176 protein-coding genes, 1 tRNA gene and 2 pseudogenes (1 of these 179 cut by a window edge) are annotated in these 230,197 nt (G+C 55.1%); 84 read left to right on the forward strand and 95 right to left on the reverse strand.

The features are described from left to right. Nucleotides 1–1,564: the 3' portion of a tubulin-like doman-containing protein gene (locus tag LHF31_RS01455; protein WP_298007735.1), read on the forward strand. 800 nt of this gene lie to the left of the window's left edge; the window shows 1,564 of its 2,364 coding nt (coding positions 801–2,364); the start codon falls outside the window, past its left edge; its stop codon occupies nt 1,562–1,564. 47 nt (nt 1,565–1,611) lie between these two features. Beyond that, nucleotides 1,612–2,247, forward strand: coding sequence for an HD domain-containing protein (locus LHF31_RS01460; RefSeq protein ID WP_298007733.1), 636 nt, complete (start codon nt 1,612–1,614; stop codon nt 2,245–2,247). On the opposite strand, the gene LHF31_RS01465 is transcribed toward LHF31_RS01460, so the two are convergent. From LHF31_RS01465 to LHF31_RS01490, 6 genes are all read right to left on the reverse strand, one after another. Further along, nucleotides 2,244–3,050, reverse strand: coding sequence for an SDR family oxidoreductase (locus LHF31_RS01465; RefSeq protein ID WP_298007731.1), 807 nt, complete (start codon nt 3,048–3,050; stop codon nt 2,244–2,246). The genes LHF31_RS01460 and LHF31_RS01465 overlap by 4 nt on opposite strands. A gap of 46 nt (nt 3,051–3,096) precedes the next feature. Then, nucleotides 3,097–3,183, reverse strand: a tRNA-Ser gene (locus LHF31_RS01470). Nucleotides 3,184–3,227: 44 nt separating this feature from the next. Further along, nucleotides 3,228–4,496, reverse strand: coding sequence for a glycosyltransferase (locus LHF31_RS01475; RefSeq protein ID WP_303773264.1), 1,269 nt, complete (start codon nt 4,494–4,496; stop codon nt 3,228–3,230). Further along, nucleotides 4,483–5,019 carry a CinA family protein gene (locus LHF31_RS01480; RefSeq protein ID WP_298002804.1) on the reverse strand — a complete coding sequence of 179 codons (537 nt, stop codon included), beginning with the start codon at nt 5,017–5,019 and terminating at the stop codon, nt 4,483–4,485. The genes LHF31_RS01475 and LHF31_RS01480 overlap by 14 nt, the downstream gene beginning before the upstream one ends. Nucleotides 5,020–5,223: 204 nt before the next feature. Next, nucleotides 5,224–6,720, reverse strand: coding sequence for a xylulokinase (xylB, locus tag LHF31_RS01485; RefSeq protein ID WP_298002801.1), 1,497 nt, complete (start codon nt 6,718–6,720; stop codon nt 5,224–5,226). A gap of 17 nt (nt 6,721–6,737) precedes the next feature. Next, nucleotides 6,738–7,712, reverse strand: a complete 975-nt coding sequence (locus tag LHF31_RS01490; protein ID WP_298002797.1) for an acetylxylan esterase — start codon at nt 7,710–7,712, stop codon at nt 6,738–6,740. Nucleotides 7,713–8,070: 358 nt separating this feature from the next. On the opposite strand from LHF31_RS01490, the gene LHF31_RS01495 reads away from it, so the two are divergent. From LHF31_RS01495 to pgmB, 3 genes are read left to right on the forward strand one after another with little or no spacing between them, the layout of a single operon-like run. Then, a complete protein-coding gene (locus tag LHF31_RS01495; protein WP_298002794.1) occupies nt 8,071–9,147 on the forward strand; it encodes a LacI family DNA-binding transcriptional regulator in 1,077 nt (358 codons plus the stop codon). 12 nt (nt 9,148–9,159) lie between these two features. Next, complete coding sequence (locus tag LHF31_RS01500) at nt 9,160–11,355, forward strand: glycoside hydrolase family 65 protein (RefSeq protein WP_303773266.1); 2,196 nt, start codon at nt 9,160–9,162, stop codon at nt 11,353–11,355. Continuing rightward, nucleotides 11,352–11,996 carry a beta-phosphoglucomutase gene (gene pgmB, locus LHF31_RS01505; RefSeq protein WP_298005931.1) on the forward strand — a complete coding sequence of 215 codons (645 nt, stop codon included), beginning with the start codon at nt 11,352–11,354 and terminating at the stop codon, nt 11,994–11,996. Before LHF31_RS01500 ends, pgmB begins: the two co-directional genes overlap by 4 nt. Nucleotides 11,997–12,068: 72 nt before the next feature. Here pgmB and LHF31_RS01510 read toward each other — a convergent pair whose 3' ends face one another. Then, on the reverse strand, nt 12,069–14,348 hold the full coding sequence (locus LHF31_RS01510; RefSeq protein ID WP_298005928.1) for a glycoside hydrolase family 3 C-terminal domain-containing protein: 2,280 nt from the start codon (nt 14,346–14,348) through the stop codon (nt 12,069–12,071). A 575-nt stretch (nt 14,349–14,923) separates the two neighbouring features. Here LHF31_RS01510 and pheS point away from each other — a divergent pair. From pheS to LHF31_RS01525, 3 genes are read left to right on the forward strand one after another with little or no spacing between them, the layout of a single operon-like run. Next, the gene (gene pheS / locus LHF31_RS01515; RefSeq protein WP_298005924.1) at nt 14,924–15,955 is read left to right on the forward strand and encodes a phenylalanine--tRNA ligase subunit alpha; all 1,032 of its coding nucleotides are present in this window, start codon (nt 14,924–14,926) and stop codon (nt 15,953–15,955) included. Between the two features lie 2 nt (nt 15,956–15,957). Then, nucleotides 15,958–18,489: a phenylalanine--tRNA ligase subunit beta gene (pheT, locus tag LHF31_RS01520; protein ID WP_298005921.1), complete on the forward strand. Its 2,532-nt coding sequence runs from the start codon at nt 15,958–15,960 to the stop codon at nt 18,487–18,489. Between the two features lies 1 nt (nt 18,490). Then, on the forward strand, nt 18,491–19,276 hold the full coding sequence (locus tag LHF31_RS01525) for a class I SAM-dependent methyltransferase (RefSeq protein WP_298005918.1): 786 nt from the start codon (nt 18,491–18,493) through the stop codon (nt 19,274–19,276). Between the two features lie 63 nt (nt 19,277–19,339). On the opposite strand, the gene LHF31_RS01530 is transcribed toward LHF31_RS01525, so the two are convergent. Next, the gene (locus LHF31_RS01530) at nt 19,340–19,819 is read right to left on the reverse strand and encodes a hypothetical protein (protein WP_298005915.1); all 480 of its coding nucleotides are present in this window, start codon (nt 19,817–19,819) and stop codon (nt 19,340–19,342) included. A gap of 266 nt (nt 19,820–20,085) precedes the next feature. On the opposite strand from LHF31_RS01530, the gene ablA reads away from it, so the two are divergent. After that, nucleotides 20,086–21,426, forward strand: a complete 1,341-nt coding sequence (ablA, locus tag LHF31_RS01535; protein WP_298005912.1) for a lysine 2,3-aminomutase — start codon at nt 20,086–20,088, stop codon at nt 21,424–21,426. Between the two features lie 33 nt (nt 21,427–21,459). Next, entirely contained in the window at nt 21,460–22,419 is a 960-nt protein-coding gene (locus LHF31_RS01540) for an aldo/keto reductase (RefSeq protein ID WP_298005909.1), read from the forward strand. A gap of 75 nt (nt 22,420–22,494) precedes the next feature. Here the strand turns inward: LHF31_RS01540 and prmA are convergent, their stop codons facing one another. From prmA to LHF31_RS01570, 6 genes are all read right to left on the reverse strand, one after another. Next, nucleotides 22,495–23,421 carry a 50S ribosomal protein L11 methyltransferase gene (prmA, locus tag LHF31_RS01545; protein ID WP_298005906.1) on the reverse strand — a complete coding sequence of 309 codons (927 nt, stop codon included), beginning with the start codon at nt 23,419–23,421 and terminating at the stop codon, nt 22,495–22,497. A gap of 59 nt (nt 23,422–23,480) precedes the next feature. Continuing rightward, a complete protein-coding gene (gene dnaJ, locus LHF31_RS01550; RefSeq protein ID WP_298005902.1) occupies nt 23,481–24,596 on the reverse strand; it encodes a molecular chaperone DnaJ in 1,116 nt (371 codons plus the stop codon). A 113-nt stretch (nt 24,597–24,709) separates the two neighbouring features. Beyond that, the gene (gene dnaK, locus LHF31_RS01555; protein ID WP_298005899.1) at nt 24,710–26,602 is read right to left on the reverse strand and encodes a molecular chaperone DnaK; all 1,893 of its coding nucleotides are present in this window, start codon (nt 26,600–26,602) and stop codon (nt 24,710–24,712) included. 15 nt (nt 26,603–26,617) lie between these two features. Then, entirely contained in the window at nt 26,618–27,250 is a 633-nt protein-coding gene (locus tag LHF31_RS01560) for a nucleotide exchange factor GrpE (protein WP_298005896.1), read from the reverse strand. Between the two features lie 20 nt (nt 27,251–27,270). Beyond that, complete coding sequence (gene hrcA, locus LHF31_RS01565; protein ID WP_298005893.1) at nt 27,271–28,329, reverse strand: heat-inducible transcriptional repressor HrcA; 1,059 nt, start codon at nt 28,327–28,329, stop codon at nt 27,271–27,273. A 124-nt stretch (nt 28,330–28,453) separates the two neighbouring features. Then, nucleotides 28,454–29,437, reverse strand: a complete 984-nt coding sequence (locus LHF31_RS01570) for an aldo/keto reductase (RefSeq protein ID WP_298005891.1) — start codon at nt 29,435–29,437, stop codon at nt 28,454–28,456. Between the two features lie 152 nt (nt 29,438–29,589). Here LHF31_RS01570 and LHF31_RS01575 point away from each other — a divergent pair, with 152 nt between their 5' ends. The 8 genes and pseudogenes from LHF31_RS01575 (at nt 29,590) to LHF31_RS01610 (ending at nt 35,432) form a co-directional block, all read left to right on the forward strand. Next, nucleotides 29,590–30,768 carry a hypothetical protein gene (locus LHF31_RS01575; RefSeq protein WP_303773268.1) on the forward strand — a complete coding sequence of 393 codons (1,179 nt, stop codon included), beginning with the start codon at nt 29,590–29,592 and terminating at the stop codon, nt 30,766–30,768. An 8-nt stretch (nt 30,769–30,776) separates the two neighbouring features. Continuing rightward, entirely contained in the window at nt 30,777–32,669 is a 1,893-nt protein-coding gene (gene selB, locus LHF31_RS01580) for a selenocysteine-specific translation elongation factor (RefSeq protein WP_298009888.1), read from the forward strand. 6 nt (nt 32,670–32,675) lie between these two features. Next, nucleotides 32,676–33,785, forward strand: a complete 1,110-nt coding sequence (locus LHF31_RS01585; RefSeq protein WP_303773269.1) for an L-threonylcarbamoyladenylate synthase — start codon at nt 32,676–32,678, stop codon at nt 33,783–33,785. Between the two features lie 146 nt (nt 33,786–33,931). Next, nucleotides 33,932–34,249 (forward strand): 50S ribosomal protein L21, encoded by a 318-nt coding sequence (gene rplU / locus LHF31_RS01590; RefSeq protein ID WP_041455032.1) that lies wholly within the window; start codon nt 33,932–33,934, stop codon nt 34,247–34,249. Nucleotides 34,250–34,254: 5 nt separating this feature from the next. Continuing rightward, entirely contained in the window at nt 34,255–34,530 is a 276-nt protein-coding gene (gene rpmA / locus LHF31_RS01595) for a 50S ribosomal protein L27 (protein ID WP_298009879.1), read from the forward strand. Nucleotides 34,531–34,603: 73 nt separating this feature from the next. Further along, nucleotides 34,604–34,837: pseudogene (gene rpmE, locus LHF31_RS01600) on the forward strand (50S ribosomal protein L31); the annotation flags it as partial. Next, nucleotides 34,817–35,080, forward strand: a complete 264-nt coding sequence (locus tag LHF31_RS01605; protein WP_298009893.1) for a DNA-directed RNA polymerase subunit alpha C-terminal domain-containing protein — start codon at nt 34,817–34,819, stop codon at nt 35,078–35,080. The pseudogene rpmE and the gene LHF31_RS01605, both read left to right, overlap by 21 nt. A 208-nt stretch (nt 35,081–35,288) precedes the next feature. Further along, nucleotides 35,289–35,432: a hypothetical protein gene (locus tag LHF31_RS01610; protein WP_298009876.1), complete on the forward strand. Its 144-nt coding sequence runs from the start codon at nt 35,289–35,291 to the stop codon at nt 35,430–35,432. 24 nt (nt 35,433–35,456) lie between these two features. Here LHF31_RS01610 and acpS read toward each other — a convergent pair whose 3' ends face one another. The 4 genes from acpS to LHF31_RS01630 are packed head-to-tail and all read right to left on the reverse strand — an operon-like array spanning nt 35,457 to nt 39,094. Next, a complete protein-coding gene (gene acpS / locus LHF31_RS01615) occupies nt 35,457–35,834 on the reverse strand; it encodes a holo-ACP synthase (RefSeq protein ID WP_298009873.1) in 378 nt (125 codons plus the stop codon). A 1-nt stretch (nt 35,835) separates the two neighbouring features. After that, entirely contained in the window at nt 35,836–37,128 is a 1,293-nt protein-coding gene (locus LHF31_RS01620) for a pitrilysin family protein (RefSeq protein ID WP_298009870.1), read from the reverse strand. Beyond that, nucleotides 37,125–38,423 (reverse strand): pitrilysin family protein, encoded by a 1,299-nt coding sequence (locus tag LHF31_RS01625; RefSeq protein ID WP_298009868.1) that lies wholly within the window; start codon nt 38,421–38,423, stop codon nt 37,125–37,127. The genes LHF31_RS01620 and LHF31_RS01625 overlap by 4 nt, the downstream gene beginning before the upstream one ends. Before the next feature lie 20 nt (nt 38,424–38,443). Next, nucleotides 38,444–39,094 (reverse strand): hypothetical protein, encoded by a 651-nt coding sequence (locus LHF31_RS01630; protein WP_298009865.1) that lies wholly within the window; start codon nt 39,092–39,094, stop codon nt 38,444–38,446. 97 nt (nt 39,095–39,191) lie between these two features. Between LHF31_RS01630 and LHF31_RS01635 the strand changes: the two genes are divergently transcribed. The 3 genes from LHF31_RS01635 to LHF31_RS01645 all read left to right on the forward strand — a co-directional run bounded on the left by LHF31_RS01635 (nt 39,192) and on the right by LHF31_RS01645 (nt 42,951). Continuing rightward, entirely contained in the window at nt 39,192–40,565 is a 1,374-nt protein-coding gene (locus tag LHF31_RS01635) for an FAD-dependent oxidoreductase (protein ID WP_298009863.1), read from the forward strand. A gap of 208 nt (nt 40,566–40,773) precedes the next feature. Further along, nucleotides 40,774–41,289 carry a hypothetical protein gene (locus LHF31_RS01640; RefSeq protein WP_298009860.1) on the forward strand — a complete coding sequence of 172 codons (516 nt, stop codon included), beginning with the start codon at nt 40,774–40,776 and terminating at the stop codon, nt 41,287–41,289. Nucleotides 41,290–41,511: 222 nt separating this feature from the next. Next, a complete protein-coding gene (locus LHF31_RS01645; protein ID WP_298009858.1) occupies nt 41,512–42,951 on the forward strand; it encodes a glycerate kinase in 1,440 nt (479 codons plus the stop codon). Here the strand turns inward: LHF31_RS01645 and LHF31_RS01650 are convergent. From LHF31_RS01650 to LHF31_RS01665, 4 genes are read right to left on the reverse strand one after another with little or no spacing between them, the layout of a single operon-like run. Continuing rightward, complete coding sequence (locus LHF31_RS01650; protein ID WP_298009855.1) at nt 42,894–43,868, reverse strand: LysM domain-containing protein; 975 nt, start codon at nt 43,866–43,868, stop codon at nt 42,894–42,896. The genes LHF31_RS01645 and LHF31_RS01650 overlap by 58 nt on opposite strands. Further along, entirely contained in the window at nt 43,865–44,488 is a 624-nt protein-coding gene (locus tag LHF31_RS01655; protein WP_298009852.1) for a TetR/AcrR family transcriptional regulator, read from the reverse strand. The genes LHF31_RS01650 and LHF31_RS01655 overlap by 4 nt, the downstream gene beginning before the upstream one ends. 32 nt (nt 44,489–44,520) lie before the next feature. After that, a complete protein-coding gene (locus tag LHF31_RS01660) occupies nt 44,521–46,131 on the reverse strand; it encodes an L-lactate permease (protein WP_298009849.1) in 1,611 nt (536 codons plus the stop codon). Nucleotides 46,132–46,140: 9 nt separating this feature from the next. Beyond that, nucleotides 46,141–47,052 (reverse strand): radical SAM protein, encoded by a 912-nt coding sequence (locus LHF31_RS01665; RefSeq protein ID WP_303773273.1) that lies wholly within the window; start codon nt 47,050–47,052, stop codon nt 46,141–46,143. 141 nt (nt 47,053–47,193) lie between these two features. Between LHF31_RS01665 and LHF31_RS01670 the strand changes: the two genes are divergently transcribed. Continuing rightward, nucleotides 47,194–48,255: a fatty acid desaturase gene (locus LHF31_RS01670; RefSeq protein WP_298007994.1), complete on the forward strand. Its 1,062-nt coding sequence runs from the start codon at nt 47,194–47,196 to the stop codon at nt 48,253–48,255. 57 nt (nt 48,256–48,312) lie between these two features. Here LHF31_RS01670 and LHF31_RS14600 read toward each other — a convergent pair whose 3' ends face one another. Beyond that, nucleotides 48,313–49,491: a hypothetical protein gene (locus LHF31_RS14600; RefSeq protein WP_363324780.1), complete on the reverse strand. Its 1,179-nt coding sequence runs from the start codon at nt 49,489–49,491 to the stop codon at nt 48,313–48,315. Between the two features lie 90 nt (nt 49,492–49,581). Beyond that, a pseudogene (locus LHF31_RS01675) lies at nt 49,582–52,392 on the reverse strand (preprotein translocase subunit SecA); the annotation flags it as partial. 163 nt (nt 52,393–52,555) lie between these two features. On the opposite strand from LHF31_RS01675, the gene LHF31_RS01680 reads away from it, so the two are divergent. The 16 genes from LHF31_RS01680 to moaA all read left to right on the forward strand — a co-directional run bounded on the left by LHF31_RS01680 (nt 52,556) and on the right by moaA (nt 69,732). Next, nucleotides 52,556–53,359 (forward strand): hypothetical protein, encoded by an 804-nt coding sequence (locus LHF31_RS01680; protein ID WP_298007998.1) that lies wholly within the window; start codon nt 52,556–52,558, stop codon nt 53,357–53,359. Continuing rightward, nucleotides 53,356–54,387, forward strand: coding sequence for a hypothetical protein (locus tag LHF31_RS01685; RefSeq protein WP_298008000.1), 1,032 nt, complete (start codon nt 53,356–53,358; stop codon nt 54,385–54,387). Before LHF31_RS01680 ends, LHF31_RS01685 begins: the two co-directional genes overlap by 4 nt. Then, the gene (locus LHF31_RS01690; protein WP_303773275.1) at nt 54,384–54,926 is read left to right on the forward strand and encodes a hypothetical protein; all 543 of its coding nucleotides are present in this window, start codon (nt 54,384–54,386) and stop codon (nt 54,924–54,926) included. Before LHF31_RS01685 ends, LHF31_RS01690 begins: the two co-directional genes overlap by 4 nt. Further along, complete coding sequence (locus LHF31_RS01695; RefSeq protein WP_303773277.1) at nt 54,905–55,933, forward strand: phosphatidylserine/phosphatidylglycerophosphate/cardiolipin synthase family protein; 1,029 nt, start codon at nt 54,905–54,907, stop codon at nt 55,931–55,933. Before LHF31_RS01690 ends, LHF31_RS01695 begins: the two co-directional genes overlap by 22 nt. An 89-nt stretch (nt 55,934–56,022) precedes the next feature. Next, entirely contained in the window at nt 56,023–56,502 is a 480-nt protein-coding gene (locus tag LHF31_RS01700; protein ID WP_298006206.1) for a peptidylprolyl isomerase, read from the forward strand. A gap of 24 nt (nt 56,503–56,526) precedes the next feature. After that, nucleotides 56,527–57,039 carry a hypothetical protein gene (locus tag LHF31_RS01705; protein WP_298006209.1) on the forward strand — a complete coding sequence of 171 codons (513 nt, stop codon included), beginning with the start codon at nt 56,527–56,529 and terminating at the stop codon, nt 57,037–57,039. Between the two features lie 77 nt (nt 57,040–57,116). Beyond that, a complete protein-coding gene (locus LHF31_RS01710; protein ID WP_298006212.1) occupies nt 57,117–57,494 on the forward strand; it encodes a hypothetical protein in 378 nt (125 codons plus the stop codon). Nucleotides 57,495–57,538: 44 nt separating this feature from the next. Continuing rightward, nucleotides 57,539–58,951 (forward strand): polymer-forming cytoskeletal protein, encoded by a 1,413-nt coding sequence (locus LHF31_RS01715; protein WP_298006215.1) that lies wholly within the window; start codon nt 57,539–57,541, stop codon nt 58,949–58,951. A gap of 146 nt (nt 58,952–59,097) precedes the next feature. Continuing rightward, a complete protein-coding gene (locus tag LHF31_RS01720; protein ID WP_298006218.1) occupies nt 59,098–60,534 on the forward strand; it encodes an MFS transporter in 1,437 nt (478 codons plus the stop codon). Continuing rightward, nucleotides 60,485–61,072 (forward strand): TetR/AcrR family transcriptional regulator, encoded by a 588-nt coding sequence (locus LHF31_RS01725; RefSeq protein ID WP_298006221.1) that lies wholly within the window; start codon nt 60,485–60,487, stop codon nt 61,070–61,072. The genes LHF31_RS01720 and LHF31_RS01725 overlap by 50 nt, the downstream gene beginning before the upstream one ends. A gap of 119 nt (nt 61,073–61,191) precedes the next feature. Continuing rightward, nucleotides 61,192–62,070 (forward strand): S1 RNA-binding domain-containing protein, encoded by an 879-nt coding sequence (locus LHF31_RS01730; RefSeq protein ID WP_298006224.1) that lies wholly within the window; start codon nt 61,192–61,194, stop codon nt 62,068–62,070. Between the two features lie 240 nt (nt 62,071–62,310). Then, nucleotides 62,311–63,933: a CTP synthase gene (locus LHF31_RS01735; protein WP_303773281.1), complete on the forward strand. Its 1,623-nt coding sequence runs from the start codon at nt 62,311–62,313 to the stop codon at nt 63,931–63,933. An 87-nt stretch (nt 63,934–64,020) separates the two neighbouring features. After that, nucleotides 64,021–65,328: a phosphopyruvate hydratase gene (gene eno, locus LHF31_RS01740; RefSeq protein ID WP_298006915.1), complete on the forward strand. Its 1,308-nt coding sequence runs from the start codon at nt 64,021–64,023 to the stop codon at nt 65,326–65,328. Nucleotides 65,329–65,514: 186 nt separating this feature from the next. Further along, entirely contained in the window at nt 65,515–67,686 is a 2,172-nt protein-coding gene (locus LHF31_RS01745) for a fasciclin domain-containing protein (protein ID WP_298006913.1), read from the forward strand. 117 nt (nt 67,687–67,803) lie between these two features. Continuing rightward, the gene (locus tag LHF31_RS01750; protein ID WP_298006910.1) at nt 67,804–68,700 is read left to right on the forward strand and encodes an SDR family oxidoreductase; all 897 of its coding nucleotides are present in this window, start codon (nt 67,804–67,806) and stop codon (nt 68,698–68,700) included. 51 nt (nt 68,701–68,751) lie between these two features. Next, the gene (gene moaA, locus LHF31_RS01755; protein ID WP_298006906.1) at nt 68,752–69,732 is read left to right on the forward strand and encodes a GTP 3',8-cyclase MoaA; all 981 of its coding nucleotides are present in this window, start codon (nt 68,752–68,754) and stop codon (nt 69,730–69,732) included. 15 nt (nt 69,733–69,747) lie between these two features. Here moaA and LHF31_RS01760 read toward each other — a convergent pair whose 3' ends face one another. The 3 genes from LHF31_RS01760 to LHF31_RS01770 form a co-directional block, all read right to left on the reverse strand. Next, the gene (locus LHF31_RS01760) at nt 69,748–71,121 is read right to left on the reverse strand and encodes a sensor domain-containing diguanylate cyclase (RefSeq protein WP_303773285.1); all 1,374 of its coding nucleotides are present in this window, start codon (nt 71,119–71,121) and stop codon (nt 69,748–69,750) included. 116 nt (nt 71,122–71,237) lie between these two features. Then, nucleotides 71,238–71,798 (reverse strand): ribonuclease HI family protein, encoded by a 561-nt coding sequence (locus tag LHF31_RS01765; RefSeq protein ID WP_298005528.1) that lies wholly within the window; start codon nt 71,796–71,798, stop codon nt 71,238–71,240. 196 nt (nt 71,799–71,994) lie between these two features. Then, nucleotides 71,995–72,843, reverse strand: coding sequence for a metallophosphoesterase (locus LHF31_RS01770; RefSeq protein ID WP_298005526.1), 849 nt, complete (start codon nt 72,841–72,843; stop codon nt 71,995–71,997). A gap of 288 nt (nt 72,844–73,131) precedes the next feature. Here LHF31_RS01770 and LHF31_RS01775 point away from each other — a divergent pair, with 288 nt between their 5' ends. Next, complete coding sequence (locus tag LHF31_RS01775; RefSeq protein ID WP_298005523.1) at nt 73,132–74,103, forward strand: alpha-L-fucosidase; 972 nt, start codon at nt 73,132–73,134, stop codon at nt 74,101–74,103. A 69-nt stretch (nt 74,104–74,172) separates the two neighbouring features. On the opposite strand, the gene LHF31_RS01780 is transcribed toward LHF31_RS01775, so the two are convergent. The 3 genes from LHF31_RS01780 to xpt form a co-directional block, all read right to left on the reverse strand. Further along, entirely contained in the window at nt 74,173–75,099 is a 927-nt protein-coding gene (locus LHF31_RS01780; protein WP_298005521.1) for a hypothetical protein, read from the reverse strand. 66 nt (nt 75,100–75,165) lie between these two features. Continuing rightward, nucleotides 75,166–76,725: a glutamine-hydrolyzing GMP synthase gene (gene guaA, locus LHF31_RS01785; RefSeq protein ID WP_303773288.1), complete on the reverse strand. Its 1,560-nt coding sequence runs from the start codon at nt 76,723–76,725 to the stop codon at nt 75,166–75,168. Nucleotides 76,726–76,733: 8 nt separating this feature from the next. Beyond that, the gene (xpt, locus tag LHF31_RS01790) at nt 76,734–77,312 is read right to left on the reverse strand and encodes a xanthine phosphoribosyltransferase (protein WP_298004246.1); all 579 of its coding nucleotides are present in this window, start codon (nt 77,310–77,312) and stop codon (nt 76,734–76,736) included. A gap of 164 nt (nt 77,313–77,476) precedes the next feature. Between xpt and LHF31_RS01795 the strand changes: the two genes are divergently transcribed. Continuing rightward, nucleotides 77,477–78,190: a Type 1 glutamine amidotransferase-like domain-containing protein gene (locus tag LHF31_RS01795; RefSeq protein ID WP_298004241.1), complete on the forward strand. Its 714-nt coding sequence runs from the start codon at nt 77,477–77,479 to the stop codon at nt 78,188–78,190. Nucleotides 78,191–78,196: 6 nt separating this feature from the next. Here LHF31_RS01795 and polX read toward each other — a convergent pair whose 3' ends face one another. Continuing rightward, complete coding sequence (polX, locus tag LHF31_RS01800; RefSeq protein WP_303773292.1) at nt 78,197–79,942, reverse strand: DNA polymerase/3'-5' exonuclease PolX; 1,746 nt, start codon at nt 79,940–79,942, stop codon at nt 78,197–78,199. Between the two features lie 148 nt (nt 79,943–80,090). On the opposite strand from polX, the gene LHF31_RS01805 reads away from it, so the two are divergent. The 8 genes from LHF31_RS01805 (at nt 80,091) to LHF31_RS01840 (ending at nt 89,651) form a co-directional block, all read left to right on the forward strand. Further along, entirely contained in the window at nt 80,091–80,948 is an 858-nt protein-coding gene (locus tag LHF31_RS01805) for an aldo/keto reductase (RefSeq protein ID WP_303773296.1), read from the forward strand. A 52-nt stretch (nt 80,949–81,000) separates the two neighbouring features. Next, on the forward strand, nt 81,001–81,423 hold the full coding sequence (locus LHF31_RS01810; protein ID WP_298004725.1) for a CBS domain-containing protein: 423 nt from the start codon (nt 81,001–81,003) through the stop codon (nt 81,421–81,423). Between the two features lie 80 nt (nt 81,424–81,503). Continuing rightward, nucleotides 81,504–83,717, forward strand: a complete 2,214-nt coding sequence (locus LHF31_RS01815) for an ATP-dependent helicase (RefSeq protein WP_303773299.1) — start codon at nt 81,504–81,506, stop codon at nt 83,715–83,717. Between the two features lie 203 nt (nt 83,718–83,920). Then, on the forward strand, nt 83,921–85,060 hold the full coding sequence (locus tag LHF31_RS01820; protein WP_298004731.1) for a phosphotransferase enzyme family protein: 1,140 nt from the start codon (nt 83,921–83,923) through the stop codon (nt 85,058–85,060). Continuing rightward, nucleotides 85,057–86,586: a beta-N-acetylhexosaminidase gene (locus tag LHF31_RS01825; protein WP_303773301.1), complete on the forward strand. Its 1,530-nt coding sequence runs from the start codon at nt 85,057–85,059 to the stop codon at nt 86,584–86,586. The genes LHF31_RS01820 and LHF31_RS01825 overlap by 4 nt, the downstream gene beginning before the upstream one ends. A gap of 97 nt (nt 86,587–86,683) precedes the next feature. Beyond that, the gene (locus tag LHF31_RS01830) at nt 86,684–87,241 is read left to right on the forward strand and encodes an RNA polymerase sigma factor (RefSeq protein ID WP_298003624.1); all 558 of its coding nucleotides are present in this window, start codon (nt 86,684–86,686) and stop codon (nt 87,239–87,241) included. Continuing rightward, nucleotides 87,234–88,862 (forward strand): DUF5666 domain-containing protein, encoded by a 1,629-nt coding sequence (locus tag LHF31_RS01835; RefSeq protein ID WP_298003627.1) that lies wholly within the window; start codon nt 87,234–87,236, stop codon nt 88,860–88,862. Before LHF31_RS01830 ends, LHF31_RS01835 begins: the two co-directional genes overlap by 8 nt. 84 nt (nt 88,863–88,946) lie before the next feature. Then, nucleotides 88,947–89,651: a cyclase family protein gene (locus tag LHF31_RS01840; protein WP_298003630.1), complete on the forward strand. Its 705-nt coding sequence runs from the start codon at nt 88,947–88,949 to the stop codon at nt 89,649–89,651. 4 nt (nt 89,652–89,655) lie between these two features. Here LHF31_RS01840 and LHF31_RS01845 read toward each other — a convergent pair whose 3' ends face one another. From LHF31_RS01845 to LHF31_RS01855, 3 genes are all read right to left on the reverse strand, one after another. Further along, nucleotides 89,656–91,905, reverse strand: a complete 2,250-nt coding sequence (locus LHF31_RS01845) for a diguanylate cyclase (RefSeq protein ID WP_303773305.1) — start codon at nt 91,903–91,905, stop codon at nt 89,656–89,658. A 10-nt stretch (nt 91,906–91,915) separates the two neighbouring features. Further along, nucleotides 91,916–93,010 carry a PotD/PotF family extracellular solute-binding protein gene (locus LHF31_RS01850; RefSeq protein ID WP_303773307.1) on the reverse strand — a complete coding sequence of 365 codons (1,095 nt, stop codon included), beginning with the start codon at nt 93,008–93,010 and terminating at the stop codon, nt 91,916–91,918. Nucleotides 93,011–93,104: 94 nt separating this feature from the next. Beyond that, nucleotides 93,105–93,788 (reverse strand): HAD family phosphatase, encoded by a 684-nt coding sequence (locus LHF31_RS01855; RefSeq protein ID WP_298005937.1) that lies wholly within the window; start codon nt 93,786–93,788, stop codon nt 93,105–93,107. 155 nt (nt 93,789–93,943) lie between these two features. Here LHF31_RS01855 and LHF31_RS01860 point away from each other — a divergent pair, with 155 nt between their 5' ends. Then, nucleotides 93,944–99,907, forward strand: coding sequence for an Ig-like domain-containing protein (locus LHF31_RS01860; protein WP_303773308.1), 5,964 nt, complete (start codon nt 93,944–93,946; stop codon nt 99,905–99,907). Here the strand turns inward: LHF31_RS01860 and LHF31_RS01865 are convergent. The 7 genes from LHF31_RS01865 to LHF31_RS01895 form a co-directional block, all read right to left on the reverse strand. After that, a complete protein-coding gene (locus tag LHF31_RS01865) occupies nt 99,881–101,536 on the reverse strand; it encodes a helicase-associated domain-containing protein (protein WP_303773309.1) in 1,656 nt (551 codons plus the stop codon). The two genes, LHF31_RS01860 and LHF31_RS01865, sit on opposite strands and share 27 nt — an antisense overlap. A gap of 1 nt (nt 101,537) precedes the next feature. Further along, nucleotides 101,538–102,470, reverse strand: coding sequence for a diacylglycerol kinase family protein (locus LHF31_RS01870; RefSeq protein WP_298005947.1), 933 nt, complete (start codon nt 102,468–102,470; stop codon nt 101,538–101,540). 12 nt (nt 102,471–102,482) lie between these two features. Further along, nucleotides 102,483–103,643 carry an FIST signal transduction protein gene (locus LHF31_RS01875; protein ID WP_298005950.1) on the reverse strand — a complete coding sequence of 387 codons (1,161 nt, stop codon included), beginning with the start codon at nt 103,641–103,643 and terminating at the stop codon, nt 102,483–102,485. A gap of 12 nt (nt 103,644–103,655) precedes the next feature. After that, a complete protein-coding gene (locus LHF31_RS01880; protein ID WP_303773310.1) occupies nt 103,656–107,654 on the reverse strand; it encodes a GAF domain-containing protein in 3,999 nt (1,332 codons plus the stop codon). Between the two features lie 81 nt (nt 107,655–107,735). Then, nucleotides 107,736–108,914: an ABC transporter permease gene (locus LHF31_RS01885; RefSeq protein WP_298004385.1), complete on the reverse strand. Its 1,179-nt coding sequence runs from the start codon at nt 108,912–108,914 to the stop codon at nt 107,736–107,738. Continuing rightward, nucleotides 108,911–109,645 (reverse strand): ATP-binding cassette domain-containing protein, encoded by a 735-nt coding sequence (locus LHF31_RS01890; protein ID WP_298004388.1) that lies wholly within the window; start codon nt 109,643–109,645, stop codon nt 108,911–108,913. Before LHF31_RS01890 ends, LHF31_RS01885 begins: the two co-directional genes overlap by 4 nt. Nucleotides 109,646–109,654: 9 nt before the next feature. Continuing rightward, nucleotides 109,655–112,006, reverse strand: coding sequence for an alpha/beta fold hydrolase (locus LHF31_RS01895; protein ID WP_303773312.1), 2,352 nt, complete (start codon nt 112,004–112,006; stop codon nt 109,655–109,657). Nucleotides 112,007–112,072: 66 nt separating this feature from the next. Here LHF31_RS01895 and LHF31_RS01900 point away from each other — a divergent pair, with 66 nt between their 5' ends. Further along, a complete protein-coding gene (locus LHF31_RS01900) occupies nt 112,073–114,316 on the forward strand; it encodes a hypothetical protein (RefSeq protein ID WP_303773314.1) in 2,244 nt (747 codons plus the stop codon). Here the strand turns inward: LHF31_RS01900 and LHF31_RS01905 are convergent. Continuing rightward, nucleotides 114,313–114,939 (reverse strand): hypothetical protein, encoded by a 627-nt coding sequence (locus tag LHF31_RS01905; protein WP_298004176.1) that lies wholly within the window; start codon nt 114,937–114,939, stop codon nt 114,313–114,315. The genes LHF31_RS01900 and LHF31_RS01905 overlap by 4 nt on opposite strands. Continuing rightward, nucleotides 114,936–117,611 (reverse strand): hypothetical protein, encoded by a 2,676-nt coding sequence (locus LHF31_RS01910; RefSeq protein WP_298004173.1) that lies wholly within the window; start codon nt 117,609–117,611, stop codon nt 114,936–114,938. The genes LHF31_RS01905 and LHF31_RS01910 overlap by 4 nt, the downstream gene beginning before the upstream one ends. Before the next feature lie 400 nt (nt 117,612–118,011). On the opposite strand from LHF31_RS01910, the gene LHF31_RS01915 reads away from it, so the two are divergent. The 3 genes from LHF31_RS01915 to LHF31_RS01925 all read left to right on the forward strand — a co-directional run bounded on the left by LHF31_RS01915 (nt 118,012) and on the right by LHF31_RS01925 (nt 121,664). Beyond that, nucleotides 118,012–119,721: an extracellular solute-binding protein gene (locus LHF31_RS01915; RefSeq protein WP_298004171.1), complete on the forward strand. Its 1,710-nt coding sequence runs from the start codon at nt 118,012–118,014 to the stop codon at nt 119,719–119,721. A gap of 156 nt (nt 119,722–119,877) precedes the next feature. After that, the gene (locus LHF31_RS01920; protein WP_298004168.1) at nt 119,878–120,768 is read left to right on the forward strand and encodes a sugar ABC transporter permease; all 891 of its coding nucleotides are present in this window, start codon (nt 119,878–119,880) and stop codon (nt 120,766–120,768) included. A 14-nt stretch (nt 120,769–120,782) separates the two neighbouring features. Beyond that, nucleotides 120,783–121,664, forward strand: coding sequence for a carbohydrate ABC transporter permease (locus LHF31_RS01925; protein ID WP_298004166.1), 882 nt, complete (start codon nt 120,783–120,785; stop codon nt 121,662–121,664). A gap of 27 nt (nt 121,665–121,691) precedes the next feature. On the opposite strand, the gene LHF31_RS01930 is transcribed toward LHF31_RS01925, so the two are convergent. Genes LHF31_RS01930 through LHF31_RS01940 form a run of 3 tightly spaced genes read right to left on the reverse strand, consistent with a single transcriptional unit; the run spans nt 121,692 to nt 125,758 of the window. Then, complete coding sequence (locus LHF31_RS01930; RefSeq protein ID WP_298004165.1) at nt 121,692–122,690, reverse strand: hypothetical protein; 999 nt, start codon at nt 122,688–122,690, stop codon at nt 121,692–121,694. Between the two features lie 10 nt (nt 122,691–122,700). Then, entirely contained in the window at nt 122,701–124,806 is a 2,106-nt protein-coding gene (locus tag LHF31_RS01935) for an alpha-galactosidase (RefSeq protein WP_303773319.1), read from the reverse strand. Next, complete coding sequence (locus tag LHF31_RS01940; protein WP_298004159.1) at nt 124,757–125,758, reverse strand: GntR family transcriptional regulator; 1,002 nt, start codon at nt 125,756–125,758, stop codon at nt 124,757–124,759. Before LHF31_RS01940 ends, LHF31_RS01935 begins: the two co-directional genes overlap by 50 nt. A 350-nt stretch (nt 125,759–126,108) precedes the next feature. On the opposite strand from LHF31_RS01940, the gene LHF31_RS01945 reads away from it, so the two are divergent. The 4 genes from LHF31_RS01945 (at nt 126,109) to LHF31_RS01960 (ending at nt 130,309) form a co-directional block, all read left to right on the forward strand. Then, nucleotides 126,109–126,858: an SDR family NAD(P)-dependent oxidoreductase gene (locus LHF31_RS01945; RefSeq protein ID WP_298004156.1), complete on the forward strand. Its 750-nt coding sequence runs from the start codon at nt 126,109–126,111 to the stop codon at nt 126,856–126,858. Between the two features lie 134 nt (nt 126,859–126,992). Beyond that, nucleotides 126,993–127,928, forward strand: a complete 936-nt coding sequence (locus LHF31_RS01950) for a J domain-containing protein (RefSeq protein WP_298004153.1) — start codon at nt 126,993–126,995, stop codon at nt 127,926–127,928. A 43-nt stretch (nt 127,929–127,971) separates the two neighbouring features. After that, entirely contained in the window at nt 127,972–129,144 is a 1,173-nt protein-coding gene (locus tag LHF31_RS01955; RefSeq protein ID WP_298004150.1) for a S1C family serine protease, read from the forward strand. Nucleotides 129,145–129,211: 67 nt separating this feature from the next. Further along, on the forward strand, nt 129,212–130,309 hold the full coding sequence (locus LHF31_RS01960) for a hypothetical protein (protein ID WP_298004147.1): 1,098 nt from the start codon (nt 129,212–129,214) through the stop codon (nt 130,307–130,309). 64 nt (nt 130,310–130,373) lie between these two features. On the opposite strand, the gene LHF31_RS01965 is transcribed toward LHF31_RS01960, so the two are convergent. The 3 genes from LHF31_RS01965 to LHF31_RS01975 are packed head-to-tail and all read right to left on the reverse strand — an operon-like array spanning nt 130,374 to nt 132,596. After that, nucleotides 130,374–131,036 (reverse strand): hypothetical protein, encoded by a 663-nt coding sequence (locus tag LHF31_RS01965; protein ID WP_298004144.1) that lies wholly within the window; start codon nt 131,034–131,036, stop codon nt 130,374–130,376. Beyond that, nucleotides 131,033–131,875, reverse strand: a complete 843-nt coding sequence (locus tag LHF31_RS01970) for an ATP-dependent Clp protease proteolytic subunit (RefSeq protein ID WP_298004141.1) — start codon at nt 131,873–131,875, stop codon at nt 131,033–131,035. Before LHF31_RS01970 ends, LHF31_RS01965 begins: the two co-directional genes overlap by 4 nt. Before the next feature lie 22 nt (nt 131,876–131,897). Next, a complete protein-coding gene (locus LHF31_RS01975) occupies nt 131,898–132,596 on the reverse strand; it encodes a rhomboid family intramembrane serine protease (protein WP_298004138.1) in 699 nt (232 codons plus the stop codon). A gap of 122 nt (nt 132,597–132,718) precedes the next feature. Here LHF31_RS01975 and LHF31_RS01980 point away from each other — a divergent pair, with 122 nt between their 5' ends. From LHF31_RS01980 to LHF31_RS01990, 3 genes are all read left to right on the forward strand, one after another. Continuing rightward, on the forward strand, nt 132,719–133,804 hold the full coding sequence (locus LHF31_RS01980) for a hypothetical protein (protein WP_298004136.1): 1,086 nt from the start codon (nt 132,719–132,721) through the stop codon (nt 133,802–133,804). After that, nucleotides 133,801–135,390 carry a murein biosynthesis integral membrane protein MurJ gene (gene murJ, locus LHF31_RS01985; protein ID WP_298004133.1) on the forward strand — a complete coding sequence of 530 codons (1,590 nt, stop codon included), beginning with the start codon at nt 133,801–133,803 and terminating at the stop codon, nt 135,388–135,390. Before LHF31_RS01980 ends, murJ begins: the two co-directional genes overlap by 4 nt. 72 nt (nt 135,391–135,462) lie before the next feature. Next, nucleotides 135,463–136,209 (forward strand): SagB/ThcOx family dehydrogenase, encoded by a 747-nt coding sequence (locus tag LHF31_RS01990; protein WP_303773324.1) that lies wholly within the window; start codon nt 135,463–135,465, stop codon nt 136,207–136,209. Nucleotide 136,210: 1 nt separating this feature from the next. On the opposite strand, the gene LHF31_RS01995 is transcribed toward LHF31_RS01990, so the two are convergent. Continuing rightward, nucleotides 136,211–137,716 (reverse strand): hypothetical protein, encoded by a 1,506-nt coding sequence (locus LHF31_RS01995; RefSeq protein ID WP_298008488.1) that lies wholly within the window; start codon nt 137,714–137,716, stop codon nt 136,211–136,213. Between the two features lie 85 nt (nt 137,717–137,801). Between LHF31_RS01995 and LHF31_RS02000 the strand changes: the two genes are divergently transcribed. Further along, a complete protein-coding gene (locus tag LHF31_RS02000) occupies nt 137,802–138,569 on the forward strand; it encodes a nucleoside phosphorylase (protein ID WP_298008490.1) in 768 nt (255 codons plus the stop codon). Then, nucleotides 138,563–139,024 (forward strand): GNAT family N-acetyltransferase, encoded by a 462-nt coding sequence (locus LHF31_RS02005; protein WP_298008493.1) that lies wholly within the window; start codon nt 138,563–138,565, stop codon nt 139,022–139,024. Before LHF31_RS02000 ends, LHF31_RS02005 begins: the two co-directional genes overlap by 7 nt. Here the strand turns inward: LHF31_RS02005 and lipA are convergent. Further along, on the reverse strand, nt 139,021–139,950 hold the full coding sequence (gene lipA / locus LHF31_RS02010) for a lipoyl synthase (RefSeq protein WP_298008496.1): 930 nt from the start codon (nt 139,948–139,950) through the stop codon (nt 139,021–139,023). The genes LHF31_RS02005 and lipA overlap by 4 nt on opposite strands. Nucleotides 139,951–140,126: 176 nt before the next feature. Here lipA and LHF31_RS02015 point away from each other — a divergent pair, with 176 nt between their 5' ends. After that, nucleotides 140,127–140,603, forward strand: a complete 477-nt coding sequence (locus LHF31_RS02015) for a PaaI family thioesterase (RefSeq protein ID WP_298008499.1) — start codon at nt 140,127–140,129, stop codon at nt 140,601–140,603. Here LHF31_RS02015 and LHF31_RS02020 read toward each other — a convergent pair. Both LHF31_RS02020 and LHF31_RS02025 read right to left on the reverse strand, forming a co-directional pair. Next, on the reverse strand, nt 140,600–141,925 hold the full coding sequence (locus LHF31_RS02020; protein WP_303773328.1) for a nodulation protein NfeD: 1,326 nt from the start codon (nt 141,923–141,925) through the stop codon (nt 140,600–140,602). The two genes, LHF31_RS02015 and LHF31_RS02020, sit on opposite strands and share 4 nt — an antisense overlap. A 98-nt stretch (nt 141,926–142,023) precedes the next feature. After that, nucleotides 142,024–142,983 (reverse strand): hypothetical protein, encoded by a 960-nt coding sequence (locus LHF31_RS02025; protein WP_298010540.1) that lies wholly within the window; start codon nt 142,981–142,983, stop codon nt 142,024–142,026. 302 nt (nt 142,984–143,285) lie between these two features. Between LHF31_RS02025 and LHF31_RS02030 the strand changes: the two genes are divergently transcribed. Continuing rightward, entirely contained in the window at nt 143,286–144,242 is a 957-nt protein-coding gene (locus LHF31_RS02030; RefSeq protein WP_298010537.1) for an HlyD family secretion protein, read from the forward strand. Nucleotides 144,243–144,244: 2 nt separating this feature from the next. On the opposite strand, the gene LHF31_RS02035 is transcribed toward LHF31_RS02030, so the two are convergent. Genes LHF31_RS02035 through LHF31_RS02050 form a run of 4 tightly spaced genes read right to left on the reverse strand, consistent with a single transcriptional unit; the run spans nt 144,245 to nt 150,672 of the window. Continuing rightward, nucleotides 144,245–146,830, reverse strand: a complete 2,586-nt coding sequence (locus LHF31_RS02035; RefSeq protein ID WP_298010534.1) for an ABC transporter permease — start codon at nt 146,828–146,830, stop codon at nt 144,245–144,247. A 7-nt stretch (nt 146,831–146,837) separates the two neighbouring features. Then, complete coding sequence (locus LHF31_RS02040) at nt 146,838–147,593, reverse strand: ABC transporter ATP-binding protein (RefSeq protein WP_298010531.1); 756 nt, start codon at nt 147,591–147,593, stop codon at nt 146,838–146,840. Beyond that, the gene (locus LHF31_RS02045) at nt 147,580–149,958 is read right to left on the reverse strand and encodes a PEP/pyruvate-binding domain-containing protein (RefSeq protein ID WP_298010528.1); all 2,379 of its coding nucleotides are present in this window, start codon (nt 149,956–149,958) and stop codon (nt 147,580–147,582) included. Before LHF31_RS02045 ends, LHF31_RS02040 begins: the two co-directional genes overlap by 14 nt. Before the next feature lie 6 nt (nt 149,959–149,964). Further along, nucleotides 149,965–150,672, reverse strand: a complete 708-nt coding sequence (locus LHF31_RS02050) for a glycerol-3-phosphate acyltransferase (protein ID WP_303773330.1) — start codon at nt 150,670–150,672, stop codon at nt 149,965–149,967. A gap of 413 nt (nt 150,673–151,085) precedes the next feature. On the opposite strand from LHF31_RS02050, the gene LHF31_RS02055 reads away from it, so the two are divergent. The 3 genes from LHF31_RS02055 to LHF31_RS02065 all read left to right on the forward strand — a co-directional run bounded on the left by LHF31_RS02055 (nt 151,086) and on the right by LHF31_RS02065 (nt 155,532). Then, on the forward strand, nt 151,086–152,534 hold the full coding sequence (locus LHF31_RS02055; RefSeq protein WP_298002828.1) for an MFS transporter: 1,449 nt from the start codon (nt 151,086–151,088) through the stop codon (nt 152,532–152,534). A gap of 63 nt (nt 152,535–152,597) precedes the next feature. Beyond that, entirely contained in the window at nt 152,598–154,055 is a 1,458-nt protein-coding gene (locus LHF31_RS02060) for an MFS transporter (RefSeq protein ID WP_303773332.1), read from the forward strand. 34 nt (nt 154,056–154,089) lie between these two features. Further along, nucleotides 154,090–155,532 carry an NADP-dependent isocitrate dehydrogenase gene (locus LHF31_RS02065; RefSeq protein WP_298003851.1) on the forward strand — a complete coding sequence of 481 codons (1,443 nt, stop codon included), beginning with the start codon at nt 154,090–154,092 and terminating at the stop codon, nt 155,530–155,532. 75 nt (nt 155,533–155,607) lie between these two features. Here LHF31_RS02065 and LHF31_RS02070 read toward each other — a convergent pair whose 3' ends face one another. Beyond that, the gene (locus LHF31_RS02070; protein WP_303773334.1) at nt 155,608–159,081 is read right to left on the reverse strand and encodes a bifunctional UDP-sugar hydrolase/5'-nucleotidase; all 3,474 of its coding nucleotides are present in this window, start codon (nt 159,079–159,081) and stop codon (nt 155,608–155,610) included. 437 nt (nt 159,082–159,518) lie between these two features. On the opposite strand from LHF31_RS02070, the gene LHF31_RS02075 reads away from it, so the two are divergent. The 3 genes from LHF31_RS02075 to LHF31_RS02085 are packed head-to-tail and all read left to right on the forward strand — an operon-like array spanning nt 159,519 to nt 163,682. After that, a complete protein-coding gene (locus tag LHF31_RS02075) occupies nt 159,519–160,271 on the forward strand; it encodes a hypothetical protein (RefSeq protein WP_303773336.1) in 753 nt (250 codons plus the stop codon). A 21-nt stretch (nt 160,272–160,292) separates the two neighbouring features. Beyond that, nucleotides 160,293–162,167 (forward strand): CHAT domain-containing protein, encoded by a 1,875-nt coding sequence (locus LHF31_RS02080; RefSeq protein WP_298002620.1) that lies wholly within the window; start codon nt 160,293–160,295, stop codon nt 162,165–162,167. Nucleotides 162,168–162,194: 27 nt separating this feature from the next. Continuing rightward, nucleotides 162,195–163,682: an alpha-N-arabinofuranosidase gene (locus LHF31_RS02085; RefSeq protein ID WP_298002623.1), complete on the forward strand. Its 1,488-nt coding sequence runs from the start codon at nt 162,195–162,197 to the stop codon at nt 163,680–163,682. On the opposite strand, the gene LHF31_RS02090 is transcribed toward LHF31_RS02085, so the two are convergent. From LHF31_RS02090 to LHF31_RS02175, 18 genes are all read right to left on the reverse strand, one after another. Beyond that, nucleotides 163,679–164,968, reverse strand: a complete 1,290-nt coding sequence (locus tag LHF31_RS02090) for an MFS transporter (protein ID WP_298002626.1) — start codon at nt 164,966–164,968, stop codon at nt 163,679–163,681. The genes LHF31_RS02085 and LHF31_RS02090 overlap by 4 nt on opposite strands. A gap of 6 nt (nt 164,969–164,974) precedes the next feature. Next, on the reverse strand, nt 164,975–166,036 hold the full coding sequence (locus tag LHF31_RS02095) for a helix-turn-helix transcriptional regulator (protein ID WP_298002630.1): 1,062 nt from the start codon (nt 166,034–166,036) through the stop codon (nt 164,975–164,977). Nucleotides 166,037–166,170: 134 nt separating this feature from the next. Further along, entirely contained in the window at nt 166,171–166,668 is a 498-nt protein-coding gene (locus LHF31_RS02100) for an HIT domain-containing protein (protein ID WP_298002633.1), read from the reverse strand. Nucleotides 166,669–166,813: 145 nt separating this feature from the next. After that, nucleotides 166,814–167,857 (reverse strand): glycosyltransferase family 2 protein, encoded by a 1,044-nt coding sequence (locus LHF31_RS02105; protein WP_298002636.1) that lies wholly within the window; start codon nt 167,855–167,857, stop codon nt 166,814–166,816. Next, nucleotides 167,854–168,549 carry a class I SAM-dependent methyltransferase gene (locus LHF31_RS02110; RefSeq protein WP_298002639.1) on the reverse strand — a complete coding sequence of 232 codons (696 nt, stop codon included), beginning with the start codon at nt 168,547–168,549 and terminating at the stop codon, nt 167,854–167,856. Before LHF31_RS02110 ends, LHF31_RS02105 begins: the two co-directional genes overlap by 4 nt. Beyond that, nucleotides 168,536–168,706: a hypothetical protein gene (locus tag LHF31_RS02115; protein ID WP_298002642.1), complete on the reverse strand. Its 171-nt coding sequence runs from the start codon at nt 168,704–168,706 to the stop codon at nt 168,536–168,538. The genes LHF31_RS02110 and LHF31_RS02115 overlap by 14 nt, the downstream gene beginning before the upstream one ends. A 16-nt stretch (nt 168,707–168,722) precedes the next feature. Then, nucleotides 168,723–170,099: a phenylacetate--CoA ligase family protein gene (locus LHF31_RS02120; RefSeq protein ID WP_298002645.1), complete on the reverse strand. Its 1,377-nt coding sequence runs from the start codon at nt 170,097–170,099 to the stop codon at nt 168,723–168,725. Continuing rightward, complete coding sequence (locus LHF31_RS02125) at nt 170,092–171,156, reverse strand: glycosyltransferase family 4 protein (RefSeq protein WP_298002648.1); 1,065 nt, start codon at nt 171,154–171,156, stop codon at nt 170,092–170,094. The genes LHF31_RS02120 and LHF31_RS02125 overlap by 8 nt, the downstream gene beginning before the upstream one ends. Nucleotides 171,157–171,283: 127 nt before the next feature. Beyond that, nucleotides 171,284–172,462: a glycosyltransferase gene (locus LHF31_RS02130; protein WP_298002651.1), complete on the reverse strand. Its 1,179-nt coding sequence runs from the start codon at nt 172,460–172,462 to the stop codon at nt 171,284–171,286. Further along, nucleotides 172,462–173,715 (reverse strand): O-antigen ligase, encoded by a 1,254-nt coding sequence (locus LHF31_RS02135; protein ID WP_298002654.1) that lies wholly within the window; start codon nt 173,713–173,715, stop codon nt 172,462–172,464. Before LHF31_RS02135 ends, LHF31_RS02130 begins: the two co-directional genes overlap by 1 nt. Nucleotides 173,716–173,724: 9 nt before the next feature. Further along, nucleotides 173,725–174,774: a glycosyltransferase gene (locus tag LHF31_RS02140; RefSeq protein WP_298002657.1), complete on the reverse strand. Its 1,050-nt coding sequence runs from the start codon at nt 174,772–174,774 to the stop codon at nt 173,725–173,727. A 12-nt stretch (nt 174,775–174,786) separates the two neighbouring features. Further along, entirely contained in the window at nt 174,787–175,938 is a 1,152-nt protein-coding gene (locus LHF31_RS02145) for a glycosyltransferase family 4 protein (RefSeq protein ID WP_298002660.1), read from the reverse strand. A gap of 14 nt (nt 175,939–175,952) precedes the next feature. Continuing rightward, on the reverse strand, nt 175,953–177,152 hold the full coding sequence (locus tag LHF31_RS02150) for a glycosyltransferase family 4 protein (RefSeq protein WP_298002663.1): 1,200 nt from the start codon (nt 177,150–177,152) through the stop codon (nt 175,953–175,955). 150 nt (nt 177,153–177,302) lie between these two features. Beyond that, entirely contained in the window at nt 177,303–178,454 is a 1,152-nt protein-coding gene (locus LHF31_RS02155) for a glycosyltransferase family 4 protein (RefSeq protein WP_298002666.1), read from the reverse strand. 349 nt (nt 178,455–178,803) lie between these two features. Then, nucleotides 178,804–180,063, reverse strand: coding sequence for a glycosyltransferase family 4 protein (locus LHF31_RS02160; protein ID WP_298002669.1), 1,260 nt, complete (start codon nt 180,061–180,063; stop codon nt 178,804–178,806). Further along, the gene (locus LHF31_RS02165) at nt 180,053–181,327 is read right to left on the reverse strand and encodes an ABC transporter ATP-binding protein (protein WP_303773340.1); all 1,275 of its coding nucleotides are present in this window, start codon (nt 181,325–181,327) and stop codon (nt 180,053–180,055) included. Before LHF31_RS02165 ends, LHF31_RS02160 begins: the two co-directional genes overlap by 11 nt. A 2-nt stretch (nt 181,328–181,329) precedes the next feature. Continuing rightward, entirely contained in the window at nt 181,330–182,415 is a 1,086-nt protein-coding gene (locus tag LHF31_RS02170) for a hypothetical protein (RefSeq protein WP_298002675.1), read from the reverse strand. Between the two features lie 63 nt (nt 182,416–182,478). Further along, nucleotides 182,479–183,357: an ABC transporter permease gene (locus LHF31_RS02175; RefSeq protein WP_298002678.1), complete on the reverse strand. Its 879-nt coding sequence runs from the start codon at nt 183,355–183,357 to the stop codon at nt 182,479–182,481. Between the two features lie 492 nt (nt 183,358–183,849). On the opposite strand from LHF31_RS02175, the gene xseA reads away from it, so the two are divergent. The 3 genes from xseA to LHF31_RS02190 are packed head-to-tail and all read left to right on the forward strand — an operon-like array spanning nt 183,850 to nt 185,767. Next, nucleotides 183,850–185,091, forward strand: a complete 1,242-nt coding sequence (gene xseA, locus LHF31_RS02180; RefSeq protein ID WP_298002681.1) for an exodeoxyribonuclease VII large subunit — start codon at nt 183,850–183,852, stop codon at nt 185,089–185,091. Beyond that, a complete protein-coding gene (gene xseB / locus LHF31_RS02185) occupies nt 185,091–185,312 on the forward strand; it encodes an exodeoxyribonuclease VII small subunit (protein ID WP_298002683.1) in 222 nt (73 codons plus the stop codon). The genes xseA and xseB overlap by 1 nt, the downstream gene beginning before the upstream one ends. A 5-nt stretch (nt 185,313–185,317) precedes the next feature. After that, on the forward strand, nt 185,318–185,767 hold the full coding sequence (locus LHF31_RS02190) for a divergent PAP2 family protein (RefSeq protein WP_298002687.1): 450 nt from the start codon (nt 185,318–185,320) through the stop codon (nt 185,765–185,767). Here the strand turns inward: LHF31_RS02190 and LHF31_RS02195 are convergent. Further along, nucleotides 185,764–189,015, reverse strand: a complete 3,252-nt coding sequence (locus LHF31_RS02195) for a S8 family serine peptidase (RefSeq protein WP_303773344.1) — start codon at nt 189,013–189,015, stop codon at nt 185,764–185,766. The two genes, LHF31_RS02190 and LHF31_RS02195, sit on opposite strands and share 4 nt — an antisense overlap. 314 nt (nt 189,016–189,329) lie before the next feature. Between LHF31_RS02195 and LHF31_RS02200 the strand changes: the two genes are divergently transcribed. Together LHF31_RS02200 and LHF31_RS02205 are read left to right on the forward strand one after the other, a co-directional pair. After that, nucleotides 189,330–189,980, forward strand: coding sequence for a peroxiredoxin (locus LHF31_RS02200; protein WP_298008202.1), 651 nt, complete (start codon nt 189,330–189,332; stop codon nt 189,978–189,980). 3 nt (nt 189,981–189,983) lie between these two features. Then, complete coding sequence (locus tag LHF31_RS02205; RefSeq protein WP_298008205.1) at nt 189,984–190,214, forward strand: hypothetical protein; 231 nt, start codon at nt 189,984–189,986, stop codon at nt 190,212–190,214. A 51-nt stretch (nt 190,215–190,265) separates the two neighbouring features. Here the strand turns inward: LHF31_RS02205 and LHF31_RS02210 are convergent, their stop codons facing one another. The 14 genes from LHF31_RS02210 to LHF31_RS02275 form a co-directional block, all read right to left on the reverse strand. Next, nucleotides 190,266–192,584, reverse strand: a complete 2,319-nt coding sequence (locus LHF31_RS02210; protein ID WP_298008207.1) for a beta-galactosidase — start codon at nt 192,582–192,584, stop codon at nt 190,266–190,268. A gap of 4 nt (nt 192,585–192,588) precedes the next feature. Next, a complete protein-coding gene (locus LHF31_RS02215) occupies nt 192,589–193,821 on the reverse strand; it encodes a glucoamylase family protein (protein WP_298008209.1) in 1,233 nt (410 codons plus the stop codon). Further along, nucleotides 193,775–194,830, reverse strand: coding sequence for a LacI family DNA-binding transcriptional regulator (locus LHF31_RS02220; protein ID WP_298008211.1), 1,056 nt, complete (start codon nt 194,828–194,830; stop codon nt 193,775–193,777). Before LHF31_RS02220 ends, LHF31_RS02215 begins: the two co-directional genes overlap by 47 nt. After that, nucleotides 194,823–196,211 carry a glucoamylase family protein gene (locus tag LHF31_RS02225; protein ID WP_298008213.1) on the reverse strand — a complete coding sequence of 463 codons (1,389 nt, stop codon included), beginning with the start codon at nt 196,209–196,211 and terminating at the stop codon, nt 194,823–194,825. The genes LHF31_RS02220 and LHF31_RS02225 overlap by 8 nt, the downstream gene beginning before the upstream one ends. Further along, complete coding sequence (locus LHF31_RS02230; protein WP_298008215.1) at nt 196,204–197,136, reverse strand: carbohydrate ABC transporter permease; 933 nt, start codon at nt 197,134–197,136, stop codon at nt 196,204–196,206. The genes LHF31_RS02225 and LHF31_RS02230 overlap by 8 nt, the downstream gene beginning before the upstream one ends. A 10-nt stretch (nt 197,137–197,146) precedes the next feature. Then, nucleotides 197,147–198,028 (reverse strand): carbohydrate ABC transporter permease, encoded by an 882-nt coding sequence (locus tag LHF31_RS02235; RefSeq protein WP_298008217.1) that lies wholly within the window; start codon nt 198,026–198,028, stop codon nt 197,147–197,149. After that, nucleotides 198,025–200,265 (reverse strand): DUF5696 domain-containing protein, encoded by a 2,241-nt coding sequence (locus tag LHF31_RS02240; protein ID WP_303773348.1) that lies wholly within the window; start codon nt 200,263–200,265, stop codon nt 198,025–198,027. Before LHF31_RS02240 ends, LHF31_RS02235 begins: the two co-directional genes overlap by 4 nt. Beyond that, a complete protein-coding gene (locus LHF31_RS02245; RefSeq protein WP_303773350.1) occupies nt 200,258–202,267 on the reverse strand; it encodes a YIP1 family protein in 2,010 nt (669 codons plus the stop codon). The genes LHF31_RS02240 and LHF31_RS02245 overlap by 8 nt, the downstream gene beginning before the upstream one ends. Then, nucleotides 202,264–203,172, reverse strand: a complete 909-nt coding sequence (locus LHF31_RS02250; RefSeq protein ID WP_303773352.1) for a carbohydrate ABC transporter permease — start codon at nt 203,170–203,172, stop codon at nt 202,264–202,266. The genes LHF31_RS02245 and LHF31_RS02250 overlap by 4 nt, the downstream gene beginning before the upstream one ends. Nucleotides 203,173–203,183: 11 nt before the next feature. Continuing rightward, nucleotides 203,184–204,113 carry a carbohydrate ABC transporter permease gene (locus LHF31_RS02255; RefSeq protein WP_298008839.1) on the reverse strand — a complete coding sequence of 310 codons (930 nt, stop codon included), beginning with the start codon at nt 204,111–204,113 and terminating at the stop codon, nt 203,184–203,186. Continuing rightward, a complete protein-coding gene (locus LHF31_RS02260; protein ID WP_303773355.1) occupies nt 204,100–206,982 on the reverse strand; it encodes an extracellular solute-binding protein in 2,883 nt (960 codons plus the stop codon). The genes LHF31_RS02255 and LHF31_RS02260 overlap by 14 nt, the downstream gene beginning before the upstream one ends. A gap of 155 nt (nt 206,983–207,137) precedes the next feature. Further along, a complete protein-coding gene (locus tag LHF31_RS02265; protein WP_298003186.1) occupies nt 207,138–208,586 on the reverse strand; it encodes an ABC transporter substrate-binding protein in 1,449 nt (482 codons plus the stop codon). A gap of 107 nt (nt 208,587–208,693) precedes the next feature. Continuing rightward, nucleotides 208,694–211,141: a glycosyl transferase family 36 gene (locus LHF31_RS02270; protein WP_298003183.1), complete on the reverse strand. Its 2,448-nt coding sequence runs from the start codon at nt 211,139–211,141 to the stop codon at nt 208,694–208,696. 195 nt (nt 211,142–211,336) lie between these two features. Continuing rightward, nucleotides 211,337–212,221 (reverse strand): nucleotidyltransferase domain-containing protein, encoded by an 885-nt coding sequence (locus LHF31_RS02275; RefSeq protein ID WP_298003180.1) that lies wholly within the window; start codon nt 212,219–212,221, stop codon nt 211,337–211,339. A 92-nt stretch (nt 212,222–212,313) separates the two neighbouring features. On the opposite strand from LHF31_RS02275, the gene LHF31_RS02280 reads away from it, so the two are divergent. After that, nucleotides 212,314–213,111 (forward strand): RNA methyltransferase, encoded by a 798-nt coding sequence (locus tag LHF31_RS02280; protein ID WP_298003177.1) that lies wholly within the window; start codon nt 212,314–212,316, stop codon nt 213,109–213,111. Beyond that, nucleotides 213,108–214,325, forward strand: coding sequence for a DUF711 family protein (locus LHF31_RS02285; protein WP_298003174.1), 1,218 nt, complete (start codon nt 213,108–213,110; stop codon nt 214,323–214,325). The genes LHF31_RS02280 and LHF31_RS02285 overlap by 4 nt, the downstream gene beginning before the upstream one ends. Nucleotides 214,326–214,381: 56 nt before the next feature. Here the strand turns inward: LHF31_RS02285 and LHF31_RS02290 are convergent, their stop codons facing one another. Both LHF31_RS02290 and LHF31_RS02295 read right to left on the reverse strand, forming a co-directional pair. Next, nucleotides 214,382–215,155 carry a hypothetical protein gene (locus LHF31_RS02290; protein ID WP_298003171.1) on the reverse strand — a complete coding sequence of 258 codons (774 nt, stop codon included), beginning with the start codon at nt 215,153–215,155 and terminating at the stop codon, nt 214,382–214,384. A 36-nt stretch (nt 215,156–215,191) separates the two neighbouring features. Beyond that, complete coding sequence (locus LHF31_RS02295) at nt 215,192–216,103, reverse strand: peptidylprolyl isomerase (RefSeq protein WP_298003167.1); 912 nt, start codon at nt 216,101–216,103, stop codon at nt 215,192–215,194. 241 nt (nt 216,104–216,344) lie between these two features. Between LHF31_RS02295 and msrA the strand changes: the two genes are divergently transcribed. Further along, a complete protein-coding gene (gene msrA, locus LHF31_RS02300) occupies nt 216,345–216,890 on the forward strand; it encodes a peptide-methionine (S)-S-oxide reductase MsrA (RefSeq protein WP_298003164.1) in 546 nt (181 codons plus the stop codon). Between the two features lie 120 nt (nt 216,891–217,010). On the opposite strand, the gene LHF31_RS02305 is transcribed toward msrA, so the two are convergent. Together LHF31_RS02305 and LHF31_RS02310 are read right to left on the reverse strand one after the other, a co-directional pair. Beyond that, nucleotides 217,011–218,210 carry a nitrate/nitrite transporter gene (locus tag LHF31_RS02305; protein ID WP_298003161.1) on the reverse strand — a complete coding sequence of 400 codons (1,200 nt, stop codon included), beginning with the start codon at nt 218,208–218,210 and terminating at the stop codon, nt 217,011–217,013. Nucleotides 218,211–218,428: 218 nt separating this feature from the next. Further along, nucleotides 218,429–218,569 (reverse strand): hypothetical protein, encoded by a 141-nt coding sequence (locus tag LHF31_RS02310; RefSeq protein ID WP_303773360.1) that lies wholly within the window; start codon nt 218,567–218,569, stop codon nt 218,429–218,431. Here LHF31_RS02310 and LHF31_RS02315 point away from each other — a divergent pair. The 6 genes from LHF31_RS02315 (at nt 218,568) to LHF31_RS02340 (ending at nt 229,871) form a co-directional block, all read left to right on the forward strand. Further along, nucleotides 218,568–221,999 carry a helicase-related protein gene (locus LHF31_RS02315; protein WP_298003158.1) on the forward strand — a complete coding sequence of 1,144 codons (3,432 nt, stop codon included), beginning with the start codon at nt 218,568–218,570 and terminating at the stop codon, nt 221,997–221,999. The two genes, LHF31_RS02310 and LHF31_RS02315, sit on opposite strands and share 2 nt — an antisense overlap. Next, on the forward strand, nt 221,999–224,890 hold the full coding sequence (locus LHF31_RS02320; protein ID WP_303773361.1) for a DUF1156 domain-containing protein: 2,892 nt from the start codon (nt 221,999–222,001) through the stop codon (nt 224,888–224,890). The genes LHF31_RS02315 and LHF31_RS02320 overlap by 1 nt, the downstream gene beginning before the upstream one ends. Then, nucleotides 224,791–225,531, forward strand: coding sequence for a hypothetical protein (locus tag LHF31_RS02325; RefSeq protein ID WP_298006993.1), 741 nt, complete (start codon nt 224,791–224,793; stop codon nt 225,529–225,531). The genes LHF31_RS02320 and LHF31_RS02325 overlap by 100 nt, the downstream gene beginning before the upstream one ends. Nucleotide 225,532: 1 nt before the next feature. Then, nucleotides 225,533–225,991: a gamma-glutamylcyclotransferase family protein gene (locus tag LHF31_RS02330; RefSeq protein WP_298006995.1), complete on the forward strand. Its 459-nt coding sequence runs from the start codon at nt 225,533–225,535 to the stop codon at nt 225,989–225,991. After that, nucleotides 225,988–228,567 (forward strand): ATP-binding protein, encoded by a 2,580-nt coding sequence (locus LHF31_RS02335; RefSeq protein ID WP_303773365.1) that lies wholly within the window; start codon nt 225,988–225,990, stop codon nt 228,565–228,567. Before LHF31_RS02330 ends, LHF31_RS02335 begins: the two co-directional genes overlap by 4 nt. A 392-nt stretch (nt 228,568–228,959) precedes the next feature. Next, on the forward strand, nt 228,960–229,871 hold the full coding sequence (locus LHF31_RS02340; RefSeq protein WP_303773366.1) for a DNA-processing protein DprA: 912 nt from the start codon (nt 228,960–228,962) through the stop codon (nt 229,869–229,871). The last annotated feature ends 326 nt before the right edge of the window (nt 229,872–230,197 follow it).

A 230,197-nucleotide genomic window follows, 5' to 3' on the forward strand; every position in this document is an offset into this window, starting at 1 on the left:
CTTCGATACGGTGGGCGTGTATTCGATCGTCCATCCCAGCCACCATTTGCTGAATCAAGCCCGTTATCAATTGATCCTGGACTGTTTGCAAACCTTCCTGCCGGTAGAATGCGATCCCATCAGCGAGGTTCCTCTTCATCTGGTTGAACCGCTGGCCCTTCGCCCGGATTCGCCTTACGGGAAACTGAGCGAGTGGCTGAAAGGACTTCACCGTTCGGGGATTTTGCAGGATATCGTCCAGGTTGCCGAAATTCCTGCCAATCAATGGGAAGCGCAACGCGAACGCCTGAAAACCCGTGGGCTGACTGCCTGGAAAATGGTCCTGTATCAGGCGGAGGGCGCAGAACATGCCTTACCTTCCGGCGCCGAGATGCCCGAAAGCCTTCAACCCTTCCGCGAGGCGCACTGGAATATTTTCCTGCACGCCCTGGTTGAACGCCTTACCACCCCGGACCCCAAAATGGGAACGCCGGGGCTTTACCTGGAACGTCTGCTGGAAGCGGCACGGCGATATGTCGCCGATTTACAGGCTATTTTAAACCTCTGGGAAAAACAGGGTGAAAAGGCTGAGGATGAAACGCTCCGTCAGCAAATTCGCGAGGCGCAACAGCAGTGGGAATCGCGCCGCCGTTCCTTCACCGGTAAATTAATTCCAGGACACGTGCAGGATGCTGAACGTCAATTTCTGGAACTCAAACAAAAGCAGGTCTTCTATCATCAGCGGGAGGTGGTGGTAAAAACCATTCTGGAAATTGCCGAAAAAATGGCAACCCTGCTGGAGAAACTGAACGGTTTCTACCAGAACCTGCTCCAGGCGTTAATTTTCCATCCAGACAGCGTCTATAACATTGCCCGTATAGAACTGGCTGGATTGAAACGCGAACTGGAGAAAGAAGAACGCATCCCTTCCCGGGAACTGGTCATTGATGAGCACTTTGAGCGTCATCGCCTTCAATCCGTCAAACAGGGTTTTCTGGAAGAGTTTCCGGCACAGATCGAACAATTCCTGCACTCTGGCGTGATCCGCGCTGAATGGGAACAGGGCGGGTTTTGCATTCCTCTTCCTGTAGAACGTGCCTCAGACAGCGAAGGCGAGGAACTGGATTTGAGCGATCCCCGTTTATCGCCCGAAGCCCTTGCCAGCCACCTCATCCGTATGCTGGGAGAGACCTTTTCGACATGGTTGCTTCGTGAACAGCCCGGCAACACCGTGTTGAGTTTTCTCCATTACCTCTCCAGCCGTGCAGATTTGATTGCTCAACGCATGGCGCAAAAAAGTGAGCCGCTTCTGCGCACCATCTCACCGGTGCAGAACCTGCGCAGTTTCCTGTTCATGCCGGCATCCAGCATTCCTCTGGAAAGTCCTTATCCGCTTTCTTTACGTGGGGAACTGCATGCACTCATCGGGGATATCTACCTGATTCAAGCCGAAAACCCCAGCAATCTTGCCCTGTTCAGGGTATACCACGGGATTAGTCTGGATCAAATGTGGACACTGGAAGAAAATGAGCCCCGCCCTCTCAACCCTGCCGAACTCAAGCCCCACATTCTATGGATTGTTTGATATCCTGACCTTCCCCGGTATAATCCACCCAGCAAGGAGACCTTTTTATGCCCACCATTGAACAGGCGCGCGGCTGGTACGTCGGCGCCGACAGCGTACACGATTTTGACCACATCCTGCGAGTTTATCAGACCGCCCAACGTCTGGGCACCCTTGAAGGCGCCGACTGGGAAATTCTGCACGCGGCAGTACTTTTGCACGACGCCGTGGGAAGCGCGCCGGGAGAAACAGCCCGCAAGGAACATCACCTTGCCTCGGCGGAATTTGCCGCCCTCGTATTGCGCGCCGAAGGGTGGAGCACAGAACGCATTGAAGCCGTTCAGCACTGCATCCGCGCCCACCGCTATCGCGGAACTGGAGAAACTCCCCGAACTGTTGAAGCCAGAGTGCTGTTCGACGCCGATAAACTGGACGTGCTCGGCGCAGTCGGCGTGGCACGGGTCATTGCCTACGCCGCACTGAATGGACAGCCCTTTTACGCGGAACCTTCCCGGCAATTCCTGGAAACCGGCACCCTCGAACCCGGAGAGCCACACAGCGCCTACCATGAATACCTGTTCAAATTGAGGAAAATCAAAGAGCGCCTGTTCACTGCCAGCGCACGCCAGATGGCTGAGGAACGTGATGCCTATTTGCGGGAATTTTTCGAACGATTTGCCCGCGAATCACGCGGTGAAGCCTAGATCAATCCCGACAGCCGCGCACTGATATCCCACAGTTGCGCGCATACCTCGCGGTCTTCCGCCAGCGGATGACAGGGAGCCATCTGTCCATGCTCAAAATATTTTCCCGTCACCCCTTCCAGATCTGGCGCCGTGACCAGAAATACGCTGGTTGCCGCCCCTTCCTCCAGAGAAGACCCTTGCAGGGAAGGGAACGCCTCGCGAAGCATTTTGGTGGCAACCACGCCCGGATGAAGGCTGTTCGAGGTCACCCCTTTGCCCTCCATGCGGCGCGCCAGTTCTGCTGCAAAGAGCACATTCATGAGTTTGCTGGCGGCATACGCGCGGGAACCCGTGTACCCCTGCTCCATTTGCAGGTCTTCCAGATTCAGACGTCCGTTGCGGTGCATGACCGAACTCACCGTCACCACACGCGCCGGCGCGCTGGACTGTAATAACCCAAGAAGAAGATTGGTGAGCAGAAAATGCGCCAGATGATTGACGGCAAAATTCATTTCGAAACCGTCGCGGCTGAGCAGGCGCTGATGGAGAAATACCCCGGCGTTGTTGACAAGAGCATCCAGACGCGGTGTGAGGGAAAGCACCACCCGCGCCAGTTGACGCACCTCCTCCAGCGAACTGAAATCGGCATTCAGGCAGGTGATATCTGCCTGCGGCACCTGGCGGAGAATCTCCCGTCTGGCTTCTTCCCCCCGCCGGAGATTGCGTCCATGGAGAAATACGCGCCATCCTCTGCGCGCCAGTTCCAGAGCGGTTTGCTTTCCAATACCATCCGTTGAGCCGGTAATTAAGACGGTTTTCATCGTGTCAGTGCATTTTCCAGTATAGAGAGTTATTTAAAAAAAGAGGCGGAGAGGGTGGGATTCGAACCCACGGTACCTTGCGGTACACGCGCTCTCCAGGCGCGCGCGTTAGGCCAGACTACGCTACCTCTCCAGACTCGCCTTTTTCGTGTGGCGGGCGATATTATACCATAATTTTTACGAAGATTGGTCCTCAGACTGCGAGAGGGTGCTCAAATCGCCTGTACGGCTCCAGCGCACCTGATTGCGATTGAAGAGGTCAATCAAGGTACGGCGGGTGAAGAGGTGACGGTGACGTACTGGACCCCGCAGGGCAAACTGATAAGCCAGATCGGCTACCTCAAACGCAGCCTGAGGACGCCCCATGGCGGCGGCGTTCTGCGCCCGTTCCTGCAACAAACGCCGGTCATCCATCAACCAGTGCGCCATGACCTCCAGTACTTCCAGGTCACTGCGGGCTAAATCGCCCGCTCCTCCTCTAACAACCAGTTCGGCATTGCCCGTTTCCTGTCCGGGGATGACATCAATCAACATCATCGGACAGCCCGCCGCCAGCGATTCGGTCACGATCAGTCCGCCGGCTTTGGTCATCACACAATCTGCCGCCAGAAGCATATCGGGCATGTTGGTGACGAACTCATAGAGGTGCACCGGCACATGCCACTCAACTTCCTGAAGTTGCGCGTAAAGATTTTCGTCTTTGCCTGCCACCACGGCTAACTGTAATGGCGCGCCAAAATGGTTGAGCACGTTGAGGGAATCCAGCAAACGATCCACCCGGCGACTGCCCACCGCCAGAACAGTGGTCAAATCTTCCCGCCAGCCCAGGGCGCGCCTCAAGGAAAGTTTATCTCTCCCTTCCCTGCGGTTCAGCGCCGGATTGACCGGAATGCCGGTAATGTAGACCTGTTCCGGGCTTAACCCGTAGTTAATGGCTAAATCGCGCACGATTTCATTGGGTACCAGACAGGCATCCACGGCTTTGTTGAACCACATGCGGTGCACGGTTGCCAGATCGGTCACCACTGTGAGCAGAGGAATATCGCGCCCGAACATGATGAAGATGGCTTCCAGCGGGCTCAGGTACATGGGGTAGGTGGTGATGATCACGTCGGGTTGGGTCTCGCGCACCAGGTCAAGCATGACTTCGTAAAGCAATACGGTAAAAGCGCTTTCTACAATGGCGCTGGTGATGATCGTATCGCTGGCATCGTAACCCAGTTTGTACAGTTCGGGCACGCGGCGCACCAGACGATCATAATCCGCCTGTGAATCGCGCAGGAAAAATGGCGTGCGGCGGTCATCGAGAGGATTGACCACAATGGTTTCCACCAGATCCCCGTACTTCTGCTTCAACGCCATGTCCACAGCATTTGCGGCACTGCGATGCCCAAAACCAGCATCCGCAGTCAGAATCAGCACCCGTTTTTTTTCACCGTTTCCCATGGAAAAATTCCTCCTCATCCAGTAACTCTTCTCGTATCATACTCAATGCCTTGTGAGCGGAAAGGGCTTTGTTCTGGAGACGGTCTCCCTGCCAGAGAAAACGCTCCACCCGCCGGGTGGCAGGCGTTTCCACCGCAATCCACACCAGCCCTACCGGTTTTTCAGGCGTCCCGCCGCCGGGACCGACAATGCCCGTCACGCCAACGCCAACCAGTCTCTCCAGAGCCACCTGATCGGCAAACAAATGCCGGACGCCTGTTGCCATGGCACAGGCTACTTCCTTGCTCACCGCCCCAAATTGCATCAGAATTGTTTCAGGAACATTGAGCAAAGTTTGCTTGACCCCGTTGGCGTAAGCAACAATGCCCCCCAGATAATAATCCGAAGAGCCCGGGATGTCTGTAATCCAGTTGCCAATCAGACCGCCAGTACAGGACTCTGCCGTGACAAGATACCAGCCACGCTGGCGTAACAGAACCCCAACTTCCTGAGACAGACTCAGAATTTCTTTTTCAGTCACCATAGTCAATTGATGATAACACAACCCTTACCCAATCCTGCAATTTAAGAGCGTTCAATGGACAAATTGTCTCTTAAAGTATTCGCCTTGCGGAAGCGCAAAAACCTGCAGGGAGAAACTGCACGCCGGCTCTTGCAAAACAACTTCTTCCCCGAGGAGTAAAAACGCCCCGCGTTGATACGGGGCGTTGAACGCAGTCAAAACAGGTCACCATGTGCTGAGAGTATGGGAAAGATCCCGAAGCGCCGGATACAACTGCCGGTAACCCTGATAGGCTTTCTGGTAAAAGGCTACCCCCTCAGGCCGCGGAGCGGTAGAACCGGTAATGCGGATGGCAGAAGAACAGGCATCGTCCACGGTCTTCCAGACTCCTGCTCCCACGGCAGCCAGGAGCGCCGCGCCGTAAGCCGCGCCTTCGGTGGTATTGACCGTCACCAGTTCGGCATCAAACACATCCGCAAGAATCTGCCGCCACAGCAGACTGCGGGCACCGCCGCCAGAAACCCTCACCTGCTCAATATGCGTTAAGCCGGATGATTTCATCAATTCAAAGCCATCCCGCAAGCCAAACGCCACACCTTCCAGCACAGCACGGGTCATATGGGCGCGGGTGTGCCGGACTGTCAAGCCCACAAACGCGCCGCGCGCCAGCGGATCAGGATGGGGCGTGCGTTCTCCGGTCAGATAAGGCAGGAAAAGCAAACCCTCGCTCCCCATGGGCACATCGGTAGCAGGCTCCAGCAAGTCGTCATATGAGACTCCCGGGGCAAGGGCATCGCGGAACCAGCGCAGGCTTCCCGCGGCGGAAAGCATCACACCCATGAGATGCCAGCGGCCCGGCACCGAGTGGCAGAAAGCATGCAGGCGCCCCTCTGGCTCGATGAATGGCTCACCGGTTGTGGCAAAGACCACCCCTGAAGTTCCCAGGGTCAGGGCAACAATGCCCGGCTGAACCGCGCCCACTCCTACGGCTTGCGCCGCCTGATCACCCCCGCCCGCCATGACCGGCGTTCCCGCTTTCAGGCCGGTGACACGGGCTGCCTCGGCATTCAGGCGACCGGTAATTTGCGGGCCTTCAAAGGTTTTGGGCAACCACTCCCGTGGAATCTCCAGCGCGTTGAGCACTTCATCTGACCAGGTGCGCTGACGTAAGTCAAACAAAATGGTCCCTGCCCCATCCGCGCAATCCACGGCAAACTCGCCAGTCAGGCAGTAGCGCACATAATCCTTTGGCAGAAGAATGTGACGCACGCGGGCATAGATGTCCGGTTCGTTCTCACGCACCCAGAGGATTTTTGGCGCGGTAAAACCGGTGAGGGCATCATTACCGGTAATCTGAATCAGCCGGGACTTGCCCAGACGCTCACGAATCTCATCGCACTGCCGGGCCGTGCGCTGATCATTCCACAAAATCGCCGGGCGCAGGACGTTGCCCTCTTCATCCAGCAGGGTCAGCCCGTGCATTTGACCGGTTAGCCCAATCCCCAGCACGGTACTGCCATCCACGCCGCATTGTTGCAGGACCTTGCGGATACTGTTCACTGTACCCGCCCACCAGTCCTGCGGGTCCTGCTCGCTCCACAGGGGGAAGGGGGTGTAGAGCGGTTGCTCGGTGGTTGCCGTACCCACCACCTGACCCTGTTCGTCCATCAACAGGGCTTTTACGCCGGTTGTAGAGACATCAATTCCCAGAAAGTACGTCATGATTGAACCTCCAGAAATTACAGGGGTAAAAACTCGCTTAAAAAGGCTAACTTGGCTTCGCTCTGATAAGTGCCTCCGCCCTCATGGTTGTTGAACTCGTACACCCGCATTTGCTTGAATCCGGCATAATGATTGTAAGCGGCGTACACCGTCGAAGGCGGGCAAATGGTATCCATTAAGCCCACCGAGAAGAGAGCGGCGGCTCTGGCACGGGCGGCAAAATTCATGCCGTCAAAGTACGCCAGCGTCTGGAAAACCCGCTCGACCTTATCACGGTGGGTTTTACAGTAATTCGCAATCTCAGCGTAGGGATACGTATCCACCAGTTGGGTAGCACGGCGGAAGTGGCAGAGGAAAGGCACATCCGGCATTGCCACGCGCACCTCCGGGCACAGCCCGGCAACCGCCAGGGTGATTCCCCCACCCTGACTCCCTCCGGTGATGGCAATCCTGCTGGAATCCACCTCAGGGCAGGCTTGCGCCGCCTCCACAGCACGCACCGCATCGGTAAATACCCGGCGGTAGTAGTAGGTGTACGGGCTTAAGATGCCGCGGGTCATGAAACCGGGATATTGCGGGTTAGTTCCCTCCGGCTCCGGATCGGGAGTATCGCCGGGCTGCCAGGCACTCCCCTGTCCGCGCGTATCCATGACCAGGGTAGCATAACCACAGGAGGGCCAGAAAAGCCAGTTGAAAGGCGAGCCACGCCCACCGCCATAACCAATATACTCCACCACACAGGGCAGTTTGCCCTGCCGGTTCACCGGCAACAACAGCCAGCCTTTGATGGTTTGTCCACCATAACCGGAAAAAGAGACATCATACGCCTCCAGCGTCTTCAACCCGACTTCCACCCGCTCAAAACGGGCGTTGAGGGGGAACTGACGGGCTTCGCTGAGAGTGGTCTGCCAGAAGGCATCGAAGTCTTCCGGCTCTCCGCGCGCGGGCTGATACCTTTGCAGTTCTTCAAAGGAAAGGTCAAAAAACGCCATGGTTTTCCTCCGGCTGATTCAGAAACAGAACAGGATGAACGATAACATTCTCATTAAAGCACGATTTTTGTGCAAGAGAAGGCAGAAACGCCCATTTTTTAAGAAAATACCCTGATCTTGCCGTTCAGAAAACTACCCATTAACAAAGATTGTCATTGAGCATTTCCATCCCTATCTTTTTCCCGGGCAATGAAGAGATTAAAACCGGCAACGCTGTTCTCAGGGATGAGGCGGAACAAGGCTGTTTTACCTCTGGAAAAATTTCCCTGAACAGCCGAAAATTCTTGACATTCAGGAAAACACGCCTTATACTCAATGCGAACGTTCGCACGAACATTTTGGGAGGAAACAAAAAGAGATGAATCCCCCTAAACGCGCCACGCTGAAAGAAGTTGCCCGTCTCGCCGGGGTCAGTTACCAGACGGTATCCAAAGTGCTGAACGGTCAGGTGCAGTTACCTGCGGCAACCGAAGCCCGTATCTGGGAAGCCGTGCAAGCGTTGAATTACATCCCCAACCATACCGCGCGCAGTTTACGCTCCCGGCGCAGTCATACCATCGCCTATTGCTGGGCGCCTACGGCAACAGGGCAGGCAAACCCCATTCTGGACGAATTGCTCCAGTCCATGGTGCAGGCGGCAGAACGACAGGGATATTACCTGCTTTGTTTCCCCAATCAGCCTGACCCCCAACGCCTGCGCGAAGCCTACCGGGAGTTAATTGATTCGGGCAGGGTGGACGGTTTTATCCTGTCCAGCGTGGAGTATGAAGACCCGCGCATCCTGTATCTGATGGAACGGCGTTTCCCCTTTGTGGCATTCGGACGGTCCAACCCGGAGTATCAGTTTCCCAGCATTGATATTGACGGCGGGCTGGGGATGCTGAAAGTGGTGCGGCATCTGGTCGAACGCGGACACCGCCGCATTGCCGCGCTCACCTGGCCCCCCGAATCGCGGGTCGGCGCGAACCGCATTGCCGGATTCCTGCAGGGGCTAATCGAAGCCGGCATTCCCCCCGTTCCGGAATGGATGGAACGCGGCGAGGGCGTGCCTGCTTTCGGATATCAAGCCACCCTGCGTCTGCTTGCGCTTCCAGAATCCATGCGCCCAACAGCAATTGTAGCCTTCAACGATGCGATGGCGCTGGGCGCAGTGCGTGCGGCACAGCAACTGGGCTACCGGGTAGGGAGCGAGATTGCCATCACCGGCTTTGACGACACCCCCCTTGCCCGTTACACCATTCCTCCCCTCACCTCCGTTCGCCAGCCCATCTGGGAAGTCGGCGAGCGACTGGTCAACCGCCTCATTACCCTGTTAGACCATCCAGATATTTCCTCCCCGTATTGCGAGTTGATTGAACCCGAACTGATCATCCGCGCCTCCAGCACGGGAGAAGAAATCCCTCTGGATCAAGATCACCCTTATCTTTACCCATAGAAAGGAATCTGTATGTCATCTTCTCTGTGGACTGTTACCGAAGAGACGTTCAACCCCCAGACACTGCATCACAGTGAAACGGTCTTCACTTCTGGGAACGGTTATCTGGAAAGCCGCGGAGCCTTCGAGGAAGGTTATCCCGGCGAACGCCGCACCACCTTCCTGCACGGCGTATTCGACGACATTCCCATTAGTTTTACAGAACTGGTCAATGCTCCCGACTGGCTGGAACTGCACCTCTTTCTGGACGGGGAATTCTTCCGTCTGGATCGCGGGCAAATTCTCACCTACCGGCGGACGCTGGATTTGCGCAACGGGCGGGTAAGCCGAACGGTGCGCTGGCGCAGTCCACAGGGGAAAACCACCCGATTGGAATTTGAACGATTTGCCTCGCTTGCCGATGAACATGTGCTGATTCTACGGGTGCAAATCACCCCGGAAGATTACAGCGGCACGCTGGAAGTGCGCGCTGGCTGGAGCGGGGATGTGGATAACCTGAACTACAAACACTGGGAGTGGCTGGCACAACAGGCAACTCCGGAAATTTGCGCTCTGCACGTACGCACCCAGGCAACCCGTGTGGAACTGGGAGCGGCGTCCCGGCTGACGCTGACGCCCGATTTGCCCGCCGAAATCTCCGCCTGGGATGTGCATAATCACCCCACTCAGGTGCTGAAGACCTCCCTTGAACAGGGAAAGCCGCTGACCGTTGAAAAAACCGCGGTGTATTTCACCTCACGGGATGTGGACAACCCCTACCATGCAGCGCAGGAAAAACTGCTCAGCCTGCCCGTTCCGGCATGGGATGCCCTGTGGGAACCGCACACCCGCGCCTGGGAAGAAGACTGGCAAGCCTGCGATGTGGAAATCGAAGGCGACGATGAAGCCCAGATTGCCGTGCGATTCAGCCTTTTCCAGTTGCTGGCGGCGGCTCCGCGCCATGATGAACGGGTTTCCATTGGAGCCAAAACCCTGAGCGGTTATGGCTACCGAGGACATGTCTTCTGGGATACCGAAATCTTCATGTTGCCGTTCTTCACCTACACCCGCCCGCACATTGCCCGCAATTTACTGTCCTACCGCTATCACAACCTTGAAGGGGCACGGAAAAAAGCACGGGCAGGTGGCTTTCAGGGCGCACAATTCCCCTGGGAAAGCGCTGCCACGGGTGAAGAAGTCACCCCGACCTGGGTGCCGCATTTTGCCGACCGGACTCAGGTGGTGCGCATCTGGACGGGAGACATCGAAATCCACATCTCATCCATGGTGTGCTACGGCATCTGGCAGTACTGGAAAGCCACTGGCGATGAAGACTTTTTGCTGGAACGCGGTGCGCAAATTTTCTTTGAAGTGGCACGCTTCTGGGCAAGCCGGGCTGAGTGGAACGAACACACCGGTAAATACGAGTTCAATGATGTGATTGGACCGGATGAGTACCACGATCACGTGAACAACAACGCTTTCACCAACGCCTTTGCCCGCTGGACGCTGGAAAAAGCCGTGTGGCTGTTCGATTACCTTAAACAAAACCATCCCGGGGTTGCGGAAGGCTACATCCAGAATCTGCAAATGACTCCGGAAGAACTACAGCGGTGGCAGGAAGTTGCCCGGCGCATTGATTACGCAGTTGACCCGGAGACCGGACTGGTGGAGCAATTCAAGGGCTACTTCCAGCGTCGCGATGTGGACCTGCAAGCCATGGAGCCGCGCACCGAATCGGTGCAGGTGATATTTGGCATCGAAGGCACCAATGAAACCCAGGTGCTCAAACAGCCCGATGTCTTGATGCTGGCTTATCTCTTGCCCGAACTGTTCGATAAGAAATCGCTACAGGTAAACTACGACTACTACACCCCCCGCACCGATCATACCTATGGATCTTCGCTGGGTCCCTCAATCCAGGCCATCATGGCATGCCGGGTGGGCAAACAGGAAGACGCTTACGAACATTTCATGCGTGCCGCCCGCGCCGATTTACGGGACGTGCGCGGTAATGCTGGCGATGGCATTCACGGGGCATCTGCTGGCGGGGTGTGGCAGGCGGTGGTCTTTGGCTTTGGCGGTTTGCAATTCCACAACGGTACATGGACGGTAACCCCGCACCTGCCGCATCACTGGAAACGGCTGGTCTTCCGCTTTACCTGGCGTGGAAAATCTTATGTCATTGATCTGCCCAACAAAGGTCCATTTTCGTCGGAGGAAGCATGATTCGCGCGGTGTTGTTTGATCTGGACGGGGTGCTGACCGACACTTCAGAATACCATTACCTTGCCTGGAAGCGTCTGGCAGATGAACTGGGCATCCCTTTCGACCGTGAGGATAACGAAGCCCTGCGCGGGGTTTCCCGACGGGAGTCGCTGGTACTGTTGCTGAAAGGACGCCCTGCCACAGAAGAAGAGATGCAGGAATGGATGGATCGGAAAAACCGATATTATGTGGAATCCATCTCTCAAATGACTCCGGACAACCTCTTGCCGGGCGCGCTGGATCTGCTCCATGAACTGCGGGAGAACGGCTATAAAACTGCCATTGTCTCATCGAGCAAGAACACCCCCATGGTGCTGGAACGGTTAAACATCGCCAATTTGATGGACACTGTGGTAGACGGCAACGCACCAGCCCGCAGTAAACCCGCACCCGATTTATTCCTGCTGGCGGCAGAACGGTTGGGAGTCAGCCCTCAGGAATGTCTGGTGGTCGAGGATGCCGCAGCCGGTATTGATGCCGCCCGCGCCGCCGGGATGCGCACTCTGGGACTGGGACCGCGGGAGCGGGTAGGGCATGCCGACCTGGTATTGCCCGACCTGAAGGGGGTACACCTCTCCGATTTAAAGCCCGTACTGGAATAGCAATTAAAAATAAAGAGCCTCGCCAGTTTAAGCGGAAACCGGGAGGCTCTTTTGATTCTATTTACGAGAGGATTATGCGTTGCCGTGCACTCTGGCAAGCAAATCGGCAACCACTGCCTCGGCAGGGGCGGGCAGACTGGCTTCCTGGAAGCCCAACACGCTGACCAGGGGCATATCCATCAGGAATCCCATCATGTCCATGCCGATCAGTTCATTGGATTCTTCCCCGCCCCCCATCGTGCGCGCCATTTCGCGGCGCATTTGATCAAACATCGGTCCAAAGACTGCCTTACCGCGAGGATCCGCCAGCCATTCTCGCACAGTGGACTCCATATTTAGAATGCAGGGCAGTTCCAGTGTCGATTCAAGAGTTACCGTCAGGGTGTGGCGAATGTCCACAGAAGAAGCGCCGATGAGAATATCAAACTCGCCGCTCTCGGTAATCCACTGGTGATATTCAGGATGGTAAAAGGCAAAGGCGCGGAAATCCAGCGGGATGGCAACTGTTTTGGTCTCGCCGGGCTGGAGTTCCACTTTGGCAAAGCCCTTCAATTCCTTGACCGGACGGGACAGAGATGCCTGACGATCATGCACATACACCTGGACGGTCTCCTTGCCCGCCATCTTGCCAGTATTGGTCACATCCACGTACACAGTCACGCCATCCACGTCGCGGAAGGTCGTTGCAGACACGCGCGGGTTGCTGTATGCAAAGGTCGTGTAGGAAAGCCCGTACCCAAAGGGGAAGAGCACGGGAACATCTCTGGCATCGTAGTATCGGTAACCAATGTACAGTCCCTCTCCATAGCGCACCTTGCCGGCTTCGCCGGGCCAGTTGAGGTAAGCGGGGGTATCTGCCAGACGCACCGGGAAGGTTTCCGCCAGTTTTCCGGATGGATTCACCTTACCGAAGAGGATATCCGCAATGGCACCGGCGCCCGCCTGTCCCATCATCCACGCCTCAAGCACTGCGGCAACGCCGTCAATCCACTCACTCATCACCACCGGTGCACCATTGTTCAGAATCACCACCGTGCCGGGTTGCTCCTTCGCCACCGCCTGGATAAGGGCAATCTGCTGTCGGGAGAGATCCAGGTCCTGGCGGTCATAACCCTCCGATTCTTTGGAGGGCGGCAGAGCCACAAAAATGAGCGCCACATCGGCTTCACGGGCTACCCGAACGGCTTCGTCAATCATCTCGGGATGCAAACTTTCATCCGCTGCGTACCCTTCCACAAAAGTCCACTGAATCCCCTCGCCTTGCTTCCGCAGTTCATCCAGCGGCACATCCACCCGCGTGGGGTTGATGTTTGAACTGCCGCCGCCCTGGAAATAGGGCTCCCGGGCAGAGCGACCAATGACCGCAACTTTGCTGACCTCTCTCAAGGGCAATATGCCGTTGTTTTTCAACAGCACCATGCCTTCGGCGGCAATCTCACGCGCCAGCCTATGATGGGCATCTGCATCAAAAGCGCCGCCTTTCGGCGTACGGAGGGCTTTATCCACCAGACGCAACACGCGGCGGACGGACTCGTTGAGCGCTTCTTCGGAAAGTTGCCCGGATTTGACTGCCTCAACCAGAGCGCGCACATGCGCGGGCTTGGGACCCGGCATTTGAAGATCCAGTCCACCCGCAAGAGATTTCACCCGATCGCGCACCGCTCCCCAGTCCGAGACCACCACGCCCTCGAAACCCCATTCCTCTTTGAGGATTTCCGTCAACAGGTGGCGGTGTTCGGATGCAAATGTGCCGTTGACCTTGTTGTAAGCGCACATCACCGTCCAGGGTCTGGCACGCTTGACCGCCGCTTCAAAAGCAGGAAGGTAAATCTCCCTCAGGGTGCGCTCATCTACTTCAGCGCTGATGGTGAAGCGTTCAAACTCCTGATTGTTGGCGGCATAATGCTTGATGGACGTACCAACACCCTTGCTCTGAATGCCGTTGATCAGAGCAACCGCCATCTCCCCCGCCAGATAGGGATCCTCCGAAAAATACTCAAAATTACGCCCGCCCAGAGGAGATCGTTTCATGTTCACACCGGGACCCAGCAAGATATCCACGTTCAGGGCAATGGCTTCTTCCGCCATGGCTTCTCCCATGCGCTGAAGAAGCGCAGGATTCCAGGTGGAAGCCGTACAGGATGCCGTGGGGAAGCAGGTGGCAGGCAGGCTCTTCGCAGAGAGGGTGTTCGGGTCCGAGGCACGCCGCACGCCGTGGGGACCATCGGTCATCACAATAGAGGGAACGCCCAGGCGCTCGATTGCCAGGGTACTCCAGGGGGTTGCGCCAGTGCAAAAGGCGGCTTTTTCCTCCAGCGTCATTTGAGAGAGGATGGCTTCAATATCTAACATGGGTTACTCCTTCTTAAGAACGGGAACAGATTTGAACGCTAACACAGCGAGAAACTGACTTGATGATACAATAATTACTTACAAAACACAAGGTAAGTAAGTTAAAAACTTTTCTCAGCCCTGCACATTAAATTTTCCCACACCGGGTGTGGAAATGCAAACTTTTTTTCATTGAATGAAGCGCTGGATGTGGAGTTTCCCCCTTGACATTCCCCCGCTTTCGCAGATAATAAACCTCAACAACCTGACACCTTAAGTGAAAAGGCTGAGACGGAGGAAAGTAGGCGGGTGGGCACCGTCAGAGAGGCAGGGGCACAGGCTGGAACCCCGCCCGGAAGAAGCCCGCGCGAAGTTCCCTCCCGAGCCGTCCGGGGGAAAGCCCTGAGATCCCTCAGCGCGAGTAGTTCGGACCGCACACCCGGCGTTAACGGGTTACCAATCGCCCGGGTGGGCTGTTGGGAAAGTGGGTCAGAGAGATTCTGACCAAGATGGGTGGTACCGCGGGAAACCATTCCCGTCCCATGCAGGGGCGGGAATTTTTTCATCAACAACCCTTCACCGGAATGGGAGGAAGAATGGACGAACTGCAAGAACTGGAACGCATCCGTCAGGAGGGGCTGGAACGACTGGCAGAGGCAAACGATGCCGCCAGCCTGGAAGCCTGGCGGGTTGCTTACCTGGGACGGAATGCCCCGGTCATGCAGGTTTTCAGCCGCCTGGGGCAGGCGCCCAGAGAACTGCGCCCGCAAATTGGTCAAAGCGCCAATGCCGTCAAACAGGCGCTGGAAGCGGCGTATCAGGAAAAACTGGAAGCCGTGCGCCGCGCTGCACTGGAAGAGGAATTGACCCGCCAGAAACTGGATGTGACCCTGCCCGGTCGGCGTCCGTTTCTGGGTCGCTACCACATTGAAACCCAGACGATGCGGGAAATTTTACGCATTTTCACTTCAATGGGCTTTCAGGTGTACAGTTCCCCGGATATCGAAACGGATGAGTACAACTTCACCTACCTGAACATCCCCCCGCATCACCCCGCGCGGGACATGTGGGACACCTTCTATCTGACCACACCGGGCTTACTGCTGCGTACCCACACTTCACCGGGACAGATTCACGCCATGCGTCAGTTTGCTCCGGAGCCGGTACGGGTGGTGCTGCCAGGTATGTGCTACCGGTATGAACAGGCTGGTGCCCGCAAAGATATCCAGTTCACCCAGGTGGAATTACTCGCCGTAGGGTACGATATCACCTTTGCGGACCTGAAAGGCACTTTACAGGATTTTGCCGATCGCATTTTCGGCGAACGCCTGCGCACCCGTCTGCGCCCATCCTACTTCCCCTTCACCGAGCCCAGCGCAGAAATGGACGTGGAATGCGTCATCTGTCACGGGAAGGGATGCAGTGTGTGCAAAGGCTCCGGATGGCTGGAGATCATGGGATGCGGCATGGTGCATCCGGTTGTCCTGCAACATGGCGGCTACGACCCGGCAAAGTTCACCGGCTTTGCCGCCGGCATGGGTCCCGGGCGCATTGCCATGTTGCGCCACGCCATTCAGGATATTCGTTCCCTTTATGAAAATGATGTCAGATTTCTGGAGCAGTTCTAACTATGAAAGTCGTCCTTTCCTGGCTGAAAGAATTTGTGGATATTGACCTCAACCTTGAGGAACTGGCGCGCACGCTGACCATGGCAGGGCTGGAGGTGGAGGAAATCCAACTGGTTGGACTGCCCATGCCCCCGGCTGAGCGCCACGAATTTCACTACAGCGGGTTGACATGGGAGCCCGATAAAATCGTCGTTGCCCGGATTGACGAGGTGATGCCCCACCCCAACGCCGATCGTCTGGTCCTGTGCCGCCTGCACGACGGTCAGCAGGAACATATTGTGTTGACCGGCGCCCCCAACCTGTTCGAGTATAAAGGCAAAGGGCCATTGCCCCAGCCGCTCAAAGTCGCCTATGCGAAAGAAGGCGCCCGGATTTACGATGGACACCAACCCGGGCAGGTGCTGACCACCTTAAAGCGCGCCAAGATTCGCGGCGTGGAATCCTATTCCATGGTGTGCTCTGAAAAAGAACTGGGCATTTCTGAGGAACACGAGGGCATCATCATCCTCGACCCGGATGCCCCAACCGGTATGCCACTGGTGGAATACATGGGCGATGCTGTTCTGGATGTATCCATCCTGCCCAGCATGGCGCGGTGCGCCTCGATCCTCGGCGTTGCCCGTGAGGTGGCAGCCCTGACCGGCAAGCCCCTGCGCCTGCCCCGTGCCACCCTGCCTGCAACAGGCGAAAGCATCCTGGGCAAAGCCTCCATTCAGATTACCGAACCCGAATACAACCCGCGCTTTGTGCTGGGGTTGATTCGCAATGTGCGCATCCAGCCCAGCCCGTACAGGGTACAATTACGCCTGCGTCTGGCGGGCATGCGCCCCATCAACAACATCGTGGACGCCACCAACTACGTCATGCTGGAAATTGGCGAACCCCTGCACGCTTTTGACTATCAGGCGCTGGTGCGGCGCGCTCAAGGCAACCCGCCTACCATCATCACCCGCCGCGCCAGACCCGGCGAAACCCTGACCACACTGGATGGCGTGGAACGCAAACTGGACGACTTCACCGTGCTGGTGTGCGATACGGCAGGTGCGCTTTCCATTGCCGGCGTGATGGGCGGTGCCGAAACCGAGGTGACCGAACAGACCACCGATGTACTGCTCGAAGGCGCCTCCTGGAATTTCATCAACATTCGCAAGACGGTTGCCGCGCAAAAACTCAATTCTGAAGCCGCCTACCGCTTCTCGCGCGGCGTCCATCCGGCGCTGGCACCTGAAGGGGTGAAACTGGGACTGGAACGCATGGCGTTGTGGAGCGGTGGAGAGATTGCCGCTGACCTCATTGACGCCTACCCTGTGCCCCACAAAGACCCGCAGGTTGACCTCACCGCTGCGGAGATCCGCCGCGCTCTGGGCATCCCGCTGAGCCTTGATGAGGCAGAAAACCTGCTCAGTCGGCTGGGATTCACCTGCCAGATCGAAGGCGATGTGCTTCATGTGCAGACTCCGCCTCATCGGCTGGACATTGGTGAGGGTCTGGTGGGCAAAGCCGACCTGATCGAGGAAATTGCCCGCCTGTACGGCTTTGACCGCATTCCGGCGCGCCGCCTGGCAGATCCTCTGCCCTCCCTGCAGGAAGACCCGAATCTAGCCCCCACCGATAAAGTGCGGGATGCGCTCGTCCGCCTTGGCTTACAGGAAGTCATCACCTACCGCATGACCACCCCTGAACGCGAGCATCGTCTGTATCTGGACGACGCCCCCGAGCGCAACGCTCCTTATCTGACGCTGGCAAACCCCATCTCGCTGGATCGCAGTGTGATGCGGCGCAGTTTGCTGGCTTCGGTCATGGAGATTGCCGAGCGCAATACCCGCCTGCGCGAACGTCTGGCTTTATTCGAAATCGGTCCGGTTTTCCTTCCTGTGGAAGGGCAACCCCGCCCCGACGAGGATTGGAGGGTTGCTCTGGTACTGACCGGAACCCGACAGCCGCCGGCATGGGACCGCAAAGAAGCCACCCCCATGGATTTCTACGACTTCAAAGGCATCCTCGAAGGGCTTCTGGAAGCCCTGCACATCCCGGATGTGACCTTCCGCGCGGCGCAAACCAGTACCTTCCACCCCGGCAAGTGCGCCGAGGCGCTTTCCGGCGATCGGGTGCTGGGCGTGTTTGGCGAACTGCATCCCAAAGTAAAAGAGCATTTTGACTTCGGACCTGCGCCGGTGCTGGCAGGCGATTTCTCGCTGAAAGCCCTGCTGGAGAGCATGCCGGTGGCTTACGAAGTTGGCGCCGTGCCCGCCTTCCCGCCGGTTCTGGAAGACCTGGCTGTTGTTGTGGATGAATCCATCCCTGCAGCGCGGGTCGAAGAAGTCCTGCGGCAGGGCGGCGGTAAACTGCTCACCGCCGTACGGCTGTTCGATATCTACCGCGGCGAGCAAATCGGCGCCGGGAAGAAGAGCCTGGCATACCGTCTGACCTATCAAGCCCTCGACCGCACCCTGACCGACAAGGATGCCACTTCGATTCGCCAGCGCATCATCCGCCGATTGGAGCAGGAACTGGGCGCAAAGATTCGGGGTTAGCGTGAACGACAATGAGGTGCTGGCATACAACCGCCGGGCGTGGAATCGTCAGGTGGAGCAGGGAAACTGCTGGACGATTCCCGTGACCCATGAACAGGTAGAAGCCGCCCGTCGTGGGGAGTGGAGTATTTTTCTTACCCCGCTTATTCCCGTCCCCCGCGGGTGGTTTCCGCCTGCTGGTGCAGAGATTCTCTGCCTTGCCTCGGGCGGCGGACAGCAGGGTCCTTTGCTTGCCGCGGCAGGTTACCGTGTGACCGTGTTCGACCTTTCAGACGCGCAGTTGAACCGCGATCGCGAAGTGGCTGAGCGCGAAGGCTTGAACATCCGGCTGGTGCAGGGCGATATGCGGGATTTATCGGCATTTGCCGATGAATCTTTCGATACCATCGTCCATCCGGTCTCCAACTGCTTTTGTCCCGAGGTGCGTCCGGTGTGGCGCGAAGCATACCGGGTCCTGCGGCGTGGAGGCAGTTTGCTGGCGGGGTTTAACAACCCGGCGGTTTATCTGTTTGATACAACCGCCCTTTGGGAACAGCGCCGTCTGGAAGTGCGCTGGAAAATCCCTTATGACGATCTCCATGGGCTGAGCGAAGAAGAAAAACAGAAATACCGCGAAAAGGGGATTCCCCTGGAATTCAGTCATACATACAATGACCTGATTGGCGGTCAACTGGAAGCGGGCTTTGCCCTCACAGGCTTCTACGAAGACCGCAACCCTCCCGGAGAGGACGTTCTGAGCGAATACCTGCCGTGGTACTTTGCAACCCGAGCGGTCAAACTCAACTGACCTCATCCTCCCCCGACGGATTTCGGGGGAGGATGCTTTTTACGCCGGCAGACGCCTTCTGATTCATTCTCCCAGTTCGTTCCACACCGCCTGGAGAAATGCGCCCTTCTCCGGCAGTACTCCTTTGCGAATCTCGATGCGATGCAGGCGTTTCGTCCATTCCACCAGCAGGGTATCCTCCCCGCCCTTCTCCGAAGGAATGCGTTCGAGCGAGTACACCCCCGAGACATCCGAGGAAAGAATCAGCACACGGTAGGGGCGATACACCAGGGCAACAAAATAGGCTTCTCCAAACGATTTTGGCTCTGGCAGGGTGATGAGATAAATGGTGGTGCGGCGGTTGGGCTGATAGGTCAAATAATTCAAGCCAAAAGAATCGCGCAATCCCGTTGAACCGACCCGCTTTCCAGCCTCATCCCAGTAAAACCGCAACAGGCGTGTGCCGTCGCGTTCCAGCAAACGCACAAAAGTATCCGGGTTGCGATGAAACAACTCAGGCAATGCCTCATTTACAAATGCCTGTGACTGGGTTTTCTCATTCATAGAGCGGTTCCTCAATTTTGATTATAACGGCTAGCGGGACGATTTTTAAGAATGTGTACAAAAACAGTATCCTTGTTACCCTCCCAATAATTTGACCTGAAGGATGAGATTTTGTACAATGAAAACGTGAGAGCGTGGTACCTGACCGCTTTACCGTTAGGATTCTTCCGTCCCGATCACGATCCGCCACCGGGGAGGCGCCTTTCGTGAAGCGGATTCATGTTCCGGATCATTCTTTTTTATTTCTATGCCAAAGGAGTGTACACATGTCCCCGGTAGCATTTCCTGCCAATAAACGTGCCCCGATTTACCGAGATATCCCCGATGAAAAATGGAATGACTGGCGCTGGCAATTGAGCCACCGCCTGAACAGCGCGGAGGATTTTGAACAGGTACTGCGCCTGACCGACAGCGAGCGCAAAGCCCTGAATACACAGGGATTATTCCGCGTGGATATTACCCCCTATTTTGTCTCGCTCATCAACCCGGATGACCCCGAGGATCCCATCCGCAAGCAGGTCATCCCCCGCGCGGAAGAGATTGTGCCGTTCACCGGCATGATGGAAGATTCTCTGGCGGAAGACCGCCATTCACCGGTGCCGGGACTGGTGCACCGCTACCCCGATCGCGTGCTGATGCTGGTGACCACCCAGTGCGCCTCATACTGCCGGTACTGCACCCGCTCGCGCATTGTGGGGGACCCCAGCGCTACCTTCTCCCGCGCCGAATTTGAGATGCAGATTGAATACCTCAAACGCACCCCTCAGGTGCGCGATGTCCTCCTCTCCGGCGGTGACCCGTTAACGCTGGCACCCAAACTGCTGGAAGAACTGCTCCAGCGTCTGCGAGAAATTGAGCACATCGAGATCATCCGCATTGGCAGCCGGGTGCCGGTATTCCTGCCTCAGCGCATCACCCAGGAATTTTGCGATATGCTGGCAAAGTATCATCCGGTGTGGATGAACATTCACGTCAATCATCCTAACGAAATTACCCAGGAACTGGCAGATGCCTGCGATCGCCTGACACGGGCAGGTGTGCCGCTGGGCAATCAGAGCGTCCTGCTGGCAGGCGTCAACGATTGCGTGCACATCCAGCGCAAACTGGTGCAGGACCTGGTGCGCATCCGCGTGCGCCCGTATTATCTGTATCAATGCGACCTGGTGGAAGGCGCAGGGCACTTCCGTACCCCGGTAGCCAAAGGCATTGAAATCATCGAAGGACTGCGCGGACACACTTCCGGGTATGCCGTGCCTACGTACGTCGTGGATGCCCCTGGCGGCGGTGGCAAGATTCCCGTGATGCCCAATTACCTCATCAGCATGTCCGACCATAAAATCATCCTGCGCAACTACGAGGGGTACATCACGACCTACGAAGAGCCCATCACCTATCAACCTCACGACCCGAAAACCTGCCCGTACTGCCAGAACAAGCGCCCCGAACCCGGGCAGACGGGCATTACCGGCTTACTGGACGGCGATGCCATGTTCATCAAACCCGAGCACTTTGACGAACTGCACAACCGCGGCGGCGGTCTGCACCGTCTGCGTGCGGATTCGGAAAAATGGAAACCTTTGGGAATTGGCAGCGGCGAAGAAATGTAACCTGCCTTTTTCCACCTGCACGAGGAGGATAACATGCACTACCGCAGAATGGGACGTTCCGGTCTCAAACTCAGTGAAATCAGTCTGGGCGCCTGGGTGACCTTTGGCAATCAGGTTGACGAAAAAACTGCCACCGATCTCATCCATGCTGCCTACGATCAGGGCATCAATTTCTTTGACAACGCCGACGTGTATGCCGGTGGAGAAGCCGAAGTGCTCATGGGGCGTGCCATTCGTGGCTTGCCCAGAGAAGCGCTGGTGCTTTCCAGCAAGGTCTTCTGGCCCACCATGCCGGGACCCAACGGGCGCGGACTTTCCCGCAAGCATGTAATGGAATCCGTACATGCCTCGCTGAAACGCATGCAGGTGGAGTACTTTGACCTGTACTTCTGCCACCGCTACGACCCGGATACGCCGGTAGAGGAAGTGGTATGGGTGATGAACGACCTGATTCGTCAGGGCAAAATCCTCTACTGGGGCACATCGGAATGGGAACCGCACCAGATCATGGAAGCCATCGGGGTTGCACGCGCCCTGAACCTGATCGGTCCCAGCGTGGAACAGCCTCAATACAACATGTTCCACCGCAAGCGGGTGGAGAACTTCCTCGCGCCGGTTTGCCGGGATTACGGCATTGGTTTGACCACCTTCAGCCCGTTGTACTTTGGCATCCTCAGCGGCAAATACAACGAGGGCATCCCGGCAGGCAGTCGCGCATCCATGGAAAACATGGCATGGCTGAGGGATTTAATCACCCCGGAGCGCATCGCCATTGTGCGGCAACTCACCGAACTTGCCAGCGAACTGGACGCCACCACCGCTCAACTTGCCATTGCCTGGATCCTGCGCCGAAAAGAGGTCAGCGCGGTCATCACCGGTGCATCCAGCCTGGAGCAAATGGACGAAAACCTGGGCGCCGCCGAAATTGCTGAAAAACTCGATGACGATTTGCTGGAGCGCATCGAAAACATTTTAGGGAATTTCCCCGAGTAAGGATTGTGGGTTAAACACAGATCCCTCTCTCCAGCCTGCTCGAGAGAGGGATTTTTTCATCTCTGCATTGATGGCTTAAGCCGGTTTGATCAGACGCAGCGCCACCCAATCGTTAATTTGACGCTGTTCGACAAACTTCAAGTTTTTCTGAGCGGCGGCAAGCAAGACATCCGGCGCCTGCGTATCCAGAATGCCGCTAAGCACCAGCGTCCCGCCGGGGCTGACCAGATCCGCCAGACCGGTATCAAACAGACGAATGATGACCGGCGCCAGAATATTTGCCAGTACCAGCGGGGCTTGCTTAAGACTGAAGTTTCCCGCCAGAATCTCGCTTACCGACCCCTGCCCGATCTCCATCCGATCCAGCACCCCATTGGCTTCGGCATTTTCGCGGGTAGAAATCACCGCCGCCTGATCAATATCCACTGCCAGGGCATGGCTGGCGCCCAGTTTCAGCGCACCAATGGATAAAATTCCCGAACCACAGCCCACATCAATCACCGGCTGACCGGGGATGACCGTCTCCTCCAGAAAAGCCATGCACAACTGTGTGGTGGGATGCGTGCCAGTGCCAAACGCCATGCTCGGGTCAATCTTGACCGGGATACGGGTCTCGCCGCGGTCGGGCGCTATCCATGCGGGCAAAATGAGCAAACGCTCTCCCACCGGAATGGGGCGGTAGTGCTGTTTCCATGCCGCCATCCAGTCTTCGTCCTGAATGGTACGGAAGGATGGTTCCGGAAGAGGTTGAATCTGTCCAAGATGCCACAGGGCTTCGGTTACCTTCTGGCGGGTTTCTTCGATATGTTCATCAATGGGAAGGTAACCGTACACCTTCACCGGACCGTACGGGGTACCTTCATCTTCCGCATCGTTGTACCGTACGGCACTTTCCACCACCACGCCACCGGAGACGAAACGGCTCAGCACTTCCGAAACGGCTTCACCCAGTTCCGGATCAACAGTGATGGACACTTCCAGCCAGTGGGGAGCATTGGACATACACACCTCTCAAGAGAAAAGTTAAAGGGCGCTTCGCCAGCGCCCTGTGATAGTTTGTTTTAGAAGAAGTCTCGCAAGCGCTCAAAGAAACTCTTTTCCTGCGGCTTGACCTCACTGCCCAGGGTCTGGGCTAATTGCTCAAACAGACGCCGCTGTTCCGGCGTAAGACGACTGGGAACTTCCACATTTACGATGACCAGTTGATCGCCGCGTCCGTTGGAGCGCAGGTGAGGAACGCCTTTGCCTTTCAGGGTGAAAACTTTGCCGGGTTGTGTTCCCGGCGGGATGTTCAGGGTGGTTTTCCCGTCAATGGTCGGAATCTCCACCTCAGCGCCCAGCGTAGCCTGAGCCACATTGATATTCAGGTTCAGCAGAATATCATCCTGTTTGCGGCGGAAGAAGGGATGCGGTTTGACCTGAATTTCGATATAGAGGTTGCCGTTAGGACCACCATTAATGCCGGGTTGTCCTTCGCCCGCCAGGCGAATTTGCTGTCCGTTGTCAATCCCTGCCGGTACTGCCACCACTTTTCGCACCGTCTTGCGTTCCAGACCGCGCCCCCGACAGGTTCGGCAGGGGGTATCAATGACCTCTCCGGCGCCATTGCAGGTCGGACAGGTAATTACCTGAACCATCGAGCCCAGGATGGTCTGCCGCACCTGCCGCACTTCGCCGCGCCCACCACAGGTAACACAGCGCTGTGGGCGAGTTCCGGGTTCAGCGCCGCTTCCCCGGCAGGCAGAGCAAATTTCATCGCGGGTAAACTCCACCTCTTTTTCACAGCCGAAAATGGCTTCTTCAAAGGTGAGGGTGAGCGTGGCATTCAAATCGGCGCCGCGGCGGGGGGCATTGCGGCTGGACCGCCGGCTTCCCATCCCCATGCCGAAACCAAACAGTTCTTCAAAGATGTCGCTCAGATCGATGGTTGAAAAGTCGGGCATTCCGCCCATGCCGTTCAAACCGGCATGTCCGTAGCGGTCATAGGCGGCGCGTTTTTCAGCATCCGAGAGTACCGCATAGGCTTCATTGATTTCCTTAAACTTCTCTTCCGCATCCGGACTTTTGTTCACGTCCGGATGATACTGACGCGCCAGGTTCCGGAAGGCAGATTTAATCTCCTCCGGGGTGGCGGTTCGCGGAACACCCAAAACTTCGTAGTAATCTCTCTGTGTCATAGTCATCACTAAGCGAGTGGTCCTGAAAGAGAAGACCACTCGCTGAATTGTATCATGATTGCAGGGATTCCCCTCAGGGCAGATTTACCCCGAGAGGAATCCCGTCTTATGGATTACAGATTTTTAAACTCGCCGTCCACAACATTGTCGCCGGGTTGGGTTTCGCCGGTGCCACCACCGGAGCCATCTCCACCCGCAGGCGTACCGCCCTGATACATGCTGGCGCCCACTTTTTGCACCAGTTGCATCAATGCATCCGATTTGGAGCGGATATCGGCAATGTTGTCGCTGTTCATGGCATTGCGCACCTGAACGATTTGCTCATTTAACTGCTTCTTCAAGTCTTCAGGGATCTTCTCTCCCTGTTCGCGGAGCAGTTTTTCAGCGGTGTAGATGACATTATCTGCCTGATTACGGGTTTCGATCAACTCTTTACGGCGGCGGTCTTCCTCTGCATGGGCTTCGGCTTCCTTGCGCATGCGCTCGATCTCGGCTTCGGAGAGGCCCGAAGACGCCGTGATGAAGATGTGCTGACTGCGACCGGTGGCCTTATCCATAGCGGTCACCTTGAGGATGCCGTTGGCATCAATGTCGAATGTGACCTCGATTTGCGGGACGCCGCGCGGGGCAGGCGGAATGCCATCCAGAATAAAGCGCCCCAGCGACTTGTTGTCGGCTGCCATGGGACGCTCGCCCTGTACCACGTGGATTTCCACCTGAGTTTGTCCATCCGAAGCGGTGGAGAAAATCTGGCTCTTGCGGGTGGGAATGGTGGTGTTGCGTTCAATCAACGGGGTAGCCACACCACCCAGCGTCTCTACGGAGAGGGTCAGCGGGGTAACGTCCAGCAAGAGGATGTCTTTCACCTCGCCGCCCAGCACGCCCGCCTGAATTGCCGCACCCACAGCCACGACCTCATCGGGGTTAACGCCCTTGTGAGGCTCCTTGCCAAACATACGGCGCACGGCTTCCTGGACTGCCGGCATGCGGGTCATTCCGCCCACCAGCACCACCTCGTGCACGTCGCCGGGCTGTAAACCGGCATCCGCCAGAGCGCGGCGAACCGGTTCGAGCGTGCGCTCGACCAGATCGCCGGTAAGTTGCTCCAGTTTGGCGCGGGTGAGACTCATGACGAGATGTTTCGGACCGGTGGCATCGGCAGTAATGTAAGGCAGGTTGATCTCGGTCTGCAACATGCTGGAGAGTTCAATCTTTGCCTTCTCAGAGGCTTCCCTAAGACGCTGGAGCGCCTGCCGGTCATTGCGCAGATCAATGCCCGTCTCGTTCTTGAATTCATTAATGAGGTAGTCCATGATGCGCTGGTCAAAGTCATCGCCGCCCAGGAAGGTGTCCCCACTGGTGGAACGCACCTGGAAGACACCATCGCCCACATCGAGGACGGAAATATCGAAGGTTCCGCCGCCCAGGTCGTACACCGCAATGACCTCGTTCTTCTTTTTATCCAACCCGTAAGCCAGAGAAGAGGCGGTCGGCTCGTTGATGATGCGCAAGACTTCCAGACCGGCAATCTTTCCGGCATCTTTGGTGGCATTGCGCTGGGCATCGTTGAAGTACGCCGGGACGGTAATCACCGCCTGAGTTACCGGCTCGCCCAGGTAGGCTTCGGCATCGGCTTTGATTTTCGCCAGAATCATGGCGGAGATTTCCGGAGGCGAGTACTCGCGCCCGTCCAAAATAACGCGCACATCCCCATTGGGAGCCTTGGTCACTTTGTAGGGAACACGGCTGATGGTGCGCTGGACCTCGGGATCATCATACTTGCGCCCCATAAAGCGCTTGATAGAGAAAATGGTATTCTCCGGATTGATGATGGCCTGATTACGCGCGGGACGTCCAACCAGACGTTCGTGGTTCTTGTTGTACGCCACCACCGAAGGCACCAGACGCTCCCCTTCAGCCGAAGGAATGACGACCGGCTCACCGCCCATCATGACGGCAGCCACAGAGTTGGTAGTTCCCAGATCAATTCCAATGATTTTTCCCATGGTAAATTATGCCTCCTATCGCGCAACTCGCACCCTTGCGGGTCGTAAAACACGGTCTCCGAGTGTATACCCATCCTGCAACACTTCGATAATCTGCCCGCTTTCGTGATCCGGGCTGTCTTCATAGGTAATGGCTTCGTGCCGCATGGGGTCAAACATCTCCTGCTCAGCGGGGATGCGATGAATCCCTTCGGCATCGAGAATGCTCTGCAGTTTGCGATAGATCAGTTCAATCCCATCTGCCCAGGAAGCAGCTTCGCCATCCCTGGGACGCATCTTCATCGCACGGCTGAGATCATCCAGAATAAGCAGGTACTTCTTGAGGATTTCGCCAGTAATATTCTGGGTCAAACTTGCCTGTTCCCGCTCAATGCGCCGTTTGTAATTGGAAAAATCTGCCCGTTCACGCGCCCAGCCTTCGAAATACTCCTTTTGTTTCCCTTCCAGTTCGCGGATGTATTCCTCCAGCGCCCTGACGCGTTCGCGCAGGGCTTCAACCTCTTCTTTTAAGGCGTCTTTTTCCGCTGTCTCGGCGGGTTGAGATCCCTGCTCCCTGTTCGGCGAAGCGGCAGGTTGGGCTTCCGGCACAACGCCTTCCGCTTCTTGTTTCATTTCTTCCTGTTTCACTGTTTTACTCCGTTTGCTCATGGTATCACCCACGCATTGTGTCAGTTGGTATGATGTTCATCTTCCACCAGCGTTTCAGCGACCAGATCGCTGAGCAATCCAGCCAGAAAACGCAGCGTGGAAATGGTACGTCCATACGCCATCCGCATCGGTCCCAGCACCCCCAGCGTACCCGTCGCCTGCCCCGGCACCCCGTAACGGGTCAATAAGAGCGAACTCTGCCGGAGATCTTCCCAGGTGCCCTCACCGCCGATCAGCACCTGAACGCCACCTACAGCGTTGGTTGCAAATACCGTGCGAGCCAGCAGTTCCTGCAACAGGGTGCGTTCTTCCAGCAGACGCAACGCTCGACGGGCTTCTTCGGAATTGGAAAATTCCGGCTCTGCCAGCACATTGGTCAAGCCATCGGTAAAGATTTCTCCCGAAATAGTGCGTTCGGTTTTGTAAAGGTCGTCAATGACGTAGCCCAGGATGTCGTATGCCAGCCCGTCAAAGTGACTACGCAGGGCGCGAATGCTGTCGGCGTCGCGGTCTTGCAGTTGACGGGAAATCCGATCTGCCACCTCAGAAAGTTTCTCCTGTGGCACCGGCTCCGAGAGGGTGAGGATGCGCTGACGGATTTCGCCACCGACGATGACCAGCACCATCAGCACCTGACGCCCGCGGGTGGAGATTAATTCCAGATGCTTCAGGCGGGCTCGCTCCGGATGAGGAGCGGTCACCAGAGACGCGGCACGGGACTGATGCGCCAGCACGCTGGCGGCAAGGCGCATCCACTGCTCCACATCCGTGCCCATCTGATAGAACTGATGGGTAATGGTGTGTCGCATGGAATCGGGAAGGGCTGTTTCCTGCATCAACCGACCCACAAAAAAGCGATAGCCCTCTTCGGTAGGCACCCGCCCCGCCGAAGTATGCGGCTGACGCAGGTAGCCCATTTCGGTCAGCGCCGCCAGTTCGTTGCGCACCGTGGCAGAGGACATATCCAGTTTGTACTGCTCCACCAGGGTAAGCGAACTCACCGGCATGGCTGTACGCACATATTCATGCACCACCAGCGCCAGCAAAAATTTTTGTCGTTCGGTTGGTTCCCGGTTCATGGTTCTCACTCTAAATTTAGCACTCTAGCGGGTAGAGTGCTAAATTATCGAAAACAATCATACCATGCTCAAAGGTCATCGTCAAGCAGAGTGTCTTTTCTTTAATAAATTTCTGATATATCGCTTACATACCCTTTCCGCGGGCTTCTTCCGTACGATCTGTGGCTGGCGGCGGCTCCGGAGAAAGCGCAGAAATTTCAGCCCGCAGTTCGGGAGTCATCTGGATGTTCAAAGATTGAAGCGAATCTTCCAGTTGAGATAGATTGCGGGCACCGATGATGGGAGCGGTTACCGCGGGATGACTGCCCACCCACGCCACCGCCAGCGCCGCCGGAGAAAAACCTCGTTCCCGCGCAAAGCGCACAAAACGCTCGGCGACCTCATACATCCATGCATCACTGTACCGTACCTGATAAATGGGATGGTCCACCAGTCTACCCTGTTCAGGGCGAGTGGTGGCGCCGTATTTCCCCGTCAGCAAACCGGCTCCCAGCGGGCTGTAAGGAATCACCCCTAACCCTTCCGAAAGCGCCATGGGGAGAATTTCCACCTCTGCCTGACGCTTGACCAGATTGTACATAGGCTGGATGACCGCAAACGGCGCCCACCCATAGCGCGCCGAGATGCCCAGCGCCTTGGCAATTTGCCAGGCGGCGAAGTTGCTGGCGCCCAGATAAAGCACCTTGCCCGCCTGCACCAGATCATCCAGCGCCCGCAGCGTTTCTTCGAGCGGGGTCAGTTCGTCAAAGCGGTGAATGAAATACACATCCAGATAATCGGTGCCCAGCCGACGCAGGCTTTGCTCAATGTTCAACAAAATGTTCCGGCGGGTTGCCCCACGGGCATTGACATCCTGACTGGGCGGGAAATACACCTTGCTGGTCAGAATGACCTCATGGCGATGCCCCCGGGTGAAACGCCCCAGCAGTTCCTCGGATTTGCCGCCGTTATACACATTGGCGCAGTCGAAAAAATTAATGCCCACATCCCGGCAACGACGATACAACGCCGCGGAAGTCTCTTCATCGGCATCCCCGCCAAAGGTCATCGTGCCAAAACACAACTGGCTGACCCGCACACCTGTCTTTCCAAGCAAACGATATTCCATGAACCAGACCTCCTGTACGCACTCAACAATAAGAAGATTGTAGCACAGGCAAAATATTCCATACCCTGAACACGCACTGCAACGAATAAGGTATAATTTTCCCTGACCGATTTGCAAATCTACTCGTGTACCCCTGACAGGAAAACACCCCCATGGATCTTGAACAATTACAGAAACGAATCGAATGGTTGGAAGGCGAGCGCCGCAAAGACAAAGCCATCATTGACACGCTGGAACAGCGGCTGGCAAACCTGGAAGCCGGTTTGCCCGACGTCCAGGGCAGGGTTAAAGAACTGGAAGCAGAAGTTGCCCGGCTGAGCACCCTTGGAAGCCGTTTTGATCAACTGGATGCCGCCATTCTTCAGGTGCGCAGTGAATTTACCCGTACCATTGAGAACATTGAACGCTTGCGCGCCGAGTACAACCGTGACATGGAAAAAGTGCGCCAGGATGATCTGGATACCTTCAACCGCGCCATCGGCGAACTGCGCAAGAACATCGAAATTCTGCCCGAACTGCGCAAAAACCTTCAGGCGCGGGTGGAAGAAGATTTCCGCCTCTCCCGCCTGATCGAAGGACTGGAAGTCAAACTGGTCGAGTCCCGACGCTCCGAAGAAGAGTACCGCCGGGCGCAAAAACTCATTGAAGAAGCCCAGCGGCAGGAAACCAAACGTATGACCGATTTGCAGGGAGAGGTCTCTGCCATTCGGAAACGGCTGGAAGAACTGCGCGGCAAAGTGGAACTGCTCGCCGATGGTAGTCGAAAACTGGAAACCCGCCTGACCGAAATCCAATCTGCCGAGAGCGAACGACGCCAGGCACAGACTGCTTTCATCGATAAAGTGAACATGATACAGGTTGAGCGCGAACGCATCTGGAAAGACTGGCAGTCGCGGTTTGAAGCCATCGAGCGGCTGGCTCAGGGGCTCGATTCGCAGGCACAGGCACTGGACACGACCCATCGCGCGGTTAAACGCGCTCAGGAAGCGTTTGAGGAAATCACCCAAAAGTTTGAGCGTCGCATCAATGAGATTACCGAAATGCAGCGCCTCACGGAAGAGCGGTTCCGCCAGGAATGGATGACCTTCCGCGCCGACGATCAGAAACGCTGGACGAATTACACCCTGGTGCAGGAAGAACAACTGCGCGAAAGCGCCCGCCAGAACGAACGCATTCAGGATCAGTTGACGGCTTTACAGGACGCTTTACAGGACATCAACGATACCCTGCACAATATTACGCTGGAAACGCAGAAACGCCTGCAGACTCTACTGGCGCTTACACACCAGTGGATGGAGGAATACGACCGCACCTTCGGTCGTAGCAGTTAAGAGAAGACATGCGCGTCATTGGCACCGCCGGGCACGTTGATCATGGCAAATCCACGCTGGTTGCCGCCCTCACCGGCATTCACCCCGACCGGTTGAAGGAAGAGCAGGAGCGGGAGATGACCATTGATCTCGGCTTTGCCTGGATGACCCTGCCCTCAGGTGAGGCGGTTGGGATTGTGGACGTGCCGGGGCATCGCGACTTCATCGAAAATATGCTGGCAGGGGTAGGTGGTATTGATGCGGCATTATTCGTTGTGGCAGTAGATGAAGGCATCATGCCGCAAACCCGCGAACACCTTGCCATCCTGGATTTGCTTCAAATTCCTGCAGGGGTCATTGCGCTGACCAAAGCCGACCTCGCTCCTGACGCTGAATGGCTGGAATGGGTGCGTGCAGACGTACAAAACACCCTGCGCGGCACCGTCCTGGAAAACGCTCCCATTGTTCCAGTTTCTGCCCGCACGGGAGAGGGACTTCCCCACCTCATCACCGCTCTGGAAGCCTGTCTGGCGCAACAACCACCCCGCCCGGACCTCAAACGCCCCCGCCTGCCCATTGACCGCGTCTTCACCATTTCCGGGTTTGGCACCATTGTCACCGGCACCCTGCTGGATGGAAGTTTTCGGGTCGGCGATGAGGTAGAAATCCTGCCGGGCGGACTGCGCGGGCGCATCCGCGGGTTGCAAACCCACAAGATGAAAGAGCAAATTGCCGTCCCGGGAAGCCGCACCGCCATCAACATCAGCGGGGTAAATATGGAAGAGATCCGCCGCGGACAGGTGGTCACCCACCCGGGGACGTACCAGCCCTCGCAGGTGCTGGACGTCCATTTTCGCCTGCTCCCCGATCTCGAACTGCCTCTACGCCATTCCAGCGAAGTCAAACTGTTCCTCGGTAGTTCCGAAGTCATTGCGCGGGTACGTCTGCTGGGAAACGATGTGCTGAACCCCGGCGAAGAAGGCTGGCTTCAACTGGTCTTGCGCGAACCGGTGGTAACCGTGCGCGGCGACCGTTACATTCTGCGGCGCCCCTCGCCCGCCGAAACCCTGGGTGGCGGCGAGGTGCTGGATCCGCACCCGGCAAAACTGTACCGGCGGTTCGATGAAACAGTTCTTCAGCGGCTCCATGCCCTGCGAGAGGGCAATCCTGCTGAAATCATCCTTGAAGCCTTTCAACGCGCGGGCATTGCGTCGGTTCGAGAAACCCTTACCCGTACCCGCCTGGGCGCTGAACGTCTGGCGCCGGCTCTGCAAGACCTGTTCGATCAAAAGGCACTGATTGGGCTGGAAGAAGGCGCTTACTCCCCGGAATGCGACCTGCTGGCGGCTACTCAGGAACACTGGCAAAACGAATGCAACCGTCTGCGCAAAGAAATGCAGGCATTCCACGCGCGTTTTCCATTAAGACGCGGCATTCCTCGCGAGGAACTGAAAAGCCGTCTGAAAATGTCGGCACGGGTATTCAATGCCTGCCTGAGACGCTGGTTACAGGAAGGCCATCTCCGCGAGGAGGCATCTTTTCTGGCTTTGCCAGAGTTTCAGGTGCGCTTCAGCCCTCAGCAACAAACGCTCATCGCTGGCCTGATGAACCGGTTTGCCTCCGCTCCCTTCACCCCCCCTTCGGTTAAAGAAGCACAGGCAGAAGTGGGCGAAGAAATCTATCAGGCTCTGGTGGAAAGCGGCAGACTGGTGCAGGTTTCCCCCGAGGTGGTCTTTCGCAAAGAGGACTACGACGCCATGCTGGACTGGGTCAAACGCCACTTTCAGCATTCCCCCACCCTGACCGTAATTGAGTTTCGCGATGCCCTGAACACCACCCGGAAATATGCCCTGGGCTTTCTGGAACACCTGGACGCCATCGGCATCACCGTTCGAGAGGGCGATTTCCGTAAATTGCGCTGATGGAGTTTGCGAAAATACGTCCGTGCTGGTATGATTGGGCACGTGACGCGATGTATACCCGTTGACCCATGCGCGCCGGCGCTTGATGCTCTTCAGGAAGCCGCTGAATGCCTGAAAAGCGGCGGGCTGGTGGCTTTTCCCACCGAAACCGTCTACGGGCTGGGCGGCAATGCCCTGGATGGTAGAGCCGTCCAGCGCATCTTTGAAGCCAAAGGGCGCCCTGCAACCGACCCGCTCATCGTACATCTTCCGGCAGTAGAGGCACTCCCCATGGTGGTAAAGTCCATCCCGGATGTGGTCTCCACTCTGGCAGAACACTTCTGGCCCGGTCCTCTGACGCTCATCCTGCCCCGTGGAGAAAAGGTGCCCCTTTCGGTAACCGCCGGGTTGGATACCGTCGCTGTGCGGGTGCCATCTCACCCGGTGGCGCAGGCGCTGTTACGGGTCAGCGGATTAGCCATTGCCGCACCCTCCGCCAACCGTTTTGGCGGCGTGAGTCCCACCACCGCAGGGCATGTGTTGCGGGACTTAGAAGGGCGTATTGACATGGTCCTGGATGGCGGCGCCACGCCGATCGGTGTGGAATCGACCGTGCTGGATATCAGCACCGCTGTGCCGCGCATTCTGCGTCCGGGGGGCGTCTCCCGCGAAGCCCTCGAGGCAGTTCTGGGACCGGTTGATTTGCTCGAACGCAAAGCCTCTCAAGAGGAAGCGCAGGCATCACCGGGCTTGCTGGAAAAACACTACGCCCCTCACCATGCCCGCTTAATCCTTGTGGAAATTCCTCAGAACGAGGGGTTGCAGGAAGCCTTTGCCCATCTTGTCACCCAGGCAGAACAATCTGGAGCGCGGGTAGGAGCGCTGATCGCCGATGAAGACCTGGCATGGCTGGAAACACAATTTCCTGCCATGGCGCGGCTGGCACTGGGCTCGCTGAACGACCCGGGGACCGTTGCACGCAACCTGTATGCCGGAATGCGCGCCATGGACGAAGCCGGTATGGACGTGATTCTGGTGCGCGATTTTGGTACTGCCGGATTGGGGCTGGCTATTCGGGACCGGCTGTACCGCGCCGCCAGTCAGATTGTCCGCCACATTGCCCAAAACGGCGCTTGACAGACTCCCCATTCATCAGTATAATTCCCCTTCGCCCCGGGCAGGTCACTGGCTGGGGTAAAAATCTGTTTCCCCAACTTCCCCTTGGGTCGGCGGGAAAGAAAAGATCGCGGATACCAAGGCGAAGTGAAGATTGAGGAGTGTGTATGAAGTACGCAATTGTTGAATCGGGCGGCAAACAGTACAAAGCCGTCGAAGGCGACACGATTGAAGTGGACCTGCTCAAGGTAGAACCGGGGCAGTCGGTCAAACTGGATCGTGTCCTGTTGCTCGTGGATGGCGAGCAGGTGTCGGTGGGTGCGCCGGTCGTGAAAGGCGCAGCGGTGAATGCAACCGTGGTCGAGCACTTCAAGGGACCCAAACTGATCAACTTCCATTATCGCCCCAAGAAGCGCATTCGCGTCAAGACGGGTCACCGCCAAACGTATACCCGTTTGCTGGTAAATTCGATTGAAGCGGAGTAAGAGATATGGCGCACAAGAAAGGTGGCGGCTCAAGCCGCAATGGACGTGACAGCAATTCCCAACGCCTCGGCGTGAAACGCTATGCGGGGCAGAAAGTGCTCTCGGGCAACATTTTAGTTCGCCAGCGCGGCACCCGCATTAAACCCGGGCTGAACGTGAAGGTCGGAAAAGACGATACCCTCTTCGCTGTAGCAGATGGTATCGTGGTGTACCAGACCTTACCCAACGGGCGCAAGATGGTTTCGGTTATCCCCGAACCACAAGCCCCTGTGGCTGAGTAATTCATTACCTCGCATCCGGCACCGTCCTGCCGTTTCCGAAAACAGACGGATTGCCGGTCGAAAGGAAAAGAGCATGAAGAAAGACATTCATCCCACGTACTACCCCGACGCTCAGGTGATCTGCGCCTGCGGCAACACCTGGACGACCGGTTCGACCAAAAAAGTCATCCGCACAGAAATTTGCTCCAAGTGCCACCCCTTCTACACCGGTGAGCAGACGCGCATCGTGGACACCGAAGGGCAGGTTGATCGCTTCTACCGCAAACTGCAGGCGCGTCAGTCCTTCGTGGAACAGCAAAAAGCCCGCGAAGAAGCCCGCACCTCGCTGGAGCGCCCCATCGCCTCGCTCAATCTGGGCACCCGCCCCACCGAAGCGCTGGCAAAAGCCGGCATCACCACGGTCGGACAGGTGCTTGCCCTCCTGGAACAGGGCGAAGCGGCTCTGCTCAATATCGAAGGCTTTGGACGCAAATCCCTCATTGATATGAAGAAGACCCTGCGCAGTCTGGGCTATCAGTTGCCCGCCGCGGCAGATGAAATCGTTGTGTAGTTCCTCCTCCTTGTCTCATGAAAGAACGTGCCCCCTCAACCGGGGCATGTTCTTTTAAAGGGTAAAAAAACCGTTCTTGTCTTGCGCAGTCTGCCCATGGCACTGGTATTCCACCCGTTTTATCCTTTCAAACTTCCCTCCTTGATCTCGTACTGGGGGAGCGCGGTGATTTCACTGAGCCGAAATTTTCCAACGAGAAGGGAATGAGGTGATATTCCGGTTCGATCACCGGCAGGTGGCGGCAGTGGAGTTCATCCGCTGGCTGTTTGAGCATTACGCCATTGCCGATATTGAGGTCAGGCTCCTTCTCTGGAAGAGACCATCCGGCATATCTACAACGAACGCCTGTTGATGGGAAGTTTGACGGAATAAAGGGCTACTCTCTACCCTCACCTACCGCCACTGCCATTGCCACCGCATGGGTGCGCCCGTGGCTGATGCTCACCGACCAGACCGTCAATCCCAGCAACCGGGCAATCTCTGCGGCTTTGCCATGGAGATGGAGAACGGGAGCGCCGCTGGGGTCGCGGCGAATCTCGATTTCCTGCCATGAAACCGGTCCAATCCCTGTACCCAGGGCTTTGGAAACGGCCTCTTTGGCGGCAAAACGCCCGGCAAGGCTGGCATACGATCCCCGCGCCAGTTCAATCTCCAGCGGCGTGAACACCCGTCGAATGAAGCGCTCCCGAATGGCAGGGTTGACCTGTTCGAGGCGTTGAATTTCCACAATATCCACACCGGTTCGCAGAATCATGTCACTCCATCGGAGGTCCCGCGCTGACAATGGCAAATCGTTCCGGATCCAGCCAGCGGCGGGAAACTTCCAGAATCTGTTCCGGAGTTACGCTTTCTACCAGCGCAGGATAGCGTTTGTAATAATCCAACCCCAGATTGAAGCGTTCGAGGTTCAAAATGGCGTGGGCAACCCCCGCATTGGACTCCAGCGAGAGCGGCAATCGCCCCAGATAGTGCGACTGGCTGTCCCGCAGTTCTTCCCAACTGACCGGCTCAGAAATGAAACGCCGGATCTCCGCCAGGATGAGGTCAATTGCCCGCTGAAGGTTGGAAGGATTGACCCCGGCAGTCACTTCCCAGGTGCCGGCGTCCTTCCAGGCGTTTAAACTGGTACTGGCTTCGTAGGCTAAGCCTTCCTGTTCCCGTACCACATTGCCGATCCGCCCCATCAGCCCAAACTGCCCGAGGATGTTGTTTCCCAGGGAGGCAGGCATGAAATCGGGAGAAAGGCGCGAAGGTCCCAGTGTCCCCATGACCAGTTCAGTCTGCACCTTACCCGGCAGAGAAATGTGCCGCCGAACCGTTTGCTCCAGTGGTGGGATGGAAGGAATTTCCGGGAAAGAAGGCTGAAGCGGATTGACCCAATCTCCCAGACAGCGTTGAACTTCTTCAACCGCCCGACTGGCAGATACCGCTCCCACAATCACCACCGTCATCCCGCGCGGTCCAAAGGTGTGGTGATGGAACGCCAGCAAATCCTCGCGGGTGATGGAAGCAATGGTCTCACGGGTTCCATCGGTGGGTTTGCCAAAGGGATGATTGGGGAAAAGAATTTCATCAAACATCATCTCTGCCCGGTCGGCAGGGTCCTGATCGCGGATGGCAAGACCGGTGAGGATCTGTCGTCGCAAACGCTCAACCTGCTTTACTGGAAAGCGCGGGGTGCGGAGACACTCTGCCAGAAGGCTCAACAGCAGAGGCAAATCTTCTGCCAGCGCGCGCCCGCCAAAGTTAATGTTGTACACACTGGCGCCGAACCCCAGAGAAGCGCCAACCGTCTCAAGACGATTGAATATGTGCTGAAAATGGTGGCGTTCCGTCCCACGCATCAGCCCCAGCGCGGTAAAATGCGCCAGTCCAGGTTTCTCAGGCGGGTCGAACAGTCCACCCGCCGGCAGATATCCGCTGAGCGTGACGGAGGCGCTCTCAAAATTGCTGCGCGCCAGCACCACAATGCCATTGGGCAATTCCACGCGGGTGATATCTTCCGGACCCGGCAGGGTTTGAAGAATTTCAGGGCGCACCAGTCTCATGAAACACCTCCGGGGTGATTGTCCTCCGGAATGTAAAACCCCACCACCCTTCCCTGAGGATTGAGCACCTGTTGCGCCACCCGTTGCACATCCATGGGAGTGACACGGCTGATGCGCTCCAGATAATCCACAAACCAGTCGTAATGGTCAAACATCTCAGCATACCCCAGCCAGAAGGCTTGATTGGTGATATTCTCGCTCCCATAGGCGAAGAGAGCGCGAGCCTGTTTAATGGCGCGCTGAATTTCCTTCGGGGTTACCGGCGTTTCCATGATTCTCAAGATTTGCTCGTCAAAGGCTTTCAGCGTTTCTTCAGGGCGATACACCGGCGGAAGCGTGATGGTGATTTCAAAGAGGAAGGGGTCAATGGTGGCTTGCACCCCGCCGCCGACGCCCACCGCCAGTTCTTTCTCTACCAGCGCCCGATACAGCCGGCTGGTTTTGTTGGAAATCCCCCCCCCGCCAAACATGTTCAAACTGGCAGGTCCGGAGAGCAAACTGTCAATTACCATCAGCACGGCAAAGTCGGGATGCGCGGCAGGAAGGGCACGATAAGCAACCTGGATATAGGCGGTTTCCCCCGGACCGTGAACCTCCAGACGGCGCTCTCCCGAAGGGGGTGGCTCAATGGGGACATTGCGCGGGGGAACATCTCCCGCCGGAATGCCCTCATACGCCTCGCGCACGCGCTGGAGCATCTCCTCAATACGGAAATCGCCAGCAATGGCTACCAGGGCATTGTTGGGCACATAATACTGACGGTAATGCTGATATAAATCCTCACGGGTAATTTGAAGCAAATCCTCGCGGTTTCCAATCACCTCGTTCCGGTAAGGATGGTGTCGGAAACTTGCCTGTTGCACCGCCCGCCCTAACTGAAAAAGCGGTTCGTTTTCATTGCCCTCCAGTTCAGAGAGGATCACCGTGCGTTCCGCCTCAACCATTGCCGGGTCAAACACGCTGTTGACCATACGGTCGGCTTCCAGTTCCAGCGCCAGTCCAATCCGGTCAGCGGGCAGGGTTTCGTAATAGGTGGTCCAATCCATATAGGTAAAGGCATTCCAGACACCACCCTCCCGCGAAATGGCTTTATCCAGAATAGAGGGAGGGAAACGCGGGGTACCTTTAAACTGCAAATGCTCCACCCAGTGAGATAAGCCCGTCTTTCCCGGCATTTCGTTTCTGGATCCAACACGATACCAGACCCAGTGGCTGATCAGCGGTGCGGTGTGAATCTCCTTCAGATGAACGGTTAAACCGTTGGAGAGTTTCGTCAGGAAAGCAGGTGAGTCCATGTGACCTTTTTGAGGGTGAATCATCGAAAGAGTGAATCGCACAGCGAACCTGCGGCTGACCGGCACAACAGTTCGCCCCAAGAATCCGGCAGGTCATCCAGCATTTTATAGTAGGGGCGTACCACTTCCTGCAAGCCCACAAAGGGCTGATGTAGTTCGGTCTGACTGAGCGGAATGTCCACCTGAACGTTGAGATTGACCGGAATCATCTGATCCACCGGCACATCCAGGTTGAGCGCCACAGGCAGGCGGGTTCCGGCAGGCAGGACAATATCCGCCGGAGCGTTGCGAATGGTCAGCCCGCCGGTGCTCAATTCGCGCACCGTGGCGCCCTGCAGGAAAGTGTCTTCGGTCAGGACCACTTCGGTTTCAGTCTCCAGGGGCAGGGTAAAGCGCGCGGGAACTTCGGTGCTGACAGGGATGGTGGTGCGGATGTGTGCCTGATCCATGAGAATGAAGTTGCGGTAAAGCCCGCCCAGCACCTGTTCCTGCACCACCCGCTTGAGGGTGAATAACTGAGATGCCAGCACCAGCAAAACCGCAATCAGAATCAGGTTAATCACCAGAGAGAGGATGCTGGCAATCGTCCAAAATGCTGGAGCAATTTTGAGCGCGGAAAGAGAAAACGCAGGTTTGGAAGAATTTTCCGGAAGAGGTTGTGTGCTGTTCATAGTTAATTTATAGCATGACTTTTGAAAACGACCTGAGTAACCAATCGGGGTATAATACATCCAATACGTGCTCAATAGCACAGGGAGGGTTTGCCTGGTGGAAAAGATTCAACCGCTTACAACACATCTGGTAGCAGTCATCGGCGCCGGTCCGGCAGGATTGTTTGCATCCCGCGAACTGGCAGAGAATGGGGTCAGGGTCTTTCTGTTCAACCGGGACATCAAACCGGGGGGGCTGGCTGAATACGGCATTTACCCCACCAAACTGCGAATGAAAACCGGATTGCGCACCCAGTTCAAACAAATTCTGGAACGGGATGGCATTGAGTATTACGGGAATGTGATCATTGGCAAACAGGGCGATTTCACCCTGGAGCAGTTGAAAGAGATGGGGTTCAGCGCTCTGCTGGTTGCCGTGGGGGCACAGGGGACCAAACGTCTGGGGATTCCCGGGGAAAACTTACGCGGTGTGTATCACGCCAAAGATATCGTCTATCACTACAATCGCCTGCCGCCCTACAGTGAAATGACCTTTGACATTGGGAAGCGCGTGGCTGTGATTGGCGTGGGAAATGTCATGCTGGATATTGCCCAGTGGCTGCTGCGCGTTCGCCACGTGGATGAGGTGATTGCGGTTGCCCGCCGGGGACCGGCTGAAGTCAAGTTCGATCCCAGGGAACTGGAGCATGTGATTAACTGCCTGGATGTGAATGCAGTGGAGATGGAACTGAACCGCGTCACCCCACAAATGGTGAGCCTTGGGCAGGATCCCAATCAAATGCGCGCGCTGATTCGTGCTTTGCTGGAAAAAGATCATGTGGAAGAGGGCTGTGGAGGTTCTTCCTTCCGTTTACAGTTTCTTGCCTCCCCTGTGCGCATTCTTGGAGATGAGAACGGACATGTGCGCGGATTGGAAGTGGAACAAACCATGCTCTATCGCCAGGAAAACGGCGAGGTGGTTGCCCGGGGTATGGGCAAGTACATCACGCTGGATGTGGATACGGTCATCTTTGCAATCGGCGACCGTGTAGATCCTTCTCTGGGGTTACCCGTGGAAGGGAACGAATTTGTCAAGAATCCGCAACCACGCTTCCCGGTAGAAGGCATCAGTTACGAAGCCTATGATCCTGCCACACAAAGCCCTGTAGAGGGTGTGTTTGTGGCAGGCTGGGCGCGAAAAGCCAGCACCGGACTGGTGGGCATTGCCCGGAAGGATGGCATCAACGCCGCACGGGCGGTTTTGCAATACCTGAAGACATTACCCTTCCCTGCTTCCCTGGACCTGGATGCCATTCGTAACCGGATCTTAAGTCTGCCTCATCCGGTTGTTACGTATCCATACCTCAAGCGGCTGGAGGAAGCGGAACGCCAGCGCGCTCAGGAACTGGGGGTGGAAGATTTCAAGTTTGAGCACAATCTGGAGATGCTGGAAGCCATGGGGTTGATTCGGTCTCTGGCACAGGGTTCGTGACCTTCATTGAAAACGTTTTCGCAACCTCGCTGGACTGGCGAGGTTGTTCTTTTATGCACATCTGCAACTCAATTTCAATATTCAAAACAACTTTTGTCTGTTACGATAATCATAGAGCGGTAAGGTAACTTTTTTATAACCTGCTGAAAATTAAGTCATTTTAGATATTCAATAGACAGATTTTGGTTATTGGGTTGGAGCCGTACCTATGAATATCAAATTTCCCTCAATCCGTGATTTGTTTGATCAAGCCATTGCAGTGCAAAAGGCATCGGAAGCCTTTTATGCACGATTGACGGCTTTGTTTACTTATCATTCCTCCGAAATTTCCGAGTTCTGGAATCGTTTTGCCGAAGAAGATCATGCCGCTGCGCTCTTCCTTGAGACCGTCCGCAAACGGCTTCCTCAAGAAAGGCTGGAACAAAACGCAGATCCGGGGATTTATGAGCGGGTCAAGAAATGTCTGGAAGAAACGCTGGCATTGACCGGAGAACCCATTGAGAATCTGGAAGATGCTTACCGGATCGCCCTAAAACTGGAAAGTTCGGAAAGCCACGCCATTTATGAATTTATGGTGTTAAACTTTGCCCCGCAAGAAATTACCCAGCCGTTGGGAGGCACTCATTTGAAAACCCACGAACGAATTGACCGATTGAAACAACAACTTCCCCATGCCTTTCGCACATCTTCAGCCCGGAAAAAGGTCTCTGCTGACCCGGGGTAAACCAGAACAATCCCGCCTCATCCCGTGCAGGGAAAAACACTATTTTTTCAAAGCGGCTTGCCATAGACATCCGCATGGTTTTTGGTTTACCGCCGGTCTTTTTTTCGGAGAGCGAAGGGACCATATCAGGGAAAGGGCTTTTCTTCAAGGCAGAGAAAGCCATCAGTGGGGGAAGGGGATTTAATCGCCCATGATAGCCGATTGATTTACAATTAATCTGCCATGAACCGCCTTCCAGTAAATGCATGGATTTTTTCTACGGAAACGCTTTCGCAATCGCCGTATTCTGACGCCATCCAGACCATTCTCAACGCCGCCCTCAGGGCAATGGACCCCGCGCAGGCAACGGGTAGATTCATGCGACGGGAAGGAAATACCCTGCTTCTCAAAGAAAAACGATGGAATCTCTCTGCGTTTCGGCGGGTACGCCTGCTTGCCGTGGGCAAAGCCGCCGAACCCATGGCACTGGCGGCTGCGGATATCCTCGGGACATTTTTACACGATGGATTGATCGTCATCAGAAGCGGTTCCCGTTCAAACCAGCCCATTCCACCTCAAATCACCTGTCTGGAATCGGGACATCCCATCCCGGATGAACGCAGTGTGCAGGCAGGAAAGCAAATTTTCGAGTTCCTGAGCGATTCTACCCCCGAAGATTTCTATGTGATTTTGATCTCCGGCGGGGCATCTGCGCTGGTAACGTTACCCCTCGTGGGGGTATCGCTGAATGACCTGCAACATCTCACCCAACTGCTCCTGCGCTCCGGGGCAGATATCCGCCAAATCAACACCCTGCGGAAACACCTTGACCTCCTGAAAGGCGGGGGGATGGCTCGCCTGCTGGCACCCGCAGAAGCGGCATGTCTGGTGCTCTCCGATGTGCTGGGCGATCCGCTGGAGGTCATCGCATCCGGTCCCACCGTTCCAGACCCCAGCACCTACGCCGATGCATGGAGCATCCTCCACCAGTACGACCTTGTACCGGCAATTCCTGACGGAATCAAAGCGGTTTTACAGGCTGGGCTGAATGGAAATCTTCCCGAAACGCCCAAACCCGGCGACCCCATCTTTGAGAGGGTGTTCACCACCGTCATCGGGAGCAACCGGCTGGCGGCAGAAGCGGCATGCAGTCAAGCCCAAACCGCAGGCTTCCACGCCGCCATCCTCACTACCTTCTTGCAGGGCGAAGCCTCAACGGCGGGACAGTTTCTTGCCGCTATTGCCCGCGAAGAAGCCCTGCACGCATCTCCCCTGCCTTTACCCACCTGCCTGATTTGCGGCGGTGAAACCACCGTTACGGTGAGAGGGGATGGCAGGGGAGGAAGAAATCAGGAACTGGCACTGGGGGCTGTAGAAGGCATGGACGGCTTAAACGCGCTGCTGATCACCCTGGCAACCGACGGCAGCGATGGTCCTACCGATGCCGCCGGGGCTGTGGTTAACGGGGAAACCCTCAGCCGCGCCCGCTCGCTGGGGATGAATCCTGCCGAATTTCTGCGGCGCAATGATGCCTATGCCTTCTTTCAACCGTTGGGCGATTTAATCAAGATCGGTCCAACCCGCACCAATGTAAACGATCTGGCGCTGGTATTCGTCTGGGAAAATCAGGGACGGGCTTCCACCAGCGCCTCAACGGAAGAAATAGGCGCGCCAGCACTGTAAACCACCCCCTCAAAGGGGATGCGCTGAGAGTCCCGGACGGGAACGTCCACCCGGCGAATGCCTGCCGGTTTCCCGGATTCACCGAACGCCTGAAGCGCCACCCAGAGGGTTTGAGGCAGTGCTGAGGTCTCTTCCAGCAGAATATTCCCCCGCAGAACTGCACTCATCCCATCCGGGGCAATTTGCACGGCTTCCACCTCAAGCGTGGCAGGCAGGTAGCGCGTATCTTCGGCAGGGACGGGGTGCGCCATGCGCAGTTCAACCGCCATTTGAGGCGATTCGGGGAACGGCGCCGGGAAATACGCGCTCAACACAATGCGTTTACCTGCAGGCAGGAGGTTGAGCGGGGCATATGCCAGGCGCTCCAGCACCTCTCCCTGCGCGCTGTTTGAAACGCGAATAACCGCCACCACATCTTCCAATGCCTGGCTCAGGGGGTTGAATACCGTCACAAAGCACCACGCGCCGCCATCCAGAGCAGGATAGCACACGGGTTCGCTGAGGGTTAACGGTTGCGGGGTAGGCGTGGGCACCTGACCGGTGGGCGTAGGCAGTCCCACTGCGGGAATCAGCAACACCGTCCCCACGCTCATCGCCCGTGGATTCACCGTGGGGTTGGCTTCCAGCAGGACCTGCGGAGCAATGCCATAACGAAGGGCAATGCCAAACATGTCCTCGCCTTTCTGTACCACATGGCGAATTGGGGTGGGCGTGGGCGAAGGCAGAGGCTGAGTCCAGGTGGGCGATGCCCGTGGGGAGGGCGTGGGCGTGGCAGTGTGATAGGGTCTCAACGTCCCGGCGCGGGTTGGTGTAACTGGAACATTTTCATCGGGGATTGGAGAAGACGTGCATCCCGTCCCCCAGAAAATAAGAAGTCCCAGCAGACTTCCGATGAGCCATCGGTGGAAGAATCTCATACGGTTTCTTCAGGAGGGGTGACCTTCAGCAAGGTCAGGAAAGAATCAAACACAGCGCTCATCTTCACCTGTTCAGGATGAAAGAGCCACTGAATCTGCAGTCCATCCATCAAAGCCAGCACCATTGCCGTCAGGTGTTCTGCTGGCACATCGGTGCGGATTTCGCCCTTCTGCTGGGCTTTTTGGAGCAAAGTCATCATGCTTTCGCGCACCTGCTGGTAACGCTGTGAAAAATACCCATGGGCGGGATGTTCCGGTTGAATGCTTTCGGCGGCTAACACGATAAACAACTGCACCAGACCCGGCACGGTTTCGTTGTGCGCCACCAGCGCACGCAAGCCTTCCATCAAGGGCAGACGCTCTTCCAGAATCGCCTGACCAAAGCGTTCATGATCCACACGGTCGCGCTCTTCCAGGACAGCAATCAGCAGATGTTCCTTGCTGGGAAAGTGATGCAGAAGCCCCGGCTCGCTCATACCCACGGCTTGGGCAATCTCGGCTAATTTGGCGCCGCGATAGCCGTATTCGGCAAACAACCGTGACGCCTCGCGGATAATCTTTTCCCGGCTGGCGCGGCGGCGTTCCGCCTGCGTGCGCCGTGGGGCGGTTTTTTCTGTCATGGGGCTAATTATAACTCAGCCAGTCACGCACTTCAGGGAAAAAGCACCTTTGCCGGTCCTGACAACCCCCACACCAGCAAGCCCGCCAGCGTCACCAGTGCAAGGCTGTGGAAGAGGACAAAGCGCAGCACTTCCCCTTCTCTGCCCTTCAGGTTGACTGCCGTACCTGCCACAACAATACTCTGTGTATTGATCATCTTCCCCATCACCCCGCCGGCAGTGTTGGCGGCAGACATCCACACCTCCGAAAAACCCAGTTGCCCGGCGGTGATGCGCTGAAGACTGCCAAACAACACATTCGATGAGGTATCCGAGCCGGTAATGAACACCCCCAACCAGCCCAGCCAGGTGCCAAAAAACGGATAAAAGCCGCCTGTATAGGCAAAAGCCAGCCCCATGGCGGCATCCATGCCCGCGTAACGCAAGACAAAGCCCATTGCCATCATGGTGCTCAAACTCAACAGCGATACTTTTACCCGTTTGAGCGTCTGCCCGTACTGGCGCAGAAGTTCCCCGGGACGATACCCCATGAGCAATCCTGCCACAATCCCTGCCAGCAAAATTGCCGTCCCGGAAGCCGAAAGCCATGGCAGTTGAAAGACCGCATCCTGCACCACAGGCTGGGGAACCACCGGCGGAACCCGCTGGACCAGTCCGTGCAGTCCCGGCACCGGGATGCGAATCAGTGTCCATGCATCCAGAAACGAGCGTACCTGAGGGATGCCCCAGAGGAATACCAGAACGGTCAGGATGATCCACGGCATCCACGCCCGCCAGACCTGACGGGAAGTCAATCCTCCTGAAGGGGTGGATACATTCTCACTCATCTCATGGCGAGGCTTCCACACTCTCAGAAACAGCACCAGTGCCCCCATCGAAGCCACCGAAGAAAAGATGTTCACCAGCCAGGGACCATGAAAGAACGCCACCAGCACCTGTACTCCGGCAAAAGTGCCCCCGGCAACCAGCAAAGCAGGCGCCACTTCCAGCATGCGCTTCCATCCCACCCAAGCCGCCACCATCCAGAAGGGGATGAGCAGATTAAAGAGCGTTAACTGGAGCGCGGTAGCGCGGGTCAGGGATTGCAAATCCAGACCGGTAACGGTTTGCAGAGCAATCAACGGGATACCCAAACCTGCATACGGGACAGGCGCGGTATTCGCCAGCAGAGAAAGCCCGGCGGCAGTGATCGGAGAGAAACCTAATCCCACCAGCAATGAAGCCGAGACCGCCACCGGCGTGCCAAAACCCGCGGCGCCTTCCAGAAACGCACCCAGGCAAAACGCCACCAGCACCAGTTGCAAACGTCGGTCGGAGGTAAGGTGCATCAGACTCTGTTGAAGAGTTTGAAACAGCCCTTTCTGTTCAGTCAGGCGGAAAAGGAAAAGAACATTAAGGACAATCCACCCCACAGGGAGAAAGCCATACGCCACACCAAACACAGCGCTGGCAAATGCCATGCCAGCGGGCATACCAAATACCCCCACCGCCAGCAGAAGCGCCGCCGCCAGCCCAAGAGCGGCGGCATAAAGCACCCTCAGTCGAAAAACGCCCAGTGCCACCAGTAAGAGCGCGGCAGGCAAAAATGCCACCAGCGCAGAAAGAAAAGGAGATTGAAAAGGGTCATAAACCTGTGTCCACATTGCTAAAAATTACTCCTCTAAATGGATTAAACCGGCACGCCGGGCTTCTTCGCGTGCCTTATGCACCTCTTCCAGCGTCACCCGCCGGTTGAGGAGCGGGAATCGGCTGGCGAGATATTCGGGGCGGTACTGTCCCATCACATTGACATAGGTACGGGGTGAAATTTCCTGTGCCAGAAAGGTCATCACGGCACGGGTGCCCGCCAGACCATGAGGCAAAACCAGATGCCGAACCAGCAACCCCCGTTCGGCAAGCCCCCGGGCATTGATCTGTAAATCTCCCACCTGACGGTGCATCTCCCGCACAGCAGCGCGGTTCACCCGGGGATAATCTTTCGCGCCCGAGTACTGGTGCGCGCTGGCAGAGTCGGCATATTTCATATCGGGCATGTAGATATCCACCACCCCATCCAGCAACTGCAGGGCTTCCAGGGCGTCGTATCCGCCTGTGTTGTACACCAGTGGAAGGCGCAACCCCGCCTGTGCCGCCAGATACACCGCCGCTAAGATCTGCGGCACCACATGACTGGGAGAGACCAGATTGATGTTATGACACCCCATCGCCTGCAGGCGCAGGAAAATCTGCGCTAACTGCTCGGGAGTGACTTCCATGCCCTCATCGCTCTGGCTGATTTCGTAATTCTGACAATACACACAGCGCAAATTACAGCGGTTGAAAAAGACTGTCCCCGAGCCTTTCCAGCCGCTCAGCGGGCGTTCTTCTCCGTAGTGCGGACCGTAACTGGCAACCCGCGCCAGTTCTCCGGTGTGACACACCCCCAGTTTTCCCGCCAATCGGTTGACACGACAACGGCGCGGACACCACTCACAGGATTCAAGCCCTGCGTAAGCGCGCTTCACCCGTTCCTGAAGTTCTCCGCTCTCCAGTAAAGCAACATAAGACGGAACAAATGCGGTCATCCGGCTTATTGTAATTCAGAGTCATATCTATTGGGAATGAAGTCACAAAGAAAATCCATCGCTGTTATATCCCACAATATGACTCCAGATAGTTCTGCTTTCTTCAGATAACCCTTATCCTATGGGACAGGAGATAACTCTATGGATACTTTAACGTTACCCGTACTTGAAACCAAACCAACCTTCGAAACGCCGCCGTCCGTTCAAAGACTGCCCACCATGAAAGAACTGAACCCCCTGCTTTTGCCTTTCCAGAAGCCGGAGTGGAAACCTGCCATCTGGCAACTGGTGAATACCCTGGTGCCGTTCTTTGCTTTGCTTGGACTGATGGGAGCCAGTTTACAGGTAAGTTACTGGCTGACCCTTCTGCTGGCACTGCCCACGGCTGGATTTCTGGTACGCCTTTTCATCCTTTTTCACGACTGCGGACACAACTCATTTACCCCATCCCGCAAAGCCAACAAAATCATCGGTTTTATTCTGGGTGTCATTACCCTGACGCCATCGGAACAGTGGTGGAAGTCCCATGCCATCCATCATGCCACCAGCGGAAACCTGGATAAGCGCGGTGTGGGTGATGTCACCACCCTGACAGTGGAAGAATACCGCGCCAAACCCTGGATTGAGCGCATGGGTTACGCTTTATTCCGCTTTCCCTTCATCATGTTCGGTCTGGGACCAATCTGGATGTTCATCATCTCCCATCGTTTTGCCCTGCCACGCTTTTCCAAAAAGGAAACCATGAGCGTGGTGTGGACCAACGTGGCACTGGTCTTTTACCTCGGCGGCATCAGTTTGCTGTTTGGCGGGGTATGGAACATGGTAAAAGTGATCCTGCCCGTATTCTGGCTCGCAGGAATGTTCGGCATCTGGCTGTTCTACGTTCAGCATCAATTTGATGGCGTGTACTGGGCACCCGATACCGAATGGGATTATGTGGCTTCGGCATTGAAGGGAGCCTCGTATTACCGTCTGCCGCGGATTTTACAGTTCTTCTCGGGCAACATCGGGTTTCACCACATTCACCACCTCAGCCCGCGCATTCCCAATTATCAACTGGAAGCCTGCTACAAAAGCAATCCCATTTTCCAGATTGAAGTGACTGAGATTGGCTTTCTGGAAGCCGTCAAGACGGTGCGATTGAAACTCATCGACACCGCCCGCAACAATCAGATGGTGACCTTCCAAGACATATTGGGTTGAGTAATCCTGCCGGTAAACGCAACCGCCGAAGGCTCACTCCCTCGGCGGTTGTATTTTTTAATGGCGCTTATGGCGCTTTTTGCCACTTCGTGGGGAAGAAACCTCTGTGTTGCCGCTCCCGTTTCCGCGCACAGGCAGAGCCTCTTCGCTTTGCGCAGAAGATGAACCGGAAGGAACCGTCTCGCGCGGTCGGATGTTGAACATGCGGGCAATCACTCCCATGCGAATGTCGCCCAGCAACTGCGAGAACATCTCCGAAGCACGACTCTTGTATTGCACCAGCGGATCGCGCTGAGCATAGGCTTCCAGTCCAATGGAAACACGCAGGGCTTCCACCCGCGTCAGGTAGTCCACCCACAGTTCCGAAATGACGCTGAGCAGGAGAGAACGGTGAATTTCATTGGCGCGCCACCAGCCCAGGATTTCTTTCAGGATGTCGCGCTGTTCTTCTGTAAGCGTCTCCACCGGCGCGTCCAGGGCTTCTTCACCGAGGGATTCCACAATGTAGGGGTGGAGACGGGCATCCAGTTGACGCAGGGTCTGGCGCATCTGGGTAAGGGTGTAGTAGTCCACCTCGCCGTAGATGTCCTCAAGAAATTCCTGCGCTCCCTGCAAGTGCTCCAACACCTGCTGCGTGATGGTACTGGGATCGGCATCGCCCAGCATCTTCGCCGCCAGATACACCCAGCGCAGGCGGGTGGTTTGCTGAATGCCCTGCCGGTGAGTGCGGGGGTCAAACACCTTGCGCGTACCGGTAGAAATACGGGTCAACAGGTTCAGGATGAGTTGCTCATCCTGCCAGTCCGTATTGTCATCCCGCGCCTGGAGCGCGTTATCGAGATCACCGACCACCTGTCCGCTGGCGCCAAACAAACGTTCCCGCATCCGCGCGAGGAAGGCTTCCACTTCACCCATCAGGGCTTCGCTGGCTTCTTCCCAGTCCATGCCGCTGAACCGGTTCGGTCGCAGGTTAAGCGTCTCTCCCAGACGGCGCTCGACAGCGCCAATGACGCGGCTGAGATTCAGGTTGAACAGATAGGTCTCAATTTGCTCATGCAGATAGTCTTTGAGCCGGTCAGGATCGCTGTCAAGCCAGCGCAGGGCTTCACCACTCAGACGGAAGTTAGGCAGGCGCGCCAGCGTGACCAGTTCTTCGGCGTATTCTGCCGGACGACGCTGAGGCATTTCTTCTTTGCGGTCATCAAGGGTATCGAAGAAGTTCTCCACCCCTTCCATGCGTTCCGCCACCTGCGCTTCGATGGATTCGCCTGTTTTCTCCAGCAAATCCTGCAAGGAATGAATGAGATGCTGACTCTCGGCTTCAAAGGCTTCTTCTGCAATCCCCAGTACGGCATTGCGAAATTGTCCCTGAGAAGGACTGGACTTCAACCGTTCCTGCACCTCATCCACCAGCAGGCGCAGGGTAAAGGATGGGTAAATCCGATCGCCCCACTGCATGGGCGGCTGAACATCCTCAAGAAATGCCAGCAACTTCCAGGGTCCTTCATCCTGCTTCAGCGCTTGAGGGACGCGCTCCGCCAGTTCGGTTTTGAGCATCTCCTCGATATCCTCGCTCAAATCCACCTTGGTAAAGACGCGGTCGCGCTGTTCATAGATGCGTTTGCGCTGGGTATTGAGCACATCGTCGTATTCCAGCAGGTGTTTACGCACGTCAAAGTTTGCCCCTTCAACGCGTTCCTGCGATTGCTCCACCAGCCGTCCCACCACTCCGCTTTCAATCGGCATACTCTCGTCAATGTTAAGCCGTTGCATCAATGCGGTTACCTGTTGACCCCCAAACAGGCGCATGAGTTCATCATCCAGCGCCAGATAAAAGCGCGATGATCCCGGGTCGCCCTGGCGGGCAGCACGACCGCGCAACTGATTATCAATACGGCGGGCTTCGTGGCGTTCGGAGCCAATCACATGCAATCCGCCCAGTTCGCGGACTTTTTCCATCTCTTCCATGTACTTCAGGAAAGCGCGCACCTGTTCATCATAAATGCCATATTCTTCGGGGGACATCTGCAGGAGGGCTTGACGGCGCTCTTCATTGGTCATGTTATAGGCGTCATACCCCGCGCGTGCCAGTACCCGGTTGGTATCGCCAAGGATTTCTTCATCCAGTTCGCCGCCCAGTTTGATGTCTACGCCGCGCCCTGCCATGTTGGTTGCAATGGTCACCGCGCCAAAGGCACCCGCGCGGGCAATGATCTGGGACTCCTCATCATGTTTGCGGGCATTCAACACCTGATGGGGAATGCCGCCCTGCAAGGCGCGCTGAAGACGGCTCAGGTCGTGCCCTTCCACGCCCAGAATACGGGCAAGGCGCTGAATATTTTGCGGTTCTTCCACATTGAAGGACATGGGCAGGTTGAGCGTGCGTGCCAACTGGCGCAGTTCACCGGTCTCGATTTCTTCCAGTTTACGGTAAAGCGGTTGCAGTTCGGGAATCGCCCGTTCGATGATTTCAATTTTGCGCGTTTCAATGTACAGGTCGCGCAAAAGTTGAATCTGCGCCAGTTTGCGCAGGTAATCTGCATCCAATCGGCGGGAAAGCCGCTCGGAGTGTTCCACCGAGGTGGTTCCCACCAGTTGCGGTCTGCCAATCACGTAATACTTGAGGATTTCCATGGTGATGGCGCGCAGTTTGGCTTCCTCGGTGCGGAACACCATATCGGGGTAATCCTTGCGCTTCCAGAAGATGGGACGCTTCTGCGGGTCATCACGGCGCGCGTAGTAGGTAAATTTGTACCCTTCGGGGTCTTTGGCTTCCACCGGTGTATAAGGCGAATTGGGACGGCTGGCAAGATATTCCAGATTGGTAGGGATGGGAAGCACTTCGAGTTTATAGATTTTGTAGAACTCTTCGGACTCCGTCTCCGCTGTACCGCTCATGCCAGCCAGTTTCTGATACATGCGGAAGTAATTCTGGATGGTGATGGTAGCGTAGGTGACATTCTCAGGTTCCACCTTGACGCCCTCTTTGGCTTCCACCGCCTGATGCAAGCCCTCTGACCAGCGTCTGCCAGGCATGAGGCGCCCGGTAAATTCGTCAATGATGATGACCTTGCCACCCTGCACCAGATAATCCTTATTCCGTTTGTAGAGGAACTGCGCCCGCAAGGCTTGCTCCAGATACCCCAGCAGACGGGCTTGCTCAGGGTTGATATCTTCAGGGCGCTCAGGGTCTCGCAGTGGCTCTCCGAGCAGGGCTTCTACATGGGCTTCTCCCACCTCGGTCAGGGTGACGGTGCGGTTCTTCTCGTCAATTTCGTAATCTTCCGGATTTAACTGCTTGACCACTGCCGCCATGCGCACATACCATGCCGAATCATCCTGCGCCGGGCCCGAAATAATCAGCGGGGTACGGGCTTCGTCAATGAGGATATTGTCCACCTCATCCACGATGGCATAGTAATGCCCGCGCTGAACACGGTCTTCCAGGCGCATGGCAAGATTATCGCGGAGGTAGTCGAAGCCAAATTCACTGTTCGTGCCGTAAGTGATATCGGCTTTGTAGGCTTCAGCGCGCGAGACCATCTGCAGTTGATGCTGATCTTCGTGCGGTGAGGTCTTGCTCAGGTCCACCAGAAAGGCGCTGCGACCGTTATCGGTGCGCGCCGCCATCTGCAGCACGCCCACGCTCATGCCCAGCGCCTGATAAATGGGCGCCATCCAGCGAGCATCGCGGCGTGCCAGATAATCATTCACTGTAACCAGGTGCACCCCGCGTCCGGTGAGCGCGTTCAGATACAACGGCAGGGTTGCCACCAGGGTTTTCCCTTCGCCTGTGCGCATTTCAGCAATGCGCCCGTAGTGAAGCACCATACCGCCAATCAACTGCACGTCATAATGACGCAAGCCAATGGTGCGTTTGGACGCCTCGCGGACCGCCGCAAATGCCTGCGGCAGGATCTCGTTCAGGGCGGTTTGCTCCGCCTGATAACGCTCGTTTTCGTCCTCAATGCCCTCCACAGCGGCGCGGATTCTCGCGCGGAACTCTTCGGTCTTGGCGCGCAGGGCGTCATCGCTCAGTTTTTCATATTCGGCTTCCAGCGCATTGATCTGCTCAACAATCTGCGCCAGCCGTTCAATTTCTCGTCTGTTCGGATCTAACCCTAAAAAATTGACCAGTTTTTTAAACATACCCAAAACCTCTGATGCTGGATTATAGCACAGCGCAGCCCCCTTATTTACGTTGGGTGTCCGGGAAAAAATTAAGCAATTTCTCACCCAAAAGAGTCAAAATTTTGTCAACGTTCTTCCTCTCCCCGTTGAATTCTTCTATAATTCAATTATGGCATCCCCCCTTCCTTCCACGGTCTTGACCTGCACCCAGTGCGGTGGCGAGTTGCATCCCGATGAGGGACAAATTTTCCTCACCTGCCCGTACTGTAGCGCCACTGTGTACGTGGACAAAAGCCGCGTGGTGTTTCACTGGTATGTGGCACCCACACTGGACGAAGCCCAGGCCCGCGCCGCCCTGCATCGCTGGATGTCGGGAAACGAGACGGTCAAGGATCTGGATAAAAAGTCGCAGGTGGTAGAAGTCCAGTTTCAGTATTTTCCTCTGTGGTACTTTCGGGTGAAAGAAAACAGCAGGGAGTCCATTCGTCTCCAGCCCGCTGCGGCAACCGCACAAACCGAAGTGACGCACCTGCAAATCCCTGCGGGCGATTTGCGCCGCTATGAGCCTTCCCTCGACCCGCAAGCCGTCTCCCCAACCGTGCCCCTGGAGGCAGCGCTGGAATGGGTAAGCCAAAAGCAGGAGAAAATTGCAGTGGTAGAAAGCGCGCTTGTTCACGTCCCCCTGTACGTCTTTCGTTATATATTTCAGGGTAAACCCTTTACCGCAGTAGTGGATGGCTCCAGTGCGCGGGTGCTGGCAAACATTTACCCTGCCAAAGACGAACTACCCTACCGCATCGTTGGAGGCGTTGCGGCGGGCGTGTATCTGTGTCTGGCAATGATCCCGGTCTTCATGGGCATTACCGGCGGGGGCGAGGACGCCACAGCAGGCTTCTTTGTTTGTACCGGACTGGGCATCCTCATTGCCCCACTCCTGCTGGTGTGGGCTTTGTGGGTGGCGGCGAAAGTATGAGCACACAGGCACTCCATGGATTAACCTGTCCGCGATGTGGCGGCACCGTTCCCATCCCGGAAGGGCAACGGCTGGTCATCTGTCCGTACTGCGATCTCCGATCGGTGATCAGCGGGGAAGAGGGCGTTCGGCGTTATCAGGTGCCTTTGCGTGTGGAACACGAGGCAGCCGAAAAAGCCTTTCGTGCGTTCCTCTCCAGCAGTCCATCCATCGCCCCGGGGGTTGCCCGCCAGGCGCAATTGAGCGAGATGTTTCTGGTGTACCTGCCCTTCTGGTCAGCATGGGGAAAGGGGGTAGCATGGGCATTTGGTCAGCAGAGAGTCGGATCAGGGGATGATGCCCGCTACGAGCCCCGCGAACGCCGCGCCACCGCCGAACTCAACTGGACACAGGTTGCCTGCGATGTCGGTGAATTTGGCGTGCAACGGATTGAACTCAAGGGCTGTCCGCTGGAACCCTTCGACCCGGAAGCCCTGCACCGCAAGGGAATGGTGTTTGAGCCCATCGGCTCGCCCCAGCAAGCCCTGAAGGACGCACAACAATCCTTTAAAACTCATATTCAGGAAAAAGTATCCCTCTCCAAAACCGCACAGGTGTTCACCCGCATTCTTAATCCCCGTCTGGGACTGGTGTACTACCCCGTCTGGGTGGTGCGCTACCTGCACCGGCAACGCGCCTATCAGGTCGTAATTGATGGATTTCACGGCACTGTGCTGTACGGAAAAGCCCCCGGCAACCTGCTCATGCGCGCGCTCACGCTGATCGCGGGTATGGCTTTCGGCGCGATGCTTGCAGTAGACATTCCTGCGCTGATTCTGTCCATCTCAGACAGCGAAGATATCGTGGGGATTGCCCTGATCGCCTTTGGCGGCGGGCTTGCGCTCATGTATGGTGGGTATCACCGCTTCCGTCACGGCGAACACTACGAGTATCACCGTTTTAAAGGCACATCCTCTTCTTTGCTGGAACTGGGGGAAAACACCGACCTGTCGCAATTCTTAAAAGCCCTTCGGGAGTGGAACTCATGACACAGCCTGTGCGCTTGATTCCTCTGTTATGTCCGCATTGCCAGACCCCCATCCCAGCCCAGCCCGATGAGGTGGCATGGGTGTGCAGTAACTGTCAGAAGGGGGCACTGCTGGATGAAAAAAAGGGCGCTGTGCCGCTGAATGTGTTTTTTCATGCCAGCCTTGCGGCAGGCAAAAAAGGCGCGCCGTTCTGGGTCACCCGCGGCAAAGTTACCTTTCAGGAGCGAATCACCTATCAGGGAAATGAGCAAAAAGCCATGCAGGATTTCTGGGCAGAATCCCGTCTCTTTGCCATTCCAGCCTTCGCCCTGCCCCTGGAAGAAGCCGTTGTCATGGGGGTTAAATTTTTACACCAGCCCATCCCCATGGAGATGGGCAAACCCGCGCCTTTCCCACCCATTGTGGTTCCCCCGCAGGATGTGCATCCGCTGGCGGAATTTATCGTCATGAGCGTGGAAGCCGAACGCAAAGACGCCCTGAAACACCTGAAATTCACCCTGACACTGGAGCCTTTACAATGCTGGATTCTCCCCGTCTGAAACTGCGCTTACTGATTGCGCTGAGCCTTCTCGCCTTCCTGCTGGTTGCCTGCGAAGAGCCTGCTCCCTCTTCCACTGGCATTCAGGCTTACTTCACCAACCCCGCTTCTTCCTCTCAGAATCAAGCCCTTCAGGATGCCCTGCTGGACTCCCTGAACAATGCCCGCACTTCAGTGGATATTGCCATGTACAATTTCAATCTCCTCGAAGCCGGCAATGCTTTGCGCAAAGCCCGCAGCAACGGGGCAGCAGTGCGCATCGTTGTGGACTCGGACGCCATGGACAACAAACTGCTCCAGCAACTGCGCCGGGAAGGATTTGAGGTGCTGGGGGATCGGCGGGAAGGGCTGATGCACAACAAATTTATCGTCATTGACGGCAAAACCGTCTGGACGGGTTCGCTCAACCTGACCTACGGCGGACTGACCAATGACGAAAACAACCTGGTCCGGATTGAATCTCCCGACCTGGCGGAACGCTACACCGAAGAGTTCAATGAAATGTTTGAAGAGGATCTTTTTGGAGGCGGCACCCCTCTGGGTGAGCGTAGCGCCCTGACCCTCAATGGTAACCGGGCATGGTTGTACTTTTCTCCGGAGGATGTGCCCTCGCAAGCCATTCTGGAACGCATCCAACAAACCCAGACTTCCATTAACATGCTGGCATACGCCTTTACCCTGAACGACTTGCGCGACGCCCTGCTGGAATCGGCTCACCGGGGGCTGGATGTACGCATCGTCTTCGACGCAGGTCAATCCACTGCCACAGGGAGCGAATACCAAACGCTGAAAAACGCCGGTCTGGATGTCCGTCTGGATGGGAGTTCTGGTCTGATGCACCACAAGGTGATCATTCTGGACGGCAAAACCGTAATTTTTGGCTCGTACAATTTCACCCGCAGTGCTGATGTCAACAACGATGAAAATGTGCTCATTGTGGAGAACGCGGAACTGGCAAAGCAGTTTACCCGCACCTTTGAGCGGATTTACACCCAGGCTCAACCTTAACAACAGGTTAAGCGGGCAGGATTTCTCATCCAAAGGCACTGGAAAAGCATATAATCAAAAAGGTATATCATTCTTTTCTGGAGACTCTCATGAAACAATGGAAAACCCCTCCCGCGATGATTATTGACCCCTCAAAAACCTACTACGCCATCATCGAAACCGAACGGGGAAACATTGAACTGGAACTCTATCCCCAGTACGCTCCCAAAACGGTGAACAACTTTGTGTTTCTGGCGCAGGAAGGCTTTTATGACGGTGCTGCCTTTCATCGCGTGATTGCCAATTTTGTCATCCAGGGCGGAGACCCCACCGGGACCGGCGCCGGTGGCCCGGGTTACCGTTTTGAGGATGAGGTCAAAAATAACCCCCTCAAACATGAACGCGGGGTCATCTCCATGGCAAACGCGGGTCCCAACACCAACGGCAGTCAGTTTTTCATCACTCACTCACCACAACCGCACCTGAACGGGCGTCACACCGTCTTTGGCAAAGTGATTAAGGGAATGGAAGTGGTGGACGCCATCCGCCAGGGAGATAAGATGCTGAAGGTGACCGTCCGCGCCGGGTAGAAAGAATCTTCTCGAGCGCACGCCATGTCCTTTCTGGAGACGTTACTCGAACGATACGAACTGCCCCGCCTGATTCTGTCTTTTGTCTTCGTGGTAGCCGGGCTGGGGATGGCATATCTGCTCGGGCAGGTGCATACCCTGAACTGTCAACGCACACAGGGACGCCAGCACTGCCAGATTGCCGTCTCATGGATGGGTATTGTTCCGCTTCGTCAAGAAACCCTCAACCCCCTTCAAGGCGCCCGGGTGGATGAATCCTGCGATGAGGATGGCTGTACCTATCGGGTCGTCCTGCGCACCGGTAGCGGAGACGTGCCTCTGGGGGTTGGTTACTCCTCGGGTCTGAAATCCAAAGAGGACATGGCAGAAACCATTCAAGCCTTTGTGGCAAACCCTTCTCAGCCTGATTTAAAGGTGCAAACCGGGGGTGGGCTGTGGATAGCGTTTCCCCTGGTGTTCTTCATGGTAGGGCTCTGGATGGGCATTTCTCCAGTGATTTCATCCTTCCTGCCTTCCCGGGATGATACCCCCCTCTAGATGGATGCAACCTTTGGGAACGAAATCCGTAGAAAATACAGGAACAACCGAAACCGGTTGAGAAGAGGTGATCAGATATGGAAAATCCGCAGGAAACTTCCTCATCATCTACTCCCAAAAACAGTTGGGATGAGGTTGCCAGCGAAATAAGCGCGCTGGGCAACAGCCTTGCCAAAGCCTTCTCCGCGCTATGGAGTCGGGTGGAAACCAGCGAGGAAGCCCATCAAATCAAAGAAGGGCTGGAATCGGCGCTTCAGCAGGTGGAACAAGCCCTGCAGGAAGCCGCACAAACCCCCGAAGCGCAGGAAGTCAAGGTTCATGCCCGCAACACCCTCGAAAGTCTGCGCGCGGCGGGAGAACAAACCATTCAGGAAGTCCAGCCCCAAATCGTAGAAGGTTTACAAAAAGTCAATGAGGAACTGGAAAAACTCATCGAGCAGTTAAGGCAGAAATAACGCTTCGGCGAGTTTTTTAGATTTTTTCCAAAGGAGAGAGACAGATGAAACGCATTCGTTTTCCGATTGCGGCATGGATTGCCATGCTTATCATCGGCGTTTGCCTGCTGGGACTTCAAGTTCAGCCTGTGCAGGCGGCAGTGATTGATGAAGACGGCAACGTCGGCGCGAAAGAAGTGATTCAGGATGACCTGATTATCGGGGGACAAAACGTCATCATTGACGGTACGGTTAACGGCGCCGTGCTGGCTGCAGGCGAGCGCATCGTCGTCAATGGTACCATCAACGGCGATCTTTTCGCATGGGGGCAAAGCGTGCTGCTTGCCGAGAACGGGAAGGTGAGCGGAAATGTGTTCATTGGAGCACAATCCAGCGAGGTTCGCGGCAAGGTTGGCGGGAGTGTATTCACCGGTGCCACCTCCATGCTTCTGGGAAGCCAGGCGCGCATTGACCGCAACCTGTACTTTGGCGGCTACAGTTTGGAAACCCTCAGCGGCTCGGTGATTAAAATTGACGCGCTGGTGGGTGCCTATCAAATCATTCATGCAGGCGAAATTCAACAGAACCTCAAAGGTGGCGTTGCCGGCGCCGACCTGAAAGGTAAAGTGGGAAAAGATGTGAGCCTGGATGTCGCCGCACCGGGGGAAATGGGCTCCAATTTCTGGATGTTCGGGTTTCAACCCGGTATGCCGCGCGCCATTGAACCCGGTCTGCGGGTTGCGCCAGAAGCCATCATCGGTGGCAATTTGACCTACACCAGCCCCGCCGAACAAGCCAGCGCCATTCAGGCGCGTCCCAAAGGGCAGGTGATTTATCAGACACCCACCCCGGAAGAAAGCATGCGCTCGAAATCCCCTCTTCAGCGCTGGGAGGAACACCCCTTGCTGAAAACCCTGCTCCATCTGGTGCGGAATCTCATTGTCCTGCTGATTCTGGGCGGACTGGCGCTCTGGCTGATTCCGGGGCTGTTCCAGAAGACAGTGGAAGCGGCAAATGCAAAACCTCTGCCTGCCGCAGGCGTGGGCATTCTAACCCTGTTGGGAGGGTATGCCGGCGCGATTCTGGTGGGACTGCTGATTCTTGCCGTCGGCGTGATCCTCAGTCTGGTCACTCTGGGCGGGCTGAGCAATGCCATCTTCGGGATTGGGTTCTCGGCACTTGCCCTGGCGGTGGCAATCTTCACCCTGCTGGTGGGATACGGCAGTAAACTGGTGGTGTCGTTCTGGGTGGGCAAACTCCTGCTCGAAAAAACCGCCCCACAGACCCGCAACATGTCTACATGGGCACTGGTTCTGGGCGTGGCGCTCTACGCCATCGTACGCGCCATTCCCTTCCTGGGATGGCTTGCTGGCTTGATTGCCACCCTGATCGGGCTGGGGGCAATGTGGTTCACCTATCAGAACAGGAAAACCCCTGCAGCCGAGCCAGTACCTGCACCGCTCCCTGAACAGGGATAAGTTCATCGCATTTTCATTCAAAAGGCTTGGAACCCCCCAAGCCTTTTTGTTTCCCCTTCTTAACAATCACCCTTAAGGAGGATGGACAATTAACCGGGAACGGGATTAGACTTTACTAAACGAACGTTCAGTAAAAAAGAGGAGCAATGGACAATCGACAAAGAAACCGAATCCTGCTGGTGCTGTTTTTTGGCGTCTTAATGGGCGCACTGGATATCGCCATTCTGGGACCTGCTCTGCCCTCCATCCGCAAGCAGTTCGCCGTGAATGAGCGCACGCTGGCGTGGATTTTCAGCAGTTATGTGCTGATGCAATTAATCAGCACCCCGTGGATGGCGAAACTGTCTGACCTGTATGGCAGACGCTGGATTTACATGCTGGATATTGCTTTATTTGCTTCCGGTTCGCTTCTGGTGGCGCTTGCTCCGGCATTCTGGGTGGTGCTTCTGGGGCGCGCCATTCAGGGCTTCGGCGCTGGGGGCATCTTCCCGGTTGCCAGCGCAGTGATCGGTGATACCTTCCCGCCCGAAAAACGGGGAAGCGCGCTGGGGATGATTGGAGCGGTCTTCGGTCTTGCATTCCTGATCGGTCCTCTGCTGGGCGGGGTCATTCTGGCAGTGGCATCGTGGCACTGGTTATTTTTGATCAACCTTCCCATTGCACTGTTCATCCTGATCTTTGCCGCCCGCCTTCTGCCGGTCAGTCGTCCGGAAAAAACCAGCCGACTGGACTCGGTTGGGTTACTGCTCCTCAGTCTGACGCTGGTTTCGCTGACAATTGGCATCAATCAACTGGACTCCAGCCAGTTCTTCACCAGCATTCTGCAAATCCAGGTGGGTGGGCTTATTTTGCTTGCCCTGCTCCTGCTGGCGGTCTTAATTCAATACGAAAAGCGGGTGGACTCTCCTTTACTGCCTGCCCGCCTGTTCAACCGCCGTCAACTGGGGCTGGCTTACACCCTCTCGTGGGGCGCAGGCTTTACCGAAGCCAGTCTGGTATTTGTGCCGCTCATGGCGGTCAGCGGACTGATGTCTCAGGGAATCACCGAGAAGAACGCCACATGGCTGTTGATACCGGCGGTGCTGGCAATGATGATCGGAGCGCCGCTCAGCGGACGGATGCTGGATAAATTCGGCTCGCGTTCAGTAATTCTCACCGGCACAGCCGTGATGAGTCTTGGATTTCTCATGTTGAGCGCTCTGGGGACAAACCTGTTCTGGTTCACCTTCTCCGGAATATGGATTGGAGTGGGGCTGAGCGCCCTGCTGGGTGCTCCCCTCCGCTATATCATGCTGAATGAAGCCCTTCCAGAGGAGCGCTCGCTGGCACAGGGGATCATTACGCTGTTTTCCAGCATCGGTCAACTGACCGGAAGTGCCTTCATCGGCGCGCTTGCCGCATCATTTGGAAAAGCCGACACATTTGCAGGATACCGGGCAGCGTTTGGATTTGTGCTCTTTATCAGTGTGGCAATGCTGGCAAGCGCCATGTGGCTGAAAAAGCGCCAGGACGAGTTATCCGGGGAAAGTACTTATGTCCGCACTGGCTCACCCGCAGGCGAAGATGCGACCGCGCATTCTTGAAGAAGCCACCCGTCAGTTCGTAGAGCGCGGCTTTGACGGCGTCTCCATCCGCGACCTTGCCAGAGCCTGCGAGGTAACCAATGCCGCGCTTTACTATCACTTTCCAGATAAAGAGCATCTATTTCTGGAAGTACTGGAACACGGGCTGGAAAAATTTACCCGATTGCTTTCGGAAGCCCGGAGCAAATATCCTGCTTCCACGCGGGACTGTCTGCGCGAATTCATCCTTGGGATCTTTGCGTACATTCCGCCCGAGACGCGCGGCATCATCCGCCTTGCCTCGCAGGAAATGGATAAATTTTCTCCCGAGAACCGTGAAAAATTCCGGGAAGTGTATGCCCGTGAATTTCTGTACCCTCTCGAAGCGATCATTGAGGAAGGACAAAAGCGGGGAGAAATCCGCCCCTTCCCTCCCGAACTGCTGGTATGGGCATTTCTGGGAATCTTTTATCCCTTTTTGAACCAGCGCCAGTTTGCTCTCACTCCTGAAGCCATTGATTTGCTGTTAAGCATGTTCTGGGAAGGGGTTGCCCCCTGATGCTCTCTCTGAAGGCAATTACTTTGTGAAATTTTTTGCACGCGGAATTGACATAACCTCAATGGAGCGGTATAATCGCCTTCCGTGACAATTATCCCGGGAGAGGTAAGGTAAAGACGATGGAATCGGAAGTAACCACTCAAGGGGTCGAAAATACCCCCCAAATTCAACCCAAACAGCACTTTCGGGCGAAAGTGCTCAAAGTTTCGCTGGCAGGAGCGGCAGTTGACCTGGGAATCGGTCAGCCGGCATTCCTGCACATCTCACAGATTCAGCCATTAGATGATGAGCCCATCAAGCGGGTCAGCGACGTCCTGCAGGAAGGGCAGGAAATTGATGTGTGGGTGAAACGCGTCAAAGAAGGACGCATTGAAGTCACCACCTTCAAACCGCTGGATCTGGAATGGCGCGACCTGAAAAAAGGGATGGTCGTCAAGGGGAAAGTCGTGCGCCTGGAAAAATTTGGCGCTTTTGTAGAAATCGGCGCGGAACGCCCTGCCCTGCTGCACATTTCGGAAATGGCGCACGGATACGTGCGCGAGCCTTCCGAAGTGGTTAAAGAAGGCGACGAAATTGAAGCGCAGGTCATTGACTTCAACCGCAAGAAGCGCCAGATTAAATTGAGCCGCAAGGCGCTGTTGCCCGAACCCGTCAAAGAGGAAGAACCCATCCAGGCATTCATCGAAGCCCCCAAACGCGAACGCCCCAAAGATCGCGATAAGGACAAAGAGAAAGACAAAGAAAAGGCTCAGCGGCGCAAGAAAGCCAAAGCCCCTCGCTCGCGGGAAGAGGACACCATCAGCGTGGATGCTCTGCTCGAATCGCTGGGCGAAGAACCTCAGCCTGAGGTTGAAACCGCAATGGCAATTGCCTGGCGAGAGGCAATGGAACGCGCCAAAGCCCGCAAAGCCGAAGAGAAAGGGCGCAAGAAAGCCGCCTCTCAGGAACAGGAAGATATCCTTGCCCGCACTCTGGAAAACAAAGTGCAGACTTCCTGAAAAAGGCTGCCTGCCTCTCCTCTCCCATCGGGAAGAAAGAGACACCCCAAAACGGGGTGTTTTCTTTTGTGGACAGATTTTTATGGTAAACTTTTGACAGGTTTATACACCCCCATCAGAATATCGTTCCATGATGGTGAGAAAAGCAATGAAAACCGGGGATTCATTTCGTGAAATCAAAGTGGGGAGAAGCCGGGGGCGCGGCTCTCCCCGCTTCTCTTTTGTGAGGAGGGTGAAAGGGTGACAACCAAGTACATTTTCTTTACCGGTGGCGTGGTCAGTTCGGTAGGCAAAGGGGTGACTGCCGCCGCCATGGGACGATTGCTCAAGGAACGCGGTTTCTCCGTAGCCGTACAGAAACTTGACCCCTATATTAACGTCGATCCGGGGACGATGAGCCCCTATCAACATGGGGAAGTGTATGTACTGGACGACGGCGCAGAAACCGATCTGGATTTAGGGCACTACGAACGCTTCATTGATATCCGCCTGAACCGGGTTTGCAATGTGACTACCGGACAGGTATATGCCGAGGTTATCAGCCGCGAACGACGCGGCGATTACCTGGGCGGCACGATTCAGGTCATTCCGCACATTACCAACGAGATCAAGCGCCGTATCGGGCTGGTAGGGCGCACAACCGGCGCTGAAATTGTCCTGGTCGAAGTCGGCGGCACCGTGGGCGATATTGAGAGTCTGCCGTTTCTGGAAGCCATCCGCCAGTTGCGTTTCGATGTGGGACGCGAAAACACCTTTTACATCCATGTCACCTGGCTCCCCTACATTGGCGCTACCGGAGAGTTGAAGACCAAACCCACCCAGCACTCGGTCGCCGAATTGCGCTCCATCGGCATCCAACCTGATATGATCATCGCCCGCTCCGATTATCCGGTGGAAGCCAGTTTGTGCGAAAAGATTGCCCTGTTTTGCGACGTAGAAAAACGCGCCGTGGTCCCCATGGTCACCATGCCGATTCTGTACGAGGTTCCGCTGGCGCTGGAAAAAGCGCAGGTAGGAGAGTACCTGCTGGGACGGCTGGGATTGGAAGCCCGCCGCAAGCCCGACTGGACGGACTGGGAAAGGCTTGTCGAACGGGTCAAGATGCCCAAACCCACCGTGACGATTGCGCTGGTGGGCAAGTATGTAGAACTGCACGATGCATATATGAGCGTGCGGGAAGCGCTGCGTCATGCCGCGCTACATCTTGGCGTGGAACTGGATATCCGCTGGATTCACTCTGCCGAACTGGAAAAAGGCAAAGGATGGGAAGAAATCAAAGCCGCTTCCGGGGTGCTGGTGCCGGGCGGTTTTGGCAGTCGCGGCATTGAGGGCAAAATTCAGGCAATTCACCATGCCCGCACCCAGAAAATCCCCTATCTGGGGCTGTGTCTGGGCATGCAGTTAATGGTCATCGAATTTGGGCGCCACATTTTCGGCACCGATGAGGTCAACTCGACCGAGTTTGACCGCTCCACCCCCTACCCGGTCATTGACCTGATGCCCGAACAGCACGGTGTCACCGATATGGGCGGAACCATGCGTCTGGGATTGTACCCGTGTATTTTACAGCCGGGCAGTCTGGCACATGCCTGCTACGGCGTGGATCGGGTGGAAGAGCGCCACCGCCATCGTTTTGAATTCAACAATGCCTATCGGAAAATTTTTGAGGAACACGGGATGCGCTTTTCAGGACTTTCTCCCGATGGGCGTCTGGTGGAAATTGCTGAAGTTGTCGATCATCCCTTCATGGTTGCAACCCAGTTCCATCCCGAATTTCTCTCCCGTCCCAACCGCCCGCATCCGCTGTTTTTAGGTTTCGTAAAAGCCGCCGCCGAGCGTGCTGGCGTCCTCCCTGAAGCATAAGGGGAGTTTGTTTGCTTTTTCACATTCTGTATTATACTTACCGAGGCAATCAAAGCCCGGAATAATCATCAGAAAGGATGTTAAGAGATGGATACAATTATTGAGTCAATCGTCGCTACCGAAATTCTGGATTCGCGCGGTAACCCGACCGTGGAAGTGGAAGTGGTGCTTGCGGATGGGTCATGGGGACGCGCCGCCGTACCCTCTGGCGCTTCCACCGGTGTTCACGAGGCACTGGAACTGCGCGATGGGGATAAATCCCGCTATCTGGGTAAAGGCGTAACCAAAGCCGTTGAAAACGTCAACACGGTCATCGCCGATGAACTGCTCGGCTGGGACGCCCTGGAGCAGAAAGCCATTGACCAGCAACTGCTGGCGCTGGACGGCACCCCCAACAAATCCAAACTGGGCGCCAACGCCATTCTGGGCACCAGTCTTGCCGTAGCCAAAGCCGCCGCAAACGCGCTGGGACTGCCCCTCTACCGCTACATTGGCGGCGTGTATGCTCATGTACTTCCCGTTCCGATGATGAACATTCTGAACGGCGGTGCCCACACCGGCTGGCAGTCCACCGATGCACAGGAATTCATGGTCATGCCGTTTGGCGCACCCACCTTCGCCGAAGGTCTGCGCTGGGGCGCTGAAGTTTACCATGCCCTCAAATCGGTGTTGAAATCGCGCGGTTATACCACGCTGGTTGGAGACGAAGGCGGTTACGCTCCCGCGCTGAAAGCCAATGTGGAAGCCGTGGAAGTCATTCTGGAAGCCATTCAAAAAGCCGGTTTCAAGCCCGGCGAGCAAATTGCCATTGCCCTCGATCCCGCCGCCTCAGAACTGTACGATGAACAGACCGGAAAGTACAACCTGCGCAAAGAAGGCAAGATGCTCTCTGGTGAAGAGATGGTGGCTTTCTGGAAGTCATGGGTGGATCAATACCCCATCGTCTCTCTCGAGGATGGACTGGCAGAAGACGACTGGGCATCCTGGCAGATCCTTACCGCTGAACTGGGCGACCGCATTCAGATTGTGGGGGATGACTTGCTGGTGACCAACCCTGCCCGCGTCCGCCGCGCCATTCAGGAAAAATCTGCCAATGCCCTGCTGGTCAAACTGAATCAGATTGGCTCACTGACCGAGACCATCGAAGCCGTAGAGTTGTGCCACCGCAATGGCTGGCGCGCTGTCTGCTCGCACCGCTCCGGCGAGACCGAAGACTCCACCATTGCCGACCTGGCTGTGGCGCTGAATATGGGGCAAATCAAGACCGGCGCTCCCGCCCGCTCCGACCGCGTTGCCAAGTACAATCAACTTCTACGCATCGAAGCCGAACTGGGCGACACCGCCAGGTACGCCGGCTGGGACGCTCTGCGAGTCCGCCCACCCTTTGCTGGCTAATCCTCACCTTCCCGTCTAAGGTTAAAACTCCCACCCCGAACAAGGGTGGGAGTTTTTTATGAGAGTCTCCTCATCTGACAAACATTATACATGTATAGCGTTTGTATTGGTTTTTCTCCACAAACCGGTAAAATAAGGTCATCGTTCAATCCATTCTTACAGGTTCAACAAGAAGGAGAATTAAAGATGAACCGTATCACCCTGTTTTCCCTGTTTATCGCACTCGCCCTGATTCTGGCAGCGTGTGCCCCTGCCGCTACCCCGGCACCCTCACCCACCCCGCTTCCGCCCACGCCTATGCCTCAACCTACCCCAACGGAAGCCCCCAAGACCATCGTTGATCTTGCTGTCGCGGATGGCCGTTTCAACACCCTGGTCGCCGCTGTGCAAGCCGCCGGGCTGGTAGACACTTTGAAAGGGGAAGGTCCCTTCACCGTGTTTGCCCCCACCGATGACGCTTTTGCCAAACTGCCCGCCGGGACACTGGATGAACTGCTCAAACCCGAAAACAAGCAAAAACTGACCGACATTCTGACCTACCACGTTGTGGCTGGAAAGGTCATGGCGGCAGATGTGGTCAAATTGAGCGAAGCCGAGACCCTCCTGGGTACGCCGGTAATGATTAAAGTGGATGGCAACATGGTCAAGATCAATGACGCCACCGTGGTGATCACCGACGTAGTAGGTAGCAATGGCGTGATCCATGTGATTGACAGCGTGCTTTTACCCCCTGCTGACATCGTTGACAGCGCGCTTGCCGATAAGCGCTTCAGCACCTTAGCCGCAGCAATCCAGGCAGCCGGGCTGGTGGACACCCTCAAAGGCAAAGGACCCTTCACCGTTCTCGCTCCCACCGATGATGCTTTTGCCAAACTGCCCGCCGGGACTCTGGATGAACTGCTCAAACCCGAGAATAAAGATACCCTGATCAAAATTTTGACCTACCACGTCATTCCGGGACGGTATAACAGCGCTTCGCTCTCTTCGCAGAAAGAAATTGCCACCGTTGAAGGCAACACTGTTGACCTGAAAGTCGATGGCAAAACCCTCAAAGTCAATGATGCAAACGTTATTGTCGCCGATGTTCTGGCACGAAACGGCATCATTCACGCCATTGACACTGTCATCCTGCCTCCCAAGGACATTGTGGATACCGCAGTTGAAAATGGCAGTTTCAACACTCTGGCTGCCGCCCTGCAAGCCGCCGGTTTAGTGGATACTCTGAAAGGCAAAGGACCCTTCACCGTCTTTGCCCCCACGGATGAAGCCTTTGCCAAACTGCCTGCCGGAACCGTTGAGACTCTGCTCAAACCCGAGAATAAAGATCTGCTGGTGAAAATTCTGACCTACCATGTCGTGCCGGGCAAACTGAAAGCCGCCGATGTGCTGGCTGCCAGTGAACTCAAGACCGTGCAGGGCTTCCCCGTGCAGATTCGCACCGAAGACGGTAAAGCCTTCGTGGACAATGCTCAGATCGTTCTGACCGATGTCAAAGCCTCAAATGGCGTCATTCATGTGATTGACACGGTCATTATTCCACCGGATGACATTGTAGACACGGCTATCAAAGATGGTCGCTTCAAGACTCTGGTCGCCGCCGTGCAAGCCGCCGGGCTGGTGGAAACGCTGAAAGGCGAAGGTCCCTTTACCGTGTTTGCCCCCACCGATCAGGCATTTGCCAAACTGCCCGCTGGCACGCTGACCACGCTGTTGAAACCCGAAAACAAACAGCAACTGGCAGACATTCTCACCTACCATGTGGTGGCTGGTAAGTTACCCGCGGCTCAGGTCGTCAAACAGTTCGAGATCAAAACAGTACAGGGTCAACCCGTGCTCGTCAAAGTGGATGGAGATAAAGTCTTCATCAACAATGCTCAGGTGATCATTACGGACGTTCGTGCGGGCAACGGCATTATCCACGTCATCGACGCGGTCATCCTGCCCCCCAAGGACATTGTTGACACCGCCGCAGGAGATGCGCGCTTCAAGACTCTGGTTGCCGCCGTGCAAGCCGCCGGTCTGGTGGAAACGCTGAAAGGCGAAGGTCCCTTCACTGTATTCGCTCCCACCGATCAGGCGTTTGCTAAACTGCCCGCTGGCACACTGGATGAACTGCTCAAACCCGAAAACAAGCAAAAACTGACCGACATTCTGACCTACCATGTGGTCTCAGGCAAAGTGTATGCCAAAGACGTAGTCAACCTGAAAGAAGCCACCACCGTACTGGGTAAGAATGTCACCATCAAGGTGATGGACGGCAAGGTGTACATCAACGACGCTCAGGTCATCATTACCGACATTCTCTGCTCCAACGGCGTGATTCACGTGATTGACACGGTCATTCTGCCGCCGCAATAAAGCCATCTCCTCCCGCCTGGAACAGGCGGTGAATCCCCCCGGATGAGTGCAGAGAATTTCATCTGCACTCATCCTTTCATTACAATTGTCACACAAATCATATCAGAGAGGTATTTTATGGAAACCACAGACTTAACCGGAAAAACCATCTTAATCACAGGCGCCACCGACGGCATTGGCAGAGAAACTGCCCGGCAACTTGCCAGACTGGGCGCACACATCATCCTCACCGGCAGAAACCCGCAGAAAGCCGAAGCCGCTGTTCAGGAACTTCGTCAATCTACAGGTAACCCCCACATTGAATTTCTCATCGCAGATCTTTCGAGTCAGCGGCAGATTCGAGCCCTCGCGGAGACTGTCAAAGGGAAAATCTCCTCTTTATATGCCCTGATCAACAATGCCGGCGCAATTTTCATGCAACGGCAGGTGAGCGAGGATGGTATTGAAATGACCTTTGCTCTGAATCACCTGGGGTATTTCTCACTCACCCTACTTCTGCTGGATGTGTTGAAAGGTAGCGCTCCCGCCCGTATCATCAACGTGTCCTCCGCCGCACATCGCGGCGCCAGACTCGACTTTGAGGATTTACAGAACGAACGCTCGTATCAGGGATGGCGGGTGTACAGTCAGTCCAAACTGGCTAACCTGCTCTTCACCTATGAACTGGCGCGCCGCCTGGAGGGAAGTGGAATCACCGTCAACGCGCTCCATCCGGGGTTTGTGGCAACCCGGTTTGGAAGGAGCAATGGTGGCATCTTCGATCCGCTCTTCCGCCTGTTTCAATTCGCTGCCATTTCACCCGAAGAAGGCGCGCGCACCAGCGTGTACCTTGCCGCTTCCCAAGAGGTAGAGGGCGTGAGCGGGAAATATTTCGAAAAATGCAGGGCGGTTCCCTCATCGCCGGAGTCGTACGACCTCGCCTCTGCCCGACGCCTGTGGGAAATCAGTCTGCAGATGACTGGACTCAGCGAGCCAGAAATTTTGCGCTCCCCAGCCGCCGAATCACCCGCTTAATTGGACAATTTATGTGTATAATGGATTAAAAATTTCTCCCTGGAGTTATCCATGGCATACGACCGTTTCGGGCGAAACATTCACTATCTGCGCATCAGTGTGACCGATCACTGCAACCTGCGCTGTGTGTACTGTATGCCAGAAGATATGACCTTCCGCCCAAATGCAGAGATGATGCAGGATGACGAACTGCTCCTTCTTGTGCGTCTCTTTGCCAGTTTAGGAATCGATAAAATCCGCCTGACCGGTGGAGAGCCAACCGTGCGCGCCCACATCGTCCGCCTGGTGCGGGAGATTGCCTCCACGCCGGGCATTCGCACGGTGACGATGACCACTAACGGCATCCTGCTGGGAAAACTGGCAAAACCGCTCAAAGAAGCCGGGCTTCAACGGGTGAACATCAGTCTGGATACACTTGACCCCGGCAAATTCCGCCGTCTGACCCGCTGGGGAACCTTTGAGCAGGTCTGGGAAGGCATCCGCGCTGCCGAAGAAGCCGGCCTGACTCCCATCAAAATTAACGCCGTGGTGGTGCGGGGATACAATGAAAAAGATGTGGTTGACCTGGCACAATTGACCTTTGAACACGACTGGCAGGTGCGCTTCATCGAAATGATGCCCTTTGCGGGCGCCACCGAACTTCAACAAACGCAGGTGGTCACCACCCGCGAGATGATTGAGCGCATTGAACAGGGGCTGGGAAAACTGGAAGCGGTGCGGGATGGAGAACTGGATGGGGAGGCGCGTATCTACCGCCTGCCCGGCGCCAGAGGCGAGGTAGGATTCATCTCAACCGTTTCGATGCCCTTCTGCGCCTCCTGCACCCGCGCCCGACTGACCGCCGATGGCAAGTTGCGCCTGTGCCTGTTGCGGGAAAAAGAAGTGGACCTGCTCACCCCTTTACGGGAGGGCGCCAGTCCTGCTGATTTACGCCGCATGATTCTGGACGGCATCTGGCAAAAGCCGTGGGGACACGGCTTAGCGGAAGGCAGCGTTCCGCTCAACCGGGTGATGAGCGAAATTGGCGGATAAGAAAAAAGCCCTGTCTCAGGGCTTTTTTCGTCGTTTTTCCAGATACATCATGCGGTCAGACCGATTGAAAAGGGTATCTATTTCATTGGGGTTTTCTGCCACTGCCCAGCCACAGGAAAGTGAGAGGGAAAGTTCGGGCTGGCGAATGTTGTAGAGGTTCTGAAGAGAGCGAATCCGCTCCACTACCTGTTCAGCAGCGTACTCATCGGCAGGAGCCAGTAGAATGGCAAATTCATCCCCTCCCAAGCGTGCCACCACATCATCTGCCCGGCAGGCGTGATGGAGCAGATCCACAGTCTGACGGAGCAGATTGTCGCCTGCTTCATGCCCTTTCTGATCATTGATGATCTTCAGTCCATCCACATCTACCATCACCATCGCCACAGGGAAACGCCTGCCCAGTTGCATGCGGCGCAGTTCCAAATCGAAGTACGCACGATTATAAGCACCCGTCAAGCCATCCTGCATGGAAAAGCGCTGAAGTTCCTGCTCGCGCTTCATTTGCTCGGTAAAGTCATGGAACAACCAGACGCGGTACAGTCCGTCCATCCTGGGCAATTGAAGCACACGGGAGCGGCACTCCAGCCAGCGTCCACTGGTGGTTTCATACACTTCCAGACTTTCGCCCGAGGTTTCCTGAATGGTTCGATCCAGAAAATGCAAAAAACGATCCGGATGGCGCATCAAACGCGCCATTTTTCCCCGCCAGCCAATTAAACCTGTGTCAAAAGTCTGTTCGGGAATTCCAAAGGTTTGAATCAGAGAGTTGGAGCGGTAGATGACCCTGCCCATAGGGTCAGTAATCATCATGCCATTGTGATGATCGGAGAGGGTCGCTTCCAGCAGAGCAAGATTACATTGAAGTTTTTGCTTTTCCTCAAAAAAGCGGGTTACATCCTGCAGGGTCACCAGACGAACACCCGGAAAGCCGGGTTTCCAGCCGGAACGGCTCACCCGCACATGCACATAACGGGCAGGCTGGATAGTATCCAGGTGGAGATCCAGATTCATCACCGAAGACGCCGAGGCGCGCCGCAGGGTCTGCTCCAGAGCAGAGCCAAAAATTTCGCCGACCGGCTGGTTTCTGAGGGCTACGCGCGCTTTACCCACCCATCCAGCACCCGCCTCATTGATATCCAGGAGCGTGGCATTTCCATCCACCATCAGAACGGCAATATCCATTTGATTCAGCACGCCATCCTCATCCATGAGCGACAGCCTTTGTTCGCGGGATATTGCCATGGCAAGCGGCAGGAAAGCCCAGCCCACAACCGTCAGAAGATTTCCCCCGTGAAGAAAAAAAAGGCCGGCAAGGATAACAAAAACCAATATCCCCCCCACTCCTGCCCACCATACTGGAAGGGGGGGGCGCTTACTCCGAAGATTCATTTTGTACCCTCGTGTACAAATAACAAGATGAAAACAAAATCCTTATGAATTTTCTTATAGTGTACAAAAAAACGCTTTACGATTCAATAATAAATACAGGCAATTCTCAAATTTATTTATACACTTAATCCGCTGGGCTGGTACACCCGCAGGTTGAGGAGCGGGAAAAAATCTTTAGAACGGGCAGGCTGGTGTTCCATCTCCAGGGCATGAATGGTTTCGCGGTACTGGCGGGCATTGGCGCGAATCTGCCTCATGGCACGGCGGGTCAACTGATCGGCAGCATGATTCTTTCGCCGCGGCGTCCACGTCCACAGTAAACGATGAAAACGGTTTGCCAGGCGTTGTGCGCGGCGATACAGCGGACGGGTGCTGGGAGAGTTCACCGCTGCCCGACCCACCATTTGATCAATGACCGAACGTGCGTCTCCAATGATTTCTACGGCTTCGTCCTCTGCGCCCATATCCAGCAGGGCTTCCAGTCCTTCAATCAAGCCAAGATACTCGGCAATGTTGGAACTGGCGTCGGAACGGCGCATGTACCCCCCATGTCCGCGGGCAATGGGTTTGCCGTTCCGGCTGATCACCCAACCGTAACACATGACTCCCGCATGAGGGTCACTGCCCCCTTCCTGAGTCACTGGACGATACAGACCGTCAAAACGAAGTGTCAGCATAGGCTCCTTTCCCGACTTAAGCGACACGGTCGGCGGGCAAGGGTCGCCGCCGACCGTGTTTTTTTTCGTTGAAGGGTAAATCGTCGTCTTCGGAACAACATCATCTTACCCCCATTATGGCAAAGGACGCCAAAAAGTCAATAAAAAAGAGTTAACAACCGGTTATCAATTTGTAAATTCCACCCCGACAAAGCGCTCAAATCCACTCGAACAGAGTGATTTCCGGCATACACTGAAACCGCAAAGGAAGGGTGGTCGTGCCCAACCCCCGATTGGTGTACAGAAACATCTTCCCCACGCGATACAGTCCCAGCGGGTAACGCCGCCCCATCTCCGGTAATAACATGGCTCCCAGAAGAGGCAAACGCACCTGTCCACCGTGCGAGTGTCCGCTCAACTGGAGAGAAAACCGCCCCAGAAAGGCGCTGTAATCTGCACCGTCGGGTTCGTGAAGAAGCAAAACAGCAGGTTTACCCGGTGGTAAAGACTCCGCCAGTTCCCTCACCCCACCCCATTGTGCAAGGAGACTGCCGCTCCCGGCAAGAATTAAGTCATCCCCTCCCAGAGAAAGCGATTCCCAGCGGTTATCCAGAAGGTGAACACGGCTCTGTTGAAAAATATCCAGCAGTTTCTGCCGCTCCGCACCATAATCGTGATTGCCCCTCACCGCGTATACCGGGAACCATTTCGCCAGTTCAGGGAGAAATTCCTGTAAATCCTGGAGAGCGCGCTGGATACTGCCTCCCCGCGTGAGGTAATCCCCCGTCATCACAACCAGATCAGGTTTGAGTTCGTTAAGACGCTTCAGGACAACCTGTGCCTGTTCCAGCGTATAAAAACCGCCAAAATGCAAATCGCTGATTTGCGCCACACGCTTTCCCCGCCAGGCACTGCCGAGTTCAGGCAGGGAAAGTGGCTGGCGCACGACTTCGATCTGGTAAGGCTCCAGCAAAGCGGCATCCAGTCCCGACGCAGCGCATACAGTTCCTGCTAAACCACCGGCGAGCAATTGCAATGCCTTCCGGCGTGAAATTTTCCTATCCATTGCACGCATTATACCGAAAAATCCCTTTCCGTTGATTTTTTGGATGCAGATTCACCTGTACACACCCCAGCCAATCCCCGCTCTGCTTTACAACTTTGCAAACTGGCAATTTCGAAAGCCGTAATGGTATCTGGTTTTTCTATAATTAACAGTGAACCTCACCCGTTACGGTGATTCTTGCAGACATGCCTGCGGCAAACACAAACCCTGCTCAGGCAAATCACCTGAAAAATTACCAGCCTGGCTGGCAATATGCACTCTCAGAATCTCACAGAGTAGAAAACCTCGATGGCAATGAATGAATTCCCTTCTATGGTCATGCAATCCCCCTCTCTCAACCCTTCACCCCTCCTCAACCGATGGCAAGGGGCGCGGCTGGGGCTGTTGTTTGAGTGGAGAGACGGTTCATCCCCTTCGGTCACGCCCAACTTCTGGGCTTCTCTATGCCAGAAGGCAGGCGCACGTTATGCTGTCTTCAGCCCCTCTTCTCAGGATGAACTCTCCGATGAAGACGCCAACTACTTCCAAACCGTCCTGAGCATCTGCGCCCGTCAGAACTTGCTGACAGGGTTTTCCACGACTGCCGCCAGTGTGGATCTGATGAGCCGCTGGCAACATCTGGAAGCCCTGCAGATTGCCTGGACACCGCCGCATGATTCTGTCCCAAGCCCAAAAGAAGGAAACGAAGCCCTGTTCAGCAACCATCGCCACCGGGCTGCGCCAGATTTCCTCACTCTGGAGCGGGATATGGGTGAATGGCTTGCCCCTCACGCCTGGGAAACACTGGACTGGTTGACACTTGACCCTGATGATCCCCTGCATTCTCCCATGCGTTCCCTGCGCACATTGATTCACCTGCTCGTGCGCACTGCCGTCCGCGGCGGCAATCTACTGCTCAGTGTACCGGTATCGTCTCAAGGCGTTGAAAATCGCCTCCAGCGCCGTCTGGAGCAACTGGGGAACTGGCTTCGCCTTTACGGTCATACCCTGTATGACACGCAGGCAGGTCCATACCCTCCGCAACTGTGGGGCGGATGTACATGGCGGGAGAATTGTCTTTATGTGCACGTCCTTGACTGGGTGGATGAAGAGGTTACATTCCCCCTGCCAAACGGTCACATTCGCAAAGTGACCTGCCTGACTGCCGCTTCGGTTGGCATCCAGCGCACCCCCACCACCCTCTCCATTCGGGTGCCTCCGGAAGATCAACAGGAAGCGGACACGATCATCGAAATCGAAGTGGATCAGCCCTGGGCTTAAGAAAAAAATCAGCGGAGTCGCCAGAAACGACTCCGCTGACGGCTTATTCTCGGGAGAAAAACGCTCTTTTCAGGCGTTTACCGGCACCACATCCACCACCTCAGACTGGGCTGTGCGCCCGGTCAAGCGGCGGAAGACCAGCGTCCATGCCGTTTCCAGATAGGCGGTGAGAACCCCGTTGAGGAAGATAAATACCGGCAGGTAAAGGCACAGTAAGACGATGGTGACAATCATGCCGGTACTGCCAAACGCCTGCCCACCATTCATCATCACCGAGCCGAGGAACGGCGCCACGGCGATGAGAAACGGGATGCCCAGGATGATGCGCACCACCAGACTCCCCAGTCCCAGCACCAGCCCCATGACGATGTACTCGCCCAGATGCGCCATGAAAATCTGCCAGGCCCGCGAGATTGCCCCACCGATGGAAAGGTTCTCTGACACCATGGCAACAATGACCTGTTCCACCCAGACCTGCAACAGCCACGCCAGAGGGATGAGCAGGCACAGGAACGGCAACAGACAAATCAGCCCGATTCCCAGCGTCATAACCGTGCCGAGAGCAACAAAGATGCCCAGCGCCACGCCTACAATCAGGAAAATAACGAAAAGCAGGAAGGAAAATCCCAGTACGCGCCAGAAGTACTCCCCGCTTTCCGACCATAACTCTGCAAAGGAGAGTTTCACAGCGCCTTCATCGGCTTTCCACGCACCGCGAATCAAGCCAATTCGTCCGTAAGTTCCCAGCACCAGAAAGATCAACACCAGAGCGAGGACTACCAGAATGATGAGCCCCACGACCCAGAGGTTTTGATTAACCCATTCCTCCAGGCGGTAGCCAAAAACATCCGGTGTGGTGGAGCGGTAATCCTCTCGATAATTCGTACCCGGGTTGCCTCCACCCCCAAGGAACCCCGCCAGAATGCCGAAAACCCAGAGCACTTTGTGCTTCCAGATGATCTGCCACGCTTTCGATAGTACTTCTCCGTAACTCATGCGCCCTCCATTATGTTTTTACCAGAACGCCAGCAGCGTCTGGATGTCATGCTACTTCAATATACGTTATTCCCACTCAATGGTTGCAGGAGGTTTACTGGTCAGATCGTACACCACGCGATTGACCCCGGGCACCTCATTGACAATACGGCTGGCAATTCTGGAAAGCAGTTCGTGGGGAATCCGCGCCCAATCTGCAGTCATGAAATCTTCGGTGGTCACGGCGCGCAGAGCAACCACTTCCTGATAGGTGCGCGAGTCGCCCATCACCCCGACCGAACGCACCGGCAAGAGCACAGCAAACGCCTGGGCAATAGAACCGGGTTCATCCATCAGACGCTGATTGAGTAACCCGGCGGCGGTCAACTCCCCGGTAAAAATGGCATCGGCTTCGCGAAGACGCTCCAGCCGTTCCCAGGTAATTTCCCCAAGACAGCGCACTGCCAGACCCGGTCCCGGGAAGGGTTGACGCCACACCAGTTCCGGAGGTAACCCCAGCGCCTCGCCGACCAGACGAACCTCATCTTTGAACAGGTATCTCAACGGCTCCACCAGTTGGAAAGTCATATCCTCAGGCAAACCGCCCACGTTATGATGGCTTTTGATTTTATGGGCTTTCTGGCGGTCAGGCGCGCTCGATTCAACCACATCGGGATAAATGGTGCCCTGCACCAGGAAAGGCGGATTGCCCAGTTGCCGGGCTTGACTCTCAAAAATGCGGATGAAGGTTTCGCCAATTCTTTTTCGTTTCACTTCAGGATCAGTAACCCCTTCGAGACGATCCAGAAACTCTTCCACCGCATTTACGGTGATGAGCCGGACACCCAGATTCTTGCGAAAGGCTGTCTCCACCTGTTCCCGCTCGCCCTTGCGGAGCATGCCGGTATCCACGAACACCGCAGTCAGTTGATCGCCCACCGCACGGTGGACCAGCGCAGTTGCGACGCTGGAATCCACCCCGCCACTCACCGCCGAAAGGACGGGAGCCGTGCCTACCTGCTCCCGCACACGGCGCACCCCCTCGGCGATGATCGATTCGGAGGTCCATTCCTGCTTTGCGCCACAAATATCCACCACAAAACGGCGCAAGATTTCTTTGCCAATGGGGGTATGATGCACCTCAGGATGAAATTGCACTCCAAACCAGCGGCGCTCCAGATGCGCCATCGCCGCGTAGGGGCTTCCTTCACTGCTGGCAAGCGCTACAAAACCCGGCGGTAACTGTTCAATGCGGTCCCCGTGGGACATCCACACAGAATGCTCTCCCGAAGGAATCAGCGGATTTTCCTGCAGAGTGTGCAGGAAGGCATGACCGTACTCCCGGGTGAGCGCCTGCGCCACCACACCGCCCAGGGCATGGGTGAGCAACTGCATCCCGTAGCAAATTCCCAGAATGGGCAGGTCCGTTTCCAGCAAACCGGCAGGAAGCACAGGAGCATCCTTTTCGTACACTGAACGAGGACCTCCGGAAAGAATCACGCCTTTGGGATGAACAGCAAGGATTCTTTCCAGCGAGACATCCCAGGGCAGATACTCGCTGTACACCTGTAATTCCCGCACCCGCCGGGCAATCAATTGAGTGTACTGAGAACCATAATCCAGAACAACAATGGTGTCCACCGCCATCCTGCCTCTCATAAGTCACCGGCAAAATAAATGCCGGTTTCGTCCATACGCTCAATCACCGCCAAGGAGTGGATGGGAACGTTGAGATGCGCCAGCGCTGCCCGCCCACCTTCAAAAACCTTTTCGATGAGCGTACCAATGCCCACCACCTGCGACCCCGCCGCCTGCGCCAGCCGCACCAGCCCCAGGATGGTGGCACCGGACGCCAGAAAGTCGTCAATGATAAGCACCCGCTCACCGGCTGATAGATATTCCGGCGAGACGATTAACTCGGTCATCACCCCCTTGGTGTGGGAGGGCGCCACGGTCAGATACACCGTATCGGGCATGGTGATGGGCTTGCTTTTCCGGGCATACACCACCGGCAGATTCATGTGACGCCCGGTCATCAGCGCGGGAGCAATGCCGGAAATTTCTGCAGTGAGGATGCGCGTGGCGCCCACACCGGCAAACCGGCGGGCGAATTCCTCCCCGCAGGCGTCCATCAGAGCCGGATCCACCTGATGGTTGATAAAGTTATCCACCTTGAGGATGCCCCTTCCGAGATACTTACCATCCTTCAAAATCCGCTGTTTGAGTGCTTCCATCTTTCCTTCCTCGCTTTAAAAGAATTGTCCGGTCAGAGGAGACCGGTATAGACAACTTTTGCCCCCATTTTACATCCGGATAAACGAGAATGCAATTCCATGCAGGGATGAAATTCCTTTTATGAACGCTTGCTTTCATCCCCAATCTGTGGTTTACTGAATCCATGCTGGAACTGAAAACGAAACTTCCGGGCGAAGGCATTCTGGCGCTGGTAGGAGCAGGCGAATACCAGCCCGAGATGGAAGCCGTGGACAGGTATCTGCTTTCTCTGCTGAATGAACCCGCCAGAGTGATTTGCCTGCCAACCGCCGCAGGCACTGAGGGACAAAAACGCGTGCAGTTCTGGATGGATCAGGGCATGGCACACTTCCGGCGTCTGGGAGTGGAACAGGTTCAGGCATTGCCCCTCACAGATCGAAAAGACGCGTTTCATTCGCCCTTTGTCGAGCAACTCCAGCAGGCAAATTTTGTCTATCTTTCCGGGGGTAAACCGGCGTATTTATATCAAACGCTGGCAAACACTCCTGCATGGGACGCCATTCAGGGCGTCCTGCAAAAAGGAGGAGTGGTGGCAGGCTGCAGTGCCGGCGCGATGATCTTTGGAGAGCGCGTCCTTGCATCACCCGCTGGCACAGGAACCTTTCAGGGATTCGGGTACGTGCAAAATGCCTGCATCATCCCCCACTACGATGAGATTCCCCGCCTCATGCTGGAGAGCGCCGCCATCCTGCTCCGTCAGTGGCTCTTTTTGGGCATTGAGGGCTTTACAGCCCTGATTTTCACCCCGCAAGGCACCTGCGTGCGGGGAAGAGGGAAAGTCGAACTGCGCTTTGCGGGCGAGCGGCTGCCTCGCTTTGAACGCGATGGCATGTGGTAACCCGGTTCATGCAGAGCCGCGCTTTCTCAGCCATTCCAGGAGCATTTCCCGCGTCCAGGTGTTGATGACCTGTGGTGCGGTCAACCATGCCCGGCGCGCCACCGAAACGCCAAAAACCATTTCTTCCATCCCCACCGGAGCATGGGCATCGGTATTGATGACAACGGGAATGCCCAGTGAAGCCGCATGACGCACATGCACATCGTCGGCATCCAGGCGGTACGGACTGGCGTTAATCTCCAATGCCGCTCCGGAAGCCTGCAGGGCGGGATAAACCTGCCCCCAGTCCAGATCAGCCCCGGCGCGGTCGGGTAAGAGCCTGCCGGTGGGGTGTGCCAGAATGTCCACATGGGGATTGCTCAGGGCATTCAGGACCCGCGCGGTAATCTGCTCGCGGGGTTGGCGCAGACTGGCATGCAGTGAAGCGATAACGAGATCCAGTTGTGCCAGCACTTCGTCGGGATAATCCAGCGTGCCATCCGCGCGGATGTCCACCTCGGCGCCGTGCAAAATAAGAATCTGTTTCCCCCATCGCTGGCGCACCGCTTCCACTTCTTCTCGCTGGCGCAGGACATCTTCCGGTTTCATCCCACGCACAATCCCCATATAACTGGAATGGTCGGTGATAGCGATCACTTCATATCCACGGGAAACAGCGGCGCGCACCATCTCTTCGATACTGACCGCGCCATCCGACCAGGTGGAATGGGTGTGCAATTCCATATGGATATCCCGCACTTCGACCAGATGGGGCAGACGTCCTTCGCGGGCAGCCTCCACCTCACCGCGGTCTTCGCGCAGTTCAGGGGGAATCCATGCCAGTCCAAGCGCCGCATAGCCTTCTTCTTCGCTGGCAATCCGGCGCAGATTGCCTTGCTCATCCGCCAAACCGCGCTCGGAGAGCGACCATCCCTGTCGCTGCGCCAGTTCACGCATGCGCACGTTGTGGTCTTTCGAGCCGGTAGCGTACATCCACAACGCCCCGAAGGATTCGGGCGGCTGTGCCCAGATTTGAATGCGGGCACCATCCTGCAATTCCACACTGGACTTGTTTTCCCCCTGCCCCAGCACCCGTTTCACATCAGGATGATGCACAAAAGCCTCCATCAGCGGTGCAGAGTCGCGCGTTGCCACCACCAGATCAAGGTCACCCACCGTTTCCTTCCAGCGGCGGAGACTGCCCGCCGGTTCAGCCCGTTCCACACCGGGCTGAGCCCGAAGCCACTCCAGCCAGCGATTTGCCAGCGTCCAGGCGCGCGCCAGCGTCATGCGCTGACTGCGCTGAGCCAGTGCGGCAATGCCATCCAGAATGGCTTTTTCCGATTTTTCTCCCATGCCAGGCAGAGAACGCAATCGTCCCTCTCGAGCGGCTTTTTCCAGTTCTGCCAGGGTAGTGATGTGCAGGGTCTTCCAGAACAGCGCCGCTTTGCGCGGTCCAACGCCGGGAATACGCAGCAGGTCCAGCAAGGTGGGCGGGACTTCCTGTTCCAGACGCTCCAGAAAGCCCAGTTTCCCCGTGGTGAGCAGTTCTTCGATTTTCTCGGCAATGGCTTTGCCAATTCCGGGAACCTGAGTGAGTTCTCCCCGTTGCGCCAGCAGGCTGGCTTCCTCGCCCAGAGAGCGCAAACTCTCAGCGGCTCGCTCATAAGCGCGGATTTTAAAGACCATTTCGTCTTGAATTTTCATCAAATTGGCGATGCGTTCAAAAACATCCGCCAGTTCTGCATTGGTCATGTGCTTTTTCTCGTCCATACTTAATAGGGTATCACAATCCGTAAGAAAGAGGATGGAGGAATTCTCTGGAAAAAAAATCGGTCCAGACATCATCCCTTCTGAGGATATTCACTCACCCAATCTTTGACGTATACTATAAATACAACCAAAAATAAGGAGGGTTGCCATGATTGAAAAACTTCCCTTTGGACGCACCGGGCACCTCAGCACGCGTACCCTGTTTGGCGCGGCGGCTTTCTGGAATGTGACACAGGAAGAGGCTGACCGCACGATGGAAATTCTGATGCAGTACGGTGTCAACCACATTGATACTGCGGCATCCTATGGCGATTCAGAGATCCGTCTGGGCCCGTGGATAGAAAAATACCGTGACCAATTTTTCCTGGCAACCAAAACCGGCGAACGCACCCGCGAGAAAGCCCGCGAGGAAATTTATCGTTCGCTGGAGCGCCTGCGCACCGACCACGTGGATCTGATTCAATTGCATGCGGTCATCGAAGACGGGGAACTGGAACAAGCCCTGGGTCCCGGCGGCGCACTGGAAGCCGCACTGGAAGCCCGTGAAGAAGGTCTGGTGAAGTTTATCGGCATCACCAGTCATACGTTACACGCGCCGGTCATTCATCTGCGTGCGCTGGAATGTTTCGACTTTGACTCGATACTGCTCCCCTGCAATTTCATGCTACTGCAGAACCCCGAATATGCCGAAAACTTCCACAGGGTGCTTACCCTGTGCCGCGAGAAGAATGTGGCGGTGCAGTGCATCAAGACTTTACAGCGCCGTCCTTATGGAGATGGACCACACACGCATGCCACCTGGTACCAGCCATTCGATGAACCACAAGCCGTTCAAATGGCGGTTCACTGGGCGCTGGCAATTCCCGGGATTTTCATTAACACAGTGGGCGATATCCACGTGCTCCCATTGATGCTGGAAGCCGCCGCCAACCCCAAGCCCGCCCCATCGGATGATGAAATGAGAGAACTGATGTCTCGATATGAAGCCGCCCCCCTGTGGGCGTAAGCGCGTTCACCCACCTTCAAATTCCATGCATGCACAAGAAGGGAGAAACCATATGATTCAAACCGTTCGACACATTCTGGAGGTGAAAGGCACAGACGTATGGTCCATTGGACCCAACGCCACTGTGTTTGACGCCTTGCGCATGATGGCAGATAAAGACGTAGGCGCCCTGCTGGTCATGGAAGACGACAAAGTGGTGGGCATCATCTCCGAGCGGGACTACGCCCGAAAAATCATTCTGCACGGGAAATCATCCAAAGAAACGCTGGTGCGCGAAATCATGAGCACCAGCCTGTATACCATACATCCCGATCAAACCGTAGAAGAAGCCATGGAACTCATGACCAACAAGCGCGTCCGGCATCTACCCGTCATGGATGGCGATAAACTGGAGGGGATGATCTCGATTGGCGATGTGGTGAAAAACATCATCTACCGGCAACGCGAAATCATCAAGAGCATGTCTCAAAAGTAAAACGGGCATCCGTCCAACCGGCGGCAAGTCCCGGCTTAAAATGCCGGAGTTTGCCGCTTTTTTATAGTACAATCGAGCGCGTGGACTCACTGGAACATCTCAACCCCCAACAACGCGCCGCCGTCACGGCGCCATCCGGACCGGTGCTGGTGCTGGCTGGCCCGGGTTCAGGCAAGACGCGGGTGCTCACCTACCGGATTGGCTACCTGCTCAGCCAGTTAGGCGTTGCCCCCCATCACATTCTGGCAGTGACCTTTACCAACAAAGCGGCGCGGGAGATGCAAACCCGCGTAGAAAAACTGCTCGGACACACCCTCCAGGGCATGTGGCTGGGCACCTTCCACGCCATTTGCGCCCGCATCCTGCGCCGGGAACAGCAATACCTGCCGCTGGATGCCAGTTTTGTCATCTTCGACGAAGATGACCAGCAGGCGCTGATCAAACGTGCCCTGCGGGAACTCAACCTGGATGAAAAACTGTACCGTCCTACCAGTGTCCACGCCGCTATTTCCAACGCCAAAAACAACCTGATTTTGCCCGAAGACTATCCCGTTGGCACCTACCGCGATGAAGTGGTAGCGCGGGTGTACAAACGCTACCAGGAACTGCTCATCTCCAGCAATGCGGTGGATTTTGATGACCTTCTGCTATACGCATGGAAACTGCTGAACGATTTTCCCGCCGTGCGGGAGCAATATGCCCGCCGTTTCGAGCATATTCTGGTGGATGAGTTTCAGGATACCAACCTGGCGCAGTATGAACTGGTGAAACTGCTTGCCTCATCCCATCGCAACCTGTTCGTGGTGGGCGATGAAGATCAGTCCATCTACCGCTGGCGCGGGGCAGATTACCGCAACGTCCTGCGTTTTGAAGAAGACTTCCCCGACCGTCAAAAGGTTCTGCTGGAGCAAAACTACCGCTCCACCCAGCGGGTGCTGGATGCCGCCCAGGCGGTGATTAACCGCAACCGAAACCGCACTCCCAAACGGCTCAAATCTACCCCTGAACATGGTGAAGGGGAAAAACTGGTCCTGTACGAAGCCGTGGATGATTACGGCGAAGCCGCTTTTGTGGTAGATACCATCCAGCAACTGGTGGCAGGCGGAAAAGCCCGCCCCGGGGATTTTGCCATCATGTACCGTACCAATGCCCAGTCCCGCCTTCTGGAAGAAGCCTTTCTGCGGGCAGGCATGCCTTACCGCCTGGTGGGCGCCATGCGTTTCTATGGACGGCGCGAAGTCAAGGACATGATTGCCTACCTGCGGCTGGTGCAAAATCCCGCCGATGAAGCCAGCCTTGGACGGGTCATCAACGTACCGCCCCGCGGCATTGGCGAAAAATCGCAACTTGCCCTGCAACTGGAAGCCCAACGCGCCGGTCGCAGTGCAGGGCTGATTTTGATGGAACTGGGACAGTTAGGCAAAGACTCCCCTCACTGGCAGGCGCTGGGACGCAACGCCAGTTTGCTGGCAGATTTTGGCGCCTTGCTGGGAGAATGGCACCGCCTCAAGGATGAAATCTCCCTGCCTTCGCTTTTCCAGCGCATCCTGAATGACCTCTCGTACCGGGAATACATTGACGACAACACCGAAGAAGGGCACAGCCGCTGGGAAAACGTGCAGGAATTGCTGCGCATTGCCTACGAATATGAAGAAAAGGGGCTGACGGCTTTTCTGGAAAATCTGGCGCTGGTTTCCGATCAGGATACCCTGCCCGAAAACGTAGAAGCCCCCACGCTGTTGACCCTGCACGCCGCCAAAGGGCTGGAATTCCCCATCGTCTTCATCACCGGGCTGGACGACGGCTTGATTCCTCACAACCGCTCTCTGGACGATCCCGAAGCCATGGCAGAGGAGCGCCGCCTTTTCTATGTGGGACTGACGCGGGCAGAGAAACGGGTGTATCTGGTACGCGCCGCCCAGCGCAGCACCTATGGCTCTTTCCAGGATTCCATCCCCTCGCGCTTCCTGAAAGACATTCCCGCTGACCTGATTCAGCAGGACGGGCGCGGGCGCCGCATGGGCAAATCCTGGCAATCCGACTCACACCGCGGCTGGGATCATTCCTATAACGGGACATGGGGGAGCCGTCCGGAAAAAGTAAAACCCTCTCATGCGCCCATTTTACAGCCGCGTTTCCGGCCGGGCATGCGGGTCAGACATCCATCCTGGGGAGAAGGTCTGGTCGTGGATAGCCGCATTCAGGACGACGATGAGACCGTGGATATCTTCTTCGACAGCGTGGGGTTCAAACGCGTGATTGCCTCGATTGCCAGTCTCGAAATTCTATCCTGAAAATCGCCCCCATGCTTTCTCAGGGGTAATTGTATAATAAAAAGAAGCCTTTCAGGAGCACTGAGAAGCGCTGTTGCCTCGTCCCTGCTGAGCGGGTTTGGGTTCACCATTGAAAGGCCTCGAATGTCTGAAAAAGACTCCTCGCCCGGCCTCGGTCGAGGAATGATGTCCCATGAAACCCCGGGCAAAAGAATGGGAAAACCATGAGCAAAATGCCAGAGCCGTCCATCCTCCTGTTTGTTTTGGAGCAATTCTTCCCCCGCCAGGAATGCCTTGCCATTGAGCCCATTGAGAACGGTCATATTCACCGGACTGTTGCCGCGCAGATACAAACCCCGCGGGGCACGCAGGAAGTGGTGCTCCAGCGCATCAACCGGCATGTTTTTCCACACCCTGAACAGGTGATGGAAAACATTTTACAGGTCACCCATCATCTGCAGCAGAGTTACCTTGCCGAAGGGCAAAACCCTGAAAGGCGAGTATTGCATTTCTTTGCCACACCCCGGGGAGATTATCTGGTGCACGATCCGGAAGGCGGAATCTGGAGAGCCGCCCGGAGAATCACCGGCGCACGCACTTACGAAACCACCCAGGACTTCAAAATCCTCTTTGAAGTGGCACGAGCCTTTGGGGATTTCCAGTACCGGCTGGCTTCGCTGGAAGGAACCCGTTTACATGAAACCATTCCTCAATTTCATCACACCCGCAAACGGGTGAACGACTTTTTCCATGCCGTTGAACAGGATGCCTGCAACCGGGCTTTACAGGTCCGTCAGGAAATTGAGTTTTTACAGCGCCGCGAAGCCGATGCCGATATTATCACCGACGCACTGGCTCAGGGACGCCTTCCCACCCGCATTACCCATAACGACACCAAAATCAACAATGTGCTTCTGGACCGTACCAGCGGCGAGGCTCTGTGTGTGATTGACCTCGACACCGTCATGCCCGGGTCGCTTCTATTCGACTTTGGCGACCTGATCCGCTCTGCGGCAAGCACCGCACTGGAGGATGAAATCCATCTCTCGCGGGTACATTTCGACATTCCCCGCTTCATCCAGTTAGCGCGCGGCTTTCTGAGCGCCCTCCGTCAGACACTCACCCCCCTGGAATGGGAACTGCTGGCATTTGCTCCCCGCTTGATTACCTACGAGCAAGCCCTGCGTTTCCTGACCGACTACCTGCAGGGAGATGTGTATTATCGGGTGATGTACTCCGAACACAACCTGCATCGGACGCGCACTCAGATTCGTCTGCTTCAGGAAATGGAACAGCAGGCAGGCACAATGGAAAGCATCCTTGAACGGTGCAAAACCGATTCAACCCTCGGGAGGTTCTCATGAAGGTTCTTCATATCGTTCCCCAACCCATCTCAATGACCCTGCAACCCGACACATTCCAGTTTACCGCCGAGACCGCCCTGGTAGCCGGGACAGGCGCGGAAGAAGTAACCGCACTGGCGCATTTGCAACTGGAACAGGCCGGGCTGGATTTGCCGCTGGGAGAAGAAGGCGCCCAGGGCAAAGTGATTTTTGAACTCATTCCCGACCTCAATCTGCCCGGCAGTGAAGGATACCATCTCAGCATTACCCCGGAGGAGATTCGCATCCGCGCGCGGGAAGCCGCGGGGCTGTTTTACGGACTTCAGAGTTTGCGGCAAATGGTTCTGGCTTCTCAGGAAGATTTTCGTCTGCCCTGCGTGGAAATTGAAGATTACCCGCGTTTCCGCTGGCGGGGCGCCATGCTGGATGTCTCCCGCCACTTCATGCCCAAATCTTTTGTGATGAAGTTCATTGACCTGCTGGCACTGCACAAACTGAACACCTTCCACTGGCATCTCACCGATGACCAGGGCTGGCGCATCGAAATCAAACGCTACCCCCGCCTGACCGAAGTGGGCTCCAGGCGGAAAGAGACCATCATCGGGCGCCCCAGCTGGACAGACCCCGCTGAAGACCGCTTTGACGGCATTCCCCACGGAGGTTTTTACACCCAGGAAGAGATTCGCGAGGTGGTGGAATACGCCCACCAGCGCTTTGTCAACATCGTCCCGGAAATCGAAATGCCCGGGCACAGCACCGCCGCCATCGCCGCCTACCCCGAACTGGGAAATACCGGTCGTCCGGTTGAGGTAGCCACCCGCTGGGGAATTTTTGAAGATATTTTTAACGTGGAAGAGAGCACCTTCCGCTTCCTGCAAAATGTGCTGGATGAAGTCATGGACCTCTTCCCTTCTCCCTTCATTCACATTGGAGGAGATGAAGTGCCCAAACAGCAGTGGCGAGAAAGCCCGCGCGTTCAACAGAGGATGCGCGAACTGGGTATCTCCAGTGAGGAAGAACTGCAATCGTACTTCGTGCGCCGGATGGACGCCTTCCTGTTTGCCCGCGGCAGGCATCTGATCGGCTGGGACGAGATTCTCGAGGGCGGACTGGCGCCCGGCGCGGCGGTGATGTCCTGGCGCGGAGAAGCCGGCGGGATTGCCGCGGCACAGGCAGGACATGAGGTGGTCATGGCGCCCAATACCTGCACCTATCTGGATTACTATCAGGGACAGCCCGAGCGGGAGCCGCTTGCCATCGGTGGCTTCATCCCGCTGGAGAAAGTGTACGCGTATGAACCCATCCCGGCGGAAATCCCCCCCGATAAAGCCCATCTCATTCTGGGAGCGCAGGCGCAGTTATGGACGGAATACATGCCCACCCCGGAGCATGTGGAATACATGGCTTTTCCACGGCTGTGCGCGCTGAGCGAAGTCGTCTGGAGCCGCCCCGAACAAAAAAACTTTGAGCAGTTCATGGAACGACTGCGCACCCATGTAAGCCGCCTGGAGCGTTTAGGGGTGAACTACCGCAAGTTGGAAGATTAAAACCTTTCAAATTTGTAAGGGTTTTGGCGACTCTTTTTGGCAGGGTTTTCGTTTCCATTAATAAGAGAACCCTGCCATTTCTTTTGCAGAAAAAATCATGTCAGAGACATCAACCATTCCTCTTCTCATCCTGAGAGCCCAACGCGGAAACCGGGAGGCTACGGCGCGGTTATATGAACTGTACCACGACGAAATCTACCGTTTTCTGGCGTACCGGACGGGGGATGCGGATTCTGCCGCAGATCTGACAGGGGATGTTTTCCTGAAAATGGTGGAGGCTCTCCCTCACTATCGCTCGAATGGCGTGCCCTTCCGGGCATGGCTTTACCAGATTGCCCGCAACCTTGCCATTGACCATTACCGTCGGGGAAAATCTCACCCGCAGGAAAACCTTTCGGAGCAACACCAGGCATCGGCACAAAGCCCTGAAGAGGCAGTACAGTCTCATCATCAAATCCGTGATCTGTACCTTGCCTTACAGCGTCTTCCTGAGGATCAGCGCGACGTGCTCGTTCTGCGTTTTTTGAACGGGCTTCCGCTGGCAGAAGTAGCGCGCATTCTGCACCGCAGTGAGGACGCCATCAAAGGGCTTCAACGGCGAGGCTTGATGGCTCTTCGTGAAGAACTGAAATTGTTGGAGGTTCCAAATGTCTGAACAGGATACCGCACTCCAGGAGTATTTACAACGGATGGAAGAAGGCGCCCCGCTGGAGGAGATCCTCTCCTCTCTGCCACCGCAACACGCGAACCTGGCGCCCCTGCTCCAGACCGCCAGCACGCTGAAGCGCTTTCCCCATCCCGGCATGTCTCCCCATCGTTCTAGAGAACAGCGCGAGCGCGTCCTGCGCCCGCTGCGCCGATGGGAATGGCAGTTCCTTAACTTCCGCATTCAGCCTGCTGTGGCAATCGTTGTGGCAGTACTGCTGATAGCGTTTGCCAGTGTGATGCTGATACGTCCCACCAGCGTTCACACCGCCACCCTTCTGGAGGTGCAGGGCGTGGTGGAAGTCCTCCGCAATGGGGAATGGCAACCCGTGAGCGAAGGGGAACGGGTACAGGAAGGGGAACACATTCGCACCCGAGCCGATTCAAGCGCGGTTCTGCTTTACCCGGAGGGTTCACGCACCACCCTGAATGCGGATACCACCCTTGAACTTGCCACGTTAAACACCCAGGGGGGTAAGGTCTTGCAGTTGCGCCTGGAACAAACCAGTGGAGAAACCCGCCATTCGGTTGTGCCTTTCCGCAATTCGTCCGCCTTCTTTGAGGTCAACACCCCTTCAGGGAAAGCCGTTGTTCACGGTACCATCTTCTCGGTGCTGGTTAACGACCAGATGTTCAGCCGGATTGCAGTGGAACGCGGTGTGGTTCAGGTGGTCAGCCCCAGAGAAGATGTGAAATTGACCGCTGGACAGGTAACGGTGGTGGATGATAGCGGAGAAGTGGACGACCCGGCAGTAGACTTCTTCATCCAGGGGCAAATCAGCACCATTTCCGGGGATGTGTGGACGATCGCCGGACTGAACATCCTCGTTCCTCCCGACCTTGCGGCGACGCTCTCCTATCAGGTTGGCGATTGGGTACGGGTCTGGGGGCGCATTCTCCCCGACGGCACCCGGGTTGCTGACCGCTTTGATTACGCCGTCAATGATAAAGAGAAATTGCGCTTTACCGGCGTGGTGGAAAGCATGGCGGCAGATCAATGGGTGATCAGCGGCATTCCGGTGTACATCAATGCCGAGACCGAGATTGAAGGCACACCGCAGGTGGGAGATGTTGTCCATGTGGCTTTCATCATCTTGGAAGACGGCACATGGCTGGCAAAAGAAATTGAACAGGTGGAAGAAGAAGAACAACCCACACCCACCACCGAGCCTTCGGAAACCCCCGAACTGACCCTGACACCGGAAATCACCCCTACGTTGGAAGCAACCCCAACCGTTGAACCGACCCAGGGAACCCGCGCCGGATGCGATGCCGGAGACAAACAGCATCCTGAAGGACTGCGCCTTGCCGAACGTTACGGCGTGCCTTATGAAGAGATCATGGGGTGGTTCTGCAGGGGATATGGATTTGGAGAAATTGATCTGGCATACGAAATGTCCGTGCAGAGCGGAATGCCTGTAACCGATATCTTTGCCATGCGCGAAAGCGGTATGGGCTGGGGCAACATCAAGAAAGCCGTAGAAGTCACCGCCACCCCCGAAGTCAGAGGGAAACCTGAGAAAACCCCCAAGCCCAAAATCACGCCGCCCGGGAAGAAGCCCAAACCCTGACCGGTAGGAAGAGGGGAAACTCCGGTTATAATACCTGGCAGTCTGGCGTTCCAGACTGCCAGGTATGTTTTTGAAGGAAATGGCATGACCCTGCTGAAGATCTCCCGAATGATCGAACTGTCTCACCCCATTCACCCCGCCATTCCCCAATGGCAGGGCGATCCCCCGGTTGAGTTTATCCCCCACACAGACATTGAAACCGCGGGGTATTTCCTGCGCGCCTTCTCGATGGGTGAGCACAGCGCCACCCACCTCAACGCACCTGCCAGTTTCGTCCCCGGCGGGCGCAGTGTGGATGAAATTCCTGCCCATCAACTCCTCTTGCCGGTCGTGGTCATCCATGCCGTCCACCCTGCCAGCGAAAACGGGGATTTTGCCCTCTCACTTGAGGATCTCATGGCATGGGAACATCAGCATGGCACCATTCCGACAGGCACGCTGGTGCTTCTGCATACAGGCTGGTCAAGATTCTGGGACACCCCCCAACGGTATTTTGGATGGGATGAAAACCGCATTCCCCACTTCCCGGGGTTTGACACAGAATGCGCCCGGTTCCTCATGACCCGACGAAAGGTTGCCGGGCTGGGTTGCGATACCCCCGGCGTAGAGCCCGCCCGGGATATCACTTTCAGTGTGAACCGGTGTATTGCCGAACAGAACGGGCTGGCGCTGGAAAATCTGACCAACCTGCATGAACTGCCTCCCACCGGAGCATGGGTGTTGATTGGACGGTTAGCGCTGGTGGGCGGGAGCGGCTCTCCTGCCTGTGTTCTGGGATTGCTACCCTGAGGGCTTAGAAAACATCAGCGCTGTCTTCTATCCGATGATGTTGTTTCTGGGTATACATGGCAGAATCGGCTCGCCGGAAGGTTTCCAGCAGTGGCTCTCCGGGTTGAGAGATGGCTAACCCCATCGAGACACGCACCCAATCAGCAATGGGATTATCCGGATCGAGCATGGATTGGAGCGTCTCTTGAATGCGTTCCACCACGGCTTCGCCGGCGCGTTCATCCGCATCGTTCAGAATCACCACAAATTCATCGCCCCCCACGCGTGCCGCCATATCCTCAGAGCGTATGCTGGCTTGAATGGCTTGCGCCACCAGACGGATGTACTCATCCCCTTTGAGATGCCCAAAGGTATCGTTGACCCGTTTCAGATGATCCAGATCCAGCGCAATGATGCAAACCGGCGTATGATGCGGCGCGCGGTAACTGATGCGCTCTTCAAACATTCTGCGGTTATACAATCCTGTCAGCGAGTCGCGGGTGTTCTGATAAACCAGGATATTCTCAATCCGACGGCGCTCGGAAAGTTCATCGTTCAACGAAGCATACAGCAAAGCCAGTTCAACCATTTGTTGAATACCACCGGAGACAATCTCTAACGTTTGCACTTCAATAGGGGTAAACGGCTGATCTCCTCGCCCCACGATCAGAAGCGAGCCAGACGAACGGGAGGGAATTTGATGAAGCAGTAAGAGATGTTCGATGTTTTCGTTCATCAGACCGGCTACAAAAGGCGGCTGGGTATCCAGTTGAGACAGAGTGACCGGAACAATGCGATCGGAATTTCCATAAAACATCTTCATGAAAACATCTGATTGCGGGTCAAGGCGCTCGGGGAAAGACATCTCCCGCATGGAATATACTGCCCTGACCTCCATACGTGCGCTGGCATGTTCCCGCATTAACAACATCACCAGTGAAGCCTTCAAAGACTGCCCCAGTTCGCGGCACAGTTGCTCCAGCGACGTCTCAGGGTCATGAATTTGCAACAAACGGTTCAGCAGAGACAGGCGCTCCAGGTTCAGGCGCAGTTCCTGCTCGGTTTGACGGCGCTCGGCAATCTCCTGTTCCAGTTCAGTGGTCCGTACCCGTACCCGCTCTTCCAGTTGTTCTGCCATGCGCTGAAGTTCCAGCATGGCATGTTTGCGGCGGGCGGTTTCCAGTTCCAGCGCCTGATTCCGCTCTTCCAGTTGGGTTTCGCGGGTCTTAATTTGCTCAAACATGCCATTGAAGGCATTCGCCAGGGCTCCCAGTTCATCTTCCCTGTCAATGGAAAGATGAATGCGCCGTTCGCCCTGCTTCCACCGCTCAATCGCCTGACGGAGTTGCTCCAGAGGGGTAAATACCAGCAGTCGTAAATACCACCGGCTCCAGTAAGTCAGTCCAAAGAACAAAACCAGTACACCGGCGCCCAGCACGCCAATCGCCTGAAGAGATGCTTTTCTGACCTGCTGGAAAGGCACTTCCGAAACCACCACCCAGGCAGGCTCCTGCATCGGCGCGGTAACTGCCAGCACTTCACCGCCTTCCAGACTGGTGATTCTGCCTGACCATGCCGGGTTACCGTTCCGTTTTACCGCCTCCCAGAGAGGCAGTTCCTGAACCGAAGAACGGATCCATGCCCGATTGGGATGCGCCAGGACTTCGCCATTCTCTTTGATGATCCAGGTGAGAATGGGATAATCTTTTGATCGAGTGAGAACCCGGTTGAGAAATACATCCACACGAATCAACCCGGCAATCACTCCGCCGTTTTCCGCAGGAATCGCCATCAGCAGCAGGAAATCTCCATCATGAGATGGCTGGGCACTGCTGAGGTAACGCTCCCCACGCAATGCCGCCTGAAACCAGACCGACTGGCGCACGGTAAAGAGGTTTCCCATGACGGCTTCACCCGAGGATTGATGAAGCACCACCTTGCCGGAATCATCCACCCACACAATTTCTTTAAAGGCTACGTAATCCCTCAAAATTTGCCGGGTAAATGAGGCGGTCCGCTCATCTTCAGGGTTTAAAACCGAAAGGCTTCTCAAGACCCGTTCATAAACCGAGAGAAAGGACTCAACATTGGAAACCGTTTCATGATTGAGATCCTGCAAATAGGCATTCCACAGACTCTCCTGACGAACGCGCAGGAAAATAAATACCAAAAATGCCATACTGATAAACACGACCAGCAAAAGCGTCCCCAGCCATGCCATCATCCGCATACGGAGCGAGCGATAAAAAAGAGGCGGCAATACTCTTAAGCGCATCGGTAACACCTCACGGGATGTCCATGTAACGGTGCCAGAGTTCCAGATAGCGTTTTTCTCCCTGAGGGGAAAGCGGCAGAATCATTTCCGCCTGTTCCAGAATGGCATTATCCGGAAAAATCAGCGGATTCTGGCGAATCTCCGGGGAGATGTCTTTCCAGGCTTCCATGTTTGGGGTGGCATAATGATTGAAATTTGCAATCTCCGCGGCAATATCCGGACGCATGAGAAAGTTCAGAAAGAGTTCTGCCGCATCCCGTTCGGCGCAGGATTGCGGAATGACAAAACTCTCGTACCACAGCATTGTGCCTTCTTCAGGAATGACCATGGAGACGTCCGGAGTTTGCTCACCTGCCTCAACCCAGTCATAGGCAAACGCCATGGCAAGCGGGGTTTCCCCCTCCAGCACCAGATCCAGCGGAGTGGTCAACCCCAGGTCTTCCACAAAGACCGCCCGGCGTTTCAGTTCTGCCAGATGCTGAAAAGCCTGTTCCAGTTCTGCCGGGTCTTCAGTATTGACCGAATATCCCAGAGACTTCAGGGCAATGCCCACCAGTTCCCGCGTATCGCCGCGGTAGAGCGCCACCTGAGGAGAAAGCGTCTCATCCCACAGGTCACTCCAGCGGGTGGCGGGACGGGAAAGCAAATCGGTGCGCGCCAGCAAACCGATGATGCCCCAGTTATAGGGAATGGAGTAATGATTTTCCGGGTCAAACGTCAGAAAACGAAAGTCGGGGGAAATGTATTTGTAGTTGGGCAGGCGATCCTGCCGGAGCGGGAGCAACCATCCTGCTTCTTTGAGAGCAGAGATATAGCGCACATCCAGATTCGCCACATCCACCCGCTCGCCGGAACGAATGATCTGCACTGCTTCTTCTAAAGCATCATACGTGCGGTAAACGACCTTTACCCCCTGTTCCTGTTCAAACTGATCCAGGACAGCGGCGGGAACATCATTTTCCCAGTTTAAAAAAACCAGTTCGCGCTGGACAGAGGATGAAGAAACCATAGAAGGCGCGAACTGACAGCCCGCCAGAAACACAGACAGGAAGGCAAATCCCAGCCTTCGAATGGTTTTAAAACATAATTTGAGTTCTCCCCCCATGTTCCTCCCCCCGGAATAAACCCCAACCCCGAATAATCTGACATTCGCGGTTGGATATTCTTATTTTACCCTAATCTTATTCTGAAAGGTCTTTTCAGTTTTGGAAAGAGTGAAAAAACTCCCCCAGATGACCGTTGTACGACAGCAAAGCCGTGTAGTCCGGTACCACCGCAAGGACGCCCGGCAGGGAGATCAACTGCTCCGGCGGGTAGGTGGTGGATAGGGCAATGCCCGCCATCCCGGCGCGGTGAGCAGCCTCCAACCCCAGCGGCGAATCTTCAAATACCAGACATTTGGAGGACTGAACGTCTAACCGTTCGGCGGCTTTGAGAAAAATTTCCGGGTGTGGTTTGCCCTGTTTTACCTGATCACCGGTGACCAGCACATCAAAGTAGCGCTGGATCTGCAATCCTTCCAGAACAAAGTGAGCATTCTCCACACCCGCGCTGGTGGCTAGAGCAACCCTGACGCCTTTCTGCTTTGCCAGGGCAAGCAGGCGAGTCAACCCGGGGACTTCCTTCATCAGCGGGCGGTAGCGCGAACGATACAGGGCTTCTTTTTGCTTTGCCAGGGTGCGAATCTCCGCATCGCTCAAATCGGGGCGCACAAAATCCCGCAAGATATCGCTGTTGACCCTGCCCACCGCGCGCTGTAAGAATTGCTGCTCATCCAGTTGTACCCCTAACGAGTGTAAAAACTCCCGCCAGATCTCAATGTGGAACGCCATGTTGTCCAGCAGGGTTCCATCCATGTCAAAAATAAAGGCTTTCCAGTTCATGCGCCCGATTATACCCCGGTTTGAGATGCGTTATCATTTCGGGAACTCTGGTTTTACCTGAAGCGTCATTAAATCTGTATAATCAAAGTAAAGATTCGCTAACCTGCTGGGTTTATCATTCTTTCCCATGACAGGATGGATACGAAAGGAACGAGATGATTTCTTCATGCCTTCGCCCAAAATCGCCAGTATTTGTGCTGGCGTCGGTCATTCTGCTGATCAGCATGGCATGTTCCCTGCCTGCCTGGTTACCCGGACGGACACAACCTGCTTCCACCTCAGTCCTCCCAACCCAGCCCCCCGCCCCCGCTCAAAGCGACAAACCCCGCTTTCAGGAAGATTTACCTCCCGCCATTGTTGAAACCGATCCCTTCATCGGCAGTGAGATTGCTCCCACCTCCAGTTTGACCTTTTACTTTAACCAGCCTGTGGAGCGCCTCAGTGTGGAAGGGGCTTTCCGCGGCAGTCCGCCGCTGGCAGGGCGCTTTGAGTGGCTGGATGACGCCACTGTGCGCTTCATTCCCGATCAGCCATGGACGCCGGGCGCCGATATCGAGATTACCCTCGAGACAAGCGCGCGCGCCGCAAACGGCAAAGCCCTGCAGGAAGCCATCACTCTGCGATTCCGCGTCGCTACCGCGCTCCACGTGGCAGAGCGCATCCCTGCGCCGGGTTCTGTGGACATACGCCCCGATTCGGCTGTCATGGTGACCTTCAACCGTCCTGTTGTGTCACTGGGCGCGGACCTGCAAAGCCTGCCCCCTGCTTTCACGCTCTCCCCTGTGGCGGACGGGCGCGGCGAATGGCTCAATACCAGTACCTACATCTTTTACCCCGAACCGGCGCTCGAAGGCGGCAGGGAGTACAATGTTCAGATCAATCCTGACCTGCAGAGCGTGGAAGGGCTTCCGCTGGATTTAAGCGCCCTGCAACCCGCCGAATGGCGGTTTACCACCGCATTGCCTGCGGTCATCTCCCTCGAATACGATCAAAACGGCAACACAGAACAACTGGAACTGGATGGGAAAATTACCCTGAAGTTCAATCAGCCCATGGATACCGCCAGCGTGGCTGAAAACCTGCGCCTGCTCACTCCCGGCGGAGCCCCTGTCGAGGGAAGAGTGGATTGGGATGAGGAAAAGACCACCTTCACCTTTCAACCGGCAAGACTGCTGGCGCGCAATACCGTTTACACTCTAGCACTGGCTTCCGAAACCCGCTCACGGGGCGGACAACCGCTGGGACGCCCGTACACGCTTTCCCTCCTCACCCTGCAGGATTTTGCCCTCTCCACCACCACACCCGCGCCGGGAATGCCCATGAATGTGACCTGGGGCTACGGCTACGGTTCATTGATCTTTACCTCGCCGCTGGACCGCTCCCAGGACCTGAAGCGCCTGATCCGCTTCGATCCCCCGGTTCCCTCGCTGACCGTGTACTATGAAGGCGCTTATTCCATTGGCTACAACGGCGTGTTTGCGCCATCTACCACGTACACCATCTCTGTGGATGGCAACCTGCGCGACCGCTACGGGCAGGTTCTGGGCAACTCGCTTGCCCTGAAAATGGAGACCGAGCGCATTCCCCCTTCGCTGATTCTGGAAGCCCCTTCGGACTTTTCTCAAATCGTCTTCCTGCCAGCGGGCAACCCCGTCACCCCGGCACGGGTGACCGGATTGTCTTCGGTAAGGTTCACTTTATCCGGGATGGAGGTGGAAGAATTCCTCACTTCCATGATCCTGAATGAAATTCCGCCGAATCTGCGTGGTCGTTCTTTCACCCGCACCTTTGACCTTGCCCCCGACCAGAGCCGGAGAGTCAACCTGAACATCTCGCCAGATGAGAGACCGCTTGCGCCGGGTATTTATCTGCTGAATGTTTCTGCGCCAGGACCCTATCAGCGAACCCCGTCCTTTTATTATCTGATCAGTTCGCGCATTCACCTCACGTTGAAGGTCAGCCTCGATCAGGCACATCTCTGGGCGGTAAGCCTGCCGGATGAAAGCCCTGTGGAGGGACTGCGGATTTCCATCGGGCAGGCAACGCTCGATTCTCACAACATTTTAGGGGAATGCGTCACCGACGCACAGGGCATCTGTACAGTGAACCTGCCTTATTCCTCAGAACCGCCCTCCGATTTGTTTGCCGTCAGCGGGAGACCGGGGGATGCAGACTTTTCCATTGCCACAACCGAAATGCGCTCTGCGGCATCCCCGTGGGAAGCGGGTATTTCTCAAGTGTATGGGTCCAGACAGGAATTTGCTTACCTGTACACCGACCGCCCCATTTACCGTCCCGGTCAAACCGTGCACTTCAAAGGCATTTTCCGCTATCAGAACGATTACCGCTACACCCTGCCGAAGCCCGGCGAAGTCGAAGTCCAGATTCTCGCTCCATACGATGGACTGGGGAGCCGCTCGCCAACCTCGACCATGCGTCTGCCGCTCAGCCCAAACGGCACATGGAACGGAGAATTCACCCTGCCGGACGATGCTCCCGAAGGCTGGTACACCATACAGGTTCCGGAATGGGAAGCCAGCCAGGATTTCCAGGTGGCTTATTACCGCAAACCACTGTTCGACCTCAGTCTGACGCCCCAGAACACCGATATTCTGCTCGGAGAGGATGTGCAGGCAATCCTCTCGGCGCAGTACTATTTTGGTGCGCCGGTATCGAATCTGTCGTTCCACTGGACGCTCAACGCCATAGAAGACGTTCCTTACCTGCCCGGTGGATACCGGGTGGGTGCCTACAATCCCGGCTGGATGCGCATGTACACGGGCATCCCCTATCCCTTCACCTACATCGCTGATGGCAATGGCACCTCCGGAAAGGACGGCACCGCCGAGATCCGCATCCCGGCTGACCAGTTGACGCCATTAAACCCCACTCAGCGTTACCGCTTGATCCTATATGTGTACGCCAGCGATGAAAGCCAGTTCAGCGTGAGCGCGCAGGCTGAAATATTCCTGCATCCAGAAAACTTTGAAATTGGCGCCAGACCCGAAAACTGGAGCGTGCGCGCCGGTGATCCGGCTGGCTTTTCCATCCATACTGTGGACTGGGAAGGCAAGCCCAGCGGAAATCATGACCTCACGGCAGTCTTCAGCCGCATGGAATGGCAGGCGGTGGAAGGCGACTCGCTGTTTGGCTTTCCCGAGTACCAGCGCGTCCTCACCCCCGTGGCTGGCACCGACCTGCGCACCGATGAGCGCGGCATGGCACGGGTGGAGTTCACCCCGCCGGAAGCCGGCACATACCTGCTGACCCTGCAGAGCGGACGGGCGCTTACCGAAGTGATGATCTGGGTCAGTGGAGCGGGCGCACCGCTCATCAGCGCCAGTCCTAACCGGGGCATTCCCATTGAGCGGGACGCGGAAGAATACGCCCCCGGTGATAGCGCCGTATTGAGCATTCCCAACCCCTTCAGCAGTGATGCTCTGGCGCTGATCACCATTGAGCGCGCACGAGTTCTGCGTTCCTACGTGGTAAGGCTGGAATCAGGGATCGCCACGTTCCGCGTACCCATTGAAGAACGAGACGCGCCCAAGGTGTTTGCCTCGGTGATTGTGCTGGGGCGCACCCCCGACGGACAACCCGACTTCCGTGCCGGATACGTGGACCTTCCCGTCAAACGAGATGCCCTGCTGTTGAACGTGGAAATTGGCATACCCACCTCGCCCGCCGCGCCGGGGCAGGAAGTGACCCTCGAGGTGAGGCTGACCGATTCGGCTGGCATGCCGGTGCAGGGAGAATTTTCGCTGGCAATGGTGGATAAAGCCGTGCTGGCGCTCAGCCCGGAGAAAAAACCTCTGATAGAAGATGTCTTTTACGGAGAGGTGTATCTGAACGTCAGAACCCACCTGCCGCTGGCGCACGCCACTCCTCATCCCCTCACAACCAGCCTGGGGCGAGGCGGCGGGGGTCCCGGTGGAGCGGATTACGCTACTGGAGCCCGCAGTCGGTTTGAGGATACAGCGGTCTGGTTTGCTGCCGTAGAAACCGATGAGCAGGGACGCGCGTCCCTGCCCGTACGCCTGCCCGATAACCTGACCACCTGGGTGGTGGATGTGCGCGGCATCACCGGCGATTCGCGGGTGGGGAGCGGCACTGCCGAACTGATTGTCAGCCGCCCCGTGCTGGTGATACCGGTTGTCCCGCGCTTTCTGGTGGTGGGAGATCATCTGCAAATCGGCGCCGTGGTGGTCAACAACACCGATCAAGCCCGCACGGCACAGGTGAGTTTGAATGCCGCCGGTTTGACCCTCGACGATCCCACCCGGTCCACCCAGACGGTGGACCTGCCTGCCGGCGGGCGGGCGCGGATGGACTGGTGGGTGAAGGTAGAGGATGTACCCTCCATTGATCCGGTGTTCCGGGTCATCTCAGACGCATACAGTGACGCCACCCGCGCCGAACTGGCGCCCATTCCGGTGTACCGCTTTACCGCCTACCAGACGTACGCCACCGCCGGAGTGCTGGCGCAGGGTGGGGAACGGTTAGAGGTGGTGAGCCTGCCGCGCACCTTCCAACCCACCGGCGGGGAACTTCGCATTGAACTCAGCCCTTCGCTGGCGGGGAGCGTATTGAGCGCGCTGGATGCCTTCAAGGCGTATCCCGATGACTGGAACGAGGCGGTGGTGTCCCGTCTCATGGCAAACCTTGCCGCCTACCGGGCATTGAAAGATTTCAACCTGCCCACTCCCGACCTGAAAAACCGCCTCGAGAAAGCCATTCGCGCCGACCTGCGCACCCTGATTCAAAACGAACGCTACAACGGCTACTGGGGATGGTCTCCTGACGATTCTCAGGGAGATCCCCGCCTGACCGCTTACGCCCTGCTGGCACTCCACTTTGCCTCTCAGCAGGACTATTCCATTGACGCCGACCTTCTCGAACGGGTGCAGAACTGGCTCACAAAGAACAGCGCCGGAGTGGAGATCACCGGGGAAACCGATGCCTTTACTCTGGAAAACACCGTATTTCAGGGATACGTCCTCAGTCTGTGGGGGAACGATCCGCTCGGAATGCGAAATCTTTACCCCTTCCGCAACCGTCTCTCGCCTGCCGGGCGGACTTTCCTGGCTCTGGCGATGGAAAATCTCAATCCGGGAGATGAAAACGCCCGAACGCTCATTCAGGAACTGCTGGCAGGCGCCGGGCGAAGTGCCAGCGGCGCTTTCTGGCAGGGCACAGGGGAGTTTAACCTGATCGGACAAACGCCCATTGTCAACACCGCCGTGGTCATTTACGGGCTGGCGCGCTTCGAGCCCTCCAGCACGCTGATCCCCGATGCTGTGCGCTACCTGGTCATGAACCGTCAGCCCGACGGCGGCTGGTATTGCGCTTACGATACAGCCTGGACAATTCTTGCTCTGACGGAAGCCCTGCGCTCCACCGGCGATGTGCGTGCCCGATTCACTTACTCGGCGGAATTGAACGGCAGTGTGGTGGCTTCAGGGAGCGCCAGCACGCCCGCTGATGCGCTCAACCCGGTCACCGCCACAATCCCACTGAGCGATTTGCTCACCGAAACCCCCAACGCCCTGCGCATCCGCCGTGAACCGGGCGACGGCAGGCTGTACTACCGCACCTATCTGATTGTGGGACGGAATGCCGCCGAAGCGCCGCCCGTTTCCCGGGGACTGTTCATCCAGCGGGAGTATTTCGACAGCACCCAGCCCTGCACCGGGCAAACCTGTCAGCCTGTTCAGGAAATTACCCGCGGATTGAGCACCGAACTGCTGGTACGCCTGACCATCACCGTGCCGCAGGACCTGTACAACGTGGTGGTGGAAGACACCTTCCCCGCCGGCGCTGAAGCCCTCAACCCGCGGCTGAAGACTTCGCAGAGAATCTCCGACCAGAATTCACCTCTTTACGATCTGCAAAGCCCCCTGCGGGATGGCTGGGGCTGGTGGTGGTTCAATGCTCCACGCATCAGCGACCGGAGCATTCGCTGGTTTGCCCCGTACCTGCCTGCCGGCACCTACACGCTTCTTTACCGCCTGATTCCTACCTTTGGCGGCGATTTTCAGGTGATTCCGGCGCGTGCCTATTCGGTTTACTTTCCGGAAATAGAAGGGAGAAGTTCAGGGAGCCTGCTCATCATCCGCTAGAGCAGAGAAATAGCCCAGTTCAACCAGCGCTTCCAGCACTTTATCCTCTGCGCCGCGCCGCACCAGCACCACCGTTGGGGAAAGTTCCTCCCCCAGAAAGCGGGCGGCGCGGGAGCGTTTCAACGCCGCCAGCACCTCAGGAGAAGCAACCCGGAGAAGGGTGGCATGTTGAAGGCGGGCCTGGGTTCCGACGCTTTCCCAGCGTTCCAGCCCCTGCACCAGCGCAGGGGGAATGAGGGACTTCTCGACCTGTTTTCGAAACAGGGCAATCAGCATCCGCGGACGCAATCCCTGCGCAGTGGCGCGTTCCAGGCTGCGGGCGGTGATGCGGTTGCGGTACTCATTCCCGGAGATTTCCTCCCACTCGCAGAAACGGGCAATCTGGTAGCGGACAGCGCGAGACAGGGAACGCCCGGCAAACACCGCTCCCGAAGACAGCACCTTCAATTTGCCGTCTTCTGCCGGTAAGCCGTTTGGGGCAACGCCCTGAAGCAGGTTCTCCGCCCACGCCGACAGGCGAAAGGCGCTCACCTCGCCACCGGGAGCAAACCGCGCCAGATCCACCACCCCCAGAGGGTGCAGAATATCGGTCAGAATAAAGCGAAGAAGCGCTCCATCCACCTCATCCCATGAGGAAATCCCCCGCAGATACACGCCATCGGACGCGCGGCGGATAAACCACGAATCGTAATCCCCCGCCGGGCGCTGGAAATCGGGGTCTTCCTCCCGAAAGGCGCGCACAAACGCCGAAAGGCTCCACCATGTGCCAGCGGGGAGCGATTGCAACCGTTCCAGCACTTTCTGGCGAGCACGCAGGACATCGTTCTGCCACTCACCCTCACAAATCAGGCCGGGCATCAGGCGCAGTTCATTGAAAGTCTCTGAAGATTTCCAGGCTGAAACGAGCAGGGCAAGCGCCTCTCCACGCGGCGCTTCCAGAAACACCCGCACCGGCTCGGCAAGCGGCTGTCCCTGCGGGTCAAGCAACCCCGCCGCATGCAGAAAGCCCTGCCATAAGGAAACGGCTGAGGGATGCATCAGATGGCGGTTGCGTTCCTCTTCGCCCAAACCAGCCCGCAGTGCCGCCAGAAGCGTGCACAGATCATCCAGCAAGTCATCCCGCACCGGTTGCAGATACGCCACCTCCCCTGGCGATGCCGGTCGTCCAAACGGGCGCTCATCGGGCTGTGTCAGGGGATGGAGGTAATCCAGCAGGTCATCCGGGATATAGGCAAACTCAACCGGTTCTTTTTCGCCGGGCTGATGAAGAAACGCCCTGCCAATCATGGCGCGATACCAGAGTACCTCGGCAGGGGAGATGGGATTCAGGTCCGGACGCTCTTTCTCCCGTTTACCGGGTCCAAAGGGGCGCACTTCACCAAAGCGCCGGGTGAACACTGCCCACGAAAGCCGCCCGCCATTTTGCGCCAGTACCTGCAGGGCTTGACGGGCGCGTTCCGGCAGGGTTTCCAGCACCTCATCGCGCCACTCATGCTGAAGGATTCCCTGAATGACCTCATTCAACACGGTGACGCGATCATCACCGTGCAGTTCGATGCCCCAGGCCTGCGCCACCATTTTCAGAAAGCTCAGATCCCGTCCGCTGAGCACATCCATGAGCAAAGGCATGTCATCCCTCCAGGGCGGGTGCCACCACCCGAATGGCAGAAGGCACGGCTTCCACCGTCAACTGGCGCACGGTGGAGTGATAAGCGGCATAAATCTCACCATCGGTGTGGATGAAGAGCGGACGGTCGCTGTGCAGTTCCAGATGGCGCAGTTGCCCCAGACGCACATAAGAAAGATGAGCCTGTGTGCCTTTCAGGAAATACGGGATGGTGTAGAGCATCATCATGCGGGGGATGGTGCTCACAGCGCAAAAATCAATTGCGCCATCACACACACTGGCGCGGGGAGCAATCAGAAAGCCGCCGCCTTCCCGTCTGCCGTTGCCCAAAACAGTCATCAAGAGCGTGTCTTCCCACTCTTCCCTGTCGGTGCGAAAACGCACCCAGTAGGGGGTGTAATCGAGCAGAACGGCTTGCAGGAGGGCAAGAAAGTACACCAGAAACCCCTGAAAGACGGGAATGCGCCGGGAGCGAATATTGATGACCGCATCAAAGCCAATGCCCAGCGAGTTGACCCAGTACTCTTCGTGTCCACGGTTGTCGCGGATACGGGCAATATCCACCGTGTGGGCTGGGGATTGAAACGCCTGCCGCAGGGCAATCTCCGGATCGGCGGACACGCCAAGGCTATGCGCAAAGTCATTGCCAGTGCCTACCGGCACGATGGCAAGCACAGGTCGTTTCTCAGGGGGAAGTTTCATCAACCCGTTGACGATTTCATGCACGGTGCCATCGCCGCCCATGGCAATGATGGTTTCCACACCATCCTCGCCTGCCTGCCGGGCAAGTTCAACCGCGTGGGTGGGATACACCGTCCCCGTCCACTCCGCGCCGCCCAGTTCGGTCAGCAGAGGACGTAACGACGAGGCAATTGCCCAGGAACGCCCAAAATTGGCAATGGGGTTAAAGATGATTCTGACCCGTTTTCCGGGCATAGAAACGTGGTTTTACTCCTGTGAAGCCAGAATCAGAATGGTAACGCTTTGATTATAAATCATGGGGGCGTGGTTAATTGCCGGGCGGGCAATCTGTCCGAGGGAATAGCCGCCCACCACCGGGATACTTCCCAGCGTGTCCTGAATTGCCGCCATAATCTGCCCGGAACGCACACTGAACAATTGTAGCCAGGCAAGATCCACCAGCGCCAGAGCGATCAGGGGGCGCGCCGGACCGATTTCATCCAGAGCGTGGCGCACCGCCGCTTCGGCAGAGTCCAGGCAGGCCTGCGCATCGCCCAGCATGAGATGTGCCACGCTTCCGGAAGGCACTGCCGCGCTCATGCGCAAACTGCCGTCCACTTCCACCCGAAGGGGAGAACGCACCAGCAGGTTGCCGTTGCTTTCAATGCCCAGCGGATACAGGCGCACCACCTCGTTGAGCGGGGGGTACGCCCACTCACGGGCTTCATGTCCGAAATATTGAACGTACAAATCCACGGCGGGACGGTCATCAATGGTCTGAATCCACACATCGCGGGTTTTGCCAATGGTGGCGTGTATGCCGGTATCGCGCCAGCCATGCCCGCTACCGGTACCGAGGCGAAAACGCCCACCCAGCGTGACCGTGGCAAGCGCGCTATGCCCGGACTGCGCCCGTCCCACCACAGCGGCTTTTCCAGATGAATATCCACCTGACGCCAGCCCACCGCCCACAGCAACCGGCAAATCTGCCAGCATGGAGCAGAGCGGTGCCAGTGTACCGTTGACGCCGTCAGCGGCAAGAAGCACCGCCTGCGGGAGCATCAAATCTGCACGGAAATGGCGCATCACCTGACGGGCAGTTTCGGCACTGTCCAGCGCAAAGGTATTCCAGAAATGCGTCTGTGCCTTAAGATCACCGCCTGCCACCAGCGCCACCGCCACCGAACGGGGCACTTCCCGATCGCCCGCCAGTGGGCGCACCGTACTCATCCCCCAGAGGGGTGTTTCTCCCAGCAGGCTTGCCATGCCGCTGGTCACTTCACTCAGGTCAAATTCTTCAGAGGCAAACACAATCCCCAGCACGGGGCGCAGTGCCCCCAGTTGATCCAGCGCTTTCTGCGTGGCTTTCATGGCGGCATCCCGCCCATCCAAACCCTGACCTACGCCATAAACTGCAATTCTCGTCATGGACATCCCTCATTACTGCTGGGAGATGGGCACGGTAAAGTGGAAGGTTGTGCCTTTCCGGAACTCACTCTCGAACCAGATGGTTCCACCCTGCATTTCCACCAGACTCTTGGTAATGTTCAATCCCAGCCCTGTGCCGGGCACTTCGCGCGTCTTGGGGTCTTCAGAACGGAAGAACTTCTGGAAAATCTTTTTCTGGTCTTCTTCGCTGATGCCAATGCCATCATCCTTCACCCACACATGAATGACCTCCGGGACACCTTCGGGATTCCAGATGTTCCTGGCACGCTCGGCAGCAACCAGAATATGCCCACCCTGCGGCGTGTACTTATGGGCGTTGCTGACCAGATTGACCAGCACCTGCTCCAGACGGGTACGGTCTGCCCATGCGGGGGGTAAATCGGAAGGAATGGAGATTTCCAGCGTTTGTTTCTTCTCATCAATTTGACGGCGGGTGGAGCGCACCACCCCTTCCACCACTTCAGCCAGCGAGACGGCTTTGAACTCCAGGCGCAGGCGCCCAACCTCGATTTTCGAGAGGTCGTTCAGGTCAGATACCAGCGTATTCATACGCTCAATGTTGGCACGGATGGTATTGAGGAAATTCGCCTGGGCATCGTTGACCGGACCAACTGCACCTGCGGCAAGCAATTCGGTGTAGCCTTTTACCGAAGTCATCGGGTTCTTCAGTTCGTGCGCTACAAAGGACACAAATTCGCTCTTGGCAAGGTTGGCGTTCTGCACCGCCTGATACAACTGTGCGTTGAAAATGGCAATGGAAGCGTGATCGCTCAGGCGAGAGAGGAAATCCACCACTTCTTCCGACGCCAGTTCCGGCGAGGTGCTTTCCAGCAAAATCACACCGATGGTGTTGGTTTCGCGACGAATGGGGATGAGAATTTGAGAGCGGGCATGCCGCAGCAGACGGGCGCCATCCTCTTCTGTCAGGCTACGGCGCATGGGAATGGCTTCCCTCAGTGCGTCATCGAGATTGTACTCATCCAGCGGGAGCGGAGCATTCTGGAAAGGCTCCAGTTCATCCGTATATCCCTGAGACGCCATGATGCGCAAGCCATTTTCCTGTAAAACGCCGATCAGACCGGCCTGCGCGCCACTGCGGCGCATCGCCCACTCCAGGGTGGTACGCATGGCGCGGGTGGTATCCAGGCTGGTGTTTAATTCGCGATCAATGCGCTGCATGATAGAGAGTTCTTCCACGCGTTCTGCCAGTGCCTGATCGGTCATGGTGTAGAGGCGGGCGTTTTCAATGGCAACCGCCGCCTGCGCGGCAAACGCCGAGAGCAGGTCCTGATCGTCACGGGTGAAGGGAGAGCCATCTTTCTTGTTGATGACCTCAATAACCCCGATGACCTTGTCCTTGACCATCAGAGGGATTGCCAGCAACGCGCGGGTGAAATACCCCGTCTGCCGATCGGTTTGACTGAACCATTCCGGATATTTGCTGACATCATTGACGATAATGGGCTGACGACTTTTCACGGCCTGTCCTACCACTCCCTTGCCGGGGGGCAGGCGGCGATTGAGCAGTGTATTCGCCACCGGGCTGACCACCACGCGGAAGACCAGTTCCTCGGTGGCTTCGTCAATCAGCAAGAGACTGCCGGCATCGCAGGAAAGGATATCCACCGCCGAACGCAGGATGTTCTGAAGCAACGGCTCCAGTTCCAGCGTGGAGGTCAACTGGCGGGTCATCTCGTTGAGGGTGGTCAACTGCAAGGCACGGCGCTCGGTCTCTTCCAGCAGGCGGGCTTTGACGATAGCCCCCGCCACCTGATTGGCAATGGACTGCGCCAGATTTTCCTGTTCGGGGGTGTACTCCACCCGGGGGTCATGGCTGAATAAACTCATTGCCCCAATGGTACGCGCACCGGTATTCAGCGGCACGACCAGACAGGCAAATACTCCCGGACGGGGTTCGCCTACCCCGCGGCGCTGAACTTCACGGTTGTAATCGTCGGTGCGGATGGAACGCTGAAGGCGAATGACTTCCTGCTCCAGCGCCTGCCCTGCAGGAACAGGTTTGTTTTCCCGGGCAGAAATGCGCTCATCCTGCTCCAGATAAAACGCATACGTAAAGGTGTCGTTTTGCTCATCGTGGAGCATGATGCGGAACTCATCGCAGGTAATGATCTGGCTGGTTTGGGCATAGATTAACTCAAGAATATCATCCAGCCCCGGGGTAACGTTGACGCCCTGCGCCACACGGGTGAGTACGTTCATCTGGCGCACACGGTTTTCCATGTTTGCCAGTACCTGAGCGCGTTCGATTGCCAGCGCCGCCTGATCACAAAGCGCTTCGGCAAAGCCCAATTCGCGCGGGGTGTAGGGCTCGCCCGTGACGCGCTCGCCCAACACCACCCAGCCGGAGAGGCGCTCTCTGCCTGGCAGGGGGATGAACAGGGTGGCTCCCAGCAGTTCGATTCGTGCCCGCTCCGCCTGCATGGCAACCGGGATACTTTCCTGATCGTTGTACATCACCGGACCGCGCCTCGCCACCAGCATCTGCACCAGCGGGCTGGAAGGAGCAAAGCGCAAATCACTGGTCACTTTGCCATCGGAAGTGGCGGTTGCCACGTACTGATCGCTCAATGCGTCATAAACAAAGATGTGTAACCGTGCAGGGGTGAGAGCCTCTTCCAGATAACGGCGCAAAATGTTCAGGATGGCTTTCAACTCCACCGCGCGGGTCAATTCGCCGGAGAAGGTTTGCAGACGTTCCTGGAATACCTGCTGACCGCGGAAGAAGACCGCATCCACAGCATGCTGGAGGGAATTACGCAGAGGCACAAAAACCAGCGCCAGGATGAAAAAGACCAGCCCCAGCAGCACCGGTTGATTCACATTCAAAACCTGCCCGGTAATCAGCGACAATCCAGACACCAGCAAGGCATACCCTACGGCAATCAGCACCGCCATGCCGCCGTACAGCAACGCGCGGCTGATGATGAATTCCGTCTGGGTAAGCCGGTAGCGTTGAATGGTGTACCCAATGACCACCGGGAAGATAACCAGAGGCAGTAAAACCAGCGCAGAAGGGGCGTCCATCGGACGGAACAGGCTGAGGATCCAGTACAGCACCAGCGGGGTAAACCCAACCACGCCGCTTAACAGCGCGTGGCGGAGTTGCTCGCGTTCCACCGGAGTCAGGACACGCTGGCGGCGGAACAGCATCCACCCCAGCGCAAACAGAGCAGAAATCGCCAGCAGAAGGATTAACCCTTGAAACCCCAGAGAGAACGTATCCTTCTCCGACTGGAGGTATCCCTGTACCGCCAGCCCAAAAGCCGCCAGCCCCGGCAGGAACACCGCCCACCGGATCCAGCCCATTCGATACAGCAAAACATCTTCGCGGGGAAAATGAAGGGTGACTCCAACCGCTGCCCCCCCAGCCAGCGCCAGCGAGAGCAACCAGAAAGGCACAAATCGCTGAACGGTACCCCAATCCACCAGTCCGGCACAGGCAACCGAGACAGAAAGGAAGAAAAACGCCAGCCATCTTCCTGAGGCACGCCCCCGGCGCACCCAGAACATCCATGCCGCCGCCACCCAGTACACCAGTCCCACCAGCAGGGCGGCAAAAAACGTCTGCCGGGTCTGTGCCACCTTCATCTGTGCAGGAGAGAGGCGCAGAGAAAGCGTCTCGTTATTTCGCAAGACCTGAACAGTCAGTTCGGCTTCGGGAGAGGTATTCCGCAGAGCGGCGTACCATTCCGCACGGGACTTTACCGGCACGCCATTGACGCTCAGAATACGGTCACCCGCCTGCAAATCCGCCGACAGGAAGGGGGCACTCCGGATGACGACCAGTGACGGGGAAAGAGACAGCCGAGCCGGGGCGGGCAGCTTTCGATCCAGCGCCCGCGCGGCGCCATTAATCACCAAACCCAGCGCCACAACCAGATAGAGGAGCAAAACAACCAGCGGAAGCCAGTCTCGCACCGGTTGTCCTCGCAGCATCCAGCGATTTTGTACCGTTACAGGCTGATCCATGCTGTTATTATAGTGCTTCTTCTCCCGGATTGTCAGCCCGTCAATGCCTGCCCTGCGGGTTCTTGCAAAAGTGTAAGGTAATTACTTGCTCGCAAGAATGCGCTCGCGCTGAAAAGAGCGAATCGCCAGCCATAAAAAAACTGCCGTAAAAAGCAGGGTGGTCAGCAGAAGTACAATAACTTCCAGCGAAGTAACCGGCTCACCTCGCAACAGGCGATTCGACAGAATGGAATGCCCAAAACCCGGAATGGCAACCTGAAGCAAATCGGTGGGGTTAGGAACAAACGCCAGCACCACGCTGGGAATGCCTACCACAAACGGCAAAACCGCCAGAAAAGTCTGGGCTTCTTTGTAACTGCGGGCAAAACTGGCAATAAACGCCTGGAGAACCGCCGCAAAGGCTGTCTCTGGAATGCAAAGAAGGAAAATGAAGAACATCGAAGATGCGCTGAGGGTCATCGAAAACCCGATGGACTCTTCAATGGGAAGCACCTGAAACCCCAGCCAGAAAACAAACAGGCTCAACCCGACAGTCATCACCGCAAAGGAAAAAGAAGTGAGAACTTTCCCGATAAGCAGGGAAGAGCGGCGAACGGGATTAATCAACAGCGGCTCCAGCGTATTGCGCTCCCGCTCCCCCACCAGACTATCCACAATCACCCCCGCACCAGCCGAAAACACCACAAGGGCGATAAAGAAAGGAAGCATACTCATAAAGAGGAGGGCGGAGGACTGCGGTGTGGCAACATCCTGAATATTTGGAATGAGGGGCATCAGGATGAGCGGGTCAATACCGCGCGCCATCAGACGCAGACTCGTCACCTGTCTGCTGTAGGTCTCAATCAATCTAATGACCCTGTTCATCACCAGCAGATTGGACTGCCGCGATGTGTCCATTACCAGCTGGACGGGGGCGGGGCGCCCTTCGCGAAAAGCCTGAGCATACTCTTCCGTAAGGATCAACCCCATTTTGACTTTGCCCTGACGAACTTCCTCAGCCAGGTCCCCACTGGCCGGGACGATTTCAATGTTACTGGCTTCCAGATACTGCATCAAAGCAGGAGCGTACTGCTGTCCAATGACATGCAGCGGCTCGGGGTTTTCTTCATTGAAAGACAGCATTGTCTTCCCCAATAACAGTACCATCGCCAGCATAAACACGGGAGTAAACAAGCCATTTGCCAAAGCGCTCACCACTGCCCGTTGATCGCGGATATGATCCACCCACTCTTTGCGAAACACAATCCAGATGATGTTCATTCTTCCAGACCCTCCGCACTGCCAATGGCTGCGACAAAAGCATCTTCAAGGTTTTCAGTGCCCATCTGTTGACGAATTTCCTCTTTTGTACCGTTCAACACAACCTGCCCGTGCGCAATCACCACCAGGCGGTCGCACAGGAGTGAAACTTCCTGCATGATGTGACTGGAAAAGACCACGCACTTACCTTCATCCCGCAAACGGCGAATCAGCGTACGCATTGCCCGTGTTGCCATCACGTCCAGCCCGTTAGTGGGCTCATCGAGCAAAATGTTTTGCGGGTTGTGGAGCAAGGCGCGCGCAATGGAAACTTTGACCCGCTGTCCATTGGAAAAGCCCTCGGTACGGCGATCAATAAATTCCTGCATGTCGAGTAATTTGCACAGTTCTTCAATGCGGTTTTCCAGCGCTTCCCCTTCCATGCCGCGCAGACGCCCAAAGTAGCGAATGTTTTCGCGCGCGGTCAGACGCACGTACAAGCCGTGCGCCTCGGTCAGTGCCCCCAGGTGGCGCAGCACTTCCAGTGGCTGGCGCACGGCATCTATCCCATCCACCGTGACTGTACCGCTGTCGGGCTTGAGCAGAGTGTAAATGATGCGCAGGGTGGTGGTCTTCCCCGCTCCGTTAGGACCTAACAGACCGGTAATCTGTCCGTCCTGAGCAGTGAAAGAGACGTCCTGAACCGCCTGCACTTTTCCAAAGGATTTCTTCAAATGTTCGGTTTGAATCATGGTTTACGGCTACAGTTCAATCTGTGAAAGGAAGAAAGGCATGACGGCATGCCGCTCCAGGCAGGCAGTATCTACGGCTTCGATGCTCCCTTTCTCAATCACCTGACGGGTCAGGCTCAATCCACAGGTGGAAGTAAAATTCCCGTGACCCTCCTTTGGGAACACCACATGCAGAGATTGGGGAAAGAACTTTGCCGCCTGCTCCCCGTTAGCGGGCGGGGTCACGGGGTCCGCTTCTCCCGAAATCAGCAAGACAGGGATATCCAAAGTGGGATAAGGTTGTCGAAATGCTTCCTGCGGGGGGATATCCAGTATCTGGCAGGCAGTGCGCCAGAGGGGAAGCACATCCTGAAAATAATACTCTCCCTGTTCACCCTCTGCACGGATGAAAGGGACATCTTCCTGACAGATAACGGTATAGAAAAAGCCCTCCTCTACTCCCTGATCCTGACTCAGCAGATACACTGCCTGCGCCGCCATCGGACGGTAATCTCCCTGCGCAGCGGAGTGAATCATCCACGGCATCAAAATAGTGAACTGCGACTGGTAACTGATCATGCGAATCAGCGAAGCCACCGTGATTCGATTGAGGATAACCTTCTGATCTTTTCCTGTGCTGGGATGGGGAATAACAACCTCAACCGGATTGCGCTGCAGAGACTCCATGACCTTCTGGAAATCACCCCGCAGGTCGGGGAAAGCCTGACGACAGGCTTCCTCCTGCGCACAGCGTTCAAAAATCCGTTCCAGCGACTGCTGGGCATCCCGCCTGACCGTCTCTCCCAGCACCCAGTCTGGTGGGACAACCCCGTCCAGAATCATCGTGCGCACCTGTTGAGGGTACAGGCGGGCATACTCCTGTGCCAGCCGTGTGCCATAGGACACTCCCAGCAGGTTGATCCGGTCATAGCCCAGTTTCTGGCGGACGATTTCCAGATCCATTGCCGAAACAGTGGTGTTGTAAAAGCGCAGGTCGGCATCCCACTGCTGAGTGCATTCTCGCAGTGAGGTTTGCATCTCTTCCTGCGCTTTATCGAGATCCAGCACATCGCCGCGATTCCAGAGGTCGGGTAGTTGTTCATCAGACGGACAGGACAACGGAGCCGAAGAACCCGTCCCGCGTTGATCGACCAGAACCAGATCCCGCTTGAGGTTTAAGCGTTCCAGAGAGGTCAACATGGCTACAAAAGCGGTGGTAGAAGCCTGTCCGGGACCGCCCGCCAGCAAAAAAATCGGGTCTGGGTCAGGATTGGTGCTTCTGGCTTTGACGACCGCCACATGGAGAGGAATCTGCTTTCCACCCGGATTGGAAGGATTCTCCGGTACCCGCAGATCGGCGCACTTTGCCTGTTGAATAATGGGCACAACTTCTGACTGCAGGGAGCAATCCTGTAAAGGCACTGTGGGGGTAGACACCATGGGAGAACGCGCCGGCATACCGGAACATCCGGAAAGGAAAATCATCCCGGCAAGAATCAGATTGCCCAGCATCCGCCGGTTCACTGCTTCCAGCACGAGAAGATATATCACGCTGATGACGATCAAGCCAATCAACCCCACCCGGGCATCATACTGCTGAATGGTGAACAGCGCCGGGGTAGGAATGGCACTGGATGGAAAGGTCACGAAAATGCCGGCATACCAGTTATTTGCCAGATGCCACCCCAACGCCAGTTCCAGACCGCCGGAGCGCAGGGTGACCCAGCCCAGCAAAATTCCCATGATGAAATACATGGGAACCGTCCAGTCGGCGCCGTACTCAGATACTTCCGGATTGCTCAAATGCAGTATGGTGAAAAACACTGCCGGAATAAGCAAAGGCAACCACACCGAACGCGCACGCACCCCAATCCCCTGCATGAGATACCCGCGGAAGAGCAATTCTTCTGCGGCAATTTGAATGGGGGTGAGGACAATCGCAAAGGGCAGGAAAGTGAAAAAGGCTCCTGGTTCAAACGTCCAGCGGTAATTGCCGGGTTGCAAGAGCGCCAGTACTCCGTCCATGAATCCGCACAGCACCAGCCAGAAGAAAGCCGAGGTCAGAAACAAACGCCAGCGGAAACGCCCGGCAGGGGCAATCAGGCTCTTAAAAGGACGACGATGCAGGAAACGCAACGCCAGCCAGATTGCCAGAATTACCCCAGAGAACGGCAGCATGGTTACCGTGAGTAAGACGGGGGCGGGTAGATCCATCAGATTCACAGCGGCGGATGGATTGATCAGCAGGACTGGCACGTAAAGGATGAGGGTAAACACCACCATGAATACAAACGCCAATCCCAGAGTAATCCAGTAAAACGTCCAGTGATCCCGTCCCTGGCGGGCTTCATTGAAGAAAGGTTGGTTGAGAAGCGTATTCATCACCCTCCTCTTTGATTCTCAAGATATTTTATTATACTGAGAGATAAAGAGAGACTGAGATCAGGTATGAGTAATAATTCCCTCTGCTTTGTACCGGGAAAAGGCGAACCGCCTCATTTGCCGTTAGGGCGTTTCCTGCCTCCACTGCCGGAAGGCATGGCAGAAGAATGGCTCTCCCGGCTTGCTCACCCCGGGGATTGGATTCTCGATCCTTTCGGGGCTTCTCCATGGCTGGCGCTGGAAGCGGCACGTGCCGGATTCCGGGTGTTGTTTTGCACCCGAAACCCCATCATTGCCTCCATGGTGGAGGTGCTGTCGCAGGCACCCGAAGAGGGAGAATGGAAAGCCGCTCTGGCGTCTCTGGGAGCGGCACGCACCGCCGATGAACGTCTGGAACGGCATCTCCTCAGGCTTTACCGCACTCTGTGTCCTTCCTGCGGCGCAGAGATTCCCGCACGCGGATATGTCTGGAGCCGCGGCGCCAGTCAACCTGCCATGCGCATCCTTTCCTGTCCCCATTGCGGCATGGAGGGGGAGTTTCCCCTTGAAGCCCACGACCTGCAAGCCCTGCGCCTGCCGGGGAGCGATGCGCTGGCGCGCGCCCGCGCCATTGCCCGGGTGGCAGAACCCCATGACACTCATTATGAGGCTGTCCACGCCGCGCTGGAGATGTTCCTGCCGCGCCCCCTGTACGCCCTGACCACCCTGATCAACAAAACCGAAGGGCTGACCATCAGCGAATCACGGCGCCGGCTCCTGTACGCCCTGCTTATCAGCGCCTGCGATGCCGCCAGCGCGCTCTGGCATCATCCCGGCGGACTGGCGCGCCCGCGTCAGTTGAGCATGCCCGCCCAGTTCCGGGAGCACAACCTGTGGCAGGTGATGGAAGAAGCCATCTCCACATGGATGCAGGCGCAAACACCGGTAGCCTTTGCCCGCTACCCGCATCTCCCGCCAGAAAACGGGGGTATTTGCCTGTACACAGATTCGATCCGCACCCTGCTGCCTTTGCCCGGGTCTCTGACTCCCCGCACCGTACTCACCGTCTTTCCCCGCCCCAACCAGGCTTTCTGGACGCTCTCAGCCCTGTGGTCGGGGTGGTTGTGGGGACGTGAAGCGGCTCAATCGCTCCATGCGGCACTGGCGCGAAAACGCTTCGACTGGAACTGGCACACCTCAGCGCTTTATCACGTGCTTTCTCCTCTCTGCCGTTCCCTTCCTGAAGAGACGCCGGTAGCCGGATTGCTCACCGAAACCGTGCCCGGTTTCCTGGCAGCGGTGATCTCTGCCATGTCTGCCAGCGGGTTTATGCTTCAGGGATGGGCGCTGCAGGACGAAAGCGAAGCGGGACACATGCTGTGGAAACGGGGACAGCCCCTTTCCGAACGCTCGCTGTTCAAGCCAGAAACCCTGTTTGTCGAAGGAATAGAAGCCTGCATGGCGGCACGCGCCGAGCCGATTTCGTACCTGATGGCATACACCGCCGGAATTGCCCGCGCCACTCAGTCCGGGGTCCTTTTCCCCGAAGGAAAGCCGCCGCCCTCAGACGCCATCACAGCGCTGCAGAATCAATTCAGCAAGGCAATTTCTCAACCCCACACCTTTAAACGCTACGCCGGATCGGCACAGGACGAAGAACGCAGTCTGTGGTATCTGGCAACACCACCAGAAGACCTGCCCCTGCCCCTCGCCGACCGGGTGGAGCAAACCATTGTCCGCACCCTGTTGCAGCATCCGGGCATTTCCCGATTTGACCTGGAAAACCTGCTGTTTCAGGAATTTCCCGGTGAGCAAACCCCCTCTTCAGAGTGGATTGGCGCCGTTCTGGAATCCTACGGGGAGGAAATAGCCGATGCGCGCGGTCACTGGCAACTTTCTCCGGCAGAACAACCCCGCAACCGCCGCGCCGACCTGAACGAAATTTTCCACATGCTGACCGAACTGGGTACGCGCCTGGGATTCCGTGTGAGTGGGGATAATCCGCTGATATGGACACCCCGCGAGTACGGGGCGGTGTATCTGTTCTACCTGCTGGCTTCCTCGATGGTAAGCCGGTATGCCCTTGCCACGCCTGCCGCGCCTGCCCGTCAATCTGTGATGGTCTTCCCCGGCAGCCGCGCCCGCCTGCTACGCCTGAAGTTAAAGCGCGACCCGCGTCTGGCAGAAGCCATGCGGGGCTGGCATTTGCTCAAGTTTCGGCATGTGCGCAATCTGTACGAACGATCCGGTCTCACCCTGCAGGAATGGGAAAACCTGCTGGATGCCGATCCGCCTTTCTTTGAACAAGCCGAGCAAATCCGCCTGCTTTAGGCGGTGGTCTCCCTGCGCATCCAGTTGAACAGGAGAATGAAAACCTGTATGCCGTTGAAGGTGCGTTCCTGATTGCCTGAAAGGCGCACACGGGAACGGAACTTCACCCCCGACCAGAAACTGTACTCTTCCTGCAAGTCCAGCCCACGCACGGCAGTCAGCGGGTGGCGCTGGCGAGACATCCCCTCGGAAAAAATCAGGGTGTACCCCTCCAGGCGAACGGGTTGCGTCATCGAGGCAGGACGCCACATCGCCGCAGGGAAACGTTTGAGCAGATCGCGCAACAGCACATCCAGCCCGCGCATCTGGGTTGGGAAGGTCAGGCGGTGTTTTCGCCCTTTACCCACCAGGCGAATCTCCAGATCGTTAAACTGAATTTCTTCCACCTCATCCCATGACATGGAATTTTCTTTACCGATCCAGCGGCGCAGGCGCAAGCCATCGGGCAACACATCCACCCAGATCAAATCGGCATACAGACTGAGCAAGACCAGACCATCCATCACCACGGCAACAATGGTCCAGAAAACCGTCTGGCTGGCAAATCCCAGCAGGGATGCCAGCACCAGAAAGACGCGAATCAGGTTAATCTCGAGCGAAAATGCGGGCTTGAGGGTGTTCATCCTTCTAAAGTCACCTGCCTTCCATCCTCAGTGGTAAACACAGCACTGCGCAATTCCCGGATGAGCGTATCCAGATCGCGGAGGATGGTATCATAATCCAGCGAGCCTCGCTGATACTGCTGACGGATAAATTCTACCCGGTTCTTTGCCTGCCTCAACATGGCCTGGATATCTTGAGAGGTGGAATTCCCCATACCAAAGCGCGCTTCAAGACCCTCCCACCGACGGGTCAGATCTTCAACCTCGCGCTCCCGTTGAATGACTTCCTGTTCTTCACGATCAGCCTCTCGAAGGGCTTGCTCCAGTTGTTGCTCCAGCCGGTCCAGTTCCCGCGTAATATCTCCCAGCAGTTTTACCGCTTCTGTGGGAGAACAGGTGCGCTCGCGCAGAGCCTGATGGCGGTTCAACAGGTTGTGATATTGAGAAACCAGTTCTGCAAACGACTGACGGTGGGGAGGCCAGGTACGCCTGCCCGATGCCCGCCTGCCGGCCTGCTGGAGCAGTTCCTGCACGGCTTTAAGCCCCTGCTGGACTTCCTGATGGGAGGAAAGCACATCTCTGGATAAGTTTTCCAGCGCCTGCGCCGATGCCGTTACCGCCTGCCACTCATTACTGCGGCGTTTTAGTTCCCCTGCCAGTTCGCTGAACCCCATCCCGGCGGGGTTGAACGAAGGGGGAGCGCTCAGACGCCCCGCCAGCGTACGCGCATCCTGCACGGCGCGGTCCTGAATTTTTGCCACCTCATCCAGTTGAGCGAGCATCTTCTCCAGACGTCCTGCCTGCGTGGTGACCTCCTGATTCAGTTTTTCCAGCCAGAGGATCAGAGATCGGTTGAATTCATCCAACAAGACCTGCGCCTGAGAAACCTTCTTCTCTACCGCGCCATGTGAGGGCTGGTTCAATTCCACCTGCTTGAGTGGAATCTCGGTACTGAGGCGTTTCAATTCTGAGGATGCCAGATCGCGCAGGAAAGGCTGATCGTTCAGGAGCAGGATGAGATGGTCAATGGTTTTGAGCGCACGGTTCAGGTCTTCCTGAGCGCTATTCTGTTTCTCGCGGAGTTCATCGAGCCGGGCTTTGGCTTGCTGGAATCGGGGACGCAACTTCTCATGGAGAGATTTCAACGTCTGGGCTTCCTGCAAACGGGTTTTTAAAATCGTCTCCGGAAGAGGCGCAGAAACATCAGCAGGTACCACCTGTGCCTGCAGGCGGCTGATTTCCTTATACTCTCCATCCAGTTCGTTAAAGCGTTCCTCTTTCCGCCAGTTGACCGGATCGAAGGTGCGGATTGCCTCGATGATGGGCTGAACCGAGGCAAGATAGGTTCTTCCCTCTGCCAGATGGGGGTGCTGAAGCAGTTTAATCAATTCAGTGTGCGTGCTGACGCTGTCCTGAATCCCTTCCAGCAGGCGGGCAGTTTCCTCGCGGAGTTTTGCTCCCTTCACTAGCGCCTGATCAATCTCGTCGGGTGTGCGGCGGCGCTCCCGATTGCCCAGCGTTTCCATTTGTTCGGAGTGTTTTTCCCACAGAGGGCGACTTGCCTGCCACTGGATGGGGTACACCTTCCGCTGTTCGCTCTTTTCCATGAGTTCCTGAGCCTGCTGATGCAGAGTCTCAATCTCCAGCAGTACCCGATCCAGTTCGGTAAGGGCTCTGGTAGCGCGATCGTACCGCTCTGCCGCCTGGATAATTTTCTGATCCAGTTGTTCGGCATCGCGGGCAATGGCACTCAGATCATCAACCTGCGGTTGCGACAGGCGTTGATTCAGATCCTTTGCCTGCTGCCGAACCTGATCCAGGACTTCAATAAATTCGTTGATGATCAGACTGGGAGGAGGAGTCTCCAGGACAGTGCGGAAATGCCTGGCGCGGTTGCGTAAATTCTCGTACGCATCCAGCGCGCGCTGATAGTCCTGCCACCATGCCCGCACTCGCGGGAGCCATTCGTCCAGCACGGGCTCAATGTGCTCCAAACGCGCGTACGCCATGGTGACTGCCTCGCGGATTTCCACACGATCCTCGGGAGGAGCAGGGGCAAGCAATTCTGCGGGCAATTGCTGGCGTAGATTGAGCAGTTGCTCAAGAGCATCCTCGGCTCGAAGGACGTTCTCCCCCTGAACGCCTGCTTCTTTTAACTTGCCGAGTAAACTCTGGAATTCATCCATCTTGCTTGCCGCCTGAAAGACCCGCTTATGAATTTGTTCGGGCAACCGGCGCAAGCGATCCACCAGACGTTCGCAATCTTTCAGAGAGGTTTCCAGGTTGTTTTGGGCGCCGCGCAACTGCTTTGCCAGGACATGGTTTTCCTGAGCCTCTGGAAAGGCGCGGAGCAGTTGCTGAAAGGGCGTACCGGGAATGGTGTTCAGACGGTCGTAGAGGGTGTTGAGGATGTTCTCCACATCCCGCCTTTGCAGGTCCGCTTTCTGCATGCGTTCCATCAATTCCTGTACGGTGCCAATATACGGCTGGCGTTGAATGGGGGTGTATTCCTGAATCGCCAGCACAACACCCCGTACCCGCTCATTCACTTCGTTAAGGTACGTTTCTATGATCGAAACCGTCTCATCTACCTCACGCGTCCATTTCAGATAGAGAAACAACACGGTTCCGAGCGCTGCCAGCAGGAACAACGCCAGACCAATCAAAATGGAAACCAAAAGGGCCACATCCATAAGTTTTCCCTGATATGTTTATTATGATACTCGATTTAATAAAACTGGTATAAGCCTTTACCATCAGAGTTTTGGGCTCCGCAGCGCCGGAACCGGAAAAAGGAAGTGTTTTTATCCTGCCCGGTAAAGGGTTTCCGGGCGATTATGCCTTTCGTCTTAAAAACATTTCCCGCCTGTCACACCATTCTGGCAACAGAGTTGACTTTTTATTTCTCCCTTTATATACTTAAGACAGTTGTCCAAAGGCTTTCGACAAATGACAACCACTCCCTTCAGCCTTTTTTCCATTTTTTTCAAAGGAGGAGGTTTATTGAGTTTTTCACATAAATCCTGGTCGTTCTATGAGATTTTCCCCGTACAAATTTATTTTCCCTGAAATTTGATTTTGAGGAGGAGAAACATGTCAAAAAAATGGATCATTAAAACCCTGTGGATGCTGGTGGTTTTCTCGCTGCTCTTGACGGCTTGCGGAACACCGGCAACGCCCACCGCAACCCAGCCACCTGCAGAACCACCCCAGCCCACCGAAGCGCAACCCCAGGCTGAAGCCCCGACCAGCACCCCGGAATATCAGTGGGGGGAATGGCGCAATACCGATCCCTATCGCCCTTATGATGAGCGCATTACTGTTTCGGTGGTGAAGGGCGGACAGGAAAGCGCTGGCACCTTACCCGCTGGAGAGACCATTGAAAACAACCGGGCACTGAAATACATTGAAGACACCCTGAACATTGACGTCGTGTTCAAGTGGGTGGTGACCAGCGATGCCTATCTGGATAAACTCAATCTGGCAATTGCCAGCCAGGACATTCCCGATGTGATGATCGTGGATGCTGTGCAGTTACAACAATTGACCGAAGCCGATGCCATTGAAGATCTCACCCCCTACATTGAAAAATACGCTAACAAAGACATTCTGGAGAACTACGCACAGACCAAAGGCGTAGCTCTGCAAGCCGCCACGATTAATGGCAAAATCATGGGCATTCCCAATGTCCAGCCACAGGCAGACGCCCCCATCATGGCATTCGTGCGCAAGGACTGGCTGGATAAACTGGGACTGCAACCGCCCAAAACCGTAGAGGACATTGAAAAAATTGCCCGCGCCTTCATTGAGCAGGACCCGGACGGTAACGGCGTCGCCGATACGTACGGCTTGACCGGCACGATGAACCCCATCAACGTGCCCAGCAACCTGCACGGCTTCGATGCCTTCTTCAATGCTTACGGTGCTTTCCCGGAACTTTTCTACCGCAATAGTGAAGGCAAGATTATCTACGGATCCGTTCAGCCAGAGGTCAAAGAAGCGCTGGCGCTCATCGCCCGGTGGTACAAAGAGGGCATTATTGATCCCGAATTTGCCACCAAAGACGGTGGAAAGTCCAATGAAATCGTCGTCAGCGGAAAAGCCGGCATCATGATGGGACCCTGGTGGATCCCCTGGTGGCCCCTGGTAGACTCGGTCACCAACGACCCCAACGCCGACTGGCAGCCTTACCTGATTCAGGACAAGAACGGTCAGTACACCTTCTCGATGGGCGATTACACCTACAGTTTCGTTGTGGTGCGCAAAGGCTACCCCCACCCTGAAGTTGCCCTCAAGATTTTAAATGTCCAGAACGACCTGAGTTATGGATTGAACAATGCTCCGCAGTACTACCCCAACTTCAACGAAATCTGGGGGCTGTTGTTCCCCATTCCCTTCCTCATCGAACAACCTTACGTAGTGGAACGCATGGGGCGGGAGTATAAAGCCGCACTGGATGGGACGCTCGATCCCAGCACCTTTGGCGATGCCATGAAACTCGAATTCGAACAAATCAAAGCCGACGTAGCGGCACCGCGCAGTAATCCATCCAACTGGGCAACCCGCATGGCGCGCCTGGATGCCGCTTTACTGCTGGCGCAGGGATACAACGAGGTGCGCACCGACCCGGTAGCCGCGCGCGTACTGGCGAACGATCCCAACTGGCCCTCGCTGAAGAAGATGGAAGAGGAAACCTTCCTTCAAATCATGACTGGCGCTCGTCCGCTGGATGACTTCGACAAGTTCGTAGAGGACTGGTATAAGAGCGGCGGGCAGGCATTACTGGATAAAATGAATCAGTAAGCCTCAAACCACAATCTGCGCACATGGATTGGTGAAGAGTGGAGCCGTTCAACAAATAAAACCTGTGGAGAAGCGCTCCACTCTTCCTTTCTAAAAAATTCCACTATGATTAATGAAATCGGCTTCTCTTTAACGTCCTGCTCTTAAGGCAAAGATATGCAGAAATATTCGGACCGTCTCAGTTACTACGTGATGATTCTGCCGGGTCTGGTCTTGTTGATCGCCTTTACCTTTGTGCCCCTGTTTTATTCGGTCATTGCCTTCCAAAAATTCAATCCGGCGCTGGGTATCCAGAATTCCCCATGGGTGGGTTTGGAGAATTTTCTCTACATCTTCCGCGTCCGCGATGCGCAGCAGGTGTTTTTCAACACTGTCTTCATCGCGGTGATGAAAATCATCCTGCTGGAACTGGCAGCGATAACCTTTGCCCTGCTCTTAAATGATTTACGTTTCCTGCGCGTCAAACGGGCTGTACAAACCATGGTTTACCTGCCGCACTTTCTCTCATGGGTGATTCTGGCAGGAATTTTGCGCACCATTCTGGCACGCAATGGACTGCTGAACGACTTCTTGGGTCTCTTCGGCATTGGACCCGTCTATTTTCTGGGCAGACCAGATGTCTTCCCGTGGGTGATCATCCTTTCCGATGTCTGGAAGGAATTTGGTTTTGAAGCCATCCTGTACCTCGCAGCGCTGACCGCCATTGACCCCACCCTTTATGAGGTCGCCGAACTGGACGGTGCCAACCGCTTTCAAAAGATGTGGTACATCTCCGTTCCCGGCATCCTGCCCACCATTGTGCTGGTCGCCAGCCTCAGCCTTGGCAACATCCTTAACGCTGGTTTTGATCAGATTTTCAATCTGTACAGTCCGATTGTGTACTCTACCGGCGATATCCTGGACACCTACGTCTATCGAGTAGGGCTGATTCAGGGACAGTACAGTATCGGCACAGCCGTGGGGTTATTGAAAACGGTTGTCTCGCTCATTTTAATTGGCATTTCTTACTGGATTGCGGGCAAGTTCGCCAACTACCGCATCTTTTAGCAAGGGGAACGCTTATGATTACCTCAAAAAGATTACAGGACCGCCTCATTGACGGATTAATCGCCCTCTTCCTGCTGACACTGGGCATTTCCACATTGCTTCCTCTTATCAACACCCTGGCTATTTCACTCAGTGAGCGCGCCGCTGTCAGTGCAGGGATGGTCAAACTGACCCCGGTAGGATTCAACTTAACGGCTTACGAGTACATTCTTCAAGATATGAAATTCTGGCGTGCTTTTGGAATTTCCGTTTTGCGCGTGGTGCTGGGCGGCTTACTGAACTTTACGCTGGCAGTGCTGACGGCGTTCCCCCTCTCCCGAAGTGAAAAAGCCTTCCCTGGACGCAATATCTTCATCTGGATGTTTGTGTTTGGCATGATCTTGAATGTGGGCATCGTGCCGTGGTATCTGACCATTGCCCAGTACAAACTCATTGATACCATCTGGGCGCTGGTTTTACCAGGGGCTGTCCCCATCTGGAATGTCATCATTTTGATGAACTTCTTTCGCAATATTCCCAAAGAACTGGATGAAGCCGCCCGAATTGATGGCGCCAGTCCGTGGCAACTGCTCTGGCATATTTACCTGCCAACTTCTCTTCCGGCGCTGGCAACCATTACCCTGTTCTCCATCGTCGGGCACTGGAACTCTTTCTTCGATGGGTTGATTTTAATGAACAACCCGGACAATTATCCGCTTCAGACCTACATTCAGCAACTGGTGATCGCCGACCGTCCCATTCTTCACGGCGGTCAGGCGCAGTTGATGGTAAAACTATCCAATGCCACCCTCAATGCGGCAAAATTATTCGTGGCAATGATCCCGATTCTGATCATCTACCCCTTCCTGCAACGGTACTTTGTGAAGGGGATCATGCTGGGGGCAGTCAAGGAATAAACCTCGCTGCCCCCGCAGGGGAATTTTTTACCCAAAGTGGAGAATATAGCGCGAGATTCCGTGGATGAACAGGCGCGCTGAAGCGCCTGCCTCGCGGTCGGTATCGCCGTTTTCTAAACCGATCACCTGCGGATACCAGCCTTTCTCGTCCAGAATTTTAACCGGGGGCGTCCAGCGGTGCGGCTGGCTCAGGTCCGGGGTAAAACTGATGTAAATGCCATCCTGTGCCCAACGGGGGTCAATGGCTCGATTCATCAGAATGACGTACTGTTGAAGAACACGATTCCAGTGGACGGAAGGTCCCCAGAAGGTATCGGGGTTGGCGCTGTACCAGTCGGCATGCACTGGAATCACCGGCGTGACCTTTCCAAGCAGTCCAGGCTGGCTCCAGTCTCCCTCATACCACTTATACACGCGCCCCACAGGGCAGGTCCGGTCCTCAAAGCGCATCCGGGCAATGGAAATGCCCTGCTGAGTCACATCGCGGTAATACGTTCCGAAAAGAAAGTAAAAGTACCCCTGCTGGCGGTCCAGGATAACGCTGAAATCGCCGTTTCCACCGGCAAACCAGTAATTGTGATTCTCCAGATTGAGTGTCTCCGGTCCTCCATTAAGAACAATGCCCAAATCATCCCAGGTTTTCCCATTATCATGGGAAACCACCGCCCCAATCATCGGCGCGGTGAGGGGGAACTGCCGTCCTTTTTGATACTCCTCTCCGATTAAATGAGCCGGTTCATTGTGATACCAGCCGTACAGAGTGCCATCCCCATCCGGGAAGACCGACTCAATCCAGCGCCCTCCATCTCGAAACGCCGTGTACGTAATTTCACCAATGCGCTCCAGATGATACAGGTCCCTGCCGGCAGAGAGCACCGGATGCCCGGTTGAGGTCAACACATGCAGTCGATTGTCCTTCCACCAGCAAGGGCTGTTGCAATCCGCGGCGCTGGGGAAACGCAACTCTTCCGCTTCTTCAATCCCGATGCTGATGCCGTTCACGTGAATTTGTTGAATATGAGACATCCTTCCTCCTTTAACTGTCTTTTTTATTTGTTGAAACGATTTTGAGCAGGAGAGATTCCTCCTCCTGCAGGAAATCCACTTCCAGACCTTCTTCCATCAGACTGCGTCCTGTCCGATACCACTCTACCTCCCCTTCCAGTCCAAAGACGCGGTAGCGGCGACTCGCCTGCAAGTCCGCCAGCCGAATTACCCGCCGGGGTTCACCGCCGGGCAGGCGGAAAACGAACAGCAGATGTTCGCTCTCATCCGGCAGGGAATACTGGAAGGCCGCCCAGCGATCTCCCATACCGCTACGTAGCGGTTGCGTCGTTAACCGGTGCAGGTCTCCGTCACGGATGAAACGGCGCACCTCGTTTTGATATAAACGGTTGTGCTGAGCCACACGCTCTGCCAGCCATGCGGGTAACTCAGAGAGTTTCTGGGAAAGCCCGTACCAACCCAGCATGGAAATACGGGTGTAGTAATCCCACTTTGCGCGGGTCAAAGCCGGGTCCAGAGGGTCAAAACGCTGTTGAGGGGGAGGGTCTATATTGCGCCAGTGACTGTATGTCCAGTGCAAAAGCACACTGGGGGCAAGCATGGTACTGGCGCCCCAGAAAATTTGCAAATCGTGCACCGCCCAGTCCGGGTCAGAAAGAAAAGTCATGTGAGTCTGGCGCAACATGCCCAGATCAATGCGTAGTCCGCCTGAAGAGCAATTTTCCAGCACCACATCGGGGAACTCCTGACGAAGGCGGGTAAGCATCTGATAGTAGCCGCGATAGTGCTCATACAGCCCGTCCCCTTCCTGGTGCCCGTGGTCGGTGCGGTTACATCCCGCTCCGGGATCGAGGTTGAAATCCAGTTTGATCCAGTCGCATCCCCATTCCCGAATCAGGCGGGACAGGGTTTGAAACGCCCACTCCTGCGCCGCGGGATTCCCCATACACACATAACCCAGGGGAACGCCGTCCCGTCGGGCAGGCAGGTCCGGACGGTCACGGGAAAGGCTGGCTTTCTCGCCAAGTGCTTCAATTTCGCACCAGATTCCAAACTTCATTCCCAGCGCATGAACCGCATCAGAAAGGAAACGAATGCCGTGCGGGAAACGCCGGGTGTTGACCCGGTGCCAGTCGCCGCGATAGTCGTACCAGAATGTGCCCGCATCCCCAGGTCCAAACCATCCGGCATCCAGCGTACATACCTCAAAGCCCAGTTCGGCGGCTTTGCGGGCATTGGCTAAAAACACCTCTTCGTTAATTTCCACATCCTCGTAGGGCCACCAGTGATTCCATTCAACCGGTAACTGGAGAGACAGCGCATTGCGCGGATACCAGAAACGCCTGCCCACCCGGCTCAAATGCCGGGAAATTTCGTTTAGATCCTGTCCCATGACCAGCACCAGCGGGACACCATGGACGGCTTCACCGGGCTTTAATCGTTTGGAAAAGAGCCAGTCGTGCAAACCGCCGCTGAAGCGGAGCGCTCCGCCCTGCAAGGGCTCAAAGCGCATCACCCAGTTCCCCGACCAGGCAACTGCTGCTGAAAGCACCTCACCTTGCGGTGAAACCAGCGCCGTCCAGGGATGATGTCCCTTCGACGAGCGACCAGAACGCGACTCCAGCACAAATGGCTGGTATGGCTTGAAGGTCAACGGTTCAAATTCGCTCCCCCAGTTCCCGCTGAAGCCCATCAGGGTGAGGTCCTCTGCCTTGAGGGTCAAGTCCAGAGAATCGATGCGTTCCACCACAATTTCAACATCCCCATTGTTGACAAGGCGCGGTTCCACCTCCATCAGCGGAAAGCCAGCGTACACCCGCACAGTTTGATGCAGTTCCCATCCCTGCCCTTCAAACCGAAAAACCGTCTGCCGAATCCCCGGAACGGGCTGGCTTTCTTCCTTCCCCAGACAGGTCAGTTCCTGAGCAGTGTAATGCCTGCCGTTGACCGTAACCCCCAAAAACGCGGAAGGCTGAGACGGGGTAAGCCACTCACAGATTTTGCCCCTCAACCCGTTAAGAGAGAATGAAGAACCGGAAATTTCAAAAGAAAACGCACAACCGCTTTCACCCACCGAGAGAACGGCTTTATTCCTCATCCAGTGCTCCTTGAGAGATGTTTGTCGAGGATTCGCCATGGAGTTTCTGCAAACGGATTTGCTGAATGCGTTGATTCAAAAAGGCAATGGACTGCTCGTCAATCTGGAAATTGACCACCACATCGGGCATGCGTTTGCACCACTCCTGGATTGGATCGGCGCTGGTATGGGTTACGATCAGGTGATCGCACCACTCTACCAGTTTCCGCACGCGTTCGGGATCCTCGGTGGAAGCGGCTTCGATTTGCCACTCCGGTCGGTAACCATACAGGATATGCTGAATGGTGACAGCCGTATTTTGATTGGTGCAAATCACTGCAATCCGCTCTTTGGGCAGACGGGCAATCTTTAACAGGGAATCTGCCGTGAGGCGGGTATCAATACCCACAACTTTGCTGGCAGGAAAGCCCTGCTGGCGGATAGCATTCGTCAGTTCGGCTAAATGGTGATAGGTGGTGATGATCAAATCTCTGGTATTTAACACGGCGGCTGGATTTTTGTAGAAATGGGAAATGTTCTTGTACTCCACCGGCAGGTTTAACACTTCATTCAGGCGCTTGCCCATTTCGGTGGTGTCATAATCGTTGCATTCATAGAAGATCATCTCCACCATGGACTGTCCATATACTTCGCTAACGGCTTTGCGCTGAATCTCCACAAGTTCTTCAGAAGAAAGCCCGGCCGCCATCCCCTGCCAGGTGAGTTCCACAAACTGGCTGTAAAAATAGTTTAGCAACTCATTCTTGGTAATCCCCTGTCCGCCCTCCCTGCGCCGCACGATGTACCCATGCCAGCCACTGGGAGATAATTCAATCACCCCCATGTCCAGAAGCATCTGGTAGGCTTTGTTGACCGTGTTGCGGTTCGAGCCAATTTCCAGTGCCAGTTTCCGCACAGGGGGCAAACGGTCGCCCGGAGCATACAATCCACTGTTGATACGCCGCAAAATTGCCTGCACTACGGCTTCAGCACTGACAGGTTCGCGCGCCATGGAATATCTCCTCGTTGTCTAAAGACACAGACAAATGACATAACACGAGTATAAATTCAGGTCAAATTTCTGTCAACCGCAGCAAGACTCCGAAGAAGGGGGCACATCGCATGGACTGTTTTCGTTCACACTCACACCAGTTGAGGGATTGTTTCTCTTCCAGGATCCGCTTCCACACGGATGGGACACTGTGATCATTCAACACTGTACCACTGAAGCGGGCACTTTCAAACGGGTTCACCACCCGGGAAAGTGAGAATCCAGTCCTCGCAAGCCGTAACTTTCCAACACGACGGACACCTTTGCTATAATAGTCTTCAGGTTTTCTTATTATTTCCGAAAGATATCCTATGGCTCAAACTGTTCTCATCAGCGGTGCATCCTCAGGAATTGGCAGGGCAACCGCTCTGCGTTTTGCCCGTGAAGGCTGGGATGTGGGATTACTTGCCCGCCGCGAGGCGCTTTTACAGGAACTGCTTGCCGAACTGCCTGCCGGCAACCACTTTCTATGTGCGGGGGACTACCAGGATGCCGCTACCAGCCAGCAACTGGAAAATGCCATTCAAGCGCACTGGGGAAAACTGGATGCGCTGGTCAACTGCGCCGGGGTATTTACCCCGGTGAACCCGCTGGAGGCGCCCCTGGAGGAGTGGCGCAGGTCCTTCGATATGATGGTGAACGGCGCCATGCGGCTTTCCAGCCTGGCAGCCCGTTTCATGAACAACGGAGGGCGCATTATTCATGTCACATCCATTCACGGAGAACGCGCCGAGCGGGGCGCCAGCGCGTACAGCATGGCAAAAGCCGCCATCAATCAGTTATGCCGGGCGCTGGCGCTGGAACTGGCAGACCGCGGGATTCTGGTCAATGCCATAGCACCGGGTTTTGTAGATACCCCAATGAGCGTGGTTGACGGAGTCAACGAACTGCAAAGCGAGTGGTTTCGCAAAAATTACGTCGAAGGGCACCATCTCCCTCTGCGGAGGGCGGCAAAACCGGAGGAAATTGCCGGAGTGGCATTTTTCCTGGCAGGGCCAGATGCTTCCTACATTACAGGACAGGTCATTACCGTAGATGGGGGATTGACGATCACCTTCTGAGTAAGACAGGGTGAAAACCGATACCTGTCAACCTGATTCGCAAAGCGCGCTCTCCCGCTCCACCTCAACCGATATAAGAATTTCATAAAAACCTGTACCCTGTGTATTGACACATTCTTTAAGAAATGCATACAATGAAAGGGATGGAATACAAAGATTACTACCAGATTCTAGGCGTAAACCGGAACGCCACCGACGACGAAATCAAAAAGGCGTTCCGCAAACTGGCTTTAAAGTATCACCCTGACCGCAATCCGGGCAACAAACAGGCCGAAGAAAAATTCAAAGAAATTAACGAGGCTTATGAAGTGCTGAGTGACCCGGAGAAGCGGCGGCGATACGATCAACTGGGCGATTCGTACTTCCGCTGGCAACAGTCGGGAGCCCCTGGTGGATTCGACTGGAGCCAGTGGGCTTCCCAGCCGGGTGGCGTACGCGTCGAGGTTGGCGATCTGGATGATCTCTTCGGGGGAGGGTTCTCGGAATTCTTCCAGACCTTCTTCCGGGGATATGGCAGACCCGCCGGCACCGCTTCGTCAGGGACCCGCACCCGTACCCGTACGGCACGTCCCGCTCCGATTGAGTACCCCATCCAGATCACTTTTGAAGAAGCCTACCGCGGCGGAGAGCGCACGCTGGAAATTGATGGGCGGCGGGTACAGGTGAAAATTCCTGCTGGCGCCGACAACGGCACCAAAATCCGCATGGCAGGAATGGGACAGGCGATGCCTGACGGCACACGGGGAGACCTGTATCTGGTTGTGGAGGTCACCCCTGATCCGCGCTTCGAGCGCAAGGGCAACGACCTCTACACCGAGTTTGATCTGGACCTTTACACGGCTGTGCTGGGAGGCGAAGCCCGTCTCCAGACGCCCGATGGAACCGTACTGCTCACCATTCCCGCAGGTACACAACCGGGACAGACATTCCGACTGGCAGGCAGAGGGATGCCGGTCTTAAAGAATCCTTCACAACGTGGGGATCTGTATGCCCGCGCACGGGTTTCTCTCCCCCGCCAACTGACTCCTGAGCAGCGCGCTTTATTTGAACAACTGGCGCGCCTCAAATAGCCAGGGGTCTGCCCAGCCTTATCTTTTCACAAATAGAGGTGGTATGAAACATCGCTTTCCCCTGGTTTTAGGACTCACGATTGTCATCCTGTTTACCCTTGCCTGCCGCTTCACCCTTCCAGAAAGGGTCCAAACCCTCCCCAGCCCAACTCCCGGGATGCCGGTCACCGAAAAGGCTCCCGCGGCGCAACCACCCGCCAGCGTCTTCGTTCCCGACCTGGTCTCGCAACAGGACCGGTTGGTGGCGCTGTATGAACAGGTCAACCCGGGGGTGGTCAGCATACAGGTGCTGACAGAGGCCGGCGGGAGCCAGGGATCTGGCTTCGTGTATGACCGTGAAGGGCACATTATCACCAATTACCATGTGGTAGAGGGCGCAACCGATCTGGAAGTGGATTTTCCCTCCGGAATCAAGGTGCGCGGCAAGGTGATTGGGACAGACCCCGATTCAGATCTGGCAGTGGTTAAAGTCAACGTTCCTGCGGAGGACCTTCATCCTCTCACCCTGGGCAGTGGCGAAGCCGTCAAAGTGGGGCAAACAGTGGTTGCCATTGGCAACCCCTTTGGATTATCCAGCACCATGACGCTGGGCATCGTCTCTGCCAAGGGACGCACACTGGAATCGCTCCGCGAAGCGCCGCAGGGGGGCTTTTTCTCCACTGGCGGCTTGATTCAAACCGATGCCGCCATCAATCCGGGAAATTCTGGAGGTCCTTTGCTGAATCTGAATGGAGAGGTCATCGGCGTCAACCGCGCCATCCGCACCACCAGCATGACGGCACTGGGAGAGCCCACCAACAGCGGAATTGGGTTTGCGGTTAATGTTGACATTGTGGCGCGAGTTGTGCCAGAATTGATTAAGAACGGGAAATACGATTATCCCTACCTGGGGGTGAGCAGTCAGGAGGAAATTACCCTGATGATGCAGGAAGCGTTAGGATTACCCCGCGCAACAGGAGCGTACGTTCTCGAAGTCCGTCCCAACAGCCCGGCAGCCCGGGCAGGGTTGCGCGCGGGGACGCGTTCCTCATCCATCCCCGGTTTGCCTGCTGGCGGCGATTTAATCATCGCCGTAGATGGACGTCCGGTGCGCGTATTTGGCGATCTGCTCAGTTATCTGATGATCTACAAGCGCCCCGGCGATACCGTCGTTCTCACCATTCTGCGCGATAACAAAGAAATGGAGGTGACTGTCACACTGGATAAGCGACCTTAAAACTGTTTGCCATACCACCGTGAGGCGGAAGATTTGTTCTTTCAACAATCTGAATAAGGAGGTTGCCATGTTTACCGAACAGGACTTGCGGGAACTGGTTGAATTTGTGGCACCAGCACCGGTGCTCAGTCTGTACCTCAACACTGACCCATCCGAAGGCAACGCGGATTTTCACCGGTTGCGGGCGCGCAGCATGCTCAAAGACATCAACCTTCCGCAGGATGTAGAGGCAATCCACCGCTACTTAGATTTTGAGTACCCCTTTACAGGGGGAGGAGTGGCGATTTTCTCATGCGCACAGGTGGGCTTTTTCCGCGGTATTCCGCTGGCGGTACCTGTGCGCAATGCGATTCATGTGGGAGATCGTCCCAGCGTAAAAATTCTTGCCGGGCTTCTGGATAGTTACGGCGGGTACGGCGTTGTACTGGTGGACAAACAGGGCGCTCGCCTGTTCTACTTCCACCTGGGCACGCTGGTGGAGCAGGAAGGCATCATGGGAGAAGCCATCAAGCAGGTCAAACGCGGCGGGGCTTCTTCGTTCCCCGGTAGAAGGGGTGGAGTTGCCGGGCGAACCCGCGCCGTAGAAGAGCAGATAGAGCGCAACATGAAGGAAACTGTGGAATACGCCACCAATTTCTTTGAACATCACAAGGTGCGCCGCATCCTCATCGCGGGCACCGATGAAAATGTCCAGCAGTTCCGTTCCCATCTGCCCAAATCCTGGTTGAGTCTGGTAGTGGGCTCCTTCCCGATGAGCATGACCGCCAGTCACGCCGAAGTGCTCCAGCGCGCCATGCAGGTTGCCAATGAAGCCGAAAAACACCGCGAAGAGCGCCTGATCGAAGACCTGATCACCTTCGCGGCAAAAGGCACAAATGCCGTTGTGGGACTTGAAGAAACCCTGCAAGCCGTCAACCAGGGACGCGTACAAACGCTGGTCATCTCAGAGGGCTTCCGCAAGGTAGGATACCGCGAACGAGACACCGACTTCCTGACCACGCAACCCTCAGAGGAAGGCCTTCAGGATGGACGCTACGTTAAGGTATTCGATGTGGTTGAACTGGCAGTCAACCACACCCTGCGATCCGGCGGGGATGTGGATGTGGTCATGCAGGCAGAGAAACTGGAAAAAGCCGGAAATATTGGCGCGTTCCTGCGCTTCTAAGCCCGATTAAACTCCAAAGCCCCCTCCCGTTTTGCCGGGGAGGGGGCTTTTGTTTACCTTCCGGTTACTTTTTCAATTTTTCCACGATCAGCAGGATTTCACTGGTCAGGCGTTCGAGGTCCTGCTCTGCCAGGCGCGCGTCCCGCCCCAGATCTGCCCGCGTTAATTCGATAAGGGTAGAGAGCGTTTTAGGGTCTGCCAGTTTCTGGGTTTCCAGAACCGGGTACGCCTGTTTGAGCAAATCCTCTGCCTGATTCAACGACATACGGGCATCGGAAAGGTTGCGATTGGCAACGTGCAACCGCGCCAGCGTCACCGGATACAGCCCTTCCAGCAGCGCCGCGCGGGCTTCGGCTTTTCGGGCATCCAGCACTTCTTTTTCCGTGCGCTGGAGTTTCTCCTGGGTATCTCTCAATTCAACTGTGGTGCGCGCCAGGGTTTCCTGCAGGGAACGCACCTCAGCGCGAACCGGCTGGTAGAGCAGCAGGTACACCGTCAGCACACCAAGCGCGTAAAACGCCACAATGAAACCCACTGCCCGCAACACAGGACGGACGACACGACCGGTGCGGGTCTCAGCACTGAAAAGATGCCGGAAGAAGCGTCCCAGCCATGAACCCTTTTGGGCTGGTTTTGCCGCTTCGAGTTTGACGGCTTTGACTGGTTCCGGTTCAGACTGTTCAGGGGAGACAGTTGACTCTGGAGGAAGATTTTCACTCTCGCTCATCGCTGTTCTCCTTTTTCTGGAGCAGGACGCCATGGATACGGCATGGGCACGTACTCCACCGAAGGACGGCGCTGAATGGTTTGCGGGTAGAGATTCATCAACTGGTACACCTCCTGCGGCATATCGGTGCTGATGTTCAATCCCAGTTCACGGGCTTCTTCCACCGTGATGGGGTAGTCATGCGTCCAACGCCCGCTGGGCAGTTCCGCCGCCAGCCGTTCAGCCACTTCAGGGGAATAATGACAGCAGGCAATGCGCCGCACAGTGTCTTTGACCTGCTTCATGGCTTTCTGAGCCACATCCGCAAGGATGAGCGTCTGGTCGTCCACGCGGTTAATGTCTTTTTGCTCCAGCACCTTCAGGATGGACGCCGCCGGATACTGCCCCAGTTGAGGATCTACCGGTCCCAGCACCGCGTTTTCATCCATCACAATCTGGTTCGCCGCCAGGGCAATCAACGTTCCACCGGACATGGCATAATGGGGAACGAAGACCGTCACCGGAGCAGGATGGCGCGAAAGGGCATTGGCAATTTGCTCGGCGGCAAGCACCAGCCCTCCCGGGGTATGCAGAATGATATCAATGGGCACTTTCGGGTCGGTCAGTTTGATTGCCCGGAGAACCTGTTCAGAGTCATCAATATCAATATATCTGCCAACCGGGAAACCCAGCAGAGACATGCTCTCCTGACGATGGATGAGCCCAATCACCCGTGAACCGCGTTTGATTTCCAGACGGCGAAGCAGATTCAGACGGGTACTGGCGACAATCTGCTGACGCACCATGGGCGCCAGGCTGGAGACGATAAGGAAAATCCAGAACAAATTCAGCAGGTCCATGGGATCTTCTCTCCTTCAAGCCTCAATATGGGAAAAACTCATCCGGATACCAGGAGCGATACCTTCTCCCAGCCGCAAACGGACGGGCAAGCAATAACCCTGCCACAAACCCGCCAATATGCGCCCACCACGCCACTCCACCACCGGCAACCCCGCTGACCGTGGCAAGCGCCGCAACACCGGAAAACAACTGCGAAATGAACCAGAAGCCCAGATAAATAAAAGAGGGAATTTCAACAAACCACGGCAGGAAGAATACCGGCACAAAGGTAATCACCCGCGAGCCGGGGAAGAAGAGGAAATACGCTCCCAGCACCGCGGCAATAGCGCCACTGGCGCCAATAGCAGGAACGCGGGAAGCAGGATCCACAAAGGCTTGCGCCAGTCCCGCCAGCACCCCGCCCAAAAGGTAAAACAGCAGAAACCGTCCTGAACCCATGCGGTCTTCCACGTTATCGCCGAAGATGAAAAGTGTCCACATGTTGCTCAGGAAGTGCACCCAGCCACCGTGTAGAAACATGTGAGTGAAAAGCGGCATCCAGGTAAAAGGATCAAAGAGGTCGAAGCGTGCAGGAACCAGACCAAAGCGAAAAATAAACCGATCCAGACGATACGGTCCCAGACTCAACTCCAGCATGAACACCAGGGTGTTGGCAATGATGATGAGCCACATGACCACAGGGAACGAACGGGAGTGAACAGTATCTTTGATTGGGAACATAAAATATATCCTCTCAGGGATAATTATATGGCATTTTTGCTTCGCACAAACTGCGCATTCTCCGTTAAAATCAATAGGGCAGGTACTGATCCCCAACCGCCTGCCCGGATGGGAGACCTTGCGTGTTAAGTATTGAGACCGCTGCTTTTCATTACCCGTTTGTCTTCCTGGAAGAAGATTCTTCCACCGTCGAGATTAATCTCGAACTCGAAAAACCGCTTCCCTGCTCTACTCAACCTCAGGAAAGCGGTTTTTATCGTCCCGGACGGATTCACTTTGCCCGGGATGGACATCACCCCCTGGAACTGGTGCTTTACCATAACCCGGCGACGGCTCGTTTCATTTACCTGCACGAGCAACCCGCCGATGCCCATTTGCTTCGCATTGTCGGTCTAAAAGAAACCCTCCCTGCTGAACGCATGATTACCCTGCCGGGGCAGTTGTGCCTCGGCGCAGCACGGACTGCAGTCATCGGGGAAGCCATTCAGGGTCTTTTTACTGCGCCCCCCTTGCAGGAAAGTTTGCGCCAGTACACTCAGGAACAAATTGCCGTCTTCCCCATTGCGCGAGAGGGGTTGAAATACCAGATTGCCGAAGCCCTGTTCACCACACAGGGATATTACTGTGACGAAATCCTTCTGGATGCCCACCATGTCTTTGACCATACCGTGCCCCTGTACAACCGTAAGGTGGAAATGACCCTCTTCAAGGATAAGGACCTTGAGCCGGCGCAACGGAATGCAGTCAAGGTTGCCATCATCGGCGACAGCATTGCCAGCGGACTGGTAATGCGGGAAGTCATTGAACACATCCGACGGCGATTCCCCGCCCTGGAACGGGTAGAGGTGATTGCTCCACTGGCAACAGTGCGCGGATTGACGCGGCTGACGCGCACCTCTTTCAACGGGAGCATCCCCGTGCGCGCCCATGTGTTTGAAACCCTGCTCAACGCCCTGCCACCCGATTACTACTACTCGGCGCACTTTAACATCCCCGAACTGCACATCCGCCCCGATTTGGAACATGCCTACCGGCAGTGGTGGGGCATGGATGCCGCCGGACAGTGGATTGCCGATACCGCCTGCGCCGGGTATGGCTGGAGCGAGGTCTTTTACTCTCCCCGCAAGCAAATTCAGATGATTAATGAAGAACTCCATCGGCGGCACGGGATGACCCTCGCCGAGATTCTGCGCCGCAATTTGCAATGAGTCAGCCTGACCGTTCTCCCCTGCATCAAATTGCCCGCGCCGCCGGTACGGTGATGAGCGCCTACATCCTGGTACAGATTGCCGGTCTGGTGCGGGGCATTTTGATTTACCGCGCTTTTGGCACCTCGAGTGAACTGGATTCGTTCAACGCCGCCAACCGGGTTGCGGAACTGCTTTTCAACCTGATGGCAGGCGGTGCATTAGGCTCTGCCTTCATTCCCACCTTCACCGGATTACTGGCAAAGGAAAACCGCCAGCGGGCATGGCAACTGGCTTCGGCAATTGCCACCCTGTTGTTCGGGGTGCTCAGCCTTATCTGCCTGGTGGTCTTCATTTTTGCGCCGCAGGTGGTGCGGCACGGCTTATTCATCCTCTCGCCAGAGCGCTCCATCGGACAGGAAGACATGACCGTCTCCCTTTTGCGCTTGCTGTTGCCTACGGTGGTCATCTTTGGTTTGAGCGGGCTGGTGATGGGCATTTTAAACGCGCATCAGCGCTTCTGGTTGCCAGCGCTGGCGCCCGCCATGTACTCGCTGGGGCAAATCGGCGGGGTGCTGTTCCTGCCGGCCGGAATGGGCATTTACCGGCTTGCCGCTGGTGCATTGATCGGCTCCCTCCTGCACTTACTGGTTCAATTTCCAGACCTGTTGAAACTGGGCGGACGCTTTAAACCCATGATTGGGCTGGACATGCCTGAAGTCCGCGAGGTCGGTAAACTCATGGCACCGCGAGTGCTGGGCGCGGCAGTGGTGCAGATCAACTTCATTGTCAACACTGTTCTGGCGCTCAGCCTTGCCGAAGGCAGCGTCTCCGCGGTGACGCTGGCGTTCACCTGGATGCTCATGCCGCAGGCGATCATCGCCCAGTCCATTGCCATCGCTGCCCTGCCCACCTTCTCCGCGCAGGTGGCACTGGGCAAACTGGATGAACTGCGCTCCTCCCTGGCTGGGGCGCTCCGCGGAGTGATCTTCCTTTCCCTGCCCGCCGCGGTTGGGCTGATTCTCATCCGCACGCCGTTGATTCGTTTCCTGTATGAAGGGGGCAGTTTCACCGCCCGGTCCACCGAAATGGTCACGTGGGCACTGCTCTGGTATGCAGTGGGACTACCCGCCCACTGTCTGCTGGAAGTGTTGGTACGGGCATTTTACGCCCTGCACGATACGCGCACGCCGGTGGGGGTGGGCGTGGCGGCAATGGCGTTGAACATTGCTTTGAGTTTCCTCTTCACCGGGCTGTTTGCCCGCATCGGGTGGATGCCGCATGGCGGGCTGGCACTGGCAAATTCGCTGGCTACCCTGCTGGAAATGCTCACCCTGCTAATTTGGCTTCGAAAGCGCCTGCAAGGGCTGGAAGGACGCCGTGTGCTGGGAGCCCTGCTCTCTGCCAGCGCAGGCTCGCTGGTGCTGGCAGGCGGAATTACCCTCTTCCTGCGCTGGACATCCCTGCCGGATGTTCTTCACATAGCGGGAAGCGCCGTTCTCGGGCTGGGGGTGTATGGAGTGCTTCTGATCGTCTTACAAGTGCCAGAAACGCACACCCTGAGGCGCGCAGTCCTGCAAAAAGTGCCTTTTCTCCATCGCCGGTAAACCTTTCACAGGAAAAGTCCGCGGAAAGGGATATAATGACTGTGTATCCCACTTCTGCTCACAGGTGAACCCATGCGCAAGTTTTTTGAAGAATTCCTGAAAAAGACCGCCTATGAATCCCTTTCGCCTTCACCCCAGGAACAGGGCATCCCTCAACCGCCTGTAGAACTGCCTTACCCGGATGGAGCAGGCCTCATTCCTCTGCCCGCTCCAGAGACGTGGAACATTCCATCGGCGGATTTACGCCAGACCATAGAACAGCGCCGCACCCGCCGTCATTATGAACCGGTTGCGCTCACGCTGGAACAACTGGCGTATTTGCTATGGCTGACCCAGGGAGTGCAGAAAAAATCCACGCGTGGGGTAACGCTGCGCACCGTCCCTTCGGCAGGAGCGCGCCACGCTTTTGAGACCGTTCTGCTGATCAACCTTGTGGAAGGGCTGGAACCCGGCCTGTACCGTTATGTGGCAACTCAACATGCCCTGATCCGTCTGGAGGCTCCCGAGGACATCCGCGAACGGATGACCATCGCCTGCTGGAATCAGGAACAGGTTCGGCAGAGCGCAGTGACCTTCCTGTGGGTTGCCGTCACCGAACGCATGGCATGGCGGTACGTGGAGAGGTCCATGCGTTACCTGCATCTGGACGCCGGTCATGTGTGCCAGAATCTCTATCTGGCGGCAGAATCGATTGGCTTCGGCGTTTGCGCTATTGCCGCCTTCCACGATCAAAAGGTCAATGACCTGCTCCATCTGGATGGGGTGGATCAATTTGTAATCTACGTTGCCAGCGTAGGAAAACCCGCCATCAACCGATAATTCAGGGAATTTCAAGGCTCATTCCAACAGAGAGGGGGGCATCAGCCGCCCATGCGTTCGCCGCCGCGATTTGCTCCGGCGGCGTGCGCCATTTCATGGCAAGGAGCGGCAGGGTGTCGCCCACTTCCACAATGGTCTGAACAGGCTGCCCGTCCAGTTGCTTTTGTCGCCAGCGCCAGCGGAACACCTCAAAGCCGCCGTGTCCGGTGCGTCCATTAACCCGGTCCTCTGCCCACTCATTGCGCAGGATGCCTGTTTCCAGATCATGGGTGTTGTACAGCACCACCCGCTCGATGGCAAAATGCAGGGCAGGCTCCACCCACACGCGGTTGGTAACGGTATAGACATTGCCGTGACTGTCCACTTCGGTCACCAGCACTACATGGTCAAAGCCATCGCCTTTCCCGTACAGGTAAAGCACATCCCCTGCCGCAAGCGGGAACAGCCCGAAATCGAACGTGCCTGCCGGTTCAGCGAATCGTCGAATCAGGTAGGTGTCCGGCGGGAAGAGCGACCACGGTCTGCCGTTGACGTTTGGCTTGGGGAGCCAGAACGTTTTGGGTCCTTCGCTCCAGTCGCCGTAACCGGGCGGGAAGGACTGCGCATCGTACAGGATGGACCATGCCAGAGGACCGCACATGGTGCGGGGACCTTCATTTTCGCCATCCCCCAGCCAGTTGATTCGAAAAGCCACCTGATAAGCCTGTTCGGTTGTCTCCGCCAGATAGGCATTGGCGACGGTTGCCCAGTCGGGTACCTCCCAGTGGGCTTGTTCCATTGTTCCGGCAGGGAGATCAGGCGCCACGCCTGAAGTCACCATCCACCGGCAGGGGGTGAGTTTCATTGTGGGAAGGATGCCTTCATCCCCTTCCGGCTGAGCCGTCGGGCTGAGCCAGTAGGCGCGCACATACTCCCCCCACACCCCATCCTGCGCCCGGGGGGTGAAAGGCACCGCCAGAATTTCCAGACCGCCCTGTGAACCACGGCGAAGCCATGCGGAAAATCCGGCAACATGGAGCGCATTCAGGGCTTTCTGAATCTGATAACGCGGGCGCACATCGGTGACTTCAAAGGCATAGACCCCATCCTGGCTGAGCAGGGCTTCTTTTTTTTCCGGATGCCAGACGCGAACCAGCGCGCGTTTTGCCAGCGGACGCTGCCATCCCAGTAAAGAGTCGGCATAGGCAAGCCATTGCTCCGGGGTTTCGCTCCGTTGCACTTCCTCCGCACGGCAACCGGCAGGTTCCTGCCAGAATGATTGCGCAGGTTCTTCCGTGCGGACAGGTTGAGAAGAGGATGGCGCCAGCGGCTCTTCCGGGAAAGGAGTGAGCAGGTCAGACGTGGGAACGACCTCCGTCGAGGATAACGGAACAGTTGCAGTAACCGAAGGAAGCGCGGCAGAGTTTTCCAACGGGAGAGAGGAACAGGAAACTGCCACCAGAAGGAAAAGCCCTCCTGCCAGCATACACCCTCCCCGCCATACCTGTCGCTTAAAAAAAGCCATCATGTTTCGAAGGTTTCCCAACTTGCGCGTATAATTTCCATCATCTCGTTCCCCTGATTTTAACACACCCCCGATAAGGACATTCCCCATGGAACAACCCTATCCCATTCTCGAATTTGACCCCGACCCCACTGCCATCCTTAACCCGCACTGCCCATCCTGCGAGGCAGTACAAAGCACACGGGCAGTACTGTGCTTCTTTGCCGACATTCTCAAGGAAAGTGTGGAGAGAGGCGAACTGCGCGTCATCGGCATGCTGGGTTCAGAAATCGGCGAAAACCCCATCTACCTGCACGAAACTCCCACCCGTCCGCCGGTGATCGTCATCCATCCCGGCGTTGGCGCTCCGCTGGCGGCAGGTTTTCTGGAAGAAATTCTCTCCATGGGGGTGGAAAAAGTCATCGTCTACGGAGGATGCGGGGTGCTTAAACCCGAAATTCGGGTTGGCGATGCACTGATTCCCGTGGAAGCCGTGCGAGATGAAGGCACCTCCTATCATTATCTTCCTCCTTCACGGAGCGTATCCGCTTCGCTCCAGGCGGTGCAGGCGCTGGAGCAGGTCTGCCGCGCCATGGGCGTGCATTACCGCACCACCAAAACCTGGACAACCGATGCTTTTTACCGTGAAACGCCTGCCAAACGCGCCCGACGGCTTGCTGAAGGATGTGAAATTGTGGAAATGGAAGCGGCGGCGCTGTTTGCGGTGGCGCGGTTCCGCAAGGTGACGCTGGGGCAGATTGTGTACGGCGGAGATCTGGTGCTTCCTGAAGGCTGGGACAGCAGAGCGTGGAACTCCCGCCGGGGCGCGCGGCGGTTGCTGTACGAGATTGCGCTGGAGGCGGTGCGGCAATGTTAACCTCTTCCCCTCAGGAACGCATCATCCTGCGCCCTTTCCAGCCGCAGGATCAACAACCAGCCCGTGAACTGGTACTGGAAGGTCTGGTGGAACACTGGGGGTTTCTTGACCCCACCCTCAACCCGGATTTGAACAATATTGCTCTTACCTATGCGAAAGGCTTGTTCCTGACCGCATGGCAGGGAAAGACGCTGGTCGGAACCGGGGCGTTCCTGCCGGTAGACGGGGAGACCGTGCAGATTGTGCGCATGTCGGTGCGGAAAAGCCACCGGCGGTTGGGACTGGGAAAGCGTATTCTGGAAGCCCTGCTGCAGGAAGCAACACGCCGGGGATACCGGCGTGCCATTCTCGAAACCACCGCCACGTGGACGGAAGTGATTGCCTTTTACCTGCAATGCGGATTCGCCATCACCCATTATGCGGATGGCGATGTGTACTTTGAGCGCTGGCTTTAGCCATACAACTGGCGATGCACGGCACTGAGCGCGCGCACCTGTTCAGCCGCATGGTAGGAAGAACGCACCAGCGGACCGCTCTCCACCCACTTGAAGCCAATTTGATAACCAAACTCGCGCAGTTCTTCAAACTCTTCAGGGTGATAGTAGCGTGAAATGGGCAGATGCTGGCGGCTTGGCTGGAGGTACTGTCCAATGGTCAAAATGTCCACCCCCCAAGAGCGCAAATCTTCCATGACGGCTTTGACTTCATCCATGGTCTCGCCCAGACCCACCATGATGCCCGACTTGGTGAGCACATCCGGATCCATCTGTTTTGCGTGGGTCAGGGTAGCGCGCGCCCACTCATAGCGATCCTGTGGCTGGACCAGTCTAAACAACCGTGGGACGGTCTCCACATTGTGGTTGAGGATTTCGGGGCGGGCATTCATGACAATGCGCAGGGCTTCCGCACTGCCCTTGAAATCCGGAATCAACACCTCGATGGAACAGCCGGGGTGAATTTCGCGAATGCGTTGAATGACCATGGCAAAGATAGGCGCGCCGCCGTCGTGGCGGTCATCGCGGTTGACGCTGGTAATCACGGCATGCTTCAAATTCATGGCTTTGACGGCTTGCGCCACCCGCTCAGGCTCCAGAAAATCCAGTGCCGCGGGCTTCCCCCGTTTGATGTCGCAGAAGCCGCAGGTACGGGTGCAGACATCCCCTAACATTAAAAAGGTTGCCGTGCCAGATCCCCAGCATTCGCCCATGTTGGGACAACCGGCTTCCTCGCACACAGTGTGCAGGGCTTTTTGACGCATTAATTTTTGCAACCATTCGTAAGTCTCTCCCGATGGGGCGCGAACGCGAATCCAGGAAGGACGACGAATGGGTGTCGTATCCATTTTTTGCGGATCTACCCGATCGCGGGTTGCATCAACCATGACTGTGACCTCCTCATCCGTTGGGTGGATTGTATCAGGGGGGCAAAGCGCTGTCAACTCGAGGTATAGCATTAATGCAACAAAATTTCTCCAAAATAAAAAGAGGGCGGAGAATACCTTTTTCCGGCGCACCCATTCCAGGTACAATGGGTTATGTTTCTGAAAAGGATATACCCATGACCGCGAAGCGACTCAAACAACCCAACTCGCGCCACTGTTTCGTGTGTGGCATCGAAAATCCTGTCGGATTGAAACTGAAGATTTATCAAGTAGAAGAAGGTGTCATCGAGACCACCTACACCGCGCCGGAACATTTTCAGGGCTATCCCGGCGTATTGCACGGCGGCATCATCGCCACCCTGCTGGATGAAATCAGCGGACGGGCACACATGGGCGATCCCTCTCAACCGCGCTTCATGTACACCGGCAAACTGGAAGTGATCTACCGCAAAAATGTGCCCATCGGCAAACCCCTGCGGATTGTCGGGAAAAAACTGGAAAACCGGGGACGCGCCGCACAGGCGTGGGCAGGGATTTACGATGAGGAAGGCAACCTGCTAGCCGAAGGCACCACCCTGCTCTTCGACATCCCTCCTCACATGCTTCCATTGAAGGATCTGGAAGAACTGGGCTGGAAGGTCTATCCGGATTAATTCACCCGTTTCACAATCAGACGGATGCCCTCCACCCGCACCACCTCTACCCGTGCGCCGCGTGGAATGGGTACCGTCGGATCCACATTCTCAGCAGTCCAGAGTTCACTGCCCAGTTGCACATTCCCTACGGGATTCAGGTCACTGCGGGCATAACCTGTCTGCCCAACCAGCGATTCCTGCCCGATACGGATAGGCGCGCGCTGCGCGCGCAGGGCAAAAGCCATCGCCGCCATGAAGACCACCCCCAGAGTAACCCCCGTGCCAATCACCAGAGGCACCGAGACGCGCGGCGTACCGGGGATGTTGGGGGAGTTGAAAAGCACCAGCGCCCCCACAATGAACGAGGCAACCCCGGCGGCAGTCAGCGCACCGTGTGTGGGTGATTGAATATCCAGCACAAACAGAATAAACGCCATCACCAGGAAGATGATCCCAAACCAGTTAACCGGCAGGATGCCCAGTCCAAACACTGCCAGGGTGACGCAAACCGCCCCAATGAACCCCGCCACCCAGCCACCCGGGCTGGACAGTTCAATGAGGATTGCCTGCACACCAATTGAAAGCAACAGGAAGACCAGATTGGGATTTGCCAGCACCACCAGCACCTGTTCCATGAAGGTCAGCGGCACTTCCACAACCACAGCGCCGGCGGTGCGCAGGGTGCGCTGACTGTCGCCAAACTCAATGGAAAGCCCATCCAGTTTGCGGAGCAGGGTGGGCAAATCGGGAGCAACCAGATCCACAAGACCATTTTCCACCGCTTCACTGGCTGAGACGGCGCGGGCGTTTTCAATCATTTCCTCCGCCAGCCGTACAGCAGACTCACCGCGCCGCAGGGTCAAACCACGCGCGCTGGCTTTGAGGATTTCCTTAACCTTGCTTTCCATGGTCTCACCGATATCCTCGCCCTGACCGCCCACCGGGCTGGCGGCACCAATTGAGGTCTCGGGAGCCATGGCAGCGGCATGTCCCGCCAGGGTCAGCATGGCGCCTGCTGAAGCCGCCATCGCTCCTGCAGGCGAAACGTACACCACCACCGGAACCGGACTGTTACGGATTTGCTGAATCAGGCGGTTCATGACATCAATTTGCCCGCCGGGCGTATCCAGTTCCAGAATCAGCGCTTCGGCGCCGCGCTCCTCTGCCGTGCGCATGGCACGCTTGAGGGTTTCCTGCCAGATGGGATTGAGCGGACCTTCCAGGCGAACCGTGACCACTACCGGCAAATCGCCCTGAGCGTACAGGGGAGCGGCTGTGCCCAGCCAGCCCCACGCCAACAGCACCAGAATGACCAGACGTACCCAGTTCAGCCTACCCATAACGTCCTCCACTTCCATTATAAGGCAAATAAGGGGGAAAACCTTTACCGGACTGTACCTCGTACAAACATGGCGCGAACAGATTTCCCGGCTGAGGTTTACGGCTCCCACTGGAAATGGATCAACGCGGTCAGGTAGGGTTTGCCATCTAACACTTCTACCGCCACCATCCAGATGCGCCAGTCCAGTTCCACACCGGCAGAGCCGGGCTTAAGCACTTTAAAGACATTGTAATTTTGCACCGACACAGGGATCACAGAGGAATCCAGCAATCCCGGGACTGTGCGCTCATTACAACGCACCTCGTGGGAATGAAGAAAAGCATCCTCCAGGGCAGGAAGAACGGCTTCCTGAAAAGAACCGCTGGTCTCCAGACCGCTGGCAGGGTGCATACCCCAGTTGTGCGAATACGTGCTGGTGAACACCCAGCGAGCATGCCCGGCATCAAAGCGGATGGGTTTTCCCGAACGCCACAACCACACTGTCATACCATGCACCGGACTGACCAGATCTGCCAGTTGTCTGCCGTCCCGCTGACGGATGGCTTGTTCGAGCGCGCCAAGCACCGCCTGTCTTTCTGTAGCAGCACAGAAGTCCTCAGATGGAATCCATGGGGTCAGAAAGAAAGCGTTGACCCAGCCGCGCACTTTAGCATCCGAGCCGCGCTGGATTTCTACCCAGCGAGCGCCATCCACCTGCTGAGAGGCACCGGTGAGGTACACATCCGTTGCCGTGGGTGGCAAAGCCGCCACCACCCGCGCCTGCACACCCGCCTCCGCACGGACATTCAGACGGTCTCCCTCCTGCACTTCAACCACCGCATAAGGTCCCTGCATGTGCGGGGTTGGGGTAAACATGGAAAGCGTTGGAACAAACGTCGCAGTTGCCCCTGACAGGGTTGGTGTGGGGGATGGGTTAATAGCCGGGGTTGACGGAATTGTCGGAGATGGCATCGTCGTCCCCGTGACCGTGGGGGCAGGCACAGGAGTTAACCGCTGACAGGCAGAAAAGAGCAAAAGAAGACAGCCCAAAGTCAGAGAAATAATGCGGTTGCGCATACCATGCCTTTCTAAAATGAGCATAGCATGACAGAAAGGGGAAAACAAGAGTGTTTCCGGATGGCATTGCTGTATTGTCCTGTTTTTTCATTCCGCTTTATAAAAAACAGTCACTGACTCCCAATGAACTGCCACACATTCTTGACCGGGCTTTCGCGGCTTTTTTCTTCCCCTGTTCAACCTGCTATTCCAACTCATGTCTGAGGTTTGTTAAGCGGTAGGGTTGTAAGTTCCCTGTGCTTGTGCCATAATAGTTCAAACAGAGCATATCTGCCTTCAGTGGGGATATTGGAGAGGAAAGCATGATTCAGACATTTAACTTCAAAAAATTGAGCGCTTTTTTCATCATTGCCTTGATGTTTGTGTGCATTGCTGGTTGCAGTACTGCGCCAGGCACCCCAACTGAATCCGCCGATGCAACCCCCATCCTGCCTGAAGATACTACGTTGAGCGCCTCGGCTGAATTTGTACCGGAGCGCAGCGCGACCCTGAGTTTTGTTAACGGTGCTCAGAATGTCCGGATTCTGGTGAAACCGGGTGAGACTGTATCCGAAGGGCAATTACTTGCCACTTCAGACACTGCACAACTGCAAATTTCTGTTGACCTTGCAGAGGCTTCTGTTCGTCGGGCAGAAGTTGCCTTAGAACAACTGAAAAGCCTGCCCCAGCCAGAATCGGTGGCGGCTGCCAAAGCAGCCCTTGCCAATGCGCGGGTGAATTATGACCGTCTGGACCGCGCCGGTGCCCGCAAAATCGAGCTGGATGCAGCCCAGGCGCAGGTGGATAGCGCTCAGGCAGCTCTGGATGCTGTATTAGCCGGGGCAGATCAAAATCAGATCCGCCTTGCCGAAATAGACTTAAGCACAGCCCAACTTGCCTTGAAACAGGCACAGATTGCACTTGAAAAAGCCGAAATTCGCGCTCCTTTTGCTGGAACCGTTATTGAAGTGTATGGTCACGATTATGAAAATCTGTCGCCTTCTCAGCCTGTCCTCTTGCTGGCAGATCTTTCCTCGATGCAATTACATACCACGGATCTCAGTGAGGTGGACGTCGTACGAGTTAAAGTCGGTGACCCGGTATCCGTGACCATGGACGCTTTACCGGGTACCAGCCTCATCGGAACCGTAATCCGAATTGCGGAAAAGGCTTCTCCGGGCTCTGGCGTTTACTATACGGTGATCATCGAAATTCCCCAACTTCCTGAATCGATTCGCTGGGGAATGAGCGCCTTTGTGACGTTCACTCAGGCGCCATAAATTCACTCAAACTGAATGGCTTCGAGGATGGGGGTACGCGCTGCCTGTAAGGCAGGTAGCAGGGCTGCCAGTTGAGAGACCACCAGAGCAATCACCAGCGAAAAAATCAATCCCTCTGGTGCCATCACAAATGCCAGTTTATACCCCGACATAGCCGCCATGCCAAACAAAAACAGGCGTGTAAGCAGAATTCCTAAAACAATTCCGAAAACACCGCCCAGCAATCCCATGATGCCCGCCTCCGCCAGAACCATTCGCGCCACCTGGTTGCGCGTCAGCCCAATTGCACGCAACATACCGATTTCACGGCGACGTTCGATGACACTCATGGTAAGCGTATTAACCACCCCCAGAGATGCCACCACGATAGAGATGACCGCCAGTACGTCGAACATGATGAAAGCCTGATCCAGAAGACTGAAGGCACGTTTACGCAGAGAATCGTTCAATTCAAGAATCAACCGATAGCGTTTACCTAATTGACGGTCAATCCGTTTCTCCACCTCTGCCGCATCTTCGCCCGGCTGGACACGCACCAGAAACGTGTTGGCATCATTGACACGAAAATAACGGCGCATATCTGCCCATGATCCCGTAATCATTTGCCCATTATTGTAAAAATCCACCACAACCGCAGCAATGGAAAAGGGATGCCATCCCGAGCGTGTGCGCATGTAGATTGTATCCCCCGGTTTCAGCCCATATTTCTCGGATAACACACTGGAAAGAAAAACCGCATCTCCCTGAGCCAGCCGCTGTACGGCTTCCGCCGGGTTTGTCTGACCTTCACTGAAGACAAAGCCGGTTACCTGAGTATAGGATACCGGGTCAACTGCCATAAGCGTGGTCTCCTGCACATCACTGCTGGCGGTTTTCCATTGCACAGGCAGATAACGTACCGGCGCAGCCATAGCCACACCCGGTATTGCTCTCAACTGACTGCCAACCGTGCTTCGTAAGGGTACTGCCGAATTGACATAAATATCGCCGCCCAGATACGCCTCCATCCAGAGGCGTAAATCTGAAACGAAGGATTCGGTCATCCCCCGAACCACCAGAATCATGGCTACTCCTACCAGAAGCGCCCCAACCGTGATCGTGGAGCGCAAACGGGAGCGTTCAATGTTCCGGCTCCCGAGTGTTCCGCTGGAACCGTACAACAATTTCACCACTGGCTGCATCATACGCTCCCAGGGAGTGATTCCTGCAGGCAGGATTAACGTAACGCCCAGAAAGAGCAGGAACACAGTCAGACTACCCAGACGGAACATCGGGTCGTATGCAAAGGGGTTCCACAACAGGATAGCCACAGAGGAAGCCAGCAGCACCACACCCGGTTTCCAACCGTTAACCAGCAGCCAGCCTTCCCGTGACTTGCCGCGGATGCGTAAGGCTTCAATTGGAGAAACATTCCCAGCCTGTCTTGCCGGCAACATGGCTCCCAGCAAGGTTACCCCTATGCCCAGCACCAGACTGGTCAAAACGGCGGATACTGGAATGGGCATCCGAACCAGGTCAATATTTAACAACCCGCTCATCAACTGGCTTAACCCCCGGGAGAGTAAAATTCCCAGCGCCAGCCCCAGAAATGAGCCAGCCAGACCCAGCACCAGCGCTTCCAACAGCATCTGCGCGGTGATTTGCGCCTTTGTCATCCCCACCGTCCGTAGCATACCGAATTCACGAGTGCGCTCCACCACCGTCATGGCAAAGGCGTTGTAAATCAGGTACGCACCTACGAATAAGGCAACCCCGCTCAGAAAATTCAAACCGATCTGGTAGTTATTCAACATTTCAGTAGTTCGGCGTCCCTGGCTGGCAGGCGACACAACCGAAGCACGTGTACCTAACCGTTGCTGTACATTCCGGGCAAGTAGATTCAGTTGAGCGGTGCTGGTATATGATTCTTCAACCAGTACATCTATCTGATCCACTTCGCCCGCGCGATCAAACATGCGCTGAACCGTCCTCAAAGGAGCAACGCCAAATGCCCCGTTATTGGTCAACCCCGCCCCTTCTTTTGCGATCAACCCCACCAGCAATACCCGTTCCACACCGTACGGGGTAAGGATTCCAATGCGCTGTCCCACTTTCAAATCGTTATCCTCGGCAAAGTTCTCTACCAGAACAATTTCATTGGCTTCGGGAGAACTGGAAAGGAAACGTCCAGACGTCACACGGTACTCACGGGCTCGCAGTTCTGCCGCGGCATCCACCCCGTGGATGATCATTCCGCCTGCATTAGCGCCAAAAAAACTTAATCCCACCTGTTCCGGCGCCGATTGACTGGCAAGAGAAGTGGTCACCTTCAGCACCGGCACTGCCTGTTGAACACCCGCCACCCGGCTCACGGCAGATACCATTTGCTCCGGCAGGGATTCACCCCCAGACACTGCCGGGATAATGGAGAGCCGCGCTGAACCGGAAGTATTGACCAGTAAACGCTGCACTGCATCCAGAGCGCTCTGGTTGGTTACGCTGATCGAAAGCATGCCTGCAACCCCAAGGGTAATCCCAAACATACTTAACAAGACCCGTGCAGGGCGCAAACGGAAAGAGCGCAGTAAGAGTAAGCGAATCAGCCTCATGAAAGCCTCATTCTGACAATTCCAGGTGTTCCATGATCTCTACAATTTGACGGTAACGCTTCGGCAGGTCATCTTCCGACGAAAACTGGATTTCCTGGTTGATTTGACCATCTTTGATAAAGACTACCCGATCAGCATAGGCCGCAGCACGAGGGTCATGGGTGACCATGACAATTGTCTGTCCCAGTTCAGTACAAGAACGGCGCAACAACTCCATCATTGCCTTGCTGGTTTTCGAATCCAGGTTTCCGGTGGGTTCATCTGCAAGAAGAATAGCCGGCTGGTTGATCAGCGCACGCGCCAGCGCTACCCGTTGCTGTTCTCCACCGGAAAGTTGATCCGGACGGTGATGACGACGGTCGGTTAAACCGATTAAATCCAGCAACCGCACCAGAAATCCTTCATACTTGCGCGGATCCTGCCCATCAATGATCACGGGTAACAAAATATTCTCTTCTGCAGTAAGGGTGGGTAACAAATTAAAAAACTGAAACACAAAACCAATATTTCTGCGCCGCATCAGGGTTACCTGTTTATCCGACAGTCCCGAAAGTTGTTGTCCTGATAGAATCACGACTCCCCCCGAAGGCTGATCCAGTCCACCGAGCAGGTGTAGCAAGGTTGATTTCCCGCTGCCCGAAGGCCCCATAATTGCCACAAATTCACCGGCACTGACTGAAAAATTCACCCCTGCCAGTGCACGTACCGTTACCTTACCCAGTTCATATGTCTTGTGCAAATTCTGCGCTTCAAGAATTTTCATTTTTTACCCCCTCTACGGAGATGTCGAGCAATAAGACCTCACCCTGATACCCATCCACTGCTACAAGCATACCATCTTTCAGGAGCGTTGCCCCTTGAACAGATACAACTGCCGGGATATGGTATTCACGGGCGATAATGGAACTGTGAGAGAGGATCCCGCCTGATTCTGCCACCACAGCACCCGCGCGGGCAAAAAGCGGTGTCCAGCCCACATCTGTAAAGGGCACCACCAGCACATCACCCTGCTGCACTTTATGGAAATCTTCCAGACCTTTCACCACCTTCACCGGTCCACGGTAATAACCTTGCGAAGTCGGTGTCCCCTTTAGCCTTGAAACCTGCATGGGCATTGCCGGGGGCGGTTGTTCACCGTAGATAATGGCGGGCAGTTGCATGTCTTCCAGCGAGGCAATTTCTGCCTTTCTCCGGTCGGGCTTCTGGTCAATCACTTCTCCTGCCTGTTCCGGATGCAAAATTGCCTGGCGAATTTCAGAAAATTCAAGGTAAAAGATATCTTCACGCTGTTTCAGCCAGCCTTGCCGGATAAAATGATCTGCGATTGCCAGAAAACAGGGTCGGAACAATCCATATCCATACGTATACAGGGAACTGATCTGCTCTCGAAAGGCCCGGTAATACTGTGCCCTGCGAAGGATGAATTTCAAAAGGGCGCGACGAATGCCCCGCACAGGCAAATCATCAAAATCAACGGTTTTAGGCAAAACCGGGGAATCTTTGTGGTCAATTTCAAGCAATCTCAAGATGATTGTTGGGTTTTCCCGCCAGGGAACCGCTGAAAAATCGTTACCGCTGTCGCTCAAATGACCAAACCGCTTCAAAAAGGCAGAGACTTCATCCCGCAGGCTACCCAATTCATCCATTTGCTGAAATTCCTCGTAGGTGCAGGTTTGTAATCGCTGGCGGGTTTCCTCTGGCAATGTTCTCCAATGCTGGCGCAATGATTGTAAAAAGGTATTGGGGTCATACTGGCGGATGTCTTCCATGCCTTTATATTCGTCAAATTCCTCGGGAGCAATTCCCATGCGCCGGATAGACCTGGTGAACAGATTATGATAAAGCGACATCAGGAGCGGTCCAACAACGTTAAAATACGCTAACCGCTGGACAACAGTAAATAAGCGGTCAATCTCTGCCAGTAATTCCTCTGGCTTTTTTTTGCCAACCGATTCCACTTCAAAGGAGTAGATTCCTTCACGCAATTTCGGAAAGTGCCGGTTGATCTTCCGTTCAAAATTCAATTTATCCCAGATAAAACCGATCAACCTTGGTATGTGCTTTATCATTTTGGGGTTTAGCCGAAATTTTTGTCTGGGGGTATCAGGGGGTAAGATCCCCATCATCCGCTCAAGAACATCCGGTGGCATTCCAACCAGATCAAAAATTCGGGCGAGCGTTGTTGTATTGAAGTACGCCCGGTAGTAAAACGACTTTGCCAGATCTTCCGGTTGGATGCCGTGATCACCCACCATTTCAGCCAGCAACCGTACCCAGACTGTATTCACCAGGGGGATATTCACGGACCAGATCAGGGGTTTAACAATCCCCGGAATCATCTCACGCGCCATACGGTTGGAATAGATATTGACTGTTTTCAATCCGGTGATTTCACGAACCTGAATCCAGAAGAGCCTTTCTCCATCAAACACCCATTCGGTATCCACAACCTGTTTAAACGCCCTGGAAATTTTTTGCACACCTTCTGCAATTTCCGTAACCCTTTGCAAGGGCAGGTATGGACTTTCAGGTTGTTCCAGCCATACACCACGACGGTTTACCCAGCGCTGAGGTGTGATTCCTTCCTGAACAAGGAAGGTGCCTTCCCCCTGTACTGCCTCTACCACTACTTCCTCAATACCGGTAAGCGGGTTGCAACTGAAGGCTACCCCGGAAACCACCGGTTTCACCATTTCCTGTAAGATGACAGCCATGTGTAATGGTTCATCGTTACGCTGTAACTTTTGCCGGTACTCATCCACCTGAAACGACTTTGCTGTAGCCCAGACCTGCCAGATGGCTTGCAAAACATTGTCCACCCCTCTTACATTCAGCACGGTCTTAAATTGACCGGCGTAAGAGCGTTCCAGCGTATCTTCAATATCGGCTGAGGAACGCACGGCATATAACCGCTTTGGTTGAATCACCTGATTCAATGTCTGTTGTAATTCTTGAATCAAGGTGATGTCATCCGCCAGATAACGCAGATATGCTTCCCAGGGAATAACCCAGGTGAGAGGGATGCAAAACCCTTTATCTGCCAGACGGCGCAGGTTACGCGCCTTGTTACCCACCGTTGACGGTAACCTGCGATCTGATAACGAGAGGAGAATCGGTGCGGATGGCATGTAATGTCAATCCCTGGGTTTCGTTGTCTTCAGGAAGTACTTCTGGATCATACGGCCCATGGGGAATTTTTGCATGGCTTCATCAATGTTGACTTTGCCAGACTTCCGATCGCGGAAATAACCGCTCAATTCAGGAATTGCCGCAAAGCCAAGCAAGAGATTAGCAACCAGTACAAAGATAATCATCGCGGGGTCGCCGCGTACCAGCCACACCCATAAAACCATCAACCAGGTCCCGGCAACCATAACGATTACTGCATCACGCAGGACAACCAGTCCCAGAAACATTGACAGAGCATTGCTCACCAGTACCCCCAGTGGATCCATCACCAGAAAAGCCCCCAGCACTGGAGAAAGGCCATAACCCCCACGGAAACGATGGTACAGGGGCCAGATATGCCCGGCAATTGCCCCTGCCCCGGCAAACAGATAATAGATTTGATCGGGGAAAATGAGCCTGAAAATCAGCGTTGGCACAAAGGCTTTGATAATATCCAGCAATGCAATGATGCCTCCCCATTTTGCGCCCAGCACAATAGACGCGGTTGTAGCACCGACTGCCCTTAACCTGTGTCCATCACCCGAATCCAGGGGAATCTGAACCTGGTTGAGGTCCTGTTCTGGTTTGAGCGTGCGTGCAATGAGACGGGCAAAGGAGATTGAGCCGATCAGATAGCCTGAAAGAACTGCCAGCAATAAAAGAGAGGAATCCATAATTTCTCCCCGCTCAAAATGTTTTTTCCTTTGTAGCATTTTATACAGCGTTAATCAACAGGTTGTGCAACCCAAAAAGGTTGAATGTCTGTACACCATCTGCGCCATCGGGTTTCAACACGCTCAAGGGGTTTTGTACAGGATCCTGAAAAAACCATTTGCAGGAGCAGAAGGAAGAGAAAGTGTTTTTTCGGAGTTGTTTATCCTGCTTATCCAGAGGTGTTTACTGCCTTCCAATGAGTAACACGGCATCTTTCCCAGTGCTTTAGCGGCTTTCGTTTAGCCTGCTGTTCACCTCAAGGCAAAAACCCGGTGTTTCCGGATGGCATTGCTGTATTTTTCTATCTTCTTCATCTTTTCCCAAAAAAAAACGGGTAGAATCAGAGGAAACGTTTACCCGTTGCAGGAGAACCATGAAGGCATCATCGCAAAACAAGTGGCTGGCATTACTGGGACTGGGAATGGGGGTGTTTATGGCAACGCTGGACGCCAGCATTGTCAACATCTCCCTGCCTACACTGGTTCGGGTCTTCAACACCAGTTTTGCCACCGTGCAGTGGGTGGTTTTGAGTTACGTCGTGGTGCTGGCATCGTTGATGCTGGGAATCGCCCGCCTGGGTGACATGCGGGATAAGAAACGCATTTACCTGACAGGACTGGGGTTGTTCACTTTCAGTTCCTTCCTGTGTGGGCTCTCCCCCTCCATCGGCTGGTTGATTGGCTTCCGCGCTTTGCAGGGACTGGGAGCCGTGATGATGCAGGCTCTGGGAAACGCGCTGGTCACCCAGATTGTCTCCCCCTCCGAGCGCGGACGCGCGCTGGGCTTGATGGGAACGACTGTCTCAGTGGGGATTGCTATCGGTCCCCCGCTGGGAGGACTGCTGATCGGCTCGATTGGCTGGCAGTCGGTCTTCTGGGTCAACGTACCGGTTGGGATTCTCACCGCGCTGGCAGTGTTGCGCTTTGTACCTGCCTGCCCGCCTCCCAACCCTCATCAACGCTTTGACGCTGTGGGTGCGCTGGTGCTCTTCTTCACCCTCGGCGCTTACGCGCTGGGAATGACCCTCGGTCAGGATGCCGGTTTCTCCAGTCCCACAGTGCGGGCGCTTCTGCTCAGCGCTCTGGCGGGCTTGCTGGTGTTCATCCTCATCGAGAAACGCGTTCCTCAACCCATGCTGGATCTCAACCTCTTCCGCAACCCCTTTTTCTCCATCAACCTGATGATGGGGTTTCTGGTGTTTGTGGTGCTGGCGGGCGGTTTCATCATGCCCTTTTACCTGGAAAACGTGAAAGGCTTTTCGGTGCAGATGACCGGACTGTTCCTCATGGCAAATCCGATTCTGATGGGCATCACTGCACCCATTGCCGGTTCTCTTTCCGACCGCTTTGGCTCGCGGGTAATCAGCCTGATGGGATTGCTCCTGATCGTGGCAGGTTGTATCGCCTTCGGCACCCTGCGCGCCGATACCAACACCTTTGGCATCCTCTGGCGGTTGGGAGTGCTGGGGCTGGGAATGGGTATGTTCCAGTCGCCCAACAACAGCGCCATCATGGGCGCAGTCCCGCGAGAGCGGCTGGGTGTGGCGTCGGGGCTGATCGGTCTGTCGCGTACGCTGGGCAACTCCACCGGCTTACCCCTGATGGGCAGTCTTTTCACGGCACAGGTGCTGGCAAGCCGGTTCTATCAGTCTGGAGTGGAAATCACCCGGGCTGAGCCACAGGCCCTTGTGGACGGCATAACCGGCATGTACCACATTGCCGCGGGAGTCGTCTTGCTCTCCGCACTGCTGGCTTCTCTTGCCCTGTGGATGGACACCCGCCGCAAACGCGCCGCGCACTCCATTCAGCCCACTCAGGGGTAATGGATTTGATTTTTCTTCCACCGCAGGGGTTCATCCCCTGCGTTTTTGTTGTACACTATCCTCATGAAATCTCCACGCTGGTACGATTATCTCACCATTAACCTGTACTGGTTCGGGCTGAACATCCGCAATAACGCGGTAGGCGGAGTGTTCCTGCCCTATCTGCTCGCCGCCTTCGTTGCCGAAGACGTGCGCAACACCGCACTGGGCACCATTCGCACGGCCGGGCTGGTGATTGCCATGCTGGTACAACCGGCTATGGGCATCCTCAGCGATCGCAACACCTCGCGTTTTGGGCGCAGACGTCCCTTCATTTTTGTTGGCGTTCTGCTGGATTTGCTGTGTCTGGCGTTCATTGCGGTATCGTGGAACTACACCTCCCTGCTGATTGCCATTCTGCTCATTCAGTTCACCGCCAACATCTCGCATGGCGCGGTACAGGGCTTGATTCCCGACCTTATCCCCGAAGAAAAGCGCGGCATCGCCTCTGGCGTCAAGGGCTTCATGGAGTTGATCCCTCTTCTGCTGGTCTCCCTGATCATTGCGCGCATCGTCAGCAATGGAGGGTTCACCCTGGCGGTTTGGATTGTGGGCGGCGCGCACCTGCTGATCATGCTCCTCACCATGGTGCTGGTCAAGGAGACGCCCCTGAAAGAAAAGCCTGATATTCCTCTGGCGCCCACAATGATTCGCGTGCTGGGCATGCTGGCAGGCATTCTGGCGGGTGCCGGCGGTGGACTGGCGGCAGGCGGAGCACTGGGCGGTCTGGTCTGGCTACTGGCTCACTTTCTCTTCCAGTCCCCGGCAGCATCCATCCTGGGAATCGGGGTGGGCTGTGCCGCGGCAATGATCATTGCCGTTGGAGCGGGAGTGTGGACGGGTGCCAGCGCCACTCTGGGCTGGAAGGCAGCGCGCGAACAAAGTCCTTTCATCTGGTGGATTGTCAACCGCCTGTTCTTCTTCTCCGCGCTGACTTCCATTCAATCCTTCTCCCTGTTCTTCCTGATGTATGTCTTTCACATCACCCGCGAGGAAGCCGTGCGCCTGAATGGAGAACTGTTCACCGTGGTGGGTATTTTCACCCTGCTGGCAACCCTGCCGGGTGGGGTGCTTTCCGACCGCTTTGGAAGGCGCAAACTGGTGGGCATCAGCGGAGCGGTGGGGGCTCTGGGCGCGCTCATCCTGCTCACCACGATTTTTACCCCACGTTTGCCCCTGATTTATGTGGCAGGCATCCTGCTGGGATCTGCCACCGGATTGTTCTACGCCACCTCGTGGGCGCTGGGGGTAAGCCTGGTGCCGGAAGACCAGGCCGGGCGCTATCTGGGGGTTTCCAACCTGGCAGGGGCAGGCGCGGGCATGGTCGGCACTGGCATTGGCGGACCGATTGCCGACTGGATCAACCGCATCCAGCCCGGCATGGGGTATTTCGTCATCTTTGGAGCCTACGCCCTCTTACTGATTTTGAGCGTGGTCACCCTGCGATGGGTGCAATCGAAACCCTCTTCGTCTGAAACGTAGAGAGATGAGAGAAATTATCGGTGAGGGAAAATCCATGGACAACAAAAGAATTACCATAGCCTTTGGCGACGGTATTGGACCGGAGATTATGCGGGCAGTCCTGCGCATCCTGCAGGCAGCGCAAGCCCCGCTGGAGTGGGATGTCATCGAAATTGGCGAAGCGGTATACCGTCGGGGTGTGCTTTCGGGCATCCCCCCGGAAGCGTGGGATGTCATCCGCGCCAACCGCGTTTTGCTCAAAGCGCCGGTGACCACTCCACAGGGAGGCGGTTACAAGAGCATCAACGTGACTCTACGCAAGACACTGGGGTTGTTTGCCAATGTACGTCCCTGCAAAGCCTACACCCCATTCGTCGCCTCGGCGCACCCGCTCATGGATCTGGTGATCATCCGCGAAAATGAAGAAGACCTGTACGGTGGAATTGAGCATCAGCAAACCGTGGAAATGACGCAGGTGCTCAAACTCATCAGCCATCCGGGGACAGAGAGCATCGTGCGCTATGCTTTTGAGTACGCCCGCGCCTACGGACGCCGCAAAGTGACCTGCATGACCAAAGACAACATCATGAAGATCACCGATGGGCTGTTTCACCGCATCTTCAACGCCGTAGCCGAAGAATACCCCGACATTCAAGCCGAGCATCAAATCGTGGACATTGGGGCGGCGCGGGTTGCCGCCCAGCCCGAAACGCTGGATGTGATTGTCACGCCCAATCTCTACGGCGATATTCTCTCGGACGTCGCGGCACAACTGGCAGGCTCGGTGGGGCTGGCGGGGTCGTCCAACATCGGGCGAGAAATGGCAATGTTCGAAGCCATTCATGGATCAGCCCCCGATATTGCCGGGAAAGGCATTGCCAACCCTTCCGGGCTGCTGCAGGCGGCCGTGCAAATGCTGGTACATCTGGGTCTGGGAGAAACAGCGCAAACCATCGAAAACGCCTGGCTGTGTACGCTGGAAGACGGCATCCACACCGCGGATATCTACCGCGAAGGGCTGAGTCAAAAACGGGTGGGAACGGAAGCCTTCACAGATGCCATCATCGAACGCCTCGGCAGAGCCCCGGAACGCCTGCAGCCCTCGCGCTTCCGCAACACCGGCATTGAGATCCGCTTCAGCGTGCCGCGTCCCTGCTGTAAAGAACTGGTGGGGGTAGATGTGTTCCTCGACTGGGACGAATCTGACCGCAACCCCGACGTGCTGGGCAGAAAAGTTGAAGCGTTAAGCGGGAACGGCCTTTCTCTGAGGATGATCACCAACCGTGGAGTTAAGGTGTACCCGGGCGGACTGCCCGAAACCTTCTGCTCTGACCACTGGCGCTGCCGCTTCCTGGCACAGGAGGGGCAAAAGGCGGAATATAATCAGATCCTCGATTTGTTGAGACGGTTCAACGAAGCCGGGCTGGAAGTCATTAAAACCGAAAATCTCTACACCTTTGACGGCGTGCCCGGCTATTCTGCCGGACAGGGGGAGTAAACTTCAGACCAGATTGAAAGAGAAACAGGGCAGGAAAAACCTGCCCTGTTTCGATCAAGAGATCACGTCAAAGGATTACTTGAAGATGGCAGGGATGTAAGCCCGCGGCGTGACGTACTGGAGACGTCCTTCAATCTGCGGGTTGATTGGTTTGACCGTGCCGGGATCCTGCAGGTATTCAATGACGGCATCGCGCACGTAGTACTGCGTGTCGTTCTCGATCTGGCTGAGTGGCCAGAGGGAAACGCCGCTGTCGTTGAAGTTGCACGAACCGGCTGCCAGGTAGTTCACCGTGGAAACCCGGTAGTATTTGCTGGCATCGTTGAAGTCCACCCGATGTTCTACGCCGCTGGTATCGGTGAAGTACAGCGCCACCACATTGTTACCGCTTGGCAGGGCAGGATAGGTATCGTTGTAGATAATGCGCCCACCCTTATTGATGTCCAGCATGCAGGTGGTGTAGTACGAGTATCCGCCTGCGCCGGGCACGTACTTATAGTAGTAGTAGTTGCGGTAAGCGCGTTCAAGGACGGCTTTCAACTGTGGACCGTTCATGCGCAGGGTCACCAGCGAGTTCTCATAGGGCATGAGGGTGAACATGTTCGCCACCGTCAGCGTGACCGGATTGCTCGGGCTGGCGGTTGTTGCCACCACCTGATTGGTCATCGCACCGGAGAGGTGGAAGTCAACCGTCACACCTTCCTTGCGCAGTTTCCACACCGAGGCATCTGCCTGCAGGTTGGCGGCATTGGTTTCTTCGGTGTACGCCGTGCGGGCATCAATGGGGGTAATGGTATCGCCCAGCGTGGTGTTGTTGTACGCCGTCAGCAGGGCATTGTAGGGATCCACAATGGCTTTGATGGTCGGGTCTTCGGTGACCGCAGTACCCACGGAGATGTATTTCCCTGTGCGGGAAACCACGTCGTAGGTCGCGCCGCCGGTGAGGGATTTGGCGCGCAAGCCCAGGACCACCTCACCCAGATAGGTATTGTAGCGGTACGCCTGGGTCACCAGCACCGGTTTGCCATCCGGATTGCCGAGGATCGTCGGCAGGTATTTGTAGGGACCAAAGCCCTTGGAAGGATCGGTGTGGCTGTGACCGCCAATGATGGCATCCAGTCCGCTCACCTGCGCGGCAAGATAGGTGTCCACGTTGGTGTCCACCTCTACGCTCGCAGGATTCTCGGTGAAGCCGATATGGGTCAGGGCAATCACCACATCACTGCTGGACCGCAGCATGGGCGCGTAGGATTGCGCCGTGGTGATGGGGTTCGGGAAGGTCAAGCCCGGAATGTTGGACGGCAGTTCGTAATTGGAGATACGGTGGTTGCCGATGCCCAGGATAGACACCCGGATGTTTTCCGGTCCCACAATCTTGCGCACATACGGCAGAACGGGCACCTTGTTCAACCCGTAGGAGCCGTCATCCTGAATGTTGGCTTGCAACATGGGGAAGTTGGCATCCTGCAGGGTTGAGACAAACACATCCTTCCCAAAGTTAAACTCGTGATTGCCCAGCGTCATGGCGTCATAGCCCATAGCGTTGAAGGCTTTAATGAGCGGGTTCATGCGCAGTTCAGCGGGCAGAGACGTGCCATCCGCAGCATACCCCAGAGCGGCGGTCTTGAAGTAATACATCATCGAGTCGCCCTGGATGTTATCGCCTGCCGTCAGCAGAAGGGTGCGGGTGGGGTTAAAGGTACGTTCCTGTTTAATGATGGTTGCCAGTTGCGTATACCCCTGGAAAGAACCACTCTTGAGCAGGCGACCGTGCGAATCATTGTGATGGAGGATGGTCACCGGGATGATCGGATCGGTATCGAAGGTGTCATCGCCATCACGGGCAATACGCCCATCCACCGTGCGATCATAGGGCGACTTGGTGGGATCAACATCCGGGTTGTAATGATTCTTCATCCAGTTATTGACCTGATTGAGCATGTCGCCCCAGTAGGAAAGCACTTTGAAGTACTTGAAGGGGGTGAAGCCATCCTGACCGGCAGGAGCCAGGAATTCATTGGTGGCTACGCGGTAGGTTTTGTTGGCATCAATGGGCACCCAGGCGGAGGTGGCTTTGTCCCAGACCTGAATGTCGTACGCGCCCCAAGCCCAGGTGGTTCCAGCAGTCACATAGCGGTAGAACTTGTAGCGGATGCCGGAAACCTGCAAAGCGCCCTTGAAGAGCGTGGCAGACTGGTTGAGCAGTTCAACAATCTGAGCGCCGGTCATCTCTCCGACCACCGTCTGATTGCCAAACGGCAGAATGTTGAACATCTTGCCATACGTCACCAGACAGGGATAGGAAGGACAATCGCTTGCTGTGATATCGGCGCGCAAGCCACCCGGGTTGTTGAAGACCATGTCCACATCGTTGGCAGGCTCGGCATCGTTGTTGAGTTCGTTGTAGATGGCATCGTTGACCATCTCACCCATCAAGCCGTTGCCGTTGTAATCCCGCACAATGGGCACATTGGTATAGAAGATGGGTTCATTGATGAGCGCCTGATACGCCGGATCATTGACATAACCCTCCACCAGCGCCTTAATCGTGGGATCTTCTGCTCCGGTCGTGCTCACCGCATGTTTCGTCCACGTCATGGAGATGGCACCCGTGGTGCGGTTGACGGTGAAGTCCACCTGCCCCACCTTACGACCGGCATAATGCGCCTGCACCACCATTGTGTTGCCCACCATGGTCGCGGTGGCTAAATCCGTGTGGCTGTGCCCGCCAATGATCAGGTTGACCGGTTTGCCAGCAGTGTTGAGTTTCTGTGCCAGCGTCTGATCGCCATACACGGTGAAGCCGTAGCCATACCCGCCGTCGGTGTAGCCATTGTGCGAGAGCACCACAATGACATCCGAGGCGGCATCCAGCGCATCATAATAGTGCAGAATAGAGTCAGCCGGATCTTTGAAGCACAACCCTGCTGTGGCTTCCGCGATGGTGATGTAGGGAGTTTCAATCGAGGAAACGCCGATCACGCCCACGCGCAGAGGGGTGGTAGCCGTGGGAATTTCGTACACATGATACGGCTCGGTCACAAAGGAGGGCAGATCCCAACCCGCCGAAGCGCAGTCGCTGGCAGTACCCTTCAGCACAATATTGGCGGCAATGAAGGGGAATTCTTTGGTATTGGGATCGCCATCATCCGTGGTCGCTTGAGCCACACGCTGCGAAAGGATCGTTTGCCCCCAGTCAAACTCGTGGTTCCCGAAGGTGACGCCATCATACCCGATTGTCTTGTAGTAGGCGATGGTGGGTTCACCTTTCTGAATATTGGAGAGCAGGCTCCCCTGCATGATATCGCCGGCATCGAGCAGAAGCACCTGCTGTCCCAGAGCCGCTTTTGCCGCGCGAATATTATTGATCACCGCGGCAACCCGCGCCGCCCCCGGATTGGATCCGGAAAGTTCCAGGTTGCCATGGAAGTCATTGGTGTGAAGGATGGTGAACTGGACAATGTCGCTGGACTGAGCCATTGCCGCCGAGGGCAGCATAAGGCTCAGAACCAGAATCAGGGCAAATACCCGATAGAACAATTTAGACATAATCTGTACCCTCCCGAGAATTCGAAAGAATGTGTTTTGAAACCGGAACGAACCTTCAACGGAAAATCTGGAACGCCTTCGTGTGACTGTCTCACCTCCTTTCCTGTCCCCTTCTACCTGCACAACCCGATTGTTGCTCCAAGAAAATCTACCCCGCTTCATCAGAGTGGAGCGGGTTTTTACTGTCGTTTTCCCGGAATCAATCGCGTGAAGGGAACGTCTACATGAATCATGGCGTATTAATCATTATAGAACTTTTTTACGAAAGGGCAAATTTTTGTTATTTCTGTCAGAGAAAATTCATGACAATTTTACGGTTATTAAGAGAATTCTGGGATAATGACCTGTCAATATCTGGTTAAGGGTTTCTTAAACTGAGCGCAACCTTGCCCCGCAATTCATGCTACACTAACAGTATGCAATCTCTCGCGGAAATGATGGCAAAAATTGAAAACGCCCGTCCTGCCCTTTCTCAGATGGATGGATTTGCCGACTTTGAAGCCCGGTATCTGGCGCTCAGTGATGAACTGCTGGCAGGCACACCGGAAGAAACACTGCTCCCCCGCCTGACAGCGCTCTTACAGGCGTTCCCCCATATTGCTCAATCCGTTGGGCTGGAAACAGCCATTTCAACCCCCGAGCCAGATGAAGAACTGCCTTCCTCCGCAGTTGATTCTGCTTCCCATGTCTACCCTGGAGGTGTTTCCATGACAACCCCTGTTCCTGAACCTGCTCCCCGCAATCCCGTCTCATTCAAGGTTGAAGATATCATCACCATTTTTAAAGAGGTGGTGACCGCCATTATTGCCATCCTGCTGGTGGCAACCACAGTTCGCATGTTGTGGGTCTCTCTGCAACTGGTGGGCGATGAAATGCGCATCAATCAAGCCCGCGAATTGATTATGGTGATGACCGGACTGGTTGGCGCAGTCATCGGCTACTACTTCGGGCGCATCCCTGCCGATGCCCGCGCGGCGCAAGCCATTCAACAAGCCCAGCAAGCCACCGAAGAGCGCACTGAGATCAGCGCTCAGGCTGAAGTCCTTGCCGAGTCGGTCGAAAAGGTGATACGACGTCTGCCCGGAGAAGCCGCCACCCTGCGCGGCGAAGGCGGAACGCCGCTTGCAGGCGAACTTGAAGACCTGCAGGAGAGTATTCAACGACTGCGAACGCTGAGCCGCAGGCGTTAACCTCTACGGGTTGGATGTTCCATGGAACTGCCCATTTCCCGGGATTTTGTTGCGCTTTCCTGCGACCTGCCAATTTCGCTGGGGCTGGAAATCCTGCGTTCTTCCGGAGCACATTTTCTGGTGCTGTTTCGTCAAAAGGACAGTCAGGAGTACTACTATCTTTTCTACCGCGAAGAAGTAGAGTTTCAGGCACAGCGTTATCCGCCCGATGCCCCGCTGGAGCGCGTCCTCGACCTGCACGAATGGCGTGCCGACACCGTCACCGAGGTTGCCGGGTTTCCCCGTGAACTCCCCGAGCGGTTGATTGTGCTGGATCACGGCACAGTGGCAGGGGTGTTTGCTCCCCCTCTTGCCCGGGCTGGTAGAGACGATTTGGAAACCGGCGCAGAAGCCTCTACATCAGCAGGCGGGGAGATGGAAGCCCTGCCGGTGCTGATTCCCCTGCAAGCCCGCGCCGACCTTCCCGGCAGCGCCCGAGTCGGAGAAACCATTTCTCTGGAAGTGATCATTTCGTCCCTCGAACAGGAAGCATCTGCCGGGGCGTTAACCTTTTCCGCAGCGCAGGGTGCAACGCTTCAGATCACGGTGCAGGCGCGCCGCGGACTGGAGGTGACAGGGGATGCCTCTCAATCCTTTGTTCTTTCCGCGCCGCCGGTGCACTGGGAACATACGTTTACCCTGCGCGCCACCCGGGAAGGCACAGCCGAGGCACGGGTGCTGATCTTTGGCGCCGGTGTGCTGATGGGGTATCTCAGTCTGCGCACCGAGGTGCAGGCGGTATCGGAAAGTCCTGAAACCGCCTCACTCTCATCTACACGCACCAGTCTGCCCACCGTTCAGGTGAGCGCACCGGATTTGCAAATCGTCATCCTTGAGGAAAATGACGGCAATCAACGGGGCTTTACCCTGCTGGTCAACGCCGCCGACCCGACGCTGGGCATCAATTTTGCCACCTTCGGTCCAATTTATTTTCAGAGCGATCCGGGGCGGTATTTTGAGACCTTCTACCGCGAGATCGATTCGCTGTATCGCCTGCCCGACCGGCAAACCGCTCAAACCCTGTTGAAAGCCTGCGGAACCACGCTTTTTACCAGCCTTTTCCCTGCCGATGTACAGCAACTGCTGTGGAGCATCCGCGAGCGCATCCAGAGCGTGCTGATTCAATCCACTGAGCCCTGGATTCCATGGGAATTATGCGCCCTGCGCGGGGTAGAACATGGGCAGGTACAGGAAGGTCCGTTCTTCAGTCAGGCGTACGCCGTGACCCGCTGGATCCCGGGGATTTCGCTCAAGAGCATGCTGAACCTGAGCCGGATCGGGGTGGTGATTCCGCTGAATTCCGGGCTACCTTTTGCAGAAGAAGAATGGCAGTTCCTGCAATTGCTGGCAGGGAACGGGCGCCGGGTAGAGCGCCTCCCGGCACGGTTTTTGCCCCTCGTTCAGGCGTTCACAGCCGGTGAATACACCGCCTGGCATTTCAGCGGTCACGGGGTGATGCGCGCTGGCGATCCTCTGCGCGCTGAGATGATCCTTGAAGAACCGCCTGCTTTCACCCCCATGTTGTTAAGCGGCGCGCTGGCAAACGTTGGAAAAACCAGCCCGCTGGTTTTCCTCAATGCCTGTCAGATTGGACAGAGCGGTATGGCACTGACCGAGACAGGAGGCTGGGCACAGCAGTTCATCCGCGCCGGGGCGGCGGCTTTCATCGGGGCGTACTGGTCGGTGCAGGATTCTGGTGCAAAAGCCTTTGCTCAGGCTCTGTACCGCCATCTGCTGAATGGTGAAACGCTGGGGCAGTCCGCGCTCGCCGCGCGGCAGGAAATTCTGCCCGGTCACCCCCTCACGGCACTGGCATACACGGTTTTTGGACATCCCAACGCTGTTTGCGCGGGTTAAAAATTTCCTTACAGGAGCAACGTACCTATGACCACCCAAATCTTTGCTGATCGTCTTCGTACGCTGGGGTCCATCGAACCCACACTGTTTGGCGGTTTCCTCGAACACATGGGGCGCGCCATTTATCAGGGCATTTACGAGCCCGGTTCTCCGCTTGCCGACGAACGCGGTTTCCGCCGCGATGTTCTGCAAGCCCTGCGCGAACTGGCGCCCACCATCATCCGCTATCCGGGTGGGAATTTCCTGAGCGGGTACCACTGGATGGATGGAATTGGTCCGAAAGAACAGCGTCCACGCCGCCGCGAACTGGCATGGAAATCCATCGAAACCAATCAGTTTGGCGTGGATGAATTCATCGAGTACTGCCGGGAACTGAATACCCAACCCATGCTGGGGGTGAATCTGGGCACCGGAACGCTGGATGAAGCCGGCGCGCTGGTGGAGTACTGCAACGCGCCCCGGGGAACGTATTACGCGGACCTGCGCGCCCGTTACGGTCATCCGGAACCGTACGGGGTCAGGGTATGGTGCCTTGGCAATGAGATGGACGGACCATGGCAAATCGGTCATCTGGAAGCGCATGAATACGCGCGTAAAGCCCTGGAAACCGCCAAGGTCATGAAATGGCAGGATGCCTCCATTCAACTGGTGCTGTGCGGCTCATCCGGCGCAACCATGCCCACCTTCCCGGAATGGGATCGCATTGCCCTGGAGGAATGCTGGGAACAGGTGGATTACCTCTCCCTGCACCAGTACGTGGGCAATCATCATCAGGACACGCAGAACTATCTGGGGTTGACCCGTTTCTTTGAGTACCACCTGCAAACTTTAGAGGGCACCCTGCGCTACGTCAAAGCCAGAAAACGCTCCAGACACGACGTTTATCTGTCCTGGGATGAGTGGAACGTGTGGTACAAGGCACAGGAAGTGGACGGTCAATGGACGGAAGCGCCCCACTTAATCGAGGAAGTCTATAACCTCGAAGATGCGCTGGTGGTGGCGTTATGGATGAACGTCTTCCTGCGCTTCAGCCATGTGCTGAAAATCGCCTGCATGGCGCAACTGGTCAACATCATCGCCCCCATCCTCACCCATCCGGATGGACTGGTGCGGCAGACCATTTACTACCCCTTCCAGTTATTCCGCCGGTACGCCAGCGGGAAATCTCTGGATTTGCTGGTACAGTCGCCGCAGGTGGAAACCCGCGAGTTTGGAGAGGTGCCGCTGATTGACGCCGCAGGAAGTTACGATGAGGAAAGCGGACGCACCACCCTGTTCCTTGTCAACCGCAGCCTGAGCGAAGCCGAAACGGTAGACCTGCACTTTGCGGGATGGACGCCGGGCGCGGCGGCGCGATTGATTTGCCTGACCGGCAAGGATCCAAAGGAAGCCAATACCTTCGAGAATCCCACAGCGATTGTTCCGCAGGATGCCGGCATGCTGCCCCTTCAGGACGGAAAAGCCACTCTCAAGGTGCCGCCGCTTTCCCTTACAGTGATTGCCTTCGGCGGCTAATCCCCCTGCAGAGACGCGGGAGCAGGCTCACGGGCTTGCTCCCGCCCTTTCCAGAAGAACGCCCAGTAAAGGTACGTGGACAGGGTGTAGAGGATGAGGGTGATCAGGAAGGGGGGATGAAACCCATAGTGTTTTTGCAGCCATCCGCTGATGATCGGTGAAAATGCCCAGCCAAAATTGTTTGCCATGCTTACCAGACTGGCAACGGTCGCGCGCGCCTGCGGCTCGCAGTGCTCCATGACGAAGGTTTGATACACCGGTCCGCTCATGTTCATCAGCGCCAGACGAATGAAATATGCCCCCGCGCTGACCACAAACCACGGCGCAAACCCCAGCACGGCAAGAAACGGAATGCTCAGCGCCTGGGTGATGACCACCAGTTCGATTTTTCCGTAACGTTCTGCCAGCGGTGGAGCGATCATTAAACCGGCTCCCATTGCCAGCGACCCCCATGCAAACAGGGTGCCGATAACCGGATCGGGCTGATGGTGGACCTGCCGGAAGAAGACGTTCATGAAGGGCATGAACATGCCCGCCCCGATGGACGTTGCCAGCATGGGCACAATCAGGCGGGAGAAAAGCCCGGCATTCTGGCGAATGTACGCCAGCGAAGCAAAACCCGAACGTGGGGTATTGGTGCGAATGGGCTTCAGGAATGTCAGCGGCAGGGTGGCTCCCAGCGAGGCAAAGGCAATCACCAGCAGAGAAGCGCCGTACGCCGCCGTGGAAGTGGCAGGCACCCCCTGCAACGCTCCCATCCAGGTGGGAAGATACCCGCCAATCCAGTTCCCCACGAAGGCAGATGCCATCATCAAGCCGGAACTGAAACTGAAGAGATAGGTGCGTTCTTCTTCCCCGCTGTTTTCCATCAGGAAAGGACCGGAGGTCACCCCGGATAAACTCTGTCCCAACCCCATGAGGATGTTGGCAAGAAGCAGTACAGAAACCGAAGGCACCAGGACCACCAGGGCAACCGTCGCGGCAGTGAGCAGATAGCCCAGAATCAGCGAGGGTTTGCGCCCCAGACGATCTGCCAGATATCCCATGGGGAGAGCGGCAAGCAGTGCGGTGAGGCTGGAAGCGGTGACCAGCATCCCCAGAATGGCTTGATCCAACCCCCGGCTGAGCACGTAGAAATTGAACAGCAGACGGTACACGCCCATCGCCGCACCGGAAAGCACCACCGAAGCCAGGTACAGGCGGGCATTGGGCTGGAAAGCGGCTAAGCGCTGAGCATACAGGCGTAACACTGCGCTGGTGCGGCGCAGAGTGAAGCGAGGTTGCATCTTGGGTCACTCCTCAGGGGAATTGAGAGAATGCAGATAATCTTCCAGCGCCTCCAGCGCCGTTTGAAGCGCCCCTTCGCGCAGGGCATAGCGGCGCTCGGCGCCGGGTAGAAGGGTGATCTCTACCAGACCGGCAAGGCGGAGGATGTTGAGGTGATGCACCACGGTAGGAGCGCGCAGACGCAGTAAACGCGCCAGTTCGCTGGGGGTACGCGGAGATTGTGCCATAAGCCGCAGAATGGCAAGGCGGGAAGGATCGGCAAGTGCTTTGAGGGCATCCACCAGTACCTCGGGGGCCATGTTCTGCGGAGAAAGACAGGCTTCGGTGGTGCGGGCGCCGAATAAAATCAGCAAACTGCCGGGACGCACCCGCCCGTAAAAGACCAGCGGGGTGGTCCAGAATGAGGGGATCAGGATGACCTCATCCAGAGAAGCGAATTCGGCAAAGTGCACCCCGCGGGAGAGTTCATCCACCAGCGCCTCGGGGGAAAGGCGGCCTGCCAGTTCCTGCGCCCGCTCCAGGGCGCGGCGCAAAGTGGGACGGATGCGCTCCTCTTCTTCGGCAAAGAAGACTTCGTAATAGGTTTGCAGGGCTTGCAGATAGGCTTCGCCAAATTCCGCCGGGCGCGCCCAGGCTTCAGCAAGGTGTTCAAGGGTCTGGGTGTTAAAAGAAATTCCCCTGCGCTGATAGTGACTGCGGATTACCTCCAGTTCGGCTGGAACCCACGACTGGCGCCGGGTGATCTTGCCCAGGGTTTCGATGATCTGCGGTGAGTGCTCCGGTGAGTACGTCAATGCGGGCAGGCGCTCGGCGGGGGGGAGAAGCGCCAGTGCGGAGAGAGCGTCTGCGGCGGTGCGGGCTCCAGCCGACTGAAGGTATAACCAGTGCAGGGGAACGGGTAGGAACGACTGGACTTTTTCAAGGAACTCACGCTGTGCCGCGGGGAGCCTGGAACGAACCCCCGCTGCCCGGGCAGGTCTGAGCCCGAACTGATTGGGACGGTGCAGCACATACAGGCTGACAAATAAATCGTATGCGGTGGACTCGTCCCATTGAAGTGCTGGCATTGCGGTCACAGGTTGTTAGATAATCGTCTAACGCATTAGATAATAATCTAATTCTCAACAAAAGTCAAGGGATTCGCAAAAAAATCCCCCCATTTTCTGGGGGGAAAAGGGGGAGATGGGGGAAAATCGGGAAATCAGGGCTTGCGCAGGCGTTCATCCACCCGCACCCGGATGCGCCGATAGGTTTCTGTCAAATCTTCAGGGATGACGCGGGTCTCGCCTATGGTGGACATAAAGTTGGTATCGCCCTGCCAGCGCGGAACGATGTGGAGATGAACATGTTCGGCGATGCCCGCGCCCGCCGCCGCGCCAATGTTCGCCCCTAAGTTGAAGGCTTCGGGGTGGTATTCATCGCGCAGGAGGATCATCATCTCGGTCATCAGTTCCATCATCTCACTGCGGGTGGCAGAGTCCAGTTTTTCCAGTGAATCCACGTGGGCAACGGGTACGACCATTACATGCCCGGTGGTATAGGGATAGCGGTTCAAAATCACAAACGATTTTTCGCCCCGCCAGACGATTAAATTCTCCACCCCGTCGGGCTGACGCAAGGCATCACAAAAAATACAGGTTTCAGTTTTGTTGTTATCCATCATGTACCTCATTCGCCACGGAGACCACAGCGTTTGCATCACACCTCCCCGTACCTGTAGAATTGCCAACCGTCTGCCCTCACCCACTTGACCCCGCCGCACCTTCAGAGCAGAACCAGGTTTGTACAATTTTAACACATTCCTCCGGAATGAAAAAAGACGGCTTGTTCAGCCGTCTTCTTTTTCAGGGCATTCCCTCTAACGCCGGCACCCGCCCTCGCCGATCTTTCCAGCGACGGGCAAAACGGATCAATCCAACCAGAAAGCCCAATCCATAACTGAGGTGCAGGATGGCAAAGACGAGAGGCAGGAGGGGAAAATACCGCCATCCCCGCCGCGATGCCGTGATGACAGATGCCAGCAGGTTGGCGAGAAGATACCCCCCCGGCACAATCAGCGCCATCCAGCGGACACCCGGAATGAACGCCATGACCCCCGACCCGGCAAGGGCAAGCACAAAAAGCGGCGGCACAAACTGACGCAGGCGCATCTGGCGGGGGTGTTTTTGCAACACCCGCACCTTCCAGTAGCCATATTGAAAATACTGGCGCCAAAGACCCCCTGGCGAACTACGCACAGTATATTCAGAACGGATTCTTGGGGAGAGTAATATTTTCCCCCCCATCGCTCTGGTTCGATAATTGAATTCATCATCCTGATCGCGAATTAATTCTTCATCAAATAATCCCGCCGCACGAAAATGATCTCGACGCCAACACCCCATATAGACGGTGTCAACCCATTCTTCCCGATTTGAATAATGAAAACGTGCCCCACCCACTCCAAACGGCGAACTGGTGACATGTGCAACCACTTCTCCAAAAAAAGTGGTTCCATGTCCATCCATTCTTCCGCCCACATTATCTGCTCCACTCTGCAAGATCGCTATCACACACTCACGAACATAATCGGGAGCGATTCGGGTATGCCCATCCACCCGCACAATGATTTCCCCTCTGGCTTCACGAATACCGATGTTCAACCCCGTCGGGACGATTCCACCCGGATTATCCAGAAGACGGATACTGGGAGGAGCAGGGTGCTCGTCTATGATTCGTTGAACTCGATCGCGCGTCCCATCGGTTGACCTTCCATCTATCACCAGAATTTCCAGGCGATCGGCGGGGTAATCCTGCGCCAGCACCGCCTGAAGACAACGCTCAATGTAGCGCGCCTCATTGCGGATGGGGATGAGAACAGAAACAAAGGGAAATTCGTTACAGGTCATTTTTTGACCAGCAATCCAATATTATGTGTGCGTAAAAAAGAAATCTTCCTTAACACCGGGTATAGAAAAGGCGTGGCTTTTCCAAACCGACGCGCCAGTGGGGGTAACAGGGTTACCGTTCGAAGTGTGAGAATAAACCCCGGGAACAATCCTTCAATGTCCTCTCGCTTCACCCCCCGTACGTGCGGATTGGTGGGATTGTTGTAGCGAAAGTCGTACCACAGGATAGCGCCACCCCTCTTGAGGACACGGATTGCTTCCCGGGCAACATTTTGACGCATTTGCGCATCCAGGATAGAACTGAATACGGTGAAGAACAATACCAGATCGAACATTTCATCCGGATATGGAAGGTTTTCCGCATTTACGCACTCAAAGTGCATTTGAGGATAACTCACACGTGCTTCCTCAATGCGGTCCACGAGCAGGTCCACTCCGTATAAATCAGACGGATTTGCCCCCCATTCCAGAAGATCAGCAAGTACTTTCCCGCTTCCACAGCCCACTTCCAGAATCTTCTTCCCCTGAAGAGGAAGAAAACCTGCCTGACCCAGCATTTCATAAGCGGCTTTTTGCCTCTCCCGGTAAATTGCCGCATTACCCGGGTTTTCCTGTCGCCACAAAACCTGACGCCGGGCTTCACGATACTCCTGATATACCTTACGAATACGTTCAACCTCAGGATTGTCCATCACTCACCCTGGAAATGACCATGCGAAATTTTCCTGCCCGGGTACGGGGAATTTCCTGTACCGGCTCAACCATCACTTTGACTTCTTTTCCCAGTCGCTGTTGCACCCGGCGAACAATATCCTCAACATCAGCGTTGCCAAACTCCTCAGTTGGCACCACTCATGCCTCTTCATTAATGTATTTTTGACACCACGGACTGAAACTTACCATTGGGACCGCGGGGAATGGTATCCACCCTTTCTAAGGTAATGTGCATCTCTTCACCTACCCGCTGACGTAAACGGTGAATAATTTCTTTTTCAGTTGCATCAGAAAACCCTTTATCAGCAACGTATCGAACATGTAAGGTATATAAATCCAATTGAATAACTTGCCCTTCCTGCACTGGGAGATTGTAAAAAACCGGATTGATCCAAAATATTTTTCTTCCGTCTGGCAGGGTAATCATATCATTTGCCCGACCATAAATTTCGCCCAAAAGAGGTAAATTTCTACCACATCTACATGCCTCTCCTGAACCTAAAGAACCGCGATCTCCAACCCGGTAGCGAATAAAAGGCATATGAGGATTGAGAAGTCCTGTAATAATGAATTCTCCTTCAGTATTATCATGACATATCTCTCCATTTTCTGAAAGAATCTCCAGAATCCCTGCTTCAGGCCAAATATGCATCTTTCCATACTCGCACTCACTTGCCCCAAAAATATATTCTCCCATACCATATGTATTTCTCACCGGGCAATGAAAAGCAAGACTCATTATTTGACGTGCCCTAGGCGTAAGCATCTCCGCATTTGAGATAATCACTTTAAGAGGGGGAGGATTTAAGCCCTGATCCAAAATAAATGAAGCAAGGAGCCCTGCTGAAGAAGGATAAACCACTAAATGAGAAATCCTATGCTTGATAAGCGCATCCACATAATCCTTTGCACGGTCAGAATGGAGATGAAATGTAGAGAGATATAACTGGTTTAAGGAAAAGTTATAAACCCAGTAAGGAGGAATGTATTGTTCAACTGGGGTAACCAGTTGTCCTCCCATAATTCCCCAAGGATCATGAATTGAGACCCCATTCCAGCGCCTGATTCGACACTCATAAAGAGCATACCATAAATGCAATGAATCCCTATCCATATAAACAGATAAAGGAGTTCCTGTCGTTCCACTTGTATGGTCTTCAAACAGGAATTGAGGATGCACCTCAGATACAAAAGCCTTCGGGTTCTTTTTTACCTCACTTTTCTCCAGGACCTGCCAGTTTTCCAACACCTCCCATGAAGCGCGATCGCCCTGGCGGCGGCGGTGTGACCATTGTTCACGGTAGTATGGCACCTGCGTGGCGGCATGGTGGAGCATCCATGCCAGGCGCTCCTCCTGCCACGCCTTCCAGCGTTCGGCGCTCCAGGTTTCGCGTTCCAGCGCCTCTTCAACCAGACGTTCGGTCTCGGGTCCATAGCGCCACCAGCGCAGGTAGGCTCCGCGAGCGCTGGCAGCCAGCACCCGCAGCGGATAGGGCAGGGAGTGGTAAAAGGAAAGAAGATTAGACATTAGAAATGACATCCGAAAACACTTTTTCCCACATGGGCAAAACCACGTCCCAGTCGAACTGTTCGGCTTTGCGGCGGGCATTGCGGGAGAGGTGTTCCGCCAGCCCGGGTTCGGTGAGAATGCGCTGCACAGCCCCTGCCATCGCCTGCGCATCCCCGGGGGGCACAAGCAGAGCGTCTTTTCCATCATCCAGCAGATACGGAATGCCTCCCACACTGGTGCTGACCACACACAGACCACAGGCAAGGGCTTCCAGTACGCTGACAGGGGTATTATCCACATCCGTTGTATTCAAAAAAATCTCCCCCTGAGAAAGCCATTCAGGCACTTCCCGTTTGGGTACACCCGGCACAATCCGAACAGCGTTCTGCAGTCCCATCTTTTCGATCTCCTGAAGCGTTTCCTGTAAAGCGCCATCCCCTTTATCCGGTCCAATCATGGTCAGATGAATCTCCGGAAAGGATTGCCGTAAAAGCGCAAGAACGCGGGGAGCCATCTGGGGACGATAGATGCGGTGAAACGCACGCAGCCAGATCAACCGTGGGGAAACCGATGAACGCAGCCGAAAAGGATATTTCCCCACCTCCAGTGGATTGGGAATAACCAGAATGTCTTCTCGATAGGGACGCAGGGCTTCCTGCAGGTAGCGGGAAGGGGCGACCACTACCTTTGCCCCGCTCAGGAGGCGCCGCATCCGCCCCGGATGGCGGCGGGCAAAACGGGGCAGATTTCCACCATGCAGAACCAGCACAAACGGCTTCTTCAGCATCCGCAGGAACAAAACGACCGCCTCCGCCCAGAGGAAAGCCGCCCCACTGTACACCTCTACCAGCGCCACCGCACAGGCATTGCGTTTCTGCCACACCGTGAACAGCATATCCAGCAGGCGCAGAAAGCGGTTGAAAACGTGGGAGGTTTCCTCCACCTGCCAGCCGCGGGCACGCAGGCGTTCGGCAAGGTCTTCGCCTACCGCCCGTGTTCCACCGCGGGCTGAGAGATAATTGCCGATGAATAAAAGGGCCGGGAAAGAGGCTTTTTCAGGAGTGAGAGGGGACATCGGGACGAGAAACCTCATGAGGAGTACGCCATCCAGTCTCGCAGCCTCAAGAAAATTACATTATCTGGCAAAAAGTCTGTAATCCAGAGAACAAAATGGAGCGGAAAATCGTATCGAAGATAAATTTTCAGTCGGTTCCAGGAAAAGCCCATCGTTTGATTTCCTCAACCATCAAAGGGATTTGCGACTCCAGCGTAACCTTTTCCGCCAGTTCCAACCCTTGTGAAATACATTTTTTCCTGAGCATGGGGTCATGAATCAACGAATAAACTGCATCCACCAGCATGTCAGGACGATTGGGTGGAATAAGAACCGCTGCACCCTCAATAAAGTGAGGGATAGATCCCACGCGCGTTGCCACCACCGGTAAACTGTGCGCCATGGCTTCCCAGATAGAACGGGGAAAACCTTCAAAATCAGATTTAGAAGCCAGCACAAATATATCAGCCCGACGATAATACGCAAACAGTTTCTCGCCCAGCGGAATATGCCCATGGAGAAACAGACGATCCGAAACACCGTGCCTTTGTGCCTGTTCCTTCATCTCTTCTACCACCGGGTCGCCCTTCACCTCTCCACCCACCACATCCAGAACCACATCTTCTCCCTGTTTCACCAGTTGTGCCAGAGCCTCAACCATTTCCAGCAGCCCCTTAGCACGATCCAGACGCCCCACATACAACAGTCGAACAGGACGAGAGGCACAGGTATCCTCCCTCCGGTAGAAATCCCCTTCGTGTAAGGTCGTTGTACGGATTTCCACCAGACGGGGCACCAGCGACCTGTATTCAAAATATAATTTCCGGCTATTGACAAAAGTCAGACTGCGGCGGGCAACCCGCAATTGCTGAGAAGAGTTCCAACGGGCAAACAGGCGGATGGCTTCTTTTCGCCAGCGCGGCTGGGGCAAATCATCCACGCCAGACAGGTAATCCCCAACCAGAAGAAGGGCTATGGGCACTTTTCCGGCAGCGCTTGCCATTGCCGGAAGCAGGGGGGAAGGTCCCCGCAGAAGGAGCGCATCCAGTTCATCGCGCCGCTCCCGCAGGGATGCAGCGTATTGCCTACCAAGCAAGACCCTCAGAGGTACCGGCAACCGCTTTCCAATATTCACCCACTCAACGTTAGGAGAAAGGATGGGGTAATCCATCAAAGTCACTTCTGAGGGAAGAGGTTCATGCAAAAAGCAAACAACCTTCTCAGAAAACGACGCCAGTGAATCCACAAAACGTCCCTGATAACCGGGCATGTACAGGATGCCATCTTGCTTCATTGCCGGCACGTGATAATAAAACCCAAGGCGCATCAGGTCCCCCTTTCCAGCCTCTGCGAAGTTTCAATGACCGCCGCAACCAGTCCGTACATCAGCCAGGTGCCCGTGTTGGTCAATCCAGAAAGCGCCCAGAGATGCAGACTCATCCCTATAAAACCGGCGTACATTCCCAATCCCCACAGCGCCCGGCGCCGCGCCAGCCGTACCACCGCCCGGGCACCGCGAATCACAAGAATGCCCAGCAAAAGGACAAACGGAACACTACCTGCCAGCCCGTTTTCTGCCAGAAAAGAAAGATACGAATTATGGGAAGATTTGACATCAAAATGCGATTGCGGTGCATATGAGAGTACACGGGGAATCTCCAGCGGCACCGATTCCTTGGTCCAGCGGTACACCCCTACCCCAATCAGTGGGGACCGGGCAAACAGGCGGATTCCCTTTTGATTCATCAACAATCGAATGGCATAAGATTTATCCTCATCCAGTTTCTGCAGGGTGGCAAAGCGCTGATTGACCGCCCCCACCACCTGCTCGGGAGCCGCCAGCAACAGAACCAGGAACACTCCCACCAGCATCAGGATACTGATCACTCTGCCCAGATAGCGCGGGTAGGCAATCACCAGCAGGATCAGAAAAACCAGCAACCCTACCAGCAACCCAAACCACGAACCACGCGAGCCGTTGATCGCCACCACACTCCACAACGCAAGCAAGGCTATCCCCCATCCCCAGCGTCGCAAGCCACGCGCTTGAAAAAAGCACGCCAGCAACAATGGAGAAAAGGTGGAAAACAGCCAGCCATAGGTATTCTGAGAGAAGAATTTCGTCCCCGTCCATGCGCCGATATTCCCCAGCGTGGCAATTTCATACCAGCGCAGGAGTGCCGTGCCGGTCAACCCCAGTGCCATTGCCACCATTAAACGTCCCCCCATTCCAGGACAGGAAGCCACATACCCGGTAATGACAAACACCACCAGCCAGTAGGCATAGCGGATGAGACCCACAACGCCGTCCCGGTCAAAATCAGTGCCGCCGCTGAGCAGACCGTTGAGGGTGGCGGCGAGAAAAATCCCCCCCCAGATGGCTGCTGCCAGCCCAATCCAGAGCCGATGACGATGGAACCAAGCCTCCTGCGGTCGCAGGAACACCTCCAGCGCCACCAGAAAGAACAGCGGCGCGGAGATGGACAATCCCAGCAGAGGCACATCCCACAGGGGAATGGCAACATAAGCGCAGATCAGGGTGAAGAGAGACAGTGAAAATTGCGATAAAGAACGTTTCACCAGATGCCGCTACCCCATTTTTTGAGCCTGAGCGAGAGCCTGTTCAGCTTCTGCCCACCAGTCTATGTGTGGGGTCAGCACCTGTGATGTTGGGTTCTGAAAAATTCCCCGCACTGCCCCAACTGTGTACCCCAGAGCATACTGAACGCGATACAACCTAAACCCTGTAATGGCTTTTGCCCATAACCATACTGCATTAAACAGGTAACTGCGTAAAAGATACAAGCGATCGGATATTTGAGGAGATGAATCTCCCCGATAAATATTATTCAACAAACGCCGGCTGTAGGCTACAGCCCGGGCTTTTTTATACGGATCTACAGGATATGCCTTTGGGGTATCTTCTCCAGGGTGCAGAAATACGGCACACGAAGCGTAAAGCAGTTTGCCATACCGAAGCACTCGCCTTGCAAGAAAGGTATCTTCTCCCATACCACAACCGATATGGGTCAGGGCAAATAAATCCTCCGAGAAACAATCCGGCAATAGAGCGTTCATGCGAAATGCCATGGCTCCTCCTCGCAACCATTCCACATTGTGGTAATCCTTCCCATCCTCTGGTGGCAACTTGCGATCCCCGGCGGGGGTGAGCGCACCGGTAAGGAATTTGCGAGACGGGTAAACCGGGTGAAAAAGGCTTCTGCCGCCTTTATTGGATTGCTCTGAATGACCTTTTCCCATAACAATTCTGGCTGTCACTGCCACCACGCCTGGGTCGCTGAATAAGGGGGCAAGCATCTTCTCAACCGCATCGGGCTGTTCAATTCTCAGGTCATCATCCAGATAAAGAAGAAACGGCACCCCCTGGTCTTTTGCTACCCGCCACCCTAGGTAGCGCTGGTAAGCAAGATTGGGATGATTGGAAGGAACATAATATACAGGGAAAGGTGCACTGGCTTTCCATTTAGAAAGCATATCAAAAACTTTTGTGGGGTTCGGGTCACCATCAACAATAATCAACACATCGGGCAAAATCTGCCGAAGCAAATCCTGTAAAAGTTGTTGAAGTAAGTGAACCCGTCGATATGTACAAATACAGAGAGCATAGTTTGAAAACATAGAATAACTGCTTCACCACAATTTCTGATAAAAAGCAATATTACGAGAGAGCCATTCATCTTTATCGAATCTTTCAATCACTCTTTTTCGCGCGTTTATTCCTAAATCTACCGCCCACCGAGGATTTTTCAATAACATTACAACTTTTTCAGCGATATCTAAAGGGTCATACGGGTTACACAGCAAACCACTAATACCATCTTCAATAACTTCCGGTCCAGAAGTCCGGTTGGTAAGCACGACGGCTTTTCCCACAGCCATCGCTTCCAGTGGAGCAATTGGAAATGCTTCTGCTTTAGAAGGAAATACCGCAATGAAAGTTTGTCTGAGTAAAGTAAGAAGTTCATTCCTGTTTACATGACCAGTAAAGACGAATTGATCCCGTATCCCTTCAGGTATCCTGTTCTTAAATTCTTCAATTCGGATAGGCGTAGACTTTCCTACAATATAAACCTTACAAGGCGAAAACTTTTGACAAACCAAAATCATGGCATTCAAAAATTCGTCAATTCCTTTCCGCCACACCAGAGAACCAATAAAGATAATCCCATCCGAAGAAATTGATTGTTGCAAATTGGGAGTAAAAAACTGCGAATCTACTGCGTTATGAATAACATCGAAGGAACGGTTTTTTAATCCAAACTGTTCGATAGTCTTTCGTCCCGTATAGTCCGAAACGGCCACAATGGATTGAGCGCGAGACAATTGCTGTTTTTCAAAAAAATAGGTAAGGCGCGACGCACGCTGTACACCCATTTCAAGGTCAAAGTGAAGTGCTGAACCATTTAAGCGACAAACCAGTGGAACCAGTCTTGGAGCGCCAAGTGCAAGGGGCCCCTGATAATCGGGAGTCTCAATAATCTGAAAGGGATGTCTGAGATGAATTTTCTTTACCCAAACATAAAGCCATAGCCTGTCAAAAAGCATACCCACGCGCCTACCTACCAGTGGAACCGTGGAAGAAAGACGCACAACATCAACCCCTTTCAAAACTTCTTTTCTGGCTGTAAACAGAGGTATTTTATCTTGAGGATGCACCCCTACAATAGTGACCTGATATCCCTTTTGTACCAGGTTTTCCGCAAGGTCACGGGTCATCGTCCCAATCCCACCATGAAGAGAAGGAGGGTACTCTTCACAAATATAACCAATGTGAGCCCCCATGCTTTCAATTTCCTTTACAGTTGATAAATATGAGAGTACATTTCTACAAATTGGGTAACCACTCTGTCAATCGAAAAATGCTGAACGACTCTTTGGCGAGCGTTTTTGCCCATCTGGATGAGCAAATCCGGGTTACTGAGTAAATACTCAATTTTATCTGCAAAATCCTTCGCGTCTCTTCTGCGAGCAATCATACCAGTTACTCCATCCTGGATATTTTCTGGAAGCCCCCCCGCATCGGAGCACACTACCGGCAAACCACACGCCTGTGCCTGAAGCACGCTATTATTAAACCCCTCATTTACACTACCCAATACGTAAAGATCTGCTTTTTGCATCCATTGTTTCTTGACCTCTGGTTTTGACCAGCCCAACAGATGAACATGTTCTTCCAGATGTAAATCTTTTATGGTGTATAGAACTGAATGCTCCTGATCACCTGTTCCTGAAATGTAGTAGTGAATTCTCCAACCCTTGTCCAACAAAATACGAATCGCCTCCAATAAGTATTCAAATCCCTTTATCCAATACAAACGGGCAGCGGTATAAAAAAGCCATTCATCATTTTTTCCCTTTGCCGGTTTGGGGTATTGGCTGGGATGGTAAAAATTAATATCAACCATGGGAGATATTATCGAATAATTTGGCTTAAGGAATCCTTGATGTTGTGCTTCTACATACAAATGGCGGGAAATAAAATGCAACCAATCGGCGTTTTCAAACAAAGGAGAAAACAACCCGGGGTAAAAGATTAAGTCCTGTCCCCGAAAACTTACCAGGGTTTTAGCATGAAATAATTCTCCCAATTCAAACCGTCTGAGCGCAATTCTCGGATAGTTAAAATGCACAATATCAAATTGCATGTTACCCCACGGGAAATATTCAGTAATTTTGCGGAAAGAACTTCTCCAAACTTTTTCGTATTTCTGGACAGTTCTCATTAAAAACATCACTCGGACAGGTTGAAATAAGAACCAAATGCTTTTTTGATAATTCTCCAAAGGAACTTTTGTTGGAGAGCGTAAGTTACCAAGCACATGCACCCGATTGGTAAAAAACGAGGCGGTAAGCCCTTCATCTACGCTTGTTTGCAAGTCTTTGCTTTCTGTGAAAATATGAATATCTATTCCAGAGTCAAGCAATCCTTTTACCCACCTTCCAATATGATCATGGGAAGGATCGAGAAAAGAAGTGGAAACAATGGCAACTTTCATAGTGTGAATAAATTATAAATAGAATAAAAATAGAGTCATTCCAACCTGTCCAAAATATCGAGAAACGACAAAACAAGACTGTGAAAACAGCACCTGTGCGCAATAGTCTCCCCATACATTATGGGTACAAATACACTGACGACACGAATTTTACCCACTTAGCGCCTCTTGATAAAATGAAGCAAACTCGGTGGCATGACGTTCCGCTGAAAATAGCAATTTAGCCCTTTCGTAAGCAGCGGTGCGCAGTCTCTCCATCAAATGGAAATCTTGAACAAGAATCAATTTTTCTGGCCATAAATGGGGAGAAAACGGAGGAAGAAGCACTCCTGTTACCCCATCATCAATAATTTCCCGGGTACCACCAACACTGGTTGCAAACACTGGCACGCCATTCACAACCGCCTCAATCAGAGAATTGCTTAACCCTTCAGCAATTGAAGATTGAATATATGCATGCGCTGCTCGCATGTGGATTTGAATGTCTCCATACCCCAGTTTGCCGGGGAAAACTATATCCGAATCAAGTCCCATCATTTTACGCAAATACAACAGATGATCCATCTCAGGGCCATCCCCTGCCAGGATTAGTTGAGCCATAAAACCTGTTTTTTGCAGTCTATTCAATGCAAAAATTAACTGGTCAAAACCTTTGTGCCATACCATTCTTCCAGTGGAAAGAAAATGGTACATACCTTTTGGTTGTGAAGAAGAGTACTCTGGCAAGTTTTCAGGAATGGGAAGGGTTGTATAAATGGTTTTAATCGTCTTGCAAACTCCGTACCATTCTTTGACCAGATTTCCCAGTGCATTGCACACACTGTGAATAGAGGTGGCATTTTCAAGGGTTTGAATAAAAATCTCTTTCTGCTTCACCGATTGAAGCGGAAAAACCTGGACATCACTTCCTCTCAGACTGATCGTATAAGGCACCCCCAGCATATCAGGAATCCATGCCATGGATGCTGCCAGACCGGCATTATGAAAATGGATCAGATCCGGACACAGCCGATCAAAAAAACCCAGTATTACCTTGTTGGATAATGCTTTCTCCGGGCTTGCAATACTTCGGAAGGTTAACCAGCGAGTACTGATAATTTTATCAGGAAGACTCAAGTGATTAAAGTTAGGCATGATTGAGGCGGGTAAGTTTAGAGAGGGCAATGCAAGGCTGGCAGAGCCAGAATAGTCATAACTGCGTGCCACCAGATGAACAAAGATACCATGTTCAACCAGTGACTGAATATGCCTTTGGATAAAGGTTTCTGGTGGGAAAGTATTAGATACTTCGATAATTTTCATGAGCCTTTTACCCCTTAAAAAACCCTTTCAAATCCCTTTCACCTGCTTGTTAAAAATCCTGTCTTGCTGGGTGTAAAACTGCGCCCGGTAACAAAATAAAAGTTGCACTAACTAAAATTCCCGCTTTGCCCCTCGAAGTTCCAATCAGAACTATCAGAAATGGCAATTTGAATGTTACCTAAACACCATTTGATTAAGGCATTCATATTTCACAAAGCGTAAAAAAAACAAGCACAATATCAGCAAAATAGTTGTCGGCTTGATCAATTCAGATATCCATGAAAATCCCCTAACCGCTTCTGTGATATTTTCTGCGGATTGATACAGATTCTGCCTTTTTCGACATGTCTTAAGTCAGCCGCAGAGAATTAATAAAATCAAGCAATTCATCTGCCACACGTTGATAGGAGAAAAATGAATGAGCGCGTTCTGCTGCTTTCTGCCCAAATTGTTCACGAATCGAGGAACTGGATAATACCTCAAGCGCGCGGGACAATTCCTGTTCTGCGTTTAACGGGTCAATCAAAATACCGGTATCCTCGATGACTTCTGGATTCCCCCCCACCCGGGTAGCAATACAGGGAATCCCAAATCCCATGGACTCCATCAGAAATAATGAATTGGCTTCTCCTTCTTCAGGCATTGAAAGCAATACAGAAATATCTGCCGCTGAATAAAGAAATTGGAGATTTTCCCGGTCCAGCCATCCTGGATATTGGACAACATAATCTGGAAGGTGAGAAGATAATTTTTTCAATTCATCAACAAGCTGGAAATTTCCGTAAGTTTCTCTCGCAGGATCCCCTGCAATAACCAGACGAAGTTTAGGATTCTTCTGATATGCATTTAAGAAGCCCTTTACCAATGGCATCAGTCCTTTAGTGGGTTGCAACCTGCCCGCATATATAATCAAAATTTCTTCCGGGCGAATTCTCCACTGGCGTCTTGCAACCTCTCTCAAAGCGTTTCTCTTTTCAGGGTGAGCCCACTCTAAATCTATGGCGTTCAATATTACTCTATATGGAATGTTACATTGCCCAAATTTTGCTTTCAAACCTTCAACCACGGATTTCGTGATAAACACAATTCCATCGAATCTGGTTTCCAATTCATTCCACTGTTGAAAATTAATATTATTGTGTAAAATGCTCCCGTGATAATAATAAACATGTTTCGAATGAGGGAGAAATTTCGCAGCCAGCAAAGCCAGTTTCAAATCCACATGAGTAATAATAAAAGTGGGGCGGATTTTTTTGGCTATTTGCAGCGCATGGAAATAACGAGAACAAATCTCAGGATTAGCCACTCTAAAAATTTTTTTACGAACACGGTACGGAATAAACGAAAACACATTTTTATAACGAGAATCGGCATGATAGTATATAGACGGATCGTAAATTAAATTTTTTAAACGATTATCCCAGAAGGATATCACTTTAATATTTTCCTGATCGAGTAATAGACGGATTGGATGGTCAATCAAATCTACTATCCCATGGTGATCACCCAGTGGAGGAAGGGTTTTTTTATTACTAACAAGGATAAGAATTGTCTCTTTAGAACTTTCCCGGGTGAAACTCTTGACCATTTTTCTGACTTCAGTCTTCAATCTCAATCTCCCATCGGGGATGAAAATACACGACTCCGATGCGAGGATCGGGGGGTCTACCTGACTCATACACATCCGCCTCTATAACCGAAAATCTCAGACACCCCATCAAAGCATCTACATCTTTGGGTTCATCCCCTAACCAGATATCTACGGTATATTGCCCCTGAAGAAGCGGAACATGCGGGACTACACAAGTAAGGGTAGCAGAATGGTACGGACGATCAATTCGGCGTAATTCAACCCTCCTTGTATTGAGTCCACCCACCGTTCCTCTTGAAGCATGATGGATAGTGATCCCCAAAAACGGTTTCGATAAATGTCTTCCCTGTGGACAGGAATATTTAACCTTAATAATCAAATCGGAACCCATTGGGACCGTATCAGTATTTTCTCCTCTAGCATTTACTAATTTTACAGAAGTAATGTAAGGTAACGCCCATTTTGGACGGTATTCATTCAGATCGATTTTCTCAACAGATGGGACCCTCAAGTATTCTTCAATTACCTTTGAAGATTGCTCTCTCAATTTTATGGTTCCATTTTCCAAAAAAATACTCGTCGGGCACAGATTTACCACCGCCGCCATATTGTGACTGACGAAGAGCACCGTCCTGCCCTCCTGAGAAGACACCTCGCCCATTTTCCCCAGGCACTTTTTCTGAAACTCAGCATCGCCCACCGCCAGCACCTCATCCACCAGGAGGATCTCCGCATCCAGATGGGCGGCGACTGCAAAGGCAAGGCGCACATACATTCCGCTGGAGTAGCGCTTCACCGGGGTATCAATGAAGGGCTCAATCTCTGCAAAGGCGACGATTTCATCGAACTTGCGGTCAATCTCACGGCGGGACATGCCGAGGATGGCGCCATTGAGGTAAATATTCTCCCGTCCGGTCAGTTCGGGATGGAAGCCGGTGCCCACCTCCAGCAAACTGGCAATGCGTCCTTTCACCTTCACCCTGCCCTCGGTGGGCGCGGTGATGCGCGAAAGAATCTTGAGCAGGGTGCTCTTCCCGGCTCCATTGCGCCCGATGATGCCCAACACTTCTCCCTGCTCCACGGTGAACGAAACATCCTTCAGCGCCCAGATGATCTCACCATCGCGGTTACCGTGGTCTTCCTGTCCAATCTTCAGCAGGGGGTTGGGCTTACCGCGCAATTTTGCCCACCACACTTCTAAATCGCGTGCAAAGGTGCCCGTGCCAATTTGACCGAGGCGATAGGCTTTGGAAAGGTGTTCAACAGAGATTACAGTACCCATTGTTATCCGAAGTAAACTCTAGCGATGTACCAGGCATAAACAAATTGACTGGCTATTAAACCAACCAATACCATAACCACTAACCAAGGTTTAGACAAAAGAGCATTACGCCATTCAGGAAACGAGGCAAAAATACCCACAAACGGGATTACTAATAGCCGACTGAACCGAACTGCCGCCCAAATTTCACTCTGGTTTAGAAAAACAAAAAGAAGAGCGACTCCCAGTATAAGTGCCACTCCATAAGGAGAGTAAACCGATTTCTTTTGAACCTGTATTACCAATAAGGAAAATGTAAACACAGCGAAAGCCCAGAGAAGAATACCTTTGATTAAAGACTTTTCCCCTCCCTGTAATAAGGTTCCAATCAAACCATCCAGAACAGGTAAATGACTTCTGGAAGATACCTCTACCTGTAAATTACTGGAAAATATCCATGTAAGAGAATGATGATATGTTGCCCCTAAAGCCCACAATAATCCTATAGGCAGTCCCAGCAACAGGAAAAACGGTAAAAATTCTTTTATTGCCAGTTTTTTTGAGGAAAGAAGATATGCAATAACTATTAATCCTACAAATAACCACATTGCTTTATGAGTAATCAGAGATATTCCAAAGAAAAGTCCGGCAAAAAACATGCGTTTTGAAATCAGGAAAAGAAACCCAGCGAGGAAGAAAAATATCGCAGGAATATCTGCTAATGGAACCACAGTGTAAGTTAAGCCAACAAAGGGCCATAAACCAAACAAAAGGACCCCTAAATTTGAAATTTGAGCGTCCAGACCCATTTTCTTGAAAATCTGGACTAACACCACAGCACTGCCCAGAAACGAAATCAAATTAATGCCTGTCATCAAGAATACTGGTTGAAGTAACCCAAAAGTAACCAGGCGGAAAAGAGCAATGAGAAGAGGATACCCAGGAACATGAAATGAGTGATAAGGCGTTTTCCAAGATAAACTATTGTTCCAGTAATCTAAAACATCCGACTGCATAAAGTTATGGTGCAGTACTGAACTCATAAAAATAGATAAAAACAGAAAAAGAAAAAGGAGAAAAATCAAAACTGAACGGGAGTTTTTAAGCATGGGCTTTCCTTATCGATATAGACTATACCAATTCTGGTGATGTAACCATTCATCTCCTCCTGCTTACACCGTATCCATGAACGTCTGCTCGACACGGTTAAAGATCACCGCACCGATGAACACCAGCACCACCATGAAGAGAAAACTGTACAGCAACTGCCCCGGGCTTACCGTACCGGCGCCCAGGAAAGCAAAACGGAAGGCTTCAACAATGGGCGTCATGGGGTTTGCCTGCAGAAGCGGCTGAAAACGCGCCGGGATGGACGAAACCGGATAAATCACCGGCGTGGCGTACATGAGCAACTGCACGCCAAACTGCACCAGAAAGCGCAGGTCACGGTATTTGGTGGTCAGCGAAGAAATGATGATGCCAAACCCCAGTCCCAGCCCAGCCATCATCAGCACCAGGATGGGCGAAAGCGCCACCCATGCCCAGTTCATGTGGATGGGCGTACCCCGCAGGATAAAGAAAACCACAAACCCCAGGAAAAGCACAAACTGCATCAGAAAAGTGATCAGATTGGAAATGAGGATGGATACCGGAACCGCCATGCGGGGGAAATACACCTTGCCGAACAGGCTGGCATTCTGCACGAAGGTATTGGATGTCTTGTTCAAACACTCGGCAAAGTAAGACCAGATCACCGTTCCAGACATGTAAAAAAGGAACTGCGGCAACCCATCCGTGGGCAGACTGGCAATCCTGCCAAAAATGACCGTGAAGGTAATGGTGGTCAACAGCGGCTGAATCAGGTACCACAGCGGACCCAGAATAGTTTGCTTATACGCCGCCACAAAATCCCGGCGCACAAAGAGCAGAACCAGGTCGCGGTAACGCCACAGTTCACCCAGACGTAAATCCAGCAGGTTGCGCTGGGGCTGAATAATCAGGTCCCAGTTCTCGCTGGTTTGGGGAGTTATAGAAGAAGGTTTAATGGTCATATCCGTTGATATCTATCGGTTGGCGGGCGCGCTCCGCCCTTTCGACAGGAGACGCGCTCCAGCCGGGAGTCATCCTTTCTGTGAGGCGCCGGCTCGCTTTCGTCTTCCCGGACAAAAGACCAGCGGCGCGTTATATCTCAGAAAAAACTTACCTTTAAAACCAGAACCCTGCCGATACCCCTATCCATCCCCCGCTTTCTGCCAGCAGGGGAGGCATCAAGAAAAAGCCTCTCCCCTCAGAGGCTTCATCTGCCTGCTACAGAATGGAAAAGCCCAATGGAAATCCCATATCCCAAGCCCTGAACCCGGAAGATGTGCAATGTGAAATGGTAAACTTCTGTGAGACCTGCCCCAATGATACCCCCATAGATATTGTGGGCTTCTGAAAACGCTTTAAGGAAATTCTAATGCAACCCGACGAATATGGCAAGTTACAAAAGCGTTAAATTCTTAATACCCAAAGACCAGCGGGCAGGGTACAATTAAGCCCACATGGAAATGCCTTCTCTATTTCCCAGCCCCACCCTGAGCGTCAGCGAACTGACCCGCCTCATCCGCACCCTGCTGGAAAGCGAACCTGCCCTGAGCGAAATCTGGGTGGCGGGAGAAATTTCCAACTTCACCCGCGCTGCCTCGGGGCACATGTACTTCACCCTCAAAGACAGCGGCGCGGCTCTGAAATGTGTCATCTGGCGGAATGCCGCACGCACCCTGCGGGTGGCTTTGCAGGATGGAATGGCAATCGAAGCCTTTGGTTCGATCGGGGTGTACGAACAGGGCGGGAACTATCAGTTCTACATCACCGCAGTGCGACCGGCAGGGGAAGGCTGGCTGTACCAGCAGTTCCTGCGCCTGAAAGCCCGACTGGAAGCCGAAGGATTGTTTGCCGAAGAGCGCAAACGTCCCATTCCGCCCTTTCCCAGACGCATTGGCGTGGTCACCTCGCCCACCGGCGCCGCCCTGCAGGACATCCTCAACACCCTGCAGAGGCGCTACCCGCTGGTGGAAGTCGTTCTGGCTCCCTCAGCCGTGCAGGGGGAGGAAGCCCCACTGGAACTGGTGCGCGCGCTCGAAGCGCTCAACCGCATTCCCGACCTGGATGTGATTCTGCTGGCGCGGGGCGGAGGCTCCATAGAAGATCTGTGGGCGTTCAACGATGAAAGCGTGGTGCGCGCCGTTGCCGCCTCGCGCGTACCGGTCATCACCGGCGTGGGACACGAAACCGACTTCACTCTGGTGGATTTTGCCGCCGATCTGCGCGCGCCCACCCCGACCGGCGCCGCCACCCTTGCCACCCCCGACCGCACCGATTTGCTCATCCAGATGGAACGCATGCTTCAGCGGCTGAACCGCCTGGCAGTTCAACGGCTGAAACAGGAAAGCGACCGTCTGCGTCAAATAGACCTGCGCCTGCGGCGCGTCTCACCGGTGCGGCGCGTGGAAGACAACCGTCAGCGGCTGGATACCGCCCTCCTGCGTCTGCAAAATGCCGCCTCACGCCAGATTGCCCTGCGGCAGGCGCACCTGCAAGCCCTGACCGCACATCTGAGCGCGCTCAATCCGCTGGCAGTGCTGGATCGCGGTTACGCCCTGATTGAAAGCCCGCAGGGCAACATCCTCACCCGCGCCCGGCAAGCGCACCCCGGAGATGCCATCCACATCCATCTGGCAGATGGCAAACTGGCGGCAACGGTGGAAAAAGTCCTGCTTCATCCTGCCGAGGGAGAGAAATAATGGAACCGTCTCATGATTTTGAAACGCTCTCGTTTGAAGACGCCATGCGCGAACTGGAAGCCATTCTCGAAAAACTGGAAACCGCCCAACCCTCTCTGGAAGAGACTCTGAGCCTGTATGAACGCGGGCAGGCGCTGGCAAAACACTGCGCCACGTTGCTGGAACAGGCGGAAGTGCGCATTCAAATGCTCAACGGGAGCAACGGAACTGAATTGGGATAGGAAACATGTTCCAGGAGTTGCTTTCCAACCACGTCTTATGGATCAGCCTGATTGCCTGGGGGCTGGCGCAATTCCTCAAGCCATTTCTGGAGTTTCTAGAAACACGCCGCTGGGTGTGGGGTTTATGGTTTTCCAGCGGCGGCATGCCCAGTTCACACTCTGCCCTCATCGTCAGTGCCATGGTTGCCATTGGACTGTTCCATGGCTTTGATACCCCCCTCTTCGCGCTTGCCGTGGCAATGGCAATGATCGTCCTCTACGACGCCGCCGGGGTGCGTCGCGAAGCCGGAAAACACGCCGAGCGCATCAATCTGCTCATTGAAGAGTTCCTTGCCGGACATCCCATCAGCGAACAGGAACTGAAAGAGGTCATCGGGCACACCCCGGGCGAGGTAGTTGCCGGGGTGGTGCTGGGCATCCTGTGCGCCATCATTGGCTTTGGGGTGTGGGGCTAAGGCAGAGGAGCATCCTTGAAAATGGGGAAAAGGATGAGGCGGTAAGGCGTATAACGCAGGCACACCGCGGGCGTCAGGCGCAGTTCAAAGCGCGTCACTCTGCCGGTAACGCTAATCGACGAATCCACCACCTTCAAACGCCAGATTCCCTGCGCCGGCATGCCATCCAGCACGCGCAAAGGCGACTCAGGCTGGAACGAGCCGGTGAACGGGGGTCTCCCCTGACTGATGGGGATACGGGCTTCATCGTCAAAAATCGTATTTATAAAGTTATCGCCATATGCTCCGCGCTGGTTTGCCAGCAGAATTTCCCTGGTATCCGGCGCAATCAGGGAGATTGTCAGATCGCCTGTATAGGTATGCTCGATATTCACCAGCACATCCACATCAAAAATCTGGAACTCATCAGTCACCTCCAGCGGCACCTCCACACCGCTGGGATTGTTATCGGGAATTGTAAAAGAGCCTTCCATGAGGTGTGTCATTTGCCCGCCCGGTTGTGCCGCAGCAGGGATGCCCAGCGTCCTCCGCCACCATTCCTGCTGACCGGAAAGCACCTGTAAAGTTACTTCCGGCGCCAGAAAACAGTCATTGTCCAGACTCAACCGGATTCGCAAGGGGGTGAGATTCTCGCGTGCCTCACCCGCAGGGATGGCGGGAAAATCGGATTGTCCCTGTGAGATGCTCACATCACCCGCCGTATCGAGCAGCGCGGCATGCACGGCATCTGCCTGCGCCGCGCCAACATTGCGCAGGGTTATCCAGATGTCCCCTGTCTCGCCGGGTTGCAGAACGCCATCAAGGTTGCCCGTTACCTCCTGAATGCGCACGGCATCCATCACCAGCAAGGCTTGAGGCGGAACCACTTCGGCATTGCTGATCACCAAGGCAAAATCCTGGTCGGTTGGGTCGCTGTTGCCCGGCACGCCGTCTCCCGCCAGTTGACGCGCCATCACCCGCACCCGAAACACACCTTCTCCGGCGCGCTCCAGCGTCACCCGCTCCACGTTGTTGAGTCTATCCGCCGACCCTCCGGGGCTGGAGAACGCCCCCGCAAAATGATTGCCGTTAAACTGCGCACCCTGAGCGGTGACCAGCAAATCCAGATCGTTGACCAGCGCTATTCCCGCCCAGGGGGTGCCGGGGGCATCTGTCCACACCAGCGTCACCGCCAGCGGCTGGTCCGGATTGAGCGGGCGCAGGTACATCTCAATCATCTGCCCGCTTTCGGTAAGCAGGAGGTCCTGATCCCGGAGCACCCATCCGGGGGCATTCAAAATGTTTTCCAGGGCAGGCATTCCCCATCCCTGCCCCGTCGAAGGAAGATCCTGTCCGGCATCCACGCCTGTCAGGTAACGGGCTGAATGGATGATCAGGGCTTTCAGCATGGCCGGGCTGGGAGACTGCCCCGACGACAGCACCCGCTGATAGTACTCGTACAGCAGTTGCGCCATACCCGCCACCGCAGGCGTCGAATGGCTGGTGCCGGAAGACCAGGTAAACAACGTCTGGCTGGTAGGGTAATACTTTGGACCGCATACCGAATTGCCGTTATACGCAGGATCGCGGGAAGCCGCGCCCTGCACATGCGTACCCGGCGCAACCACATCGGGCTTGGCGCGCCCATCCTGCGTTGGACCACGGGATGAGAAAGCGGCGATATCATCGGCACTGTCGCTGTCCATCCACAAACAGCCATCCAGCACACCATGATCGCGGGGATTTTCCGTTGCTCCAACAGTCAGGACGTTTTTAGCAGTTCCCGGCGTAGAAATGGAAGTCGCATACGGTCCGCGGTTGCCTGCGGCAAAGACGTGAAGCATTTCCTGATTCCCTGCCACCGAAGGCAGGGCATCGCGCGTCAGGGCATCATACGCCTGGGAATCGACGGTATAGGCTCCGTCATCACGTCCACCCCAGGAATTGCTGGTCAGGCGCGCGCCCTGCTGATAGGCTGGCTGGAGAATGCCGCTGTATGACCCCGAACACCGCGTCCAGTCAAACCCACCCGCATTGGAAAAGAGTTTGGTTGCCGCAACCCTGCCAAAAGGCGAAACGCCCAGCCCCAGTTGAAATCCGCCCGTTTCGTAACTTTGCGTCTCGGCATCGTATCCTGCCAGAATGCCGACGTTGATCGTTCCATGTCCACCCACATTGTTCCCCAGAGGATCGCTCGTACAGTTGTGGATATACGTCACCCGATCCGGATTAACGGGAGAGCCAAAGCGGTAAAAGTTCGGATGCAGAGAAGCGTCGGCATTCCCGGCATCCAGACCATCATCCATCACATCCACCAGCGGGTACGCTTCCGGACTGGTGGGAAATCCCTGCGCGGTCAACCAATCCAGATACCCGGGGGATTCGGCAACTACCTTCCCAGAGGAAAGCGCATAATTGCCCGCCAGCACCTGCCCCTGAATTTCATCCAGCAGTTCAGGAATCAGCAAAGGTTCCACATTAACCACTCCGGGAAGAGCCGCCGCTTCGCGCAATCGCCCGGCAGGCAGACGCAGGCGCAAATTGACCAGGTTCATCACCTGCTCCCGCTCGCCATACCGCGCCAGCGCCCAGCCTTCCAGTTTCTCCAGCATGGCATCCAGATTTTCCGCACCCGCAAACACCTGCACGGTGACATCCACCTCTCCCTGTGGAGCAGGCCTGGCATCCGGACGCAGGGCAGGCGCCAGCCGATAGTAGGGATGATACGCCCCCTGCCAGTTCACGGCTTTTGCCGTAGAAATATCCAGAGCAGAAAGACGCTGATCGGGAGCGCTCCCGTACACCAGCCAGGCTTGATCGGGGACATACGCAACTGGTATCAACCCGGCTCGCTGCAGTCCCGCCAGCCACTCATCGCGCACAGGCGCGGCAAACTGCACCAGCCATAACTGCGCCTCCCCGCTGACAACCAAGGGCTGACGCCACCCCTGCGGCAAGATGGGTTCTACCCTTTCTGCCGATGGATCAAGCGTTACCCCACGCAAATACACTTTTGGGACAAGTATCTGGAACGAAGCAGGCAGTTGGTTCTGCGCCCGCGGCACCCGCCACACAGAAAACATTCCGTAATCGGCGATTTCTTCTGCGCCCTGTTCTGCCAGCAGGCGGGCATCCCCGGAAGAAGAAACCTCAACCAGCAAAGATGCCTCCTCAGGTTGTCCCTGTGCATCGGCGCCTCCCACCATGCTGACCGCAACCCATAAAAACAGCCATACCAGCACCAGCACAGACCTGAGGGAACGACTCACGGTTAAACCTTTCTGTCAGAAACAGGAAACCCGTTGGTAGGGATTATTTTCAATTATACCTTTGAGAAGTGAAAATGCTCAGGCAAGTGTTTATATTTGTTTATAAATACTCTCTAATAAGAACTATTCTCTAAAGAATATCAAAATCACCCTTTTGGGTGATAGAAACTATCCCTCAAAGTTGGACAATACAGAAGAAAAACGCAGTAAAATTGTTGATGATTGGGTAATTAATACCCGAATGATTGCAACTTTTGCAAAATAAACACATCCAAATCAGTAGAAACCCTTTCAAGAAAGTGAGGAAAAATCCCATGTCTGAACAAACACAAGTTTCCACCTTCCCGCGTTTGAACGAACCCGCTCCCGAATTTGAAGCCGTAACCACTCACGGCGTTCTGCGCCTTTCCGATTTCCGCGACCGCTGGTTAATTCTCTTCTCACACCCTGCCGATTTTACGCCGGTATGCACCACCGAATTCATCGCTTTTGCCGAGATTTATCCCGAACTGCAAAAGCGCGGTGTGGATTTGCTCGGTTTGAGCATTGACAGCGTGTACTCGCACATTGCCTGGGTGCGCAACATCGAAGAGAAGACCGGCGTTAAGATTCCCTTCCCGGTGATTGCCGACCTGAACAAAGAAGTGGCGACCCTCTACGGCATGATCCAGCCCGGCGCCAGCAAGACCGAAGCCGTCCGCGCCGTCTTTATCATTGACCCCAAAGGCATTCTGCGGGCAATGATTTACTACCCGCTGACCACCGGTCGCAACATGGATGAAATCCTGCGCCTGATTGACGCTCTGCAAACCAGCGATCAGTACGGTGTAGCCACCCCTGCCAACTGGAGACCCGGCGATAAGGTCATCGTCCCGGCACCCAAGACCGTGGACGCGGTGGATGTGACCCCCAAACCCGGCTACGAAGTGATTGACTGGTATCTGGTCAAGAAAGAATTGAAGTAACCTATGGCGTGCGTCAATCCGGATGGTACCCTGACCCCTTCAGCGCTGGCGGTGCTTAAGGCAGTGAAGCAAGCCCCGCAAACCGCCGAGGCGCTGGCGGCGCTGGTGGGTTTGCCCCTCTTCCGCGTACGCAGCAGTCTGCGCGAATTGCGCGAAGCCGGGTTACTCATCGAAAGTGGGGGCGTCTATCACCTCACCCCTCAGGGTGAGGAAACCCTGAAAAAACAGGGCTGAGTAAATTTCTGAACCATTTGGGAGCCTGATATGAAAACAGGCTCCCGTTTTTTAAGAAGGAATTTTCTGCAAGACAATGCTGCCATCCTGAACCGTCAGCCTCACTGCGCCGGATGGGAGGTGGAGCACCTCTCCAGCATGGATCACCTGATAGCCATCCAGAGATAACTGTGCCGTTCCTTCTGCCGGCTCTATCTGGAATATGAGACGGTCTTCCGTCTCCACAATTCCTGTCACCTCGCTGGTCAAATAATCAATACACACCCCAGCGCGCGCCTGCCACTCCAGTGGCAAAATCAACCCCCGGCGTGCGGGCAGGCAGAGAGGCAACCCGCCAAATAATTCCTGCCCCTGCAATGAGATTCGCGCTTCCACCGGATCATCCTGGTAATTGTTGACGAACAGGAACCTGCCGTTTTCCCCTTCGCTCAGGCGCACATCCAGCCAGTCGCTCAATTCAAACTGTGATGGGCAATCCATACGGACAGCCATGCGGTGCAGGACTTCGAGATCTTCCAGCGTATTTGCCGGGAACGCCGCACCCAGCATCATAACCTGCCCGGCGCCCAGAGAACGAATAAAGCCCACCGCTTCCCCCTGTTGATTAAAGGCAAAGACCTCGTCAAAATCGCCCTCAAAACGCTCCACAAAAGATGCAGGGATGTCCGGCAAATCCCAGATCCGAATAGAAGCACCTTCAAACGGCTCAGCATCGTAGATTGCGCGAATGCCCAGCGCATCCCTGAGCAGGGTACAGGGACGATGAAGGAAATCCTCCTCGCACATGCGCCCCACCAGAATCAACCTGCCGCCTTGTTGCACATACTCCACCAGTTTTTGTTGAACAGAAGCATCGCACTGCTTCTCCATCATGACCCATAAAACAGGAAAACGGGCTGGAGTCAGAGTTGCCCGGCTGAGTTCCACCGCATTGAACGGACGATGGATCAGTGCCAATCCGCGGGCGATAAAATCAAACAAAACCACCTCTCGCTGATGGGTAAGCACATCCGTCTGTGGACGGGTAGCGGGATGATTCACCTCGGTCATAAAGTAGTCCAGTACAAACCCAACTGTGGTGATCACACGGGGCTTTGCCAGCGTCAAATCCTCCCCATATGCCTGAAGCACCCGTGAAAGTCTGGGGTAGCGGTGGTAATGCCGCCGCAGGGAGCCGTCCTTTCGCACCGGGTGTCCCCAGTCATGCCGTTTGACCGGGCTGAGAACAGGATGATTTTCCCCATCAAAAAACAGGTAATGGTTGAACGCCCGCATGCCCACCGACAGACACAGACGGGTATGCAAATCGTAGAAAGAAGTCTGTGCACCGCCAAAATCCTGATTTCCTCCTGCCTGAAACTCAATGGAAAAGAGCGGCTGGCAGGGATTCTGCAGGGCTCTGGTCATTTCGTTGACCAGCAAGAGTTGATGAAAATTGCCTTCCCCAATCTCCAGCGGGTACACATCTGTAGCGCTGAGCATACCCGGAATCTCCATGACTTCCACCAGTTGAGACAAGCCAATGGGAAAGGTCTTACCGCCATTCCCAAACCCATGGATATTGATGACCGGCGGCACCTCCATTCCACAGGCTCGAGCTTGCTCCCAAAGCCATCCGGCATACTCCCGCAGATAATGCCGGTAGAACCGGCGGTATTCCTCCACAACCCATCTGCCGTACACCGCGCTGGGCGATTGCATTTCCTGCCGGAGAAAATCCTCCAACCCCTCTAACGGTACGCCTGCGGGGATATTTTTTCCATATATTTCCCGCAAGTACGTCGCAAAACGCGAAAGCGTGTCGGGATGGATATCCAGCAGATTCCGCACCCAGTGAATCATGCCCATTTCGTTATCTAACTGCACCAGCAAAATGTTTCCCCCGTGGGTCACCTGCCGCGGCGTCAACACCCCAAACACTGCCCGATACCAGGTCTGGACGCAGGTAAGAAAGTCCGGGTGCAGGTAAGTGACAATATTCTGAGGCTTGCCATCCTGCCCGATCAAAGCCACCTGCGGGTACCGTTCAAACACCCATGCAGGAATACCTTCGTTTCGGGTCTCTGCCATAATGTAGGGTCCCGGACGGGCAATGATCCACAACCCCATCTGCGTTGCCAGATCCAGAAAACCCTGCAAATTGCGCAGAGGATGGGTATGCCCATCCAGATCTATTTCATCGGGATCCGGCTGATGCCACAACCACGGAATATAACTGGCAACGGCATTAAACCCGGCCTGTTTCAGCAAGCCTAAACGATGCTCCCACTGATCGGATGGGGTACGGAAATAATGAAACTCACCTGCCTGCAAAAGAACCGGATGATCATCCAGCCAGAACTGCCCGTCCTTAACCGAGAAGTTTGCCATGAGTTTATTCCTTTCTAGAGGTAAAGCCCAGAATCCCCAGGGCTTTCTGAACGAGCGGGCTGTTTGTATACACGTCCCATACCAACCCCGTCAGATAGTTCTCGAGCATGATCATGGAAAGACCTTTGTTAAACCCATACAGCGCCTGACTGTACCACGGCGGAAGTACGTCCAGATTGTAAGCATCATAGAAGCCGTATTTTCCCCACGTCTGTGGGTGGTGATGATAAAGATACTCTGCCATTGCCAGCACTTCCTCTGGCGCAAAGGGAAGGGAAGCCAGCGCTCCAGAAATGGAGACCGTACCATCATGCTCGGGTTCCTGCAAGGCAGGGGCGCTTCCAAAAACCCGGTACCCATGCGGACTATCGCCTGCGTTCAACCCCCAGGAATGGGCGTGATAGGTGCGATAGCGATGCGCATTCTGCATGCAAAAGGCTCGGTTGGCAAGCGTTGCCAGACGGGAATTTTCAAACCAGTCAACGCCATCCGGGTCCAGCAGCGAGCGGACATCCAGCCATGCCTCACTCAACTGGTAACAGAACAGGTTACCACCCGGATTGATGATGATAGACTTTCCCTCAAACTCTCCCGTGTGTCGAGTAAACCCGGCATACAGAGCGCGGGCAGTCTCTGAATGGAGGAATGGCGCGGCTTGCAGATACATCATCTTTTGCTCTGCCGCCATATCCCATTGATGGATAAAACCCGGATCACCGCCAACGTAATCCCCATCCCAATCCGGATTGTACGCCATGCGGAAGAGGGTCTTATTGTCTTTTTCAAACACGATAAACTGCCAGTCCACACGATGAAGAAGAGCCCCGGCAAGGTCATTTGTTTCTACATCGTCAAAATACGCCGCTGCAGTGATCACGCCGTTCAGGCAAATCGCCGTATCAATGGTGGAGTACTCGCACTTCCCGTGCCGCCCTGCGGTTTCCAGATCCAGAAAATGGGCAAAAAAACCGCGGTGGTGCGGAACATGCTCCAGCAGAGTGTGCAGGGTGCGGCGGACAATTTGAAGCGCCTGAGCGCGGCTTAACCGGCTGTGTTCATATGCAAGGACCCAGCCGGTCAGGGCAAACCCCACACTGGCAATGGAAGCAATCTGCGGGGTTTTTGTCGTATCCACTGCCAGCCCAAATCCACGACTGGATGGATTCAAATTGGTGGTTTGCAGGAAAAAGTCAATCGAGCCGTTGAGTTCCTGTTCGATAATCTGCCGGGCTTTCATGTTGAGCCTCACCTTGAGAAGAGGAAGAACGAAGCAGAGATGACCGACGCACAATCAAGCGGGTGGGCATGCGTTCCATGGTGATGGACTTTTCTTCTTCCAGAAAGTCAATTAACTGCCGCGCGGCTTTGCTTCCCCACAGATGACGAGACATATTGACCGACGAAAGCGGCGGGTTAAGAAACGGCGCCAGGACAATATCATCGAAGCCAACCACGCCCACATCTTCAGGAATGCGCAACCCGTGTGCCTGAAAGGCTTTCATCAGCCCGATTGCCATCTGGTCATTGGCACAGAAAACCGCCTCAGGGACATCATGATTTTCAATCATCTGCAAAGCGGCTTGATAACCCGATTTTTCGTTGAAATCGCCCTGATAGATACGATACTGAACCTGGTGCTTATCGGCTTCTTCCATGAACGTGAGCATACGCTCACGGTTGTCAAAGGAATCCCCGGCACCGGAGACGAAGTGCACCAGCCGCGCTCCCTGCTCTACCAGATGCGCCATCACCTCCCGGACGCCGTTAACGTTATCAATCAGTAGAGGGAATAAATAATCCACCTTGAGGAAACGATCCAGCGCTACAATGGGAAAACGCTGCGAAGCAAGCCGTATGAGAGTTTCACTGGGAATGCGGGTGTCAAAGACGATTGCGCCGTCCACCTGGCGCTGAGTTAAAATCTTGCTGATGGTGCGGCTCGCCGGGCATACAATTAAGTCGTACTGTGTTTCCAGCGCCACCGCATGGATGCCGTCCAGAATTTGTTCAAAGAACAACCCGCCAAACCCGGAAATGAACACGCCGATCGTATGGGTTTTGCGCTTCTTCAGATGGCGCGCAAAGGCATTGGGATGGTAATTCAGTTCCTCAGCGGCTTTGAGCACGCGCTGGCGAGTTTCTTCGCTGATGGTCCCGGTTCCGTTCAGGGCATAGGAAGCCGCAGCAATGCTTACCCGGGCATACTTTGCCACATCCTTAATGGTCACGCCGTCTTTTTTAGCCATGTTTTTCCAGATTTAAACGCTCCAGTCCTTTCAGAATGATGGGGTTCTGCATCATAATTCGCCAGACAATCTCATCTTCATAGTTTGCCAGCATCAGGAGCGAAATGCCTTTATCAATACCAATTACATCACTGGCATACCATTTTCTGGTCAAATTATATGCATCCTTAAACCCGTAACGCCCTTTGAGGGCTTCAATGGTGTAGTAATTCTGCATGGCGCGCAGGGAATCTTGTGGGGTAAAGACAATCGAGCCAATCGCTCCAGCAGGGGGGATGGTATCGTCCACCAGATGGGCTTTATTGTCATATCCTGAGGGGGGAGCGCCGTACCTGCCCTCATACCCGTTGGGCCCATCGCAGGCGGTTAACCCCCAGGCGTCTGGTCCCAGGGTCAGGTATTTTGCATCCATAGTTTCGGCATAACGCACCTGCGCCAGCGAGGCTTGCACCGAATTTTCAAACCAGTTCACCCCTTTCTGATCTGTGTAGTTGCGAAAATCCAGCCAGGCATGGCTGAACTGATAGGTAAAGAGGGAGCCAAACCATGAGTGAATGAACGGTTTAACCCCTTCTCCGTATTTCGCCACGTGGCGGGTAAAAGTATAGTAGGGTCTGGCATCCACGGGATGGGTATCGGACCCAGCTGCCAGCACGTAAAGCATCAACTGTTCGGCGTAAAAATCCCAGTGCCCTTCAAAACCTTTTTCGGGGCGGTAAGCCATGTAAAACATCTGCCGGGATTCGTCCAGAAACCATCCCCAGTTGACCGCATCGTACAGGCGCCGGGCTTTTTGTTCAATTTCCCCACCAAAGTACTGACCGACGGAAAGCACTCCCATGAACAGGATTGCCGTATCAATGCTGGAAACCTCGCTCTCCCACGCCCGCTTACCGGATTGCATATCCAGAAAATGATAGTAAAAGCCTTCTGTCCGCTCCAGATTTTCCAGCGTATCCAGTGTGCGGGTCACCCGTTCAAAAGCCTGTTCGTAGGAAATGTACCCCTTTTCCACGCCAACGATGTAAGCCGTCAATCCAAATCCCAGCGAGGCAATACTGGCAATGCCCTCTGAACCGGGGTAGCGGTCTCGAATCAACCCATAAGCGGGGCTGTCAGGATCGGTATTTGCCTGTTCCCAGAAGAAATCGAAAGCGCCTTTCATCTCATAAGCCACAATTTCTTCCGGGTCTACCGGTACCGGCGTAAGCGTCGACGTTGGAGAAGGCTCTGCCGTGGAAGTGACGGTGAGTACAACCTGCGTGAAAGTAGGCTCGGGGGTGAACGAAAGCACAGGTGACATCGTAGTCCGTGTGGCAGGAGTCGCACAGGCAGAGAGCACAAGCGCCACCGACAGAAGGGAAACAAAAAGTTTATTCACCGGTAATTCCCGTCCTTTCTACGGATTCGACAAACCATTTTTGCATGACAAAATACATCAACAACAGCGGCAGGATATTGAGGAATGTGCCGCTCATCTTCACCGCTTCATTGATGCGGTCAAAAATGTTGACCATACCTGGCGGATAGAGATTTTCATACGCCTGAGTGAATTTTGCCAGTTGCATCGGCAGGGTCTGAATCCCGCCCTCGAGGAAAATGACCGTCAGGTACGTTTCGTTCCAATACCACACAATGGAGAAGATGATTGAAATAACATAGGCTGGGATAGCCGTTGGCACGGCAATACGTGCAAAGACCAGCCAGTCTGAGGCTCCATCCAGGCGAGCGGCTTCTTCCAGCACTTTGGGCATGGATACAAACATCTGATAAAAAATCAGGATGAAGATAGCACTACGATATCCCTGTCCAAAAGTTGCCGGAAGAAGGAGCGAGAGGATATTGCCCAGCAATCCCAACTGGCGGTAGGTGAGCATCTGCGGGATGACAGTGGTTTGCGGCGGGATGATGAAGGTTGCCAGAATCAGCCCCATGATGAGATGCTTCCCCGGAAACCGGTAACGCGCCAGCCCATAACCGATTACCGAGCACACCAGCGTTTGAATGAGCGATGGAGCCACACTGACCAGAATGGTATTCACCAGGTTGACGGGGTAGTTCAACACCCGGAAGGCTTTGACATAATTCCCCAGATACAACTCGCTGGGGACCCATTGCACCATGGGATTGAGCAAATCCTGCGGGCTTTTGATGCTGGTGACGAACATGAACAACAACGGGTAAAGATAGACAAAACCAATGGCAATGAGAAGCAGGTAAAGAAACAGGGTAAAAAGCGCCCCATAACTGGTACGGCTTCCCAGAAGCCACAGTCGAATGCGTTCTTTGTTAACCGTAAACCTCATGGCAACCTCCTCACCGCTCCCTTGTGCCAAAGGTCAACCCGGCATAAACCACACCCAGCAGCACCACCAGCGCCAGGAAGAAAATATACGACATGGCGCTGGCATAACCAATGCCACCCTGTACATCATAAGTGCGGGAGTAGATATAGCGAATCACCTCATTTTCGGAAAAGTGCGACAGGGTAATGATGGTATAAACCGCATTGACAATGGTGGTTGACGTTAACGAGGGCAGGGTGATTTTCCAGAACGATTCCCAAGCCGAGGCGCCATCAATTGCGGCGGCTTCATAGATACTGCGGTCAATTTTCTGGAATCCTGCCAGATAAATCAGGATTTGCACCCCTGAAAACCAGAGGATGAGGATAAACGAAGTCAGCAGGTACTCTGCTGGATTACGCAGAAAAGCAGGCAACTGTTGCAGAAACTGCGTCACCGCCGCCGAGGAGGCTACCTGCGGTGCAGATGCCGCCCCCTGCGCGGTCAGTTCTTTGATGACCGGTCCGCTGGTAATGACCACCGGCAGGAAGAAAATCGTGCGGAACACCCCCCGCAACTTAAAGCGCAGGTTGAGCAAAAGCGCAATGATCATCGAGAAAATCAACACCACCGGCACAGAGACTAGCGTTTTGATCACATATTCAATGAGAAGTTCCACAAAGTTTGGATCGGTAAACAGAGCGCGGGTGTAATTTTGCCACTCCCGATAATCCATCACTATGCCCGTTGCCATAACAGTGACTTCATTCAAACTGTAACGCAAGGTTTCCACCAGTGGAGCCAGGGTGAACACCAGAAAGCCAACGATCCAGATGAGTACAAAGGTATAGCCATGCAGAGCTTCGCGAGCACGGTGCGACATCTCTCCACGGAGCAGTTTACGGATGTTCATGGCACACCTCCCACACTCAGATTCTCCACCAGGATCGCATCCCGCGGCGGGAAAGTCACCCCTTCCACCTGAAAAGGCTGATCCGTGTAATTCACCCCAATTTGTTTTCCATTGCTGTAGGTCACCAGTACCACGCCTTCCTGCAGTACCGTGCGAGAGACAATGCTTGCTCCGCGCACCGCACCCAGACGAGTGTTGAGCCAGTCATACACCCGTTCGATTTCCGCACGCCATTGATGAATGGAGGAAGTGTAAATCCAGCGCGAACGGGTTTCGAGGATTTTTGCCGTTTCTTGATAGGTAACAAAGAAGGATGGATATACGCCATAATCTGCATGACGCAACAGGTCTTCCTGAAGGTCAGGAGAAAAATTCAACGCCTGCCCGTAATATGGCACAAACCCGGAAAGGGCGATTTGCAGGAAAGGCACGGTATCGGTAGTGTAAAGATAACCACTACTGGAGGATGGAAGATCATACACGGCAGAAGTAACGCCCCACAGATAATCGTTCGGCGCGTACAAACCTACCGGAGTTGGCAAACCGCTTAACAGGTCCTGGTAAGCCGTGATGGTCTGCTCACGGTTCAAAGGTGGCCTGGTGCGAAAATCGCTGTAGAGAAGCGTGCCAATCCCGTCCAGCGCCAGCCCCAGGGGGGGATCCTCAAAGAAATCATCCGCCAGCGAGGTCAGACGTTCTTGAATGGCATCCAGGTTCAAATAATACTGCTTTTTAAAGCGGTTGTACCCTTCCAGATTAAGGTTGGCAATGGAACGAGCCAGATCAAACCGGGGGGAGTACCCCGGCTCTCCCAAATAAGCCGCCTGCGCGTCAAAATAGAGCGAGAGACGCCCTCCCTGTGCATGAACCTGTTCTGCCAGCGCGCGCAGGTCTGATTGCGAACCCAGAGCAGATTCCAGTTTCAGCGCGCTCGGGAACATGCTCGAAGGTCCCAGCGGTTGCCAGCCGTACAGGATCACCTCAGGATGACTGACCTGAAGTGTCTCCACAATCTGACGGGCCTGCTCAAATGTAGTCATCGGGATGGCTTCATTCCAGAGGAGAACCTTCCTGCGCTCAGCAGTAAGAAACTCCAGGCGAATGCCAATGCGATCATCCAGAATGGGACTGGCTTTGAGCATACCCTTTTGCCGTAAATACTGCTGGTAACTGCGCGCCATACCCACGTAATCGCTATCGCCTCCGGTGAGGAAGCGGTAGTGCAACACCACATCAAAAGCGTTGGTCTGCGGCTGCAGGGCAGTCACCCCCGCACCGGCACGGTTGGTAGGCTGGAAATAACTCTCATTGTAAATAAACGCATAGTGGAGAAAATTAAACGAGGTAATGATACCCGCAGGGTGAGCCTGGATCTCGGCGTAACCCGCACCGCGTTCCAGAACGGCAAGATAAGCATTTTGATGATACCCGTGCACCATTCCTATCACCGGAACCGAAACGCGGAAGGGACGACGCAAATCCGGGTCAAAAGCCATGCGGGTACTCATGCCCAAATCGGCGCCGTACACCCTGCCGTAAAACATATTCTTGGCTTTGGTCTGTGCGCTGAAGCGGATGAGCGCGCCAGCACCATCGGGCAGGAACATGTAGCCGGGCACTTCATCTCTGCGGGTAGCGGCAAAGAAGGGATATACATACAGCATACCCAGTTTAAACTCCGCCCTGTCCTGGCGAATACGATCAAAAGGTATCTCTACCCGCACACCGTCTTCTTCAAGGATCAGATTAACACCGATAGTAATTCCCGGATCGGTAAATGTCACCAGTGCCTCAACGCCTTGCGCCACAGGGCTCACTTCCAGAGTGTGTTTGGCGTTTGTGATGGAAGCCCGTTTGGGAGTGGCTTTCTGGTCGAGGTAATCAATACTGATACCGCTCTGAGCAAACGCCGTCCAGGTCTTATTCAAACGATCATCACGGGTAACCTCGTCCAGGTTGGAGTGCCACACATACCCGCTCCGCCGATCCACCACCTTGAACGCCAGACGCTCGAAATCCACGAACAGGCGGAAAGTCTCATTTTCCGCAACCATGCGGTAGGATTCAGGGATATCCTGTCGAATCTGCCAGTCGGTGCGGAGGGTATCCACATGCGTGTACTGGTTGGTGGAATAGGCATCGGGCAGGCGCATGGCTTGAAGCGGCTGAACACCGAGGCTGAACACCAGCACCGCAAGCAAAACCACTCTCCCGAAAAAGAATTTTGCTTTAGCCACGGAGCCTGACCTCCTGCAAAATGCTTTGAATGAAGTCGAACAGTTGCCCAAAAAGGACATACAGAATGTAACCTGTCAGCAGGAACATGCCCATCGTAAAGAGGGTGATGAGAATGTTGCGCACGGTTTCAGAGAACGAGTAGTTGTGAATTTCCATCACCATCAGGAAGAGCATTAACCCTACCCAGGCATACATTAACTGCGTGGAGAAGGTGAAAATGAACACCTCGTTCAGGGTCAGAACATTCGAAAGCAAGGCAATGGGCAATGAAAACAGTGCGTAAGGGAACAAACTGTACGCCGTACCAATGACCACATCGCGAATCCTGCCTTCGCCGTCGCTGATGGTCGAGACCAGGTAGTTGGCAGCGTTCCACAGGAAAATCAACCCGACGGTGTAAAGAATTTCATTCTCCACCCGGATAAACGCCGGCGAAGGATATGGGTTAAAGGGAAACGCCGTAAGATACAGCGAGAGAATCCGTGCAATCACCACCCACGCATAGAGGACAAAAGCAAAGCGCAAACTACCACGCAGATTCTTTTTGATGTAGTAAAAACTGTCGGCAGGCTGTTTGATAAAACGGAAGAGGAACACGAAATCGTCAACCCATTTATAGCGCAACAGTCCGTTCAACCAGGCACGCACAGGGTCCAGCCAGCGCTTCCGCCGTTCCAGGCGTTGGAAAATGCTCTGCGCCAGCGAGAATACCATCACCCCCACAATGAAAGGCGAAAGGTACTTTTGCAGGATGACATTGCGCAATTCCCAGAAGGCTTGCGAGTAACCCTGGCGATCATACGCATAACGGTAGGACTGCAAAGCGCGGGGAAAATCGCGTTCCTTGAAATAAGCATCTGCCAGCGCCTGATACGCCAGGATAAACGAACCATTATAGGTGAGGATCTCCTCGAAATAGGGTTTGGCTTCGCTATAATACCCCTCCATGTACAGGCGCACGCCCTGATGGACACGGCGGGCAAATTCCGTCGCCCGATAGATAACCACCGCGTTCTTGTCCTTATCCAGCACATAAATCTGTCCCTGATAACGCGCCACTGCGGTGGGATTGATCAGCGTACCCATGCGCTGATCGCCCTGGTCTTTGGCTTTGAAGCGGAAAAGCAAAAAGCCCTTGGTATCGTACTCGTAAATTTCTCCATCTGCGCTCACCGCGACCAGTAAACCATCCTCGCTGACATGAACATCGCGAAAGGCGGAAGAGCCCACAGTATCAGGGAAAACGTTCTTCCCGGCGATGGTGAATTTGCGGATGCTCTTGTTGGGGAACGTACCGGCGGTGATGGTATAAACCATCGCCTGCCGGTCAATGGTGATGTTAGAGGGAGACGCGGCTTCGTTTTTGACGAACTGCTCCAGTTGCTCTTTGGTGAGAAACAAACGCTGGAGAATCATTTTGAGCGACATGGTGGCGGTGTTCGCACCAAAATAACCGATGAAGCGCCCATCCATGTTCATTTGCACCACGCCATTGACGGAACCCTCACTGATGATGTAGAGATTTTTACGTGGATCTACGGCAATTTTGCGCGGTAAAAACTCCCGTGTCTTTCCAAACAGTGGCTCTTTGGGACGACCAAATTCTTTGAACAGGGTGCCATCGGGCTGAAAGATGAACACTTCATTCTTCTTGGCATCGGCGACGTAAACCAGTCCATCTTCATCTACGAACACTCCCGTTGGGCTCTGCAAAACACCCTTGCCCATCACCATGGTTTCCTGAAAATTCCTGAACTGTACAATTCTGCCCTTACCCGTATCTGCCACGTAGAGAGTGCCATCAGGCATAATGACCATATCCTCCGCGCCAGAGATGGGCAAATCCACCTCCGCCACAGGGATATAGGCATCCTGCGTCATAAAAAGACGTCCGCCCGGACCCAGCGCCCAGGTGGTATAGGGCGGATCAGCGCTCACCTGTGGTCTGGGAAGAGCGAGCAGGACCACAAAAATCAACAGAACAAGGCGAAACTGTTTCATCCCTTCAGCCCCGAGTGAGACATGGTGCTCATCACCTGACTCTGCATGAAGATGAAAATGATCAGGTTCGGCAGGAACATGATCAGCGAAGCCGCCGCGGCAATTCCCTGACCGGCAACCACATTGGCACCCGCTGACGTTGAGGTCAGTGTGGTGAGGTAAAAAGCAAATGTCTTGAGACTTTCGTTGGTGATGTACAACGAGGATGTATCGGCGTTGTTCCATGCCGCCTGAAACGAGAGGATGGCAATGGTGGCAATCGCCGGGCGGATCATCGGTAGAATGATCTGCCAGTAAATCCACAGGTCAGAAGCCCCGTCAATCTGCGCCGCTTCCACTACCTCATCCGGTATGCCGTCAATAAACTGCTTGATAAGGAACAATCCCACCGGCATTGCCAGCATGGGTAGAATGTGCACCCAGAAGGTATCCATCAGATGTAAACGCTCAATGATGAGAAAGCGCGGGATGGTCACGGCAATGGGCACAAACATCAACGCCACCGTATTAATGGCAAAAAGGGTTTGCTTCAATTTAAAACGCTTTTTGGAGAGTGCATATGCCGCCGTAGAGGAAATCACCACCGAAGTCACCACCGTTACCACCGTCACTACAATGCTGTTGAACAGGTAGCGGCTGACCGGAATGCTGGAAGCAGACATGCGGCTGAACAAATCTGCGAAGTTTTTCAGGGTAGGATTGACGACAAAGAAACGCGGTGGGTAAGCAAACAATTCATCCGGCGGCTTGAAAGCGTGGGAGAAGATAAAGATGATTGGCAGGAGCATAAATGCCGAGAGGGGCAGGAGAATCAGATAAAACTTAATCTGGCTGGGATGAAACCCCTGTGGATTAATGCCCCGATTGCGATAACTGGATACTGTTCGAAACCATCTTCTGCGCATGGCAATTTTCCTTACTCTTCTCTGAACAACCGGTTTGCCACCCGGGCAAAGAACCACACCATCAGCAACAACACTACCGAAACCGCGGCTGCGTAGCCCATTTCGTAGCGGAAAAAGCCGTAATCCTCAATGTGATTGACAATCAATTGCCCGGCATACTGCGGGGTAGGATTGCTTCCTGAGAGGGTCACCCCGATGGATCCCGCCTGGAAGGTGGCAACGATTGCCATGACCGCTCCAAAGAGCATTTGCGGTTTCATCGAAGGAATGGTGATATAGATGATTTCCTGAAAGCGGTTGCGAATGCCATCAATACTGCCTGCCTCATACAGTTCGGGATTGATCTCGAGAATCCCCGCCAGCATGGCTAAGAACCCCACCCCCATGCTGCTCCACAGAGTCACAATGATCATGATAGGCATGAGGTAATGGGGAGACTGCAACCACTGAATCGGCTCTTGAATAAGATTGAGGCTGAGCAGGAAACTGTTGAGATAGCCGGTCTGATCCCCGCTGAACAGCGCCTGCCATACTACCGTCATCGCCACTCCTGCCGTCATGGAAGGAGAGTAAAGAATCAACGCAAAAATGGTGCGAGGCACTTTGGGCAATTGTGCCAGCATCCACGCCAGGATGAAGGAAAGCAGGTATCCCCCCGGTCCTACAAGGACAGCAAACTGGATCGTATTAGGGAGGACATACCGCATGAAGATATCATCCTGTGTCAACAGGGTGATATAGTTCTTTAAGGCAAGGAAATGCGGCGGCTGAATCGTATCGAAGAAGGTAAAGGAGAGCAAAATGGCAACCAGCACCGGCACCGCGATAAAAATCAGGAACATCAGCGCATACCCGGACACAAATCCATAGGCACTGGCTTCTTTCATCCACCACTTTTTGAGCGAAAGCACGAGAGAAGATTGAGATTTAGCGGTTTGCATTCTCCATCCAGCCTTTCACAGTTTCAATGGTGGGAACTTTGATTTCCCTGACCCGCACGCCGTTTTGAATGTACCCAAACTCTTCCATTTTGCGCAAAATCTCGCGGTTAATCACAATGACGGCGTTATCAATTGCCACGCGGGGATTGGCGCCATCAAAGACGATGCGATTCCAGACATTGCTCAACTCACGTTCCTGCATGTAACTTCCCGGCAGTTTCACCGGTTCCTGCAACCACTGCCACTGTTCCAGGATCACTTCTTTATGCTCTTCAGGAATGGGCAGGGCTTTGAAGGCTTCCAGATTGGCGGAATTCCACAGGTATTCCAGCCCGTAGTTGAGGATCAACTCCTGCTGGAAGGACTTCTGCGTCTCGGTGGACATCCACCATTTAAGGAACGCCCACGACTCCGCCGGTTTATCGGTATCGGCAAACATGATACAGGCTTGCGCAGATCCGGTAGCGTAGCGCAGTTGCCTGCCATCAGGCAACACTGTAGCCGGGTAAAGACTCATCCCCCATAAACCGTCAATCTCCGGTGCTGCGGTGAGTAGTTTGATATACGTCTCAAAGTTGGAAATGCCAATCGGGATACTGCCGTAACGGAAGCGGTCGTAAAAATTGGCAGTGGTGAGGGGCATGCCGTAAATCGTGAAACTCTCCGCCATGAAGCGGATGGCGTTAATGGCTTCCTCTGTACCCAGACCCGACATACCGTCCGGGGTGTACAGTTGCGCGCCATGGTTGAAAATATAGGGTGCGGTGACCAGATACCCCTTCAACCCTGCGCCGCTGGAGAGGGGTGTATTGTAGTTCAAACCATAACGCTGAAGTTCGGGGAGAATTTCAATCACTTCCTGCCAGGTCTGGGGGATGGGCAAGCCCAGTGACCCCATCACATCGCGGCGGTAATACGTCACCCAGAAATCCTGCGTTTCCGGAATGGCATATACCGAATCATCAATGATGTATGAAAGCAATGAGCCGGGTGAATAAATGCGAATGAAAGCGTCAAAATCATCGAACGAACGCAAATCATACAGTGCGTTGCGGATGGCAAGTTCGTAAGGAATATTGGTGCTGATGCCCAGCGCCACATCCGGTTGAATCCCCGCGGCAACCGCCAGTGCCAGTTTGGACTCGTTAGGCATAATTGCAAATCTCACCTTAATGCCGGTTTGGGGAGTAAACTGCTGATCTGCCAGCGTCTGCATTAAGTCCACATACTGGCGGGGACGGTTGACCCAGACTTCAATCTCATCTTCCCCGGCACCAATGGATTGATAGGGCACCGGCTGGAAAGAATGGATAAAGCGTTTGACTCCTTCCACCAGAGAAGTGGTCACCGGAATGTTCACCGGTTGGGGCGGGTTATCGGGGGAATGAATGTAAATTTTATCGAGGGTAAGAGGCTGGGACTGGAGCGAGGGCAAAATGCTCCCCAGCAACTGCGCCGCCGAGCCGGTGCCTTCCGAAAAACGGTTGAGGCGAATGGGCATTTTATCGGGATCCTGGGCCAGAAAACGGATGTTCTCAATCGCCATCTGATACGCCAGCAGTTCCTGCGAGCGCACCCCCCGGTTGATTTGGCTGAGCACATGCACATCCGCTTCAAGATCCGCGGCAATGGCAAGCAAACGCTCGCGGAGGTCAGGGATGTAATCGCTCATGTTCCATTCTTTGTACACATCCACCTGATTGCCAGTCAGGCGTTTGATTTCAAGGGAAAGGTCATTGATATCCAGCAGGACTTTCCGGATTTTTTCAATGGCTTGCACGTAGGGCGAAACCGTGACCTCAATCCCTAAAACATGGGTGCCCTGGGTCAAGAAGATGTTGTAAGGCGCCTCTCCCCCAAGGGTCAGGTACTCCCAATCCGAAGTATAGGGGAAAGGAACGGCGCTCAATTCATCAAATAAAACCTGATCGTCCAGTGTAATTTTCCGAAAAGAGGTGAAGTTGCTTTTGGTATTCTGTAATGCCCGGAAGGTGATCTGATACATCCCTTCCTGAGGCACAGAGAACTCATAGTACACAGCACTCCCACTGCGCACCCACGAGTCCCCGCCTAGAGCATTGAGAAGCAAACGATAGGTATCGTAAGGAGTTACCCCAAGGCTGCGGTTATTCACCGGGCGCACAGCGGTATCGTTTTTGAAAGAGGGAAATTCCGCTTCCAGTTCAATCAGCACCCGCGAGGAGGCGGGAGAGGAATGGCTTTGAAGATATTGCGCATACGAAGGATAGGGCTGGAAAGGCTCCAGATAAATGCTCCCCAGTAGCATGGATTCTTTCGTCATACGAAAATCAACCGTATGCTTCCCTGCGCTCAAGACTATGCGAAGCGGATATTTGTGGCTGAATGCGGCATCACGCAGGGGGACTTTTGTCCAGCGGATGAAGCGCTGTTGGGGAATGAGAATCTCATTACCATAACGATCCAGCGGGAAGCGATCGCTCGTGTTCTGGTAAAAGAGCGGGAAGACCACCCGGCGTGCCTCCGGGAGCGGGAAATCTCCATCTACCTGTAAAGAGCCTTCCGGAGGATTGACAGTCAAGTCACCCACTGCTGCCATGTCAAACCAGACCGTATATTCCCCTTCTCTGGGTATGGTTACATCGAAGGTTACACGGTCGCCAGTTTGCACATAGACGGCGGGCTTGGAATATGTTCGGGCTTCCGGACGACTGGTTAATGAGCGTCCGAAGGAATCGGCGCGAATCTCAATCGTCCCGGGCACAGCCTGGGCTGGTTGCCAGCCGGCTGAAGTTGCCGCCATCACCGGGGAATGGCTAACAGGCACCAGCATGCCCAGCATCAGTATCAGGGAGAAGAGAATGCGTCCAATCGTTTTTTTCATCAGCATAGCCCGGCCCCATCCATCGGCTGTTGAGGAAGACCGCCATACCCTTCAGGCTCTCCGGCAGAGCGTCGTCCGGGCATGGCGGTCTCCATGATGAACCCCTTGGGTCAGGAATGAAAGGTTATCTTTCCGAGGGGGTGGACAGTTCCGCACCTGCCTTACTTGAGGCTGGCTTCCACCTCGGCTTTGGCATCGGCAAGGATCTTATTGGCGAATTCCTCCAGTTTTGCGGCATAGTCCTCATACTTGAACTTGCCCTCACTGGCGAAGTTGAACATGTACCACATGTTCACATCTTTGTCCTCGCCAATATCAATGCCCGGTTTGCCTTCCCAGCGCGCCTGAATGTACCCCGGGATGATCTTCGCCAGCGATTCAACCAAACTGGCATCCAGATTGTCCAGCGCAGCATTGACACCGGGTTTATCCACAAATTCGCGGTACAGCGCCAGCGAGGCATCGTCCATCGCCACGGGCATCTTGGGAGCAGACCCCATTGCTTTGGCTAACTCGGCTTCCTTGGCATAGGCTTCGGAAGAGAAAGTCATCCACTTGGCAAACTTATAGGCTTCTTCCAGATTCTTGGTGGTCTTGGAAACTGCCATGATGTCCATCACCAGTGCCTGGGTACCGCCTGGAATGCCAACGAAGTCCCAGTTAAAGGTGGCGTTCTGGACAAAGTAAGGCAGGCTCCAGCCGCCTTCCCAGCGCACACCCACTTCCTGATTCAGGAAGAGTTCCCACGGACCCTGCGATTTGAAGTTGGCTTTCTGCTCGTCGGTCAAGCCCTGCCAGGTGTAGGGTTTCAGTTCAGCGACCTTGGCGATTGCCTCTTTGAACGCGGCAGAGTTGTAATTCATCTTGGTGCCATCGAACGAGAACCACTTCAGGTTCGGATCCACAGTGTGTGGATACCAGCCCAGGACAAATTCCATCTCATCCAGACCCAGGATACCCTTGGCAGGATTGTTGAGCGCAGTCACTGCGGCAAAGAAATCTTCCGGAGACACACCATATTCGGGGGCATCCAGGTTAGCGGCTTCGAAGAGATCCTTGTTAACAAAGTAACCCATGATGAACTGTGCAGCAGGCAGACCCAGCACCTTTCCACCATAGGTTACACCATCTTTCAGCACCTGCGGGACATTCGCCCAGTCGGAATCGTCCTTGACCAGATCGGTGATGTCAGCCACCCAGCCGTTCTTTACGTACAGGGGCATGTTGTTTGCCATGAACACATCAGGCAGTTCGCCTTTGGCGGCATAGGCATTAAGGTTGGCGTCCCAGCCGCCCTCTGCAGACATATCCACGAACTCAATGGTCACGTGGGGATTCATCTCCATGTAGGCTTTGACCAACTGGCGCTGAATGTTATTTTCCTCTTCCGTACCCAGGTTCCAGTTTGCATAGCGCAGGGTCACCGGTTGAGGGGCTTCTGTTGCAGTGGGTTCAGGGGTAGGGGGAACTTCGGTTGCGGTGGCTTCCACCTTGGGCGGCTCAGTCGGTTGAGGCGCCTCAGTGGGGGTGGCTTGCGGAGCACAGCCAATCAGGCTGGCAAGGAACATGGCAATGATTGCCAGAAAGATCCATTGTTTGGTGGTTTTCATACGTTTTCTTCTCCTTCTGAAGGTTTACAAATAGTTGACAAATTACGACACCAGCGAAGAATATGGATCTCCTTCGATATACCAACCTCCTTTCCTGCACAAAACCATCATCTTTCTGTATCGCCCGCTGAAATTTCTTGCAGGCGGACATTGACATCCGATGACTCTGTCAGACGTCCTAACACAACCTCTACCACATGGTTCCTTCCATCGGCAAAGGCGGGGATCAGATTGCCTTCCAGAGGCTCACCATCCACCATTATGGACTTCACACCACGATTCACATGTTCCGGATTCGTCACCCGAATCTCGTATTCCGCCTGGCGGAAACGCCGCCGCACGGTAAAACCATCCCAATCGGAAGGGATTGAAGGATCTACCAGCAAGCCCTCTTCCAGTGGGCGCACCCCCAGAATCCAGTGGGTTGCCATGCGGTGTAGCCACTGCGCCGAGCCGGTGTACCATGTCCACCCACCGCGCCCATAGTACTCGGATTGTGGTCCATCTACATTCCCCGGGGTGACGTAGGGTTCTGCTTTGTATGTATCAATGTCGGCACTACGGTTGGGAGGGCAAATCTTTCGGTAGGCTTCATATGCCCGTTCGGGTTCTCCTGCCAGCGTATAAGCCCACACCGACCAGGTGGCGGCATGGGTATAAACACCGCCATTTTCGCGCAAGCCGGGTGCATAACGGGTCACATAGCCCACATCCGGGCGGGGTTGGGTAAACGCCGGGTAATTCAACAGAGTGCCATAATCTTTGAGCAGGTAACGGGTAATCGAACCGATGACCTTGCGGGCGCGTTCCCCCTCTGCCATCCCGCTGATAATTGCCCAGATGTTGGGCATGAGGAAAATTTTGCCTTCTTCATTCTCATGCGAACCCAGCAACAGTCCGGCATCGGTAGTGGCTTGCAAATACCACTCGCCATCCCAGCCAAAACGGTTAAGGGCATCCTTAAGGCTGATGCGCACGTCCTCACAACGGCTGGCAAACCGTTCATCTCCACGGCGCCGGGCTAATGGGATAAAGTTTCCCAGAATTACATAGAGAAACTCTGCAACCCAAAAACTTTCGCCCTTCAACAGGGTACCAACGGCGTTCAACCCATCGTTCCAGTCGTGATCGCCCATCAGTGGGATGCCACGCGGCGAAAAACGCGAGAAAGCGCGTTCGATGGCGCGTTTGCAGTGTTCATAGAGGGGTTCGGCGGGGGCATTCAGATAAGGGACAGGTTCATCCAGAATGGTGTAATCAGCAGTTTCCTTCAGATAGGCATCCAGGATGAAGGGCAACCAGAGTAAATCATCCGAACAATTGGTGCGGGGACCCCCGCCACGGATGGAAAACCACCAGTGCAGAACATCCCCCTCAACAAACTGTTGAGCGGCGTGCATCAGTAACTGCTTGCGCGCAAAGGAGGGATCACCGACAAGGAAAATCTGGCTGTCCTGTAACTGATCGCGAAAGCCATACCCGGCAGAGACCTGATAAAAAGCCGACTTTCCCCACAGGCGGCAGGAAATGGCTTGATACTTCAGCCAGTAATTGGTCATGAAGTTAAGCGCCTGATCAGGAGTCTCCACATGCTCGGCATCCAAGAACCGTGACCAGAAAGCGCGCACCGCCTGGAAGGTCTGATGGCTGGCATCGACCGAAGTAAAACGGCGAATCAACGCAGTGACGTCTTCCCTGCCATCCTCTGCGGCACCCAGTGTAAATACCACCGTTCTGGACTGATGGGGCTCAAGAGTCACCGCCACCTGCAGGGAAGCAATGGCATCATGGAAACGCCCAACGCGACCGCATAACTGCCCGGCATCCATCGCCGCAGGATGTTCTTCACTGCGGTACATTCCCAGAAAAGACTCTTTGTCGCAGTCAAAAGAAACCAGCGGCTCGCTGACCGCCATAAAGGCAGTATAGGGCCAGTTGATGTTGTTATATCGTCCATGCTCATCGGGAAAGCCCCACAGGTACTTGCGGGCAAACACTGCATTGAGCATGGTATCGGCAGAAGTGTCTATGAACAGTTTATGGAACTCACGATGTTCATCAGGCGCAAAGCCCAATGCCCACTCCGCATAGGAGGTGACATCCAGTTCACGCACAGCGTCGCCAGAATTGGTGAGGGTCAGTTGCAAAAACTCAACAGGAGCATCGGGGGCTACAAAAACTGTCAATTCACTGCGAATCCCATCAACAACCTGAATGAAACGGGAGTAACCCATGCCATGAACGGTCAGGAATTCATCATACGAACGCATCACCGGTTTAAAAGTCGCCGACCAGAAAGCACCGCTTTTCCGGTCGCGGATATACAGGTATTTCCCCCAGTTATCTTTGATCAAATCCTGAAACGAGCGGGTGATTCGGTTCTGTCCGGCATTGCCGCGCCAGGAATATCCCGAACCATTCTGGGAAATCATCAGACTGTAATCACCATTGCTGATAATGTTTCCCCACGGTCGCGGGGTAAACGGTGTGGTGATGCAGTATTCCCTGCCATCATCAGAGAAGTAACCATATTTGCACTCAAATGGGTGGCTCATATAGATGTATCCATTCTGTGCAGGCGTCAGACAGAAAAGTGAAACGTTTCACTTTTTTGTTTTTAAAATAAAGACACTTGAACCCTGTGCTTATAGGGTATCACAGGTCGAAAGGCTTGTCAATCTTTTTATCAGAAGTTGTTACACCAAACTTAAAGGTTTCCTTTACCAGACTTATCACGTCCGGATATAAATCTACACTTTAAATCTCGGGACGTACTGTACCCCGGGTAATACCGTGACACTTCGCCACACTTTCTCAAAAGCGTCAACCGATTGTCTCAATTCCGCCTCCGTCCTGCCCGGGTGCGCCAGAATATCCTGCAGGGCTTCCACATACCCCTGCGGAAGAAGCGGGAATTCTGCAATCGTCTTCATCACCTGCTTATCACGGAGGAAATACCGTTCGTTGAGCGCAAAAAGTGCCTGCGTCAGGTTAGATGCAGCACGGGTCAGGCATCCTGTTGTGTTGTACACATCTCCCTGGGCGGCAAAAGCACGCGCGTGTAACAGGGTAAATTCTGCTGACCAGAGGGAATCGGCAATGATTTTTTGTTTCAGTTCAGGGGGGTAAATTGCTACTTCCTGCTTGAGATGGGCTATCCTGTTCTCAGGATCATACAGGGGAATACAAATCTGCGTTTCTGCCAGATAAATCACACTGTAGAACCCGTAGGCGGGCTGCTGGTCGTAGTCGTGATGCACAATGCCCCGTCTGGCTTCGGCAATGGTACGCTGAACCTGGTCCAGATTGCGGTACAGAAAATCCACTTTGCCCTGCGGAGTGTGAATCCAGGCTCCGCCGTTGACCCATGCTCCCCATTCGTAGAAGCCGGTTACAGTGGCATTGCCGTTCTCTGCAACTTCCTGCGCCACAGCCCGAATGGCTTCAATAGAAAAGGGCGATGCTTCGGCATAATACAGCCCGATATCCATATCTGAGGCTTCGTGAAAGGTCCCGCTGGCATAAGATCCCCCCAGCACAACGGCTAAAACCCCTTCAATAGAACTGAGGCGATCCACCAGATATTCCAGCAGTTGCTGCTTTTGTGGAGGAAGAGAGGATAACGGGAAAGACACGGCAAAACCTTCTCCTGTAATTTGAACCGTTTCTCTCTCAGTTTACCGCAATTTTCCCCATCTTCCCGGTAGAAAAAGGGTAAAATCGTTTTGTGCCTGTTGAGAAGATCACCTCCATTCACAATCCGCGCATTCAAACCATTCGCGCTTTGCTCAACCGCCGGGAAGAACGCCGCGAACGCGGATGGTTTGTTGCCGAAGGCGTGCGTCTGGTAGAAGAGGGCGTGCAAGCCGGCTGGCAGGCGGTGATGGCGGTGTATTCTGCCGATCTCTCGCCGCGCGGGCAAGCCCTGCTCCCTGCCCTTGCCGCCCGGGGCGCCGAAGTATTCGAGGTGCCTTCTTCCCTCTTGAAACAGGTTTCGGATACCGAAACCCCCCAGGGCATTCTGACCGTCTTTGTCCGCCGTCCCTGTGCCACCCCCGATCCACTTGATTTTGTGGTGATTGCCGACAATCTGCGCGACCCGGGCAACCTGGGCACTTTACTGCGTTCGGCGGCGGCGGCAGGCGCGCAAATGGTCTGGCTGACCCCCGGCACTGTGGACGCTTTTTCCCCCAAAGTGCTGAGGGCTGGTATGGGAGCGCACTTCCGTTTACCCGTTCAAGAAGTCTCCCTGGAATGGCTGAAAGATTTTCGCTCAGCACACCCCGCAATGCAGTTCTATCTGGCGGAAGCCGAGACCGGCATCCCCTGCTGGGAAGCCGACCTGACCCAGCCGCTGGCGCTGGTGATCGGCGGAGAAGCGGAAGGCGCCAGTCCGGCAATGCGCGACCTGGTGGATGAATGTCTCACCATTCCCATGCCCGGTAAGAGCGAATCGCTCAATGCGGCAGTAGCCGCAGGAATTTTGCTGTTTGAAGTGGTACGACAAAGGAGATCAGCACCATGAAAGTCCGTTCGGTGACCTGTTTTTTCGACCCGCGCAGCGCCCAGTCCTATGCGCATCTGGATCGGCTTGCCCGGCTTGCGCAGGAAGCGCAAACGCTCTTTAACAACGCCGGCATCGAAGTACAAACCACCCGCCTGGCAACGGTTCCCTTTCCCCTCCTCTATCCAACCGAAGAGGTCAGTAATGCGGTGCGTCTGGCGCAGTCGCTGGAAGCCGACGCCCGCGAACGCGGTTTTGCGTACCTGTCCTTAGGTCCTGCCCTGCCGAACTTCCCGGAAAGTTACAATTTAATCCTCCCCATGCTGGAAGCCACGCAAAACGTCTTTTTTGGCGGGGTCATCGCCGCATCCAGCGAAGGGCTCTTTCTCCCTGCAGTGCGAGCATGCGCTCAGATCATCCACCGCGCGGCGGCATTGAGCGCAGATGGATTTGCCAACCTGCGGTTTGGAGCGCTGGCAAATGTGCAGGCACACACACCGTTCTTTCCTGCCGCTTTTCACAGTGGAGAGCGCCCTGCCTTTGCTCTGGCAGTGGAAAGCGCTGACCTGGCGCTGGAAGCCATCCAGCGGGCTGTCTCTTTAAACGATGCCCGCCAGCGCATCATCACCGCACTGGAAGAAGCCGCCACCCGTCTGACCGCGCGCGCCACCCATCTCAGTCAGCAGTTCGAGGTAGAGTTCAAAGGGCTGGACTTCTCATTTGCGCCTTACCCTGCGGAGTGGTGCTCGCTGGGGAGCGCGCTGGAAGCGCTGGGATTGCCCGCCCTGGGACAGGCAGGCTCGGTGGCGGCGGCGGCATTCCTCGCCGACACCCTTGACCGGGGACGCTGGCTTAAAACCGGTTTCAACGGCTTGATGCTCCCCGTGCTGGAAGATTCCACGCTGGCAAAACGAGCCGCTCAGGGCACGCTGGGGGTGAAAGACCTGCTGTTGTATTCCTGCATGTGCGGCGCCGGACTGGATACCCTCCCTCTGCCCGGAGATGCCACTCCGGAGCAACTGGAAGCCATCCTCATGGATGTAGGCGCAATTGCCCTGCGCCTGAACAAACCACTCATCGCCCGACTTCTGCCCGTGCCGGACAAACAGGCAGGCGATTCCGTGCAGTGGGACTTTGAGTATTTTGCCCCCAGTCGGGTCATGGCACTCCCGGCGGCACCGCTGAAAGGTTTGTTAAAAGGGGACGAATCGCTCCATCTTCAACCCCGTCCATAAACAAATGACCGCCCGCAGGCGAACCCGCGGGCGGTTTTTCATCCATGGGAAAATGCTTATCGAACCTGTTTGAAGTTGACGAGGATTAAATTCTTTTCGCAATCGGCGTATGTATTGAAGTACACCCGCGGGGAGAGGGCATAACCTTCCTGATCAAGCAATTGCACCCAAACGGACTCGTTGGACGCCATGGCCTGTTCCGCCAGGACAAATTCATAGCCCCCTGTACCGTACTGTGGGGCAGTTCCGGTCAGGGTGAGCAGATACAGTGAGCGGTCAAGACTGCCACCAATCTGCACGGTGATGCCCACCACCGGCGCGCCTTTGAGGTCAAAGGCTTGCCCGGCAACCCACAACTTACACCCCTCATCTGGATGAATCACCTTGCCGGGAAGATAATCGGGCGAACCGCGCATAAGGTAGCGATACGCCGAAACCTGCGGCGTATCCGTAGGCGGAGCAGGGGTAAAAGTCATGGTGGGGGTTTCGGTCACGGTAGCGGAAGGGGTAAGGGTGAAGGTCGGCTCAAGCGTTGCCGTCGGCGTCCAGGTGGGCGGAAGGACTTTGGGTGTCGGGGTAAAGGTTGGGATGAAGAGGGTCGGGATGGGGGTATCTGGCGGGTAAGGGTTAAATGGAGCATACGGGTTCTGGAAAATCAGGAAGAAATACAGAATTAACCCCGCCATGCCAACCAGCAAGAGGACAGTCAGCCCATCCCACAAACCATCGACGCTGCGGTGCCGGTGTGTCCGGCGGCGTGGTAGTTGAGGGGGTGGAGATTCAGGCTCCAGAGATAAATCCGGTTCGTTCACCTCATCCAGAAATCCCATGCGGTTTCCTTACCTCCTTGGTTGACATACACCCATTCAGGGCACCCGTTCCTCAATCCGGGCTTGACTGCGCGCCTGCTCCAGCCATGCTTCCAGGGCTTTGCGCTGTAAGGTCAGGCGGGCATCGGGAGAAAGCGGACGATCGGTTTCCCGTTCTACCACCTGAAGGATATGATAGCCCAGTTCGGTCTGGATAATGTCGCTGACTTCGCCGGGCTGCAGGGCAAACGCGGCTTCTTCTACAGCAGGCTGGGTCAGGTAACCACGGGGGAACCAGCCCAGATCGCCTCCGGTCGTCAAATCATATCCAAAAGCCAGCGTTGCAAAGTTTGCACCAGCACGAATCTGATTCAGCACCTGCTTTGCCGTTGCTTCTGTCATCAATAAAATCTGGCGGGCGTGAACTTGCTCAGCACGTTCGGGCACCTGTGCAGCAAGGGTATCACGCATCCATGCCGCCGCAAGCGAGCGGCGCAAAGCCGAACGAAACGAAGATTCATCGTACCCCATACGGCTCATCCACTCCTGCAAAGCAGGCATACCGCCGCGTTGTTCTGCCAGTGCGGTAATACGCGCATCCAGATCGGCATCATTGAGTGTAAAGCCCTGACGAAACGCCTCCTGCGCCAGCAGGGTGGCGGCAATCAGGTCATCCAGCACCATGCGGCGCTGTTCTTCAGGAGTGCTGGTCATCCCCATCTCCGCCTGGGCTTCCTGCAATTGCTTTAAACTGGCTTCATACTCGGAAAGCGGCACCCCCTCGCCATTGATCACCAGCGCCAGCGGCTGCGGCGTGGGGGTGGGAGAAGGAATTTCCGTGGGGGTCAGGGTAATGGACGGCACGGGGGTATCTGTGACCGCTGGCGATGCAGGCGAATCAACACACCCCGCCAGCAGGACAAGAACCACCAGCCCGCCAGAAAGAAAGCGAAAAAGACGGATATGCATGGGACGATTATAACAAATTCCCGGCAGCGCTCCCGGAGAGAGAACTTTACAATTCCATCAGGAAGAGACTTTTTTACCACTGTGATGCCGGTAAACTGCCGAGACAACAACAGGGTGGGAAGCGGTCATCCCGGGGAACCATCAGGGCTCTTTGTGCTGCGCGTGGCAGACCTTTTACAGAAGGCGACTGGCTCTGGCAATTTCTGTGCGAAAGCCGGATAATCAAAGCATGAATGAGAAAATGAATCAGACAAAAAATGTTGAAATTGCCACCCTGGGCGGGGGATGTTTCTGGTGTCTGGAACCGATATTTGCCCATTTGCAGGGCGTTCAAGATGCAGTCGTGGGATATGCCGGCGGTAAGACGGTCTCACCTTCTTATGAGCAGGTATGCACCGGTATGACCGGCCATGCCGAAGTTGTCCAGGTAACTTTTGATCCGAACATCATTTCCTATCGCGAGATTCTGGAAGTCTTCTTTTCCGTCCATGATCCCACCACACGTAACCGCCAGGGAGCGGACGTTGGCACTCAATATCGCTCGAGCATTCTGGTTCACAGTGAGGCACAGCGTGAAACCGCTGAGCGTCTTATCCAGGAACTCAATCAAAAAGGCATCTGGCAAAATCCAGTTGTGACCGAGGTGGTGCCCTTTACCGTCTTTTATAAGGCGGAAGAATACCATCAGGAGTATTTTGAGAAGAACCTCTATGCGGGATACTGTCAGATGGTGATTCAGCCCAAAGTGAGTAAGTTCCGCAAGCAGTTTGCTCAACGGCTAAAGTAACCCGTTCAGCCCTTCGCCCCGGAGCCAGTTAACCTGCCATAAGCACCGCATGCCTGAGCAGGATTACTCATTCCCCAATGTTTTCCTCAATGGTTTACATTTCCTGCGCGGAGAAGGATCTTAAAGCATTACCCGCTTTGCGGCTTTCGCCTGCACCTGAGACAGGCAGACCAGAGCAAAAACGCTCAATGCCGACCAGAACACAAAAGGCGCACCGGGCGATAATGAAGCCAGACTGTTTCCCACCGGTGGAGAAATAAAGTTACTCAAACTGGCAAGCGCCATGGTTAGACCAATGGCTGTACCGGCATAGGCAGGTCCCACTTTGGGGGTTTCGATTACCATGGTGTTAAAGGTCGCCATAAAGGTATCCCGCATGGAGCCGGCGATCACCACCGCAACCCAGACCCATAAGCCATGAACAACGCCCAGCAATCCTGTACCCGTCATGATCATCAGGTTGGCAATGAGCAGAAGACGCTTGCGCGATCCCAGGCGGTCAGACCAGAAGGAAACAGGCAGAACCAACAACAAACTGACGGTGTGGAAAACGGAAAGCGCGCTATCTGCATAAAGAGGTTGCCAGCCGGCTTCCCGCAAATACAACGGGAGGTATCCCAGTGTGCCTTGAACGGCTCCGCTGATACCAAACAGCCCCATGCCCAGAAGCCAGATGTTTTTCAACCCGGCAACATGTTTCAGATTTGTCCATATCGAAGCAGTGCTGACCGTGCGAGACTCTTCTGGGGCAGAGCGAGTAAACATCCAGGGGATACTTAACAAAACGGCTATCAAGCCATAGGCAATCAGCACATTGCGCCACCCTCCTAAGAAGGGCGAAAAGGTGGTCGCGCTGAAGAGCGATCCAGTCAAAAAGCCCAGAGCCATGCCCATGGACATGATGCCATTTGCCAGACCCAACTGACTGGAAGGGAACCACTCCCCAATGGCTTTGAGGCTGTTCATCAACACTATCGGGGCAACTGCACCCAGAAAAAACATCACCACAACCATGGAAACAAAATGAAAAGCCAGGCCCCTTGCCATGCCCAGCAAGCCACCCAATAGCGTGCCAGCAATGAGCACCCGCCGGGGTCCAATTTTGTCCCCGATCATACCGCCCAGCAGACCGGTCACAATCCCGGGCAAACCGCCTACCCCCCAGATCACGCCTAACTGCACCAGGTTGAGCCCAAGGTCATCCGAAATTTCCTTGGAGAGAACCGAAATGCCCATGGTCGGGATGGCAATCACGAACATGTCGGTGAGTACTACCAGAGTCAAAATAAACCATTTGTAGTTATCGTTCTGCCTGACCACGATGTGCCCCTGTGCGTTGAGCGGTTATCACTCTACTTTTCAAAAGCGAAGGTTATCATACGACAAGAAAGCCATCTCTGCAAGTACAGGCTTTAGTGGACAGGCAGGATTGAGATCACGGACTTTCAAATGACACAATTCAGAGTTGCGAATTCCTGTATCCAGTCTTTCGGCTTGACACAGTGTACCACCCAAGTAAAATGAAACCAGAAAGAATTTCAGCCCCGCCGCTGGCATCGGTGAGGCTGGAAAGGCAACGCGGTAGCGGCGCGTTGCGGCAAAATGAGCATAGCAAACTTTTGCCGTCCGCGCAAGTGAACTGCCTGCCGCGGGCGGAGTGCATTTTTCAGGAGAATCATGGACTTTGACGTTCTTACTATCCGCGCTGGTGACGTTATTGAAGGGCCGCGCTGGCCCGAACCGCTGCAGATAGACCTGATCGAGGCAGTGGGGAATAGCCACGTTCGTCTGGTCGGGGCATTGCTCCGCAGTCAGGCCCATGTTGACCAGATTTTGCCGATGCAAGAGGCTGTGAAGTTGCGTCCATTTCGGCTGAAGCAAGGATTTAGCGCCGAACCTCGCCGGGTCTTCCTGGCATTAGAAGCACGTCGCTACCGCTATGCATCCCTGTATGACCCTCTGCTCGCAATGAACATCTCCAAAGTGGACCCACTCCCTCACCAAATTGAAGCCGTTTATGGGTATATCCTCCATCAAAACCGAGTACGTTTTCTGATTGCCGATGACCCCGGAGCCGGTAAGACGATCATGGCCGGGCTGGTCATCAAAGAGATGAAACTTCGAGGGCTGGTGCGGCGTATTTTGATTGTGGCTCCCGGACACCTGAAAGACCAGTGGCAGCGCGAACTACAGGAACGCTTCGATGAACGTTTTACCTTAATGGATCGCCAAACCATGCGCAACCGCTTTGGCGAGAATGCATGGGAGAACGAGTTCCAGGTCATTACCTCGCTTGATTTCGCCCGCCAGGAAGATGTCATGCAGTCCATCGCCAGCGTACATTGGGACTTGACCATCGTGGATGAGGCGCACAAGATGGCTGCCTACAAATACGGCGACAAGACGGAAAAGACCAAACGCTACCGTCTGGGTGAGATCCTCTCACGCAACAGCACCCATCTACTGTTCCTCACTGCCACTCCCCATCGCGGCGACCCGGAGAACTTCCGGCTGTTCCTGGATTTGCTTCAGCCAGGCGCTTTTGCCACGGTGGAGATGCTGGACTCCTCCATTCGTGCAGGCGACAATCCCCTCTTTATCCGCCGCTTAAAAGAAGACCTGAAAGACTTCGAAGGCAAGCCGCTTTTCCTGCCGCGCCAGGTGAAAACAATGGCTTTTCATCTGGGCACCGAGTCGCCCTCCGAAAAAGAACTGTATAATGCCCTTTCTCGTTATGTAGAGGAACAGTACAACAAAGCCCTTGCCAGCGACAAACGTCGCAATATTGCCTTTGCCATGGTGATTCTGCAACGCCGCCTGGCTTCCAGCACATATGCCCTGTATCGCTCGCTGGAACGGCGTAAGAAACGGCTGGAGGAACTGCGCCAGCAGGCCGATGCTTTTCGAGATGGGAGGCTCGCTGTTCCAGCCGAAACTTTTTCCATGGATGAAGTGGAGGAATTGAGCGAAGAGGAACGCTGGGAGCAGGAAGCCCTATGGGAAACGCTGAGCAGTGCCGAAAACCGTGCCGAACTGGAAGCGGAAATACAGACCCTTGAACAGTTACTCCAGAAGGCACGTGCGATTATCGAGAAAGGTGACGAAGTCAAATTGCGTCATTTCAGGGCTGCGCTGGATGAATTGATGAACAAAACACGGACAAACGCAGGCGAAACTGAAGAACATCGTTCTGTGTCCGGTTCTCCTAAAGTACTGATTTTCACTGAGTCGCGCGATACGCTGGAGTACCTCGAAAAGCGGCTGCGGGAGTGGGGCTATCGCGTCTGCACCATTCACGGGGGAATGCCGCTGGAGGCTCGTATCGCCGCCGAAAAGACCTTCAAGAACGAAGCCCAGGTAATGGTCGCTACGGAGGCCGCCGGTGAAGGCATCAACCTGCAATTTTGTCACCTGATGCTCAACTACGACATCCCCTGGAACCCCAACCGTCTCGAACAGCGCATGGGTCGCATTCACCGCTACGGCCAGACCCGCGAGGTCACCATCTTCAACCTGGTGGCCGCCGATACCCGCGAAGGCCGCGTGCTTCATCGCCTGTTCGAGAAACTGGAGGAGATCCGTGCTGCCCTCGGCAGTGATAAAGTCTTTGATGTGATTGACGAACTCTTTCCGGGCCGCGACCTTGCCCAACTGCTGACCGAAGCCGCCGCCAACGCTCGCACGCTGGAGGACATCCTGCGCGAAATCGAAATCCATGTGGATGAGGACTACCTGCGCCAGGTGCGCGCCAGCCTCGGCGAGAGCCTGGCAACCCGCTACATTGACTATACCCGCATTCAGGAGATGAACGCCCGCGCCCGCGAGCGGCGCCTGATTCCTGAATATACCCAGGCCTTCTTCCAGAAAGCCTGGGAACATCTGGACGGCGAGATGCGCCCGCGCGCCGACCGCTCCGGTTTCTTCACCCTGGATAAAGTCCCCTCGGTCCTGCGCACCCTTGCCGAAGAGGATGTCTTTAAAAAACGCTTTGGTCTGTTAGGAAGGCGCTATCCGCTGGTCACCTTCGATAAAGACCTGGCGATGAAGGACTCCCGGGCGGAGTTTGTTTCCTTTGGACACCCGCTCTTCGAGGCTGTCTTGCAGTGGATCGAGCGGCATCTCACCACTGCCCTGCAGCAAGGCGCCACCTTCCTCGATCCCGACGGTCATCTGGATGGGGTGTTGCTCTTCTACGAGGGACAGGTTACCGATGGACTGGGCGAGGTGGCCGGGAAACGCCTGTTTTCGCTCTTCATCCCGCGTTCGGGCGAAGCGCCGAAAATGATGGACCCGGCCATCCTGTGGGATCTGGTTCCCGCCGAAGCCCCCGCACCCGCTGATGGTCTCGACCTGGAAGCGCTGAAGCAACAGGGAATCACCTGGCTCATTCCACATCTGGAAGCCTACCAGGAGGAACTGCGCGCCGGACGTCAACGCGAGGCTGAAATTAAACGCAGGTATGGTCTGGAATCACTGCGTTACCTGATTCTCGACCTGGATAATGATTTGATTCGCCTGCAAGAGCGCGCCCTGAACGGCGAGGATGTCTTGCTGGTGATGCGCAACAAGGAACAGCAGAAGGAAAATTACCGCCAGGCTTTGAACGATCTGAAAAACCGCCTGGAACGTGAACAGCAGTTGACGCTGGGCATGCCGCGCTTCTTGGCTGCCGTGCGGGTAACACCCATGTTCCCCCCTGCGGAGCAAGCGGAAGCCGAGATGCGCAGCGACGCCAGAATCGAGCAACTCGGAATGGAAGTGACCTTACGTTATGAGCGCGAGCATGGCCGTCAGCCACAGGACGTAGCCGCCGAGAACCTGGGCTACGACGTGCGTTCGTTTGACCCCATCAGCGGAACAACGCGCTATATTGAAGTCAAAGCCCGCGCCGGGTCTGGCCGCGTGGCATTGACGCAGAACGAGTGGTTCACCGCCCGGCGTCTGGGCGAGGATTTCTACCTCTACGTGGTGCTGAACGCCGCCAGTGACCATCCTGACCTGTATGTGGTGCGCAACCCTGCTGCCCATCTGCAGCCCGAGGAACAGCATCAGGTGCGTTATCTGGTACCTTTCGAAGCCATTCAAGCCATTGCCGACAAGGAGAATTGATGACCCAACCCGACCGCCGTTTAATCGAAGAAACTTTTCCGGTAAAAGAAGTCAGCCAGCATTCTGCCCGCGAGAAAAACATTCGCCACGGGCACATCAGCACCCTGCATATCTGGTGGGCGCGCCGTCCCCTGGCTGCTTCGCGTGCCACCGCCTACGCCGCGCTGATTCCCTACCCTGAGGATATCCTCGAGTGGCAGAAACAGCGTAATTTCATTGTAGAGTTAAGCCAATGGGAAAACTCACTCAACGCCCCTTTGCTGGAACGCGCCCGCCGTGCCATCTACGCCGCTCACGCCGAACGGCTGAGCGCCGAACTGGGCAGACCGGTGAGCGTGGAAGACATCGAAGCGGGGCGCGTCCCCCCGCCGCGCGTGCTGGATCCCTTCTCCGGCGGCGGTTCCTACCCGCTGGAAGCCCTGCGCCTGGGGTGTGAAGCCTATGCCAACGACTACAATCCCGTGGCGGTGCTGATCCTCAAAGCCACCCTGGAGTACCCGCAGAAGTTTGGGCGTCCTTTTGAAGGAATGCCGGAGATACCCAACGCGGTTGTGGAAGTCGATTCGACCGATCAGGTCCGGGGTGAGGCAATCGAATTCTCTTTTCCCAGTAAATACACTCAAACCGCTGAATCACCCACCCCCCTGTTGAAAGCCGTGCGCTACTGGGGACACCGGGTGCTGGAAGAAGCCCGCCGGGAACTGGCGCAGTACTACACCGGGCAAAACGGCGAGACAGCGGTGGGGTATATCTGGGCGCGCACCCTGCCCTGCCAGAACCCGGCCTGCGGGGTAGAAATTCCGCTCATGCGCCAGTACTGGCTGGCAAAAAAGGATAAGAAAAAAATCAGCCTGCGCCCTCTCTCACAGGGACCCGGCAAACCGGTTGAATTTGAGATTATTGCCCAAAACCTGCCGGGCTACGCCCCCTGGGAATCGGGGTTTGATCCGGAAAGCGGCAGTGTTTCCCGCGCGGTGGTGACCTGCCCGGCGTGCGGTGCGGTGATGGATGACCATACCACCCGCCGTCTGTTCCGCGCGGGCAAAGCGGGCCAGCGCATGGTGGCCGTGGTAACAGCCCCCACAAAGGGTGGCAGTGGCAAGACCTACCGCCTGCCTGCCGGGGCTGACCTGGCCGCTTACCGCGCCGCCGAGCAGGCCCTGCAGGCCAAACGCGAGCAACTGCGCGCCGAGTGGGGCATGGAACCCCTGCCGGATGAGCCGACACCTGAGGGCAAAGGAAGTGGCGCAGAACGCGCTTTCTCTGTAAGAAATTACGGCTTGGACACATGGGGCGACCTGTTCAACCCGCGCCAGGCGCTGGCGCTGCTCACCTTTGCCGATGCCGTCCGCCGCACCCACGCCGAAATGCTCAGCCGGGGCTACCCGGAAGACTTCGCCCGCGCCGTGGCAACGTATTTGGGGATAATTTTCAACCGTCTTGCTGACAAGAATGCTAATGTTGTGGTCTACAATGTGGTCGGTGAAAAAATAGAGCACGTCTTTGGACGACAGGCTTTGCCAATGGTGTGGGATTATGTGGAAGTCAATCCATTTACAGATGTCGGCTGGCCAAACATGTTAGATTGGGTTGTAAGCGTCCTCGACCACCTCACCCGCATCCCTGCCGCACCGGGCGGGACCATTCCCCCCTCTCCCTTCGTGGGAGAGGGGCCGGGGGCGAGGGTATCCCATGCCTCTGCCACGCGCCTGCCCTACCCCGATGGCTTCTTCGATGCCGTCCTCACCGACCCACCCTACTACGACAACGTGCCTTATTCCTACCTTTCCGACTTTTTCTACGTCTGGCTCAAGCGCACCGTCGGCTACCTCTACCCCGACCTGTTCTCCACGCCGCTCACGCCCAAGGTGAGTGAAATCGTGGCTTATTCCACCGGCGAGGGCGGCCTGGAGGCAGGCAAACGCTTCTTCAAGGAACAGCTGGCCGCCGCCTTCCGCGAGAGCGCCCGCGTGCTGAAACCGGGCGGCACCGCAGTGGTGGTTTATGCCCACAAATCCACCGCCGGCTGGGAGACGGTCATCAACGCCCTGCTCGATTCCGGCCTGGTGGTCAGCGCCGCCTGGCCACTCAACACCGAGATGGAATCGCGCCTGCGCGCCAATGAATCGGCTGCGCTGGCTTCATCCATCTACATCGTTGCCCGCAAAGCCCCGCGGCAGGGGACAGGTTTCTACAATGAGGTGCGTCAGGAACTGCGCCGCTATCTGGATGCCAAACTGCAGCGCCTGTGGGAGGAAGGGGTCGGCGGAGCGGACTTTTTCATCGCGGCCATCGGCTCAGCCATCGAGGTCTTCGGCAAGTACGAGCAGGTGATCGACCTGGAGGGCAACGTCATCCGCGGCGATGTGTTGCTGGATGAAGTCCGCACGCTGGCAACCGACTTTGCCGTGCGCCAGATTCTGCACAACGGCTTTGCCGCCGAGATCAGCGACCGGGCGCGCTTCTACGTGCTGTGGCGCTGGAACTACGGCGAGGCGCGGGTGCCTTTCGACGAAGCCCGCAAACTGGCACAGTCCTGCGGGCTGGACCTGGCTGAAGAATGGTCACGGCGCGGCGGGGTGGTCAGGAAAGAGCAGGAATTCATCCGCCTGCTGGGACCGCATCAACGCGAGATGGAGCACCTGGCTGCCGGGCGGGATTTGATAGATGTGCTGCATCATGCCCTGCGGCTGTGGGAAAAGAGCGACCGCACCGCACTCATCCAACGCCTGGCAGAAAGCGGCTACGGCCGCAGTGAAGCCTTCTACCGCGTCGCTCAGGCCATTTCCGAGTGCCTGCCCATGGAAAGCAAGGAGAAAAAACTGCTCGACGGCCTGCTCACCGGGCGGGCGCGCCTGCAGGAAGAAGTCGGACAGGCGAGGTTGTTGTAGTCAAATTCAGGAGGAATAAAATGGATACGAAAAGACAGATGGACAGCATTTGGATTGCCCCCCGGCGGAACGGCGGTAACTGGACCATTCAGGATTACAAAGCCCTTGATTTTTCCAAAGAAGAAGACTGGCAAACCGCCATTCAGATGTTTGAAGACCGCATCCGCGGGCGTTTTCTAGATATTGTTGAGCAAATAAAAAGCTATCCATATGCCGGATTTGCAATCATGGCTCTGGATTGTTTGCTCATCGAAACGCTTGAGCAATTCAAGCAGGGAAAGGAAGAAACGAAGAGGGGAGAGACAAAAACCTATTTTAAAAATTTCCTGACTCAAACAGCATTTGTTGAAGATTTTGATAAAGAAACCGCTGAACTTTTCTATACCCACATCCGCAATGGCATTCTCCATCAAGCCGAAATCAAAGGCAGTTCCCGCATCCGCATTGATACACCGAAAATGGTTGAAAAAGCTGAGGATGGGCAAGGACTGATCATCAACCGCGACCTGTTTCACAAGAAATTAATGAGCGTGTTTGAGAATTACCTTAAGGAGTTGCATGAAGGAAAAGACCAAACCCTGCGTGACAACTTCCGCAACAAGATGAACGCAATTTGCCATGTATCTACAGGGGGGAATTAGGATGCCTTCTTACTTTGCTTATGGCTCAAACATGAGTACAAATCAGATGCGGAATCGTCTGGAATCAGCCAGTTTCAAAGTCGGTGTGGCAAAATTAGCAGGGTGGCGTCTGATTTTTGATAAGATTAGTAAGGATGGAACAGGTAAAGCCAACCTGCTCAAAGATGAACAGGGGGAGGTTTGGGGTGTAATATACCAGGTTACAGATGAACAGATGGAGAGATTGGATGACTTTGAGAAAGGATATTGCCGTGCGGAGGTAGAGGTTGCGCTGGATGGGGACAATAAAAGCCTTGATGTGATTACCTATATCTCCAATAAACGGGACCCAACATTACACCCAAGCCGTGATTACTTAAACACCATCATTGAAGGTGCCAGAGAGCATCACCTGCCGGAAGAGTACATTCGGAAAATTGCAACTCAGGCTGGTATTCAGGACGAAGAGAGGTTTTTATGAAACCCTTTCATACCATCGCCGTTCCACACGATGACATCCTGCAGGGCCGTCTGACCCTGGATGTGTTTGCCGCCGACCTGTGGGAAGTCTACCAGGGGCGCGGGCCAGAAGAGTACCGAGATGTGGATCTGTTCTTCCAGAAAACCTACCTGACCGAGGGCCTTAAGAACCTCTTTGCTGTCGTGGAAAAACGCCTGAAGGGCCAGGGCGGCGACCCGGTCATCCAGATGCAAACCCCCTTCGGCGGCGGAAAGACTCACTCGCTTATTGCCCTCTATCACAAAGCGCGCGAATGGGGTGTGAAGACGGCCGTCATCGTCGGCACGAAACACAGCGCTGAGAAAGATACGCTCTGGGGACTGCTTGCCGAACAACTCAATGGTTCACGATCCGGTTTTGAAGGGCAGAGTGCCCCGGGCAGTGAAGCGCTGCGGCGTTTGCTCGGCGAGCATCAGCCGCTGCTGATTCTGATGGACGAGGTGCTCGAATACGTGGTCAAAGCCTCTGCAGTGACCGTCGGAGAGTCTACGCTGGCGGCGCAAACCCTGGCATTCATGCAGGAACTGACCGAGGCCGTCGCCATTCAGGAGCGCGTTGCCCTGGTCGTCACTCTACCCTCCAGCACGCTCGAACACTACAACGAGCATGGCACGCGCCTGTTCGAGCAACTCAAGAATATCAGTGGGCGGGTGGAAAAGGTTTTCACCCCGGTGAAGGATGAAGAGGTCGGTGCCATCATCCGCCGCCGCCTTTTCTCCACCGTAGACGAGAGTGCCGCAACCGAGATGGTGAACATGTATGTCGAACAGGCAGAGCAGGAGGCTTTGCTGACGCACGGGGAGGAGAGTGCCGCTTACCGCGCCCGCTTCAAGCAGACCTACCCGTTCCTGCCCGAAGTGGTGGACGTACTCTATCATCGTTGGGGCAGTTTCCCCAATTTCCAGCGTACACGCGGCACCTTGCGTCTTCTGGGACTGGTGATTCATGCCCTCAAAAACGAATCACGACCCTACGTCACTCTGGCAGACTTTCCGTTGCAAGAAGATGAGATTCGCCGCGAGTTGCTCAAGCACATCGGCAATGAATACGATAGCGTACTGGCAGCAGATCTGCTCAGCCCCGAGGCTGGCGCGCACAAAGCCAAGCTGGAAATCGGCAAGGCTTATCAGGGGCTGAGACTGGGTGAACGTGTCGCAACCACGATTTTCCTGTACTCCTTCGTGGGTGGCGGAGGCCAGGCAGGCGCTACCCCCAACGAGATCAAACGCAACACCCTCACCCCTGGCCTTCCAGCAAGCGTCATTTCTGAAGTATTGAGCAAACTCAGCAGTCGTCTGCTCTTCTACCTGCACGAAGAAGGCGGACGTTACTACTTCTCGACCACCGCCAACCTGAACCGCGCACTGACCATCCGCATGGAAAACGTTACCGCCGAGGAACTGCGCGCTGCCGAACAGGAGGTGTTGCGTACACGAGTTCGCGGTCAGAGAATGAAAACATTCCTCTGGCCGACCCATCCCACCGATATTCCTGACGATCCAGCGCCCAAATTAATCATCCTGCCCGAGGCAGATACAACGCTCATGCAACGTTTCCTCAACGAAAAGGGGCAGACTCCCCGCGTGCACCGCAACACGCTCTTTTTCCTGACCCCCCTGGCGACTCAACGGCCTCCATTTGAAGAGCTTTTGCGCCGCAATCTGGCCCTGACCGGCCTGCTGAACGCCAAGACCCTTTCCCTGACCCCAGAGCAGCGCCAGACCTTGCAAACGCAAGAAAAAAAGTCCGCCAAAGATTTGCAGGATCAAATCGGTATGCTCTATCGCCTGCTCTACCTGCCAGACAGAGATGACCTGCGAATGCTCGACCTGGGTACTCCCACTTACGGGGGTGAACAGTACCTGGAGGAACGCGTTTATGAGCGTCTGCGCACGGAGGGGCGTCTGGTGGAGAAACTGGCTCCGGTCGTGATCAAACAGCGCTATCTGGCCACTCGGGATTTTGTGGAGACCCAACAACTGGCTGAGAGTGGTTCGCGCACGCCGGGTGAAATCCTGGCCATTGGACAGCAGGTATGGGAAAACTGCATCGCCGAGGGCGTACGCCAGGGTCTCTTTGGACTGGGTGAGTTGGACGAAAAGGGTCAGCCCAAATGCCTTTATTTCAAAGAAGAGGCCACACCCGCCCTGCAAAACAGAGAAGTGCTCATTCGTGCTGAGATTTGCGAACAACAAAAAGCGCAAGGTGGAGCAGCCAACATGCCTCCCGGCATGGCTTTCACCTCTGGGAGTATCGCCGAACCCGCGCCTGCGCCCGTCGCCGCTCCAACCGCCCCCCCAAGCAACTGGCAGGTTGCGCCGGGATCGCAGACGATGCGTCACACCCTGCGCCTGCGATTCACCCTGCCGCTTGGCAAAGCCTCCGACCTGTTCGGTCTGCTGCACCTGCTACAGGTGCGTTTTCACAAGTTGGAAATCACCCTTGAAGCCAGCGACGGCACCATCGACGAGACCGAGATCGAAGAAAAGGTGCGCGAAACCTTTCGGCAGATGGGGACGGATGTGGAGATCAAGTAAGAGGGTAGGATGAGAATGATTTTTTCCGGTATGCTTCACAAAGATCAGGTTGAATCATAAAAACCAACGCAGAAATGGTTGAGGGAAGGGAAAGATAAAATGAATTCTGCAGACTACAAAGAATGGCATATTACAGCCATTACCGATGGACCGGTATTACTGGTTGACGATATAATTGATTCGGGTTGGACATTGACAATGGCAGGATACCTCTTGAGAAAACATGGGAGCGGCCCTGTTTACCCATTCACTCTGGCTCAAGCGGCTGCAAGGAATGGAAACATATGACACTTTCTGATGATTCTCTAGCCTAATTATTGCTGTGCTCACATCTCGCATTACCCTCAACGACAGAGGTTAAGCCACTGACTCTCAAAGAGTGGAATGATGTGATGAAAAGATTGAAATCCTTATCAAAGCGTCCAAAAGATTTATTAGGGAAGAACGCAGAGGAACTCAAGCGACTGTTGGAAATAGAAGAAAACAATGCGGAAAGAATTGCTCGTCTTTTAGATCGCGGCGGTGCCATTGCCATTAAATTGGAACGCCTTGAAAGCCAGGGAATTCATGTGCTGACCAGGGCTGATCCCGATTACCCCACTCGATACAAGGAACGCCTGAAAGAAAAATCTCCGGTAATTCTGTTTTACGCCGGCGAGAAAGCCCTTTTGGGACAGCCTGGCATCGCGGTGGTTGGTTCGCGTAACCTCGATAACGTGGGCGAGAAATGTGCCGAATTTGTGGGTAATGTCTGTGGCGTGTCCGGACTGGTATTGTATTCTGGCGGAGCAAAAGGCGTTGATACCATCAGCATGAAAGCATCTTTGGATGTCCAAGGGCATGCGGTAGGAATACTGGCGAATGCTCTTACAGAAGAAATCAAAGATCCTCAAAAAAGAAAAGCGTGCAGTAGCGGACACTTGTGTCTCGTCACCCCCTATTCCCCCGATGCCCCTTTTTCTGTTGGCGCGGCTATGGGTCGAAATAAATTGATCTATGCTTTAGCGGATTACGCTATTGTGGTAGTCAGTGATGTAGAAAAAGGTGGTACCTGGGCGGGCGCTATAGAAGCATTGAAAGCAAAATGGGTTCCTGTTTTTGTGGTAGTCCATGATCAAACCCCCCCAGGTAATCAGAAGCTCATCGAACAAGGGGCACTTCAATTCCCCCATCCTTTTCCTGAAAGCCCGCTTCGACTCAAAGAGTGGTTGAAGAGAGAGACAAAAACATGGCTGGAGAGGCATTCTGCAGCCCCCCAACCGGATGTAACTCAACCACCCCTATTTGATCCGCCAAGGGACTGAAACTTCAACATAATCATAACCAGGTGCAGAGCAAATCTTGCTTCCTTCTACGATCCACCTTTGTAAAATGTAACGAAAAAGGCCGCCTGTTTATCTCTCACAGGCGGTCTTTTCCGGATCACCCCACACGCGTAGCATCTGTTGGTAATACATGCGTCCTCTTCAAATATCAGGCGGGGCTATCCCATTTTCTAATGCCATCCCTCGATGGGACCTGCGACCAACATGACCTGATTAAACAAATCGAGTGGGCCCGGCAGGATTCGAATATCATCCCTCGATGGGACCTGCGACCAACATGACCTGATTAAACAAATCGAGTGGGC

Origin of the sequence: Anaerolinea thermophila (genome assembly GCF_020723905.1) — a bacterium.
Classification (GTDB): Bacteria; Chloroflexota; Anaerolineae; order Anaerolineales; family Anaerolineaceae; genus Anaerolinea; species Anaerolinea thermophila_A.

What these genes read in the sequence shown, in the direction of transcription:
- LHF31_RS01670 (WP_298007994.1), top strand. Translation starts at nt 47,194, where the DNA reads ATGGATACTTTAACGTTACCCGTACTTGAAACCAAACCAACCTTCGAA.
- hrcA (WP_298005893.1), bottom strand. Translation starts at nt 28,329, where the DNA reads ATGAACCGGGAACCAACCGAACGACAAAAATTTTTGCTGGCGCTGGTG.
- LHF31_RS01510 (WP_298005928.1), bottom strand. Translation starts at nt 14,348, where the DNA reads ATGTTAGATATTGAAGCCATCCTCTCTCAAATGACGCTGGAGGAAAAA.
- LHF31_RS01995 (WP_298008488.1), bottom strand. Translation starts at nt 137,716, where the DNA reads ATGATGGCTTTTTTTAAGCGACAGGTATGGCGGGGAGGGTGTATGCTG.
- pheT (WP_298005921.1), top strand. Translation starts at nt 15,958, where the DNA reads ATGAAAGTCGTCCTTTCCTGGCTGAAAGAATTTGTGGATATTGACCTC.
- moaA (WP_298006906.1), top strand. Translation starts at nt 68,752, where the DNA reads ATGGCATACGACCGTTTCGGGCGAAACATTCACTATCTGCGCATCAGT.
- LHF31_RS02020 (WP_303773328.1), bottom strand. Translation starts at nt 141,925, where the DNA reads ATGGGTAGGCTGAACTGGGTACGTCTGGTCATTCTGGTGCTGTTGGCG.
- rplU (WP_041455032.1), top strand. Translation starts at nt 33,932, where the DNA reads ATGAAGTACGCAATTGTTGAATCGGGCGGCAAACAGTACAAAGCCGTC.
- xylB (WP_298002801.1), bottom strand. Translation starts at nt 6,720, where the DNA reads ATGACGTACTTTCTGGGAATTGATGTCTCTACAACCGGCGTAAAAGCC.
- LHF31_RS02145 (WP_298002660.1), bottom strand. Translation starts at nt 175,938, where the DNA reads ATGGGGGCTCACATTGGTTATATTTGTGAAGAGTACCCTCCTTCTCTT.
- LHF31_RS02260 (WP_303773355.1), bottom strand. Translation starts at nt 206,982, where the DNA reads ATGCTGATGAAAAAAACGATTGGACGCATTCTCTTCTCCCTGATACTG.
- LHF31_RS01660 (WP_298009849.1), bottom strand. Translation starts at nt 46,131, where the DNA reads ATGTGGACACAGGTTTATGACCCTTTTCAATCTCCTTTTCTTTCTGCG.
- LHF31_RS01880 (WP_303773310.1), bottom strand. Translation starts at nt 107,654, where the DNA reads ATGGATCAGCCTGTAACGGTACAAAATCGCTGGATGCTGCGAGGACAA.
- LHF31_RS01730 (WP_298006224.1), top strand. Translation starts at nt 61,192, where the DNA reads ATGGAATCGGAAGTAACCACTCAAGGGGTCGAAAATACCCCCCAAATT.
- LHF31_RS02030 (WP_298010537.1), top strand. Translation starts at nt 143,286, where the DNA reads ATGATTCAGACATTTAACTTCAAAAAATTGAGCGCTTTTTTCATCATT.
- LHF31_RS01835 (WP_298003627.1), top strand. Translation starts at nt 87,234, where the DNA reads ATGTCTGAACAGGATACCGCACTCCAGGAGTATTTACAACGGATGGAA.
- LHF31_RS02005 (WP_298008493.1), top strand. Translation starts at nt 138,563, where the DNA reads ATGTTAACCTCTTCCCCTCAGGAACGCATCATCCTGCGCCCTTTCCAG.
- LHF31_RS02295 (WP_298003167.1), bottom strand. Translation starts at nt 216,103, where the DNA reads ATGCATATCCGTCTTTTTCGCTTTCTTTCTGGCGGGCTGGTGGTTCTT.
- LHF31_RS01885 (WP_298004385.1), bottom strand. Translation starts at nt 108,914, where the DNA reads ATGAACATCATCTGGATTGTGTTTCGCAAAGAGTGGGTGGATCATATC.
- LHF31_RS02270 (WP_298003183.1), bottom strand. Translation starts at nt 211,141, where the DNA reads ATGAGCCACCCATTTGAGTGCAAATATGGTTACTTCTCTGATGATGGC.
- LHF31_RS01460 (WP_298007733.1), top strand. Translation starts at nt 1,612, where the DNA reads ATGCCCACCATTGAACAGGCGCGCGGCTGGTACGTCGGCGCCGACAGC.
- LHF31_RS01765 (WP_298005528.1), bottom strand. Translation starts at nt 71,798, where the DNA reads ATGCTGACACTTCGTTTTGACGGTCTGTATCGTCCAGTGACTCAGGAA.
- LHF31_RS02170 (WP_298002675.1), bottom strand. Translation starts at nt 182,415, where the DNA reads ATGCTTAAAAACTCCCGTTCAGTTTTGATTTTTCTCCTTTTTCTTTTT.
- LHF31_RS02140 (WP_298002657.1), bottom strand. Translation starts at nt 174,774, where the DNA reads ATGTTTTCAAACTATGCTCTCTGTATTTGTACATATCGACGGGTTCAC.
- pheS (WP_298005924.1), top strand. Translation starts at nt 14,924, where the DNA reads ATGGACGAACTGCAAGAACTGGAACGCATCCGTCAGGAGGGGCTGGAA.
- LHF31_RS02100 (WP_298002633.1), bottom strand. Translation starts at nt 166,668, where the DNA reads ATGCAAACGCTGTGGTCTCCGTGGCGAATGAGGTACATGATGGATAAC.
- LHF31_RS01905 (WP_298004176.1), bottom strand. Translation starts at nt 114,939, where the DNA reads ATGAACACCCTCAAGCCCGCATTTTCGCTCGAGATTAACCTGATTCGC.
- LHF31_RS01690 (WP_303773275.1), top strand. Translation starts at nt 54,384, where the DNA reads ATGACACAGCCTGTGCGCTTGATTCCTCTGTTATGTCCGCATTGCCAG.
- ablA (WP_298005912.1), top strand. Translation starts at nt 20,086, where the DNA reads ATGTCCCCGGTAGCATTTCCTGCCAATAAACGTGCCCCGATTTACCGA.
- LHF31_RS02060 (WP_303773332.1), top strand. Translation starts at nt 152,598, where the DNA reads ATGAAATCTCCACGCTGGTACGATTATCTCACCATTAACCTGTACTGG.
- LHF31_RS01575 (WP_303773268.1), top strand. Translation starts at nt 29,590, where the DNA reads ATGGATCTTGAACAATTACAGAAACGAATCGAATGGTTGGAAGGCGAG.
- LHF31_RS02165 (WP_303773340.1), bottom strand. Translation starts at nt 181,327, where the DNA reads ATGGGTACTGTAATCTCTGTTGAACACCTTTCCAAAGCCTATCGCCTC.
- LHF31_RS01900 (WP_303773314.1), top strand. Translation starts at nt 112,073, where the DNA reads ATGAGTAATAATTCCCTCTGCTTTGTACCGGGAAAAGGCGAACCGCCT.
- LHF31_RS02110 (WP_298002639.1), bottom strand. Translation starts at nt 168,549, where the DNA reads ATGGACAATCCTGAGGTTGAACGTATTCGTAAGGTATATCAGGAGTAT.
- LHF31_RS02035 (WP_298010534.1), bottom strand. Translation starts at nt 146,830, where the DNA reads ATGAGGCTGATTCGCTTACTCTTACTGCGCTCTTTCCGTTTGCGCCCT.
- LHF31_RS02210 (WP_298008207.1), bottom strand. Translation starts at nt 192,584, where the DNA reads ATGGCAAACTTCTCGGTTAAGGACGGGCAGTTCTGGCTGGATGATCAT.
- LHF31_RS02330 (WP_298006995.1), top strand. Translation starts at nt 225,533, where the DNA reads ATGCCTTCTTACTTTGCTTATGGCTCAAACATGAGTACAAATCAGATG.
- LHF31_RS01820 (WP_298004731.1), top strand. Translation starts at nt 83,921, where the DNA reads ATGAGCAAAATGCCAGAGCCGTCCATCCTCCTGTTTGTTTTGGAGCAA.
- LHF31_RS02250 (WP_303773352.1), bottom strand. Translation starts at nt 203,172, where the DNA reads ATGCGCAGAAGATGGTTTCGAACAGTATCCAGTTATCGCAATCGGGGC.
- LHF31_RS01490 (WP_298002797.1), bottom strand. Translation starts at nt 7,712, where the DNA reads ATGGCGTTTTTTGACCTTTCCTTTGAAGAACTGCAAAGGTATCAGCCC.
- LHF31_RS02055 (WP_298002828.1), top strand. Translation starts at nt 151,086, where the DNA reads ATGAAGGCATCATCGCAAAACAAGTGGCTGGCATTACTGGGACTGGGA.
- LHF31_RS02245 (WP_303773350.1), bottom strand. Translation starts at nt 202,267, where the DNA reads ATGAAACAGTTTCGCCTTGTTCTGTTGATTTTTGTGGTCCTGCTCGCT.
- rpmA (WP_298009879.1), top strand. Translation starts at nt 34,255, where the DNA reads ATGGCGCACAAGAAAGGTGGCGGCTCAAGCCGCAATGGACGTGACAGC.
- LHF31_RS01910 (WP_298004173.1), bottom strand. Translation starts at nt 117,611, where the DNA reads ATGGATGTGGCCCTTTTGGTTTCCATTTTGATTGGTCTGGCGTTGTTC.
- LHF31_RS02040 (WP_298010531.1), bottom strand. Translation starts at nt 147,593, where the DNA reads ATGAAAATTCTTGAAGCGCAGAATTTGCACAAGACATATGAACTGGGT.
- LHF31_RS02190 (WP_298002687.1), top strand. Translation starts at nt 185,318, where the DNA reads ATGTTCCAGGAGTTGCTTTCCAACCACGTCTTATGGATCAGCCTGATT.
- LHF31_RS01745 (WP_298006913.1), top strand. Translation starts at nt 65,515, where the DNA reads ATGAACCGTATCACCCTGTTTTCCCTGTTTATCGCACTCGCCCTGATT.
- LHF31_RS01870 (WP_298005947.1), bottom strand. Translation starts at nt 102,470, where the DNA reads ATGCCCGGAAAACGGGTCAGAATCATCTTTAACCCCATTGCCAATTTT.
- LHF31_RS01945 (WP_298004156.1), top strand. Translation starts at nt 126,109, where the DNA reads ATGGCTCAAACTGTTCTCATCAGCGGTGCATCCTCAGGAATTGGCAGG.
- LHF31_RS01895 (WP_303773312.1), bottom strand. Translation starts at nt 112,006, where the DNA reads ATGAATACGCTTCTCAACCAACCTTTCTTCAATGAAGCCCGCCAGGGA.
- msrA (WP_298003164.1), top strand. Translation starts at nt 216,345, where the DNA reads ATGAATCAGACAAAAAATGTTGAAATTGCCACCCTGGGCGGGGGATGT.
- LHF31_RS01530 (WP_298005915.1), bottom strand. Translation starts at nt 19,819, where the DNA reads ATGAATGAGAAAACCCAGTCACAGGCATTTGTAAATGAGGCATTGCCT.
- LHF31_RS14600 (WP_363324780.1), bottom strand. Translation starts at nt 49,491, where the DNA reads ATGGAAGGGGTGGAGAACTTCTTCGATACCCTTGATGACCGCAAAGAA.
- LHF31_RS01495 (WP_298002794.1), top strand. Translation starts at nt 8,071, where the DNA reads ATGAATCCCCCTAAACGCGCCACGCTGAAAGAAGTTGCCCGTCTCGCC.
- LHF31_RS01710 (WP_298006212.1), top strand. Translation starts at nt 57,117, where the DNA reads ATGGAAAATCCGCAGGAAACTTCCTCATCATCTACTCCCAAAAACAGT.
- LHF31_RS01860 (WP_303773308.1), top strand. Translation starts at nt 93,944, where the DNA reads ATGATTTCTTCATGCCTTCGCCCAAAATCGCCAGTATTTGTGCTGGCG.
- LHF31_RS02175 (WP_298002678.1), bottom strand. Translation starts at nt 183,357, where the DNA reads ATGACCATTAAACCTTCTTCTATAACTCCCCAAACCAGCGAGAACTGG.
- xseB (WP_298002683.1), top strand. Translation starts at nt 185,091, where the DNA reads ATGGAACCGTCTCATGATTTTGAAACGCTCTCGTTTGAAGACGCCATG.
- LHF31_RS02045 (WP_298010528.1), bottom strand. Translation starts at nt 149,958, where the DNA reads ATGCCATCCGCACCGATTCTCCTCTCGTTATCAGATCGCAGGTTACCG.
- LHF31_RS01685 (WP_298008000.1), top strand. Translation starts at nt 53,356, where the DNA reads ATGAGCACACAGGCACTCCATGGATTAACCTGTCCGCGATGTGGCGGC.
- LHF31_RS02230 (WP_298008215.1), bottom strand. Translation starts at nt 197,136, where the DNA reads ATGAGGTTTACGGTTAACAAAGAACGCATTCGACTGTGGCTTCTGGGA.
- LHF31_RS02290 (WP_298003171.1), bottom strand. Translation starts at nt 215,155, where the DNA reads ATGGGATTTCTGGATGAGGTGAACGAACCGGATTTATCTCTGGAGCCT.
- LHF31_RS01560 (WP_298005896.1), bottom strand. Translation starts at nt 27,250, where the DNA reads ATGAGCAAACGGAGTAAAACAGTGAAACAGGAAGAAATGAAACAAGAA.
- LHF31_RS01640 (WP_298009860.1), top strand. Translation starts at nt 40,774, where the DNA reads ATGAATATCAAATTTCCCTCAATCCGTGATTTGTTTGATCAAGCCATT.
- LHF31_RS02085 (WP_298002623.1), top strand. Translation starts at nt 162,195, where the DNA reads ATGACCACCCAAATCTTTGCTGATCGTCTTCGTACGCTGGGGTCCATC.
- pgmB (WP_298005931.1), top strand. Translation starts at nt 11,352, where the DNA reads ATGATTCGCGCGGTGTTGTTTGATCTGGACGGGGTGCTGACCGACACT.
- LHF31_RS02080 (WP_298002620.1), top strand. Translation starts at nt 160,293, where the DNA reads ATGGAACTGCCCATTTCCCGGGATTTTGTTGCGCTTTCCTGCGACCTG.
- LHF31_RS01990 (WP_303773324.1), top strand. Translation starts at nt 135,463, where the DNA reads ATGCGCAAGTTTTTTGAAGAATTCCTGAAAAAGACCGCCTATGAATCC.
- LHF31_RS02070 (WP_303773334.1), bottom strand. Translation starts at nt 159,081, where the DNA reads ATGTCTAAATTGTTCTATCGGGTATTTGCCCTGATTCTGGTTCTGAGC.
- LHF31_RS01570 (WP_298005891.1), bottom strand. Translation starts at nt 29,437, where the DNA reads ATGGAATATCGTTTGCTTGGAAAGACAGGTGTGCGGGTCAGCCAGTTG.
- LHF31_RS01705 (WP_298006209.1), top strand. Translation starts at nt 56,527, where the DNA reads ATGTCCTTTCTGGAGACGTTACTCGAACGATACGAACTGCCCCGCCTG.
- LHF31_RS01810 (WP_298004725.1), top strand. Translation starts at nt 81,001, where the DNA reads ATGATTCAAACCGTTCGACACATTCTGGAGGTGAAAGGCACAGACGTA.
- LHF31_RS02335 (WP_303773365.1), top strand. Translation starts at nt 225,988, where the DNA reads ATGAAACCCTTTCATACCATCGCCGTTCCACACGATGACATCCTGCAG.
- LHF31_RS01795 (WP_298004241.1), top strand. Translation starts at nt 77,477, where the DNA reads ATGCTGGAACTGAAAACGAAACTTCCGGGCGAAGGCATTCTGGCGCTG.
- LHF31_RS02205 (WP_298008205.1), top strand. Translation starts at nt 189,984, where the DNA reads ATGGCGTGCGTCAATCCGGATGGTACCCTGACCCCTTCAGCGCTGGCG.
- LHF31_RS02340 (WP_303773366.1), top strand. Translation starts at nt 228,960, where the DNA reads ATGAAAAGATTGAAATCCTTATCAAAGCGTCCAAAAGATTTATTAGGG.
- LHF31_RS02015 (WP_298008499.1), top strand. Translation starts at nt 140,127, where the DNA reads ATGACCGCGAAGCGACTCAAACAACCCAACTCGCGCCACTGTTTCGTG.
- xpt (WP_298004246.1), bottom strand. Translation starts at nt 77,312, where the DNA reads ATGGAAGCACTCAAACAGCGGATTTTGAAGGATGGTAAGTATCTCGGA.
- LHF31_RS01700 (WP_298006206.1), top strand. Translation starts at nt 56,023, where the DNA reads ATGAAACAATGGAAAACCCCTCCCGCGATGATTATTGACCCCTCAAAA.
- LHF31_RS02200 (WP_298008202.1), top strand. Translation starts at nt 189,330, where the DNA reads ATGTCTGAACAAACACAAGTTTCCACCTTCCCGCGTTTGAACGAACCC.
- LHF31_RS01750 (WP_298006910.1), top strand. Translation starts at nt 67,804, where the DNA reads ATGGAAACCACAGACTTAACCGGAAAAACCATCTTAATCACAGGCGCC.
- LHF31_RS02130 (WP_298002651.1), bottom strand. Translation starts at nt 172,462, where the DNA reads ATGCGCCTTGGGTTTTATTATCACGTGCCGGCAATGAAGCAAGATGGC.
- murJ (WP_298004133.1), top strand. Translation starts at nt 133,801, where the DNA reads ATGAGTCAGCCTGACCGTTCTCCCCTGCATCAAATTGCCCGCGCCGCC.
- LHF31_RS01805 (WP_303773296.1), top strand. Translation starts at nt 80,091, where the DNA reads ATGATTGAAAAACTTCCCTTTGGACGCACCGGGCACCTCAGCACGCGT.
- LHF31_RS01930 (WP_298004165.1), bottom strand. Translation starts at nt 122,690, where the DNA reads ATGTCTCATATTCAACAAATTCACGTGAACGGCATCAGCATCGGGATT.
- LHF31_RS01665 (WP_303773273.1), bottom strand. Translation starts at nt 47,052, where the DNA reads ATGACCGCATTTGTTCCGTCTTATGTTGCTTTACTGGAGAGCGGAGAA.
- LHF31_RS02310 (WP_303773360.1), bottom strand. Translation starts at nt 218,569, where the DNA reads ATGATTCTCCTGAAAAATGCACTCCGCCCGCGGCAGGCAGTTCACTTG.
- LHF31_RS01830 (WP_298003624.1), top strand. Translation starts at nt 86,684, where the DNA reads ATGTCAGAGACATCAACCATTCCTCTTCTCATCCTGAGAGCCCAACGC.
- LHF31_RS01500 (WP_303773266.1), top strand. Translation starts at nt 9,160, where the DNA reads ATGTCATCTTCTCTGTGGACTGTTACCGAAGAGACGTTCAACCCCCAG.
- LHF31_RS01855 (WP_298005937.1), bottom strand. Translation starts at nt 93,788, where the DNA reads ATGAACTGGAAAGCCTTTATTTTTGACATGGATGGAACCCTGCTGGAC.
- LHF31_RS02095 (WP_298002630.1), bottom strand. Translation starts at nt 166,036, where the DNA reads ATGCCAGCACTTCAATGGGACGAGTCCACCGCATACGATTTATTTGTC.
- LHF31_RS01620 (WP_298009870.1), bottom strand. Translation starts at nt 37,128, where the DNA reads ATGAGACTGGTGCGCCCTGAAATTCTTCAAACCCTGCCGGGTCCGGAA.
- LHF31_RS01465 (WP_298007731.1), bottom strand. Translation starts at nt 3,050, where the DNA reads ATGAAAACCGTCTTAATTACCGGCTCAACGGATGGTATTGGAAAGCAA.
- LHF31_RS02075 (WP_303773336.1), top strand. Translation starts at nt 159,519, where the DNA reads ATGGCAAAAATTGAAAACGCCCGTCCTGCCCTTTCTCAGATGGATGGA.
- LHF31_RS01875 (WP_298005950.1), bottom strand. Translation starts at nt 103,643, where the DNA reads ATGACGAGAATTGCAGTTTATGGCGTAGGTCAGGGTTTGGATGGGCGG.
- LHF31_RS01950 (WP_298004153.1), top strand. Translation starts at nt 126,993, where the DNA reads ATGAAAGGGATGGAATACAAAGATTACTACCAGATTCTAGGCGTAAAC.
- LHF31_RS01720 (WP_298006218.1), top strand. Translation starts at nt 59,098, where the DNA reads ATGGACAATCGACAAAGAAACCGAATCCTGCTGGTGCTGTTTTTTGGC.
- LHF31_RS02150 (WP_298002663.1), bottom strand. Translation starts at nt 177,152, where the DNA reads ATGAAAGTTGCCATTGTTTCCACTTCTTTTCTCGATCCTTCCCATGAT.
- LHF31_RS02025 (WP_298010540.1), bottom strand. Translation starts at nt 142,983, where the DNA reads ATGCGCAACCGCATTATTTCTCTGACTTTGGGCTGTCTTCTTTTGCTC.
- LHF31_RS01915 (WP_298004171.1), top strand. Translation starts at nt 118,012, where the DNA reads ATGTCAAAAAAATGGATCATTAAAACCCTGTGGATGCTGGTGGTTTTC.
- LHF31_RS02000 (WP_298008490.1), top strand. Translation starts at nt 137,802, where the DNA reads ATGGAACAACCCTATCCCATTCTCGAATTTGACCCCGACCCCACTGCC.
- LHF31_RS01630 (WP_298009865.1), bottom strand. Translation starts at nt 39,094, where the DNA reads ATGAACAGCACACAACCTCTTCCGGAAAATTCTTCCAAACCTGCGTTT.
- LHF31_RS01865 (WP_303773309.1), bottom strand. Translation starts at nt 101,536, where the DNA reads ATGCCTTTGCTCATGGATGTGCTCAGCGGACGGGATCTGAGCTTTCTG.
- LHF31_RS01680 (WP_298007998.1), top strand. Translation starts at nt 52,556, where the DNA reads ATGGCATCCCCCCTTCCTTCCACGGTCTTGACCTGCACCCAGTGCGGT.
- LHF31_RS02285 (WP_298003174.1), top strand. Translation starts at nt 213,108, where the DNA reads ATGAAAGTCCGTTCGGTGACCTGTTTTTTCGACCCGCGCAGCGCCCAG.
- LHF31_RS01475 (WP_303773264.1), bottom strand. Translation starts at nt 4,496, where the DNA reads ATGGGAAACGGTGAAAAAAAACGGGTGCTGATTCTGACTGCGGATGCT.
- LHF31_RS01890 (WP_298004388.1), bottom strand. Translation starts at nt 109,645, where the DNA reads ATGATTCAAACCGAACATTTGAAGAAATCCTTTGGAAAAGTGCAGGCG.
- eno (WP_298006915.1), top strand. Translation starts at nt 64,021, where the DNA reads ATGGATACAATTATTGAGTCAATCGTCGCTACCGAAATTCTGGATTCG.
- LHF31_RS01965 (WP_298004144.1), bottom strand. Translation starts at nt 131,036, where the DNA reads ATGAGCGAGAGTGAAAATCTTCCTCCAGAGTCAACTGTCTCCCCTGAA.
- LHF31_RS02215 (WP_298008209.1), bottom strand. Translation starts at nt 193,821, where the DNA reads ATGAAAGCCCGGCAGATTATCGAACAGGAACTCAACGGCTCGATTGAC.
- LHF31_RS01715 (WP_298006215.1), top strand. Translation starts at nt 57,539, where the DNA reads ATGAAACGCATTCGTTTTCCGATTGCGGCATGGATTGCCATGCTTATC.
- xseA (WP_298002681.1), top strand. Translation starts at nt 183,850, where the DNA reads ATGGAAATGCCTTCTCTATTTCCCAGCCCCACCCTGAGCGTCAGCGAA.
- LHF31_RS02050 (WP_303773330.1), bottom strand. Translation starts at nt 150,672, where the DNA reads ATGGATTCCTCTCTTTTATTGCTGGCAGTTCTTTCAGGCTATCTGATC.
- LHF31_RS02065 (WP_298003851.1), top strand. Translation starts at nt 154,090, where the DNA reads ATGGACAACAAAAGAATTACCATAGCCTTTGGCGACGGTATTGGACCG.
- LHF31_RS02220 (WP_298008211.1), bottom strand. Translation starts at nt 194,830, where the DNA reads ATGGCTAAAAAAGACGGCGTGACCATTAAGGATGTGGCAAAGTATGCC.
- LHF31_RS01770 (WP_298005526.1), bottom strand. Translation starts at nt 72,843, where the DNA reads ATGGATAGGAAAATTTCACGCCGGAAGGCATTGCAATTGCTCGCCGGT.
- LHF31_RS01960 (WP_298004147.1), top strand. Translation starts at nt 129,212, where the DNA reads ATGTTTACCGAACAGGACTTGCGGGAACTGGTTGAATTTGTGGCACCA.
- LHF31_RS01920 (WP_298004168.1), top strand. Translation starts at nt 119,878, where the DNA reads ATGCAGAAATATTCGGACCGTCTCAGTTACTACGTGATGATTCTGCCG.
- LHF31_RS02255 (WP_298008839.1), bottom strand. Translation starts at nt 204,113, where the DNA reads ATGCAAACCGCTAAATCTCAATCTTCTCTCGTGCTTTCGCTCAAAAAG.
- LHF31_RS02090 (WP_298002626.1), bottom strand. Translation starts at nt 164,968, where the DNA reads ATGCAACCTCGCTTCACTCTGCGCCGCACCAGCGCAGTGTTACGCCTG.
- LHF31_RS01780 (WP_298005521.1), bottom strand. Translation starts at nt 75,099, where the DNA reads ATGAGTTACGGAGAAGTACTATCGAAAGCGTGGCAGATCATCTGGAAG.
- LHF31_RS01645 (WP_298009858.1), top strand. Translation starts at nt 41,512, where the DNA reads ATGAACCGCCTTCCAGTAAATGCATGGATTTTTTCTACGGAAACGCTT.
- LHF31_RS01625 (WP_298009868.1), bottom strand. Translation starts at nt 38,423, where the DNA reads ATGGACTCACCTGCTTTCCTGACGAAACTCTCCAACGGTTTAACCGTT.
- acpS (WP_298009873.1), bottom strand. Translation starts at nt 35,834, where the DNA reads ATGATTCTGCGAACCGGTGTGGATATTGTGGAAATTCAACGCCTCGAA.
- LHF31_RS01845 (WP_303773305.1), bottom strand. Translation starts at nt 91,905, where the DNA reads ATGCGCTTAAGAGTATTGCCGCCTCTTTTTTATCGCTCGCTCCGTATG.
- LHF31_RS01955 (WP_298004150.1), top strand. Translation starts at nt 127,972, where the DNA reads ATGAAACATCGCTTTCCCCTGGTTTTAGGACTCACGATTGTCATCCTG.
- LHF31_RS02315 (WP_298003158.1), top strand. Translation starts at nt 218,568, where the DNA reads ATGGACTTTGACGTTCTTACTATCCGCGCTGGTGACGTTATTGAAGGG.
- LHF31_RS01760 (WP_303773285.1), bottom strand. Translation starts at nt 71,121, where the DNA reads ATGAATCTTCGGAGTAAGCGCCCCCCCCTTCCAGTATGGTGGGCAGGA.
- selB (WP_298009888.1), top strand. Translation starts at nt 30,777, where the DNA reads ATGCGCGTCATTGGCACCGCCGGGCACGTTGATCATGGCAAATCCACG.
- LHF31_RS01695 (WP_303773277.1), top strand. Translation starts at nt 54,905, where the DNA reads ATGCTGGATTCTCCCCGTCTGAAACTGCGCTTACTGATTGCGCTGAGC.
- LHF31_RS01975 (WP_298004138.1), bottom strand. Translation starts at nt 132,596, where the DNA reads ATGTTCCCAATCAAAGATACTGTTCACTCCCGTTCGTTCCCTGTGGTC.
- LHF31_RS01840 (WP_298003630.1), top strand. Translation starts at nt 88,947, where the DNA reads ATGACCCTGCTGAAGATCTCCCGAATGATCGAACTGTCTCACCCCATT.
- LHF31_RS02320 (WP_303773361.1), top strand. Translation starts at nt 221,999, where the DNA reads ATGACCCAACCCGACCGCCGTTTAATCGAAGAAACTTTTCCGGTAAAA.
- LHF31_RS01825 (WP_303773301.1), top strand. Translation starts at nt 85,057, where the DNA reads ATGAAGGTTCTTCATATCGTTCCCCAACCCATCTCAATGACCCTGCAA.
- LHF31_RS01650 (WP_298009855.1), bottom strand. Translation starts at nt 43,868, where the DNA reads ATGAGATTCTTCCACCGATGGCTCATCGGAAGTCTGCTGGGACTTCTT.
- LHF31_RS02105 (WP_298002636.1), bottom strand. Translation starts at nt 167,857, where the DNA reads ATGACCTGTAACGAATTTCCCTTTGTTTCTGTTCTCATCCCCATCCGC.
- LHF31_RS01940 (WP_298004159.1), bottom strand. Translation starts at nt 125,758, where the DNA reads ATGGCGCGCGAACCTGTCAGTGCTGAAGCCGTAGTGCAGGCAATTTTG.
- guaA (WP_303773288.1), bottom strand. Translation starts at nt 76,725, where the DNA reads ATGGCGGTGGACACCATTGTTGTTCTGGATTATGGTTCTCAGTACACT.
- LHF31_RS01655 (WP_298009852.1), bottom strand. Translation starts at nt 44,488, where the DNA reads ATGACAGAAAAAACCGCCCCACGGCGCACGCAGGCGGAACGCCGCCGC.
- LHF31_RS01925 (WP_298004166.1), top strand. Translation starts at nt 120,783, where the DNA reads ATGATTACCTCAAAAAGATTACAGGACCGCCTCATTGACGGATTAATC.
- LHF31_RS01725 (WP_298006221.1), top strand. Translation starts at nt 60,485, where the DNA reads ATGTCCGCACTGGCTCACCCGCAGGCGAAGATGCGACCGCGCATTCTT.
- LHF31_RS02265 (WP_298003186.1), bottom strand. Translation starts at nt 208,586, where the DNA reads ATGAAAACCACCAAACAATGGATCTTTCTGGCAATCATTGCCATGTTC.
- LHF31_RS02235 (WP_298008217.1), bottom strand. Translation starts at nt 198,028, where the DNA reads ATGAACATCCGTAAACTGCTCCGTGGAGAGATGTCGCACCGTGCTCGC.
- LHF31_RS01935 (WP_303773319.1), bottom strand. Translation starts at nt 124,806, where the DNA reads ATGGCGAATCCTCGACAAACATCTCTCAAGGAGCACTGGATGAGGAAT.
- LHF31_RS01775 (WP_298005523.1), top strand. Translation starts at nt 73,132, where the DNA reads ATGGCAATGAATGAATTCCCTTCTATGGTCATGCAATCCCCCTCTCTC.
- LHF31_RS01850 (WP_303773307.1), bottom strand. Translation starts at nt 93,010, where the DNA reads ATGGGGGGAGAACTCAAATTATGTTTTAAAACCATTCGAAGGCTGGGA.
- lipA (WP_298008496.1), bottom strand. Translation starts at nt 139,950, where the DNA reads ATGGTTGATGCAACCCGCGATCGGGTAGATCCGCAAAAAATGGATACG.
- polX (WP_303773292.1), bottom strand. Translation starts at nt 79,942, where the DNA reads ATGGACGAGAAAAAGCACATGACCAATGCAGAACTGGCGGATGTTTTT.
- LHF31_RS01540 (WP_298005909.1), top strand. Translation starts at nt 21,460, where the DNA reads ATGCACTACCGCAGAATGGGACGTTCCGGTCTCAAACTCAGTGAAATC.
- LHF31_RS02120 (WP_298002645.1), bottom strand. Translation starts at nt 170,099, where the DNA reads ATGTCTAATCTTCTTTCCTTTTACCACTCCCTGCCCTATCCGCTGCGG.
- LHF31_RS01970 (WP_298004141.1), bottom strand. Translation starts at nt 131,875, where the DNA reads ATGGACCTGCTGAATTTGTTCTGGATTTTCCTTATCGTCTCCAGCCTG.
- LHF31_RS02155 (WP_298002666.1), bottom strand. Translation starts at nt 178,454, where the DNA reads ATGAAAATTATCGAAGTATCTAATACTTTCCCACCAGAAACCTTTATC.
- LHF31_RS02125 (WP_298002648.1), bottom strand. Translation starts at nt 171,156, where the DNA reads ATGTCCCCTCTCACTCCTGAAAAAGCCTCTTTCCCGGCCCTTTTATTC.
- prmA (WP_298005906.1), bottom strand. Translation starts at nt 23,421, where the DNA reads ATGTCCAATGCTCCCCACTGGCTGGAAGTGTCCATCACTGTTGATCCG.
- LHF31_RS01480 (WP_298002804.1), bottom strand. Translation starts at nt 5,019, where the DNA reads ATGGTGACTGAAAAAGAAATTCTGAGTCTGTCTCAGGAAGTTGGGGTT.
- dnaJ (WP_298005902.1), bottom strand. Translation starts at nt 24,596, where the DNA reads ATGACACAGAGAGATTACTACGAAGTTTTGGGTGTTCCGCGAACCGCC.
- dnaK (WP_298005899.1), bottom strand. Translation starts at nt 26,602, where the DNA reads ATGGGAAAAATCATTGGAATTGATCTGGGAACTACCAACTCTGTGGCT.